Origin of the sequence: Alteromonas confluentis (assembly GCF_001757105.1) — a bacterium.
Lineage (GTDB): Bacteria > Pseudomonadota > Gammaproteobacteria > Enterobacterales > Alteromonadaceae > Alteromonas > Alteromonas confluentis.
In genome coordinates this window covers 113868-344553 of the sequence record NZ_MDHN01000029.1, presented here as the reverse complement: position 1 = coordinate 344553, position 230686 = coordinate 113868, and the positions used below count along the sequence as shown (strand labels likewise).

Annotated in this window: 177 protein-coding genes and 1 riboswitch (2 of these 178 only partly in view); of the genes, 88 read left to right on the top strand and 89 right to left on the bottom strand. The window is 49.5% G+C overall.

Annotated features, from left to right (window positions below; translation table 11 throughout):
• Positions 1 to 227: the 5' portion of a RidA family protein gene (locus BFC18_RS13115; protein WP_070125998.1), read on the bottom strand. The gene continues 136 nt to the left of window position 1, outside the view; only the first 227 of its 363 coding nucleotides appear in the window; its start codon is at positions 225 to 227; the stop codon falls past the left edge of the window.
• 77 nt (positions 228 to 304) lie between these two features.
• Positions 305 to 1402 (bottom strand): MBL fold metallo-hydrolase, encoded by a 1098-nt coding sequence (locus BFC18_RS13110; RefSeq protein ID WP_070125997.1) that lies wholly within the window; start codon positions 1400 to 1402, stop codon positions 305 to 307.
• 472 nt (positions 1403 to 1874) lie between these two features.
• Between BFC18_RS13110 and BFC18_RS13105 the strand changes: the two genes are divergently transcribed.
• From BFC18_RS13105 to map, 4 genes are all read left to right on the top strand, one after another.
• Positions 1875 to 4163: a TonB-dependent receptor gene (locus tag BFC18_RS13105; protein ID WP_070125996.1), complete on the top strand. Its 2289-nt coding sequence runs from the start codon at positions 1875 to 1877 to the stop codon at positions 4161 to 4163.
• Positions 4164 to 4241: 78 nt separating this feature from the next.
• On the top strand, positions 4242 to 6953 hold the full coding sequence (locus BFC18_RS13100) for a glycoside hydrolase family 2 TIM barrel-domain containing protein (RefSeq protein ID WP_083273071.1): 2712 nt from the start codon (positions 4242 to 4244) through the stop codon (positions 6951 to 6953).
• A gap of 111 nt (positions 6954 to 7064) precedes the next feature.
• The gene (locus tag BFC18_RS13095; RefSeq protein WP_070125995.1) at positions 7065 to 7271 is read left to right on the top strand and encodes a ParD-like family protein; all 207 of its coding nucleotides are present in this window, start codon (positions 7065 to 7067) and stop codon (positions 7269 to 7271) included.
• The gene (gene map / locus BFC18_RS13090; protein ID WP_070125994.1) at positions 7264 to 8034 is read left to right on the top strand and encodes a type I methionyl aminopeptidase; all 771 of its coding nucleotides are present in this window, start codon (positions 7264 to 7266) and stop codon (positions 8032 to 8034) included. The genes BFC18_RS13095 and map overlap by 8 nt, the downstream gene beginning before the upstream one ends.
• Positions 8035 to 8084: 50 nt before the next feature.
• Here map and BFC18_RS13085 read toward each other — a convergent pair whose 3' ends face one another.
• Positions 8085 to 10097 carry a glycoside hydrolase family 3 protein gene (locus BFC18_RS13085; RefSeq protein ID WP_211481027.1) on the bottom strand — a complete coding sequence of 671 codons (2013 nt, stop codon included), beginning with the start codon at positions 10095 to 10097 and terminating at the stop codon, positions 8085 to 8087.
• A gap of 23 nt (positions 10098 to 10120) precedes the next feature.
• Positions 10121 to 13753 (bottom strand): family 78 glycoside hydrolase catalytic domain, encoded by a 3633-nt coding sequence (locus tag BFC18_RS13080; protein WP_070125993.1) that lies wholly within the window; start codon positions 13751 to 13753, stop codon positions 10121 to 10123.
• Positions 13754 to 14241: 488 nt separating this feature from the next.
• Here BFC18_RS13080 and BFC18_RS13075 point away from each other — a divergent pair, with 488 nt between their 5' ends.
• The 10 genes from BFC18_RS13075 (at position 14242) to BFC18_RS13030 (ending at position 27831) form a co-directional block, all read left to right on the top strand.
• Entirely contained in the window at positions 14242 to 16902 is a 2661-nt protein-coding gene (locus BFC18_RS13075) for a TonB-dependent receptor plug domain-containing protein (RefSeq protein ID WP_070125992.1), read from the top strand.
• 108 nt (positions 16903 to 17010) lie between these two features.
• Positions 17011 to 18405: an FGGY-family carbohydrate kinase gene (locus tag BFC18_RS13070; RefSeq protein ID WP_070125991.1), complete on the top strand. Its 1395-nt coding sequence runs from the start codon at positions 17011 to 17013 to the stop codon at positions 18403 to 18405.
• A 99-nt stretch (positions 18406 to 18504) separates the two neighbouring features.
• Entirely contained in the window at positions 18505 to 19290 is a 786-nt protein-coding gene (locus BFC18_RS13065; protein WP_070125990.1) for a DeoR/GlpR family DNA-binding transcription regulator, read from the top strand.
• Between the two features lie 302 nt (positions 19291 to 19592).
• Positions 19593 to 21785: a bifunctional rhamnulose-1-phosphate aldolase/short-chain dehydrogenase gene (locus BFC18_RS13060; RefSeq protein ID WP_070125989.1), complete on the top strand. Its 2193-nt coding sequence runs from the start codon at positions 19593 to 19595 to the stop codon at positions 21783 to 21785.
• A 10-nt stretch (positions 21786 to 21795) separates the two neighbouring features.
• Positions 21796 to 23091 carry an L-rhamnose catabolism isomerase gene (rhaI, locus tag BFC18_RS13055; protein ID WP_070125988.1) on the top strand — a complete coding sequence of 432 codons (1296 nt, stop codon included), beginning with the start codon at positions 21796 to 21798 and terminating at the stop codon, positions 23089 to 23091.
• 96 nt (positions 23092 to 23187) lie between these two features.
• Complete coding sequence (locus BFC18_RS13050) at positions 23188 to 24333, top strand: alpha-hydroxy acid oxidase (RefSeq protein ID WP_070125987.1); 1146 nt, start codon at positions 23188 to 23190, stop codon at positions 24331 to 24333.
• Between the two features lie 273 nt (positions 24334 to 24606).
• Positions 24607 to 25665, top strand: a complete 1059-nt coding sequence (rhaT, locus tag BFC18_RS13045) for an L-rhamnose/proton symporter RhaT (RefSeq protein WP_070125986.1) — start codon at positions 24607 to 24609, stop codon at positions 25663 to 25665.
• Between the two features lie 259 nt (positions 25666 to 25924).
• Complete coding sequence (locus BFC18_RS13040) at positions 25925 to 26599, top strand: hypothetical protein (protein ID WP_070125985.1); 675 nt, start codon at positions 25925 to 25927, stop codon at positions 26597 to 26599.
• 248 nt (positions 26600 to 26847) lie between these two features.
• Positions 26848 to 27405: a ZrgA family zinc uptake protein gene (locus tag BFC18_RS13035; RefSeq protein ID WP_070125984.1), complete on the top strand. Its 558-nt coding sequence runs from the start codon at positions 26848 to 26850 to the stop codon at positions 27403 to 27405.
• Positions 27406 to 27444: 39 nt separating this feature from the next.
• The gene (locus tag BFC18_RS13030) at positions 27445 to 27831 is read left to right on the top strand and encodes a MerC domain-containing protein (RefSeq protein ID WP_070125983.1); all 387 of its coding nucleotides are present in this window, start codon (positions 27445 to 27447) and stop codon (positions 27829 to 27831) included.
• A 111-nt stretch (positions 27832 to 27942) separates the two neighbouring features.
• Here BFC18_RS13030 and BFC18_RS13025 read toward each other — a convergent pair whose 3' ends face one another.
• Complete coding sequence (locus tag BFC18_RS13025; RefSeq protein ID WP_070125982.1) at positions 27943 to 28509, bottom strand: DUF3299 domain-containing protein; 567 nt, start codon at positions 28507 to 28509, stop codon at positions 27943 to 27945.
• A 116-nt stretch (positions 28510 to 28625) separates the two neighbouring features.
• Between BFC18_RS13025 and BFC18_RS13020 the strand changes: the two genes are divergently transcribed.
• Together BFC18_RS13020 and BFC18_RS13015 are read left to right on the top strand one after the other, a co-directional pair.
• Entirely contained in the window at positions 28626 to 29294 is a 669-nt protein-coding gene (locus BFC18_RS13020; protein ID WP_342670044.1) for an ABC transporter ATP-binding protein, read from the top strand.
• Entirely contained in the window at positions 29294 to 30529 is a 1236-nt protein-coding gene (locus BFC18_RS13015; RefSeq protein ID WP_070125980.1) for an ABC transporter permease, read from the top strand. Before BFC18_RS13020 ends, BFC18_RS13015 begins: the two co-directional genes overlap by 1 nt.
• A gap of 33 nt (positions 30530 to 30562) precedes the next feature.
• On the opposite strand, the gene yjeH is transcribed toward BFC18_RS13015, so the two are convergent.
• On the bottom strand, positions 30563 to 31825 hold the full coding sequence (gene yjeH / locus BFC18_RS13010; protein WP_070126131.1) for an L-methionine/branched-chain amino acid transporter: 1263 nt from the start codon (positions 31823 to 31825) through the stop codon (positions 30563 to 30565).
• Positions 31826 to 31981: 156 nt separating this feature from the next.
• Here yjeH and BFC18_RS13005 point away from each other — a divergent pair, with 156 nt between their 5' ends.
• Positions 31982 to 32401: an Lrp/AsnC family transcriptional regulator gene (locus tag BFC18_RS13005; protein ID WP_070125979.1), complete on the top strand. Its 420-nt coding sequence runs from the start codon at positions 31982 to 31984 to the stop codon at positions 32399 to 32401.
• A 38-nt stretch (positions 32402 to 32439) separates the two neighbouring features.
• On the opposite strand, the gene BFC18_RS13000 is transcribed toward BFC18_RS13005, so the two are convergent.
• Entirely contained in the window at positions 32440 to 33555 is a 1116-nt protein-coding gene (locus BFC18_RS13000) for a PepSY-associated TM helix domain-containing protein (protein WP_070125978.1), read from the bottom strand.
• 4 nt (positions 33556 to 33559) lie between these two features.
• Complete coding sequence (locus BFC18_RS12995; protein WP_070125977.1) at positions 33560 to 35626, bottom strand: TonB-dependent receptor; 2067 nt, start codon at positions 35624 to 35626, stop codon at positions 33560 to 33562.
• A gap of 64 nt (positions 35627 to 35690) precedes the next feature.
• On the opposite strand from BFC18_RS12995, the gene BFC18_RS12990 reads away from it, so the two are divergent.
• From BFC18_RS12990 to BFC18_RS12960, 7 genes are all read left to right on the top strand, one after another.
• On the top strand, positions 35691 to 36641 hold the full coding sequence (locus BFC18_RS12990) for a LysR family transcriptional regulator (protein ID WP_245680380.1): 951 nt from the start codon (positions 35691 to 35693) through the stop codon (positions 36639 to 36641).
• A gap of 100 nt (positions 36642 to 36741) precedes the next feature.
• Positions 36742 to 37353: a LysE family translocator gene (locus tag BFC18_RS12985; RefSeq protein WP_070125976.1), complete on the top strand. Its 612-nt coding sequence runs from the start codon at positions 36742 to 36744 to the stop codon at positions 37351 to 37353.
• Between the two features lie 335 nt (positions 37354 to 37688).
• Positions 37689 to 40013 (top strand): TonB-dependent receptor, encoded by a 2325-nt coding sequence (locus BFC18_RS12980; protein ID WP_070125975.1) that lies wholly within the window; start codon positions 37689 to 37691, stop codon positions 40011 to 40013.
• A gap of 748 nt (positions 40014 to 40761) precedes the next feature.
• The gene (locus BFC18_RS12975; RefSeq protein ID WP_070125974.1) at positions 40762 to 43827 is read left to right on the top strand and encodes a TonB-dependent receptor; all 3066 of its coding nucleotides are present in this window, start codon (positions 40762 to 40764) and stop codon (positions 43825 to 43827) included.
• A 208-nt stretch (positions 43828 to 44035) separates the two neighbouring features.
• Positions 44036 to 44683, top strand: coding sequence for a Qnr family pentapeptide repeat protein (locus tag BFC18_RS12970; protein WP_070125973.1), 648 nt, complete (start codon positions 44036 to 44038; stop codon positions 44681 to 44683).
• A gap of 95 nt (positions 44684 to 44778) precedes the next feature.
• The gene (locus tag BFC18_RS12965; protein WP_070125972.1) at positions 44779 to 45639 is read left to right on the top strand and encodes an AraC family transcriptional regulator; all 861 of its coding nucleotides are present in this window, start codon (positions 44779 to 44781) and stop codon (positions 45637 to 45639) included.
• Between the two features lie 97 nt (positions 45640 to 45736).
• The gene (locus tag BFC18_RS12960) at positions 45737 to 46573 is read left to right on the top strand and encodes a phytanoyl-CoA dioxygenase family protein (RefSeq protein WP_070125971.1); all 837 of its coding nucleotides are present in this window, start codon (positions 45737 to 45739) and stop codon (positions 46571 to 46573) included.
• Positions 46574 to 46607: 34 nt separating this feature from the next.
• Here the strand turns inward: BFC18_RS12960 and BFC18_RS12955 are convergent, their stop codons facing one another.
• A complete protein-coding gene (locus BFC18_RS12955; protein ID WP_245680379.1) occupies positions 46608 to 47471 on the bottom strand; it encodes a LysR family transcriptional regulator in 864 nt (287 codons plus the stop codon).
• Positions 47472 to 47583: 112 nt separating this feature from the next.
• Here BFC18_RS12955 and BFC18_RS12950 point away from each other — a divergent pair, with 112 nt between their 5' ends.
• Positions 47584 to 47898, top strand: a complete 315-nt coding sequence (locus BFC18_RS12950; protein WP_070125969.1) for a DMT family transporter — start codon at positions 47584 to 47586, stop codon at positions 47896 to 47898.
• Positions 47899 to 47929: 31 nt separating this feature from the next.
• On the opposite strand, the gene BFC18_RS12945 is transcribed toward BFC18_RS12950, so the two are convergent.
• Complete coding sequence (locus tag BFC18_RS12945; protein WP_070125968.1) at positions 47930 to 48841, bottom strand: LysR substrate-binding domain-containing protein; 912 nt, start codon at positions 48839 to 48841, stop codon at positions 47930 to 47932.
• 158 nt (positions 48842 to 48999) lie between these two features.
• On the opposite strand from BFC18_RS12945, the gene BFC18_RS12940 reads away from it, so the two are divergent.
• From BFC18_RS12940 to BFC18_RS12915, 6 genes are read left to right on the top strand one after another with little or no spacing between them, the layout of a single operon-like run.
• Positions 49000 to 49977 carry a fumarylacetoacetate hydrolase family protein gene (locus BFC18_RS12940; RefSeq protein ID WP_070125967.1) on the top strand — a complete coding sequence of 326 codons (978 nt, stop codon included), beginning with the start codon at positions 49000 to 49002 and terminating at the stop codon, positions 49975 to 49977.
• A 1-nt stretch (position 49978) separates the two neighbouring features.
• The gene (locus BFC18_RS12935) at positions 49979 to 50779 is read left to right on the top strand and encodes a cyclase family protein (RefSeq protein WP_070125966.1); all 801 of its coding nucleotides are present in this window, start codon (positions 49979 to 49981) and stop codon (positions 50777 to 50779) included.
• Between the two features lie 11 nt (positions 50780 to 50790).
• Positions 50791 to 51957 (top strand): alpha/beta hydrolase family protein, encoded by a 1167-nt coding sequence (locus tag BFC18_RS12930; RefSeq protein WP_070125965.1) that lies wholly within the window; start codon positions 50791 to 50793, stop codon positions 51955 to 51957.
• Between the two features lie 4 nt (positions 51958 to 51961).
• Positions 51962 to 52891, top strand: a complete 930-nt coding sequence (locus tag BFC18_RS12925) for a VOC family protein (protein WP_070125964.1) — start codon at positions 51962 to 51964, stop codon at positions 52889 to 52891.
• A gap of 5 nt (positions 52892 to 52896) precedes the next feature.
• Positions 52897 to 53259 carry a Rieske (2Fe-2S) protein gene (locus tag BFC18_RS12920; protein ID WP_070125963.1) on the top strand — a complete coding sequence of 121 codons (363 nt, stop codon included), beginning with the start codon at positions 52897 to 52899 and terminating at the stop codon, positions 53257 to 53259.
• Positions 53256 to 54386 (top strand): FAD-dependent oxidoreductase, encoded by a 1131-nt coding sequence (locus BFC18_RS12915; RefSeq protein ID WP_070125962.1) that lies wholly within the window; start codon positions 53256 to 53258, stop codon positions 54384 to 54386. The genes BFC18_RS12920 and BFC18_RS12915 overlap by 4 nt, the downstream gene beginning before the upstream one ends.
• A gap of 73 nt (positions 54387 to 54459) precedes the next feature.
• On the opposite strand, the gene BFC18_RS12910 is transcribed toward BFC18_RS12915, so the two are convergent.
• The 4 genes from BFC18_RS12910 to BFC18_RS12895 form a co-directional block, all read right to left on the bottom strand.
• A complete protein-coding gene (locus BFC18_RS12910) occupies positions 54460 to 56940 on the bottom strand; it encodes a TonB-dependent receptor (protein WP_070125961.1) in 2481 nt (826 codons plus the stop codon).
• Positions 56941 to 57205: 265 nt separating this feature from the next.
• Positions 57206 to 59047, bottom strand: coding sequence for a tannase/feruloyl esterase family alpha/beta hydrolase (locus tag BFC18_RS12905; RefSeq protein WP_070125960.1), 1842 nt, complete (start codon positions 59045 to 59047; stop codon positions 57206 to 57208).
• 9 nt (positions 59048 to 59056) lie between these two features.
• Positions 59057 to 60313: a gallate dioxygenase gene (locus BFC18_RS12900; RefSeq protein ID WP_070125959.1), complete on the bottom strand. Its 1257-nt coding sequence runs from the start codon at positions 60311 to 60313 to the stop codon at positions 59057 to 59059.
• A 3-nt stretch (positions 60314 to 60316) separates the two neighbouring features.
• Positions 60317 to 61567 carry an MFS transporter gene (locus tag BFC18_RS12895; RefSeq protein WP_170826602.1) on the bottom strand — a complete coding sequence of 417 codons (1251 nt, stop codon included), beginning with the start codon at positions 61565 to 61567 and terminating at the stop codon, positions 60317 to 60319.
• Positions 61568 to 61745: 178 nt separating this feature from the next.
• Here BFC18_RS12895 and BFC18_RS12890 point away from each other — a divergent pair, with 178 nt between their 5' ends.
• The gene (locus BFC18_RS12890) at positions 61746 to 62648 is read left to right on the top strand and encodes a LysR family transcriptional regulator (RefSeq protein WP_070126129.1); all 903 of its coding nucleotides are present in this window, start codon (positions 61746 to 61748) and stop codon (positions 62646 to 62648) included.
• Positions 62649 to 62657: 9 nt separating this feature from the next.
• Here BFC18_RS12890 and BFC18_RS12885 read toward each other — a convergent pair whose 3' ends face one another.
• Positions 62658 to 63359, bottom strand: a complete 702-nt coding sequence (locus BFC18_RS12885) for a FadR/GntR family transcriptional regulator (protein ID WP_070125957.1) — start codon at positions 63357 to 63359, stop codon at positions 62658 to 62660.
• A gap of 122 nt (positions 63360 to 63481) precedes the next feature.
• Positions 63482 to 65464, bottom strand: coding sequence for a methyl-accepting chemotaxis protein (locus BFC18_RS12880; RefSeq protein ID WP_070125956.1), 1983 nt, complete (start codon positions 65462 to 65464; stop codon positions 63482 to 63484).
• A gap of 444 nt (positions 65465 to 65908) precedes the next feature.
• On the opposite strand from BFC18_RS12880, the gene azu reads away from it, so the two are divergent.
• The 4 genes from azu (at position 65909) to BFC18_RS12860 (ending at position 69822) form a co-directional block, all read left to right on the top strand.
• On the top strand, positions 65909 to 66349 hold the full coding sequence (gene azu / locus BFC18_RS12875) for an azurin (protein WP_070125955.1): 441 nt from the start codon (positions 65909 to 65911) through the stop codon (positions 66347 to 66349).
• Positions 66350 to 66576: 227 nt separating this feature from the next.
• Positions 66577 to 67860, top strand: a complete 1284-nt coding sequence (locus BFC18_RS12870) for an alginate export family protein (RefSeq protein ID WP_070125954.1) — start codon at positions 66577 to 66579, stop codon at positions 67858 to 67860.
• A 125-nt stretch (positions 67861 to 67985) separates the two neighbouring features.
• The gene (locus tag BFC18_RS12865) at positions 67986 to 68645 is read left to right on the top strand and encodes a tRNA-uridine aminocarboxypropyltransferase (RefSeq protein WP_083273066.1); all 660 of its coding nucleotides are present in this window, start codon (positions 67986 to 67988) and stop codon (positions 68643 to 68645) included.
• Between the two features lie 67 nt (positions 68646 to 68712).
• Positions 68713 to 69822, top strand: coding sequence for a hypothetical protein (locus BFC18_RS12860; RefSeq protein WP_070125953.1), 1110 nt, complete (start codon positions 68713 to 68715; stop codon positions 69820 to 69822).
• Positions 69823 to 69824: 2 nt separating this feature from the next.
• On the opposite strand, the gene BFC18_RS12855 is transcribed toward BFC18_RS12860, so the two are convergent.
• Positions 69825 to 70796: a nucleoside hydrolase gene (locus tag BFC18_RS12855; protein ID WP_070125952.1), complete on the bottom strand. Its 972-nt coding sequence runs from the start codon at positions 70794 to 70796 to the stop codon at positions 69825 to 69827.
• 124 nt (positions 70797 to 70920) lie between these two features.
• Here BFC18_RS12855 and BFC18_RS12850 point away from each other — a divergent pair, with 124 nt between their 5' ends.
• The 5 genes from BFC18_RS12850 to BFC18_RS12830 all read left to right on the top strand — a co-directional run bounded on the left by BFC18_RS12850 (position 70921) and on the right by BFC18_RS12830 (position 76444).
• Complete coding sequence (locus BFC18_RS12850; RefSeq protein WP_070125951.1) at positions 70921 to 71121, top strand: DUF1656 domain-containing protein; 201 nt, start codon at positions 70921 to 70923, stop codon at positions 71119 to 71121.
• Position 71122: 1 nt separating this feature from the next.
• Positions 71123 to 71989: an efflux RND transporter periplasmic adaptor subunit gene (locus tag BFC18_RS12845; protein ID WP_070125950.1), complete on the top strand. Its 867-nt coding sequence runs from the start codon at positions 71123 to 71125 to the stop codon at positions 71987 to 71989.
• Positions 71990 to 71992: 3 nt separating this feature from the next.
• Positions 71993 to 74044 (top strand): FUSC family protein, encoded by a 2052-nt coding sequence (locus BFC18_RS12840; protein WP_070125949.1) that lies wholly within the window; start codon positions 71993 to 71995, stop codon positions 74042 to 74044.
• A gap of 115 nt (positions 74045 to 74159) precedes the next feature.
• The gene (gene uxuA, locus BFC18_RS12835) at positions 74160 to 75326 is read left to right on the top strand and encodes a mannonate dehydratase (protein WP_070125948.1); all 1167 of its coding nucleotides are present in this window, start codon (positions 74160 to 74162) and stop codon (positions 75324 to 75326) included.
• Positions 75327 to 75751: 425 nt separating this feature from the next.
• Positions 75752 to 76444 carry a PEP-CTERM sorting domain-containing protein gene (locus BFC18_RS12830; RefSeq protein ID WP_070125947.1) on the top strand — a complete coding sequence of 231 codons (693 nt, stop codon included), beginning with the start codon at positions 75752 to 75754 and terminating at the stop codon, positions 76442 to 76444.
• 88 nt (positions 76445 to 76532) lie between these two features.
• On the opposite strand, the gene BFC18_RS12825 is transcribed toward BFC18_RS12830, so the two are convergent.
• From BFC18_RS12825 to BFC18_RS12805, 5 genes are read right to left on the bottom strand one after another with little or no spacing between them, the layout of a single operon-like run.
• A complete protein-coding gene (locus BFC18_RS12825) occupies positions 76533 to 77855 on the bottom strand; it encodes a sugar MFS transporter (protein ID WP_070125946.1) in 1323 nt (440 codons plus the stop codon).
• 44 nt (positions 77856 to 77899) lie between these two features.
• The gene (gene nagA / locus BFC18_RS12820) at positions 77900 to 79021 is read right to left on the bottom strand and encodes an N-acetylglucosamine-6-phosphate deacetylase (protein ID WP_070125945.1); all 1122 of its coding nucleotides are present in this window, start codon (positions 79019 to 79021) and stop codon (positions 77900 to 77902) included.
• Between the two features lie 5 nt (positions 79022 to 79026).
• Positions 79027 to 80028, bottom strand: a complete 1002-nt coding sequence (gene nagB-II / locus BFC18_RS12815) for a glucosamine-6-phosphate deaminase NagB-II (protein WP_070125944.1) — start codon at positions 80026 to 80028, stop codon at positions 79027 to 79029.
• A gap of 2 nt (positions 80029 to 80030) precedes the next feature.
• Complete coding sequence (locus BFC18_RS12810) at positions 80031 to 80912, bottom strand: glucosamine kinase nucleotide-binding domain-containing protein (protein ID WP_070125943.1); 882 nt, start codon at positions 80910 to 80912, stop codon at positions 80031 to 80033.
• Between the two features lie 54 nt (positions 80913 to 80966).
• Complete coding sequence (locus BFC18_RS12805) at positions 80967 to 82052, bottom strand: acyltransferase family protein (RefSeq protein WP_070125942.1); 1086 nt, start codon at positions 82050 to 82052, stop codon at positions 80967 to 80969.
• 186 nt (positions 82053 to 82238) lie between these two features.
• On the opposite strand from BFC18_RS12805, the gene BFC18_RS12800 reads away from it, so the two are divergent.
• Both BFC18_RS12800 and BFC18_RS12795 read left to right on the top strand, forming a co-directional pair.
• On the top strand, positions 82239 to 83252 hold the full coding sequence (locus BFC18_RS12800; protein ID WP_070125941.1) for a LacI family DNA-binding transcriptional regulator: 1014 nt from the start codon (positions 82239 to 82241) through the stop codon (positions 83250 to 83252).
• Positions 83253 to 83535: 283 nt separating this feature from the next.
• On the top strand, positions 83536 to 85800 hold the full coding sequence (locus BFC18_RS12795; RefSeq protein WP_170826601.1) for an alpha-N-acetylglucosaminidase: 2265 nt from the start codon (positions 83536 to 83538) through the stop codon (positions 85798 to 85800).
• Between the two features lie 49 nt (positions 85801 to 85849).
• Here BFC18_RS12795 and BFC18_RS21485 read toward each other — a convergent pair whose 3' ends face one another.
• The 5 genes from BFC18_RS21485 to BFC18_RS12775 form a co-directional block, all read right to left on the bottom strand.
• Positions 85850 to 86107, bottom strand: a complete 258-nt coding sequence (locus BFC18_RS21485) for a helix-turn-helix domain-containing protein (protein WP_083273064.1) — start codon at positions 86105 to 86107, stop codon at positions 85850 to 85852.
• Between the two features lie 129 nt (positions 86108 to 86236).
• Complete coding sequence (locus BFC18_RS12790; protein WP_070125940.1) at positions 86237 to 87688, bottom strand: M20 family peptidase; 1452 nt, start codon at positions 87686 to 87688, stop codon at positions 86237 to 86239.
• Positions 87689 to 87755: 67 nt separating this feature from the next.
• Positions 87756 to 88268, bottom strand: coding sequence for an NUDIX hydrolase (locus BFC18_RS12785; RefSeq protein WP_245680378.1), 513 nt, complete (start codon positions 88266 to 88268; stop codon positions 87756 to 87758).
• Positions 88269 to 88400: 132 nt separating this feature from the next.
• A complete protein-coding gene (gene lacZ / locus BFC18_RS12780; protein ID WP_170826600.1) occupies positions 88401 to 91571 on the bottom strand; it encodes a beta-galactosidase, LacZ type in 3171 nt (1056 codons plus the stop codon).
• 74 nt (positions 91572 to 91645) lie between these two features.
• A complete protein-coding gene (locus tag BFC18_RS12775) occupies positions 91646 to 94309 on the bottom strand; it encodes a TonB-dependent receptor (RefSeq protein ID WP_070125939.1) in 2664 nt (887 codons plus the stop codon).
• A gap of 413 nt (positions 94310 to 94722) precedes the next feature.
• Here BFC18_RS12775 and BFC18_RS12770 point away from each other — a divergent pair, with 413 nt between their 5' ends.
• From BFC18_RS12770 to BFC18_RS12725, 10 genes are all read left to right on the top strand, one after another.
• Entirely contained in the window at positions 94723 to 96258 is a 1536-nt protein-coding gene (locus BFC18_RS12770) for an alpha-N-arabinofuranosidase (protein ID WP_070125938.1), read from the top strand.
• Positions 96259 to 96271: 13 nt separating this feature from the next.
• Complete coding sequence (locus BFC18_RS12765) at positions 96272 to 98278, top strand: hypothetical protein (RefSeq protein ID WP_070125937.1); 2007 nt, start codon at positions 96272 to 96274, stop codon at positions 98276 to 98278.
• Positions 98278 to 100260: a glycoside hydrolase family 97 protein gene (locus tag BFC18_RS12760; protein ID WP_070125936.1), complete on the top strand. Its 1983-nt coding sequence runs from the start codon at positions 98278 to 98280 to the stop codon at positions 100258 to 100260. Before BFC18_RS12765 ends, BFC18_RS12760 begins: the two co-directional genes overlap by 1 nt.
• 246 nt (positions 100261 to 100506) lie before the next feature.
• Positions 100507 to 101775, top strand: coding sequence for an OprO/OprP family phosphate-selective porin (locus tag BFC18_RS12755; RefSeq protein ID WP_070125935.1), 1269 nt, complete (start codon positions 100507 to 100509; stop codon positions 101773 to 101775).
• 64 nt (positions 101776 to 101839) lie between these two features.
• A complete protein-coding gene (locus tag BFC18_RS12750) occupies positions 101840 to 102733 on the top strand; it encodes a tripartite tricarboxylate transporter substrate binding protein (RefSeq protein WP_070125934.1) in 894 nt (297 codons plus the stop codon).
• Positions 102734 to 102742: 9 nt separating this feature from the next.
• Positions 102743 to 103216: a tripartite tricarboxylate transporter TctB family protein gene (locus BFC18_RS12745; protein ID WP_070125933.1), complete on the top strand. Its 474-nt coding sequence runs from the start codon at positions 102743 to 102745 to the stop codon at positions 103214 to 103216.
• A 2-nt stretch (positions 103217 to 103218) separates the two neighbouring features.
• Positions 103219 to 104736, top strand: coding sequence for a tripartite tricarboxylate transporter permease (locus tag BFC18_RS12740; protein ID WP_070125932.1), 1518 nt, complete (start codon positions 103219 to 103221; stop codon positions 104734 to 104736).
• A 28-nt stretch (positions 104737 to 104764) separates the two neighbouring features.
• Positions 104765 to 106369 carry an ATP-binding protein gene (locus BFC18_RS12735; protein WP_245680377.1) on the top strand — a complete coding sequence of 535 codons (1605 nt, stop codon included), beginning with the start codon at positions 104765 to 104767 and terminating at the stop codon, positions 106367 to 106369.
• Positions 106370 to 106371: 2 nt separating this feature from the next.
• Positions 106372 to 107049 carry a response regulator gene (locus BFC18_RS12730; protein WP_070125931.1) on the top strand — a complete coding sequence of 226 codons (678 nt, stop codon included), beginning with the start codon at positions 106372 to 106374 and terminating at the stop codon, positions 107047 to 107049.
• A 119-nt stretch (positions 107050 to 107168) separates the two neighbouring features.
• A complete protein-coding gene (locus tag BFC18_RS12725; RefSeq protein ID WP_070125930.1) occupies positions 107169 to 108260 on the top strand; it encodes a Gfo/Idh/MocA family protein in 1092 nt (363 codons plus the stop codon).
• Here BFC18_RS12725 and BFC18_RS12720 read toward each other — a convergent pair whose 3' ends face one another.
• The gene (locus tag BFC18_RS12720) at positions 108261 to 109643 is read right to left on the bottom strand and encodes a GntP family permease (RefSeq protein ID WP_070125929.1); all 1383 of its coding nucleotides are present in this window, start codon (positions 109641 to 109643) and stop codon (positions 108261 to 108263) included.
• A gap of 127 nt (positions 109644 to 109770) precedes the next feature.
• On the opposite strand from BFC18_RS12720, the gene BFC18_RS12715 reads away from it, so the two are divergent.
• Positions 109771 to 110328 (top strand): gluconokinase, encoded by a 558-nt coding sequence (locus BFC18_RS12715; protein WP_070125928.1) that lies wholly within the window; start codon positions 109771 to 109773, stop codon positions 110326 to 110328.
• A gap of 47 nt (positions 110329 to 110375) precedes the next feature.
• On the opposite strand, the gene BFC18_RS12710 is transcribed toward BFC18_RS12715, so the two are convergent.
• A complete protein-coding gene (locus BFC18_RS12710) occupies positions 110376 to 111371 on the bottom strand; it encodes a substrate-binding domain-containing protein (protein WP_070125927.1) in 996 nt (331 codons plus the stop codon).
• Positions 111372 to 111538: 167 nt separating this feature from the next.
• Here BFC18_RS12710 and BFC18_RS12705 point away from each other — a divergent pair, with 167 nt between their 5' ends.
• Entirely contained in the window at positions 111539 to 112921 is a 1383-nt protein-coding gene (locus BFC18_RS12705; RefSeq protein WP_070125926.1) for a YcjX family protein, read from the top strand.
• Between the two features lie 6 nt (positions 112922 to 112927).
• A complete protein-coding gene (locus tag BFC18_RS12700; protein ID WP_070125925.1) occupies positions 112928 to 113830 on the top strand; it encodes a YcjF family protein in 903 nt (300 codons plus the stop codon).
• Between the two features lie 124 nt (positions 113831 to 113954).
• Here the strand turns inward: BFC18_RS12700 and BFC18_RS12695 are convergent, their stop codons facing one another.
• The 8 genes from BFC18_RS12695 to BFC18_RS12660 all read right to left on the bottom strand — a co-directional run bounded on the left by BFC18_RS12695 (position 113955) and on the right by BFC18_RS12660 (position 123517).
• Positions 113955 to 115094: a mechanosensitive ion channel family protein gene (locus BFC18_RS12695; RefSeq protein WP_070125924.1), complete on the bottom strand. Its 1140-nt coding sequence runs from the start codon at positions 115092 to 115094 to the stop codon at positions 113955 to 113957.
• A gap of 91 nt (positions 115095 to 115185) precedes the next feature.
• Positions 115186 to 116412: a threonine/serine exporter family protein gene (locus BFC18_RS12690; RefSeq protein WP_070126123.1), complete on the bottom strand. Its 1227-nt coding sequence runs from the start codon at positions 116410 to 116412 to the stop codon at positions 115186 to 115188.
• 101 nt (positions 116413 to 116513) lie between these two features.
• The gene (gene ppnP, locus BFC18_RS12685; protein ID WP_070125923.1) at positions 116514 to 116798 is read right to left on the bottom strand and encodes a pyrimidine/purine nucleoside phosphorylase; all 285 of its coding nucleotides are present in this window, start codon (positions 116796 to 116798) and stop codon (positions 116514 to 116516) included.
• Positions 116799 to 116940: 142 nt separating this feature from the next.
• Complete coding sequence (locus BFC18_RS12680) at positions 116941 to 118071, bottom strand: pectinesterase family protein (RefSeq protein ID WP_070125922.1); 1131 nt, start codon at positions 118069 to 118071, stop codon at positions 116941 to 116943.
• On the bottom strand, positions 118064 to 119512 hold the full coding sequence (locus BFC18_RS12675) for a glycoside hydrolase family 28 protein (protein WP_070125921.1): 1449 nt from the start codon (positions 119510 to 119512) through the stop codon (positions 118064 to 118066). Before BFC18_RS12675 ends, BFC18_RS12680 begins: the two co-directional genes overlap by 8 nt.
• Positions 119512 to 120507: an alpha/beta hydrolase gene (locus tag BFC18_RS12670; RefSeq protein WP_070125920.1), complete on the bottom strand. Its 996-nt coding sequence runs from the start codon at positions 120505 to 120507 to the stop codon at positions 119512 to 119514. The genes BFC18_RS12675 and BFC18_RS12670 overlap by 1 nt, the downstream gene beginning before the upstream one ends.
• A 40-nt stretch (positions 120508 to 120547) precedes the next feature.
• Positions 120548 to 122308, bottom strand: a complete 1761-nt coding sequence (locus BFC18_RS12665; RefSeq protein ID WP_083273061.1) for a glycoside hydrolase family 43 protein — start codon at positions 122306 to 122308, stop codon at positions 120548 to 120550.
• Between the two features lie 9 nt (positions 122309 to 122317).
• Positions 122318 to 123517 carry a glycoside hydrolase family 88/105 protein gene (locus BFC18_RS12660; protein WP_070125919.1) on the bottom strand — a complete coding sequence of 400 codons (1200 nt, stop codon included), beginning with the start codon at positions 123515 to 123517 and terminating at the stop codon, positions 122318 to 122320.
• Positions 123518 to 123971: 454 nt separating this feature from the next.
• Here BFC18_RS12660 and BFC18_RS12655 point away from each other — a divergent pair, with 454 nt between their 5' ends.
• Both BFC18_RS12655 and BFC18_RS12650 read left to right on the top strand, forming a co-directional pair.
• Positions 123972 to 126743, top strand: coding sequence for a TonB-dependent receptor (locus BFC18_RS12655; RefSeq protein WP_070125918.1), 2772 nt, complete (start codon positions 123972 to 123974; stop codon positions 126741 to 126743).
• A 63-nt stretch (positions 126744 to 126806) separates the two neighbouring features.
• Positions 126807 to 127562 (top strand): rhamnogalacturonan acetylesterase, encoded by a 756-nt coding sequence (locus BFC18_RS12650; protein WP_070125917.1) that lies wholly within the window; start codon positions 126807 to 126809, stop codon positions 127560 to 127562.
• 59 nt (positions 127563 to 127621) lie between these two features.
• Here BFC18_RS12650 and BFC18_RS12645 read toward each other — a convergent pair whose 3' ends face one another.
• The 12 genes from BFC18_RS12645 to kduD all read right to left on the bottom strand — a co-directional run bounded on the left by BFC18_RS12645 (position 127622) and on the right by kduD (position 139557).
• Entirely contained in the window at positions 127622 to 127831 is a 210-nt protein-coding gene (locus tag BFC18_RS12645; protein ID WP_070125916.1) for an AbrB/MazE/SpoVT family DNA-binding domain-containing protein, read from the bottom strand.
• 95 nt (positions 127832 to 127926) lie between these two features.
• Positions 127927 to 128844, bottom strand: coding sequence for a sugar kinase (locus BFC18_RS12640; RefSeq protein ID WP_070125915.1), 918 nt, complete (start codon positions 128842 to 128844; stop codon positions 127927 to 127929).
• Positions 128841 to 129479 (bottom strand): bifunctional 4-hydroxy-2-oxoglutarate aldolase/2-dehydro-3-deoxy-phosphogluconate aldolase, encoded by a 639-nt coding sequence (eda, locus tag BFC18_RS12635; protein ID WP_070125914.1) that lies wholly within the window; start codon positions 129477 to 129479, stop codon positions 128841 to 128843. Before eda ends, BFC18_RS12640 begins: the two co-directional genes overlap by 4 nt.
• Positions 129479 to 130939, bottom strand: a complete 1461-nt coding sequence (locus BFC18_RS12630; RefSeq protein WP_070125913.1) for a mannitol dehydrogenase family protein — start codon at positions 130937 to 130939, stop codon at positions 129479 to 129481. The genes eda and BFC18_RS12630 overlap by 1 nt, the downstream gene beginning before the upstream one ends.
• Positions 130940 to 130943: 4 nt before the next feature.
• Positions 130944 to 132359: a glucuronate isomerase gene (uxaC, locus tag BFC18_RS12625; protein WP_070125912.1), complete on the bottom strand. Its 1416-nt coding sequence runs from the start codon at positions 132357 to 132359 to the stop codon at positions 130944 to 130946.
• A 14-nt stretch (positions 132360 to 132373) separates the two neighbouring features.
• Positions 132374 to 133861 carry a UxaA family hydrolase gene (locus BFC18_RS12620; protein WP_070125911.1) on the bottom strand — a complete coding sequence of 496 codons (1488 nt, stop codon included), beginning with the start codon at positions 133859 to 133861 and terminating at the stop codon, positions 132374 to 132376.
• Between the two features lie 131 nt (positions 133862 to 133992).
• Positions 133993 to 135015 (bottom strand): LacI family DNA-binding transcriptional regulator, encoded by a 1023-nt coding sequence (locus tag BFC18_RS12615; protein ID WP_070125910.1) that lies wholly within the window; start codon positions 135013 to 135015, stop codon positions 133993 to 133995.
• Positions 135016 to 135141: 126 nt separating this feature from the next.
• A complete protein-coding gene (locus BFC18_RS12610; protein ID WP_070125909.1) occupies positions 135142 to 136437 on the bottom strand; it encodes a TRAP transporter large permease in 1296 nt (431 codons plus the stop codon).
• The gene (locus BFC18_RS12605; protein ID WP_070125908.1) at positions 136437 to 136925 is read right to left on the bottom strand and encodes a TRAP transporter small permease; all 489 of its coding nucleotides are present in this window, start codon (positions 136923 to 136925) and stop codon (positions 136437 to 136439) included. The genes BFC18_RS12610 and BFC18_RS12605 overlap by 1 nt, the downstream gene beginning before the upstream one ends.
• Positions 136926 to 136928: 3 nt before the next feature.
• The gene (locus BFC18_RS12600) at positions 136929 to 137915 is read right to left on the bottom strand and encodes a TRAP transporter substrate-binding protein (protein ID WP_070125907.1); all 987 of its coding nucleotides are present in this window, start codon (positions 137913 to 137915) and stop codon (positions 136929 to 136931) included.
• A gap of 15 nt (positions 137916 to 137930) precedes the next feature.
• The gene (gene kduI / locus BFC18_RS12595; RefSeq protein WP_070125906.1) at positions 137931 to 138776 is read right to left on the bottom strand and encodes a 5-dehydro-4-deoxy-D-glucuronate isomerase; all 846 of its coding nucleotides are present in this window, start codon (positions 138774 to 138776) and stop codon (positions 137931 to 137933) included.
• A gap of 19 nt (positions 138777 to 138795) precedes the next feature.
• A complete protein-coding gene (gene kduD / locus BFC18_RS12590) occupies positions 138796 to 139557 on the bottom strand; it encodes a 2-dehydro-3-deoxy-D-gluconate 5-dehydrogenase KduD (protein WP_070125905.1) in 762 nt (253 codons plus the stop codon).
• 197 nt (positions 139558 to 139754) lie between these two features.
• Here kduD and BFC18_RS12585 point away from each other — a divergent pair, with 197 nt between their 5' ends.
• Positions 139755 to 140999, top strand: a complete 1245-nt coding sequence (locus BFC18_RS12585) for a DUF4861 family protein (RefSeq protein ID WP_070125904.1) — start codon at positions 139755 to 139757, stop codon at positions 140997 to 140999.
• A 59-nt stretch (positions 141000 to 141058) separates the two neighbouring features.
• Here BFC18_RS12585 and thiH read toward each other — a convergent pair whose 3' ends face one another.
• From thiH to thiC, 6 genes are read right to left on the bottom strand one after another with little or no spacing between them, the layout of a single operon-like run.
• Entirely contained in the window at positions 141059 to 142174 is a 1116-nt protein-coding gene (gene thiH / locus BFC18_RS12580) for a 2-iminoacetate synthase ThiH (RefSeq protein ID WP_070125903.1), read from the bottom strand.
• The gene (locus BFC18_RS12575; RefSeq protein WP_070125902.1) at positions 142171 to 142941 is read right to left on the bottom strand and encodes a thiazole synthase; all 771 of its coding nucleotides are present in this window, start codon (positions 142939 to 142941) and stop codon (positions 142171 to 142173) included. Before BFC18_RS12575 ends, thiH begins: the two co-directional genes overlap by 4 nt.
• Positions 142942 to 142944: 3 nt before the next feature.
• Complete coding sequence (gene thiS, locus BFC18_RS12570; RefSeq protein ID WP_070125901.1) at positions 142945 to 143145, bottom strand: sulfur carrier protein ThiS; 201 nt, start codon at positions 143143 to 143145, stop codon at positions 142945 to 142947.
• Entirely contained in the window at positions 143129 to 143902 is a 774-nt protein-coding gene (locus BFC18_RS12565; RefSeq protein WP_070125900.1) for a HesA/MoeB/ThiF family protein, read from the bottom strand. Before BFC18_RS12565 ends, thiS begins: the two co-directional genes overlap by 17 nt.
• Positions 143895 to 145352 (bottom strand): thiamine phosphate synthase, encoded by a 1458-nt coding sequence (thiE, locus tag BFC18_RS12560; protein ID WP_070125899.1) that lies wholly within the window; start codon positions 145350 to 145352, stop codon positions 143895 to 143897. Before thiE ends, BFC18_RS12565 begins: the two co-directional genes overlap by 8 nt.
• 2 nt (positions 145353 to 145354) lie before the next feature.
• On the bottom strand, positions 145355 to 147235 hold the full coding sequence (thiC, locus tag BFC18_RS12555) for a phosphomethylpyrimidine synthase ThiC (protein WP_070125898.1): 1881 nt from the start codon (positions 147233 to 147235) through the stop codon (positions 145355 to 145357).
• Between the two features lie 123 nt (positions 147236 to 147358).
• Positions 147359 to 147471, bottom strand: a riboswitch (TPP riboswitch).
• Between the two features lie 201 nt (positions 147472 to 147672).
• On the opposite strand from thiC, the gene BFC18_RS12550 reads away from it, so the two are divergent.
• From BFC18_RS12550 to BFC18_RS12540, 3 genes are all read left to right on the top strand, one after another.
• Complete coding sequence (locus BFC18_RS12550; RefSeq protein ID WP_070125897.1) at positions 147673 to 147906, top strand: FeoA family protein; 234 nt, start codon at positions 147673 to 147675, stop codon at positions 147904 to 147906.
• A gap of 42 nt (positions 147907 to 147948) precedes the next feature.
• A complete protein-coding gene (feoB, locus tag BFC18_RS12545; RefSeq protein WP_070125896.1) occupies positions 147949 to 149763 on the top strand; it encodes a ferrous iron transporter B in 1815 nt (604 codons plus the stop codon).
• Between the two features lie 256 nt (positions 149764 to 150019).
• Positions 150020 to 150709: a hypothetical protein gene (locus BFC18_RS12540; protein ID WP_139139012.1), complete on the top strand. Its 690-nt coding sequence runs from the start codon at positions 150020 to 150022 to the stop codon at positions 150707 to 150709.
• A gap of 84 nt (positions 150710 to 150793) precedes the next feature.
• Here the strand turns inward: BFC18_RS12540 and BFC18_RS12535 are convergent, their stop codons facing one another.
• The 5 genes from BFC18_RS12535 to BFC18_RS12515 form a co-directional block, all read right to left on the bottom strand.
• Entirely contained in the window at positions 150794 to 151963 is a 1170-nt protein-coding gene (locus BFC18_RS12535; RefSeq protein WP_070125894.1) for a heme biosynthesis HemY N-terminal domain-containing protein, read from the bottom strand.
• On the bottom strand, positions 151960 to 153144 hold the full coding sequence (locus BFC18_RS12530) for a uroporphyrinogen-III C-methyltransferase (protein WP_070125893.1): 1185 nt from the start codon (positions 153142 to 153144) through the stop codon (positions 151960 to 151962). Before BFC18_RS12530 ends, BFC18_RS12535 begins: the two co-directional genes overlap by 4 nt.
• 3 nt (positions 153145 to 153147) lie before the next feature.
• Positions 153148 to 153858: a uroporphyrinogen-III synthase gene (locus tag BFC18_RS12525; RefSeq protein WP_070125892.1), complete on the bottom strand. Its 711-nt coding sequence runs from the start codon at positions 153856 to 153858 to the stop codon at positions 153148 to 153150.
• Between the two features lie 17 nt (positions 153859 to 153875).
• On the bottom strand, positions 153876 to 154817 hold the full coding sequence (gene hemC / locus BFC18_RS12520) for a hydroxymethylbilane synthase (RefSeq protein WP_425388386.1): 942 nt from the start codon (positions 154815 to 154817) through the stop codon (positions 153876 to 153878).
• Between the two features lie 136 nt (positions 154818 to 154953).
• On the bottom strand, positions 154954 to 155625 hold the full coding sequence (locus BFC18_RS12515) for an alpha/beta hydrolase (RefSeq protein ID WP_070125891.1): 672 nt from the start codon (positions 155623 to 155625) through the stop codon (positions 154954 to 154956).
• A gap of 117 nt (positions 155626 to 155742) precedes the next feature.
• On the opposite strand from BFC18_RS12515, the gene gmk reads away from it, so the two are divergent.
• The 12 genes from gmk (at position 155743) to BFC18_RS12455 (ending at position 170094) form a co-directional block, all read left to right on the top strand.
• The gene (gene gmk / locus BFC18_RS12510) at positions 155743 to 156387 is read left to right on the top strand and encodes a guanylate kinase (protein ID WP_070125890.1); all 645 of its coding nucleotides are present in this window, start codon (positions 155743 to 155745) and stop codon (positions 156385 to 156387) included.
• An 84-nt stretch (positions 156388 to 156471) separates the two neighbouring features.
• Positions 156472 to 156744 (top strand): DNA-directed RNA polymerase subunit omega, encoded by a 273-nt coding sequence (gene rpoZ / locus BFC18_RS12505; protein ID WP_070125889.1) that lies wholly within the window; start codon positions 156472 to 156474, stop codon positions 156742 to 156744.
• Between the two features lie 141 nt (positions 156745 to 156885).
• Positions 156886 to 158994, top strand: a complete 2109-nt coding sequence (gene spoT, locus BFC18_RS12500) for a bifunctional GTP diphosphokinase/guanosine-3',5'-bis pyrophosphate 3'-pyrophosphohydrolase (RefSeq protein ID WP_070125888.1) — start codon at positions 156886 to 156888, stop codon at positions 158992 to 158994.
• A gap of 20 nt (positions 158995 to 159014) precedes the next feature.
• Positions 159015 to 159401 (top strand): RidA family protein, encoded by a 387-nt coding sequence (locus BFC18_RS12495; RefSeq protein WP_070125887.1) that lies wholly within the window; start codon positions 159015 to 159017, stop codon positions 159399 to 159401.
• A gap of 215 nt (positions 159402 to 159616) precedes the next feature.
• Entirely contained in the window at positions 159617 to 160372 is a 756-nt protein-coding gene (locus tag BFC18_RS12490; RefSeq protein WP_070125886.1) for an SDR family oxidoreductase, read from the top strand.
• A gap of 87 nt (positions 160373 to 160459) precedes the next feature.
• A complete protein-coding gene (locus tag BFC18_RS12485; RefSeq protein WP_070125885.1) occupies positions 160460 to 161074 on the top strand; it encodes a peroxiredoxin-like family protein in 615 nt (204 codons plus the stop codon).
• Between the two features lie 122 nt (positions 161075 to 161196).
• Entirely contained in the window at positions 161197 to 163269 is a 2073-nt protein-coding gene (gene recG, locus BFC18_RS12480; protein WP_070126121.1) for an ATP-dependent DNA helicase RecG, read from the top strand.
• A complete protein-coding gene (locus BFC18_RS12475) occupies positions 163262 to 164020 on the top strand; it encodes a class I SAM-dependent methyltransferase (RefSeq protein ID WP_070125884.1) in 759 nt (252 codons plus the stop codon). Before recG ends, BFC18_RS12475 begins: the two co-directional genes overlap by 8 nt.
• Positions 164021 to 164029: 9 nt before the next feature.
• Positions 164030 to 164503: a peroxiredoxin gene (locus BFC18_RS12470; RefSeq protein ID WP_070125883.1), complete on the top strand. Its 474-nt coding sequence runs from the start codon at positions 164030 to 164032 to the stop codon at positions 164501 to 164503.
• 318 nt (positions 164504 to 164821) lie between these two features.
• Complete coding sequence (locus BFC18_RS12465) at positions 164822 to 165517, top strand: helix-turn-helix transcriptional regulator (protein ID WP_070125882.1); 696 nt, start codon at positions 164822 to 164824, stop codon at positions 165515 to 165517.
• A gap of 756 nt (positions 165518 to 166273) precedes the next feature.
• Entirely contained in the window at positions 166274 to 168781 is a 2508-nt protein-coding gene (locus BFC18_RS12460; protein ID WP_070125881.1) for a S8 family serine peptidase, read from the top strand.
• A 131-nt stretch (positions 168782 to 168912) separates the two neighbouring features.
• On the top strand, positions 168913 to 170094 hold the full coding sequence (locus tag BFC18_RS12455) for a BaiN/RdsA family NAD(P)/FAD-dependent oxidoreductase (protein ID WP_070125880.1): 1182 nt from the start codon (positions 168913 to 168915) through the stop codon (positions 170092 to 170094).
• A 354-nt stretch (positions 170095 to 170448) separates the two neighbouring features.
• Here the strand turns inward: BFC18_RS12455 and BFC18_RS12450 are convergent, their stop codons facing one another.
• Positions 170449 to 172806 (bottom strand): glycoside hydrolase family 127 protein, encoded by a 2358-nt coding sequence (locus BFC18_RS12450; protein ID WP_083273058.1) that lies wholly within the window; start codon positions 172804 to 172806, stop codon positions 170449 to 170451.
• Positions 172807 to 173354: 548 nt separating this feature from the next.
• Here BFC18_RS12450 and BFC18_RS12445 point away from each other — a divergent pair.
• A complete protein-coding gene (locus tag BFC18_RS12445) occupies positions 173355 to 176276 on the top strand; it encodes a TonB-dependent receptor domain-containing protein (protein ID WP_070125879.1) in 2922 nt (973 codons plus the stop codon).
• An 81-nt stretch (positions 176277 to 176357) separates the two neighbouring features.
• Here the strand turns inward: BFC18_RS12445 and BFC18_RS12440 are convergent, their stop codons facing one another.
• The 17 genes from BFC18_RS12440 to BFC18_RS12360 all read right to left on the bottom strand — a co-directional run bounded on the left by BFC18_RS12440 (position 176358) and on the right by BFC18_RS12360 (position 202256).
• On the bottom strand, positions 176358 to 177338 hold the full coding sequence (locus BFC18_RS12440; RefSeq protein WP_245680376.1) for a DUF6492 family protein: 981 nt from the start codon (positions 177336 to 177338) through the stop codon (positions 176358 to 176360).
• Positions 177339 to 177457: 119 nt separating this feature from the next.
• Positions 177458 to 180175, bottom strand: a complete 2718-nt coding sequence (locus tag BFC18_RS12435) for a DUF5695 domain-containing protein (protein WP_139139011.1) — start codon at positions 180173 to 180175, stop codon at positions 177458 to 177460.
• A 14-nt stretch (positions 180176 to 180189) separates the two neighbouring features.
• Positions 180190 to 183339 (bottom strand): beta-galactosidase, LacZ type, encoded by a 3150-nt coding sequence (lacZ, locus tag BFC18_RS12430; protein ID WP_083273057.1) that lies wholly within the window; start codon positions 183337 to 183339, stop codon positions 180190 to 180192.
• 63 nt (positions 183340 to 183402) lie between these two features.
• Positions 183403 to 184839 carry an aldehyde dehydrogenase family protein gene (locus tag BFC18_RS12425; protein WP_070125876.1) on the bottom strand — a complete coding sequence of 479 codons (1437 nt, stop codon included), beginning with the start codon at positions 184837 to 184839 and terminating at the stop codon, positions 183403 to 183405.
• Between the two features lie 43 nt (positions 184840 to 184882).
• A complete protein-coding gene (locus BFC18_RS12420) occupies positions 184883 to 185881 on the bottom strand; it encodes a 4-hydroxyproline epimerase (RefSeq protein WP_070125875.1) in 999 nt (332 codons plus the stop codon).
• Between the two features lie 7 nt (positions 185882 to 185888).
• Positions 185889 to 186797, bottom strand: a complete 909-nt coding sequence (locus BFC18_RS12415; protein ID WP_070125874.1) for a dihydrodipicolinate synthase family protein — start codon at positions 186795 to 186797, stop codon at positions 185889 to 185891.
• Between the two features lie 74 nt (positions 186798 to 186871).
• Positions 186872 to 188119, bottom strand: a complete 1248-nt coding sequence (locus BFC18_RS12410) for an NAD(P)/FAD-dependent oxidoreductase (protein WP_070125873.1) — start codon at positions 188117 to 188119, stop codon at positions 186872 to 186874.
• Positions 188120 to 188255: 136 nt separating this feature from the next.
• Positions 188256 to 188900, bottom strand: coding sequence for a GntR family transcriptional regulator (locus BFC18_RS12405; protein WP_070125872.1), 645 nt, complete (start codon positions 188898 to 188900; stop codon positions 188256 to 188258).
• A gap of 150 nt (positions 188901 to 189050) precedes the next feature.
• The gene (locus tag BFC18_RS12400) at positions 189051 to 190931 is read right to left on the bottom strand and encodes a prolyl oligopeptidase family serine peptidase (protein WP_425388385.1); all 1881 of its coding nucleotides are present in this window, start codon (positions 190929 to 190931) and stop codon (positions 189051 to 189053) included.
• Positions 190932 to 191352: 421 nt separating this feature from the next.
• Positions 191353 to 192792 (bottom strand): Na+/H+ antiporter NhaC, encoded by a 1440-nt coding sequence (nhaC, locus tag BFC18_RS12395; RefSeq protein ID WP_070125870.1) that lies wholly within the window; start codon positions 192790 to 192792, stop codon positions 191353 to 191355.
• Between the two features lie 34 nt (positions 192793 to 192826).
• Positions 192827 to 194539, bottom strand: coding sequence for a DUF885 family protein (locus BFC18_RS12390; RefSeq protein ID WP_211481026.1), 1713 nt, complete (start codon positions 194537 to 194539; stop codon positions 192827 to 192829).
• A 122-nt stretch (positions 194540 to 194661) separates the two neighbouring features.
• Entirely contained in the window at positions 194662 to 196065 is a 1404-nt protein-coding gene (locus tag BFC18_RS12385) for an ABC transporter ATP-binding protein (protein WP_070125869.1), read from the bottom strand.
• Complete coding sequence (locus BFC18_RS12380) at positions 196065 to 196859, bottom strand: ABC transporter permease (RefSeq protein ID WP_070125868.1); 795 nt, start codon at positions 196857 to 196859, stop codon at positions 196065 to 196067. Before BFC18_RS12380 ends, BFC18_RS12385 begins: the two co-directional genes overlap by 1 nt.
• Entirely contained in the window at positions 196856 to 197797 is a 942-nt protein-coding gene (locus BFC18_RS12375; RefSeq protein WP_070125867.1) for an ABC transporter permease, read from the bottom strand. Before BFC18_RS12375 ends, BFC18_RS12380 begins: the two co-directional genes overlap by 4 nt.
• Positions 197794 to 199341 carry an ABC transporter substrate-binding protein gene (locus BFC18_RS12370; RefSeq protein WP_245680375.1) on the bottom strand — a complete coding sequence of 516 codons (1548 nt, stop codon included), beginning with the start codon at positions 199339 to 199341 and terminating at the stop codon, positions 197794 to 197796. The genes BFC18_RS12375 and BFC18_RS12370 overlap by 4 nt, the downstream gene beginning before the upstream one ends.
• A gap of 163 nt (positions 199342 to 199504) precedes the next feature.
• Complete coding sequence (locus BFC18_RS12365) at positions 199505 to 200140, bottom strand: class GN sortase (RefSeq protein WP_083273056.1); 636 nt, start codon at positions 200138 to 200140, stop codon at positions 199505 to 199507.
• Positions 200133 to 202256: a marine proteobacterial sortase target protein gene (locus BFC18_RS12360; protein ID WP_070125865.1), complete on the bottom strand. Its 2124-nt coding sequence runs from the start codon at positions 202254 to 202256 to the stop codon at positions 200133 to 200135. Before BFC18_RS12360 ends, BFC18_RS12365 begins: the two co-directional genes overlap by 8 nt.
• 184 nt (positions 202257 to 202440) lie before the next feature.
• Between BFC18_RS12360 and BFC18_RS12355 the strand changes: the two genes are divergently transcribed.
• Together BFC18_RS12355 and BFC18_RS12350 are read left to right on the top strand one after the other, a co-directional pair.
• On the top strand, positions 202441 to 202827 hold the full coding sequence (locus BFC18_RS12355) for a YbaN family protein (protein WP_139139010.1): 387 nt from the start codon (positions 202441 to 202443) through the stop codon (positions 202825 to 202827).
• A gap of 2 nt (positions 202828 to 202829) precedes the next feature.
• Positions 202830 to 203453, top strand: coding sequence for a DNA-J related domain-containing protein (locus BFC18_RS12350; protein ID WP_083273055.1), 624 nt, complete (start codon positions 202830 to 202832; stop codon positions 203451 to 203453).
• Between the two features lie 27 nt (positions 203454 to 203480).
• Here BFC18_RS12350 and BFC18_RS12345 read toward each other — a convergent pair whose 3' ends face one another.
• A complete protein-coding gene (locus BFC18_RS12345) occupies positions 203481 to 204104 on the bottom strand; it encodes a TetR family transcriptional regulator (RefSeq protein ID WP_070125863.1) in 624 nt (207 codons plus the stop codon).
• Between the two features lie 111 nt (positions 204105 to 204215).
• Here BFC18_RS12345 and BFC18_RS12340 point away from each other — a divergent pair, with 111 nt between their 5' ends.
• The 4 genes from BFC18_RS12340 to BFC18_RS12325 all read left to right on the top strand — a co-directional run bounded on the left by BFC18_RS12340 (position 204216) and on the right by BFC18_RS12325 (position 211455).
• A complete protein-coding gene (locus BFC18_RS12340) occupies positions 204216 to 205358 on the top strand; it encodes an efflux RND transporter periplasmic adaptor subunit (RefSeq protein ID WP_070125862.1) in 1143 nt (380 codons plus the stop codon).
• A gap of 32 nt (positions 205359 to 205390) precedes the next feature.
• Complete coding sequence (locus BFC18_RS12335; RefSeq protein ID WP_070125861.1) at positions 205391 to 208504, top strand: efflux RND transporter permease subunit; 3114 nt, start codon at positions 205391 to 205393, stop codon at positions 208502 to 208504.
• A 171-nt stretch (positions 208505 to 208675) separates the two neighbouring features.
• Entirely contained in the window at positions 208676 to 210517 is a 1842-nt protein-coding gene (locus BFC18_RS12330) for a GNAT family N-acetyltransferase (RefSeq protein WP_070125860.1), read from the top strand.
• A complete protein-coding gene (locus BFC18_RS12325) occupies positions 210514 to 211455 on the top strand; it encodes a histone deacetylase family protein (RefSeq protein WP_070125859.1) in 942 nt (313 codons plus the stop codon). Before BFC18_RS12330 ends, BFC18_RS12325 begins: the two co-directional genes overlap by 4 nt.
• Positions 211456 to 211646: 191 nt before the next feature.
• Here the strand turns inward: BFC18_RS12325 and BFC18_RS12320 are convergent, their stop codons facing one another.
• The 3 genes from BFC18_RS12320 to BFC18_RS12310 all read right to left on the bottom strand — a co-directional run bounded on the left by BFC18_RS12320 (position 211647) and on the right by BFC18_RS12310 (position 214784).
• Complete coding sequence (locus BFC18_RS12320) at positions 211647 to 212186, bottom strand: DUF6436 domain-containing protein (RefSeq protein WP_083273054.1); 540 nt, start codon at positions 212184 to 212186, stop codon at positions 211647 to 211649.
• On the bottom strand, positions 212183 to 213661 hold the full coding sequence (locus BFC18_RS12315; RefSeq protein ID WP_070125858.1) for a methyl-accepting chemotaxis protein: 1479 nt from the start codon (positions 213659 to 213661) through the stop codon (positions 212183 to 212185). Before BFC18_RS12315 ends, BFC18_RS12320 begins: the two co-directional genes overlap by 4 nt.
• 157 nt (positions 213662 to 213818) lie before the next feature.
• Positions 213819 to 214784 carry a zinc transporter ZntB gene (locus tag BFC18_RS12310; protein ID WP_139139009.1) on the bottom strand — a complete coding sequence of 322 codons (966 nt, stop codon included), beginning with the start codon at positions 214782 to 214784 and terminating at the stop codon, positions 213819 to 213821.
• A gap of 113 nt (positions 214785 to 214897) precedes the next feature.
• On the opposite strand from BFC18_RS12310, the gene BFC18_RS12305 reads away from it, so the two are divergent.
• On the top strand, positions 214898 to 215416 hold the full coding sequence (locus BFC18_RS12305; RefSeq protein ID WP_070125856.1) for a hypothetical protein: 519 nt from the start codon (positions 214898 to 214900) through the stop codon (positions 215414 to 215416).
• A 7-nt stretch (positions 215417 to 215423) separates the two neighbouring features.
• The gene (locus BFC18_RS12300; protein WP_070125855.1) at positions 215424 to 216302 is read left to right on the top strand and encodes an ATP-grasp domain-containing protein; all 879 of its coding nucleotides are present in this window, start codon (positions 215424 to 215426) and stop codon (positions 216300 to 216302) included.
• A gap of 52 nt (positions 216303 to 216354) precedes the next feature.
• Here BFC18_RS12300 and BFC18_RS12295 read toward each other — a convergent pair whose 3' ends face one another.
• The 4 genes from BFC18_RS12295 to BFC18_RS12280 form a co-directional block, all read right to left on the bottom strand.
• Complete coding sequence (locus BFC18_RS12295) at positions 216355 to 217629, bottom strand: DUF3300 domain-containing protein (RefSeq protein ID WP_070125854.1); 1275 nt, start codon at positions 217627 to 217629, stop codon at positions 216355 to 216357.
• Positions 217630 to 217747: 118 nt separating this feature from the next.
• On the bottom strand, positions 217748 to 218362 hold the full coding sequence (gene ribA, locus BFC18_RS12290; protein ID WP_070125853.1) for a GTP cyclohydrolase II: 615 nt from the start codon (positions 218360 to 218362) through the stop codon (positions 217748 to 217750).
• Positions 218363 to 218504: 142 nt separating this feature from the next.
• The gene (locus BFC18_RS12285) at positions 218505 to 218813 is read right to left on the bottom strand and encodes a DUF3630 family protein (protein ID WP_070125852.1); all 309 of its coding nucleotides are present in this window, start codon (positions 218811 to 218813) and stop codon (positions 218505 to 218507) included.
• Positions 218801 to 220225, bottom strand: coding sequence for a protein adenylyltransferase SelO (locus tag BFC18_RS12280; protein WP_070125851.1), 1425 nt, complete (start codon positions 220223 to 220225; stop codon positions 218801 to 218803). The genes BFC18_RS12285 and BFC18_RS12280 overlap by 13 nt, the downstream gene beginning before the upstream one ends.
• Positions 220226 to 220432: 207 nt before the next feature.
• Between BFC18_RS12280 and BFC18_RS12275 the strand changes: the two genes are divergently transcribed.
• Positions 220433 to 221095 carry a glutathione S-transferase family protein gene (locus BFC18_RS12275; protein ID WP_070125850.1) on the top strand — a complete coding sequence of 221 codons (663 nt, stop codon included), beginning with the start codon at positions 220433 to 220435 and terminating at the stop codon, positions 221093 to 221095.
• Positions 221096 to 221119: 24 nt separating this feature from the next.
• On the opposite strand, the gene recQ is transcribed toward BFC18_RS12275, so the two are convergent.
• Complete coding sequence (gene recQ / locus BFC18_RS12270; protein ID WP_070125849.1) at positions 221120 to 222964, bottom strand: DNA helicase RecQ; 1845 nt, start codon at positions 222962 to 222964, stop codon at positions 221120 to 221122.
• 125 nt (positions 222965 to 223089) lie between these two features.
• Here recQ and BFC18_RS12265 point away from each other — a divergent pair, with 125 nt between their 5' ends.
• On the top strand, positions 223090 to 224427 hold the full coding sequence (locus tag BFC18_RS12265; RefSeq protein WP_070125848.1) for a magnesium transporter: 1338 nt from the start codon (positions 223090 to 223092) through the stop codon (positions 224425 to 224427).
• Positions 224428 to 224511: 84 nt separating this feature from the next.
• Positions 224512 to 225438, top strand: a complete 927-nt coding sequence (rarD, locus tag BFC18_RS12260) for an EamA family transporter RarD (RefSeq protein WP_083273053.1) — start codon at positions 224512 to 224514, stop codon at positions 225436 to 225438.
• Here the strand turns inward: rarD and BFC18_RS12255 are convergent.
• Complete coding sequence (locus BFC18_RS12255) at positions 225414 to 226658, bottom strand: diguanylate cyclase (protein WP_070125846.1); 1245 nt, start codon at positions 226656 to 226658, stop codon at positions 225414 to 225416. The genes rarD and BFC18_RS12255 overlap by 25 nt on opposite strands.
• Before the next feature lie 65 nt (positions 226659 to 226723).
• Positions 226724 to 228895, bottom strand: a complete 2172-nt coding sequence (gene uvrD, locus BFC18_RS12250) for a DNA helicase II (RefSeq protein WP_070125845.1) — start codon at positions 228893 to 228895, stop codon at positions 226724 to 226726.
• A 302-nt stretch (positions 228896 to 229197) separates the two neighbouring features.
• On the opposite strand from uvrD, the gene BFC18_RS12245 reads away from it, so the two are divergent.
• A complete protein-coding gene (locus tag BFC18_RS12245; RefSeq protein WP_139139008.1) occupies positions 229198 to 230337 on the top strand; it encodes a hypothetical protein in 1140 nt (379 codons plus the stop codon).
• An 83-nt stretch (positions 230338 to 230420) separates the two neighbouring features.
• A protein-coding gene (locus tag BFC18_RS12240) for a YihY/virulence factor BrkB family protein (protein WP_070125843.1) crosses the window boundary here: on the top strand, positions 230421 to 230686 show its beginning. The gene runs 694 nt beyond the window's last position; the window shows 266 of its 960 coding nt (coding positions 1–266); the start codon lies at positions 230421 to 230423; its stop codon lies beyond the right edge, outside the window.

Below are 230686 nucleotides of genomic sequence, written 5' to 3'. Positions count from 1 at the left end.
CGGTCTACATTAGCAAAATCAGTAATGTAAATTGTAACGGTGAGAATGCGTGACTTATCGCTACCTACCAGCGCCAGCATGGCTTCGGCTTGTTCAAATACAGCCTTTACCTGATCTTCTATGGTTTCTGCTTTTTCGTCTTCCGGTACTTCAACAAAATTCGCAATACCGTTGAATACTGTCACTTCAGACCAACGACGGGTGGGATTAATTCTGTGGATTTTCATATTTTTTTCTGTTTTATAAAAAAGCCCATTCTGCCATGAATAGTTCGCTCATTCTATTCAACACCACTTAGTGAACACTACCACCACCTCTCGCTTGGTGGGGCATCCAATTTAAAGGTTTGCCCAATGTAGGGCGTAGCGACGTTAAGATCGGTACTTGTTGCTGCTTGTCTGAAACGAATCACAGGTTCGTTCCAGTTGTGGAAGGCCAAGTCGAATTTTCCCCAGTGAATCGGCATGACATTTCTTGCTTTTACGTCGAGTGCAGCCTGTACCGATTCTTCTGGCAACATATGGATTTCAGGCCAGTATGGGCTGTAAGCGCCATCTTCCATGAAGGCGATATCGAAAGGTCCGTATTCCTCGCCAATCATTTTAAAGTCAGGGTTGTAACCACCGTCACCGCTAAAAAATGCCTTTAGTTCTGGCGTGTTAATTACCCACGAGCCCCATAAAGTGTCATTGCGCACACCCGGTTTACGGCCACTAAAATGCTTCGACGGCGTAAACACGAGCGTGTTGCCGCCGAATCCAGCTTCTTCAAACCAGTCCAGCTCAGTGATCTTCTCGTCAGAAATGCCCCAGCGCAAAAGGTGAGCGCGAACGCCCAGCGGCACATAGAAATGACCCACTTTTTCATCTAATTCAGCGATGGCTTTCGCATCGAGATGGTCGTAATGGTCGTGGGAGATTAACACTGCGTCGATATTAGGCATCGATTTAATGGTAAAAGAATGATCAAAGGCATAAGGGCTGCCCACCGGCCATACGGGAGATGCGCGATAGAAAACGGGGTCAGTGAGAAGTCGCAGTTTGCCGGTATCAATTAAAACAGTGGAATGACCATACCAGGTAAAGGTGGGCTCACTTTGATGAACGTAGTTAGGCGTTTTAGTCGGCAGTGGGCTGGCAGGATGCTTGCCCTGAGGCGGAAAAAGTACCGATTTCAACCAGTCGATCATTGGCGGCTTAGGACTGTCAGGATCATCGGAAACAGGATGACGATTAACGAAGCTGTCGTTCTTAAAGTTGTCAGAGGCCAGCATCCGCGATTTCGTTTGTTTGTCGGGTGCACCGCCAAACACAGGTGAAAACTTCACAAATACGAAGCCGCTGATAATGAGCAGAATGATTATGGTTAACGACCAGAACAGTAACTTTTTGAATACGCCCAATTCAATACTCCAACATCTCAATTATTCACTGCGCATTATAGGAAAAGCGTGAGCAGGAATCTGCGGCAACTATGGCCCTTTATGCATTCGAGCTGCAACTATGCCGCTCTGACAGCCCTCAAAGCAATAGCTTCTTTTTTCAACCAATTGAGATTGGCACCGAATCAGCAGACTACGCCCTTTACTTGCCTCTTTTTCTGGTAAGGCCAATTAAGGTTTTTAATCTAGTATGAGGCAAAATCTTAGTTTCAAGGCAGGTATCAATGTTCTTGATGATAGGTATTTAAATAATGGTGGTGAGTCTATATTGCTGAATTTGAAGTGTTTATTTGCCTTTCAGGGTGGCTGTTAGTCGTAAGATTTTCAAAGTTGTTAACAGATGGTTGTCAATGTTTAAATTTAACGTATATTGGCCTTACCAAATATTTCTATTTTACCAATTTCAAATGAAAAGAGTTATTTGAGAGATCCTATGAAATCTGCGAGCGAAAAAAATCTATCATCATTAGCCATTTGTGTTTCTGCACTCGTATCGGGCGTTTCGGTTGATGCCGTCGCCGCTGAGCTTGAAATTATTGAAGTGAAAGCGCAAAAACGAGCCCAGGCGCAGCAAACTATACCTGTAGCCGTGTCAGTACTAGGAGAAAGCGCCCTTGAAAGACTCGATGTTAAGAACTTTGATGATGTGACTCGGGTCTCCCCATCATTGACGGTAGAGCATGGTGACGATCCTCAATCAAGTAGCATTCGCATGCGGGGCGTCGGCACATCAGCCTATAGCATCGGTGTGGAATCCAGTGTGGCGGTGGTTGTCGATGAAGTGCCGCTGATGATGGCCGCACAGGCTTTTAGTAATCTTGCAGATATACAGCAAGTCGAAGTGTTAAGAGGTCCTCAGGGAACCCTGTTTGGTAAGAATGCGTCTGCGGGTGTTGTAAACGTAACCACTAAAGCGCCATCGCCGGATTTCGAAGGCAGGGTGGAAGCAGGCCTGACAAGTGATGATGAGGTTAAAGGCCTGATAACTTTATCCGGCCCTGCTTCAGATACGTTGAGTTATCGAATTAATGGCTATTACAAAGATCGTGACGGCTATCTGAATAACTTAACTACCGGCGAAAAAGAAAACCGTGAGAAGAGCCATGGCTTGCGCGGTAAATTACTCTGGTATGCAACAGACGATCTTGATGCCACATTTATCTATGACATCTCACACATCGAAGGTGGAAGTACCCCCACCTGGGTCGATGCTGAGGAAGGGGTTGTTGGTGAAGGCGAGGTGCCGGGAGAAGATAACCGCAACGTCAGACGTGATACACCCAATGAGTTCGAAACAGACCAGTCGCTGGCTGTTTTTAAGCTAAATTATAATATCAATGACGATCTGGTATTTACTTCCGTATCAAGCTTTCAGTCATTTGAACAAGCAGCTATTGCAGATGCAGATTTGACAGACGTTACGATCGAAGATGCTTTTCCTCCATTTCTGCAAGAGAGATTCAATCCACTGGGGCTGACCGGTCCTCAGGTTGAGCAAAAAGGCTACATTGACGCTGATGCTTTTACCCAGGAACTGCGTCTCACCGGCACATTGTCTGAAAAATTCGAATTCATAACCGGGCTTTTTTATAGCGATCAATCGGTATACCGGGATTTCGATCGTAAACCATTGGTGTTCGTGCTTGATAAATGGGATGCGCAAGCGGACTCAGAATCCATCGCTTTGTTCGGGCAGGGGGCTTATGAGATTTCAGAAAGTACTTTTGTTGATGTTGGGCTTCGCTTCAACCACGAAAAAATATCTGTCGACTTCAATGACTATTATGCGAACGGGTATGCGTTGAATCCAACCAGTGCTGCTACTTTCAGTGGTAATGACGACCAGGACGCGGTTACCGGTAAGGTCGCAATCCGTCATTTCCTCGAAAATGGCACTATGATATTTGGCTCTGTAAGTACAGGCTACAAAGGTCAGGCTTATGATGTTGCATCCGGGTTTACGCAAAATGACGCGGACAACCCGGTTGGGGAAGAAACGTCGGTATCTTACGAACTAGGCATAAAAGGGTTTTCTGATAGCCGGAATTTTAGCTACGAAATCATCGCGTTTATGACAGATTTCGAGGATTACCAGGCACAGGGCGGTCGTAATGACGAAAATGGCGCGCCAGTGTTCACGTTGAATAATGTGGGTGAGCTTCGCACTAAAGGCATAGAAACCGAGTTCTCTTATCAGGCTACTGATGCTTTGCGATTGGATGCTTCCATTGCTTATACCGACGCTGTTATTGAATCGTTCGTCAATGCGCCCTGTTACGGTGGACAAACTGAAGCCGAAGGCTGCACATTGTCCGCAGATATAGAAGGCCTGAATGTACAGGACTTAAGCGGACATGACCTCAATAACTCTCCCGATTTCAAATACAACCTTGCCGCCTATTGGGAACAGCCTGCTCAGGGATACGAATTCAGCTGGTTTGCGCAGGCAAGTTACCAGTGGCAAGACGATGTAAGCTACGACCTCTACGGCGACCCGTTAAACCGTCAGGATGCATACGGGATTGCTAACGCCGGCGTTGGCATCGTGGACAACCAGGATCGTTATAAAGTGACCGTATACTTCAACAACCTTTTTGATGAAAATTATTCTATGGGTTACACAAATTATGATGAGCGCTTTCAGGGCCTGACAGCACTCTCGAAACGTTGGTCGCGGGGAGCTATGCGCTATTTCGGTGTAAACGTGTCATATGGATTCTGACATTAACATGAGCAACATAAGCAGTATGGCAACAAACCATGCTGCTTTTGTCATTTAAAACATATTTAAGGAGAGACCATGAAGCGTTGTAGCGCACTCTTTTTCATCTTACCCGCGGTTTGTATTCTTATCGCTTGTACTCAGGTTGCTGATGTTAATGCTGACTTACCAAAAAATGTGGAAGTACGAGATCAGCAAATACTGAATAACGACTGGCAGTTTATCTTTACCGATGAAATTCCAGCGGGTATCCATGCCCCATCATTTAATTGGATTGGCGCAGAAAATGTTGCGGTGCCCCATTCATGGAACCGGGTAGGCTATTATCTTGAGAATCAGTCAGCTCACATTCATAACGCAGACAATATTAATAATGCACAGGGTAAAGGTCTCTACCGGAAAGTGTTTAATGTACCTGCACAGACTGAAAATAAAAGACTTTGGCTGGAATTTGATGCAGTAAGTCGTGTGGCAAATGTGTGGGTGAACGGAAAATTTGCCGGTGAACATCGCGGAAGCTTCAATCGCTTTCGCTTTGATATTACTGACCTCATAAACGTGGGTCGACCTAACGTTCTGGTGGTTCAGGCAGACAACAGCAAGCCAACAGCAGATTCAACCACTGCAGATACGTTACCTATTGCCGGAGATTTCTTTGTGCATGGGGGAATTTACCGGCCGGTAAGACTTATCACAACGAGTAATATTCATGTTGATATGAAAGATTTTGGTGGTCCCGGCGTTTACGCAACTACCGCGGTTGAGGGTGACAAGGCGGTGGTTAGTATCAAAAGCAGGATCACTAGCAATGAAGGCGAAGCAGAAAACGTAACGCTACTTACTCAATTGGCTGACGATACTGGAAAGGTAGTAGCAAAAGATGTCCGGGATATTTTGCTTCAGCCGGATGAAACAGAAATAACCGATGTGTCTCTTTCCGTATCTTCATCACAATTATGGCAAGGTATAGATAACCCTTATTTGTACACGCTCGCAGTGTCGATATTAGACAGCAATGACAATCTGCTCGATACGGTGAAGCAAAATATCGGTTTACGCACCATTGAAATCTCGGCAGATAAAGGATTGACGTTGAATGGTCAACCCCTTGAGCTTCGCGGTGTGGGCTATCATCAGGACAGAGAAGGAAAAGGTTGGGCAGTCTCTGCTGAAGAAATAGAAGAAGATGTGCAATTACTGATGAATATGGGGGTAAATACTATCCGTCTGGCACATTACCCCCATGGTCAGCCAGTGCACGATTTGGCTGACAAACTTGGCCTATTGTTGTGGGACGAAATCCCGTTGGTTTCCGCATGGCGTTACGGCGAGGAACATGAGGCTGTAAATACCGCGTTAGCTGATAACGCCAGTCTGCAACTCACAGAAATGGTGAAGCAGAACTTTAATCACCCCTCTGTAGCGGTATGGGGTATAGCCAACGAAGTCGACTTTGGTGCCGTCGCCCCCATGTTCGTGCAGAGCAGTCCCGGCTCTAATCCTGACCCACTACCTATCTTAAATCGCTTGAAAGCGGAAGTAGCGCAGTTGGATCCGACGCGTAACTCGACGTTAGCCAACTGTTGTGCGGGTGTGCCAACATGGGATCAGTCAAAAGTGCCCAACACCTCCGCTATTACCAATACCACGGGCGCAAACCGCTATTTTGGCTGGTACTACGGCGAGCCTTCAGGACTGGCGAAGAACCTCGACGCCTTGCATAAGCAATATCCTGAGCAGCCGTTGGCTGTCACTGAATACGGCGCAGGCGGAGCGCCCAGCTTCCACTCTGACAATGCTCTGGGAGGGCCGGTAGCGGCAACTGGCAGAAATCAGCCGGAAGAGTATATGAGTTACGTGCATGAGGAGAATTGGCGCGTACTCAGTGCGCGGGATTACCTGTGGGCAAACTGGATTTGGAATGGTTTTGACTTTGCGACAACCACCCGCAGAGAAGGTGACTCACAGGATATTAATACCAAAGGGCTCATCACTTACGATCGCGCCATAAAGAAGGATGCATATTATTTCTACCAGGCGAACTGGTCAGCTAACCCTATGGTTCATATTGCATCAAGGCGCTATAAAGAGCGGGCTTACCAAACCACGGATATTAAGGTGTACAGTAACGGCAAACAAGTCGAGTTATTGGTAAATGATCGGAAAGTGAATGAAGCCCCTGATTGCGATCAGAACACCTGTGTCTGGCAGGGTGTAAGACTGGTTGCAGGAAATAATGAGTTAGTAGCGCGGGCAAGTGGTTTCGCCTCCGCACCTTCAGATCGCGTTGAAGACAGTGTGATGTGGCATCTGAATGAATCGCAGATCAACGCATATTACATTGATGCGGGCGCCATTATGTCAGCTGATTCGCCAAAAGCCCATTTCGGTTCGGATGACTTCTTTACCGGAGGAAAAGCAATGTCACTTGATAAGCCGGGAGGCTGGGGTAGGCCACCAGTCAAAGCAGTTATCGGGAATACGCAAGAGCAGGCTTTGCATACAACCTACCGTGCCGGTGAGTTCTCATATCATTTACCGTTGGATAACGGGCAGTATAAGGTCACACTTTCTCTAGTCGCCCCAGACAGTAAAAGCCGCTTCAATGTATTCGCGGAGGGAAGTGCTCTGTTTGAAAATATCTCTGGAAAACAAAATGCAGATGGAAGTTTTACCGCGTTTACGGTGGCAGAAAATGTGAATGTGTCAGATGGCAGTCTTGAACTCAGTTTTAAGCCGTCGGTAGGTGAAGCTTATGTGTCAGCAATAAGTGTGATACCCGTTAAGTAAAAGTTTTGCGTGTTATTTCAGCCCGGCCGTGAACAGCGTGTCCGGGCTTTTTTTTGACTCCTTTCATATAGTGTAGCAATATGTAGCAAATCATATTCTATTGGTGTATTCATGGGCATTGTCAAAATCTCCGAACAATTGCACGAAGAGGTGCGCAAGAACAGCGTGGTGATGGAACGTTCTATCAATTCGCAAGCTGAGTTCTGGATGAAAATCGGGAGACTTGCAGAGCAAAACCCCACGCTCACCTATGAGCAAATTCTGGAACAGGAAAAACGTCAGCAAAACGTATCAACAGTGAGACTGGTTCATGAGTAATGTATCGATAAAAAGTGCACAGGAAATCGCATTGATGCGCGAATCAGGCCGGTTACTGGCCAGCGTATTTCATGCGCTGGATAAAGAAATTCAGGCCGGCATGACCACCATGGAAGTGAATGATTTCGTTGATGCATATATCACTGATACTTTGCAGGCAAGACCGGCCAGCAAGGGGCAGTACGGCTATGAATATGTACTTAATTCATCGGTAAACGAAGTGGTATGTCACGGTGTGCCGTCGGTAGCAAAGAAGTTGCGGGAAGGGGATATCGTGAATGTGGACATCACGCTGGAGAAAAATGGCTTTATTGCCGACAGCAGCAAAATGTATTGCATTGGCAAAGTAACACCTATTGCGAAAAAGCTGGTGGACACGACTTACGAAGCCATGTGGAAAGGTATCGAAACCGTAAAGCCAGGCGCGACGCTGGGGGATATTGGTTATGCCATTCAGTCGCATGTAGAAAAAGAAGGCTTCAGTGTCGTGCGGGATTACTGCGGACACGGTATTGGCCGCGAAATGCATGAAGAACCGCAAGTTGTGCATTATGGCCGCAAGGGCACAGGTATGCATTTAGTGCCGGGCATGACATTTACCATAGAGCCGATGATTAACCAGGGCACCTACAAAACCAAGCTAAAGAAAGACGGCTGGACAGTGGTGACCCGCGACAAAAAACTCTCAGCACAATGGGAGCACACCATTCTGGTGACTGAATCCGGGTTCGAAGTGCTTACATTGCGGGATGAAGAACACTAAAAACAAAAAAGGCAGCGCTCGCTGCCTTTTTAATATCTACACACCAAAAATCAGAATGTCAGTCCTTCACGACGCTTGTACAGCGGGTTTTCGCTGTCGTCTGCGTAACCGGGTTTCTGTGCTTCTACAGCTTCATCAGAAGACGGCAGCTCCAGTGGCAGGGTGCCGGTGGGTGATACCTTGCCGGTAAGCACATCAATCACGGCATCGTCTGCACTACCGAAGTTAGCCAGAATGGCACCTGCGGTATTGTTCAGTTCACCCATGATCATGGGACGTTCTAAAAAGACGGATAAGATAGTTGGCACTTGCTGGCTAACGGCCAACATCTGCTGATACTTCTCATCGTCTTCGCGGAATGAGACGCGGCCTTCATTCTGGCGGCTGCCGAAGAAGTGGTTCGGATGCAGATTTTCACTTGGCGTTGAGAAGCGGAAAATCGCAAAGTCGGCTTGGGCCGGGTCGGTCACAACTTCAAAGCCGCGAGCGGTGAGTGCCTCTGGATTTAAGCCATCAACGAACACTTTCTTCATCGAGTCTGCCAGTGGTAGCAGCTTATCCGCATTTTTCAGTAGCACTTGGGATTTTGCCTGAACCTCACGAGCCAGTGCCCGCCATTCCGGTTTACCCACATTCGATGCTGCAGTCGCTTCATCCACGTAGGGGTTGTCGAATAAACCAAGCTCAAACTTCAGTGTGAGAATACGGGTGGCCGACTCATCGATACGCGCTTCTGTCAGTTTGCCTTCGTGAACTGCATTAACGATGATCTCAGGCTGGTCTTCACCGCCGAACTGGTCGATACCTGCGGTAATACCTTTCACGAAACGCTCAGGAATAGTCAGGTCTTCCACACCCCACGGCGTCGCAATTTCCCGCACGCCTTGTGGTTTAGTCGGTGCCTTACATTCTTCACTACAGTCCCGGGTTACCGCCCAGTCTGAAACCACAACGCCTTTAAAGCCGGCATCGCCGCGCAGCAGGTTTTGCAGTATTTGTTTGTTGAAGCCCGGGCTTACTGCTTCTACCGGTTCACCGTCTACAGTGATGCCGTGTAAGATAGGATAAGCAGGCATTATGCCGGTGGTTTTTGCTTCGAAAGCACCGTCAAATGCGCGGATATGATCTTCAAAACTGGTATCGTCCAGCTGTGCATTGCGGCCGTAGTAGTTATGGCCATCAAAACCTTCTACCGCTGCACCGTAACCCACCCAGTGTTTGGTAACGGTTGATACGCCTTCCGGCGTGATGCCATCAGAGCTGCCCTGGAAACCACGAATGTACGCGCCCACCTGTTTACTCACTTCACCAGCATCGCTACCAAAGGTGGCAATGATACGAGGCCAACGGGGTTCGGTGGCTAAGTCAGCCTGCGGTGATAACGCCATAGTAAAACCGGTTGCACGGTATTCCTGACGGGTAATGTCACCAAACTGTTCGGTCACTTCAGGATCGTTCAGCGCACCAAAACCAAGAGGCTCGGGCCACTGCGTGAAACCATCGGTAGACTCAGCAGCACCTAACACGTACTGGAAGTGGTTGCGCGGGTCGGTACTGATAATAGCGGGAATACCCAACCGGGTGGTTTCTGCCAGCGCCTGGACTTTGTTGTTCTCGACGGCCAGATCTGATGGTGACATGTTCAGGCGGCTGATGTAACTGCCGATATGTTTGTCTTTGAACAGGGAAGTGGCGACATCGATGTCATAGCCGTCCTGAGAAAAACCAGCAAAGCCATTTTTACCCGGCAAGGTGCCATGCACCATTTCACCGGCTTTTTCTTCCAGCGTCATGCGGGCAACCAAGTCGGCCACACGTTCTTCAACCGGCAAACGCCAGTCTTCATACGGCGTAAGTTTGCCATCGGCATTCAAATCGCGGAACGTTTGGCCGTCTTGTTCGATAACCGCTTTGCTGGTGGTTTTAACCGTCACCTGGCTTACAGGAGCGGTTTCATTCTTCGGTTGCTCAACCTGGGCGGGCGAGGGTTTCTCGCCACAACCAGTAAGCATAGCGGTAGTGATAAGGCAGGCACTACCCAATGTTGCTGTATGCTTTTTCATTAATCGTGTCCTTGACCGGATAATTATTCGTTAACGGCACCTGTGATTTGGTAAGTACCAGAGCCTAATGAAAAGGTGTTCATTTCATCAGCACGGGAAACGTTAGTTACGAACTTACTGGCTTTCACATTATCGCCATCAATCTTCAATGCTTGCTGTGCGCCGGGTAACGAAATTGTTGCTGTAGTGTTAGCAGGAATGGTTACCCGGTAGTCAAACTTACCATTTTTTACTTGCCAGTGGCTCGAAATTTTTCCGTAAGGTGAATCATATTCTGCTTTTACCCAGTCAATTTCGTTCTGCGGATCAAACTCTGGCTTCAACGCAAAGGTTTTAAAACCGGGGCTCAGTCGTTGAATACCGCCTGAGTGACTGATTAACCATTCACCAATAGCACCGAATGAATAGTGGTTGAAGGAGTTCATGCTGTTATTGCCACCGAATCCGTCTTCAACAGTGTAACCGTTCAGGCGTTCCCAAATTGTTGTCGCACCCTGATCGATAGGATACAACCACGAAGGATACTGATCGTTAAGCAATAAGCGGTATGCATCATCGGTATAGCCATTTTCAGACAGCGCTTTGCTGATCCAGGCTGTGCCGATAAAGCCGGTCATCAGGGAGTAAGCGGGGCGGGTTTTCCCGGTATCGTCAACGTTTTGTGACGATATCGAGTGGGTAAGCTTCTCTGCCATCGCCGCTGCGTTATCGTCGTTGAATGCGTTCATCGCCAGACCAACTGCAAACGAGGTTTGGGTGTCTGCTACTGCCCATTCTGCCGGTGGAGCTACCGGATTAAACATACTTGGGCCGCCCACCAGACCAACGGTTTGCATTTCATCATTCACAAACTTGTCGTTGAAGAAGGCTTTGCGCTCGTCATATTGCTCGCGGTATTCACGGGCCATGGCGTCATCATCAAGAATAACGGCAACCTGCTTCATAATATCCAGCGCATAAATGTGATACGCCGTAGCCAGGTAGTCTGCGCCGAGTTGATTGTTCTGCGGCCCTAACCAGTCGCCCAAACCTGAGTCTGTGCTCAATCCGGTTTCGCTGTCGATGGAGTCATGCAGGAATGTCATGTATTCGTTCATTGACGAATAATGTTCTGCCAGCAAGCCTTTATCACCATATTGCCAGTACGTTTCCCAAGCTACGGTAATACCGGCAACGCCCCACAGCACGCCACCAAAGCCGCCGCCAACCGGGGCGACATCAGCATAGCGACCACTCTCGGCCTGGGTATCACGCATGGCCTGTAAATGCCTGCGCATAAACTGGGAGGCATCGCTTACATAGGTAGCGGTAGGCGCAAATACGTTGATGTCGCCAGACCAGCCCATACGCTCGTTACGCTGCGGGCAATCTGTGGGTACAGATAAGAAGTTGTCTACATTCGACCAGGTAAGGTTAGACCACAGCTGGTTTACTTTCTGGTCAGAACTTTCGTAGCGCGCAGTAAGCGCCTGTACTGAACTGACTACCACACCGTTAACGGCTTCTAACGGTAATGGCTTGTCTACACCCGTTATCTCAATGTATTGGAATCCGTGCGAGGTGAAATGAGGCTCAAAGGTTTGCTCGCCGTCAGTCATGATGTAGATATCCTGGCTGAGTGCGGCACGATAATTTTCGGTCATGATCATGCCCACGTTCGGGCCTGATTCTGGTAAGTCCGGATAGAGCATTTCGGCAAACCGTACGGTAACGGCATCACCGGCTTTACCATTCGCAAAATGTAGTCGAGGTACGCCAACGATGTTTTGTCCAAGGTCGTAGACAAATACACCAGGACGTACCTCTTCCACACTTTTTGCCTGAACAGTGGTAAATTCGCGGGCAGGTTCACCAATTTGCCCGATAAGCTTCATGTTGTTGTAAGACAGCGTTTGCGCCGGGCGCATCATGTTTGGTTGTACATTCTGCGCTTTGGTTGTCTCCAGTGAAATTTCGGCAGCAGGTTCCCATTCGCGCTCGAACGATGTGGTGGCCCAGCCTGCCTGTTCTTCAGCAATGCGGGCATCGTACACTTCGCCCATCGATAAGCTGCCGTACACCACTGGCGAGCTGTCGCTGAATTGCCAGTTACCTGGTTCAGTGATCACGACACTTTCAGAGCCATCCTCGTAAGTAATGATTAACTGCGCGAGCAACGACTGGCGGTCACCAAATCCATTCCAGGTGTTACCGAAACCGAGCATGCCGCTCCACCAACCTTCGCCCAGTCGGGCGCCCATGGCGTTTTCACCGTTCTGAACGGCATCAGTAACATCGTAAGACTGGTACAAGTGAGTTAAGTTGTATTGCGTAAGGCCTGGGTTGTAGTAATCATTACTCACCTTTTCGCCGTTCACGTAGTATTCGTAAATGCCCCGGGCGGTAACGTACAAGCGCGCTTTGCTAACCACTTTGTCCGCTACATCGAATTCTGTGCGCAGCTGGGGCATACCGTTACTTTGGGTATCAACAACCACGAGCTGACTGTCTTTAGAGCCGGTGAATCTAATACCGGCCTTGGTATCGCTTACCTGGCTGGATTTGTCTGCAAATGCAGCGCCATGCTCTGCGCCATTAAATAGCACACTGTGCGGCGTATGCATGTTGCTCACCGTCAGGTTGCTGACTGTGACGGTTGAACCTGCATCCGCGGCCACACCGACATCATTGAGCATGCCATAGGTGACATAGTCGTGATTGTGGCCCAGAGGGTTAAGCTGAACCGTGGCCCCTTCAACCAGTGGCGGGAACATCAACTGAAAACCCGATTTTTCTTCCGACTCAGCACCTACCCAGAACGCCGGGTTGCCATCTAACTGGACGGTAACATTACCGAATTCATTGTTGATAAGCAGGTTGTGAGGTTTGTGGCGATTATAAGCGTTTATCAGAGACGGCTTAATGGCAAAGGATTTAACCGGCGTATCCGGGGTGTCGTCTTGCGTATAGCCTGCACGGTAAAAATTCAGCGTTGCCGGTTTGCCGTCTTCAACACCCGCTACATCCAGTTCGATTTTAAAATAGCTCTCGTCTTCACCACTTTCTACCTGATAGATATTTTTGAACTTGTCCATCATTCGCGGATCGTTGGCAGCAAATACAATGCCGCCAGCCGTGCTTCCTTCTTCAATGGTTACGTCTGCGCTAATGCGGAACAGTGGCAGGTAATCACCATAAAGGGGAAGGGCATCGTCATTGCCGCCTATCCAGGTTGCACCGTTCCAGGCGTTCAAAGAGGTATCCAGTAAGCCGGTTTCAAAGGTGGATATGGCCTGACTTTCATCGCCATCGTTGTCCCACACCGTGAGGTGCCAGGTGTATTGGGTACGCGGGCGCAAGGGCGTGCCTTGATAGGTAATGTGAAGCGCTTGTGCGGAGTTTTGCTTGCCGGAATCCCATACCTGCGCGCCGTTCTCGTCAGTCACACGGATTTGATAAGCAGACTGGTTTAAGCCTTTCTCATCTCCCTTTGCAGCTAACTGCCAGCTAAAGCGAGGTGCGGTGACATCAATGCCAATGGGCTGGTTGCGGTACTCAGTTTTAAGCGCCGCTAAATCAAATGGTGCAGATGATGTGCCGGCACTGCCTGTACCGCTACAGGCTGAAAGTATTGTTACAGGTGCTGCAACAGCAAGAGTGAGTATTAGTTTGCGCATGCAAATCTCCAGTACGTATCTGGTGGCAATCTGTTCAGTGAAACCCGCGAGTCGTGCAGGTTATCTGAAACGTTATGATTGAAAGTGATTGGCATGTTGCCCTATCTGAATAGATGTTGTCAATGTGTTAACGGCTTAGCGGCGAAGTTGGCAGAACACACTCAGGCTGAATTGATTACCGGTTGGTGAAATATACCGCGTCGAACCACGACATAGGGCATGCGAAGCGCGCTGAAAAGCTTATTTAATCTACTTTACATTCAATCCTATTCATTTCCGTTGGTTAACTGTGTTTGTGTATTTTTTATTCATTAAATTTATGGATAGCAGGTATTAATTATATTTGTTTGTGATTGTTATTGACTGTTTATGATTGTCGCTGTACTTTGTTGCTCCAATGTTAATTAAAATCGAGCAGTTTTAATAAAAATAACATGCTGCCAAAAAGTAAGTTAATCACTGACACACAACCACGCAAGGAGATGAAAATGGCCTCATTTTCAGGACTAACCGCTACACCAGCATTCCGTCGTTCCGCACTCGCGGTAATGATCACGGCCTCTTTTACCCATTGTGCATTTGCTCAGGACGTTGAGTCTGCCCAATCCGAACCCGATCCTACAGTAGAAACCATTGAAGTACGTGGATCTGCAACCGGTACACTTATTCGCGGTGCAACGCCAGTCGGTACGAATGTGGTGGGTATTTCTGAAGAAGATGTGGCTGAAATTGGTGTACCTGACAGCAACGAACTTCTTGCGCAAATTCCGCAAATGACCAGCACCTTTAATAGCCGTCCAACAATGGCGACGGATATTGGTCAGGGTATGCCAATGCCTAAACTTCGCGATATCGGTACCGGCGGCGGTAGCACAACACTCGTACTGTTAAACGGTTTACGCTTACCAGGCTCAGGCATTATTCAAACGGTACCGAATGCGGCAGCCATTCCTCCTTCTGTATTAAGTACAGTAGAAGTCGTTATGGATGGTGGCTCTTCAATTTACGGTTCCGACGCCATTGCTGGGGTAGTTAACTTTATTACCCAACGCCCAAAAGATGGCGTGACGCTGAACCTGGAAGGTGGATTTGGTGACAGCTACACCGCAGGAACGCTGAACTTAACCGCTGGCACATCTTGGGATTCTGGTGCGGCGATGCTGTCGTTTTATCATGCGGAAAACGGCGATGTGATGGGTTCAGATCGTGATTTCATTACCGCTGACAATACTGCAAACGGCGGCGGTGACTACCGCACTCGCCAGTGTAGCCCTGGAAATATCACGGCAAACGGCACCAGCTACCGCATGGATACGCTCACCGAAGGCAGTAACTTATGTGATCCTAACGACGGTATTTCGTATGTACCTGAACAAAAGCAGGACACCATCTTCCTAGCCCTTGAGCAGGAATTTTCTGACAACGTTTTCCTTAACCTGAACACTTACTACAGCGACTGGGGCGTAGACATTACCGGCGACGCGACCAACGCATTAACGGATATAGGTGCTTCGGGTACTATCACTTCCGATAACCCTTATTTTACGGCAATTGGCGACGAAACGTCGCAGACCGTAGACTTTAACTTTTCTGATGTTGTAGGGCCTGGCGCGAAGAACAGCAGCGACTTTAAAGCATTCTCTTTCATGCCGGAACTTACGGTTGAGTTACCAAACTACTGGCGTTTGAAAGCGGCATACAGCTACGGCTGGGCTGAAACCCATGGTGAAGAAACCGGGGTAAATGCTACCGCCGTTGCCGCTGCGCTGGCAGGAACCGACGAGTCCACTGCGCTGAATCCTTACAATGTAGCAGCTACAGATTCAGCGGTTCTGAGCAATATTCTTGGGTATTACGGCACGCTGGGCGACGCCAAGCAAACTCATCATCAGGTACGTTTAACATTAGATGGTGCCATTTATTCTTTACCAGCCGGTGATGTCATGCTGGCGGTGGGCACAGAATACTTCAAGCAAAACTACGACGTTTCATTTGGTGGTGGCGCAGCAAACGCACTGCAAATGACAGAAACGTCTGCGTCTCGTAACGTGAAGTCCGTATTCAGTGAAGTGGTTGTGCCGGTGATGGACGATCTTGATGCCGGAACTATCGATTTTACCGCATCTATCCGTTATGACAGTTATAACGATGTGGGCAGCACTACAAACCCGAAGATCGGCGTAGACTATTCTCCCACTGAAAATTTACGTTTACGTGCACAATGGGGTACTTCATTCCAGGCGCCCAGTCTGGCGGATTCCGGTGCGGCTGTTGATACCCGTGCTATAACATTAGGCGTGAGTCCTTTCATGGCGCCAGATGCAGCTGATTCTGACTTCTTCCGCGGCACCATTATTCTGGCCGGCGGTAGCGATGGCTTGCAGCCAGAAGAGTCTGAATCTTACAGTGTGGGTTTCGACTGGACGCCAGAGTTCTCTGACGATCTGAAAGTAAGCATGACCTACTTTGACGTGGACTACTCCAGTGCAATCAGCCTGGCGCCGTTCTACACCCCAAGTGTATTGTTTAGCACAGCGGGCTATGCCGATTATTACACATTGAATCCTACACTGGATGAAGCGCTGGCAGCAGCAGATGGTATGCGTATCGACGGGCAATCAATTGAAAGCCTGTATGCTGACGGAAACTCAGCCTACGCACTGTTTGACGCCCGTCGTAATAACATGACGGCCACCAAGTTATCGGGTATCGACTTTGACATCAGCAAAGTATGGCAAACCAATTTTGGTAGCGTGAACGCCAGTGTGGCAGGTTCTTACACCTTAGACAGAACCTTCCAGCCAGTACAGGGTGCGGCCTATCAGGACGAAAAGAGCACAGACGAGCGTGGCGACTATAACTTGTTAGCGCAGGTGGGTGCGACTTACGAAAATATGCTGGGTACCGTTCGCATTCTTCACACTGACGGTTGGGAAAATGCGGTTGCCTCTGCAGATTCGCTCACTACCGTAAACTTGTTCGGCAAGTACGATCTGGGTGAATATGAGTTTGTTGAAGAAGCTTCAGTGACAGTGAATGTCGATAACTTGTTCGATGAAGACGCTGTCTACTATGATGACGCAAACGGCTTTATCAGCGGCTCAACACTGGGTCGTGTGATTTATCTGGGACTGAATCTGAAGATGTAATCAGTGTAAGTCTAAGAGCGGAGTCGGCAGACTCCGCTTTTTGTCGTTCAAGGCCTGAATGCAAAAACAGGTATCACTATTGGTAAGTCGTCGTTAAAGGAAAATCAAATGCAGGAGAAGAGCATGCTTAAAGCCGTATTGGATATTGGAAAAACCCACATCAAATTGCTTTTGGTGAAAAATGGTAAAGAATGTGCCAGCTTCAGCTGCAAAAACGCACCTATCGAAGGCATGTATCCGCAAGCCGACGTTGATGGCATTTGGAACTGGTTAACTGAAACCTTACGTTCGTGTTCACTAACGCCGCAGATCCAGGGATTTGTTGTCACCACCCATGGCGCTACTGCCGCGCTAATCAACGACGCGCTGCCACGAGAAGACGCGCTTGTACTACCCGTACTCGACTACGAATTCGCGGGCATTGAAGCATGTTCAGACAACTATCAGAAAGTACGACCCGATTTCGAAGACACCTTGTCTCCGGCATTGCCTGCGGGGCTGAACCTGGGGCGTCAGTTGTTTTGGTTGCAATCAAAATTTGCTGATCAGTTTTCCTCTGCAACGACAATTTTGATGTATCCCCAATACTGGGCATGGCGCTTAGGCGCGGACATGGCCACCGAAGTCACGTCGCTGGGTTGCCATACCGACATGTGGAACCCGCAAAAACAAGATTATTCAACACTTATAAGCGCCTGTGGCTGGCAAGAAAAGCTACCAGAATTGCGTAATGCCTGGGACTGCTTAGAAAAAGTGTCTGAGGATGTTGCGAAGCAAACCGGACTCTCACAGGATTGCGAAATCTTTGCAGGAATTCACGACAGTAACGCCAGTTTGCTGCGTTATTTGTCGATGGCCCAGGATGGCGAAAGCTTCAACGTCATTTCTACAGGTACCTGGACCATTCTGATGCAGGTGAACGGCAGCACCGAAACGCTGGCAAAGCACCGCGATACGCTGGCTAATGTGGATATTCATCGTAACCCGGTAAGCTGTGCCCGTTTCATGGGCGGCCGGGAATATGAAAAAATCTGTACTACCCTGGGCGGCAATATTCGTATGAGCGCCGAAGCGGCAGATATCCAAAAGGCGTTAGATGAGGGCTGGATGGTTACGCCAGATTTCAGTCAGGGTAACGGCCCGTTTGGCGGCCTGACACCACAACTATTGTGTCCGCCATCACCAGAAGCGCCACAGGCCATTGCCACACTCTACTGCGCACTTTTGATTGATCAGCGATTGAACGACCTGAATTCAACTGGCACGATATATATAGAAGGGGCGTTTTTGAAAAACCCTATGCTATGTCAGCTAGTGTCGCAGTTGCGCCCACAGCAAAAAGTGATGCTGTCTCGCGACAACACCGGCACGGTAATGGGCGCAGCAAGCCTGGTGCACTACAACAGTAGCGAACAGTCAGCGTTGGATGTGATTACCTGCGAGCCTGCCGCATTTGATGGTTTAGAAGCGTACCGGGCGAAATGGTTTTCATATATTAACTAAAAGTATCACTTTCAATCAAAATGCGCGTATTTGATTGATCGCATTTGGACAGGTGACTATATTATCTCCCACACATATAACAATTATACAGGTAATACCATGCTGGAGAAGCAACGTCACCAGCTCATTCTGGACATCCTTGATGAGAGTACTTTCATCAGTGTGCGCGATCTTTGCGCTCAGCTGAATTCGTCCGAAGCGACTATTCGCCGCGACCTTAACAAACTGGCAAGTGCAAAAAAGATTCGAAAAATTCGTGGTGGTGCGCAGGTACTCGATAACAAAACCGTCTCGAATATCCGTCTTTCAGGAAATGCTTTTCTGGTGGACCGGGAGCGCAATGCCAGTACTAAACAATTGATTGCTAAAGCCGCCACCGACATGTGCGAAGATGGCGAGTCGATTATTATCAACGGCGGTACCTCTACCTTCATGATGTCTGAATATCTGGTAGAGCGGAAAATGAATATTCTGACTAACTCGTTCGTGCTTGCCCACGAACTGCTTGAAAATAGCCAGAATCAGGTAACGCTACCTGGCGGCGAGGTTTACCGTAAGCAAAGCATTATTCTGAGTTCTTTCGAGAACGACACCACACAGAATTATCGCGGCAGTAAAATGTTTATGGGTTCGCCTGGCGTGAGTGAATTTGGCGTAATGGAAACCGATCCGTTACTCATATTGGCTGAACAGAAGTTACGTAAGCGCGCTGACAAGCTCATTGTACTGGCAGACAGCAGTAAGATAGGCATTCGTGGCAATCTTATTTTCTGTGGCCTGGACGACGTCGATACGGTGATTACTGACAGCAAAGCAGACCCTGACGCGCTCGACCGTATTCGCGAACACGGTGTGAATGTGATTGTGGTTGAAAACTGCGACTAAAGCTGCCCGGCTCTGATTAATCACAAAGCGATAGTGCATCCTGTGCTATCGCTTCCTTTACGCTTGCCCTAATCCCTCTTCGAAGTTTCATATTTGGTACCAAACCGTTAACAACTGCGGTTTTTTACATCAATACTATCTGGTCTAAGGTATATTCCCTTTAAAATTAATGTAACAATTCTGTTATATTGTGATTGGAAATGATTGACAAAGATTGCAATGGATGTATATTGATTTGTATTCAATCAGCGGTTTTGTCATGAAGACCCGATTCACTTAATAACTTCACAGGATGCTCAGAAATGCCTTATCAGCCAGATGAATACAAACACGTCAAATATCTGTGGGAAGACGAGGTTGCCGACAAACTCGATCCCGTAGATAACCTGGTATACCGCTCCAACAAGTTGGGCGAAGACCAGCGCATCACCAACACGGGTGGTGGTAACACGTCAGCCAAACTGATGGAGAAAGATCCGCTTACCGGTAAAGATGTGGAAGTTCTTTGGGTAAAAGGTTCTGGCGGCGACCTGCGTACGTCAAAGAAAGAAAACTTCTCATCACTGTATCAGGACAAACTGAATGCACTGGACAGTGTGTATCAGGATTACAGCGATAAGGGTTATAAGTCTGCCGGCGAAGATCGCATGGTAGGCATGTTCAAACACTGTAACTTCTGCCTGAACCCCCGTGCATCGTCTATTGATACGCCTCTGCACTCGATGATTGACGAAAAGCACGTTGATCACCTGCACCCGAATGCGGTGATTTCAGTGGCTTCTTGTAAAGCGCAGAAAGAACTGACCGAAGTGATTTGGGGCGGCAAGCTGGCTTACGTACCGTGGATGCGTCCTGGCTGGGAAGCGGCTGAGCTGTGCGAAGATACCTATGCAGCGAACCCTGATATCTGGGGTATTTTGCTGGGTCAGCACGGCCACACCAACTGGTCTTCTGAAAGTAAAAGCTGCTACGAAACCTCTCTGTGGGTAATTGAAACCGCAGCGCGCTACATCGAAGAGCATGACAAAGGCGAAATGACCTTTGGTGGTCAGAAATACCAGTCGCTGGACGATGCAGCACGCACCGATTTGCTGAAAGACTTCTTACCTGTAGCGCGCGGCTTGCTTTCAAACAAAGTGAAGTTTATCGGTACGGTTCAAACCGACGACGCTACTCTGCGATTCGTGAACAGTGTTGATGCGCCCCGTCTTGCTGAGTTAGGTACATCTTGTCCTGACCACTTCCTGCGTACCAAAATTAAGCCACTGTTCGTCGACTTCGACCCACAGAATGACGACTTCGATACCCTGATCACCAAGTTTAAAGCGGGTCTGGAAAAATACCGCGAAGATTACACGGCGTACTACGAAGCGTGTAAACGCGAAGACTCTCCAGCAATGCGTGACCCAAGCCCAACAGTGGTATTGATTCCGGGCGTAGGCATGATTTCCTGGGGTAAGAACAAGAGTGAATCTCGCGTAACTGCAGAATTTTATAACTGTGCGATTGAAGTAATGCGTGGCGCAGAAGCGATTTCTGAATATACCGCACTGCCAGCTCAGGAAGCGTTTGATATTGAATACTGGGCGCTGGAAGAAGCAAAACTGCAGCGTATGCCGGCTGAAGCCCCTCTGGCCCGTGACGTGGTTGTGGTGATTGGTGCCGGTGACGGTATTGGTAAGGCGACAGCCCACCGCGTTGCTAAAGAAGGCGCACACGTTGTTTGTGCCGACCTGAACCTGGAAAACGCGCAGCGTACCGCTGGCGAACTCACAGATAAATATGGTCAGGGAATCGGCGTTGCCGGTACCGGTATTTCGTCATGTGGTCCTGCGGTTGCCCTACAGGTTGATATCACCAAGCGTGAAACCGTTGAAGCATTGTTTACCCAGGTACTGTTGGCCTACGGCGGTTTAGATAAAGTCATCGTGACTGCGGGTGTGTTCATTGCTGAAGGCAGCGACCTGGCGAAGAATGATTCTATCTTCGACATCAGCTTTGGCGTGAACGTGAAAGGCGGTTACGTGGTAGGTTCCACGGCCCAGAAAATCTGGGAAGCGCAAGGTCTGAAAGGCGCCATGGTACTGACTACCAGCGTTAATGCTGCGGTATCGAAGAAGGGTTCACTGGCTTACGACACCAGTAAAGCAGCGGCAAACCACTTAGTGCGTGAGCTGGCCGTTACCTTGTCTCCATTGGTAAACGTGAACGCATTGGCACCGGCTACGGTAGTGCAGGGCAGTAACATGTTCCCCCGTGACCGCGTGATTTCCTCGTTAACCAAGTACGACATTGCCCATGATGAAAGCGAAACCACTGAGTCACTGCGCAACAAGCTGGCGGAATTCTACGCCCAGCGCACCCTGACCAAACAACCTATTACACCGGATGACCAGGCCGAAGCGGCTTATCTTCTTGTATCCGGACAACTAAGCAAAACAACCGGGCAGGTGATCAGTGTAGACGGCGGTCTGCATGAAGCCTTCCTGCGATAAGAGGTGAGTTATGTTACGAAGAATTGATGCATCCGTTATTAACGACGAAAACGAAAAGTTAAAGAGCCACCTGGACGCCGATTATGCTGCGCTGGCTGACAAACTTGCCCGTGACAATATTGATATTGAAACCATTACGGCCAAAGCCGGTGAGTTTCAGGTAGCCGTGCCATCTTGGGGCACCGGCACCGGCGGTACCCGTTTTGCCCGCTTCCCGGGCACCGGTGAGCCACGTAATATCTGGGAAAAACTGGAAGACTGCGCCGTTATCAACGAAATGTCTGGCTGTACCGACAGCGTTTCACCGCACTTCCCATGGGATGTGGTGAGCGATTTCTCTGAACTGAAAGAGAAAGCTGACGCATACGGACTAAAATGGGTATCGGTTAACTCTAATACCTTCCAGGATCAAAAAGGCCAGGAATACTCATACAAGTACGGCAGCCTGAGCAACACCAAAAAAGAATCCCGTGACCTGGCCATTCAACACAACCTGGACGTAATCGAATACGGTAAGCAACTGGGTGCGAAAAGCCTGACAGTGTGGGTGGGTGACGGTTCTAACCATCCTGGTCAGTCTCATTTCCAGCGTGCTTTCGAGCGCTATCTTGCGAGCATGGAAGAGGTGTACAAAGGTCTGCCTGACGATTGGGAAATGCACATCGAACACAAAATGTTTGAGCCTGCATTCTACTCCACCATTATCCAGGACTGGGGTTCAAACCTGCTGGCTGCTATGCATTTGGGGCCTAAATGTAAGTCGCTGGTAGATCTGGGTCACCATGCACCGAACACTAACATTGAAATGATTGTGTCGCGCTTAATTCAGTTCAAGAAACTGGGTGGCTTCCACTTCAATGACAGTAAATATGGTGACGACGACCTCGACAGTGGTTCACTGCATCCGTATCAGCAGTTCCTGATTTTCAACGAACTGGTCGATGCCGAGTACCGTGGTCAGGAAGGTTTTGGTCCAGCTTACATGCTTGATCAGTCACACAACGTAACCGACCCGGCAGAAAGCTTGATCAATTCAGCCATTGAAGTGCAGCGTTCTTATGTAAAAGCACTGCTGGTGAATCGTGAAGCACTGTATGGTTATCAGGAAGACAACGACGCGTTAATGGCATCGCTGGAACTGAAAAACGTCTTTAATCTGGATATTTCACCTATTCTGGCAATGGCCCGTTACCGTAAAGGGGCGCCAATTAATCCTCTGGGTGTATACCGCGCTGCAGGTTACCGCGAAGGTATGGCGAAACAACGTCCGCAGGATCCAAACGCTACCGGTTCTGGTATTGTCTGATCACGCCGTAATCAGTGTGTAAATTTACAGCTCGCTACGGCGGGCTGTTTTGTATGTTGTGCAGTGTTACCTGTTCAGGGAAATGGAAAAAGAGCAATGCGATTAAGCCAGTGTCATAACTTTCATGACTTTCGGAAGTTGGCGAAAAAGCGTCTTCCGGGGCCGATTTTTAACTACATCGACGGTGGAGCCGACGACGAAACCACGCTAAAACGCAACACTTCAGCGTTTCGCGAATGTGATCTCATTCCCCGTGTACTTACCGGTGTGAAAGACATCGATTTAAGTGTTGAAGTGATGGGGCAGAAGCTTGCGCTTCCGGTGTATATGTCGCCAACGGCGTTACAACGGTTGTTCCATCATCAGGGCGAGCGTGCTGTTGCGGCAGTGGCTGAACAGTTCGGTACCATGTTTGGTGTATCGTCTTTAGGTACTGTGAGCATGGAAGAAATCGCCAAACAGTATGACACGCCTCAAGTGTATCAATTCTACTTCCATAAAGATCGCGGGCTTAACCGTGCCATGATGGAGCGGGCAAAAGAGTCAGGCATTGAGGTAATGATGTTGACGGTAGACTCCATCACCGGTGGTAACCGCGAGCGCGACTTGCGAACTGGCTTTTCCATTCCGTTTCGTCTGAACCTGGCAGGGTTGTGGCAGTTTGCCACCAAACCCATGTGGGGCATCAACTATGTCACTCACGAGAAGTTTTCTTTGCCGCAACTCGATGCGCACATTAACATGGGTGGCTCTAGCAGTTCTATTGGTGACTATTTTACTAATATGCTCGATCCTTCCATGAACTGGAAAGATGTGGAAGAGATGGTGAAGTTCTGGGACGGACAATTCTGTCTTAAGGGCATTATGAGTGCAGAAGATGCCCGTCGGGCGGTAGATATTGGCTGTACCGGCATTGTGATTTCCAATCACGGTGGACGTCAGCTAGACGGTTCTCGCAGCTCATTCGATCACCTTGCAGAAATTGTTGATGCAGTTGGCGATGAAATTGATGTGATCTTCGACAGTGGCATTCAGCGCGGTACCCATGTGCTCAAAGCGCTGGCGTTGGGCGCAAAAGCCGTTGGATTGGGTCGTTATTATCTGTTTGCACTGGCTGCAGCGGGCCAAAAGGGCGTAGAACGCGCGATGAAGCAAATGGTGGCTGAAATCGAGCGTGACATGCGTTTGATGGGGTGCAGCAAGATAAGCGAACTCAACCGCGACCACGTGCGTTTTCGCTAACATTTACCTTTCTTTTCAAAGGGCCGATAAGGCCCTTTTTTGTGCTTTTAATTTACCGTTAACATCACGATTTTCCTCAACTTAGCAATCATGCTGTGCATCTTAATACTCAATTACAGTCACGCTTAACTTTCGTAATTGCAAAAATATGATTGGAACTGACTAAAAGTATGTGATCGGCGTTAAAAATTTGTGTATGCTGGCCCTTCGAGTGTTTCAATGATGTAAATCCGTTACTAAAAAATTACATGCGGATGGTTGAGGGAGTTAGGTATGACGCCGAATCCAATGTTAGGTGTTTTGTTTCACTGGTTAGGAGGGCTGTTCTCCGCCAGTTTTTACGTTCCATATAAACGCATTCAGCGATGGTCCTGGGAAATTTTCTGGCTAGCGGGTGGTATATTCAGCTGGTTTCTTTGTCCGTGGTTCTTTGCCTGGATCCAAACAGAAGATCTGCTCGGCGTATTAGGCGCAACAGACATGTCTACCTTGCAGCAGTGCTTCTTATGGGGCTTGGGCTGGGGCTTCGGTGGTCTTACCTTTGGCTTGGCTGTGCGCTACATGGGCATTTCTTCAGGTATGGCTATCGTACTCGGCCTTACCACGGTGTTAGGTACCCTCGGCCCGCCAATCTTCGACGGCACAATTGGCGCAGTTTTAGCCACTACAGCAGGACAGTTTGCCGTTGGCGGAACCTTAATGACCCTTGCGGGCGTGATTGTGGTGGCACGAGCGACCGCAGAGAAAAATCGAAGTTTGGGCACAGCGTCTGATGGTGAGACTATCGATATGAAAAAGGGGCTGGCCATTGCCGCATTCTCTGGTGTGATGTCGGCTTGTTTTGCCTTCGGCATCGCAGCCGGTAAGCCGATTCGCGAACTCACCATTGAAGCCGGTACAGACCATCTGTGGCAGGGATTACCTGTACTTTGCGTGGTTTTGCTTGGTGGTTTAACTACTAATGCCGTGTGGTGTATTTATTTGATCATAAAAAATGGAACTGCCCGTGAATTCCTCGGTCATACCAATACGAGCATTGAGAAGTTGCCTGGCAGCACGATGTTGAAAAACTATCTGCTGGCCGCCCTGGGTGGAGCATTCTGGTATTTCCAGTTTTTCTTCTACACCATGGGTGAGAGCAACATGGGCAAATACGAGTTTTCCAGCTGGACCATTCACATGGCCAGTATCATCATCTTCTCAACCCTTTGGGGTTTAGCGTTGATGGAATGGAAAGGCAGTAACAAGAAAAGCAGAATGTTATTGCTAGCAGGTATTTCGCTACTGGTTCTCGCCACGCTGGTTATCGGTGTGGGCAATTCGCTCCAATAATTTTACGGTCCCTAGCGCCTTCCTCGGTTTGGTTTCCAGTGGGTTGGCGCGCTCCCCCTCCTTCTTTTTTGCATTTCTTTACGCTTATCTGTTAGTGTGCACAAAATCTACAAACGCCTGAGTCATAAAGAAAAACATATAAGATCTCATACCTAAAGGTTCTTAATTTTATAAAAAGGTATTTTTTTTAGAACCTGCAAACCCAAGCGAATGTGCTACGTTTTTAATCAGTCAACGTAGCGAACATTCAGGACGGATTATGAAAAAGTTAGTTAGTGCAGCAATGTTGGTGGCAGCCGCCGCATCTTCTCCGGTACAAGCAATCACAGAAGGTGATTATTATTATTTGCCCAGTAATTTGTGTGAAGCCGCCGAGCCAGTAGCAAGCGAAAATAAGCTTCTTACTGTTATTGGTAACGACTTCCAGTCGCAGGTACAAATTAATCTGGCTTTGTTAACTGATTATCCGGCGACAGGTGTTGCCTACCTTGAGCGTGCACAGAATGTCGACCAAATCGCTATCGTTGAAAAAGCATCGAAAAATTGGACGCCTTTTAGTCAGGACAACATGTATATCCTGGGCAAAGAGAAGATCCCGTTTTCTGAAGCAGCAAAGTTGCCAACCATCCTTGCCAGTTCGCCAGAACGCGCCCAGGCTTATCTTGCAAAAGTTGAAGCGTTTAAGAATAAATATCATATCTCCGACGATGAGATTGTGACTGTTCAAACCGGCGCACGGGTGCTTGTTCAAGACGAAAGCGAAGAAGTTTTTCTGAAAAATTTCTTCACCACCTTTGATGTTGGACGTATTGAAAAACATATCTTATCTATCGACCATCACACACCTATGATGGAGTCGCTGGAAGTGGCTTACCTTGAAAAACGTAGCCACGGCGCTTGCGGTATCAAAGCTCAAGGAATCGCTAAACTTTAATACACTCTTTTAATTGTTGCTCCCAGGTAGGTGATACCTGGGAGCAGCGATAGCTCACCTGTCTTTCTCACTGTTATTCAGCCCTTTGTTACCTGCGCTTCCGTACCGACATGCTATTTGTCTTAATCATCGTTACCTTTACTTCCGGTAGACATTTTTCAGTCTGGTTGATTCTATAGTTGTGTTTGTATTTGGTACATTATAACATCTCATAAATTGTTATATTATAATGTTTCGTTGAGGTGGTAATGTTCAAACGGGTTCATTTGACGATCATGGCAATCGCTATATTGCCCATTACTTCTGTTGCTCAGGGGGTAAGAGACAAACATGTGCACGGCCACGGCCAGCTTTTAGTTGCTCAGGACGACAGTCAGTGGCAGCTGCAATTTTCCATACCGGCAGCTAATTTATTGGGTTTCGAGCACGAACCAGAGGATCAGAAGCAAAGAGATAAAGTGCACGCTATGGAAACGGCGTTGAGTGAGTTCAGGAATGTCGCCAGCATTAGCGGAAGTTGCAAAGTCGCTCAGCAGGACATCCATATACCTCATGCTGAACATCACGAAGATCATGAGAGTCACGCCGGGCATGCTGGCGATGATGCCCACGAAGCACATCGCCAGCACCAGCATGAAGATGTCAGTCTGACCTATCAGCTTTCCTGTAATGATGATATCTCGGCGCTCACCATAAATATGTTTGGGCTAGCCCCCTCTTTAAGTTCACTCGAAGTGCAGTGGGTGACGGATAAAGGTCAGGGCATGACGGATGTAACGCCACAGGCAGCAACCATTAACTGGTAAATCACTATGCAACCATCATCTGTTTCTCCCGGAGATCTCATGCCACGAATTCAGGCTATCGGTGACAAAATTGCCATAGCGCTTTCTTCTCTTTGTGTGGTGCACTGCATTATCACGCCAATTCTTCTTATCGCGTTACCTGCGCTTGGCGGCGTCGCATTTCTCGATCACGAGGTCTTTCATCAAATTCTGCTTTTCTTTGTGCTTCCTGTTGGCGTCATTGCGATTACCGCGGGCTATCGACATCACAAAAGCGCGGCCATTCTGGGCAGTGGTCTGCTCGGGCTACTGCTGCTTACCCTGGCGGGTACCATCGCTCACGATCTAGTTGGCGAGATAGGAGAAACCGTACTCACTATCGTCGCTTCTTTATTTATTGTTTATGCGCATATCCAGAATTATCGGCAACGTCACCACCGTCGCTAAACCGTAAAACCCTGACTTAACAAAAAACAGGCATCACGACCATGCCTCACCGACAAGTATTGCTTTGCTTGTATCTTCATGGTGAACGCGCTGTCACTACCGGCGCGCGTGTTATTCTTCATAGAGTTCATAATTGTCCACATTCAGTGTGTAAGCGGCGGTACCCAGTTCGTGATGGCGAGTCTGAATATCGACTTCACCTTCAAACCAGAAAGGTTGCTGCAAATCTTCAAGTTCCAGACCTTCCTTCAAACTGATATAAATAATCTGATTCGGTGGTGGCGGCGGCATATGCAGACAAGCGCCGAAGTAGGGAACCAGAAAAAATTCGGTGACTTGCTTCTCGTCATTCTGTTGTAATGGCACGATAAAGCCTGGAATACGAATAGCGCGACCGTCATATTCAGGAATGACCTGTGTAGAATTCAGTGCTTGTTGAAAGCGCTGCGCTTTCTCATCACTGAATTGCTGTTGCGAAAACGCATCCACCGAGTCTTGCTGCGAGCCATCAGCCACGTTGTTCAGATAGTCTGGTGGGTCCATCAGTGCAGCCAGATCCGATTCTGGCATCAGATCAATCCATTCGGTTTGCTGATATTCGGTGGCAGAAAGCGACGCGCTATAAAGCAGCGTTGCCACGCCGATGACAGATGCAAATTGTCTCAGGATTTGTTTCATTAAAAGTGTCGCTATTGGTTAGTGAAATTCGTAAATGTTATAACATCACGTAATTATGATAGTAACGATAAGAGTCCTCTTTGAATAGTCAGCAAAACAGAAATTCATCCGTTCCAGTGGCGATACGTCTCAAAGATGTGCAGCACCGGTATCCGAAGAGTCAGGTAACCCTGTCTATCCCGAACTGGGAGGTACAGACCGGCGATAAAGTATTCTTGCATGGTCCCTCGGGCACAGGAAAAACCACGCTCCTTAACCTGCTTGCCGGTGTGTTGCAGCCAGAGAGCGGTGAGATTGCTTTGCTCGACCAGCCCTTTTCATCACTGCCCACCCGCAAGCGCGATAAATTTCGTGCTAAACATATTGGTGTGGTGTTTCAGCAGTTTAATTTGGTGCCGCATCTCAGCGTGCTGAAAAACATTCGTCTGGCCGCTTACTTTGCTGACAATAAAGCCAGTGTTGATAGTAAAGCTGCTGCGATGATTGACGCGTTACGCCTGCCGTCGGAAGTACTACACCAGTCAGCTGGTAGTCTGAGTGTGGGTCAGCAACAACGGGTGGCAATAGCCAGGGCACTGATTAATGAGCCTGAAATTCTGCTGGTGGATGAACCGACATCGGCGTTGGACACAGACGCCCGCGATGCTTTCATGAATATGCTAACCGCACTGTGCGAAACGCAAAACACCACGTTAATTTTTGTGAGTCATGATAAAAGTCTGGAGAAATACCTGTCTTCATCGGTATCGCTAAGTGCACTTTGTACACTGAAGGAGGCAGAATAATGTTGCTATCTTTTGCTGTAAGCAGCCTGAAAAGCCGCGCAAAATCGGTGGTACTCACGTTCTTATCGTTACTGATCAGTATCAGTGTGCTGCTTAGTGTTGAGCATGTGCGAATGCAAGCTGAAAGCAGCTTCAGCCGTACGGTGTCTGATGTTGACCTTATTGTTGGCGCGCCCAGTGGCCAGTTGAATTTAATGCTTTATAGCATTTTCCGGATGGGGAGCCCCACCAATAACATCAGTTATGAAAGCGTGGAGATGCTCAAAGGGCATAGTCAGGTAGAGTGGGTTATTCCGATTTCGCTGGGCGATTCTCATCATGGATTTCGGGTGCTAGGTACAAGCCAGGACTATTTTGAACACTATAAATATGGCGACAAACAACGGCTGACATTTGCTTCCGGGCAGCCATTTGCTGGTGTTTTTGGCGCGGTTATTGGAGCAGATGTGGCGAAAAAGCTCGGTTATCACGTGGGCGACAAAATTGTTATCGCCCACGGTACCGGCATGGTGAGCTTTACTAATCATGATCAGTCGCCTTTCACCATCACCGGCATTCTGGCTGCCACTGGAACACCGGTAGACAAAACTGTGCATGTCAGTCTTGAAGGCATTGAGGCCATGCATTTATCGCCGTCTAAGCTCAAACCGATTGTTGCAAATCCTGATGACACCAGTAACCCGCTTATTCAACCCGATGATGTAACGGCGGTGATGTTAGGTCTGAAATCAAAATTCGCGACCTTTACTTTGCAACGAGAACTGAACAATTATCAGGACGACAGGCTGATGGCTATTTTGCCGGGTGTGGCCATGGCTGAGTTGTGGAAGATGATGGGCACCGTGGAGAATTTGCTGCGGATAATCAGTGTGCTTGTGTTGGTATCATCGCTATTTGGCTTGTCCACCATGCTGTTGGCTTCCATGCAGCAGCGAGAAAAAGAAATTGCTGTGCTGCGTATTCTCGGCGCAGGTGGTGGCACCATTTTCATGTTGTTGCTCACCGAAGCGCTGCTCATTGCCATTGCCGCAAGCGTGGTGTCTACCAGTCTGCTCACAGTGCTCTTTTCGGTATCAAAAGGCTGGTTGGCCAGTGAGTACGGCTTGTTTATGTCTGCCAATTTTTTCAGCGTACACAATGCTATAGTGATTGGTGCGGTACTGGCAGCAACCATTGTGACAACCCTGCTACCCGCTATCGACGCTTATCGTAAAGCCATACATTCCCGCCTTTAATTGCAGGCGGAATAAATGCAGGCGGGGCAAAGCTTAGCGCTGCAACTGGCGCTCAGCTTTGCTTTCTGCAAGCCGCTGCTGATACCAGAGCAGTGGCGCGCACACGCAAAATAATCCCAGCGCATAAAGCATCTTTGTGCCCAGTCCCACAGCGATGGTGGCGCAGAACAGACAGCTTAGCATTACCAGTGGACGGTGCTTTGCTGATAAAAGGCGGACGGCAGCCAGCATGCTCGCCAGATAAATCAGTACAAATACCCCGTTAACCCAACCAATCAGGTCTTCCAGGTTGTATGCACCGTAATGGGTGATAACCAGGGTGAGTGTCATGACGACAAGTACGCATTGCAGTGCCCGTTGAGGCACGTTGTGCTGATTTAGGTTTTGGAAGTAACCCGGTAAGACTTTATCGTTGCTTAAACTCCAGGTTAATCGGGCCAGACTGGCTGTGTACACATTCACAGTTGCTAGGCCGCCAGCTACACCGAGTGCACCGATAACCGCCGCGCCACCACCGGAGAATATCTGGTCAAATACGATGACCATGCTCAAAGAATCCGACACTGGCGTGTCGATGAGCAACCAGGTACAGCCCAGATAAATTAAACCCACCAGTAATGTGCCGGTCATAATGGCAGGGACTAAGTCCCGCCCCGGATCTTTAAAATCATCGGCCAGATGGGAAATGGCTTCTATGCCCAGAAAACTCCAGAATGCGATGCCCATGGCGGCCAACATGGGATTCATGTCAAAAGACGTCGTCGTTGCCTCAGGGATCAGTTCGCCCGACGCCACAGGCTGACCTGCCAACATAGCGATGACCACTAAGGTTATCACCAGGGTAAGGATAAGCTGCAAGGTGGAAGAAAACTGAATACCCCGATAATTCAGCGCAAATAGCAGCGCGATAATGCCAAGTTGAACAGGCAGCGCCCAGTCTGGTGAGAGACCAAACAGCGTTTCGATAAACCAGTACGTCATAATGATGGCAGCAGGCGCGCCAATAGGTACCACAAACAAGAACAGCAATCCGATGGTTCTGCCTGCAGATTTGCCAAACGCCTTTTCAACAAAATAGGCCGGGCCGCCCGCATGAGGGTAGCGGGAGGAGAGTTTAGCAAACACCATGGCAACGGGCAGAATCGCTACCGTTAACACAAGCCAGCTAATCATCGCCCAGTGGCCAGCGGTGTTGATGGTCATCTGCGGTAGAATAAATACGCTGGTACCCAGCAAAGTGGTGGTTAGCAGCCCAGCGCCCTGCCAGCGTCCAATTTTGTTATTTGCATCGTGCATGGTGATAAACAAACCCAATCGTACTGCGTTAATTTCAATTGCGTAATATACTGCGATTTTGCGCTTCATAACGTGTTACTTTGCGTGCATTCAGCGCGTTGTTGCCGTCATTTTGACGGCAGAAAGACTTTTTACCTGCAAAATGACGGAATCATGATGGACAAATTCGATCAGGCTATTCTTGCTCAACTCCGACAAAATGCCCGGGCCAGTATTTCAGCGATTGCCGATGAAGTGGGCCTGTCTCGTTCGGCGGTAACAGAACGGATAAAAAAGCTGGAATCCACCAATGTGATCCGCGGCTATCAGGTAATGTTGTCAGAATCGCAAAAAGAGGGCGTTGCCGCCTATCTGGAAATTCAGCATAAGCGGGCACGGTGTGCAGATGTGGTGCCATACTTTCGCGCTATTCCCGAGGTGGTGTCGTGCTACGGTGTTACCGGCGAGTGCGACCTTATCGTGCTGATAAAAGCAGACACCATGCGCCGGCTTCATGAAATCCGTGAGCATATCGATACCATCGACGACATCATCAAAATAAAAACCCACGTGGTGCTGAATCAGTGGTTGGGGTAGCTTTGGTTTGAAAAGCTTTGGTTAGAGTCTCGTTGGTTTTAGATATAGCGGGCGCGCAGCATCCAGCGCCAGATACCCAGTACAAAAAGCGCCAGTGTCAGCACGCCGGTGAGTAACCACAAAATCCGGCCAGCCAGGGTGAAGTAGGTGCCGTCATGTAACGGATGCAGCCAGTTCATGATGGTATTCGTCGCGCCTTGTTGCTGATAGTCAAACACCTCCAGTAACTTTCCGGACACACCGTCGATATAAACATAACTGTGAGGAAAGCGTCGGGAAGGGTCGCCTGATACTTGCAAACGAATGCGATAGTGGGCACGAGAGCCTTCGTCGTCCGGTGTTTCAATCCAGGCGCCTTTACTGTCAGGCAATGCCTGCTTTGCGATAGCCAGTGCCTGTGCCGGAGAAATAACGTGTGGTGCAGACGTGGCATTTTCAGGGGCAAATTTTGCGAACTGCGATTGACCAAAAACAGGTTCTAGTACAAAGCGGGATTCTTCAGGTAGTGCCAGCATTACGCCAGTCACACAGAGTAGTAGAAGCGGAACAGCACTGATTAAACCAAGGGTTTTGTGCCAGTCGTATAGCAGCCCGATTTTATTCGCCTTGCGCTTAAAACGCAGTTGCCTCGCCCATTGTCCCCGTTTGGGCCACCAGGCAATCAAGCCACTTATCAGCAAGTACGTGCACGCAAGCCCCAGGTATCCCACTATGATGCCGCCGGTTTTACCCAGCAATAAACGAAAGTGCAGATTGTAAATCCAGGTAACAAAATACTGCCCCCAGAAGTCACGCCGTAAAACGGTGGTGCCATCGGCGGTTAGCCACACCATCATAGGTGCAAAGTCTTCTCCTGCCGTCTCTTTGGGATTGTAATAGCGGGCCGGAATAACACCAGCGTCGTTCGTGACTTCAAAGCGCCACGAACGGGTTTTATCAGGGTAGGCCGTACGCAGTGTTTTAAGTGCGGTGTCATAGTCTGGCGAGACTGCAGCTTGTTGTGGCTGCGTAGCGGGTAAATTTAGGGCGCTATCGAGTTCGTTATAAAAAACAAGAATCGCGCCGGAAAGCGCGATGACGGTAAATAGTATTCCTACAGACAAACCCAACCACAGGTGGATTCGTCTGTGAACCTTTCGCCAGTTGATGCCCATATCGTCAGAACTTCAGCATGACTGACGCTGCGACGGCGCGCCCTTCACCCGGACTATGCAGACTTTGGCTACCATCCCACCAAACATACTCATAATATTCATCAGTTACGTTCTTCAACTCCAGCATCACATCGGTGTTCTCTGACACGCGGTATCGGGCAAGCAGATTCAGCAGAGTGAAATCACCAAACGTTCCGGCGTTATTAGCAGAGTTTAGTTCGTAACCTGTCTGACCACGCAGTACCGCTGACAGCATGATTTTTTCATTCAGATAACAATCGGCACCGGCAGAGTAAACCCACCCGGGAACATGATCAATATCGTTGCCCGCCAGTTCGGGTTGATCCGCAGAGGGCGTCTCAATTTCGGCTTGCTGCCAGGCGAGTGTTGCCCACAGAGAAAAATCTTTCGATGGCGACCATGCACCCTGCAAATCAATACCTTGCCGTTCAGTGGCCCCCAGGTTTTCAAAATCACCATTTGGGTCGTTCAATCGACGTTTCAGTTCGCCGCTGGCCGTTTGATTCCAAAGCGTCAGGCGGGCATTCATATTGGCATCGGGTTTGTAGGCGATACCCGCTTCCCAGCCGCGGTTTACCGACGGTTCCAGATTGGTCTGGCGGGGCGGGATAAGATAAGCGCCTGAGCCCACACCAATTTGAAACGTTTCACCCCAGTTAGCAAACAGGGTAATGGCATCTGTGGGTAACACCGCCACAGACAGTTTGGGCTGACTAATCGTACCGTAGTCATTTACTGGTGCCGTCACATTATTTAACCGGTCCTCAAAATCACCGGTTACTTTATCTACCCGCCACGCAGGGGTTATACGCAACCAGTCTGCCGGCGCTATTTCACTTTGAATGTACGCGCCTTTAACACGAAGTCTGAAATGCTGATCTCTGGTTTGGGTGTTGGCGATACGGTTGGTACTCAGGTAACGGGCGGAAATATTATCTTGTCCCTCTATGCTGGCACCGGCTTCAAAAAATAGGCCATTCAGACCTGAATTGTGAACAGTATAAGTTGCCGAAGCCTGCACACCGTAATGCTCTTCTTCGGTGTAACGGTTCTGTTGGCTGACTCCTGCTGAATAAGTCACGTAGCGGTCGTCTTCAAGCTTGTTCAACCAACTGGTCACTTTGTAGGTAATATTTTTCGATGGTTCGCTGTGCAGACCCAGGCTGTATTGCTGCATTTCCCGGGTACCCATATCTGACGCGTTATAGTCATTAGTGGCACGGGGATTTGAATAGGCTATTTCGCGGGTGAGGTAGCCGGCTTCCTGCGCATCGCTGTCGTAATAACGCGCGCTGGCATTTGCAGACAACGTAGAGGAAATGGCATAACCCCATTTGCCCGCAAGACTGGTGCGGTCAAACTCGCCATGATCCCGGTATCCGTCACCTTCCCGGTAGCCAATGGCATAATTCTGGCTGAAATCACCCGATTCGTTTCCAAGTGCTGCCTGTACATCATACTTGCCAAAGCTACCTGCAGACAGTCTTGCGTCGGTGTAATCGCCCCCGGTACGGGTAATGAAGTTCACATTGCCTGCAATGTTGTGCAGACCGTAGCGTGGGTCAGTCGTGCCCCGCACCAGCTCCAGGGTGGAAATCTCGATGGGCAGGATCATATCGAGATAGGGCATGTTGCCACTGTTTGCGTTTGACGGAATATCATCGATTAACAGTTTGGCCGCATTCACTTCGCCCTCGCCGTTAAATCCACGAAATGAAAGCTTTCCGCTGGTGGTGCCCTGGTTAAATTCGGTCAGTACCACGCCGGGCATTCTGCCCGCCAACTGCCAGGCATAATCAATATCTGGCTGACGAACCGCATCACCGGATAAACGGTCTACAGAGGTAAGCATCCGGCTGGCGTCTGCGGATGCTTTCGCTGTCACCTCAATTCGTTCACCAACAGAAAAGCTTATGTCGCCTTTGCGGCTATTGTCTGCATTTGTCGCATCCGTTTCCTGTGCGTTCAGCGATAACGCGATAAACAAAGTGGAAAGCGGAAAAAGCAGAACGGGAGAAACAGGAAGAAACCGGGCGTTTTTGAAAGGCATAAAATCTCTGACTGAAACGTTAAAAATTCAGCGCAGATTATTCCTTCTCACAGGGTCTGCTACAATGCGACATAATGTCGCACCCGAGCCCGTTATCATGCTCAGAAATACTAACCTCAACTTGCTTCGCACGTTACACGTATTGTTGCAGGAAGCCCATGTGAGCAAAGCAGCGCAACGTCTTCATATCACCCAGTCAGCGGTGAGCAGGCAACTGGCTCAGCTTCGGGATATCTGGCAGGACGAGTTGCTGGTACGCAATGGCAATGTGCTTATCATGACGCCAAAAGCTGAAATGCTGAAAGCGAAGCTCGACACGCTAATGGACGATTTCGATTTGCTGTTGGCTGAAACCGTATTCGACCCTGAAAACTGGTTTGGCGAGCTGGTGCTGTCGTCGAGTGATTATGTTGCCCAGTATGTCATGCCGGACGTATGCAAGCGGCTCAGTAAGCAGGCGCCAAATCTGGCGGTGAGCTTGCGATTGTGGGAGCCCGAATATATTCACCGGCTCCACGAACTCAATATCGATATCGCTTCCACCATGTTGCCGCATAAACCGGACGGCATTTCTGGTATCCGCATTGGCGCGGACCATTCGGTGCTGGTGATGCACCAGTCACATCCACTGGCTTCAAAAAAGCATGTCACCGTGAATGAACTGATTGCTTATCCGCATATTAAAATTACCGGTGGGGCTGACAAAGATACCTTTGTTGATGACATTCTGCGGCAGCAAGACTTACAGCGCCGGGTTCATTTACGGGTGCCCTTCTTCAATGCGGCACTGAGCCATTTGCAAGTATTCGACGGGCTAATGGTGATGCCAGAGCACATTGCTGAGAGTTTGGGGGACAGCTGGAATATTGTGTATAAACCACTGCCTTTCAACGTTGAAGAAAATCAGTACTGGCTTATCTGGCATCCAAAATATGATAATGACATCAGACATAAATGGGCGCGGGAGCAGGTAAAAGACGCTATTGCCCATTGCGAAAGCTCAATCCAACTTTAATTGATTTTCGGTATTACTCTAAATCATAGCTGTAATGATATCTTATGATTTCCAGTTATGCTTGTGATGCTTCTACAATGCAGGAAATTGGAGGGGCATCATGACGATCGTTGTATTTTTCACCTTATTTTCTGTTTGTTTGTTGGGAGCCATGTCTCCTGGTCCGAGTCTGGCGGTTGTGACCAAACATGCGCTGTCTGGCGGGCGCTTTAACGGGCTTTGTACTGCATGGGCCCATGCGTCGGGTGTTTTCTTCTATGCATTATTAACCAGTTCTGGATTGGCCGTGTTACTGCAACATTCACCGGTGTTGTTTAAAGCACTCACCTGGCTGGGAGCCGGGTATCTGGCCTATCTTGGCGTAAAATCGCTGATGTCGAAGGGCGGTATTCAGGCGCAATTGCAGTCTGGCAAAAAAGTCTCTGCGCTGGCAGCAGCAGGGGATGGCCTGGCAATATCATTGTTCAATCCTAAGATCGCACTCTTTTTTATAGCCCTGTTCAGTCAGTTTATCGGTGTGGCCGACAACATGGCGGAAACGGCGGTTATCGTTGCAACCCCGGCATTAATTGATGGGCTGTGGTACACGCTGATTGCCGTGGTGATGTCGAGTCAGGCGGTAGTACAACGAATTCAGGCCAAAGCGGGGATCATTGATAAGGTAACAGGCGGCGTGTTGATTTTACTGGCGGTGAAAGCCGTTTCACTATAAAAAATGTGCGAAGACGGCTGTCTAGGAAAACTCTTCTTATTAACGGCAGTCTATTCATCTTCGGCAGTAAGACCTGCAAGTCGGCAAAGAGCACGAACATTCAAAAATAAGTCCTTTCAGTTAGGTATCAATTTCTTTGATGCCTCTCATCATTAAGTTCGCGTTTTAGATAACGGGAATTCCTGTATTTTATTTTTTGTTAACTAAATGTGTCATCCGGCACATGGGGTTAACAAAGGCGATGTGAGTGATGTCCGGTGGCATGGTGAAACGCAGCAAAGATTGCGGTAACCCGGCCACTGGCATTCGCAGAAGAAGACATACAGGAAGCCAAAATGAAAAACACGCAAATTTTCAAAGTCACGGCGCTGGCGGCAGCCATTGCCAGTCCGGTACTCTACGCACAAGAAACAGAGGAAAACGGAGAGTCTCAAGGGTTTGAAGTTATCCTTGTGGAAGCGCAGAGAACCACCCAAAACCTCCAGGAAGTACCGGTGAGTGTACAGGTGCTCTATGGTTCTGATCTGGCAGAACAGAATATCAACGAACTGACACAACTCTCTGTCATGGCGCCCACACTGCAGGTGGGACAGGACAATACCTACGCCATTCGTGGTATCGGTTCTCAGATTTTTGCCGAGACTATCGACCCCAGCGTTGCGCTGGCCATTGACGGCGTAAGTCTGGGCAGGAATGCACTGGCCGGTCAGCCCTTCAACGACATCGCTTCAGTGGAAGTGCTGAACGGTCCGCAAGGCTTGTTGTTCGGTAAAAATGCGTCTGCAGGTCTGATCAACATCGCGACGAAACGCCCGGTCATTGATGAAACCTCAGGCAATATCTCATTTGAATACAATTTAAGAGATACCACGCCAACAGATGCTACCGGCAAGATTGCAAAAGGCACTATTAATTTGCCGGTATCGGAAAATTCTGCTTTGCGAATCAATGCGTTGTATTCCATGCAGGATAGTATTATCGAAAACGTCTATCCCAATACTGAACGTACGGACTTAGATCAGGAAAAGTCCGGAATTAAAGTGAAGTATCTGTATGAAGATGGTCCGCTGAGCCTTTATTTTATTGGTGATTACAATAAGAACGAAGGCACCGGGGAGCGCTATGCCAGAACGTTCCGTGAGGTCGACCCTGACAGTGAGATCGTTGCGTTACTGGCAGCAGACAACATTACGCCCGGGCCAGAAAACATGACCAATAATTCCGATGGTGAGATGTTTCAGGACGTAGAAACCGGTGGTCTGCAGGGAGAGGTGGTTTACGCATTCAACAACGGTATGGAGCTTATCAATATTGCTGCCTGGCGCTACTTCGACAGCGACGCGAACCTGCATAATGACTTTTCATCGCTGCCCGATATTGTTAATAACCCGAGCACCAATGAGTATGAACAGTTCTCCAATGAATTACGTCTGGTGTTACCAGCCACAGAAAACTATTCCGGCCAGGTCGGGTTATTCTATTTCGATTCAGAATCAAATATGACAAACAGTCTGGAAGTGCAGGGGCCGCCGCCGTTTGTGGCCGTTGGGTTTCCGTTCTGTGTAGAGGCTGAAATTTCCGGTCCGCCACCGGGTTGCCCTTACAGCAACGACGTGTTTTTAGGTAACGACTCGGTGACTACGCTAACGCAAACCAGCTACGCCGCGTTCGGGCAGTTCGATTTTTATCTTACAGATAAACTCACTGCCACCGCCGGCGCCCGGGTTACGCAGGATGAAGTTACTTCCGATGTACTGCAAATGCAGAAAGATTATTTCATCGGTATCGGTGGCCCCCGTGGACAATTTAACGAATCGGTGGATAACACCAATCTGAGCTGGAAGCTGGGGGCGCAGTATCAGTACGACGCCGATCTGATGATGTATGTGTCGGTGGGGCAGGGCTATAAAGGGCCGGGCTTTAATACCGACAATCAGGATAACGAAGCGATTCCGTTTGCCGTTGAAGATGAGATTTCCACCACCATTGAAGCAGGCCTTAAGAGCAAAGTGCTGGATGATAAAGTTATTTTCAACCTGTCAGTGTTTAATACCGATTTTGATAATTACCAGGCGCAGTCGTTTAATCTCGATGCCCAGGCGTTCATCATCCAGAATGCTGCCACTGTAACCTCGCGGGGCGCTGAAATTTCAGTAAGAGCCCTGGCCAGTGATAACCTGACCTTTTACTGGGACGCAGCCCTGCTGGATTCAACTTTCGATGAATTTACACAGGCATCCTGTACGCCAGACTCAACAGAGTGTGGCCCCGATGATGCTTTCTTTGATGCATCCGGGTACTCCACACCACTGGCAGCAAATTTCACGTCCACGTTGAAGGCACAGTACGAGCAGGAAATTACGGCAACGGTGTACGGATTCCTTAACGCCAGCGTCTATTACCGGTCTGATATTAATTACGGTATTGCATCGCCTTCAACAGAGCTCGATGCCATCACTACCTTTAACATCAGTGCCGGTTTTGAAACCGATGAAGGCTTACGGGTGTGGGTATTTTGTAATAACTGTACCGACGAGAAATACCCCGTCTCTATGGGCTTTGATCCCGGTGAAAATAACCGCGGCTTCGCCTCAATTCACCAAACCTGGGGGCTCAACTCTGTGCGCTCTCTTGGTCTGGCAGCCTCCTGGGCATTTTAATCTCATCCAAAGCCAACTCGCCGGGAGTTGGCTTTTTCTTTATCGAGATTATCTGTTGCGCGGGTTGTGCCTGGTGGGTGTGGTTTACTTCATCTTCAGAAGCAAATTCAGTTAAACAAAAAACAGCTTTGATGTTGTTAACATACAAAGCTGCTTTAGGAACAATGGGTCGTTAGGAGGAGGATGACTCAGAAACTTCAGGCGCTTCCTCTTGTTCATCTTTTTCAATAACTTCTGGATTGCACATCGTTAAAAAATCACAAAGAAAATACATCATTTGGATCGTCTCCCGTCTGTAAGTTCTATCGAATATAACGCCTCCTCAATTAATTTACAATAAATTAACTTTGCGCTCACGCACCTTTCTTTTCCAGTCCTGGATTGCCGGGATAACAACCAGAAATTGCTTCAGTATCCTAAAGTTCAAATGCATTGAATGAAAAACAGCCGTTTATGGTAACAGCGTGTCGCGTTACTGGAATGACCACCGATGTCATTTGTTAAGATTCTTAACAAAATGCTTGCTTAGCAACCAGTGTTTAATATATAACCTAGTTGTTACAATTGATTAACTCAATGGGGGTTAAATGTAACAATCGCTGCGATTAAGGGAAATTTCAGCGTGAAGCGAAATGTGTGATGGGTATAGCGGCCAATAATCAAATATTGATGACATCGGTGTCAAAGGGCGCTTAATAAGGGACACACATTTCAACTGTGTTAGTTAATTCTTTTTGGAAACCAAGATATGTTTAAAAAAACAAAACTTGCATATGCAGTAGCGGGCACACTGGGCGTTGCCGTTGCTTCTCAAGCGTATGCACAGCAAGCACCAGAAGAAATGGAACAAATCGAAGTAAGGGGCGTGCGCGGTTCCTTATCACAGTCAATGAATGTTAAGCGTCAGTCATCAGGTGTTGTCGATGCCATCTCGGCAGAAGACATGGGTAAGTTCCCAGATACAAACCTGGCAGAATCACTGCAACGTATTACTGGTGTATCTATTAACCGTGTTAACGGTGAGGGTTCTGAAGTCACCGTACGTGGTTTTGGTGGTAACTTTAACCTGATCACGTTGAATGGCCGTCAGATGCCTGCGGCAAACGTTGCATCTATCACCGGTAACTCCGACGACCAGGGTGCTTCCGGTTCTACCCGTTCATTCGACTTCTCTAACCTTGCCTCTGAAGGCGTAAGTGGTATTGAAGTATACAAAACTGGTCGTGCAGCCGTACCGTCAGGTGGTATCGGTGCAACTATCAACATTAACACCATCAAACCATTGTCTCAGGGCGAAAACCGCATGTCCTTTGGCGCGAAAGCGATGAAAGACGAAAGTGGTGAAGGCGTAACGCCGGAACTGAGCGGTATGGGTAACTGGTCTAACGACGACAATACTTTTGGTGTTGCAGTATTCGGTTCTTACCAAGAGCGTAACTCTGGTAGCCGCGTAATGAACCAATCACAGTTCCAGCTGTTTAACTGGGATTCCACTTCGCCAGGTACATTTGGTCTGGTAGACGGTGCAACTGTAACCAACGCTCCTGAAGAAGGCCAACTGGTTGCGATGCCGCCTAACGTGGGTTATGGCATAAACGAAGACAGCCGTGAGCGTTTGAACGGTATGATTACGTTACAATACGCGCCTTCTGAAACGTTAACACTCACCGCAGATGCAACTTACGCCAGCAACACCATGGAATCCACGTCGATTACCGACGGTGTTTGGTTTGCTCGTCAGTTCACTGACATGGAATTTGACGGTAACCCCATTGTTGCCACACCTATTCGTTTCAGCGAAGACATCGACGGCGGTAAAGACTTCTTCTTCCAAAACCTGGCGCTGGCAGCGAAAGATGAGATGCACTCTTTTGGCTTCAATGCTAATTGGTGGGTATCTGATGAACTGAACCTGCGTTTCGACGTTGCTTCATCAGAAGCGAAAAGTGGTGGCGATGGTCCATCTGGCAAAAACGTTATTCGTATGAACGTGGCCGGTGCGACAGCAGGTTGGCAGACGGTTGACCTGTCCTCTGGCTTCCCGCAAGTAAGCATTGTGGTTGACGATTCTATCAAAGGTAACAACAACGGTATCTTTGATATGCCGGACGTAGGTCCTCAGGTTGCTCGTGCTATTGAATCTAACCAGAAGCAAACTGTTGATCAGTTCCGCTTTGATGGTACTTGGGACCAGGGCGCAGACGTGAAAATTGATTTCGGTATGGGATACATCTCTACTGAAATGAACCAAAACCGTTACGAATCTGAAGCGCAACTGGGTGGCTGGGGTGTAGCTGATGTTGGCAACATTCCTGAAGGTCTGTTGGAAGTGACTTGTACCGCTTGTGCGTTTGAAGACACTGCCATTACCGGTGTACCGGGCGCAGATGCGATTGCTGTTCCTGCGGGTTCAACAACCATTCCGTTAGGTAGTGTCTCGTTCAAAGGTAATGCCATTGAATTGGTTGATGTTATTGCACCAATGTACGGTTACACACTGGATACCTTCAACGCGATTTCTTCTGCTGATAACACCGTAAAAGAAGATATTTTGTCTCTTTACGCGATGGCGTCAATGGACGGTGAACTGGGTGGTTTTGAAACCAACTTAGTTGTAGGTGCGCGTTATGAAAAAACAGATGTAGAGTCTATTTCTTTACAAACTGTACCGCTGCAAATCAACTGGGTATCAGATAACGATTTCCGTATGGTACTGGGTGACGACACAGAAGCGCTGTCACAGAAACACTCTTATGAAGCGTTCCTGCCGAATATCGATTTCTCAATTAACCTGACTGACGATCTGAAAGCCCGTGCTTCTTACAGCATGACACTGGCGCGTCCAGCCTATAATCAGATGTACACCGCTACTACAGTGGGTGCACCGGGTCGTCCTACCTACCTGGGCGGACAAGGTTCTGGTAGCCGCGGTAACGCTGGTCTTGACCCGTTGGAGTCAAACAACTTCGACCTGTCGTTAGAGTATTACTACGGTGATGCGTCTATGGTATCTATCGGTTACTACCGTAAAGACGTAGACAACTTCGTGGGTACGCAACAGGTTTCTCAAGGTCTGTTCGGGTTACTTGATGCAACTTCAGGTGCACCAGGTACCGTATCTGCTGAAGCGATTGCTGAACTCGAAGCCCGTGGTGTGGAAGTAACAGAGCGTAACTTCTTCACAATGACAGCACTGCTGACTAACCCAGAAAACTTCCCTGGCGGTGCGAGTGAGTTTGAAGAAGGTCAGGCGTTTGCTGATGCGGTATTTGCGTCAAACAACGTTGAGCCACAAGCCGGCGACCCAGAAATGCAGTTTGAGGTTACTCAACCTGTGAACAACCAGAGTGCCCGTATTTCTGGTTACGAGTTCGCATGGCAGCACTTCTTTGGTGACAGTGGTTTCGGTTACCAGGCTAACTTCACAATCGTAGACGGTGATATCGGTTACGATGTGGGCGCTAGCCCGGCTATCGAGCAGTTCGCTCTGGAAGGCTTGAGTGACAGTGCTAACCTCGTTTTAATTTACGAGAAGAATGGTCTGTCTACGCGTGTTGCTTACAACTGGCGTGATGCGTTCCTGGCTGAAGTTAACCGCTCGGTATCATCTCAGCGTAACCCGCTGTTCATTGATGAATACAAGCAGTTAGACTTAAACGTAAGCTATGACTTCACTGAAGATTTCACCATGAGCCTTGATGTCATCAACTTACTGGAAGAAGGTCAGCGTCAGTATGGCCGTACACAAAACAACACGTTCTTTGTTCAGGAACTGGATAGACGTTTTGTACTGAGTGCCCGTTATAGCTTCTAATTGAAGCAGTAACAAAAGTGAAGCCGCACCTGATAGTTGAGCAGGTGCGGTTTTTTTATGCGCTTTTTAATTCGCTAACTAACAACCTATTATTGACATTCTTTTAGTTCATCTATGTTATTAGCCCAATGTTATCTGAATCTTTGCAGCTTCCGCGTCCCAGATGGGCATTCGTTAAATAGCAAAGCATTATCCATGGAATTCCACTATGCATTACCAGGGCGAGCAGTTTGAGGGAAAACATTTTGATGAAGACCTCGAAGCCGTAAAATTTGAGAATTGCCGGTTTATCGATTGTGACTTTACCCGGGCAAAACTATCAGGCGCAGAATTCTCCGGTTGTGCCTTTACTACCTCCGACGGCGACAAAGGTTGCAGCTTTTCATTTGCTGATATTCGCGATACCAGCTTTCGTAATTGTCGTCTGGCACTGGCCAGCTTCCGTGGCGCCGACGGATTCGGCGCTGAATTCAGAGACTGTGATTTAAAAGGCGCTGATTTCAGGCAAGCGTCTTTCGCTAACTTCATCACCACAAAATCTTACTTTTGTTCAGTATTTATCACCGGCTGTAACTTAAGTTATGTTGACTTCGAAGGGCAGCTTTTCGAGAAGTGCGAATTATCAGAAAACATCTGGCGCGGCGCGAATCTCAGCGGCGTGAGTATGGATGGTGCAGACCTCAGTCGTGGAGATTTTTCTTCAGACAGCTGGGGCACATTCAGTCTGAAAAACTGTGATCTCCGCCATGTGGATTTACATGGTCTCGACATCCGCAGAATGGATTTAACCGGCGTAAAAATTTGCGACTGGCAACAGGAATCATTGCTCAGTCCTCTTGGGTTGGTGGTGAGCTAGAGATATAAACAACGTGAGCGTATAACAAGAGCAGTCGCTGAACGTTACGTATTTTGTTAACGTAAAGTTACACATTGATCTCTGAGATATCAGATATGCCTCAATTCGAGTTAGTTGATTTTGAAGCGCATTCTTCTTTCCGTTGTATGCGGCGTCGTGCCAACGACTTTAAGGAGGATCATTCGCTTCATTTCCATCCGCAATTTGAACTGACATGGATAGTGCGTAGTTCGGGGCTGCGATTTGTTGGTGACAGTATTGAGGATTACCAGGCGAATGATTTAGTGCTTTGCGGCCCCGACTTGCCGCATTGCTGGCAAAATAACCTGTTACATTCTGAAGATGTAGCAGAGTGGTTCACCATTCAGTTCGACGGGCAATTGTTGCCGGCTATTATGGAGAAAATGGCCGAATTCAAAGCCATTGCAAAAATGCTCAGAAACGCTACCTGTGGGCTACAGTTTGCACCGGTTCCGGAACATATTTACACGCATCTGCTTGCGATAGAGCAAGCAACCGGGTTTGAAAAATACAGCTTATTAATAAACCTGTTAAATACCCTTAGCCGCCTTAGCGCTCGCACGTTAGCTACTCCCGACTTTTTCCACGACAACGATGTAAGCCAAACATCCATCAATACACTGAATAAAGTGCACCTTTATCTTCACAAGCATTACGGGCAGGAAATACAGCAGAGCGACGTTGCCGAATTGGTGGGAATGACACCCTCCGCATTCAGTCGTTTTTACAAATCAGCGACGGGGCGCACGTTTTCTTCCATGGTAAAGCTTATTCGAATTAATGAAGCCGGTAAGATGCTGTCGGGCACAAGCTTTCCGGTAACATTGATTGCCAATGAATGCGGGTACCAGCACTCCTCTCACTTTGTGAATCACTTCAAGGAAATGAAGGGCATGAAACCAACAGAATATCGTTCGCTGGACCTTGGCCAATAGTGCTGCAAAAAACTGTTAACAAATAGATAATATTCTTATATTTCCTTTGTTCAGTGGCTTGTATATTCGCTCCCATCAAACAAAGAGGATGGGTAACATGAACGACGAACAGCTTGGCCGTTGCGGCGACGACTATATTGTTTCTTCCGAAGAGAAACTCGCCTATGAAAAAAATGGCTATATCACGCTTAGAAACGTGCTCACTGATGCGGAAATAGAGGGAATCGAACGGGATTTTGAGTATTTCATAACTGGAAAGGTGCCCGGAATGGGGCGCGATTTTTGTGACATGAGCGGCCCTTACGATCGTAAATTTGAAGATTTTGCGCTGGTTAACGCCATGCTTCCACGTAAATACAAACCGGATGTAGCAAACAACATCTACGAGAAACTCAGCGCTTCTATTTCTCGCCAGCTAATTGGTGACGATGCCACACTCGATTATGATCAATTTCTTGCTAAAAGACCAAACCGACCCGATGCAAAGTTCACACTGCATCAGGATCTCGGCTATTGGCCCACTGGCACGCCAGACACCATCACAGCGACCTGTTCGTTGGCCGTAGATGATGCTAACTCTGAAAATGGCTGCTTGTATGTGATCCCCGGTTCGCACAAAAAAGGACTAAGGGTACACAAACCCGTGCATGGTAAGTCATCCGCAGACCGAGACAGCTCACATATTCTCGGTGTGGAACTCTTAGATGGCGAAGCACTTATTGAGTTGCCGTTAAACAGAGGCGATATCACGGTACACAATGAACTTATCTTACATGGCTCTGGTGGAAATCGCTCGGAATCGAGCTGGCGCAGAACGTATATCACCGCCTTCAGAAGTAAGGCATGCGTGGAGTACGAACGCCAAATTGGCTTTACACATTCACACAACGATAAGGTGAATTGGGGAACGCATCTGGGGGCGTTAGGAAAATAAGGAACCCGCGGTTTTTCTTCCGCCACCAGGCACATTAAAACTCCGTTGCCAGCGTCTTCTTCAACTCATTGCTAAACCATTGCACTACGGGGCCGTGCTGGCGGCCTCGTGGCGTGATGATGTCTACCGGTACGCTCCAGGTTTTATGATCAAAAACCATGTCCATTTGCGTAAGTTTGCCGGTTTTTAGCGCATCCTCTGCCATAAATGCTGGCAGGTATGCCCAGCCAATTCCTTGCAGAAGTAATGACAGTGCGTGCTGGTAGCCTGAACACCACCACACGTTAGATGCCATGCTGATTAAGAATTGAGATTCACGTTTTGCGCTGCCGCGAACGGCTATCTGTTTGTGCTGTAGCAGCGCCGTTGAAGATATCTTGCTGGCATCTGCGAGGGGGTGTGACGGATGGCACACCGCGACAAAAGGTACGTTGGCAACGAAGAAGAAGTCTGTGGTTTTCATGGATTCAATTTCCGAAAACATGAGACCCAAGTCAATGTTACCGCTTTCAACCGCGAGAGCGATATCGTGAGAAGGAAGAGTGGCGAAGTCCAATTCCAGTGTAGAGAACCGGCTTTCGAGTCTGGCAATGAGCGCATAAATGGCAGGTGTCAGCATGCCGTCGTCTATAGCGATACTCAGCCGCGTTTCCTGAGACTGACTAATTGCCGCGGCTGTTTTCGACAACTCATCGGCTTGCACTAACAGACCCTGGGCCATTTTCAGTAAGCGTGTTCCTGCTTCTGTGAGGACAGGTTGTCTGGATGTGCGGTCGAACAATGTTACGCCTAAGTCAATTTCAAGATTGTTGATTGCCTGACTCACTGCCGACTGCACTTTCCCTGTCTTGCGGGCGCAGGCAGAAAACGAACCTTGTTCTGCGGCGATAACGAACATGCGAATATACTCAAGATTTAACATATCAGTAAAAGTGATAGTTGCTAACTGGTCTGCATTATAAATAAAGATAGTATGCCGCCCAATAGTTCATCATGTAATGAGGAAAACGATGAGTTGGGTTTATCTGGTACTGGCAGGGTTAACCGAAATTGGCTGGCCTCTGGGCCTGAAGTTATCTCAAAGCGGCCAGTACAAATGGGGTGGCATCGCCATGGCGATTGCATTTATGGGTGTCAGCGGCTTTTTACTGTATCTGGCACAAAGGGATATTCCTCTGGGCACCGCGTATGCCGTATGGACCGGCATAGGCGCTGCCGGTACATTTCTGGTGGGCGTTTTTGCTTTTGGCGACCCTACATCACTGCTGCGCTACATCGGCGTATTTTTGATTATATCCGGTGTGGTGCTGCTGAAAGTAGGATGAGAAATGTGAGGTGATATATCACCTCACAACATCAACTACTCACCATGGCCGCTTCTTCTAAAATCAGTGTGCGCAGCCAGCGGTGAATAGGGTCGCTGTCTACGGTAGGGTGCCACATCATGGCTTCCCGCAGGTCGGGAAAATCAAAGGGCATGGATAAAATGTCGATGGGCATGAAGGTGGCCATGAGTTCAGCAAAACGGCGGGGAATAATGGCCAGTCTGCCGGTGCTGACCACAGTAGTGCACAGTGAGGTAAAGTCGTTGGTGATCACTTCGACTTTGCGTTCGATGTTGCGCTCGTTAATCAGCCATTGCTCAATGCTTAATAAACTTACGCGGCCAAAACCCACTGAGGCGTGCCCCAGCGATGAGAAAATTTCAGGCGTCAGGCCACCCTGTGTGTCCGGGTTGTCTTTACAGGCAATGCAGGCCAGTTCATCGGTGGAGAAAAAAGCGTGAGGATATCCGTCTACGGTTTCACTTTCCGGCGCAATCACAATATCAATGCCGCTTTTCACCATGGTTTCTACTTCAACGGTAAAGGGGGAAAGAAATTCGAAAGTCATGCCTGGCGCCTGTTTCTGAACTTTCGCTAGTACACCGGCAAGGAACACCTGAATAATATAATCTGACGCAACAATGCGGAAATGCCGCTGGCTGGTGGCGGGCTCCAGTTTACGTTTATTAGTAATCGAGCCGCGCACAATATTCAGCATTTCTCTTACCGGTTCCTGCAGTTCCAGGGCGTAAGGCGTGGGCTGCATTTTACGGCCTATCTGCACCAGCAAATCATCATCAAAATAATGCCGCAACCGCGATAAAATACTGCTGGTGGCCGACTGTGACAGGTGCAGCTTGTCGGCTGTTCTGGTGATATTTTGTTCTTCCAGCAGTATGTCTAATGCTACCAATAAATTCAGATCCAGCTGTTCAAACCGCATAACGCCCTCGTTACCTGTTTAGGTATCTATGAAATTGATGCAAACCATCTATACATTCAATTTTTTGTTTGGTCAGCGCCCATTTAACATTGTTTCTCCATTAATTTAAATATTTTTAACAATAAAAATCGAATTTCTGTTCGGTTTGTGGAGCGGCGATGAAACTAGCCTCAATCGATAACGGTAGTCCGGACGGCCAACTGGTTGTTATCTCAAAAGATACTTCGCAAATGTGTCGTGTACACGGTTCTGCTGGCACCATGGCCGCGTGTCTGGCTGACTGGCAAAGTGTGCTTCCGGTACTTCAGGATATCAGCAGCGCACTGAACAATGGCACCTGTGAACAGGCCGAGCCGGTTGCCGGTGCCCGTTTCTTGGCGCCTTTACCCCGCACGTATCAGTGGCTGGATGGTTCATTGTTTATGAATCACGGCCATCTGATGCAAAAGGCGTTTAATCTCGACCCCATCGAAGACGCCGACAAATATCCGCTGATTTATCAGGGGGCCGGCGATGCCTTCACCGGATGCAACGACACCATCGCACTATATAACCCGGCTCATGGCGTAGATTTCGAAGGCGAGTTCGGTGTTCTGACCACGGATGTGCCTGTGGGTGCTACGCCCGACGAGGCCATGCAGGCCATCAAACTGGTGGTGCAACTGAATGACATCAGCTATCGCGGCCTCGCGCCTCGTGAAATGAAAACAGGATTCGGTTTTGTGCAGGCAAAAGGTGAAACCGCTTTTGCGCCGTTCGCGGTAACGCCGGATGAGTTTGGTGACAGCTGGGCAGACGGCAGAATCCATTTAACCCTCAATATCACCCGCAACGGCGAATGGTTTGGCAGTCCGTCGGGCAGTGAAATGCATTTTGGCTTTCACGAGCTCATTGCCCACGCCGCCACAACCCGTCCTATTAAAGCCGGCACGGTGTTTGGCTCCGGTACGGTTTCAAACGCAAAGCCGGAAGCCGGTCAGGCTTGTATCGCCGAGCTGCGCGCAAAAGAACTGATCATTCAGGGCAAGCCGCAAACCCCGTTTTTAAGCGACGGCGAAACGGTACACATGGTGTGCCGCGACAAGCAGGACCAGCCACTGTTCGGCGAAATCAATCAAACAGTAAAAGGAGGCTAATATGTTCAGCCCCAATGATTTTGACATCGTAGATTTGTCCGTCACGCTGGACAACAACCCTCACACCGATCCGCCGCCGCTGTTGCCGAAGATTGATTATATGGATCATCAGGAAGGCTGGCCGGAAATGGAGGCTATGTTTCCTGGCCTTACTCTCGACCAGTTACCTGGCAACGAATCCTGGGCAGCAGAACGCCTTCAAATCACCACCCACAGTGGTACGCACATGGACGCGCCATGGCATTACGCATCGACCACCGACGGCGGCAAGCCCGCTTTTGGTATTGATGAATTGCCTCTCGACTGGTGTATGCGCCCGGGTGTGAAGCTGGATTTCCGCAACATGGAAGACGGCTATGTGGTGACCGCAGAAGACATCGAAGCTGAGCTGAAGCGCATTAACTATGAACTTCAACCGCTGGATATCGTGGTGGTGAATACCCGCGCCGGTGCCATTTTCGGCGAGCCGGGTTATCTGGAAGCCGGTGTGGGCCTAGGCCGCGAAGCCACCATGTACCTCCTTGAAAAAGGCGTGCGGGTAGTGGGCACCGATGCCTGGAGCTGGGATGCACCCTTCAAATATACCCGCGAACGCTTCGCTGAATCCGGCGATGCGTCAATTATCTGGGAAGGCCATAAAGCCGGCCGTGATATCGGTTACGGACAAATGGAAAAGCTTTCCAACCTTGAGTCACTTCCCGCGTCCGGATTCTGGATTTCCTGTTTCCCTTACAAAATTAAAAAGGCATCGGCGGGCTTTGTTCGTGCCGTCGCGTTCGTGCCTAAAAAGACGAATTCTTAAGAGGAGTTATCATGTTTAAGTATTTCCCCACCAACTATGTGTGGAACCTGTCAGTCGACCTCGCCATTGAAATGGGTGCCCGTATCGGTGAAATCGAAGAGATGTGTGCACCGCTGCAGGAAGCCGCAAAGAAAAAAGACAAAGAGGGTACCGAAGCGTTCCGCAATACCTGGGCAAACATGGCAGACAAGCTGTGTGTGCTGGCTGAAGAAGACGAGCAGGCTGGCCGTATGATTTCTGCCGGTGAAAAGTACATGCGCGCTTCCTCGTACCTCATCACCTGTGAGCGTTTGCAGGCTCACAATGCCCCTGGTCGTCTTGAGCTGTACAAGCGCGAACTGGAATTGTTCGAACGTGGCATGGCACTGAAAGGTGCGAACTGTAAGCGCGTTGAAATTCCTTATGAAGGCAAACATCTGTCCGGTCTTTACGTGAAAGCGAAAAACGTAGACGGCCCGGCACCGCTGTTAATTCAGGTAAACGGTCTGGATTCCACCAAAGAAATGAAATATCTCGTTGGCTTACCACAATGGCTGGCCGACCGCGGCGTATCGTCTCTGGTACTGGATCAGCCGGGTACCGGCGAAGCCTTACGCCTGCAGGGTATTCATGCCCGTTTCGATAGCGAACACTGGGCATCACCGGTGGTTGACTGGCTGGAGCAGCATCCTGAAGTGGATAGCAGCCGCATCGGTATGGAAGGGGTGTCGTTAGGGGGCTATTACTGCCCGCGCGCGGTGGCGAACGAGCCGCGCCTGGCACTGGGTGTGTGCTGGGGGGCAAATCACGACTGGCGTGATGTGCAGAAGCGCCGCCTGGAAAAAGAAGGTGACTTCCCTGTGCCGCACTACTGGAATCACGTGTGCTGGGTATGGGGCGCAAAAGACATCGACGAGTTCATGACCATTGCTGAAAACGTGTGTCTGGACGGGGAAGTAGAAAAAATCAACGTGCCTTTCCTGGTCACCCACGGTTCGAAAGACTCACAAATCCCGCTTAAGTGGGCAGAGCGCACCTACGAGCAACTGGTCAACAGTCCTAAGCGTGAATTGAAAGTGTTCACTGAACGTGAAGGCGGTGTACAGCACTCCAGCTTCGACAACAGCATCAACGCCGGTCACTACATTGCTGACTGGGTAGCGGAAACGTTCAACGCCCGCACATCGATTGAAGGATAAAATCATGAATATTATCGGACCGGATTTATTGATTTTTGGTGTTGATGATGTGGAAGCCTGTAAACAGTTTGCGCTGGATTACGGTTTAACGCAGGCATCTGAACACCGCTTTGTTGCCCTTGATGGCACGGGTATTGATATTTACAGCAAAGACGACAGCTGTTTGCCGGCACCGCTGGAAACCGGCTCAAGTATCCGCAAAACCATTTACGGCGTGGCAGATACCGCAACCGTGGATGCCATTTACGACGAACTGTCGAAAGACCGTGAAGTAAAACGTCTGGATGACGGCAGTATTGAAGCTGTGGATGACATGGGTTTTGTGCTGGGCTTTCAGGTCACTATGCGCAAACCGCTGGATATGCCGGCAGAGAAAATTAATGCACCGGGCGCACCTGCACAGCGTCCGGCCAATGAAACTGGTGTATCGAAAGACTTTACGCCGGAACCGCGCACTTTGTCTCACGTGGTGTACTTCGTGCCGGATTACAAAAAAGCCGAAGCATTCTACGCAGAACGTCTGGGCTTTATCACCACCGACCGCTTCAGTCATGTGGGTCCTTTCATGCGTCCTGCAGGCACTACCGATCACCACACGCTGTTCTTCCTGAACACGCCGCCGCACATGAAAGGTATTGAGCACTTTACCTTCCACATGTCTGGCCCGACTACGGTGGTGCAGGCCGGTAACCGCATGGTGGAAAAAGGTTACCAGAGCTTCTGGGGGCCGGGTCGTCACATCTTCGGTTCTAACTGGTTCTGGTACTTCAAGAGCCCGTTTGGCTGCAACATGGAATTCGATGCCGACATGGATCTTCATGATGACAACTGGGATGCCCGCGAAGCCTTGCCGGGTGCGGATAACTCGCAGGTGTTCCTGCTGCAGTACCGCGAAAAGTGGGCACCAATGGGCCCGCCGCCACCGAAAGGCTGATTGTCATGAACCAAGGTGTCCTGCTCTGTAAGTTGGATGATTTACCCGACAATAGTTCCCGGGGTTTTTTGCCTGATGCCCAGGGTCAGGACACCGTTTTTATTGTGCGCCGTGGCAGCAAGCTGTATGGCTACAGCGATGTTTGTCCGCACTATGGCGATACCGCCTTACCCTGGAAGAAAGATGTTTATCTGGATGCCGGTGGTGACTACATCGTTTGTGCGGCGCATGGCGCGTTATTTACACCCGACACCGGAGAGTGTGTGAAAGGGCCGTGCAGGGGCGATTTCTTAACGCCACTGAAAATCACGGTAACCGCTGAACAGGATGTCGTTTTACTCTGTGAATCACGAGGAAAAGAACAATGAGCGCATGCGTAAATAAAGTATTGATTATTGGAGGTGGCTTCTCAGGTATGTCTGCCGCTATCGAAATGAGTAAGCGCGGTATAAAGGTTGATCTCATTGAGATTGATAAGAACTGGCGTACCGACGGTGCCGGGATCAGCATTGGCGGCGCCACCATAAGAGCACTGCGTCAAATCGGTGTACTGGATGAATTTAAGGCGCAGGGCGCTACCCACGCTGGTTTGGATGTGCATGCGCCCGACGGTACGCATCTGGCGCATATTCCAGCTCCGCCAGTGGTGGGCAACGAAGCACCCTGTGAAGGTGCCATTATGCGCCCGGTACTGGCCAAAATTCTGGCAGCCAAAACCCGCGAATACGACGTGAATGTGCGCTTAGGTATTACCTTTGAGAACATCAACGATAAAGGCGACAGCGTAGAAGTGACCTTTACCGACGGAACCCGTGGCGAATACGACCTGGTGGTCGGTTCAGACGGCCTGATGTCATCGGCAAGAACTACATTGTTCCCTGATGCACCCAAGCCATCTTACATCGGCCAGGGCGTATGGCGTGCAATTTTGCCCCGTATTCCTGAAATTGAAAACATCCACATGTGGATGGGTAAGAACGTGAAAGTGGGTGTAAACCCTATGTCGAAAGATGAGATGTACATGTTCATTACCGAAAACCGGGCGGACAACGAGTTTATTGAACCGGCAACGTTCAAAGAGCGCTTTATTGCGCTGCTGGAGTCTTTCCCGGCCCCGGTTGTACAGCAAATGAAAGGCATGCTGCATGAAAAGTCGATGATTCACTATCGTCCGCTGGAAAGCATGTTGATGCGTGCGCCCTGGTATTCAAACCGCGTAGTGCTTATCGGTGATACCGTGCATGCGACTACGCCACATCTGGCATCCGGTGCCTGCATCGGACTTGAAGATGCCATTGTGCTGGCAGAAGAACTGGATGACAAAGCCACGTTGTCTCAGGCTTTAAGCGCATTCCAGGCCCGCCGGTGGGAGCGTTGTCGCCTGGTGGTTGAAAACTCCGGTCGCCTTGCTGAAATCGAAATTGAAGGCGGAGACAAAATGGAACACGCCGGCATCATGCGCGATTCTGCCATTGCGATGGCACAGCCGCTTTAAGCACTATTCAGCGATAAAAAAAGGTGCGCTTTGTATCAGCGCACCTTCATCATTGCGGATAAGTCATCGCTTATCAGAACTCGTAACTTAAATTCGCGAATACCATTCTTGGTCTGGCATAGGCGGCTTCTGCATAGCCACTGCCTGAACCTAAAGACGAGTTACCAGATACGCGGTAAATCTCATCGGTGGCGTTGTTAATGCCCAATGCTACTTTCCAGTCCATATCCGGCGATTCGATGACGACCGAAATATCAACCAGCGTATAGGCATCGTTTTGCGCAATGGCTTCGGTGTTTGCCGCATCAAAATATACCGGGTCGCTGTAGGAAATATCAATGCGGGGCTGAATACCGTAGCCGTCAATTTCGCCGTAGTAACCAATACCGATATTCCCTTGTAATTCAGGCGCGAAAGGTAACTGATTGCCTTCTGCGGGCCCTGCACTTACCGGACGGCCGGGCACTTCTATTTGAACCGCTTCATCAATAGACGTATCGAGGTAACCCAAACCGCCTTCGATGATCCAGTTATCGTGAGGGATCCAGGTGAATTCCAGTTCGGCACCATCAATGGAAGCCTTACCTGCATTGAACAGCCATGGCGCAATGAATACCCGGTAACTGAATTGCAGGTTGGAATAGTCAGAGCTGAAAACCGCACCGTTTAAGCGGAATTCGCTGGTAATGTCAGATTTAAAGCCCAGTTCATAGGTTTTCACTTCTTCCTGATCGAACAGGTGACCGGCGTCCAGGTCAGACTGCTCAAGAGCGAAGTTAAAGGTTGAATTCCAACCGCCGCCTTTAAAGCCTTCGGAATAGCTGGTGTACACCATGGTGTCTTTGGATACCGTATAGCTTAAGTTCGCCGCCACTGTGGTGGCCGAGAAGTCATGTTCATACAACTTCTTTTCCAGGTATTTGGTGTCCGGGTCGGCGTAATTGAACTGATCAGGAATTGAGCCTTTGGTTTCTGAGGTATAACGAATACCGAACGTACCGGCCAGCTTGTCGGTGAAGTCGTAAGTGGCCTGAGCGAAATAAGCCATGGCTTCGTTATCGGTGATATTGTTGTCGCTGTCGAGGTGGCAACGGTTTGTGCCCTCTCCGCAGGTAAAGCCGTCACCCCGGTCGCCTACCTGCACTGTCAGAATGTCCGTCACTTTTTCAGTGTAGTAAAATGCCCCGGCAATGGCCGACAGATCATCACCGGTGTAAGTCAGTTGCAGTTCCTGGCTGAACTGGTCGCCTGAGGAATCAAAATCGGTGTGCAAGATAGTAAATGGCGTGTTGTCAGCATCCCGTTTACCGGTCCAGGCTAGGTCGCGGTATGCCGTAACAGATTTAAGCTGCAAATCACTGTTTATGGCATATTCAAGGTGCAGAGATGTGCCCCAGTTTTTCAGCTCACTGCCAACTTCTGCAGTGCCATTGCTGGTAAACGGGCCGCTGTTCCACTGATTGTTCGCACAGGCCGAATCGGTATTCTCACCCACGTAACCACGGGGGCCGCCGCCAACCGTCACAAGACCTGAAACGTCCAGCGCCGAGCCTTCAGCGGTCGTGACCGGGCGGCCAGGAGGACCAGGCAGTGCAACCCAGGCGTCACTGCAACCTGCCGCTACACTTTGGTTTGCTGCAAACCAGCCGGGATTGGCCGCCGCGCCGGTTTCATTCACGTCGTTATTGTTATTGTAACCGGCAAATACCAGCGGAGAGCCGTTTTCATCTGCTTCGGTGTAGTCAAAATTTAGCTTGGCGGTAAAGTTACCGGCGGGTTCGTATAAGAATTTAGCCGTTGCAGTCGTGTTATTGGTGTCACCTAAATCCAGACCATCGTAGGCGCGGGTAACATAACCATCCTGCTTTTTTGTACCAAGGGTGAAGCGGCTGAACAAGTCATCCGCTAAGGGTATATCCACTGCACCAGAGAGTTCCAACAGGCTGTCACTGCCAATGCCGGCTTTGACTTTGCCCCCAAATTCATCGCCGGGTTGCTGCGTATTGATAATAACCGCACCACCAATGGTGTTGCGACCAAACAGTGTACCTTGCGGGCCGCGTAGTACCTGAACACTTTCGATATCCCGCATTTCCATGGTGCCGCCGACAGATTGCCCCATGTACACATCGTCAATGTACAACCCGACGCCCGGGTCAGTGTTGGCCCTTGAGCTGATTTGTCCTACGCCCCGAATAAACACAACCGAAGAATTGTTGTTACCTGCTAAAGGCGCATTATTAGTAAATTGCAGGTTAGGGGTAATTTTGCCGATGTCGTCAGTACCGGAGATTTGGCGGCGTTCCAGGGCATCGCCGTTGAATGATGTCACTGAAATAGGCACTTCCTGCAAGTTCTCAGTCACTTTACGGGCAGTTACCTCTATGGTTTCCAGTTTATATTTGCCCTGACTTTGTGTGTCATCAGTTTGTGCCGACGCACCGGGACTTGTCAGTCCGCCTTGCAAAGCAATGGTCACGGCCACAGCCAGACCTTTGCGGGAAAATAATACCGCACTGGGAGAGCGCGCTTTCTTCGTTTGGGTAGGATTCATGGTTACACCTGCTCATGGTTTTATGTATTTTTTGTTTTTGTCTGGTTATGCAGCACAAACTGCGATCTCCAGACTTGTCCGAAATGTTAAAACCGTTAACTTGGTGTAACAATTGGCCGTATTGAAACAGTTTGTTCGCCGATGGGAAACAATGGAGGGAATAAAATGCGGTGATAAAAAAGCCTCGAATCTCTGGGAGATGACGAGGCTTAATTCATTTTCAAATTGTTGCTGGTGTAAACAACAGCACAGCAGAGAAGCAAATCTAGTGTGCGGCTTTTTCGCAGCGAAATGAACCTTCAATCACGCTGCAGTTTAGTTGGCTATCGGGTTTGAAAAAGCGGTTGCCTGCCCAGTCATAAGAGGGCATAGACGGCCCCGAAACCGGTTTGTAATTCGCCGCTACACGCCAGTCGCCTTCGCCAGTGTACGCTGCAACTGTAGGGTAAGGGTAAACCGGCCAGCTTCGCTTCACATAGTCAACGTCTACCACCGTCGCGGCTTTTCCGTCAGGTGAACCCATTATCGCCGGCGCTTTTTGCTCGTCGTCTTTTCGGGGCGGACCGGCATGTTGATTACCTGCGGTGCCGTCATGACTGGCAATTATCGCTTCAGGCTTTATGCCCTGTTCTACCCACGCCATCATCGGGGTGAGTAAGTCGAAATCGTGTGGGCCGGTGCCGCCATCGCAGTGATACATGCCCGGGAACAGGTAGAGCTGCATGAAATCGCTGACGTCCTTGCCTCCGGACGATGCCTTTTTTGCCGCTTCGTAATAAGTAACCGTATTTACCGGTGAGATGTGCGGATCCTGTAGTCCGTGCCAGATGATCAGCTTGCCGCCGCGCTCACGGAAGGCATTGATATCAGGGTTTGTGCCGCTGTACAAACCGTTCAGTGGCCTTATGTTATTGAAGTTGTTTTCGGTGAACTGAAAGTCGTCAAGGGTATAATTTGCGGGAGGATTCTGCTGATAAATCAGGTTCTTAGTCGCACCGTCAGCAATCATGGTACTGAATATCTGCTCGCTGCCTGCCCGTGGCACATACACGCCAACCCAGGACAGTTCAGAACCGGGTTGCGGGCCACCCAGCGTCAGCGCTTTACCGGTGGAGGGATCTTTAGGGCCGTCGTACAGCTTTTTCGCTGCATCTATTTTTCCCTGTGTCAGGCAGTTTTCGCTGTCACCTTCCTTGCACAGGGTAACCTGCGGATCAAAGTCACACTGGAAAGGCTGTGAAATAATGCCGTCTTTAAGTCCGTCCTGTTCGTCACAGGCAGCGACTGCTGCGTTGTAAAGTATCGGCATATCTGCTGCGTGCAAGATGGCGTTACCGTCGGCTCCGGTGTTCGAGCGCGCCTGCCATCCGTGGAAAAAACTGTTCTGCACAGAAAAGTTCATTGCTGGCGCACCGGCAATGATGCCGTCGAAATCGTCGGGATACCGCTGCGCTTCAACCAGGGCTTCGCGACCCCCATCTGAACAACCGTTGAAGTAAGCGTATTTTGCGGGCTGACCGTAGTATTCTTTTATCAGCGCTTTCGACGCTAACGCGGTAATATGCACACCGCGATAGGCAAAATCGATGCGCTTTTGCGGGTTCTGGCCGAAACTACCGCCCATGCCCTTGTGCCCCATGTCTGTACTGGCTAAAGCAAACCCATCAGACTCCACTGCCTTGCAGCCGTCGGCAGCACCAATATTCATGTTTATCATACCGCAAAGGCCACCACAGCCCAGTTGCATGAAGCGCTGTGTCCACGACGCTTTTGGCAGCGTCACTTTGAAACCCACAGTGGGAGCCATGGTGCCTTCAACCACGCAGGTTGTTTTGCCGTTGACGGTTTGCTCTGACGCTGATGTGATCTTGCTACCTTCACCCCCGACTTTGGTTAAATCGAATGTCAGCAGATTTTCACAGCTCGCTACTGGTGTAACGATGTTCAATGATAGTGGAGAGTTCAGTGATGATGTGGAATCCGCAGCGGGTAGTTCGCTTTTAGCTTCTGGTTTCTTATCAGTTGCCTGCTGACCACAGGCGCTGAGAAAGACACTGAAAATAGCAATACAAGCAGCGACCAGTGGGGTTTTATAACGATGAAACATAAGCGCTCCTTATTTGTTTTTACCCGATACCGAATAGGTCATTGCCACTTTGCGGGTCTCCAAAAACGCTTCCAGTGTTTTGCCGCTCATCTGCGCGTACACATCCAGATTGGTCATACCCAGTACCGCAGCCATCTTTTCCAGGCTAAAGAAGATAACGCCATAATGAATAAGGCCAATCCAGTCCCGTTGACTAAGCAGGTCACATTCCTGCTCTGATAAGCTGAATTCTTCAAATAATGCCTGTGGCTCAGTAACAAAGCGCTGGCGATGTGCAGGTTCGATGAGACGATGCAGGAAGTCATTCAGACGATACGCACGATGAGATACTTCCAGTGTAAACGGGTGCGTGCCCTCAATCTGCTCAACGTTTTTTAGCTGGTGGCCAACGTGAATACGATGTGCTTCTCTGGTGGCTTCACTGGTGTGGCTTTGATTTTCAAAAATGATGGTGGCCATATTGGTCATCGACGGGCAGTGGGTGGTTTTATGCACGCACGTAACATTAGAAGATAACGCGCCGCGCATAATTAACCACATAATGACTTCTGCGCCTTCCATCCCACCAAGTTCTGCATATTGGGCATGAGTGAGGTGGGTTAATGTTTCCGGGTCGTGCTCAAGCAAAGTGAGGAATGTGTCGTCCCACTTCTCGTTGTTAAATCCGCAACGCTCGCCGTGCACCTGATGAGACAGGCCGCCGGTAGCAACAATGGCCACATCGAGATCTTCAGGGTAGCTTTCAATGGCTTTACGCAAAGCTTTACCCAGCTTAAAACAGCGCTTTGCAGTGGGTACCGGAAATTGCAAAACACCCACCTGAAGCGGCACAACTGCACCAGACCAGGCGTTACCGCGATCAGTCATCATGGAAAGTGGCGAGAACATGCCGTGATCAACGGGTTTGTTTTGAAAAAAAGACAAGTCAAATTCATCGGCAAACAATGAGTGGCCTATATGCCTGGCCAATTCAGCGTGTCCGGCTACAGGCGGATACTCGCGGGGACCGCCTCCCTCATCAGCCGTTTCGTATTTTGAATCGACACCCAGAACGAAAGGCGAGTAGTGATCGAAAAAGAAAGAGGTGATGTGGTCGTTATAAATGACAAACAGCACATCCGGTTTCCTTTTTTCCAGCCAGGCGGTGACGGGCTCAAAAATGTCAAATGTGCCGGTCCATTGTGCGTCTGCTTTGGTATGTCTGTCTTTAGCAAAGCCAATGGTTGGCGTGTGAGAGGCACCGATGCCGCCAATAATTCTGGCCATGATTCAGTCCTTTTTAACGGGTTGATGATTAATTTTGAGAATGGTTGCTGTGGCGACCAGCAGGGGAATACTGAAGATAATGAACATCCATCCCACGGGAATGCCTGCACCAATCAGAACACCGGCCAATGCAGGGCCACTGACGGCACCAACGCGTCCAGCCCCGATTGCCCAACCAACACCGGTGGTTCTGATCGACGTGGGATAGAGGCGGGCCGCCACAGCATATAAACCGGTGAAACCGCCTTGCACAAAGAACATCAGAATAAAAATGGCAACCATGGCGCCGGCCACATTCATGTCGACAGTGCCATACACTATAGACGCGATGGCACCTAAAATGAAAAACACTGAGATAACCCGAATAAGCCCCATTTTTGAAGACAGCCATCCCAGCAGTACAGAGCCAAAGAATGCGCCCAGATTTAATGAGATCCCTGCCAGCATGGCATCTTCTACGGGGAGTCCGGCATCAACGGCAAGTTTCACAACCCAGCTCAGCAGAAAGTAAAGACTGGCGAATGCCATCATGAAGGCCAGCCAAAGCAGCAGCGTAGCACTACGCAAATTGCTGGTGAGCAGACCGGGTAGTCCGGCAGAGGTTGTGGCGTCGGCTTCGACACGGGGCAGGCTGGACACCACAGTATGCCTTAAGCTGAGTAAAATACGGTTTACTTTTTCCAGTGCCTTGGCTGGTTGCCGTGAAATTAAGAAATCCAGCGATTCAGGTAATAAAAATAAGGCCAGAGGTAACGCACACAGCGATATCAAAGCGGTCACTTCAAACAGCGGCTGCCAGCCCCATTGCGGCAGAATATGTGCTGCCATAAAGCCAGCGATAATTGCGCCTATGGGATAGCCGGCGTGCAGGATAAGAATCGCCTGATTCCGGTATTTATCCGGTGCATATTCCGACACCATCGAGGTGAGGCTGGCCAACATTGAGCCAATGCCGAGACCCGCCACAAAGCGGAAGAAGGCCAGTTCGGTTACTGAACCTGAAAGGGCAGTAAGCCACATGCCTGCAGTGATGGTGCAAATGCTACCAACGATAATTTTCTTGCGGCCCAGCTTGTCCGAGTAGGGGGAAACGAACACGGCGCCCAGTGCCATGCCCACCAGAGCGGCACTGAACACAATGCCCAGCGCACCCGGTGACACGTCCCAGGCATCAGAAATAAACGGCGCGGCGAATGAAATAACCAGCACATCCATGCCGTCTAACATGTTTAACAGGAAGCAAATTCCCAGCACTCGCAGATGGAGTCCTGTAAGCCGTGGTGTATTTATAATTTTATTCAGATTCATGGCTACAACTAATCACTTGCTTTCGAAGTAGAGTGGATGTTATTAGTGTTAAGATGTTGTAACAATCGGTTCAAAAGAAACGCATTGTTCGTATTTGGGAAACAATGATAAGCAGGTGCTGGCAGTGGAAAGAAAGTGGAATATTGAACATTTACCCGTGTTTGTTCAGGTGGCTGAAACACTGGGGATCTCTGCCGCTGCCAATCAATTAGATTTGCCTAAATCTTCAGTCAGCAAAATCATCAGTCAGCTGGAAAAGGCCCTTGGTGTCAGGCTGCTGGAGCGCAATTCGCGAAATGTACGTCTGACCACCGAAGGCGAGGTATTTTATCGCGAAAGCATCCGTATTCTGGAGCAGGTTGATGAAACCTCACACACCATGCAGGGGCTTGTGAGCCACCCGTCCGGACGCCTCACAGTGGCAATGCCCATCGCCTTTTCCAGAGAAATTATGGCACCGCGATTGAGTGAGTTTGCCGCGCTGTATCCTGATATCGCTCTTGAAATTGTGGTCACGAATCAAGCGCTGGATATCATCAAAGAGCAAATAGATCTGGCGGTGGTGGTCGGTGCGCTGAACGATTCGGATTTGATTGTGAAAACGCTGTACCACAGCCGACTGTGTTGTGTTGCTTCTCCGGCATACATACAGGCAGAGAGACTGCATGACGAGATGGTTAACCTGCAGTCTCACGTCCGAATTGCAGAGTCCCGATACGCTATGCGTCGTTTCCCGATAAGAATCGATCAAACCAAAAGCCAAATCGATTTATATTCAAAGGTGTTCCGGGTGAATGATCCACTTTCAGTAAGAGATGCAGTGAAAAGCGGCTTTGGCGCCGGGCTGGTACCTTATCAGTATTGTAAAAAGCAACTTGCCGATGGCACGCTGAAAGAAGTGTTCCCCAAAGTGAGCTTTGATGTGACCGCCGCGACACTCTCGGTGATTTACCCTACACGCAGACTGTTATCTAACAAATCCCGGGCATTCATCGATTTTCTTACCGATACCTGTGACGCCATTTAGCCATCTTCTTTATTTATTATCGGTTTCCAAAGCATTCATGTCTTGCTCAATTGCATTGGAGATATGTACATGCATCGCCATTCTTGCGCGGGAAGGATCTCGGGCTTTAAGTGCGTGATAAATTTTGCGATGTTCGTCAACGTATGGGTGAACGCCTAAATCACGAAGCCGTTGGTGAAAGGTGGAGCTGAGCGCTGATTGATTGCGTAATCCCCACAACCACTTTACGTAAGATTCCAGTGCACTGTTGCCCGTCGCGCTAGCGATGGTGCTGTGAAAGCGCTCGTCAGCCTGCTCTTTTTGTTTTTCGCTGGCTGCACTGTTGTCCATTGTGCGAATCGCCTCTTCTAAATCAGCAAGCTGTTCATCGCTAATCCGGGCTGCGGCCAAACTCACCACTTCCGGTTCAACCAATAATCGTGCTTCGAGTACTTCGAAGGGGCCTGGAGCATCGTCTAGTTGCGCGCCACTGAGTTCGTGTTGTTCAAGGGCATAAATACCTGAACCTGTACGTATTTCTACCAAACCAGCAATTTCAAGGGCGATCATGGCTTCGCGAATGGTAGGCCGGCTTACTTCGAAGCGTACCGCAAGATCGCGCTCAGATGGCAGGCGGTCACCGGGCTTTATACTTCCCGTGCGAAGCTGCGCTTCGATTTGCGTGGCGACTTCCATGTATAAACGACGGACTTTTACGGCTTCTACTTTCATTATTAAATTTTTTAGCTGGCTAGATTAACTAACCACATTCAACGAGATAGGCCAGAGTGTCAAGCCAATTTCCCTATTGGTGACACATGTTGGTAGCAAGCAGTCCATCACCATTGTCGGAATCAACGTAGGCGGAAATGCCCCATGGTTTTGTCGAGTTCCTGATTATTTTGTCTAAGCTCTTCAGCTAACCGGTTCAATGCTTCTGCCATTTTTGCTTCGTGGGTGGCGGCTTCCTGCACACTTGCTACGTTTTTAGCGATGTCGCGGGCAGTGGTGGATTGTTCCTCTGTTGCTGCAGACATTGAGTTTGCCTGTTGCTCCAGTTCTTCTGCGCGGCGTTGAACCTGTTCAGCAGCCTTTTCACCTTCTTCTGTGGTTGCCAGTGAAGCGGTCGCACGCTCGTTATTACTGTTAATGCCGCTAATTACCGCGTTACTTACATTGGTCAGGTTATCAAGCAGATCGGATATTTTGTCGGTGGACTCACGACTGGCCGTGGCGAGTTGGCGCACTTCGTCGGCAACCACAGCAAAGCCACGCCCGTGTTCACCGGCTCTCGCCGCTTCAATGGCCGCATTCAGCGCGAGTAAGTTGGTCTGCTCTGAGAGTTTGTTAATGGTATTGATAATACTGCCAATTTCGGACATTTGTTGTCCCATCGTTTGCGCTTGCGCAGATACGTCGCCCATCTCTTTGGTCAGCCCTTGCATTGCAGATTTGATGTTGCGGTTGGCTTGCAATGAACTTTGCGCAATGTCCTTCAATTGTTGGCTGGCATCTAAGGTGTTAGAGGTCGCGCGGGCGATTTCTTCGCTGGTGGCCGCCATTTCTTCTATGGCTGACGAGATTGTCATTGCACGGCTCGAAGTATCGTCGGCATCATGCAAAATCACTTCCGTCGACTTATATAGATCATCGCCAATCCGGTTCGAGACAATCAACGATTCTTTCAGATGCACAATGAGATCTTTAATATTGGCAATGGTCTTCTCAATGTAAACAGAAATAGCACCCAGCTCGTTATCACTGTTCAGTCGCGGGCGGACGGTGAGATCGCCGTCACTGGCTCTATTCAGATTGTCAGATAAGGTCTGAAGTTGTTTCGACAGCATTGAAATCATATAGAAATAAATACTGCCGATTAAAACCGTAACAATAATAGAAAGCACGATGATAGTGATAAGCTGGAAATCCGCATCGCTGGCATTCTTTTCTGCAGTGTTTCCAATGGCGCGCCACTGTTCGTCAAGGAGGCCTTTTACTGCGCCGATTTGTTGTGTGGATGCTTTAAACCAATCGGCTGATGATGGCAGCACGGCGTAATCCACATTGCCTTTCTGAAGTGCCGTTACAACACTTTCTATAAGCCCGCTGTTAGACGAGTCGGAGACATTTGAAAACGCGGTAAGCTCCTGGCCGGATAAAATGTTCTTAAGCTGTCGGTGAATATAGCCAATGTCATTGCTATAACTGCTGATGTCAGATAGCGCAGCCTGACTTAGCGATTGCTTTGCTAATACTCCGTTTACTTTGCCACGTACTTGGCCAAGTCGCTCTTTCAGCCAGGCAAACTGCACCGCGTTGGCCAGTTCAGACGCAGCTTGTGCGCTGGAAATATTGAAGGTAAGGGATGTTACCGCATCCAAAGCGGATTTATTCAGCAGGCTGTAATAGGCAAATGCATTACTGCCATTGCGATTATTAACTTCGCCACGAATCTTTCCTTTCGATTGCAGAATTTTCGACAGCACCGCGGTTTTACTGGACACCGCAAATTCAGCCGGCCAGTCTTCTTTTAATAGACCTTGAAGTTGTGATTCCGCAGCATCGGCCTTGTCTCTTTGTGCAAGCATCTTTGCCCGCGCCTCATCGCTGCCAGAGCCAAGAAAGCCCGCCGTCAAGCCACGTTCAACCGCATGGTGATGTGCTGTTTTTTCAAGCGCATCTAAAAGACGAATTAGCTGAATATCGTCATGGGCACCGTTAAGTTTAATAGTTGTGGTAAGAATGTTTTTTCCTACCAAAAACAAAGCGAATAAAAACAGTAATGCAGCACTAAGCAGTGTTAACTGCACAAGCGAAAATCGTTTTAGCAAATTCACGAAACTTTCCTTATCTGGCCTCCGGCCTGTATCGATATGCAATATCACTTAATTTGCTGAAAGGTGTTTTTAACTGAGTATAGTAAGTGTCAGGAAATCAGCGAGTTTTGCTGAAAATAAAAATTCTCAGGTGCTTTCGATGCGTTTTGAGGATATATGCCCGATAGGATGATGAAATTCATCACATAGTTTAGTTGTCATCCTAGTGAGAAACTCGGTAGCATGTTTATTCTTGCTGGTGTAAACCAGCGAAAAGTCGACCGGGCATCGGCTTTTTCACCACAAGTAAACCGTTCTAACCCGCGCCGACGTATCTACTGCAATCAGCACCCGTGTCTCTGACGCAGGCAATCATTACTTCGGCTTAAGTAAAGCGGGTAAAACCTATACACGAAAGTTAATGTTTGGTAAAACAACCACAATCTTATAAATGGGAAGTAAACGATGAAAAAACTAATTGTTGCCGCAACAGTACTGTTTAGTGGTTTTGCATTCGGTGAAGAGTGCGCCGCGACTATCGAAAGTAACGACATGATGCAATTCAACATGGCTGAAATGTCAGTGCCTGCTAGCTGCTCAGAGTACACAGTTACCCTGAAGCACACCGGTACTCTGCCAAAAGAAGTGATGGGTCACAACTGGGTTCTGTCTAAGACAGCTGATGCCCAAGCCATTGCTGGTGACGGCGTAGGTGCTGGCCTGGCAGCAGATTACCTGAAAGCGGGTGACGAGCGCGTTTTAGCTAAAACTAAAGTCATCGGCGGCGGTGAAGAAACGTCAGTAACGTTTGACGTAAGCAAACTGTCTGCAAGTGAAGCGTACACGTTCTTCTGCTCTTTCCCTGGCCACATCGGCGTAATGAAAGGCACACTGTCTGTTAAGTAATACTTACTGTCTGTTAAGTAATACGTAACGACGAAAGAAAGGTCAGGTCACTCATGGTGTCTGACCTTTTTTTGATCCTGAACCCATTTATTATTTCTTCACTAAGGCGCATAATTTAGCCAGCTATCAGCTCTGTGCCGTCCTACTGGCAGCAACTGCCTGAAATCTGTACTAAGATAAAAGTCTGTTAGCAATCCCGGTTAGTATTACTTCTTAAAGGTTTTTCCATGTTGTCCCGTTTAGTTCTTATTAAAGGCGCACTCCTTTGCGCGTCTGCGTGGTTGGCTGCACCGTCTTATGCTTCTGATATTAACTTCGATTTCAGTGGTTCCTACCGGTTACGCTATGAAACGCTACAGAATCCGATTTTTCCCACTGATGCCAGCACGCGTAGCCGGTCAAATGATCGAATATCGTCCCGGGTGTTACTGAAAGGGCAGGCGAAGTGGGAGCACTGGAATGCAACGGTGGAGATCCAGGATTCCCGTGCATTTCTCGATGACAATGACCCCAGTTTAACGTCGTCGCAGGTAAATACCCTTGAACCACTGCAATTTTTCTTGCGCTACAGCGACGTAAATGAATACGTGAAGTCGGTAACCGTAGGGCGTATGACGCTGGATCACGGCAGCCGCCGTTTACTGGCCCGCGGCGTTTATCGCAATACACAAAATGCCTTCGACGGCATCACGGTTGATACTGAATACCAAAAGTGGGCAATTCGCGGTTTCTACTTGCTGCCGGTAAGTCGTTTGCCATCAGCGTCTGCACTCATCGAGGACAACGAACGGGCATTCGATAAGAGCTACAGTGAGCGCAAAATTTTCGGCTTCTACGCCACTTCACCAGAGAAAGCCTGGAACCTGCATAGTTACTGGTTCAAAGAGAGCGACGGCGCGGATTTAGCCACTCGCAATCGCGATTTGTATACCTTAGCGGCGGAGTATTCTACGACCATCGGTAATGGTTGGAAGGCCAATGCTGAACTGATTGGTCAGACGGGCACGACCCGGCAAACTACGGCTGCAGACGATATGACAGATCTGGATGTGAGAGCTTGGATGGCCCATGGTCATATTGGTAGAAAAGTGAACGACTCGACCTTTTTACGGGCAGAAATAGACTATGCCAGCGGTGACAACAACAGTGATGACGATACAGTTCATTCGCCTGATAGTTTGTACGGTGTTCGCCGGTTCGATTTTGGTCCCACCGACGTTTATCAAGGGTTCCGTCGTAGCAATATTATTGCTCCTGGTTTGCGAAGCGTCACTAAAGTCGATAAACACGAAGTTATGGTGGGCTACAAAGCCGTTTGGTATGACAAGGTGGAAGCCGGGGCTGATGACTTTATGGGTCAGCAACTTGAAGTTCGCTGGCGTTATAAAGCGTTACCAGATTTGAGGTTGGAATTTGGTGGCGCTTACTTGCACAAAGGCGATGCCCTGGAAGCAGGTGATTATGCCGACGACAGTCAATTTGCCTACACCGCTTTTCTCTACTCGTTCTAAATTTTGTTACGCGCGCAGCGTTTGCTGGTTGTCATGCAACTGGTAAACTGCGCGCTTCTTTCATTGATTCAGTTTTCACTTCGAGCACGTACCCTTTGGCTAATCCGACTTTGCATAATTCTGTAATGGCCTTGCGTTTGGATGAACTGTCACGTTCTACCCGACCGTTTGTTACACGTGGGAGTCGGGTTGTTCGTTGTGATGGGTGTTTATTGCCACAGAAACAGTGTATTTGTTCGGTGCGCCCCGCGCCGGTTGCTGAAAGCGCCTTTCTTTTTCTGATGGCCAAAGGCGAGTCGTACAAACCTTCCAATACAGGCCGATTAATTGCGGACGTGGCAAAAAACAACTTTGCCTTCAATTGGTCGCGAACCGAACCGCAACCTGAGTTATTGGCACTGCTAAACGACAACCGATACATGCCCGTAATTATTTTTCCTCATGAAAACGCTGCACCTGAACGGTGTATTCATAGTGCCCCTGTTGCGACAGGAAAAACGCCGCTTTTTATTATGCTCGATGGTACCTGGCGTGAGGCCGGACGCATGTTCCGTAAGAGCGCGTACCTTCAGCATTTGCCTGTTTTGGGTATACAGCCTCAGGCATTGTCAGATTACGCATTGCGGGAAGCTACAAGGGATTTTCAACTGTGTACTGCTGAAGTCGGCATTGAGGTGCTAAAGCTGGCTGGCGAGCCTGGCGCAGCGGCCATTCTGCAAGACTACTTTAGCCACTTCAGAGAAAAATATCTGGCGGGTAAACCGCATAGCAAGGCGCGAACGTAAAAATAGGCGTAGCCACAGTGAATTTTTGTGGCAAACTGAAATTGTTGTCGCAGCATGGAAGAAGTATATGACGTTATATCGCCCGTTGTTCAAGCATATTCGTAATCACACTGCACTTTTCAGTGAATTGCACCGGTACCGTGATCTGGCGGTAGAGGCGCAGGGTCTGAAAAACTATGTATTCAATAAAACCCCGAAGTTTATTGCTACCGATGGGAGTCGTCTGACTATCGAGCCCGAGCGCAGTATTGTGATGCCCAATGTGCATCACTTCAAAGGTGTCAGAAGCAAGCTCGCCAATGCCATTCCGGGCCTCTCTATGGTAGAGCACAGTGAAATTGGTTATCGCTATCCCACCGCTGCTTTGGCTGGTCTTGATGCGCCATTTATTAAACGCATGCGCTCTGAGTATTTCCATAAAGTAGATGAAGACCGCAGTATTTGTCGTCCGGTAAACCTGTCTTACGGCATTAAAAGTCGGGGCAAGGGCGACAACCGTCAGGAGTATGAAGTGTGGATGCCCGAAGAGGCACCTGATCAGTCTCCACTGCCATTGCTCATCGACCGTTACGGTGAAGATTTACCCCATGACGTGAGGGAGTTCGTTGAGCAGCCTTCGCGAGTGCACGGCTGGATGGGCGTAAAACGGGCGGCATTTGAAGCCCTTTACCAGAACCCTGACGTTTGCGGCGACCTAGTTATTTGTGTAGCGCTGAGTGTTGATACGTACAACATTGGTGCGCGCCCGGATTTATCGTTTTCTCCCGAGGCGGAGAGCTCTATTGCGGTAAGCAACGCCGAACTGGAATGGGAAGTGGAAGGGTACTACGCACCGCGTAATGCCGCCTTCGACCATGATGCCGTGTGGGCCGCCATTAATCATACGCTGGAAGCTGTGAATGCGCCGCTTCGCGATATGTATGGCAACGACATTATTCCACTTACAGAAAGTAAAACAGAGCGCATATTGTCTACCATCAAGGCATTGGGCGTGACGCGTGAGGAAATCGATGAGCTGGATTTACAGCCCTGGGAATTCCTCGCGACCGAAAGTGACCGTCTGAAAGGCCATGATCCCAGTCGTACGGTAAATCTTCTTGGTCGTCTGAACCGCCTCTTCTATCAGCCAGACCGGCAGTTGCCATCACTGAACTGGATGCATGATTTAATTTCCTGAGACTAGTGCTTTAGCATGCGTTGGGTGAACCAGGTTTTAAAAGCCGGCAGGTTTCCCCAGCGTAGTGCGGCGTTTACCTCTACACCGTTTTCAGCAGGCTGAGTGAAGCCGTCGTTAGTAACCATGAGGCTTACGCTTTCTGTGGGCAGCCATGCATGGTCGGGTAGGGCGAGATACACAGCCACGGTGTCGAAAAGCACAGACGAGCGCGCATTAAGGTAATCGGCTTTATCCCAGGTAACCCGCTCGGCCCAAATGGGGTAAATGTCGAATAATGCAGAAAGCTGTGGGTCGTGACTGTTCTTAAGCGCTTGATACTGAGCGCCATCGATAAGCATGTCCCGGCATGCGTCTAGCGGCGCGATACTAATATCAGCAACATTGGCGTGAAGTACGTACTGAAAAGCGGCTACATCGCTCTGTACATTGTATTCTGCCACCGGGTTGTCGTCGTAACCTTTGTAAATGCTGCCGTGCATGCCAACAAGTCGCATTTTTGCTGCCAGTTCTGGGACGCGCTGTAAGACCTCGGCAATATTCGTCATTGGCCCGGCCACAATAATGGTAACGGGGTTTTCAGCGGCTTTTAGCAAACTGATGATTTCTGCGATGCCGTCTTTTTTTATATCGCCTGGGTAGGTAGTCGTTGAAAAATCGTTTATCCACGGGTGAAGAAACTCCGCCGTAGCCTGCGCGGGGCGGCCGGGAGCAACAGGAATGTCTGTTCTTTTGGAAACTTGCAGAAATTTTGCCGCCACCTTCGCACGGTAGTGTGTATCGCCAGACACCGTTGTAATGAGTTTAAGATCCAGTTCCGGGCTTTTGAGTATAAGAGAGAGTGCAAATACGTCGTCGATGTCGCTGCCAATGTCAGTGTCGAAAATAACAGGCACGGGTTTGGCACTAATCAATGCGGAAAATAAACATAGCGATAAAATCAGATAGGCCCGTATCATAAATTTTGGCGAAATCATGGCGTTAGCCTTATAGGTTATTGATCCTTTCTGCCCTAGAATAACAATATTATTTAAGTTGATTCAGCTTTGTTTACCCGAAAAGGCACCGGGTTAGCAGCAAAGCCATTTATCCGGAGTTCCCGTGCTTAGCGAACTATCTTTCGGTGGTATGCTTTTCAGCCCAATGGTCGTAATGATCCCGCTGGCGTTTGTCCTGTCTTTGCTCACCCGCTACGCCTTGTATGCTACCGGACTTTATCAGAAATTGTGGAAACCACCCTGGTTCGAAGTGGCACTGTTTGTGTGCTATCTGGCCCTCACGGTGAAATTGCTGGCAGGTTAAAATGCAAAAAATCATCAGAATTATTATTACGTTAGCGGTTATCGTTGCGGCAGTTATGTCGGGTCGCTGGGTGTGGGATCATTACCTGTATTCGCCCTGGACCCGAGATGGCAAAGTGCAGGCTGATATTATTACCATTGCGCCGGATGTGTCTGGCTGGGTGACAAAGCTCGCCGTTCAGGACAATCAGCAGGTGAAGAAAGGCGATGTGATTTTTCAGGTCGATGTTAAACGCTATCAGGCTGTGGTGGACGAATTACAGGCCCAGGTGCGAAACGAAACCCTCGCGCTGGAGCTGGCTCGGCACGAATTTAGTCGGCGGGAGAAATTGCGTCAAAGCAATAGTATCAGCGCAGAAGAATTAGAAAGTAGCCGCATTAGTGCTGACATGGCAGAAGCTTCGCTGGATTTAGCCAAAGCCAATCTGGCCAGCGCGCAAATCGACCTGGAACGGGCATCCATTACTTCACCGGTAGATGGCACGATAGTGAATCTGACCCTACGGGAAGGGAACTACGTGTCCCAGGGCTCGCCGGTACTCTCCGTGGTCGCAGCCAACTCTATCTATGTCACCGGCTATTTTGAAGAAACCAAGCTGCCTCTTATTCATGAAGGCCAGAAAGCGACCATTACGCTGATGAGTGGCGGTAAACCCATTACCGGTACGGTGAAAAGCATTGGTAATGCCATTGCTGATACAAACACTTCTGCCAACGGGCAGTTATTGCCTCAGGTGCAGCAAACCTTTAACTGGGTTCGTCTTGCCCAGCGTGTTCCCGTGGATATCGAACTTAAGGAAATTCCAAAGGATACCCGGCTGGTGGCGGGGATGACGGCGTCCATCCGGTTAGCATCAGACGGAGAGTAAAACTTGTCTCCCATTCTGGCGACTTATCTCAAGCCAAGCCGTGCGTCGTTGATTTTTGCGCTGAAAGGCGTGATCTCCATGAGTATTTCACTCTACGTAGCCATGTGGATGGATCTCGATCGCCCGTACTGGGCACTGGTCTCCGCAGTGTTTCTGCAGGTGCGCCCAGAAGCAGGCATGGTGCTGGAGAAAACGGTTTGCCAAATCCTCGGAACCCTCATCGGCGGCGCGTATGCCCTATTGGTGCTGCATTACTTCAGCGGATTCCCTGAAGTAGCGCTCACCTGCTTAGCCTTCTGGTTGTTACTGAACTCCAGTCTTTCAGCATTCATGCGACGGATAAACTTTATCTACTTCTTTGCCATGATGTGCGTGACGCCCTGCATCATCATTCTGCTCACCATGTCACAGCCGGCCACAGTAAGTAGTCAGAGTATTTTTGATATCGCCCAGTCACGAGTTGCCGAGCTGATCATCGGTTCACTGTGCGCCATGGTGGTGGCAGTATTCCTGTGGCCTCAGCGGGTAGAAAACGTACTGGTAGTGCATGCGAAAAATGCGATTAATCAAACGATGGATTACCTTACGCTGGAGTTAGATCCAAATGGTTCCCACGAAGAGCGCCACAAGAACATCGATAGTGTGTTGCAATCACTGACAGCGCTTAACGACGACTCAAGCGCGGTAAAATTTGAAGGGCCGACAGGGCCGGGTAAGTCCCGGGCGGCCACGGTAATTTGTAATAAGGTTTTGTCGTTGATTGCGGTCGTGCAGATTTTCGGACGACTTCAGCGTAATAACCCTGAGCTGCTTTCTGACAGCATGCAGTCGTTGCTAGGACAATTGCGTGGTGACCTTGCCCTTATCGGCAGCCTGAAGAGCTTTGATGAATGCTATGAAATTGCGCAGAAGCAGCGTCGGAATTGGAGCAAACTGTTTCAGTCTCAGCCGCTGACAACGCTGGAATTCAGACTATGCAAAACCGCCCAGGAACTGGTTTCAGATTTGGTGCTTATTCTCCGTGCCTACCGGGCGCTAGAGCAAGGTAAGCCCACTAGCCTGCGAGCGGAAAGTTTAAAACCTCACCGCGATTGGCTGGTGGCGTTGACCACAGGTTTTCGGTCCTTTTTGGTATTTAGTCTGGGCGCGGTACTGTGGGTAGGAACCGGCTCGCCCGCTTCTGTCATGCTAATGATTCTACCGGTTATCTTCTCCATTATGTTTGCCCGCCTTGCGCCGGTAATTGTCACCAAAGCAATAAGAGGTATTTTAATTGGTGCCTGCGTGGCCGTGCCGGTGGCTATTTTCTATGCCCTCAACCTGATAGCGCAGAGCAGTGGCGACTTTCCCATGCTCATTCTCATTCTTGCGCCGCCTTTTTTCCTGGGTTTAATGCTGCTTGCAAACCGGACTACTCTCACGCTAGGCATTGGTTTTTGCATTCCCTTTGTCATTCTTGTCCAGCCCGCCAATGACATGAGTAACTCACTGTCCATCGATTTCACTGCCAGCAGCGCGCTGGCCATTTTATCTGGCATTATGCTGCTGTACTGGGTTTTCAAACTGTTTGCTGGCCCTGGTGCAGAGTGGATGCAGCGGCGTTTACTGTCTGTCACCTACCAGGATTTGCTCAAATTAGGTAGCCCTGGACATGATGAGGAGTGGTTTAACTCGCGAATGTCAGATCGCTTATTACGGTTAACCAGCTATGAGCAGAATATGACTTCCGGATATCGAACCTTAACCGATCTTGGCCTTACCGGTCTGAATCTGGGGCATGTTTCCATGCGTATGCAGCGACAGTTAACTGGCGTAAGTGAGCATTCGCTTACGCAGATGAAGCAACTGTGGCAGCAAGCGTTAGCGGAATCATTTCTGGCTGCATCGAAAGGGGATAAGCGCGACCACCTTGCTGGTATTAATCAGCGCATATTGGAAAAACTACGCTCTGAAGGCGCGCCTCAAGACAATCTGGCTTTATTACACGGTATATTTACCCGCCTGCATTACACGTTCCAGCGCACTGCTGACATGATCAACGACGCCAAAACGTAAATTCATTCAGATCCTAAAATGCAATTTGGTAAGGCCAAAATGAGTTTTAGGTTTGTTGATACGGGATTTTTATTGTATCTTAACTGAAATTGGCATGACCAAAATGGGTTGAGATATGATTGAAACATGGCGCTGGTTTGGACCATCCGACAGCATTACTCTGGAAAAAATTCGTCAGGCGGGTGCCACCGGCATTGTTACTGCGTTGCATGAAATTCCCACCGGCGACGTGTGGCCGCTGGAACTGGTTAAGCGTCGTAAGGCTGAAATCGCAGCGTCAGGCATGAACTGGGATGTTATTGAAAGCATTCCTGTTCACAACGATATCAAGAGCCGTACTGGCGATTACAAACAGCTAATCGAAAACTACAAGCAGTCTATTCGCAATGTAGGCGCGGCCGGTGTGACTACTGTATGTTACAACTTCATGCCGGTAGTAGACTGGACCCGCACAAACCTGACTTACCAGTTACCCGATAAAAGCTACGCGCTGCGTTTCGAGTATTCTGATTTCGCCGCTTATGATGTATTTGTGATGCAGCGTCAGGGCGCAGAAAAAGACTACACACCCGCCATGCTGGAAAAAGCCAAAGCCCGCTTCGACGCCATGAGCGAAGAAGAGCGTGTTGGCCTTGAGAAGAACATCATTGCCGGTTTACCAGGTGGTGAGGGTTCTTACGACCGCGAAGGTATTCGCGATACCATTCAACAGTTCATCGACATGGGGGAAGATGGCCTGCGCACCAGCCTGTACGAATTCCTCGAAGCCATCATCCCAGTCGCGGAAGAAGCCGGCGTGAAGATGTGTATTCACCCTGATGATCCGCCGTTCTCGCTGTTTGGCCTGCCCCGCGTAGTGTCCACTCAAAGCGATGCAGAACGTTTACTTAAAGCCGTAGACAGCCCGGCAAATGGCCTGACCATGTGCGCCGGCTCTTACGGTGCCCGTGGCGACAACGACCTGATTGCCATGGTAAACGCATTCAAAGACCGCATTTACTTTGTCCATCTGCGCAACGTGACCCGCGAGGAAGACGGTTCTTTCTACGAAGCCGCCCACCTCGACGGCGACAACGACATGGTAGGGCTGGTGCAGGCACTACTTAATTGTGAATCTTCCATTGGTTGCCAAATCCCAATGCGCCCTGACCACGGTCACACGTTATCTGATGAACAGGGTAAAGAAGGCTTGAAGCCGGGATATTCATATCTTGGCCGTCTTAAAGGTTTAGCAGAGTTGCGGGGGTTGATTAGGGCGGTTTCTTATATGTCGGCCCGCTAAGGGCTGATGGCTGATGAGCTGCTGCACTCAAGATTACGGCGTTAAAAGTTCTCTCAAAATCCTCATTTAACAGCCAGTAAACTGCGGTTTTTCGAGAACTTTTGCCTTGTTCTCTCTTCGCTCGCGACGCTCATCACGAATTAATGCGCTCGGGATTGCGGCGCTAAACTAAAAGATCGTGCGGCCACAGGGTTGCGCCATCAGCTTAACCATCGCCTTCTCTTCCGGCTGGTCGCCTCACATATCCACAATATGTCAGGAAATTTTCCAAGGTCACAAATCTGAAAATTTGCAAGTTATCTTAACTTCCTGTTTTTAATAGCTAATACAATATTGGTACGTCAATTGTATAATACTAATAAAGTATCACTTTAGCTCTGCTGAATAATTCTGTTTGGTAGGTTGTGCTTAAGAAGGAAACGCAAATGAACAACAAATTTTTTAAAAGCTTAGTGGCTTGTTTTGCTTTAGCTACCAGTGGCATGGCGAATGCTGGTCTTTTAACTTATGAAGGCGCTACTCAGAACGTAGGTAACTGCATACCTTTCGGCTGCCCTGATTCTTACGGTCCTCATATGGGGTTTGTTTATCAGGATATTGACGCGTTCACGCTGAATGTTGGTGACACTATTGCTTTCGATATTGGCGCGGTAAACGATAGCGAGCTTTCATTTGACCTGTCGTTATCTGCTACCACCGTTAACGGCGGCACCACTGCTGCTGGATTTTCCTTCGTATCGAGTCTGGGAGCGGGCTTTTATGGTGATACCGTCGTGGGAAATTACGATCTGATTTTTACGGCAACAAATACTTTTACCTTTAATGGTGGCGGTCTTATTGTCGACTTTCTGAATACCAATGGTCCTGTAAATGACTTTACGTATGACCAGAACCTTGTTTACGGGAATAATAACCCGAATGCTGTAGGTCGATATTATAGAGGAGCGACCGCTGGTGATGTATCCGAGTTCGATAGCTACTCTGTCGGTAATTTTCAAGTAAATACGTTTGATGCGATTCAGCCACCAACGACTGTGCCTGAGCCATCCACACTAGCAGTATTAGCTTTGAGCCTGATGGGATTTGCTTCTCGCAAATTCAGCATAAAAGCGAAGTAAGACAGCTCTGGCAGAATCAAAAAAGCACTGGCCGCAATGCCAGTGCTTTTTTATTTGGTCTGACCCGTCCTGAATAACTAACCCGGCACTACCACTTCGTCAGTCGGCATCCTTTAACAGCATAGAATAGAATGAAGCCGTAACACGGAATGGTCATCCAGTAGGCGTTAAGCACGCCAGCGCTGTCGGCGATGGCACCGAATATCATTGGCAGAACGGCACCACCGGCAATACCCATGATCAGCAGGGCTGAACCGCGCGCGGTAAAATGTCCCAGACCTTCCAGAGCCAGCGGCCATACCGCAGGCCATACAATAGCATTCGCCAAACCCATCAGGGCAATCAGCGTAATTGGGTCAGGTAATGTGCTTATGCCCGTCCAGCCCCATAAAATCGCTGCGAGGGTGTCGCTTTCAGGGCTGGTGAACGGGATCAACGCGGCCAGAATAATGCCCAGCGCCGCAGACAGTGTCAGTAATTGGTGTTGCGTGAGCACGCGGGGGATAAGCAGCAGACCCAAGGTATAACCAATCACCATGAAAAACATCGTGTAGGACGTCAGGCCGATATGACCATCTACATTCAGCGCTGCACCAGCAAGACCAATAGTATCTCCGGCAATTACCTCAACGCCCACGTAACAGAACAGCGCAACTACACCCAGAACCAGCTGCGGGAACTGCAGGATAGAACCCTGCGCCGCGCCAGCTGCATCAAGCTTGTCGTCTTCCTGATGTAAATCCAGTTCCGGCAGGCCAGAGAAACGCAGTGTTACAGCCAGGAGCAGCAGCGCAACGCCCATACCGATATAAGGCGACACCAGGCTGTCAGCCAACTGCTGGATCTGCACCTGTTGCTCAGCAGCCGGTAACGCCGCAATGCTCTGCGCAGACACATCGGCGAAGTTACCCAGTACCAGCGCGGTAAACACGATAGGCGCCAGCCAGCCTGCGCCTTTGTTCAGCAGACCCATGATAGAAATACGGGCCGCTGCGGTTTCCGCCGGTCCGATTTTTACCAGATAAGGGTTTGACGCTGTTTGAAGAATGGTCAGTCCCGAACCTACAATGAACTGGGCGGTAATGAACAGTAAGAAAGTCTGCGCTTCGGCGGCAGGTACAAACAGGAAGCAGCCAACGGCGATCATTACCAAACCCAGTGACATGGCATTCTTATAGCCAGTTTTATTGAGTACGAAGGACATTGGCAACGCCATCACCACGTAGGCAATGTAAAAACTGAACGAAATCAACAGGGCTTCTGTACCGCTTAACTGACAGACGATCTGCAGAAATGGAATAAGTGCACCGTTCAGCCAGGTGATAAAGCCGAATACAAAAAACAATGTACCGATGATGAACATGGGTAATAGTGTGGAACTCTTTGGAGTCGCTTGCTCAGTTATTGTCATTATTTTTCCTTTGAACGTATTACCAGGGCGACGCCCGGGAAGTGTTACGACATGCGATGTCCGTCCCGCCAGTATGCGGTGACGCCAAGCTTGTCGTTAAGAGTAATAAAGTTTGCGGCAGCGCCAGGCTTCAGTGCTCCCAGAGTGTCGCTTAAACCGAGGAATGCAGCAGGTGTGGCGGTAGCCATTTTCAGCACGCTTTCCAGCGGGAAGCCTAAATCAAAATGAGTATGCTGAATGGCTTCTTCCATGGTCAGAACCGAACCGGCCAGCGTGCCGTCAGCAAGCTTCAGGGTAGGGCCCTGACGCAGTACTTTAATGCCTTGATACATGAAATGGTCTGCATCGCTGGCAGCCGGTGCCATAGCATCAGTGATCAGCATCAGCCTGTCATCGCCCTTCAGGCGAATTGCAAGCGAAGCGCTGATAGGATGAACATGCTGATGATCTACAATCAGACCACAGTATATATCGTCGCGGTAAAGAGCACTGCCGACAACGCCCGGTTCACGGCTGTTCAGCGCTGACATGGCGTTGTACAGGTGAGTGGCCGAGGTCGCGCCAGCGTCAAATGCCTGCAAACAGGTTTCTGAATCCGCATTGGTATGACCCACAGATACGATCACTCCGGCTGCAACCAGGCGTGATATGTCTTTCGGGGAAACCATTTCAGGCGCTACCGTTACCAGCACTACGCCTAAATCCTTACGGGTAAAAACAGCAAACTCTTCGTCGCTTAGCGGACGAATAAAGCTGCTGCTGTGCATGCCTTTTTTAACCTGCGACAGGTGCGGGCCTTCAAAGTGCACGCCGGGAATCGCTGCAGGATTGTCGGCATGGGCAATGGCGATGGCATCAGCGCCGCGTTTCATCACTTCCAGATCATCGGTGATGAGCGTAGGCATAATGCTGCCGGTACCAACAGTAAGGTAAGCCGCGGCCATTTGCTCCAGGGTTTCTGGTGTTGGTGCTTCGTTAAACTGAACGCCACCCCCACCGTTCACCTGAATATCCACCATTGCTGGCATTACTAACCCGTCGAGAACGGTGGCATCACCGGCTTCAGAACCCGGGGTCAGAGAAGCTACCTTACCACCTTCAATGTCAAAGCTGACATCGGAAAGCAGTGTGGTGCCGTCGAACAACTGTGGAGCAAAATAACGCATGATAATTAAACCGTTTCAGTCACTTTTTTCAGGCCAACTGGATTATCGGGGTCCATATCCAGTTTTCTGGCCGCGATTTCTATATCGAGATAAAAGCGCTGCATGATAAGCAGTGGCGATACCAGCGGGTGAATATCATCCGGGGGAGTAAACAGCGGAAACACAGTTGCACCGCGCTTTTTCACTTCGGCTATCTGGGCCTCGTGGAACGGGCTACTGGCGTCAGGAATATTCACATCCAGAATGGCCACACCACGGTTAAGCAGTGAAATAGGGCCGTGCAGGAATTCAGCACTACTGAATGCTTCTGCCTGGATGCCGCATACTTCTTTCATTTTTAACGCGATTTCTCGTGAAACAGCATAACCGAAAGCACGACCCAGCACTACGCATCTCTCCATCGGGCCGAGTGCTTCTGCGTTAAGTACCGGTTCTGCCGCAATAGTCTGTTCCATTTGAGCAGGTAAAGCCTCCAGCGCTTCAGCAAGCACTTTGTTGTCAGCATAGTTGGAAACAATGTGCAGCAGCGCAAAAAGGCTGGCCAGATAACTCTTGGTGGCGGCTATTGCCAGTTCAGGGCCGGCTTTGAGCGGAATGAAAAAATCAACTACATCAGCCAGCGGTGAACTCTCATCATTCACCAGCGCCACACACAGCGCCCCCTGGGCTTTGGCCATTTTCGCCTGGGCGATAATGTCAGGACTGCGGCCAGACTGTGAAATCACAAACACCAGTGCATCTTTCAAACGCAGTGATTTACCATAAACGCTGTTTACCGAAGGCGCAGCGGCAGCAACAGATAATCCCAGTTCGGTTTCAATCAGGTATTTACCAAATACACCGGCGTGATCAGAGGTGCCACGACCAATCATGTACACAAATGCGGGATCACGCTGTTTAATTGCTTCAGCAAGCTCAGTGACACGCGTGCTGTTTTCTTTCAGTTGGTTACGGAATACCTGAGGGGTTTCTGTGGCCTCGGTCGCCATTTTTGTTACAAGAGCCATTGTCAGGCCTCCTTAAATGCTTGTCTGGCTAACGCGACTGCACCGTACTCCGGTGAACAGAGCGCTGGACTCAGAAGGCGCTGGATATTGTCGGGCAGATGGTCACTCCAGTATGAAGCCAGGCCGCCGATCATAGTCAGTCGCTGTGGATTTAATTCAGAAAGACGCAGTAAAACTGCAGTCAGATAGGTAGCGCCGTCTTCAATAATCGATGTTGCCAGTGATTCGTTTTGTTTTGCCTGAGCTACCACTAAAGGGGCTAGAACGGCGTAATCAGATGAACGAAAATGAAGGGCCTTTGCAACAATGTCTACAGATTTACAGGCTTGTAGTTGTTCGCAAACTGCGTCTGTCAGTGGTGTTGATGGCATGAGGTTATCCATGGATTCCAGCGTGGCTGAGAGCGCGCGCCATCCCAGCCAGGCACCGCTGGCTTTGTCTCCCAGCGGAAAACCGTGACCGCCCATTATAGTATGCACGTTATCAACGCTGGCAAAGGCTGAACTCCCTGTGCCGGTGATCATAATTGCGCCTTCCTGGCCACCGTGAGCGCCTGTACAGGCGATATGTAAGTCGGTGGTCAGAAGTGTATTGGCGAAAGGCAGTTTCCAGGCTTCAGCTAAACCCCGGTAAGCGGGAATATTTACCCCGGCCAGACCAAGACACACATGTAGTGTCTTAATCGTTTCGGTTGGCAGATTTGCTGAGGCTACAGCCTGTGCAGCGGCATCAATAATGCTGTTGAAAGCGATGTCGGCAGACTGCGCCGGATTCGCCGGGCCAGACAAGCCCTCGCCCAACAGCTCACCATTTTGTGACTCAAGTCGTGCCTTACACTTTGTTCCGCCACCGTCGATGCCGAGAAAATACTGTTGATGAATCAAAAACTATTCCTTACTGAATCTCTTAGAAACACGTGAAAAAGTTAAATTACAGCGTTAAATTTTGATGAAAATCTGCTTACGCCAGAGCCAGTAAACCGGAATGAAACACACGCCCACAAACATAAGTACCCAAATGGTCGCGCTGATAAATTCACTCATACCTGCTTGCAACGACCAATCAACCCAGATCTGATGAACAGATGTTCCGTTTATTTCCCAGTCGAGGCATTTTTCGATAATGACATGCAGCACATAGGCGGTAATTGCGTTGGCGCCAAAAATAACCGGTAGCGTGGTGCCCGCCCGGTAGCCGCGTATATCGGTGTACCACACCATACAGGCCAGAATCATTGCGCCAACACCGCCGGTGGCGAGGACAAATGAACTTGACCAGATTTGTTTGATGAAAGGAAAACCCAGGCTCCAGATACAGCCAATAGCGAAGCACAAGAAGCCAAACACAGAAAGGTGCATCACCGCTTCTTTTAAATCTTCTTTCGCACTAATAATAATCTGACCCATCAGCAGACCAATAATGCCGGTGACAACTGACGGGAAGGTGCTGAGCAGGCCTTCTGGATCCCACTCGCCACGCCACAACATGCCGGGCATGAATCGGTCGAACCAGTTAATGATGTTTTCGCCGCGCTCAAGGTGACCCGCTGGTAAACCCGGTGCCGGGATAAACAGAATAAATAGCCAGTAAAGTAAGAGAATTGCGATTCCCGTCTTAACAATGGTGCGAGGCGTGCAGTAAATAGCAAAGTAGCAACAGGCTAGATAAACAAGCGCAATACGTTGCAGAACACCAAGAACACGCACTTGCTCGAAGTGGGTATAAAACAGGTTTACTGCCATACCCAACGCGAACATGATGAATGTTCGCTTCCACACTTTTTTCAAAACCGCCGAGAGATTTGGTGAGTCTGGAATGACGTTCTTAAAACCTAGTGCAATGGCCACACCAACGATAATGATGAAAAACGGAAAAATGAGATCGGCAAAGTAAATGCCTTCCCAGTGTGCATGGGAAAGTTCGCCGTATGTGTTAGGACTGTTCACCACGATCATTGCCATCATGGTCAGGCCACGGAAAACGTCGAGGGACAGTAATCGCTTTTTGTTGTTTTCAGCTGTCATCTGTGAACTGCTTCTTTTGTAATCATAGTTTTTACGTTAACCTTCCGTTGTCAACGTTGTCAAATCTATTTTCATCGTTGAAAAAGACTAACGGCTTTTCTAAAGGACACACAGGAAAGTTGCGGGGCAGTGTTAATGTTATTATGCTGCTGAATGTCATACATTTTTTCATCGCCATAGGAAAATATGAAGAAACCAACCATAAAGGACGTCGCCAAGCTGGCAGGGGTGTCATTCAAGACTGTTTCACGTGTTGTGAACAAAGAAGCCAGCGTAAGCGATGAAGTACGTACAAAAGTGCTCGAATGTATCGAAAAGCTCAATTATCAGCCCAATCATACTGCCCGGGTTATGCGTAAGGCCCCGTTTTCTCTCGCGTTTGTTTATGATAATCCAAACAGTCACTATGTAATTGAAATGCAGAACGGCATTATTTCTGAGTGCCGAGAGCGGGGATTTGAATTGGTTATCCATCCTACAGACTCACGTTCTGAGGACGTGGGAAAGGAGTTGGCGGCCATGATTGGTTCAAATCAGATTGGAGGTGTTATTCTCACTCCGCCATTATCTGAAAACCGCGAACTGGTTACCTTTCTTCTGAACCGCGACGCCAAGGTAGTTCGTATTCTTTCTGGCGCAGAAGCACCGGACACACTCGCGCCCGTAATACACGTGGATGATGTGGGGGCAGCCCGCAAAATGACAGATTACCTTCTTGATCTCGGCCACAAAAAAATTGCGTTCCTTGGTTATCATGCGTCTCACGAATCGAGTCTCGGCCGGTTAGAAGGTTTTCGAACTGCGTTGGAAAGCCGGGGATTACCGGTAGATAAAAATCTCATCATCGATGGTGAGTTTACGTTCGATTCAGGTATGGCTATGACGCGCGAAGCCTTGAAAGGCAAGCCCACCGCTATTTTTGCCTGTAACGATGAAATTGCCGCTGGTGCGGTATTCCAATCTCGATTAAGTGGATTCAATGTACCAGAGGATGTTTCCATCGTAGGTTTCGAGAACAGCCCTTTCTCAGTTCAGACCTGGCCGCACCTGACAACGGTGAATCAACCTAATTTTGATATTGCTGCCTGCGCCGCCGCTATGGTGATAAAAATGATGCAGGAAAAGGATGTGCATTCCGTAGAATCTAAGGGGTTTTCACTGAATTTAGTAGTGCGCGACTCGGCAATCAAACCAGCCTGACCCTCTGTTCCCAAATAGATTTATTGTCATATTTTTTTAATCTTCAAGTTTGACAACGTTGACAAGTGGTGTTAGCGTCGAAAACAGAGTGATGAAAAATTCACCGTGAAAACGATTGGATATTCTCTTTAATGTTTTCACTAAGAGCTGAAGGACATGAAAAAGTTGAACTGATAGGTGCGAAATAACAAGTAAACGCGTCTGTTTAAAACTTCTATTGCCAATTATACGCGCTGCAAAACCAATGCGGCGTTTTACTTCTCAGGTAGGAAATATTAATCGTATGAGCAAAGCGAAGATCGGATCTGTCAGTGCATTGTATTTTGCTGTAATGATGGCGCTGAGCGGCTGTGATAAAACAGCAGAAGCGCCCAAAGCCAGCTCAGAAAACCAGAACGCAGCGACTGCCACTGCGATAGCTGAACACTCTGCCGTAGAGGCCGTCCTGGCCCGCGTGACCAACAGTAAACTGACTAACCTAAGTACTCGTAAGGTGTCTGACGAAAAGCCAGAGTGGTACGAAGTGGACGTTCGCGACGGTAAAGCTGAAATCAGCGGTAACAGCGATGCTGCCATGGCGTACGGTGCTTACCAGTTCCTTCGTGAACAGGGTGCGCTGTCGGTTAGCTGGGAAGGCAACCGTGTGGATTTGCCTGCTTCATTTGCGGATTTTGATGGTGAGCCAGTGGCTACACCGTTTAATCAGCGTGCTTACTTAAACGTCTGTGCCTATGGTTACACTACCCCATGGTGGAACTGGGATCGTTGGGAACAGGAAATTGACTGGATGGCACTGCACGGGGTAAATAACCCGGTTGCCATGGAAGGTCAGGAGTACGTATGGCAGGCGTTGTGGCGCGAGTTTAACGTCAGTGATGACGAGCTTTCCTCGTATTTCTCCGGCCCGGCATTCACGCCATGGCAGCGCATGGGTAATATTGAAGGTCATGCTGGTCCGCTGCCGCAAAGCTGGATTGATAAAAAGCACGACCTGCAGAAGAAAATTCTTGCCCGTATGGATGAGCTCGGTATGAAGCCGGTGGTTCCTGCATTCAGCGGCTACGTACCCAAAGCATTTGTGGAATTGTTCCCGGATGCAAAAATCTATGAAATGCCGCCCTGGTCTGGCTTCGAGCGCGAAACATACTGGCTGGACCCGGCTGATCCGCTGTTTAATAAAGTGGCCAAACGCTTTATTGAAATCTACAGCGAGACCTACGGCGAACAGGAATACTATCTGTCTGATGCCTTCAACGAAATGCTGCCGCCGGTATCAGAAGAAACCCGTTATGAAGACTTAGCGTCTTACGGAAAACGTATTTACCAGTCAATTGAACAGGCATCCCCCGAAGCGACCTGGGTAATGCAGGGCTGGATGTTCGGTGCTGATGAAGAATTCTGGGATCTACCGTCTATTGAAGCCTTCCTGCGGGACGTACCTGACGCCAAATCCATGATCCACGATATTGGTAACGACCGCTATCACGTTTGGCAACGCACCGAAGGCTTCAAAGGTAAGCCGTGGATTTTCGGTTTTATTCATAACTACGGTGGCTCTGACCCTGTATATGCTGACTTTGGCGATTACGTAGAACAGCTCGACGTGGTAACCCACTCAGAAAACAAAGGTGCACTGTCTGGCTTCGGTGTATTCCCGGAAGGGATTAACAATAACTCGGTAGCTTACGAGTTCCTGTTTGATCTGCCATGGGAAGCCCAGCCGGATATGCAAAGCTGGGTGGCTGAATACACTAATGCCCGTTACGGTAAGACATCACCGGAATTACTGGCTGCCTGGGATAAACTGATCGACGGCGTGTATTCGGTACGTTACTGGACTACCCGCTGGTGGGAAGGTTCTGCAGGTGCCTACGTGCTGTTCAAGCGTCCTGATTATAAACTCACTGCGTTCTCTGGCAATCCTGGCGATCTGGCAAGTCTGGATGCTGGTATCGAACAGCTGCTGGCAGTGGCTGACGAATACAAAGATGCGCCACTGTTTGTTTATGACTTAGTGGATATGACCAAGCAATCGGTATCACTGCACGCAGATCTGAAACTGCAGGCCGCGATTCAGGCCTATCAGAACAAAGAGTTTGAAAAAGGCGATGCGCTGGTAACTGAAATTACCGATTTAGTTACCCGACTGGATGCGCTTATGGGCTGGCATCAGGAAACCCTGCATTCGTGGCTGAGTGATGCGTCTGCTTACGGTGAAAGTGCTGAAGAATCGGCGTTCTTTATCACCAATGCCCGTCAGCAAATCACTCAGTGGGGCGGTTCCTCGCTGAAGGACTATGCTTCCAAGGCCTGGCAGGGCATGTATGCCGATTTTTATCTCCCGCGCTGGACACAGTATTTGACTGCGTACCGCGATGCCATGCAGCAGGGTAAAACGTTTGACGACGAAGCCCAGCAGCAGGCGCTGATCAAGTGGGAGCGTGAATGGATTGAACAGAGTGATATCCCGGCACTGGATAAACCCGAAAACCCTGTGTCTCTCGTTAGCGAGCTAATGGCAACCATCAAGGCAGATGGAAACCGTTAACCGTTAACAGACCCGTGTTCGCCTGTGGTTGGGCAGGCGAACACTCCAATTACCATTCCTCCTGCCAGGTTTGGGAAGAGTCGTCAGATAAAGGTCTTTTGCGCGGATGAACTTCAAGTTCAAGATCTAACGCAGCTAGTATCCTGAATAAGGTTTCCAGTTTGGTCGATTCAGGATTGTTCTCGAAACTGGACACTGTGTCCTGTCGAAGGCCTGTTTTATTTGCAATTACAGTTTGAGAGCACTGAGTAGATTTCCTCTCATTCCGTAACGCTACACTCAGTTGTTTAGCAGATGTAATTTTCACGCCATGCCTTCATTTTCATACACGCTTTAGCAGGTATTTTAAAAATATACCCTGTAGCGTATAGAAGCAAGGTTACCTGTTAAAGCCGGTATCTACGGTTAACTTAGTCGGTCGCAGGCGACTTAAAGCCTACTGCTGCTGCATCAACGCGGTGTAAAACTGCGTGGCGCGAACCAGATTCTCAATGCTGATGCGCTCGTTGGTGCCGTGGAAGCCTTCCAAATCATCGTTATTGATCACCATCGGGTTGAATCGGTAGGCATTGGTGATATCGCCGTAAAACCGGCTGTCGGTGGCGGCAATGGTCAGTCCCGGCGTAATGATTGTGTTGGGATAAACCGCACGGGTGGTTTGTACCAGCTGGGTGAATCCATCGTTGTCGGTGGCGGCCACCGGTGAGGCTTCAGTAAATTCGCCCATTTTAACGTCAATGCGTTCATCATCGATGGCGGCAGTGACCCAGTTCACCACATCCTCAACCGTGTCACGGGGATGCAGACGGAAGTTAATGGTAGCCGTGGCCGTGGCTGGCAGCACGTTAGATTTTACGCTGCCAGACAACATAGTCGGTGCGGTGGTGGTACGCATCATCGCGTTGCCGCTTTTGGTGTCGTCGAGCACGCTGCTCAGCAAAGGCTTAAACAGCCAAAGGTTGGCGAACAGTAAGCGCTTACTGAAATCCATATTGCGGGCGATATCGCCGTACATTTTCTCACTTATTCCTTCAAGACCGCCGGGTAACGGTGCGTCTTTCAGCTTCACCAGTGCTTCAGCCAATACCGTTACTGCGGTGTTTTCCGGTGGCATGGAACTGTGTCCGCCTTCACCGTGGGCGATAAGCTTCAGCGTCAGATAGCCTTTTTCGGAAACATTAATGCTCGCAATGCCCTTATCCACACCGGGCACAATGCCATCGAGTACAAATGAGCCTTCATCCAGCGACCAGGCAGGGGTGATACTCTGATCACGGAACCACTGTGTCAGCGCCACCGCGCCGTCTTCACTACCCAGTTCTTCGTCGTGGGTGAGGGCAACATAAATATCCTGTTTCGGCGTAAAGCCGGTTTTCAGTAAGCCCGACACCGACGCCATCAGGCCCACCACCGCGCTTTTGTCATCCAGTGCGCCACGGCCCCACACGTAATTATCGGCAATATCACCGGCGAAAGGCGAATGAGTCCATTCATTCTCAGTGCCCGGATTGACCGGTACCACGTCATAGTGGGCGGAGAACAGCACCGGCTGTCCGGTTGCTTCACTACCTTGCCAGCGAAGCAGCAGGGTGTGGGTATTTATTCGTGTGAGTTCCAGCTGGGCAAATACATTCGGGTAAGTAGTCTCAAGCCACTGCTGCAAGGCGATGAAACTGGCGTAGTCATCGGGATTACCGCTTTCCCAGGAAATGGTCTGAAAGGTGATCGCTTCTGAAAGCTGAGCCGCCAGCGCGTTTGCATCGGGCTGAATCAGCGTCATCGGTTTTAACGGCGCGTTCTCAACCGGCGTGTAGCGAACGGCATTGAAAATGAGAATGCCGAGCAGGCCAACCAGCAAAATTCCGACAATTTTGAAAAAACGCAGCATAAATCAATCCTTTAAATGGCGTCCTGTAAATTACGTCATTCGATAATAGTTGTTAGAGCACTACCCGCTAGAGTGAATCAATAACCATTTTCACCGCCTTACGCAGTGAAGGAAAGGCAATATCCTGCAGCTTAACCTTGTCAGGTTGCAACCACTTTACAGCCTCAATTTCTGATGCCTGCAGAGTGAACGCGGGCTTTTCGTTAAGGTACGCCACAAACAAGCCATCACAGGTGTGATAACGCACGTCCGCATAATCGTAAATATTCGGTGCCGACATCAGATATTTCCAGTCAGTCACGTGAATACCCAGCTCTTCACGGGTTTCACGGATGAGCGCTTCTTCCAGCGATTCGTGAAAATCCACAAACCCGCCGGGCAGACCCAGTTTACCTTTTCCCGGCGCTTTGCCGCGCACAGTAAACAGCAGCTTGCCATCATGAACCAGAATACCGGCAACGGCGGTGGCTGCATTGATGAAGAAGGTGAAATCACACTGGTCGCAGCTATAGCGGTTTTCGGTTAACCGGAAGCTGTCGCTGGAACAGGAGGGGCAGAACTTAAAAGGCTTTGGATTCATCAAACAGGGAAATCGGAAAATATTGGCCGATAGCATGCCATAAAAGGGTACCCGAGCGCCAAAAAACGTAAAAACCCTCGGGTACCAACGGAGACTGGTTGGAAAAGAGCGGTATTGCACCGCGCCATCCGGTTAGTTCGAAATAGCAGTAAACGCTGGTTTAAGCAGTGATGAGCGGGTGGTTACCGGGCCAATCACAAAGCTGAACGAGTAAGCGGTGTCATTCAGCAGGTAGGCGTCATAAGGTTTCTGACCCCAACTGGTATCGCCGCCCACACCCATTTGTTTGTAGTCGATGTTCAGATCCACAAAGTCCTGCTTTTTCACATCAACGGTGTGTCGCTGTTGTTTGGTTTCTCCGGGATCGAGCTGGTCGATACCGTAGTGGTGAGCGGAGAACTCGAACACCGGCGCGCCGTGAACAAGCAAGCCCTGCGCATCATTGGTCAGCGTGAGCCAGCGGGTGTCGGTGCGGTTACCGTTTTCCTGCGGACGGGTGTAGTCGTAACCTAAGTCGTCCACGTCACCGGCAAACAACCCGAGGAACGCTGACGCTTTGCGGTCTGCATAGTTCTCGTGAGGACCACGGCCATAGTAATGCACGCCGGAATACGCCAGCGGTAAACGGGTGTTAAAGCCGATACGCGGAATTTCCAGTGCTTCGTCAGCAGGCGCAACGTTAAGCTGTGTATCTACTGTCAGTGTACAGTCTGGTGCCACCGAATAGCTGATATCAGCTTGGGCACTGGTTTCAGCCAGCGTCACGTGCTGCTTAATTACTACCGATTTCGCGCTGTCAGATACACCGGTCAGTTCACCTTTCTGATTGTGTGTGGCCTGCCTCCAGCTTTCGCTGCGAACTGGCATCTTGTTACCAAAATCGTTATCGGTAGGTGCACGCCAGAAGTTCAGTTTCAGTGGTGACGACAGAATGGCTTTGCCATCGCGGCTGAGTGCTGAAACATAACCCTGTTCGTCAAAGCTGACTTCGCACTGTTTACCGGAAACCGTGGTGGTGCCAGCCGATTTGCTTACTTTCAGCGAACCGGAGATTGCCGGAGTATAGCTGGCAAAACTGCCTTTTAGCGCTATCTGATCGGCAGCCATCACGTTACTGGTATCGGTGAAAGCAAAATCCTTAGCCGGTGTTACTGTGAAATTCACCAGATACTCGCCGTCACCTTTCAGTGAAGACGCAAGCTGCGGCAGGGTAAACGCTTTGGTTTGCTGGGCATCAACGTCGATGTCCAGTTCGCCGGTTTTTATTACGGCGCCGTCTTTCAGCAGCGACCAGCTGAAATCGTATCCGTCACTGTCGGTGAAGAAGTTCTCGTTATACACCGAGAAGCTGTCTTCCACGTTGCCGCTGAAATGGAAGTTCTGATAAATATGCTTCACTTCATGCAGACCGGGATGAGGTGTGCGATCGGCATTGACCAGACCGTTCAGCAGGAAGTTGCCGTCGTTGCGAACGCCTTCCGGCTCGAAGTCACCGCCGTAGCCCCAGTAGCTTTCGCCGTCCTCGTTTTCGATCAGTAAGCCCTGATCCACCCAGTCCCAGATGAAACCACCCTGAACCCGTGGCTCGCTGCGCACCATGTCCCACAGTTCAGTCAGGTTACCGGTACTGTTTCCCATGGCGTGGGCGTATTCCACCCAGATAAACGGGCGGGTTTTGTCTTTGGATAAATGACGACGATGAATTTCATCAATCGACGCGTACATCCAGGTCACTACATCAGTGTGACGCTCGGTGAATACATCGTCACGACGTTCCGCTTTGTCGTAAAGGGTGACGCGGGAGTCATCAAACTCTTTCACCCACTTGTAAGCATCGATAAACGTGGGGCCGTCACCAGCTTCATTACCTAATGACCAGAACACCACAGAAGCGTGGTTTTTGTCCCGCTCGACCACGCGCTTAATGCGGTCATGGTGCATGGCGGCAAATTCAGGATTGTTTGCTGGCGTGGCATCCGGTTCAAATCCGAAGCCGTGAGATTCAATGTTGGCCTCATCCACCACATACAGACCGTATTCATCGGTAAGCTTGTAGAAGTACGGGTCGTTGGGATAGTGAGAGGTACGCACCGCATTGATGTTGTTCTGCTTCATCAGCAGCACATCCTGCAGCATGCTTTCCCGTGATACTACGTGACCGGTGCGCTCGTCGTGCTCAATGCGGTTCACGCCTTTGATCAGAATTGGCTTGCCGTTAACCTGCAGCTGGCCGTTTTCAATGCGTATATCGCGGAAGCCAACGCGGGTTGAATAGAATACCGGTGCGTCGCCGTCTTTCGCAGCAAACACCAGGGTATACAGATTCGGGGTTTCCGCTGTCCATGGCTGAACGTCTGGTACGGTCAGCGAAATAGCCTTCTGCGACGAATAATCGCCGGAGACGGAATAGGAGGTTTTACCCTGCTTTATCAGTGTATTGTCCGGTGAATACAGTGAGTAACTGAATTCAGTTTCGGCCGCTTTATTGCTTACATTGCGGAAAATAGTGGTCAGCGACAGGGTGCCAGTGGTGAAGTTATCTATAAGGCCGGTTTTGGCAAATACGTCGTACAGGGACGTTTTTGGTGACGCGACCAGGTATACATCACGCTCGATGCCGGCAAGACGCCAGAAATCCTGGTCTTCCAGGTAGCTGCCGTCGGAGAAACGAATGACTTCGGCAACCAGCGTATTCTCACCGTCTTTCAGGTAGGGGGTCAGGTCAAACTCGGCCGGGGTTTTACTGTCTTCGCTGTAACCTACTTTCTTACCGTTAACATACAGATAAAAAGCCGATTTAACTGCACCAAAATGAACGGTGATTTGCTTATCTTTCCAGTCATCAGGCACGCTGAAGGTTTTCAGGTACAAGCCTGTAGGGTTGTAGTCTGGCGTAAACGGTGGCTTGCGCGGATACGGATAATCAATGTTCGTGTAAATAGGGTAATCATACCCTTCCATCTGCCAGTTCGAAGGTACCGGCATGTCGTTCCAGCCTTTTTCGCTGCCGGTTTCAGAAAAATCGGTGGCGACTACATTCAACGGGTTCTCATAGTATTTGAAGCGCCAGGTGCCGTTCAGACTCTGATAAAAAGGTGAAGCCGTCTGCTCATCAGTTTTTGCTTCAGTCATCGTGCTGTAAGGATAAAGTGTGCTGTGCGGCGGCAGGGTATTTACTTTGAAAACGCTGAGATCCTGCCATTCGGGTCTGTCTGCTGCGACAGCCGGAACAGCCAGGGAAAGACCAACGCAGTATGACAACATGGTCAGGGAACGTTTAAACGGAAAGCGGGTATGAGTCATAAAAAGCCCGGAATAAAGAAGAAATAAAAAGGCAGAAATCATAACACTACGATTTCTGCCTTAGGATGGCTACATCAAAACGTGTACAGCGCGCTCAGGTAGTAGCTACTGCCAATAGCCGTAGAGGTCTGCCAGATTGGTGTACTTTCAGAGTAGTACGCATCTTCATCGTTGCCGTTGATGTTCAGTGCACCGAAACGCAGGTTCAGGTTATCGGTTACGTTGTAGCCCAGCAGAATGTCGATCTGGTTTCTGCCGTCTACCACGCGTCCCTGACGGGCAAAGAAGGAGTCTGACTGCGTTTGAACATAAGGGCTGCGGTGGTTAAGCATTACACGCGCAGTGAAGGTTTCATTTTCCCAGTAACCGATAAGGTTCCAGGTTTTCTCTGACGAGTTAGACAGGACGTAACCATCTGAATCATCCGCATCAATGAAGGTATAGTTAGCGCTGAAGCCGAAGCCTTCAACTGGTAACCATGCATCCAGGCCCTGGTTCCAGCCCAGCTCATAGCCGCGCAGGCCCAGTTTACTGTCATCGTTGTAGGTGCTCATGATTTCATAGAAATTACCTGCTGCATCCATACAATCCGTTCCGCTCATAGTCAGTGCAGCACCGTCGTATTCATCAGGACAGATATACTCAGACACTGTGCCGTTCTTGATATCTTTCCAGAACAGGGCCAGCGTTACACTGTCGCCTTCACCGTAGTAGTACTCGAGACCTAAATCCAGCTGATCAGCGGTCATCGCTTTCATCTCAGGCTGACCTAAGTTGATGCTGTATGAACGGGTGCCGAAGGAGTTTTCCGATGAAGCCTGCGACGGCGCGATTTGTGAGTTTGAGGTCAGGATCGGACGAACCAGCACTTTTGCCGCAGCAAAACGGGCCTGCAGGCTGTCATTAATTTCCAGTACCATGTTCAGGTTCGGCAGGAAGTTGTTGTAGTCGTAGCTGGTGGTGTATTCGCCAATCGCCAGACGTACATCGCCATTATCAGGGTGCTCTTCACCTGTCAGATACGTGCTTACATCGCGGTCAGTGGTTTCATAACGACCACCGATATTGCCGCGCAGCACCATATCGCCAATGTCAGTTTCAAAATCCGCTTGCGCATATACCGACAGAATCTCCCGATCTAAACTGTAGCTTGACTGCGGACTGAACAGGGCTGGGATGGTAATACCTTCCGCTGCCAGATCGTCAATATAAGCCTGGATGTCCGGTGCAATCCATTCGTGTGGTACCGACATATCATTGTCCATGAAGTCGGTGACCAGGTATGAGTAATCAGCCAGTTGCGGCTGGGTATCTGGATCCGCTTCACCCACTGTACGACGGTCTACACGATAGACTTCGCGCTCGAAGGTTTCTTCACGGTATTTCGCACCCATGGAGAACTTGGTGATAATGCTGTTTTCAATAAAACGAACGGCATCAAACTGAATGGAGTTCTCTTCCGATGCCATGTTACGAATTGCACCATTCGGATAGGTGTTTCGCAGTGTACGCTCCGGTGTATAGACAGACGGGTCGGTAAGATTCTCGACCGTGGTGAATACCACATTGTCAGAGTCAGACAAGTCCAGCGTCGCACCGCCAATCATGGCTTCTACGATGGCTGCTTCCTCGCTGCTATCCAGCGTACCTTTGGTATGGTGAAGCACACCGGAAAGTTTCCAGTTGTCTGTATCGTAAGTGGTTTCAAATGTCAGAGCTTCTGTTTTCGCGGTCTGATCTTCCAGTTGCCGGTTGTTACCAATAACGAAATCGCTAACCGTGGTGTTGTAGTAAGCACCGTTTACGGGTTCACCCACTGGCGTTAAGTCTTCACTCATCCAGCTCATTGAAAACACTTGTTGCAGAAGGTCGTTATATGTCTGATCTTCTACATAAATACCGGTCAGTACCATTTCCAGTTCGTCAGAAGGGCGATACTGGAATGTTCCATTAGCCATATAACGCTTGGTTTCACGGTCGATACGGCGATAACGTGGCTGTTCAGCGTAGATGTTATCGTTATCATCACGCAACCAGCGATCCATAAACATTACGTCAACGCGGTCGTCCAGTTCCTGATAACCGGCGTTCAGGAACACACCAAAGGTTTCGTCAGCAAACTGATCAACATAAGTCACGTTGGCTTTAGGTGTGACATCACCAGATGGCGACAGCTCCGAATACTGACCTTTCGCCGATACCAGCACCTTACGCTCATCGTAAGACAGAGGGCGGGTAGTATTAATATTTATAGTACCGGACAAGCCGCCGGAATCCATATCCGCCGTAGGCGATTTCACCACTTCAATGGCAGAAGCAAGTTCCGACTGAATAATGTCGAAGCGGAAACCGCTGGTGAAGTCGGCGCTGGCCATTGACTGGTTGTTCACAGTAGTGCGGGCATACTGCGCACCCAGACCACGAACACTGATCGTGGAACCACGGCCATTAATGTTAGAAATCTGTACACCCGGGATACGCTGAATTGCTTCAGCGATGTTTTCCGTCGGGAATTTACCAATATCTTCTGAAGTGATGATATCGGTAACCTTGGTTTCTTCTTTTTTCAGTGCTGCGGCTTCCGCAAGACTGGAGCGGTAAGTTACCCCTATCCGTTCAATATCTTCTGGTGCGGCACTTGCCTGCTCTTGAGCGAATGCAGCTGTGTTAAGTGCGCAAAGCACAGAGGTTGCCAGAACAGATCTGGCCAACAACTTAATGTGGCTTTTTTTAGTCATGATGAATTCCCTGGTTTTAAGTGTACATCTCAGTGTTTTAACTTTTCCGGCTAATGGCTTTACTGGCATTGGCGAACATCGTATGAATTTTACGCTAACAACAGTTGTCAACGTTGTCAAACTAAAATGTTGAAATTTTTTGATAGTGACAAAATTGCTCTTTCACTGTGCAGGAAAGCGCTTTTTTGGTGCTCGCAGGGTTTTATTGTGATGAATATCCTAATTAACCTTATATGTTGTCGTCTTGCGTTAAAAGCTTGAGTCAGACTTTCACCCCGTAACTTCCAATAAAATCATTGTGAAAATAATGTTCAAATTATCCTGTTGACAACGTTGACTCGTGCTGGTTTTTAGTTTATTGGTATAAAATATAATCAATTTGCCGCAGTCACCCTGTATGGAGAATTTATAAAATGAAAGGTATCAGAGAATTTCGCTTAGCAATGTTGCTGGCAGGACTGACGGCGAGTTCCGCTCAGGCTACTCATGAAATAACTGTCGACGCAGATCCTTCAGTGACTGGCCCTGTAATCAGCAAAAACATATATGGCCAGTTTGCTGAGCATCTCGGCTACGGGATTTATGAGGGTCTCTGGGTTGGTAAAGATTCCACAATCCCAAACACAGAAGGTTTCCGGAGTGACGTTGTCGGTGCGCTAAAAGAGTTGCATGTCCCGGTTATTCGATGGCCTGGTGGATGTTTTGCCGATGAATATCACTGGCGCGACGGCATCGGACCTCAAAAAGACAGGCCGGTTAAGGTGAACACTAATTGGGGCGGCGTGGAAGAAGATAACCAGGTTGGCACTCACGAAATATTCACACTAACTGAAATGCTGGGCGCAGATATGTATCTCAACATTAATCTTGGTAGCGGCACAGTGAAAGAAATGGCCGACTGGGTGGAGTACATTACTGCCGATAACAATTCAACACTGGCTCAGGAAAGACGTAAAAATGGCAGGGACAAACCCTGGAGTCTGCCGTTCATCGGTATCGGGAATGAAGCGTGGGGTTGCGGTGGGCACATGAGCCCGGAGTACTATGTTGACCTCTATCGACAGTTTGGAACTTTCGTAAAAACGTCACAAAAACCTTATCCCACCCTAGTGGCCAGCGGCGGCACCGATGGTAAATCTGAGTGGACCGACATCCTGAGCAAAAAGTTGGGTGAGCGCACTGATGCCATCAGCTTCCACTACTACACACTCCCAACCGGCGACTGGAACGATAAAGGTGAGGCAACTGGTTTCGACAGCGATATGTGGTTTAAAACCATGGACCGCACATACAAGATGAAAGGATATCTGGAAGAGAATCTGGCCTTCCTGGAAAAGAATGATCCAGACAATAAGATCGCATTCTACGTTGATGAGTGGGGTACCTGGTACAACGCACTTGAAGGCACAAATCCGGGCTTTCTCATTCAGCAAAACTCACTTCGTGATGCAGTAATTACTGCCGTTAATCTGAATCTGTTTCACGACCACGCCGATCGCGTGAAAATGACGAATATAGCGCAAATGGTGAACGTGCTTCAGGCCATGATCCTCACCGACGAAGACAAAATGTTACTTACGCCAACCTATCATGTATTCAGGATGTACCGGGTGTTTCAGGATGCTGTCTCCGTGCCGGCCGAAGTATCAGAAGGAGAATATCGACAGGGTGACGTATCACTGCCTGCCACCACGGTGTCTGTGGCGAAAGGAGAAGATGGCGGGGTGTACGTGGCCATGGTGAATATGGATCCTGAAGAAGCGTCCAGTGTTACGCTTAATATCGATGGCGTAAAAGGTGGCGATCTTGAATTGCTTACCGCAAACACTATGGATGCGCACAATACCTTCAGCAAACCTGAGCTTGTAAAGCCGGTACGTGTTTCATTTTCCGGTACCACGGTAAAACTGCCGCCCAAAGCCGTAGCGGTTGCGAAGCTAAAATTCTGACAAGGAACGTTTCATGAAAGTTATCTGTGCAGGGCTGCTTTTTGTAGCCGCAAACCTCGCCGCCGCTGAGGTGCCTTTTTCAGCAAATTTAGCGGTGAAAACAGCTGGTAATCCGGCGCAGAACATCCGGCACCAGTGGCAGGCTGAAAGTGGAACCGACTGGCGTTTGGAGTCTCAGGAGTTCGATGGCGCAAGTATTCTTGTACATAAAGAGGGTGAAACGTTAGCGGTGACTATTGAAGCCTTCGCCGATGTGAACATCAATCTGCAACTGTACATTCCAACCGCTTACGACTTCAGCGACAGCGATTTGTTTCTGCCGGGGTTCTGGTACAAGAAGAACCTCAGGGTATCAGATGGTGCACCGTCGGCCGATGTCAGTCACCACTGGTCGTTTCGCGAAGACCGGTTAAGTATTCCGCTTACAAGTGTGTTCAGCCTGGCTAGCGAGCAGGGCTTGATGGTGATGCGTACCGACAAACATCAGCAGGACGCGGTTTCTCTGCCGGGCAAGGGCGAAATGATTCTGTCCGGTCAGAGCGATATTGGCAGTGCTGGCTTTGCCGATATCGGGGGTAAGGTCGCCCTGCAGGTGGGCTTTCCGTTTTTAGAAGCGCCTTACACCTATACCAAAAAGCTGCATCTTGCGCCGTTGTCCCAGGCTTTTCTGCCGATGAAAAAAGGCCAGACGGTCACGCTGAATTATAAAATCAGTACCGTTGACGCAGGGGATTTCTCATCCTTTGTGGCCGCCGTGTGGGAACAGGCTTACGATGAATTCCAGCCGCAGCCGGTAAAAAACACCCTGCCAACCGAACAGGTGAAAAGCATTCTGTCGCAGTTTTATCAGCAGAGCTTTACCGACGACTATGAGCTGGCGGGCTTCTCGGGTCAGAACATCACTGTCGAGAAGGCGGAAATCCGCCCTAACTTTGAGGTAGGTTTTATTGGCCGGGTATTGCTGAACGCCTTCAACGCCATTGAATACGGCCGCGCGCACAACGAGCCAGCGCTGGTGGCAAAAGGCGAAGCGGTAATCCGTACCTACACCGACAAGGGTTTCAACAGCGGCGGCTTTCTCCGTGAAGTGGTGAACTTTGAAAAGGGCAGGGAAACACCGGACTATTCGATTCGTCGTCAGTCTGAGGGGCTGTACGCATTGTTTCTGTATCTGCAATACGAAAATCAGCGGGGAAAATCACATCCTCAGCTGGAAACCAAAATCCGTCGTCTACTCAGCAATATGCTGACATTGCAGAAAGGCAACGGCAGTTTTCCCCGCAAGTTCGACATCAATATGAAAGTGGTGGATGAGGCCGAAGGCAGCAGTGCCTCTGCGGTTCTGGCGCTGACCTTTGCTCATCGTTATTTCGGTGATGATATTTACCTGAAAGCAGCACGCCTTACCGGCAACTATCTGGTAAATGTGACGGTAAAAAACGCTGAATACTACTCTTCCACGCTGGACGCCAACTGCATCGACAAGGAAGCCGCACTGTTCACCGGTATGGCGCTGTACTACCTGTCTATGCTCACCGACGACGAGCAGCAATATCAGCGCTACGTGGATGCCGCAACGAAAGCCAATTACTTTGTGATGTCCTGGTTCTATCTATGGGATGTGCCGTTCGCGCCGGGCCAGATGCTGGGCGATATCGGCCTGAAAACCCGTGGCTGGGGCAATGTGTCTGCTGAAAACAATCACATTGATGCGTATATCTTCGGTTATCTCAACGTAATGCGCTGGGTGGCAGCAGAGAAGCAGGACAAGCGAGCGGCCAATATGGCTGATGTGATCCAGACCTCCCTCACCAGCCAGCTGCTTCCGCGCCCTGGTCACATGGCCGGCATGGCGAAAGTGGGCTATCACCCGGAAGTGGTGCAGCACACTAACTGGCAGTATCACCATAACGGCAAAGGGTTCTACAATGATGATTTTGCACCAGGCTGGGTAGTCGCTTCAATCTGGGAAATGCTGTCTGAGGATCGGGCTAAGCAGTTTCTGAGGGCGAAGCAATAATGCGAACGGCTGTCCGAACATTTCCGATCACGGCGATTATCGCCACACTGAGTGCATCTTTAGTCGCTCATGCAGAAGTTCCGGCACAAATCGTCGCCACTGTCAGCAGCCCTGACAAACATCTTGTGGTAGAACTGCAACTCAATAACAACAAGCCAGAATACCGGGTGAAGTATCACAATAAGTCGTTTCTCGAATGGTCGTCTCTGGGGCTCAATACTTCTGCTGGCGATTTCTCCGGCAATATTAGCTTTTCTGGTAGTTCGCAAGGGAAGGTGAATACTACTTATCAGATGGATCGGGCGAAAGTGAGTCAGGTGCATTACCAGGCAAACACGCTCGTGGCATCGTTCGGTGATGCGAAGGAACTGCAGATCGAGTTTCAGGTGTCTGATAACAATATCGCCTTCCGCTACCAGCTTAATCCCGGCGAGAAAGTCACCCGGGTAAAGGTGTTCAGCGAAGCCACCACCTTTAATCTGCCAGACGATGCTACTACTTTCCTGTCGCCCCAGGCGCTGCCGGAAACCGGGTGGATGCAGACAAAACCCAGCTACGAAGAGCCTTACACCTTTGAAGAGCCGGTAAGTACTGCGTCGGCCAATGGTGCAGGCTATACGTTTCCTGGCTTATTCCGTATAAAAGACGGCGGTTACCTGCTTGTCAGTGAAACCGGCGTGGACAGTCAGTACGTGGGTTCCCGCCTCGGCGAAAGTCAAACCGGTGGCGTGTATCCACTGGCGTTCCCGCAACAAGGCGAAAACGGCGGCATTGGTGAAACCTTTCCAACTATGGCTACACCGGCCATCACGCCCTGGCGCACTATCACGGTGGGCAGCGATTTAGCGCCAATTGTGGAAAGCACCATCAGTTACGATGTGGTGCAGCCAAAATATCAGCCCTCTCAGCATTACCAGCCCGGGCGGGCGACATGGAGCTGGATTGTCTGGCAGGACGACAGCATTAATTACGATGATCAGATGACGTTTATTGATCTGGCAGCCAGTCTGAATTTCGAATACGTGCTGATTGATAACTGGTGGGATGCCAACATCGGCCGGGAGCGCATGGCGGAACTGGTGAAATACGCCGCGACTAAGAACGTGGGCGTGGTGCTGTGGTACAACTCCAACGGCTGGTGGAACGATGCGCCGCAAACTCCGCAGGACAGAATGAATACCGCCCCGGCACGACGTAACGAAATGGCGTGGATGCAGTCCATTGGTGTAGAAGGCATTAAGGTGGACTTCTTCGGTGGCGACAAGCAGGACACCATGCGCCTGTACGAAGACATTTTCACCGACGCCAACGACTACGGTATTATGGTTACCGTGCATGGCAGCACGCTGCCCCGTGGCTGGGAGCGCATGTATCCGAACTTTGTGACCTCCGAAGCGGTGCTGGCATCAGAAAACCTGGTGTTCTTTCAGCCCTCGCTGGATGCACATGCCCGTAACGCCACAATATTACCTTTCACCCGAAATCCTCTGGCCTCTATGGACTTTGCCCCCGTTTTCTTTAACCAGCGCCTGTCCCGCGAACAAAACAAGGGTACTACCCGCAGCACCACCGATGCGTTTGAGCTGGCTACCGGCGTACTTTACTTCTCACCTGTTCAGCATTACGGGGTAACGCCGAACAATCTTAGCGAACAGCCGGATTTCGTTATTGATGCGCTAAAAGCCATGCCCGCCACCTGGGATGAAACCCGTCTCATCAGCGGCGATATTGGTAAACATGTCGCTATAGCACGCAGAAAAGGTGATACCTGGTACATTGCGGTGGTAAACGGGGAAGATCAGGCCAAAACCTTGCCTCTCACTATTCCCGCTGCTATGCAGGGAAGTTTTCGCCTGATTGGCGATGCAACAGGTTCTGAGGGTAATTTTACCGGCAAGGCTGAGCTACAACAGGTGAAGCTAAATCACTCGTTCCCATTAAACCTTGCGCCGCAGGGCGGGGCGCTGCTGATTTCACAGTAAATTCTGACCTGCTTTCTGTGTTTACTTCAGCCTTAAAGCAGGTACTAATATCATCATTTTGTAAGAATTTTCCCTTTCATGCGCACATTGCTGCAATTCGCACAAGGCATTTTAGTTCATAAAATCCATGAACAATATGCCCAAAATCACCCTTTCGATTTAATCGTTAATTACATCCATTACATGGTGTTAACTGTCGGTTAACAATATTCTTGCCGCGTTAATATCTGAGTGTGAAGCGAACAAATGAAAAAATTATCACTTGGGCTGTTATGCCTGGCAGCAGTATCACAAGCTAACGCGCAATCTGATGAAGCGTCGTCGGCAAACCAGAACTCCATTTCACTGGAAGAGAGAATTACTTCGCTGGAAAGCGAACTGGCATCTTTAAAAGCCGACACCGAAGCAGACAACAAATGGCTGAATGTGGGTGGTCGTCTTCAGATCGACTTTAACGCCTTTGATGGTGCCTACAATGCCGAAAACGATGGCGCGACGGCGACCAAATTATTCCCCCGTCGTGCGCGTATTTCTGTCGACGGCGAACGTGGCGACTTCGAATATAAAATGATTCTGGAGTTTGCTGATGAAACCGCAGAAATCCTGTTGTTGCGTTTTGAGTACCACGGATTCGAGAACGGCCCGACCATCAAGTTCGGTAAAATTCGTGAAGATATCTCTTTAGCGGCGTTATCGAGTTCAAAGCACCTGGCGCTGATTGAGCGTTCAAGTGTGGCGAATACTATGTCACCGTACTTCCGCTGGGGTGTGGCGGCAAGTCAGTACTTTGAAAGTACCGGTTTGCGCTACGCCTTCGGTGTGCATAAGAACGATGCGTTCAGTGCCAGTGGCAGCGATGAAGATGGTGCTATGACACTGGCTTACACCGGCCGTTTAACCTGGAACACGCCTCTGGCGGATGGTCAGCTTGTCCACCTGGGCGGCTGGGGTTCATACCGTGAATTCGGTGGTGACGAACTGGGTGCGCGCTTTGCCCGCGCTGGCATTCGCGAACCTAATACCCGTTTGGTGGACTATGCCGCTGGCGGAGAACAGGTTGCGCTGGATCACTTAAGTCAGTACGGCCTTGAGGCCGCATACCAGCACGACAGTCTGCTTGTGCAAAGTGAATACGCGGTGCGTGACATTGCAACGCAGAACCCAGCTTCAATTCTCGACGGCGAAAGCTACCAGGGCTACTACGTAGAAGCCAGTTACATGCTCACCGGCGAAACCAAAGAATATAAAGCTGGCGCAGGTCGCTTTAACCAGCCGAAAGGGGTCGCTGATGCATGGGAAATCGCCGCCCGTGCATCGTCGATGGACGCCACCAGCGAGTTTCAGGGAACTAAAGCTGAAAGTTATACGCTGGGGGTGTCCTACTACATCGATACAGACACCAAGATCATGCTGAATGGTGTTCATAGCAAGGTATCCGGTCCGGGTACAGCCGCACTGGTTGGCAATGAAACCAGCGGCAACGCGTTAACAGCGCGCTTCCATTACGATTTCTAAGGAGGATTGTGTGCGATTATTTCTGATTAGCTTATTTACACTGCTTTGCCTCAGCAACACTGCGATGGCCAAAGATCACTTTCTGATCCCGGGTGGGCCTGGCGGCGGCTGGGACACCACAGCCCGTGGTATTGGTGAAGCGTTAATGAAATCAGGCTTATCAGATAACGCCTCATTCCAGAATATGTCTGGGGGCGGTGGCGGTCGTGCCATCGCTTACCTGATTGAAATCGGTGACCGTCAGGGCGATATGTTAATGGTGAATTCAACGCCCATCGTTATTCGTGCGCTTACCGGTCAGGTGCCGTACAGCTACCGCGATGTAAAGCCCATCGCCAGCATCATTGCAGACTACGGCGCGTTTATTGTGCGTGCTGATTCACCACTGAAAACCTGGGACGATGCAGTAACAGAACTGCGTAAAAACGTGCGTTCACTCACCATCGCTGGTGGTTCTGCCCGAGGCAGTATGGACCATCTGGTTGCTGCATTGGCGGTAAACGCGGCGGGTCTTGAAGGTTCACGCATTCGCTACATTCCTTACGATGCGGGTGGTCAGGCGAAAGCCGGGCTGCTTTCCGGTGAAGTGCAAATGCTGTCTACCGGCTTAAGTGAAGCGCTGGAAATTGCTGAAAGCGGCCAGGCCCGGATTCTGGCCATCACCGCGCCGGAGACCATTCCTGCTTATCCTGAACTGCCTACGCTGAAGTCTCTTGGCTATGACACCAGTTTCGTAAACTGGCGTGGATTATTTGCCTACCCGGATGTGCCTGACGAAAAAGTGCAGGAATACATTGAGTTATACAGCAAGCTGCTGAAAACCCCGGAATGGGCGGCAGTGCGCGATCGTAACGGCTGGATGGACTTATTCCGTACCACCGACGATTTCGAAGCCGATCTTCAAGCCCAGGAAGAACAGCTCAGGGAGCTGATGACCGAGCTCGGCTTCATTCAATAGGAGAACACCATGTTATTAAGATTCGTATTAGGGCCTTTGCTGTTCCTGATGTTCTTCACTGTTTACGGCATTTATGCGTGGCAAATTCCATTGCTGCCGTTTGAGCAGTACGAAGCGGTGGATTCGTCCACGCTGCCAAAAATTTACGCCGGACTCGGCGTTATTTTCAGTTTTCTGGGGGTTATCGCGCAGTACATTAAGTACCGCGATGAAGGCGACGACCATGCGCCGCTGGGCCTGAAAAAAGAAAATATTAAAACCATTGCGTTGGTCATCTTGTTGATGGTGATTTACAGCGCACTGCTGGAGCCGCTGGGCTTCATCGTTTCCACTTTGCTGTTCCTGATTGCAGGTTTCTGGGTCATGGGCGAACGCCGGGGTCGCATTCTATTGCTCTCCTCAGTGCCTATGGTTGTCATATTCTGGCTCGTCATGACCCAACTTCTTGATATCTATCTCGCCGCCGGCACTTTCTGGAGTTAATGATGTTTGATGCACTCATGGTCGGCGTAGACGCGGCCTTTCAATGGAATAACCTGATGTACGTGGTGGTGGGCTGTCTGGTGGGTACCTTCATTGGTATGCTACCGGGTTTAGGGCCTATCACTGCAATTGCCCTGATGATTCCCATCACTTACAGCATCGGCCCCAGCTCGGGTATGATCCTGATGGCCGGGGTTTACTATGGCGCCATTTTCGGTGGCTCCACCAGTTCTATTCTGATTAACGCGCCGGGTGTTGCCGGTACCGTGGCCTCGTCATTCGATGGTTATCCCATGGCCCGCAAAGGCATGGCCGGTAAGGCACTTGCCATTGCCGCCTGGTCGTCGTTCACCGGTGGTACTATCGGTGCAGTAATGCTGATGGTGGCTGCACCGACGCTGGCTGAAGTTTCACTCAGCTTTTATTCTGGCGACTACGTAATGCTGATGTTTGTGGGCTTAACCGCTATCGCCGCGTTCTCCAGTAACGGTGAATTCCTCAAAGCCATGATGATGACTATTTTTGGTCTGGCGCTGTCGACCATTGGTATCGACCCGTCTTCCGGCACCGAGCGGTTCACCTTCGGTCAGCCTGACTTACTCGATGGTTTAAGCTTCTTGCTGATTGCGATGGCCACGTTTGCACTGTCTGAAGCGCTGATGAATGTGATCAAGCCCGACAAGCAGAAAGACGAAGACATGGGCAAAGGCAACCTTGGTAGCTTTAAGCTCACCAAAGGCGACGTAAAAGAAATCGCACCGTCGGTGGGCCGTTCCTCCGTGCTCGGCTTCCTGATTGGCGTACTGCCGGGTGCCGGTGCCACGATTGCCAGCTTCATGGCTTACGCGGCAGAGCGTAACCTGGCCCCCGCAAAGTACAAGAAAGACTTCGGTGAAGGTGCCAAGCGTGGTCTGGCCGCGCCGGAAGCGGCGAACAACGCTGCCTGTACGGGCTCATTCGTACCGTTGCTGACCTTAGGTATTCCCGGTTCTGGTACTACGGCAATCATGCTGGGTGCGCTTATCGCTTACGGCCTGCAACCTGGTCCGCTGTTGATGCAGGACAACCCGGATGTATTCTGGTCGGTTATCGTTTCCATGTACTTCGGTAACATTGTACTGCTTATTCTGAACTTGCCGCTTATTCCATACCTGGCAAAGGTGTTGGTGCTGCCTAAGCCGCTGCTCACCATTTTCATTCTGTTCTTCAGTCTGATTGGTGTATATCTGGTTTCGTTCAACACCTTCGATCTGTTCATGATGATTGGTTTCGCCTGTATTGCCTTATTGCTGCGTCTGTTGACTTTCCCCATGGCACCGCTGTTGTTAGGTTTCATCTTAGGCGATATGATTGAGCGCAATTTCCGCCGTGCAATGCTGATTTCAGACGGTTCCATGAACTGGCTGTGGGAACGTCCGCTCACGCTGACCATTTTCATCATTGCTATTGTGGTGCTGTTTGTTCCACTGTTTGGCTTTATGAAAGGCCGTCTGAACAAGACTACAGCCACGCCGGACTAAGTAAGCACATCACAATCGAGGCCACCTGTTGAAACTGAAACTCTCCCTTAACGGGAAACTGGAAACCTGGCTGGTGGCCTGTATCGCATTACTGAGTATGTCAGCGTTACTGGTGCTCACACTGGTCAGCAAATATCAGGTGGCTTCGGTTATTCGTGAAAAAACGGGTCAGCAGGCATTGGCCATTGCCCGCTCTCTGGCCAGTCGACCCGACCTTACCGCCGCAGTAGAAAACGAATACTTTCCCCCGGCGCTTCGCAAGGAACTCGCGTTACTACAACACGGTTACGGTGCCAGCTTTGTGGTGGTAGGAAACGAAGATAAAATTCGTTTGTTCCATCCTATCGAGCAAAAAATTGGCGACCCAATGATTGGTGGCGACAGTGACGAAGCATTGCTCGGCAATTACTATATTTCACAGGCTACAGGTTCGTTAGGGCCATCTATTCGCGGTAAAGCACCCGTACGCAATGCCAGTGGTGAGATCATCGGGCTGGTGTCTGTGGGTTATCTCGATGCCTCAGTCGATATGGCAGTGGGCAAGCGCACCATACTCATCTTTGTGATTGCCGTTGCTATACTCATTCTTTCTATCGTGGCAGCCATGTGGATTGGCAGACAGGTGCGCAGCAAGTTGTTTGGTCTGCAACCAGAAGAAATCGGCAGGTTGTACGCCGAACAGAACGCCATTTTCAACACGGTGCGAACCGGAATTATTGCGGTGAGTAACGACGGAAAAATCCAGCGCATTAACCAACGGGCGAAAGACTTGCTTTATCCGGCCGACAGCGCTGAACCCGAGATGCTGCAGGAAATCTTTTCTCAGCACGCCGAGTTTTTACTTCGGGATCCCGAGCCGAATATTACGGGCTTTGAACTGTTCGCCAATCAGCAATCGCTGGTGTTATCGCGATTGCCCATGAGAGTGGATAATCAGACCACCGGCATACTCATCACACTGCGTCCGGCCGATGAAGTAGAGCACCTTTCTCGACAATTGGCCCGTGTTGAAGCTTTCGCTGAACTGCTGCGGGTACAAACCCATGATTATTCAAACAAGCTGAATACTCTGGCGGCATTACTGCAGATGGGGAATACCGACAAAGCTATGGAGTTGATTAATGCGGAAAGTCAGGGCGTGCAGGCTCAGGTTCAGCAATTGCTGCAACAGGTGCACACACCGCTGATTGCTGCGTTGTTGTTTGGCAAGTACCACAAGGCAAGGGAATGCAACGTACCGTTTGAAATCAATGAAGACGTTCACCTCGACAATTACGAGAACGAACAGCTGCTGGAGTGTCTGGTTTCTATTTTCGGTAACTTGATCGATAATGCCATCGAAGCTGCTCAGCGCTCTGACAAACCCGAAAAGCAAGTCACGGTTACTTTAGAGGAAATGGGGAGCAACATTGTATTTGATGTGGAAGACAGCGGCGACGGTATTGATCCCGCCAATGCAGAGCGCATTTTTGCGCCGTCTTACAGCAGTAAAAGTGATGCCCGGCATGGCGTGGGCATGTATCTGGTGAAAACCTATCTTGAAGCCTGTAACGGTACCATTGAAATAGGTGAATCCGAACTGGGAGGTGCACGCTTTTCGGTGTACATACCCAAACCCGAAGGTCAGAGTTAGTTATGCCGTATTCCTGCGTTATCGTTGAAGATCAGCCCGAAGTTGCCCAGTTTCTGGCACAGCAGTTAATTGCCAGTGGTCGCTATACCATTATGGGAATGGCCAACGATACACGCACAGCCAAAGCGTTGCTTAGCGCCATGCAGCCAGATTTGTTGCTCATGGATGTGTATCTGCCCGACGGTAACGGTTTGGATATTCTCCGTGATTTCCGCGATCAAATGCAAAAATGCGAAGTCTTCTTACTTACTGCAGCCAAAGAAGTGCAGGTACTGGAACAGGCCATGAAGCTTGGCGTCACCGACTTTCTGGTAAAACCTATTTTGCTGCCTCGCCTTGAACAGGCACTGAAAAACTTCGAAAACCGTCAGCAGCAGCTTTCCCACGCACCAGAACTCACCCAATCGGTGGTTGATCAGTTCTTCAGTCGACAGCACAGCCACAGCGTACAGCGTTTACCCAAAGGGGTAGACGGCCTCACGCTGCAAAAAATTCAGGAGGTGTTTAAGTCAGATCCCAAAGCGGCTCTCAGTGCTCAGCAGGTGGGGGATAAAATTGGTGTAAGCCGTTCCACCGCCCGTCGTTATTTAGAGTACTTGTTGGAAACGGAAGATCTTATTGCTGAACAAATTTACGGTTCAGTTGGCCGACCAGAGCGCTGCTACCGGTTGAAGCCGTAGCGTTCGCTCATCACTGGCGTATCCTGAAATTATCTCTGCTGCGTCATGAACTCCAATTGTTAACAAAACGTACAACCTTCATGTGATGTACACTTTGTGAACAATAAAGGGAGTTTGCTATGTCCGCGTTTACCCGTCGTCGCTTTATCCAGTTGACCGGTTCCGGTTTACTTCTCGCCACCTCATCCACTGTGTTTGCCCGCTCGCCCGGCAAGAAAATTGGCGTTGCGTTACTTGGGCTAGGCAATTACAGCGGTACTCAGCTTGCCCCTTCGCTGCAGATGACCGAACACTGCGAACTGCGCGGTATCATCACCGGTACCGAAAGCAAAATCCCGCAGTGGCAGCAGAAATACGGCATCAAAGACAGCAACGTATATACCTACGACACCATGGATGCCATTGCCAACAACGATGACATCGACGTGATTTACGTGGTCACGCCCCCCGGCACACACAAAGATTTTGCTGTAAAAGCGGCGAATACCGGTAAACACGTGTGGTGCGAAAAGCCCATGGCTATGGACGAAGCCGAGTGTCAGGCCATTATTGATGCCTGTCGTAAAAACAAGGTGAAGTTATCGGTGGGTTATCGCATGCAGCACGAGCCGAATACCCGGGGATTCCGCAGCTATCTTGATGCCATGCCTTATGGCCCGTTTACCGGCATCGAAAGCTTTTCCGGTTACGCCGGGCAGGGGCGAGAGGCAGATAACTGGCGAATGAAAAAAGCCATGGGCGGCGGTGCGCTTTACGACATGGGCGTATATGCCATTAACGGCGCGCGCTTTCTTACCGGTAAAGAACCGCTATCGGTGACCGCTTATCATCCTGAAAAAATGTACCCGGACCGATTCACTGAAGTGGATGAAACTACCATGTTCACCATGGATTTCGGCAACGGCCTGAAAGCCGATTGCGGCACCAGCGTGGTGAAAGGTTTTAATCACTTTAAAGCCAACTGCAAGAAAGGCTGGTATCAGCTTAAACCCATGCAGAGCTATAGCGGCGTAACCGGAACCACCAGTGATGGCAAAACCTTCCCGCCACTCGATGGCAAGCAACAAGCACTGCAAATGGATAACGATGCGCTGGCTATTCTTGGCGAAGGGCCCGCGCTGGTATCCGGCGAAGAAGGCTTAAAAGATATCCGCATTGTGAATGCGATTTTTGAAGCGGCCCGCACCGGGAAAGAAGTCTCGCTAAGCTAATCAGAACACAATACTCAGCAACCCGGCGATAATAAACGCGATGGAGCCGAGCAGGGTTTCCATTACCGTCCAGGTTTTGAGAGTAGTTTTCTCGTCCATATCCAGCAGGCGGGACACCAGCCAGAAGCCGGAATCGTTAAAGTGTGAGAGCACCGTTGCACCACCAGCGATGGCGATGACGATAAAGCAGTAATCGGCGTCTGAAAGGCCAGGCGTTGCTGCTACTATGGGTGCCATTAGCGCGGCAGTGGTGGTGAGAGCCACCGTGGCAGAACCTTGAGCTACTCGTAAGCAGGTGGAAATCACAAACGCCGCGACGATTACCGGTAAGCCGGTATCCTGAAGCAGGCCCGCCAGCGCCTCACCAATGCCGCTGCTGCGTAGCACACCACCGAACATACCGCCTGCGCCAGTAACCAGGATCACGCCGCAAATGGGTGCCAGCGAATCACCGCACAGCTTCTCCACGTTTTCCTTACCCAAACTTTTTGTGAATAGCGCCAAACACAATAAAAGGGTAATAAGCAGGGCGATAGGCGTTTTACCCAGCGTGCGCAGAATATGAACCCAGGTCTGATCACCATTAATCACACCGGATACCTGCAGAGTGTTTAAACCGGTATCCATGAATATCAGCAGAACCGGGGTCAGCAGCACCAGCAGTACCGTGGCGAAAGAGGGTGGAGCACTATGAAAAGAACCATCTGCTTGAGAATTTATATTCTTAAACATCTCTGGCAGCGGCAGCACGGTTTTTTCACCCGCATACAACGCAAATAGATACGCGCCGAGATACCAAGTAGGAATGGCAATCACCAAGCCAGTAAACAGCAGTAAACCAATGTTCGCGCCCAGTAAATCAGCCGCAGCTACCGGGCCAGGATGGGGTGGCACAAAGGCGTGCATCACGGCGAACGCACCGGCTGCCGGAAAGGCATATTTAATGGTAGACCCGCCGAATCGTGCGGCAACACTCAACAGAATGGGAAACATCACAATGAGGCCGGCGTCAAAGAAAATAGGAAAGCCAAACAATAAGGATGCAACACCAATGGCAAAAGGCGCGCGATTCTCACCAAAACGGTTTATCAAGCCGTCGGCTAACACCTGGGCACCACCTGTGACTTCCAGCAACTTGCCAATCATGCAGCCCAAGCCAACCAGCAATGCTACTGACGCCAGTGTGCCGCCAAAGCCACCTATCATTACCGGCACAATGTCCTCACTCGCAATACCCGCTATAGCTGCAGTTAGTACACTTACCAGGATAAGTGCCACGAACGCATGTACCCGCAGGCGGATAATTAAAATAACGAGCAATATCACCGCACCTAAACCAGTGAGCAGCAGGTGAGTGGGATTTGAAACCATTGTTGCATCCATCGTGAACTCTCTTTTATGTAATTCGTTATTCACAACTCTTTAAGTTACCGGTAACATGTTACCTGTTCACCGCCAAAGGTAAACAAATTTTTAACACCGAAATATCAATTGCGGAGCAAAAGTCGGCATGAGCGAATCGAGTAAATCACTGAAATCGTCCGGGTTTTCCATCGTTGTGATGGGCGTGAGCGGCTCAGGTAAAAGTACAGTGGGCGAAATGTTGGCATCAGCGTTATCTGCGACTTTCATTGATGGTGACGATTTGCACCCCAGAGCCAATGTGCAGAAAATGGCGAAAGGCGATCCTCTCGACGATGACGACCGTGCTCCTTGGTTAACGCGTATCAACGATGCGGTGTACAACTTAGAGCAACGTAGCCGCAAAGGTGTCATTGTATGTTCGGCGCTGAAAAAGCGCTATCGAGACAAGATTCGCGAAGATAATCAAAACTTACTGTTTGTATTTTTAGACGGTCCTAAACACGTGATCCTCGACCGCATGGCTACCAGAGCGGGGCATTTCATGAAACCTGACATGCTTGACAGCCAATTTGCTGCGCTTGAAAGACCTGGTATCAACGAGCACGACGTTCTCACTGTAACCATCGATACCGCGCCCGATGCAATTGTAGAGCGGGTGATCGGTTTGCTGAGTGAACGAGGCGTGAGTGTAGCTAACTCCTAAGTTAGCATTTGAATTTGTGAAAGTGTCGAAGTGAGTACTTACTTTCACTAAAGTGTTCTTCCAGAAGTAAGGCTGTGAGGTAGCGTAATCACCGTTTCCTTTGGCGTTTCCCCTTGTAAAACCGTCATGATGAGCGATGCTGCCTGCTCGCCCATCTTGTCACGGGGCGTGACCACACTGGTCAGTGGCGGTGTCATTGCGGCACCAATATTCAGTGCGTTGTATCCGACTACCGCCAAGTCGTCTGGAATACGGAGTTTGTTCTGCTGGCAATACAGCATCACGCCTATAGCTACGTCGTCGTTGGTACAGAATACGGCATCCGTTTTCGGATAGTTAGCCAGCGCACGGGCGAGTAATTCTGAGCCCAAGGTAAAGCTCGAATGTTCAGAGGTAGATACAGTCACCGGCGTTTTTCCCGCTTCCGCCATGGCCTTTTCATATCCCTGCTGACGCAGCACGGTGCGGGTATCCATCCGTGCAGCCAGGTATACCGGGTGCTGTTTACCGCTGGCGAGTATTCTGTTCACCACATCATAACCGGCCTGTTCGTGGTCGAGGCCTACCGCCATATCCACCGGAGATGATGGTACCTCCATGGTTTCTACCACAGGAATCGCAGCCTGCTTCAGCATTTGTAGCGTACGGGCAGTGTGACCGCTTTCGGTAAGAATTAGCCCGTCTACCTGATACGACAGCATCATGTCTATCTTATCTTGCTCTACTTCAGCGCTGTAACCAGTGTGAGCAATCAGCGTGTCGTAGCCGTGCTGGGCAGTGATGGTTTCTACACCTTGCACTAAATCGGCAAATACCTGGTTCGACAGCGAGGGAATAATAATCCCTAAAGTTTTACTGGAGGATTTTGACAGAATGGCCGGAACACGGTTACGAATGTAGCCTGACGATTCCAGCGCTGCCGCGATTTTCTCGCCCGTTGCCGCCGCCACCGAATCAGGCGCGCGCAGATATCGGCTTACCGTCATTTTGGTAACGCCAACAATGTCGGCAATATCCTGCAATGTGGGGCGTTTGGCAGGCATAAAATTCTCAATCAGGCTTATGTTATGAGGGTAATGTTACATGTAACATCGGGCCAGGGAAATGGTACTAAGGTATTTGTATCCAAATGTGACAATCGCTTTTAAATTCACCTGCTATCCCCATATCATGGTAAGACACCGTGAGTACACAACCGATACAGGTATGAATGAAGAGCTTTCTTAAGAATGTGTTGTCACCCTTAGAGCCGTTGCTCGAGAGCATGAACTCGGCAGGGGATTGGTTTACCCGCGAGCATCATCGCTTCACCATCACCGGCCTGAGCCGCAGTGGTAAATCCATGCTGTTTACCAGCCTTATGACTATTCTTAAGTACCGTAGTGAACAGCAGTACCAGTGTCTGCCGCTACTCAAGTACCTGCCCATGGAATTGGTCGACAGCATGTGGCTGGAACCTATCGACGATTTCCCTTTGTTTCCCATCGACGAGCATACCGCCTCCCTTGAAGCAGGTAATTGGCCGAGACCCACAGAAAATGTGTACGGGTTCAAAATGGTGGTGCGTTTAAAGCAAACACATCAACTTAAGCGCTATTTGTTCCCACACACCCATGTGGTGTTCGAGTTTATTGATTATCCTGGCGAGTGGATCACCGATTTGCCCATGCTAGGGCGCGAATATGCCCAGTGGTCTGATTCGGCGCTGGCTCAGCAGATGACCGACCCACAGCGCTTCTACGCCCAAGCGTGGCATGCATTGCTGGAGCGTGTGGATTTTGATGCAGAGCCCACGCCCGAAGCCATGCAGACCCTTACTGAGGGTTACAGAGAATATCTACTTAACGCGAAAAAAGCGGGTATTGCGATGTTGCAGCCCGGTAGCTTTTTGCTCGACGGTAGTGGGTTTAATTGGCGGGAAAGTGGCTTTACGCCATTACCAGCCAAAATTACAAGCGATATTACCCATCCCTGGACGAAAGCCTTTACCCGAAACTTCACTCTATTCCAGAAAGAATGGTTACAGCCCTTGCGTAAAAGCACCTTTCGCGAGGCCGACCGGCAAATCATTCTTATCGATTTGTTCGAAGGCTTAAATCATAGCAAGCAACATTTGGCGCAACTGAAAGAAACCTTGAGCCATTTAGCAGATGTGTTTGTGTATGGCGAGCCTGACTGGTTCAGTAAACACGTACTGCGCAAGAATGAAATTGGTCGGGTGGCCTTTGTGGCGACCAAAACCGATTTAGTGCCGGAATCTGAAAAACAGCATTTACTGAGTTTGTTGAAAGATGTCTCTGGCGGCGCTACGGCAAAACTCGCTCGGGATGGTGTGGATTTTGAACACTTTTTAGTGTCAGCCATGCAGGTTACCGACGAAGGGAGTAAGCCTGCGTCGCTGCGTTATACCAACAAACATAAGCAGTATGTAGAAGTGCAGTTTGAGCCGGTACCTGATGCCATTAAAGCCATGTCGGCAGATGAACATTATCCTGCACTCAAGCCCCCCGTCCCAGCTGACTATTTGCCGCGCATGCTGAATGGCCGTGGACTGGATAAGTTACTGCAATTTCTTTTACATCGAAATGGGTAAAGCACCATGAGTGATACCGATTATGAAGCGCCGCAATACCGCTCGCGAATTATAGAAACGCCGCTGGAGCACTCTGCTCCTAGTCAGAATATGCCAGCAAAGCTGGATACCGCAGAGTGGGATGTGGACGGGCAGCGCGGCCTTTCGTTAAAAGTGATCACTGCCATTTTAGGTGGTCTCACGTTCGTGGGTTTTATGGTGTTCGATGCCATTCAATCCATTGCGACAAATTTTGCTGATCATCCTATTAGCTCTGTTGCTTTAGGATCGCTACTCGGTGCGTTTGTGCTGGCTCTGCTTGCGCTTATCGCTGGTGAATGGCGGGGTTTCCGCGCCGTGGAAGCCTACATTGACGTGCCACTGGATTTGCCTACGCTAAAACAGGTCGATGACAAACCTGCGGTATTAAAGACTATCCATTCTCATGCGGGCCGATTCGGTAAAGACAGCTTCGCCGCCCGCAACTACAAGCAGTTCCAGCAAGCACTGCATGCCGACATGAATGCCGCCGATGTGGTGGGGTTGTATGAAAGCATGGTGGCGGAGCCGGTAACCAAAAAGGCAGAAGAGATCTTACGAAAAGAGTCCGTTACCAGTGGCAGTCTGGTATTTATCAGCCCAAACCATCTTATTCAGACGCTGGCCATTTCGTGGATAAGCTTTCGTACCATCCGCCGCATTGCCCGAGTGTTCGGGTTACGCCCCGGCACGGCAGGCAGTTGGCGCTTATTCAAAGTACTTGCACAAAACCTGGCAGCACAAAGTCTGTTTGATATTGCCACCGACGAACTGGCTAACCAAATTGGTGGCTCTCTGGCGGCAAGAGTCGCGGAGAATTCTGCAGAAGCCGTGGCCGCTGGTGCGCTGAATGTGCGTTTGGGTCGCACGCTCATCAAGTTACTACGCTAACCTCATACAGTGAAACGTTAGTTCACTGCCAGTCCCTCAGGTCTGATTGGCTCATCTTTCAGACCTTTACCCGTGTCAGCTCAATTGAGTTTGTACACGGGTTTTTTATGCCTGCTCGGCACATCTACAGAATATTGCTACCCGCCTCAGGATCACGGGCCTGTTCCGCCTGGCGACGAATATTATCATTCTCACTGCTCAAATCTTCGCTGTGATCGATAATCGCTGGCTTCACATCAGCGGGTTTAGCACTCTCCGATACAGACGAACGCTGTTCGGTAGTTTTAGCCGGGGAGGGGGACACGTCTTTGCCTTGTTTAACAACTCCCTTAGAGGCATCGCCGCTATCAGCGCCGCTGCTATTCAGAGAACGCCCAGCCATGAGCGGACTGCTTCCCGAATCTTCTCGGGGTAACTGACGTACCGGCACGCCTTCAGGGAATACCACTTCACGGGCATCGTCAGGCATAGAAATGCCTGCCTGAGTAAACGATTCAACCAGAATACGCATTAGCGAAGACGACATCTTCACCACGCTGGTGGCTTCCACATTTATCCAGAAATACACTTTAAGATTTACAGTCGACGAACCCAGGTTATCTATAAGCACCATGGGTTCAGGTTCATCCAGCACATACGGATGCTTGTGCAGAACAGATAGCGCCAGATCACGGGCCGACGTAATGTTGTTGTCATAACCGATACCCAGAACAAACGTTCCACGCATATTCGGATTAGCGGTGAGGTTCTTGATAATGCCCTTGTATACAATCGCATTCGGCAGCTGAATGTGATTGCCGTCGAAATCAACAAGAGTAGTCGCGCGGGACGTCACCTTCTGTACCACGCCGGTGTACGATTCAAGATGTATCACATCGCCAATACGAAAAGGACGCTGCACCGTAAGCAGCAAACTGGAAATGAAGTTTTCGGCTATATCCTTAAACGCAAAGCCCAGAATAAGACCAATCAAACCCGTACCGCTGACAATGGCCACCGCAAATTCTGTTAGCCCTGCCATCTTAAGGAATATGTACAAACCAAACAGCATTATTAGCACGCTGATGGCACGACGGAAAACAGAGCGGATAAGCGGACTTTGCGACACATAGCCAAACGGCTTGATCAGCAAATTAGACAGGCGACCCGCAATAAGCACAAGGACAATGAATATTCCAAACCCGATGAGCACATCAGGCAGATGGGTGCTTAAATCGCTAAGCAGACCGTTCCAGGTATCGACAGCGTTGGTGGTTTCGGGCATGGGCGTATCCGTAAATTAATCTAATCTGGATACGCCTTAGTTCAGCAAAGGGTTTGGTAATGTAATTTGCGCTGAATCATCTAAAACATAATCAAAGCGCCTTTTTCGTCGGCGCGACAACATTCGCAAATATCAACCCTGCAATCAGCGACATAAAAATCAAAAACACTTCCTGACCCACATGCTCTGCGGCAACGAAATCCTGCCCCGAGATAAACGAATTTAAGCCGATATAGGTTTTAGAGCCCGGTACTAGCACGATTAAGCCGTGCATACCAACGATCGTATGAGGCTGACGCGCGATGCGGGTAAAAAGGTTAGCAAACACACCCAGCGCGAATGCACCCACGAAGGTATTCATGCCTGCACCCATAAAATCTGCACTCCATACCGACGCGCCGTAAGCAATGAAAGCGGCGGCGACACCCCAAGGAATATGTTTTGGTCGGGTACGGAAAATAGCAACAAGCGAAAGGCTTAGCAGGAATACGGCAAGCCAGGTTCCCCATTCTGGTAATGACTCTGCTGGTACATAGATGTTTTCGCCAAACAGAGAAAAGCCAACGGTAACCCCAAGAAAGGCGCCAAAATACAGTTTAAACAATTGCATTAATGCATCCATCACCCGTGCGGTGCCTGACACCATATTCCTGGAGGCCAGTTCGGACAAGCCCATAGTCAGTGCAAGACCGGGCACCAGTACGATTACCGATGAGAGCACAATGAGTGGAATATTAATGCCAGGGTCGATATAGCGCCCAATCGCACTGGCCGCGATACCCGCCATAAAGCTGGTCATGGGCTCCAGCATCATGTTCACCCGTTTTGAACGCAATGCCCACAAATACCAGACATAAGACAGCAATCCTAAAAGACCGGACCAGCCAATTTCCGGCCAGCTTGCACCCATTAGCATGGCAAAAGCGCCGGTAGACAGTGCAAAAGAACAGCCTGTTATCCACTTCCCGTAGGGCGAGGGCATGGCATCTATTTCAGATAACAGACGATCAGCTTCTGTTAAAGAAACATCACCTGCCAACAGTTCACTGGCAAGCCCATCCACATGAGAGAGTGAATTGAGATCAAGCTCGCCAGGCTGTAGGCGTGCCGCGTGAGTATATTCATCTTCGTGGCCATCAGACCAGATAACAAATGTGAGTGACGTAGGGGTGGCGATAATGGATGCGCGTACACCGAGGTAGGAAGCGACTTCCAGAAGATAAGCTTCAAGACGAAATGAAGGAGTTCCGTACTTGTGCAACATTTTTCCAAGACGGACGATGAAACGACGTTTCTGGATGAACTCGGCAGTGTGCAAAAGAATATTCCATGCGTTAAAGATAAAGCCTACTAAATTGTAGGCTACAGCATAGAAATCATAACTGCGTATCAACGAGATTGATACGCCCTGATAAAAAATCAGCTATAAAAACAGAGATAAGCAGTAGTCACACTCACCTTCACATCAAAAGACTGGTTCGCTGCCACATTGAATTCGGTACCGGTTTTGAAAGACTGAAATTCGTCTGAACCAGGAAGTTTAACTACCAGCTCACCTTCAACCACTTTCATCAGCTCGTCTTTTGACGTACTAAATACGTACTCACCTGGCAGCATTACGCCAGAGGTACACGGGCCGTTTGCTGATTCGAAGGCGATGGATTTAACGTTATCGTCGAAGTAGCTGTTTACACTTAATGACATGTGAGTTCCTTGTAGTTCTATAAATCGTTAAGGGTCACAGTGTGCCTGAGTGCATCCTCTACATCTACCCGATAGCGACTTAAGTCGCTATCGAATTCTGCTTAATCAGATTTAAACGATATAAGGCGATTGATAATGCCGATTAATCATTCGCACCGGTAAGTTGTGGCGTCCATCCATTCAGTATGTTGAACAGGGAGTGCAGTTCTGCCTTGTCTGACGTGAGTTGCGGACGTTTGTCATTGGTGAATGCACCTTCGCCGCTGCTGTTGAACTCGGCAAAGCGCGCTTCAGTGTACGGGCTGAATTCTTTTCTACCGCCCTCTTTAGTCGAGCCGCCCATGGTGGCCCAGCCGTCCTGAGTGATGTGTGCGTCCATCCAGGTGTCGATAAACACGGCTTTACCTTTAGCAAACGGGTTTGCATAGCGGCCATCGGCAAACGTGGTGGTTGGATGCCAGGGACGACCTAAAGGCACAGAATTGTCTGGTACGCCTTCTTCACGCAGCAGTTTGCAGTTTACAAAGGTTAGCCCGAAGGTGTCTGAAATTAACGTGCTGGGGGCGGTAACGAAGCCTGTGATGTCCATGTCTTTGCCGCGAGGACGGGAATAAATATCAACACTATCGAAATACGCATTACCGTTCCCAAAGATGAAGTCTACATTGCCGCGAATCTCGCCACCTTTGAAATAGCTGCGTCCACCCTGTACGTAAAGCGTATCCTGATAACCGAGCAACGCGACATCTTCTACCACGGTTTGGTCAGTATATTCGCCAATTCGCAGTGCCACGGCCTGCATGCCGCTTACTCTGGCCGGATCGTCTTTGGCTTTCGCGTCTTGATCGAGAAAATCAAAACTGTTTTCAATGGTAAGATGGGCGATGTGTACCCGTGGGCGGTTTATTTCCACCGTTGCGCTACGGAAGGTGCCCCAGGTCTCTTCGCTGTCGCGAGATACGGCTTTACCGGCGTAGCGGTCAAATACAATTTTCGTGTTGGCTTTACCCGCACCAATGAGGGTGATGTCAGGTTTGTCAATTACCACCCGTTCGTAATATTCACCCGGTGTAATGGCAATGGTCCAGCCACCTGTTTCCGGGGCGGCGTCTACCGCCGCCTGAATAGAAGAAAAATGTGTGTCGTCAATGGCAGTGTTAGCGACGATGGCGTTAGCCTCCACATTTTCTGGGAGAAAATGGGTGGACTTCTGCTCACTGCATCCGGCTACAGCCAGCAACAGCACCATTAACAAACTACACATTTTAGACATCGGGTAACTCCACGGTTTTGCCGTTAACTCTAATATTCTGTTGAGAGATATTGTCTATATTCTCAATTACAGATTTTTTATCAACCTTCTGGAAGATAAGATTTTTAAGAGATACGCCCGTGATAGGCGTATGATCATAACCGCGCAGCACAAAAGCCCGTTGAGCATGTTGTACATACAAGTTCTCGATGGTGATATCTTCCAGTTTCGGCGTGAAGTTGCCCACGTCGCCTTCTTCATAGTAGAAGTTAATCACCACGGCATCTTTAACCTGCCCAACCCGGAACTGACGATAGTTCAGGTTCTTCAGGTGCCCGCCACGTATGGAGTTGGTTTTGATGCGGATAGCACGGTCGAGATCCGGGCTGCTCATTTCACAATTTTGCGCATAAAGGTTGCGCACGCCACCGGAAATCTCACTGCCAATCACCACGCCGCCGTGACCGGCCTCCATGGTGCAGTTGTTGATTAGAATGTTCTCACAGGCTTTGCCCACGCGGCGACCATCGGCGTTACGGCCGGATTTAATCGCAATGCAGTCATCACCAGTGTCGAAGGTACAGTTCTCGATCAATACATCGGTACAAGCTTCAGGGTCGCAACCGTCTGAGTTGGGGCCGTAGCTGTGGCAGTAGATGTCACGCACGGTCACATTGGTACATAGCACCGGGTTCACCAACCAGAACGGAGAGTTGCGAATGGTCACACCAGAAATTAATACGTTTTCACAGCGATAAGGCTGAATAAACGGCGGACGAAGGTAGTTTTCTTCGAAGGTGCGCTCGCTAACAGGCACTTCATCTTCTGCCATTTGACGCAGCACATCCCGGGTGTATTTCTGGTTTGCCACCGGATGGTCGCCCCAGGTCGCATCTTTCCATTTGCCTTTCCACGGCCACCAGTTGTCTACACTGCCGCCGCCTTCCAGGGTGCCTTCACCGGTAATTGCCACGTTGGTTTCTTCAAAGGCGTAAATAAGTGGAGAGTAGCCCATTAGCTCCGTGCCTTCCCAACGGGTAAACACGTAAGGCTTGTAGCGCTGCGGCTCAGGAATGAAATGCAGCACAGCGTCTTTGGCAATATGAAAATTGATGTTGGATTTAAGGTGTACCGGGCCGGTATAAAATTCACCTGCGGGTACTTCTACCGTACCGCCGCCTTTAGACGCCACGTCTTTGATTGCGCTGGCAATGGCTTGAGTTGAATCGTTGTCGCTACCTGCTTGCGCGCCATAATCGGTAATGCGCACATGAAGGGATGGGAACGTAGGTGCAACAATACGTTTGCGGATAGCGCGCGCGTCTTCATTCCAGTCGAAATCTCCGCCCACTATGGGCTGGCTGACGCTAGTGGCACAACCGCCGAGTCCGAGTATGCCTGCGCCTGCTGCGCTGCTGCCTGCAAGTTTAAGTAAAGCGCGTCGTGATGGTTGAAATCCCATTAGTTTACTCCCGGGGAATGTGTTGCATTGCTGTTCGCTGTGTTACGCAAAAAATGGTCCATACGGGTTACCGTTTCGCTAAGGTAGGGCTCGAACAGCCAAAATGTATGAATGTTATTGTCGTACTGAAAATATTCGCTGGCGATACCTGCCGCTTTGAGCTTTTGCAGTACCTCGTCTTTACCGGCCGTAAAGCGCATCTGGCCGCTACTGATGATCAGCATAGGCGGCGACTCTGCATCGATATGTTTTGCCGTAGAAGCCTCTTCCCATTTTGCTTGAGTATCTTCATACGCGCCGCCAAACCACATACCGGCCGCGGATTTGTCCTTGCGCTTATTTTCGTTGGCAAGGGCTAAGGGGTGGGTGAAATCCAGTACGCCGTCAAGGTCGACGACAGCGTGTACGCGGGTATCCGCGTCTGGAGTTTCACCCTTAAATAGTAACGTATTGGCGGTGTTGCCAATCAGTCCGGCCATTTGGCCACCAGAAGAGCCGCCACCAATAGCCAGTTTGGTTGGGTCGAAGCCAAAGGCAGCAGCATGCGCTTTTACATAAGTAATCGCATCGTTAATATCGTTGAGGCCCGCGGGATATTGGGCTTCCATTGATAGCCGATACTCCGGGGTAAATACCACATAACCACGCTGAGCCAGCAAATTGGCCATGGCGTAAAAGTGACTCTTATTACCTGAACGCCAACCACCGCCATGAATCAACATAATGGCCTGTTGATTGGCTTTGTCTGCAGCGGGCTGGAATACATCGAGATGCAGCTCCCGATCATCGGCCACTTTATAGCGGCGGTCGAACAGCACTTTCTGGCCTTCAGTGAAGGTAAGTACAGGCTCAACGAGCTCTGGGTGCTTATCGCGGTAGGCATAGAAACGCTGGGATACGCTGTAGCTGTCGTCTACCGGGTAGTCTTTTGCCTGCACGGCTGTTGTAAACAGCCCAATGGTGCTGAGTAAGGCCACAAGCTTAGCTTTTCGCATTATTGATTTACGGTTAAATCTAACGGGGAGCATGAACCTGTTATCTCCGTCTTGGTATAAACTGAAAGTCATCTACCACTAGCGATGCCTGCTTGCTTTGGGCCTTCATTTGCGCACCAGCAGACGCGTTATTGTCGGCATCTGCAGACACACTGAACAAACCGGTTTTTGCACCGACCCACCGGCCTCGACGCGCTTTAAACTGCTCGCCAACCACGGTAAATCGTTGTTTTTCATTGGTTCGGTAGCTAAAAATGGCAGTGGCATCGTCGGTCATTATGTAACGTAATTCCAGTGACGATGCATTAACAGGGCCATAGTCGTGAACCGATTCATCACAGCCGGTGCGGGCGTTTTTACACTGCACGTATACCAGATGCGTTTCCGTTTTCTGTTTATCATTCGTCATCGGCTTCACGCCAATCCAGGCGTAATCTTCACCGAACAGTAATAGGCCACCTTCGGCCTGCAGTTCTGGTTCCTGTAGAATAACGCTGCTTCGCACCTCATAGGTTTGCGCTGGCAGTTTCTGAAGCAGCAGGGAGGGCGTCATCCACAGATTATCGCCGGTGTCTCTGATTTTTGGCTGTGCGGGCAGGGTAAGGCGGCTGGTGTAGGTATCGATGTGATACCAGTCACTTTCAGGATTCGCATTCCACTGCCACTGAATGCCCAGTTCACCAGAGAAGTCATCACTGGTGGGTTGGGGCTTTACGTCGCCGGGCTTATCCGTGGCGGGTTTTGTGTAGCGATACGCCGGTTCCCCAACGCCATCGCCGTCTGAATCGGTACCGATAACTGGCCAACCATTCTGCCACTGCATAGGTTGTAGATGCACAATGCGTCCATACGCTTTGCGAGACTGAAAATGAATAAACCAGTCTTCATTTTTATTGGTGTGCACCCAGCTTCCCTGGTGAGGGCCGTTGATCAGCGTGTTGCCCTGATCCATCACTGTGCGCACAGAATAAGGGCCGGCGATGTTGTCAGAACGGAAAACCGACTGCCAGCCGGTTTCCACACCGCCAGCCGGGGCGAAAATGTAATAGTAGCCGTTACGCTTATAGAATTTAGGGCCTTCCAGGGTGCGGTAGCCTTCAATGGCGTTACCGTCTACCACGTGGGTATAGTCTTCGCTTACCCAAGAAGTGTCTGGCGCCATTTCACGCAGACTGAGTACGTTATTAAACCCGGCACGACTCTTAGCCCAACCGTGGAGCAAATACGCTTTGCCGTCGTCATCCCAAAGTGGAGTAGGGTCGATAAGGCCTTTACCTGCCAGAATGCGTTTGGGTTCGCTCCATTCACCGGCCGGATCGTCGGCGGTAACCACGTAAATACCAAAATCGGGGTCAGGGTAAAAGATCCAGAATTTGTCGTCGTGAAAGCGAATATTGGGTGCCCACACGCCGTTACCGTGTTGTGGTTTGGCGAATACATCCAGCGGCACCTGTTTAGGCAGGGCGTAGTTGATGAGTGTCCAGTTGACTAAATCGGTAGAGTGCAGCACCGGTAAGCCCGGTGCGGCATTAAAGCTGGATGCGGTCATGTAGTAGTTGCCGTCTACCGCGACCACATCCGGATCGGAGTAATCGATGTGCAGAATGGGATTCTGATATTGCCCGTTTTGCAAATCGCTGATCCAGAGGCGATGATCTTCTGCCTGTCCTGTTGTTGTAGCGTCAGCGGTTTTATTGGCTGACGCGGTTGACTGCGCCTGAGCAGCCAGCACGTGTTGAGCTGCTGCTACACCAAATAAGCTGGTAAGCAGCAGGGCGCGGGAAACGAATGACTGGCGCATGGTCAGCCCTTACTTGTTCAGTTCAAGGGCGGCAAGAATAAACGGACCCACGCCTTTTGCATCGTTAGCGCGGATTGGCTCGCTCAGGTAGTACTCGTATGAGCCATCACGATAAGGTTTGCCGCCAAGACCGGCCACCGCACAGATTTGTTCCAGGCTGATCACGTTGTTCGCCGGGTCTACAGAAATCATCTGATCTTCCATGCCCGCAAAACCCTTATTCGCGTAGGTGATATAGTCCTTCGGCAACACATTCATGTTAACACCTTTGGCGATAGCGTAGGTGAGCATGGCGGTACCGGAACCTTCCAGGTAGTTACCTTCTTTGTCGCCCAAATCAGTAACCTGATACCAGGCACCGGTTTCATCCTGATATTTCACCGCGTGATCAACGAAGTTCTTAAAGCGTGATACCAGCCACTCGCGTTTTTCGCTTTGCGTAGGCACTACTTCCAGCACGTCTACAATGGCCATGGCGTACCAGCCCAGCGCACGTGACCAGTGGTTTGGTGACAGGCCGGTGTCATTGTCTGCCCATTTCTGATCCCGGGATTCGTCCCAGCCGTGACGGGGCAGGCCGGTTTTCTCTGCGTACAGGTGCTTTTCAATCAGTTCGAACTGCTTGTACACATCGTCGAGCTCTTTCGGGTCGCCATAGCGCATGATGTATTCAGCATAGAACGGCGCGCCCATGTACAGGCCGTCCAGCCACATTTGTGACGGGTAGCGTTCTTTATGCCAGAAACCGCCTTCGCTGGTGCGCGGGTGGTCATTGAGCTGGTCGCGCAGGGTGTCGGCAGCCAGCTTGTATTTTTCATCACCGGTCTGGTCGTACAGGAAAAACAGCACTTTACCCGGGTTCACCATATCAATGTTGAACTTGCTGCGTACGTAGGTGTTGATGGTGCCGTCTTCGTTTACAAAGCGGTCGTAGTAAGCCTTGATGTAGTCGAGGTATTTTTGCTCGCCAGATTGTTCGTAGAGTTTGGAAAATGCCAGCAGGTTTAGACCGTGCACGTAGTCCCATTGAGGTTTTTCATCCCAATCAATCATCCATGCTTCGGGGAATCGTACCATTTCCGATTCGGCCATGCGCACAGACCAGGGTTGAGTATTGTCCAGGTAGGCTGCGCTATCGGCAGCGAGGGCTGAAACTGGCGCGCTTAGGGTGGCCGCCGCGAGCAATACGGAACTAAAGAACTTACGCATTGGAACTCTCCAAAATTAACAAATTAAATACTTCATGTGCTACCGGTAGCATAATGCGTCAGGGGTTAGATGTTGTCAAGTTGTTATATTTACGCAGAATAAAATAACAAAAAAGCCTTAAAGCCTTTAGGAACGCACGCTGCAGCGGATTAGTTAATAATGGGAAATACTACCGCGGTTGAATAAAATTGATTAAAATCAACTCATTTATCAAACTTTAGTATAAATTGTGACGGTGTTTACATTTTTTCAATAAAAACTATTGCCACCGGTAGCAATTGGATCTAGCATGTAAAACAATTGTAAAGCAGACCTCTGTATCTAACACGGCTTTGCAGGAACAATAAAAGCCACCGGTGGCGATATAAATGCCAACCAAAGTGGCTGAGAGGATTAGGGCTACACACTAAGGTGTAGTGAGATAGTAACGAAGAATTATCCGTGAGGAACACTCATGAACTTTGCCAAAGGTTTCAAAAAAGCGCCACTCAGCTTAGCAGTTACAGCAGCTTGTATTACATCTATGGCCGTACAAGCACAGGAAACTACATCTAACACTGCTACCGACGATATCGAAGTCATTTCAGTTCGTGCCAGCAGCTATGCAGATAGCTTATCGAAAGCCCTGTCGTTGAAACAGTCTTCTGCCGGCTCGGTTGATACTATTCTTGCTGAAGACATCGCCGACTTTCCTGACCAAAACCTTGCAGAAGCCCTGCAGCGCATACCCGGTGTTGCGGTTACCCGTGAAGCCGGTGAAGGTCGTGAAATTACCGTGCGTGGTCTGAACTCTACTTTTACCCGTGTTCAGCTGAACGGTATGCAGGCCCAGTCACTCTCTGCCGGAACCGGCGGTGTACGTACCAGCCGTGGTTTCGACTTTAACGTATTTGCCTCTGAGTTGTTTAACCAGTTAAGCGTTTATAAAACGACATCAGCTGAACTCGATGAGGGTTCTTTAGGCGCTACTGTATCTCTGCGCACCGGACGCCCTTTTGATTTCCAAGATAATGTCTTTGCCGTGAACGGTCAGGCGTCATATAACGATCAATCCGAAGAAACCACGCCGCGTATGTCTGCACTCGGTTCCTGGACCAATGAAGATGATAACTTCGGCGTATTGTTCTCCGCATCTTTTTCTAACCGCAACGTGAATAACGTAGGTTCAGATACAGGCCGCTGGGAAGACGATACCTTCGGTGCATGTTCAGCTTGTACCAGTGATGCGGATGTGGCTGCGGTGAGCAGCGCATGGCACCCTCGTTTTCCACGTTATGCAGACAAAACCCACGATCAGGATCGTTTGGGTCTAACTGCGGCTATTCAGTTTGCCCCGTCTGACAACACCGTGATTTCTTTCGACGCGTTGTATGCCAATATCGAGGCGCATCGTGATGAACCATTTATGGAAGCTATTTCACTGGCTCGTACTGGTTCTACCGGTGTACAACAGTCTGACGTTACGGCTTACCAGATTGACGGCAACAACACGATGTATGCTGCCACCATTGCCGATGTGGATGTGCGTTCAGAATTTTACCAGGCAGACTGGGAATCTGAATTTACCCAGTTTAGTGTCAACGTAGATCATCATTTCAATGATGATTTGAAAGTATCTTTCCTTGCAGGTTCTTCGAAATCGGTTCTGGACAACCGTGAAACGACGATCATCTATGAACACTTTAGCGACAACGATAATCGAAAGATGCTTGATTACGCAGAGTCGAGTTCTGCCGTTTCTTACGATTTTTCCGACATGCTGAACCCGACAATTGGTTACAGCTTCGACACCGCAAATCCGGCGAACTGGGAAGTATCTGAATTTCGTGATCGTATTTATGATGCGGAATCTACCACGGATACAGCACGTGGCGATGTGGATTATATTCTGACAGACGAAATTACTGTGAGCGGTGGTGTTACCTGGCGCGAATATGGTTATGAAATTGAAGGTCTTAGAGCTGACGCACCATTCGAAAGCCGTGATGAAGCCGATGGTATTGTAGATGGCAATGCCTGTGGTGTTTCTAATGTCGTTACTGAGAATGGTGGTGACGTTGTGTCATTCGGCGGACAAAGCTTCTTCATGGCCAATGCCGACCGGGTTAGCGAGTTTCTTGATAGTGGTTGCTGGCCTTACAATGTCCGTCCGGGCGATACCCGTTCTGTAACTGAAGAAAGTCTGGGCTATTACGTTCAGGCAGATTTCAACACCGAAGTTGGAGAGAAAATTCTGCGCGGTAACGCCGGTGTGCGCCATGTGAAGACCGATCTTTCCAGTACAGGTATTGTAGGTGGAACCGAAGAGCGAACCATTGAACATGATTACTCCGACACCCTTCCTTCTGTAAACCTTGCGTTGGAAATGACTGACGAGTTAATACTTCGTGCTAGCTGGGCGAAAGTTATGTCTCGTCCTAATCTTGGTACGCTCAACCCGGGCGGCGATGTCTCTATTTTCGGCGACTACCGCGTATCCTACGGTAATCCTTACATTAAACCGTTCCGCGCTGACGCTTCGGATTTAGCTATCGAATATTATTTCGACGAAGGTGCTCTGTTGTCTCTGGCATACTTTAAGAAAGACATTGAGTCATTCCCAACAAGCAGCACTGAACAAATGGTTTGGACTGATATCGGTCTGCCAAATTCTTTACTCGGTGCTCAGGTAGATGATCTTATCGATCAGGAATTTGAGATTCGTAGTACTACAAACGGATTAGGCGGCGACCTGGATGGCTTCGAAATTCAATACCAGCAGCCATTAACTTTCCTGCCTGGTCCTGACTGGGTAAGAAAATTCGGTATTTTGGCTAACCTTACCCTCGTCGATTCAGAAGTGGTATACCAGACTGAAGAAGACGAAAATGGCAATGTTTATCCTACCCGTGTAGGTCCGTTGACTGGTCAGTCTGATGAGTCTGCGAACTTCACGCTGTATTGGGAAGACGATGTATTCAGTGCACGTATTTCTGCCGCGTACCGTGGTGAGTTCTATACCAACCTGAGCAGCAGTGATGAACGCAAATGGCGCATCATGGATGCCAGCACGTTTGTCGATTTCTCTACCAGCTATAAATACTCAGAGAACCTGAAATTTACGCTGGAAGGAATTAACTTAACGGATGAAACCATTGATGAGTACATCGATGCTAATGCAATGCGCATCATCAACAGTCAGGCCACAGGTCGCCAGTTCTTCCTGGGTGTGAGCTACAGAATGTAACAGAGTGTAGTGTGTCTTAGGCCATCAGCGATGATGGCCTTTTTTTATAACAAAGGATTCGCAATGAAAAAACTAATGCTTTCCCTGCTAATCGCCGCTACGTCGTTTGCGGCCAGTGCACAAGATCCTACCCGTACCACCTTGCACCTAATCGGCGATTCCACCATGTCGATCAAGCCAAACCTGTATTACCCTGAACGTGGCTGGGGAATGGCCTTACCAGGCTATATGTCACAGGAGCTGGAAATTCTGAACCATGCAGCCAACGGCCGTAGCACCAAACGTTTTATCGATGAAGGCCGCTGGGGCAAGGCATTGTCCGAGATGAAAGAGGGCGACTATGTGCTTATTCAGTTTGGTCACAACGATCAGAAAAAAGAAGATCCGGCTCGCTATGCATCTGCAGAAAAAGACTACCCTGCGTATTTGCATCGCTACATCAAGGATGTGCGTGACAAAGGCGCTACACCCATGATTGCCAGCTCTATCTGCCGTCGCTATTTTGAAGAAAATGGCGATGTGCGCTACACCATGACCGATTATGTGAATGCAGCGCGGGAAGTGGCCAAAGAAGAAAATGTTACCTTCTTTGATATGAACAAATTTACCTGTAATTATTTGCAGGAAGCGGGCGATGAAGAGACGGTGAAATTTTTCTTACGTATTCCGCCGGGCATTTACACCCGCTATCCGGATGGTAAAAGTGACGACACCCATTTGAATACCCTGGGGGCTGCATGGGTGGCGCAATTTTTCATTAAGGATTTAAAAGCGAAAGCGCATCCGCTGGCTAAATATGTATACCGGGAAACGCTGTAATCCGGCAGACCCGAACGCGTTCCCCGACTGCAGTGCTTTGAATAGCAACGAGGGCGACTTTATTGTGCAATCATATCCTGGTTCACGATGAAGTCGGCTTCACCTTTCTCTACATCACTCAGGCTCATCCACGACTGTGTCACCGGATTAATGGTGACCTCGCTACCCTCAACCTTGATATCTAAATCAAGAACAGCCTCGAATCTGAATCCTTTTGGTAAGCGCACAAATTGATTGTCGCCCACTTTATATAACGCTGATTTATCCATGTCCCGCTCGGGTGGTGATGTGTATATAGGAAAAAGTAGTAGACAGTGTGGGGAAGTCAAGGAAGGCGGGTAGAAATAAAATCAACGCCCCCCAATCAGGAGAGCGCTGCAATATGCTTAAAGAAAGCTTCTTTTTCGACGATGGCGCCGGGATAGCTGATTACTGTTGCGGCCACTTTGGCACCGAAGCTGGCAGAGTCAGTCACATCTTTACCAGATAAGCGCGCTGACAAATACCCGCCATTAAAGGCATCACCGGCTGCGGTGGTATCTACAACCTGTTCAACCCTTTCTACGGGAACGATACAATGGGTTTTACCCTGATAAATGTGCACGCCTACTGCACCGTTTTTCACGATGATCTCTGCCACACCTAATGCGGCTACGTGGGCATGAATGGCGTCTACATCGGTGTGACCATAAAGCGCGAGATGATCATCGCCGCCAGGAAAGGCAATGTCTGCATGACCGTAGGCTTTGTCGATCCAGGTCTGTGCTTCTTGTTGGTCTTTCCATAAGCGAGGGCGGTAATTGGGGTCAAAGACCACTTTGCCGCCGGCCGCGCGTACGCTATCAACCAGGTCGAACAGTTTTAAGCGCTGGGCGTCATCCAGAATCGCCAGTGAAATACCGCTGAAGTAGAATACGTCGGCATTATTCAGGCTGCCATTGAACAGATTCATGGTTTGGGTTGCGGCAGAGTTTGCGCGCCAATAGGCAAAAGTACGTTCGCCATGCTTGTCGGTGCGCACCATATACAGACCCAGGTTGCGGTCGTTACTTCGGTAAACCTGGTCTGTATTGATTTCTTCTTCACCCATCTTGAACAGCAACTCGTCACTGAGAAAGTCTGCGCCGATGGCAGTGAGATAGCTCACGGAAATATCGTGAGCGCAGCGTTTCAGATAAACGGCGGTGTTGTAAGTGTCACCGGCATAACCTTTAGATAGCGTATCCGCGTCCCGGTTAACCAGTTCTACCATGCACTCGCCAAAAATGACGATTTTGCTCATGGGCGATACTCTTTAAATGCGGCAATAGCCTGTTCACATTTCTGCGTAATACTGTGCCAGTTTCCGCTTTTCACATCGCTGGAAGGGATCATCCACGAACCGCCAACAGCAAACACATTGTTCAGTTTCAGGTAATCACCTACGTTGTCGCCAGACACCCCACCGGTAGGACAGAATTTTATATCCTTAAAAATACTGCTGAGTGCTTTCAGCATGGGAGCGCCGCCGCTCAGGTGAGCCGGAAAGAACTTGAGCTCTTTCAAACCGTATTCGCTGGCCATAAGGATATCGGCCGGATTGCTGGTGCCGGGAATAAACGGAACGCCAGAACTCATTAGTCCGTCGAGTAAGCGGGGGCTTAATGTTGGCGTAACTAAAAACTGACTGCCCGCATCGACTGCTTCTTTCGCGTGCTCCGGCGTAAGTACTGTACCCATACCTACTACCATATCGGGTAAAGACTCACGAATAGCCGCAACGCAGTCGGCAGCGGCATCAGTGCGACGTACAACTTCCAGGTTTTTCAAGCCACTGGCTTGAACGGCACGGGCGATATCCAATGCTTCATCTACGGTGTCGGCTTGTAAGATAGGAAGAATGGGTGTGCCTTTAACAACTGACTGAATTCCTTTCATTACAATTCTCCTAATTGTTGCGCCATGTTTTCAACGCTGATGGTTTCTAATTTGCTCACTTGAACATGCACTGCCTGGCGGAAATCCTGATTGTCTGTCAGTTCGGCGAATACGTCGTGAAGGTCAAGCACAGCATTGGTGAGGGCCGTAACATCACCGGCATGGGCTTTCGCCAATGAGAACAGTTGCTCCGCTTTGGGATCGGTAATGGTTTCACCGGCCTGCTGACGCTTGGCAATAAACAAAATCCAGGCTGCAATTGGCACGCTTAGCTGTTTGATGCTGCCGCCGGTCTTTATCTGGTCGCGTACGGTGTTCAGAATACGGAAAGGCAGTTTCTGTGAACCATCCCACGCAATCTGCGACAGCATGTGGCGAATATGGCGGTTGTGGTAGCGATTCAGAATATCATCGGCGTAGGCCGGTAAATCCATTTTGTCGCCCACCTCAATGGTCGGCAGAATTTCTTCTGTCAGTAAACGGCGGATAAACGCTTCGATTTCCGGTTTGCTGATGGCTTCGAATACGGTGTCGATGTTGAGCAGTGAACCCACGTAAGCTAACGTAGAGTGAGTACCGTTTAGCACACGTAACTTGGCTTTTTCGAACATGTGAACGTCGTCAGTGAACGTTACGCCCACCTTTTCCCATGCTGGACGAGGGCCGCTGAATTTGTCTTCCACAACCCATTGAGTAAACGCTTCGCGTTGGATTGGCCATTCATCGGTAACGCCTAAAGCCGCAGACGTCTGGCTAACCAACGCTTCGTCAGTCGCCGGGGTGATACTGTCTACCATGGTATTCGGGAAACAGATATTCGCTTTAATCCACGCAGCCAATTCGCTGTCTTGTAGTTCGGCAAACGCGACTACCGCGGCGCCAAGCTTGCTGCCATTGTCCGACAAATTGTCGCAGCTGATCACGGTAACTTCATCGGTACCGGTCGCTTTGCGTTTCGCCAGTGCTGCTACAATCAGCCCGATGGCGGAAACAGGCTCTTCAGGGAAATCTTTGTCGTGAACGATGTCGGGGTGAGACGCATCCAGATTGCCCTGATTATCCAGGCAGTAGCCTTTCTCGGTAATCGTAGTGGAAATAATATGCGTGGTCGGGGCAGTCAGCGATGCCATAATCGCATCGCGGTCGTCGGCAAGCACAAACACATGATTCACGGAGCCGATGATTTGGGTGTAAGGCTCGTTGTCCAGTACGACCAGCGCGTACAGGTTATCCTGTTCAGCCAGCTTTTCTTTCAGCGTTTTGCTGCGCATAGACACACCGTCGATGCGCCAGTTGCCGCCGTGGGCCATGGCTAAATCGGTGTACACCGCTTGGTGGGCGCGGTGAAACGCGCCCGGGCCAATATGTACAATGCCGCTGGTGGTGGCGTTCACATCGTACTGTGGTTGCTTAACGTCAGCCGGTAAATCGGCCAGCGTGGCAAAATTAAGACGAGCCATTCCGTTACCCCAGGTTGTAGGCGTTTTTCGCCAAATTGTAAGACAGTTGCTGTGCCAGCTCAGCCGCTTCCCAGTCGGCTACACGGTGTTCAACCACCAGTTGCGCGAGGAAACGACAGTCAATACGGCGTGCCACATCGTGACGGGCCGGAATAGACAGGAATGCACGGGTATCGTCGTTAAAACCAACGGTATTGTAGAAACCAGCGGTTTCTGTCACGTTATGGCGGAAACGCAGCATGCCTTCCGGGCTGTCGTGGAACCACCATGCCGGACCCAGCTTCAGACACGGATAGTGACCTGCAAGAGGCGCCAGTTCGCGGGCGTACACGGTTTCATCCAACGTAAACAGAATGATATTGAGGTTTTTCTCGTTACCGTATTTGTTCAGTAGTGGCTTCAGCGCATTCACGTAGTCGGTCTGCATGGGAATATCGTGACCTTTATCGCGGCCGAATTTCTTGAACAAGCTTTCGTTGTGGTTGCGGAAAGATCCCGGATGAATTTGCATTACCATACCGTCTTCCACACTCATGCCCGCCAGTTCGGTGAGCATTTGTGCGCGGAACAGTTCCTGTTCGGCGGCAGAGGAGTCGCCTGACAGCACTTTGCTGAACAGGCTTTCACATTCCGCGACAGATAAATCTGCGGTGGCGGCAGTCGGGTGACCGTGATCAGTAGCCGTTGCACCATGTTCGCGGAAGAACTGACGACGCTGACGTAACGCTGCCAGATAGCCATTCCAGCTGGTGGTGTCTTCACCGGTGATTTCACCCAGTTTCGCCACGTTAGTTACGAAGTCCTCACGGGATGCATCCACCACGTCGTCAGGACGGAAAGTGGTAATAACGCGTTTATCCCAACCGGTATCTTTAATGTGGCCGTGGTGAGTCAGAGAATCCAGTGCGCCTTCGGTGGTGGCGATGAGTTCGATGTTGAAACGGTCCATCAACGCGCGAGGTTTGTACTCCGGCTTCGCCAGTTCGGCAGTGATGAACTCGTAGTAATCCATGGCGTTATCGGAACACAGCATGTCGCTTAGGCCAAACACATTCTTAAATACGGTGTCGAGCCACATACGAGACGGTGTGCCAGGGAACAGATAGTAGTGATCAGCAAACAACTGCCAGATCTTGCGCGGGTCAGCTTCTGATTCACCGCCGTCCCAGCGACGAATGCCTAACTGCTCAAGGGTAATACCCTGAGAATACAGCATACGAAATACGTAGTGGTCGGGAAGAATAAACAATTCGGTAGCATTCCCGAAGTTTTCATCGTAGGCAAACCACCGCGGGTCAGTGTGTCCATGTGGGCTGATAATAGGCAAATCGCGGACCGACTGATAAAGCTCGCGGGCAATTCCCCGAGTCTTTTCATCTACGGGGAACAGCCTGTCTTCATGTAGTAAAATCGGTTTCATAACATTCTCTTTTATTAAAGGGTTACGCCTCGTTTCCAAATGGCAATCTCGTGACTGCCATTTTTCTCATTACAAGTCAGATGACCTGACGCTGTACTGAGACAAAGTTGGTACAGCTGTGCTGCGCAGTCGTCGATACTGACGCCTTGCAGCACTTGTCCCGCGTTGAAGTCAATCCAGTGTGGTTTTTGTTCTGCTATTCTGGAATTTGACGATATTTTTAGTGTGGGTACAGGGAACCCGAGCGGTGTACCGCGCCCGGTGGTGAATAAAACAATGTGTGCGCCGCTGGCGGCCAGGGCGGTGCTACTAACGGCGTCGTTACCCGGCGCCTGTAACAATGACAAACCTTTTTGATTTACCGGCTCGCCGTACTTGAGTACGCCACAAACCGTTGCCTGACCACCTTTTTGCACCGCACCTAAGGATTTTTCTTCCAGGGTGGTTAAGCCGCCCGCTTTGTTGCCCGGAGACGGATTCTCATAAACCGGCTGGTTGTGGTCGAGGAAGTATTGCTTGAATTCGTTTACCAGTGACACGATGTCTTCGAACACCGGTTCGCTGATGGCGCGATCCATGAGCAGTTGTTCGGCACCGAACATCTCCGGTGTTTCCGTTTGCAGTACGGTACCGCCTACATTGGTGAGGATATCGGTCATGCGGCCAACCAGCGGGTTTGCGGTGATTCCGCTGAACGCATCGCTGCCACCACATTTCACGCCTAGCACTAATTCTGACACTGGCACAGGTTCGCGTTTATCTCTGCCCACGGTATTAAGCATTTCGTAAACCAATTTAATCCCTTCCTCAATTTCATCTCCCACTTGTTGGGAGTTAAAGTAGCGAAGACGGTCTTGTGGTTTATCAACCAATTCGAGCATGGCAGAGAGCTGGTTGTTTTCGCAGCCTAAGCCCACAATCAATACTGCGCCTGCATTAGGATGGGAAGCCAGCGCCGCAAGAATCGCACGGGTATCGGTAAGATCATCGCCTAACTGCGAGCAGCCGAAGGGATGCGTGAATGCGCGGAAACCATCGCATTCATTGGTAAATCGGCGCTCACATTCAGAGGCAATACGTTCAGCGGTGCGATTGACACAGCCGACAGTATTGATGATCCAAATCTCATTACGAATACCTACTTTGCCATTCTCGCGGCGGTAGCCCATAAAGGTGGCATTTGATGGCTTGCTCCCGGTGGCATTTTTCGCCGGTGTTTTCCAGGTGTAAGCTTCCTGTCCACTGAGGTTTGTTTTTAGATTGTGGCTATGAATGTGGGCGCCGGCAGCGACATCTTGCAGAAGGTGGCCAATGGGGAAGCCATACTTCATGATATTGTCACCGGCATGCATAGCCTTTAGCGCAACCTTATGACCCGCCGGAACCGCATCCGCCAGAGTCAGTCCCAGATTTTCGTTATGGGTGCCCGCGTCTAAATCCATTGTCGCAACAGCAACGTTGTCTTGCGGGTGAACCTGAATCAGCTGGGTTTGGTCTTGCATACTATAAACTCCTCAATGTGAACGGCATCGGCAATGAGAAACGGGTTGGGAACGTTTTCTTAACATTGCTGCCACCGGTGGCATTGTAGGTCAGAAAAGTAGCGGAATCAATCTTCATCAGATAAATTCCGCTACTTTTCTGCTTTTCGGGTTGATTCGCGAATGATGAGGTGTGGTTTCACCAAATAGTCTTCCATCTCATTGGTGGGCACATGCTCAATCATGGCGATAATTTTCTTCGCTGCCAGCGATGCCATGGCAGTCACCGGGCGCTTTACCGTTGTAAGCGAAGGAATGACTCTTGAGGCCAGTAAGTTGTCATCGAATCCGGCGATAGACAGCTCTTCGGGAATGCGAATGCCCATCTCATGGGCGACTTTCAGTACGCCCGCTGCCATTTCATCGTTATTCGCAAATATGACTGCAGGGCGAGACGACTGGATCAACAAGTTGCGGGCACATTCGATGCCACTCTCGTACGTATTTTTACCTTCGATAATCCGGTTGGGCGGCAGTTCGATGCCTAACTCTTTTAGCGTATCGCGGAAACCTTCTAAACGTTCTAATGAAGAGTAATAGGCCTGCGGACCACTAATGATGGCAATATCGCGATGGCCGAGAGACACCAGATAACGGGCGAGATCGCTGATAGCAGCACGGTCATCAGAAACCACGATGTTGGCGTGGTCGTCTAAATCAACCGAAGCCATACGCACATAATTGATATTGTTTTCACGTAATGCGGCTGCCAATTCTTTCGATTCTGAAACAGGAGGTAAAATGGCGACGCCGTCGATATTAGAGCGCTTTACAAACTTTACGCAGTTCTCGACAAACGTAGAAGAGTTGTAATTGCAGGGGTGAACAACCAGTTCATAACCCTTTTCAGAACAGACACTCAGCACACCGCGCTGAACCTGGTCGATGAACAGGGCATCGGGGTTGTCGTAAATCAAACCCAGAAGATAAGAGCGACTTGCGGCGAGCCCGCGAGCCTGTTTGTCTGGAGAAAAGCCTAACTCATCAATGACTTTCTGAATTTTTTCACGCGTATTTGCACCCACATTCGTGGCGCCATTTATTACCCGCGAAACGGTTCGTTTTGATACCCCTGAAAGGCGGGCGACATCATTGATAGTCGGACGTTTATCCATGCTTTTCACTTATTATTTTTAGTTCAGGCTAACTCGTTTTTTGTTCGACTGCATTCTAGCCTTTATTAGTTGTTGTTTATAGTCTTAAAACAGCAAGCCCTACCAGTGGCAGGGCTTCGATTTTCCTTAAAAACCAAGGGCTGCAGGCAGAGCCTCGGAGAACCAGGCAACGTAGGTTACCAGCATTAACACCACAAACATGGCAGCGTAAAGTGGTAACAGTGGCTTGATAATATTTTCCAACTTGGTTTTTGCGATTGCACAGGTAATGAACAGTACCGCCCCTACCGGTGGTGAACATAAACCGATAGATAAGTTAAGTACTATCATAATGCCAAACTGCAGCGGCGACATACCCAATTGCATGGCCACTGGCAGGAATATCGGCGTAAAAATAAGTACTGCTGGTGTCATGTCGAGGAACGCGCCCACAACAATCAACAATAAGTTAATCAGTAGCAGAATAACAATTGGATTGTCGCTAAGTTCCAATAACGCCTGACTTAGCGTTTGCGGAATATTCTCGAAAGACAGTAACCACGACATAGCGGTAGAAGCGGCAATTAGCAGCATGACAATGGCGGTGGTTTCTGCAGATTTAAGCAGAATATTTGGCAGTTCTTTTACTTTTACTTCTTTGTAGATCCCTACGGAAAGCAACAATGAATAGACCACTGCAATAGCACCGGCTTCTGTTGCAGTGAAAACTCCACCTACAATACCACCGATAACCAATACAATCAGGAACAAGCTTGGCACGGCGGCGAAGAGTTTCTCGACGACAATTTTGAGCGGCAGTCGATCTGACAGTGGGTAGCCTTTTATTTTGGCCCAGATGTAGCACACCAACATCAATGCGAGTCCTACCATAATACCGGGCACGTAACCCGCCATGAACAGGGCGGCGATAGAAACGCCACCGCTGGCAATGGCATAGACAATCAGAATGTTACTGGGCGGAATGAGCATGCCTGTGGTAGCAGCCGCGGCAGTAACAGCGGCAGAGAAATTAGGGTCATAACCCTTCTTTTTCATTTCTGGCAGCATAAAACTACCAATAGCAGAGCATGCCGCCACGGCTGAACCGGAAATAGCGCCGAACAGCATACATGACACCACGTTAACCAATGCCAGACCACCGGGCAGGGCACCGATAAGCGCCATGGCGCATTCGATGAGTCGCTTAGCAATACCACCCTGACCCATGATCAGACCGGATAATACAAAGAAGGGAATGGCGAGCAGGGCGAAGCTGTCGAGACCACCGGCCATACGTTGAGCCATGGTGGTAACCGCCGGTTCAAATTCAATGCTGAACAGCATAGCAACCAATGTTGCCAGGCCAATACTCATCGACACGGGCACATTGATGAGCAGGAAAAAGAAGAAACCGACGATAAGAATGATTGCAGTTAATTCCATTACAGCGGCTCCTGCGATGCGTCTATCCAGAGGTTATAAATATTGATGAGGGCGTAGAACACCATAATGGCGCCTGAAATAGGCAGCACGGTGTATATCCAGCCCATACGTACGCCAAGAGCCGCAGATATTTGGTCCAGCTCCAGGGTCAGGCTCACTAGTGCATTGCCGCCAATGATCAAAACCATTACGCAGAATGCGACCACGAGCAGTTCAACAAATGTCATGATTAAGCGGCGCACGGTCTCAGATTGTTTGTTGACGATGAGGTTGAAGCCTAAATGTACTTTTTGGCGATAGGCATAAGCGGAACCCAGAATACCGATCCAGATAAGCAGAAACCGGGATAATTCTTCGGTAACAGAGGCCGGATCTTGCAGCAGGTAGCGGGAAATTACCTGCCATACCACAACCAGCAGAATGGCGGCCATGGCCAGAATAAGCGCTGCGGCCAGCGTTTTGTCGATTAACTTCACTAACTGTCGCATGACTTACATCGCCTTAATTTGTTCGAGCAAGTTACCCACATCGGTACCTTTAAAGCTGTCATGGAACGGCTTTACGGCGTCGACGAAAGGTTGTTTGTCTGGATAAATCACTTCAACGCCATCGGCCTTCACTTTCTCCAGTGATTCCAACGTAGATTCCTGCCACAGCTTGCGTTGGTATACCACCGAATCGGCCATGGCTTGTTGCACCCATTGCTGTTGCTGGGCGGTAAAATTGTTAAATGTACGAAGCGACATCAGCATAACGTCAGGTACCGAAGTATGTTCGTCCAGCGAGTAGTAGCGCGCAATTTCGTAATGACGTGACAGGTAATAGCTTGGGGGATTATTTTCAGCGCCATCTACCACACCTTGTTGCAGTGCGGTGTATAGCTCGCCCCAGGAAACTGGCGTGGCAGCTCCGCCTAGCGCGCGCACTGTTTTTACGGCGGTAGGGCTGTTAAGCACGCGAATTTTCATGCCTTGAAGATCGGCAGGTGAGTGAATAGGGCGATCGGTAGTGTAGAAGCTGCGGCTACCGGCATCGTAATAACCCAGGCCTTTCAGCTTGAACGCTTCAATACCTGACAGCAGGCCTTTTCCTACGTCGCTGTTCAGTACTTTCCAGAAGTGGTCGCTGTCGCGGAACACGTAGGGCAAACTGAAAATCTGCATTTCAGGCGCAAAACCTTCCAGTGGGCTGGCAGACACTTTCGTCATGTCTAATGAACCGATTTGCAGCAGCTCGATCATTTCACGTTCGGTACCAAGTTGGCTGCCAGGATAAATCGCAACCTGCATAGTGCCGCCAGAATATTCACTCAGGCGTTCACCAAAATACACCATGGCTTTGTGTACCGAGTGCTGGGTGTCCAGCGTATGACCTAAACGTAAAATGGTCACATCGCTGGTTTGTTTACTACCGCATCCAAAAAGCAGGGTTACCAGAGTGGCAACAAGGAACAGCGGTGTAACCTTAAGGCGCAACATACTCACCTCGACTTCTTATCTGAGCTCATTAGGCGGAAATTTGTCCATATCGTCATAGTCCAGGTTTTCACCGGCCATGCCCCAAATGAACGCGTAGTTTGCTGTGCCACAGCCACAATGAATCGACCAGGGGGGAGACAGCACCGCTTGTTCGTTGGCAACGAAGATATGACGGGTTTCTTTAGGCTCGCCCATGAAGTGACTCACCGCCTGACCTTCAGCAATGTCGAAGTAGAAATAGACTTCGTTACGACGGTCGTGCTGGTGGGCGGGCATGGTGTTCCACACGCTACCTGGCGCCAAACGGGTGAGGCCCATTTGCAATTGACAGGTATCAACCACGGTATTGATCAAAAGCTGATTGATTTTGCGTTCGTTGCAGGTTTCCGGGCTGCCCAGTTCAAGCACGTTAGCGTCGTCTTTACCTACTTTCTTACATGGGTAAGCGTGGTGTGCAGGTGCGGAATTCAGATAAAACTTGGCAGGTTGGCTGGCATCGTTTGATGCAAATTCAACGTGCTCATTACCCATACCGATGTACAGGGCTTCTTCGCGCGCTAATTCGTAGACGGTATCACCCACAGTGATAGTGCCGGTGCCGCCTACGTTAATGACACCCACTTCGCGGCGGGCGGTGAAGAAGTCCATTTTCAACTGGTCGTCGAGGGTTTCCAGCTTCAGTGGTGTATTGGTGGGTACGGCGCTACCCACCATGAAACGCTCATAGTGGCTGTATATCCAATAGATCTTGCCTTCCTGCATCAGTTTGTCTGCCAGGAATGCATCACGCAATTCTTGCGTGTCGTAGCCTTTAACTTCTCGCTGTCCTACAGCGTAACGAATTTCGTGTTCGGTGCTCATGGTGCCTGTCTCTTTTCAGTTATCGGGCTAAAAAGCCGCCATCAACAGCCAGTACATGGCCGTTCACATAGTTGCTGGCTTCGCTGGCAAGAAATACCAGTGCGCCTTTGAGGTCTTCGGTTTCTCCCCAGCGACCTGCCGGGATACGGGCAATAATTTCTTTGCTGCGACCTTCGTCGTCTTGCAGGGCTTGGGTGTTGTCGGTACGAATGTAGCCAGGTGCAATGGCATTCACCTGAATGTTGGATTTACCCCATTCGTTCGCCAGTGCTTTGGTGAGTCCGGCGATAGCGTGTTTGCTGGCGGTGTAGGCGGGAACGGTGATGCCGCCGCTATAGCTGAGCATCGATGCGGTGTTGATAATTTTACCGCTACCTTGCTCAATCATTTGCTTACCGATTTTCTGACTGAGCAGGAATGCTGAATCGGTGTTTACCCGCAAAACGTGCTGCCATTGCTCCAATGGAAAGTCTACCGCTGGGCTGCGGAAAATCGTGCCACCGTTGTTCACCAGAATGTCGATACCCCGCCACACGCTCAGTGCATCGTCTGCCAGTTTCTCTACCGCACCGAGATCGGATAAATCCGCGTGAAGTTCGGCTACCATAACGTCAGTTTTCGTTTTGATGATGTTGATGGTTTCTTCACAACCACCTTCACGGGAACTGGCGCAGATTACATCTGCACCGGCTTCTGCCAGAGCGACCGCCATCGCTTGACCAATTCCTCGGCTTGCGCCGGTAACCAGTGCGCGTTTTCCCTTCAGACTGAAGTTGGGCATGACTTTTCCTTTCTAATTAAGCGTCGAATTTGGCCGGTGTTGTAAACAGCTGACGAGCACTTATGTCCGCTCAAACCATTATTAGCACACCGGGTTTACAATGTTAACAATATTTAAAATAATTGCCACCGGTGGCAATTGTCAATATATTAGTGCAAAGTATTTGCTGACTTACTGACCCCTACACGGAGCGCAAGATGAACAAAAAGACACTATCGCTGAGTATTTTACTGGCCCTTTCTGCTGCCGCCTGCAGCCCGGATAAAAGTGCGGAAACTGCTTCACAGAGCCCGCAAGTAAAGACTTCTGAGCAATCTGAGGTTGCATCTTTATCGGTCTCGAATCCACAAGGTGGTGCTGCATTGCCACAGTTGCTTTCTTTTCCTGCTAGCGATTTTTCTGATGCCGACGCGGTGACAAAAAAAGTCGCTGACTTTCCTTCTGAGTGGGTAAAAAACGCGCAGGGTGAGGATGTTCTTAACGTTTTAGTCACACTGGAACCCGGTGAGATAGCCCCTATTGCACTGGTGGACAATGCACCTGAGGCACCGGATGTTGCTTATGCAGAACTATCTGTACGAAACGGCGGTGAATGGAACGGCAGTAAATATGAAGCGGAAGGATTTAGTTTCGAGAATGTGGAGTCTTTTACCGCGCCGCAGCAACTCACTGATCATTCGTACTACTTACGTTACGAAGGTCCAGGTTGGGAGAATGACTTAGTTGGCTATCGCTTGTATCTGGATTGGCGCAACGGTACAGATATCTTTGTGAAAACCGGTAATGAGCCCGTATTGCATCAGGTGGGTCAGGACGGTTACGACAACTACCATGAGCTGAGCGAGTGGGGCGTTGACGTTTTGAAAGTGGGTAAAGCGCTGGGGTTAGGTTCGTTCGGTCGTATGGACGGCGACAATGTCATGCATATGCAAAACGTGGCTGAAATGTCGTGGAAACTGGATAACGATAACAAGCTGTCTGCCGGTTTCACCGTAAATTACGATGGTTGGGAAGTCGCGGGTAAAACTGTTGATGCCACGGCACATTACGCGATTAACGCGGGCGATCCCTCAACGTTATTGACGGTGAACTTATCTGAGCCAGTAGATAACCTGGTGACGGGAGTCGTGAAGCATGCTGGCGTGAACTACGTTGAACTTGAAATGAACGGCTACGGCGTGATTGCTACATACGGTAAACAAAGCCTGCTAGGCGAGGACGACGAATTGGGCATGGCGCTGTTTTATAAAGTTGATGACATTAGCCGCAAGTTTGAAGCTGAGCACGATTATCTTATCGAGTTTAAACCTGCTACCGAAATGTCTTACCAATTCATGGCGGTATGGCCTTCGCACCCTGACAGCCCGAAAGATGAAGCTGGGTTCGTTGCGTTACTGAAAACGAAGCTGAAAGCGTTGGCAAGTCCAGTGACAGCCGGCTAATTTCGTTATCGTACATGCTTTAAAATAAAACGGGTGCGATACTTTGCACCCGCTTTATTTTATCTTCCGAATTGTTGCAGCCAGTCGGTCCAGACTGGCTCAATGCCCTGAGCTAAAAGGCTGGCGGCTACATCGTTAGCCGAGCGTGTATCCTCGGTAGAAAATTGCTCCAGCGCATCACTTTTCTCACTGTAGCCTCCAGGTTGGGTTTGCGATGCGGCAGATAGCTGGTTAATTGCCAGCGGCACCACACTATTGCGAAACGTCGCACTCTCTCTTGTTGATAAACTTAATTCCACTTCAGGAAAGCAAATCCGGTAAGCGCAGATAAGTTGAACAAGTTGCTTATCGGTGATGTCGCTTACGGGCGAAAACTGATCACCGGCGCAGGGTTTAATGCGAGGGAAAGCGATTGAAAACCGGGTTTTCCAGTACGCTTTTTGCAGCAGATAAAGGTGCATTGCCGTCAATGCACTGTCCGTTCGCCAGTCGGATAAGCCGAGCAATGCGCCCAGTCCTATTTTATTCATTCCTGCTTCGCCGAGGCGGTCGGGCGTTTCTAGCCGCCAATCAAAATCCTGCTTCTGACCACGTAAATGGTACTGCCCGTAATGGGCTCGATGATAGGTTTCCTGATATACCAGCACGCTGTCTACGCCGAGCTTCACCAGCTTGCGATAATCATCGGTACTGAGGGGTTGTACTTCCATCGCAAGGTGAGAAAAATGTGGCCTGATTAGCGGTAGCACTTCATTGAAATAGGCCATACCGGCTTTGGTTTCATGTTCGCCGGTAACTAGTAGCAACGAGTCGAAACCCATGGTTTTTATGGCCCGGATCTCGTCTTTAATCTGCTGTGGACTTAGCTTCACCCGGCGAATTTTATTACTCATGGTGAAACCACAGTAAGTACACTCATTCGCGCACAAATTAGAAAGGTAAAGGGGCACAAACATCGACACGGTATGACCAAACCGTTGGCGAGTGAGTGCATTGGCTTTTTCTGCCATGCTTGGCAAGCTGGCTTCGGCTGCAGGTGAAATGAGTGCTAGAAACTCTTGCCATCCAGGAGCCGGGTGGCGCAGAGCAGACTGCACATCGCGTTGCGTCTTAGCATAGAGTGTTAGCGAAACATCATCCCAGTCGTATTGCCTTAGTGCATCTGCCGACTTCACGACAAGGTCTCCAGAAACTGGGTGAACGGGCTCGTTGCCGACGCGTTTCGTTGCGCTAAAGGGGCGCCGGCCAGAAAACTCTCTCTGCCTGCCTCTACGGCTTTAGCAAAAGCCGATGCAGTAGCGACAGGATCGTTGGATGTTGCGATTGCCGTGTTCACCAACACCGCATCTGCGCCCATTTCCATCGCCTCGCAAGCCTGACTGGGGCGGCCAATACCGGCATCCACGATAACCGGCACGTTCGATTGTTCAATGATGATTTGCAGGAAATCCCGGGTTTGCAAACCCTGATTGGTGCCAATAGGTGCTCCCAGCGGCATTATCGCGGCGCAGCCCACTTCTTCAAGGCGTTTGCATAAAACCGGATCGGCATGACAATACGGCAGTACGTGAAAGCCGGCTTCACACAGCTGTTCTGCGGCACGTAGCGTTTCTACCGGGTCGGGAAGCAAAAAGCGCTGGTCGGGATGAATTTCCAGTTTTACCCAAGGTGTGCCAAGCAGCTCTCTGGCGAGTTTCGCGGCATAAACGGCTTCGTCTGCTGTAGCGGCGCCTGAAGTATTTGGCAGCAGGGTAACGGGAAGCGTTCTTAACACCTGCAATGTGCTGTCTTGCTGGTGCTGACGGTTTAATCGCTTCAAGGCCAGAGTAACCATACTGGTACGGCTTGCAACCAGCGCCGCTTTGAGAATGTCCGGGTGACCAAATTTACCGGTACCAGTAAGTAATCGTGATGAGAATGACTGTTCTGCAATGCTGAGCATGCTCTAACCCCCCGCAACTAAAGTAAATATATCGACCACATCACCTTCCTCTAATGTTTGAAGCTGCCAGCGGGATGTGGGAATAATTGTTTGATTCACGGCCACAGCCAACGCGCCTTCCTGCTCGTTGAATCGTTGGATGATACTGACCAGTGAGCAATCCTCTGGTACCTCAAGCTGTTCATCGTTACAGTGAATGCGCATGGTCTTCACTCCTGTGGATTTTGGAACACGTTGGGCAATCCGGATTCTTCTGAATGTTGAACTGCCGCATTAGCAAGTTCTGACCATTAAAGTGATGAAGCGAACCCCATTCGGGATTGCGAATGCCGCTTAGGTACGACAATGCCATCATGGCCTGAAGTTGACCGGCAATGGCAACTACCGGACTGAATATGCCTTGCTCGAAGCATGTAAGTGACTGCTCACTGTTGTATTCTGGGCATGCATAGCAGGGGCCGGAAATCTCTGGATTAAAAGCGGTTGCAGTGGCGATAAAGCCACTCGCTGCTGCGCTGATCAACGGTACGCTGTGGGTGACGGCGAGCGCATTGATTGCCAATCGGCTGGTGAACGAGTCGGTGCAGTCGATGATCAGTGGTGATGTTGTCAGGTGCGCATCGCGGGCGGCGATATCGTTAAAGTTGGTGATGCAATGAAAAGTGCAGGCTGATTGCATTGCCAACAGGCGGGTGCGGGCAACTTCTGCCTTTTTCTGCCCGATATCTTTTTCCGTAAATAACCACTGTCGGGGCAGGTTGCTTATCTCGATGGTATCGTCATCTATCAGTACCATCTCCCCCACACCGGCAGCCGCCAGTGCCGATGCTACCTGGCATCCCAGTCCGCCCACACCAAACAGGGTAACTTTGGCGTTGTTCAAACGACGCTGAGCGTGTTCGTCAAAGTCATCAAGCAACAAATGACGACTGTATCGGGAATATTCTGATGCATTAAGCATGTGCAATTCTCCCTTTCAGTGCTTCTACCGCCTGGGGTACGTCAGCACTCTCGGTGATGGCGGTAACCACGGCAACGGAAGAAACGCCGGTAGCAACAACACTGTCGATGTTGTGAAGAGCAATGCCACCAATGGCCACGGTTGGAATTTCTCCACAGAGTCTCTGATAGTCAGCCAGGCGTTGTGTACCTTGGGGTTGTGAAGGCATAGCCTTGGTTCGGGTTGGAAAAATGTGGCCGAGTGCAATGTAAGAGGGCTTTAACGGCAACACCCGGCATAACTCGGCATAGCCATGCGTAGAGATACCAAGTCGCAACCCTGCCTTGGCGATGGCGGCTAAGTCTGCCGTTTCGAGATCGTCCTGCCCTAAATGTACGCCATAGGCATTGTACTCGATGGCAAGTTGCCAATGATCGTTAATGAAAAGCTGAGTACTAAAGGTTTCCGCCAGTTGAATAGCGTCGCGAATTTGTTCACTCAGGCCATCAGACACGCTTTTAATGCGTAGTTGAATAATGTCAAAGCCCAGAGGCAATAGTTGCCTCAGCCATTCCACGCTGTCTACCACAGGATAGAGCCCGGGGTTTGTCATGCGCAGAGGCGGAAATTTCAGTGCAGAGGGTTTACGCCCCAGGCCTTTAATCACTTGAGGAAAATGCACTGACCGCGGCGTCGGGGGACTTTGAATTAAGTGACAAATGTCATCGTTCACCGGCGTCGCGACGCTGAAACCGCTGGCTACCACCGCTTCGGCGTAGCAAATTGCATCTTCTGCATCATAGTGTAACGCCAGCGCACTGGCGATAGCGGACGCAAGTAAGCAGCCTGAGCCGCGTAAAGTGCGAGCGGCTTTGCTGTGAGGAAGAAATTGCCAGGTGTTTTCCTGATTGTAGAGTTTATCGCATAAGGGCGAAGCCTGGTTGCGATGGCCTCCGGTTACCAGAACATGCTTGCAGTCCAGCGTCAGTAATTGGTGAGCGGCTTCAAGTTCATCACTGTCGCTTCGCAGTGCAAATCCGGTGAGGTATTCCAGTTCAGGCAGATTAGGTGTTAGTACTGTCACGCGACTTATCAAAGTGGCAATCCCGTCGAATGAGAGTTGGCTCAGACTCCCGCCTGCAGAGGTTGATAGCACAGGGTCCCACACCACAGGAATATCGGGGTGTTGGTTTAGTAAAGCGACTAGCTGATAAACCTGCGTATCGTTCGCCAGTGCCCCCAATTTAATGGCATCGGGTGGTTCGGGGCAGAATGCCGCATCAAGTTGCGCGATAAACATGTCATCAGACACTGCTTCGCAATGCAGTAGTTTGGTTTGGGTTTGCGCAGAAATTAGAGAAACCACACTGCGCTGAACCACGTTGAAACATTGCATGCTTCGCATATCCTGATGCAGTCCGGCGCCACCACTGCTATCGGTGCCGCCAATAGTAAGCACTACAGGGTTCATAGTTAGCGCTCCAGAATACTTGCATCTACATAAAGTTCGCCGCCGGTGGAAGAAAACTGTTTTGCCATGGCGGCCATGCCATGCGTTTTCTCTTGCTGGGACTGGGCGTGATCGCGCACTTCCTGTGAAATTTTCATCGAGCAGAATTTGGGGCCGCACATAGAGCAAAAATGGGCGACCTTGCCCGATGCCTGTGGCAGCGTTTCATCGTGATAGCTTCTTGCGGTGAACGGGTCTAACGCCAGATTAAACTGATCTTCCCAGCGGAACTCGAAGCGGGCTTTCGACATTGCATTGTCGCGGATTTGCGCGCCGGGATGACCTTTTGCCAAATCGGCTGCATGGGCCGCAATCTTGTAGGTGATTAAGCCCTGCTTTACATCTTCTTTGTCAGGTAACCCAAGATGTTCTTTCGGGGTGACATAGCACAGCATGGCACAACCAAACCAGCCGATTAGCGCAGCACCAATGCCTGAGGTAAAGTGGTCGTAACCCGGTGCAATATCGGTAGTGAGTGGCCCAAGTGTGTAGAATGGCGCGCCGTGGCAGTGATTGAGTTGCTCATCCATATTTTCTTTGATCATGTGCATGGGCACGTGGCCAGGGCCTTCAATCATCACCTGTACATCATATTCCCACGCAATCTTAGTTAGTTCTCCTAAGGTACGTAGCTCAGCAAACTGGGCTTCGTCATTGGCATCGGCAACCGAACCGGGGCGCAGGCCATCACCTAGCGACAAGCTCACGTCATAGGCCGCGCAGATCTCACAAATCTCGCGGAAATGTTCATACAGGAAACTTTCCTGGTGATGATAAAGACACCATTTGGCCATGATGGCACCGCCACGGGAGACAATGCCGGTCACCCGTTCTGCGGTCATGGGCACAAACGCCAACAAAACGCCGGCATGGATGGTGAAGTAATCGACACCTTGCTCAGCCTGTTCAATCAACGTATCGCGAAAGACGTCCCAGTTAAGCTGCTCCGCCACGCCATTGACCTTCTCCAGTGCCTGATAAATGGGCACTGTGCCTATGGGTACTGGGCTGTTGCGCAATAGCCATTCACGGGTTTCATGAATATTTCGTCCCGTTGATAAGTCCATTACCGTATCGGCGCCCCAACGGGTGGCCCACACCAGCTTTTCGACTTCTTCTTCAATAGACGATGTCACCGCAGAATTACCGATATTGGCGTTCACCTTCACCAGAAAATTTCGCCCAATGATCATCGGCTCCGCTTCAGGGTGATTAATATTGGCCGGAATGATGGCGCGACCTGCCGCCACTTCCTGGCGCACAAATTCGCCGGTGATTTGAGCCGGAATTGTAGCGCCAAACGGCTCGCCTTTATGCTGACGCAAGAGCTGTTCATCATGAATGGTAGACCGAGCCATGTTTTCCCGGATGGCAATAAATTCCATCTCCGGCGTAACAATGCCGCGGCGGGCATAGTGTAATTGCGTCACGATTTTCTCAGGCAATGCTTTGCGAATAACCGGGCGCGCTTTAAAGCGAATAGACTCTGTCGTGATGTCTTTGTCTCTGGCCTGGGTATAATCTGATTCAGACTTGTCGACAACGTCAGTGTCATTGCGCCCGATAATCCAGGGGCCGCGAATATCCGCAATACCTGCTGTTACATCCACGTCGCATTCCGGGTCGCCGAAGGGGCCTGACGCGTCATAAACGGGTATGGGGGGATTAAGCTCTTCTGACTCGGCGTCGATGCGTGTTGGCGATTGCGCAATCATTCGTACCGGAACACGCATGGTGTGCGCTTCATCGGTGAGATAGTGACGATAAGAGTTAGGAAAATTCTCACCCTGAAGTGAGTGGATAAACGAATGTGCCTGTTGGCGGTTTAAGCGTCGTGTTGACATAGCATTTGTTCCTTGGTCGGTATTAAATGCTTGTCAGGAGTGAAGTCACAAAGCACAAAATCACTAGACCAGACGAACGCCGGGCTTGGTTTTGCCAACAGACGAATCTGTAGACAAACTACGTGATTTTGCATGCTTGTTCCCTTCGCAGGTATTAGCCTGATCAGGTTCAACGGATCCCGCAATGCGGTCTCAGCTTGTTTTCGTTAGAAAACGAAGCACTCCGACAAGTTCTATTTTTACTATAATCACGGATTGAAATAGAACACAAGCTTTGTCTCAACGTTAGAGATGTGAACTTCAACGATGCGATGTGTAATGTCTCTGGTTCATTTATCCACTTTCTTGTACCCTTCCTGAAATTTTTTAAATCCGGTTTGCTGGATTTGTGAACTTGTTTTGAAACAGGTAATCACTACTAACTACAGAGACATCCTATGACATTGTGGGAACTTAATACCAAACAGCAGGCGCTCATTATCTCAGTGAAATCTGAGCTGGCTGAGAACGTAAAAGAGCGACTTTCTGAGATGGGCATTCAAGTTGGCAGAGACATACAGTGCGTCAGAAAAGGCCCATTAGGCGGCCCTATCGTTATGCAATTGGGTGGCAGCGTGTTTGCTATCGAGGAAAATCTCGCCGCTCAAATTGAAGTCGAAGCACGAAACTAACGCTCGCTTTTCCGCTGTCACAAGTAACAGGGTACGTATTCCATGCAACGCATTCTTATGGTCGGAAAGCCAAATTCCGGCAAGAGTCTTTTATTCAATCAATTAACCGGCCTGCGACAGAAAGTTGCTAATTATCCTGGTGTTACTGTAGAAGTAAAACGGGGTCAGTGTGCAGGCTTTGAAGTGGTTGACCTTCCCGGTACCTACACCATGCGCGGCCTCAGCCGCGATGAAGAAATCGCTATCAGGGAAATCACTCAGTCCATTGAGCGGGATGACACCTCGCTGGTGGTGTGCGTGCTTGATGCTACTCGTCTTGAGCGCAGTTTGGTGCTTGGTCTGCAGGTTCAGCAGTTGGCGCGTGAAAACAACAAGTCTGTGATATTTGCCCTCAATTTTATCGACGAAGTACGACGTATCGGCGAAGATGTCGACACAGAAGCGTTAAGCAAAGAGCTCGGTAGTCCGGTGATGGCGCTGTCTGCCCGTACCCTTGATGGGCTGCACGAATTTAAAACCAGCATGCTGGAAATTGCTGCCGCGCCGGAAGAGTACAAGCCGTCGAATTCTATTGGCAAAGGTGAATCTGCGGTTCACAGAAGTCAGGAGCTAGCCGGTAAATACGGCCTAAAACTAGACGTTGTACTACGCAACCAAAACAGTGTCGACCGCTTTTTGCTGAATAGCTGGACAGGTTCCGTGGTGTTCCTGGCTGTGATGTTTGTATTGTTCCAAAGTATCTTCACGCTGGCTGCGCCTTTAATGGACGGGATGGAATCGCTCATTGGTAGTGTCGCTGAGGGCGTAAGCGCAGTCACCCCCGAGGGCATTGTCGCTGATTTCTTTAACGATGCGATTTTTGGCGGGTTAGGTTCGTTTTTGGTATTCGTGCCACAAATTATGGTACTTACTTTGATTATCGGCCTGCTGGAAGACAGTGGTTATCTGGCCCGTGCGGCGTTAATGTGTCACCGTCCACTCAGCGCGGTTGGCTTGTCTGGCCGTAGCTTTATTCCTTATCTTTCCGGACACGCCTGTGCCATTCCCGCCATTATGGCAGCCCGTACCATTGAATCGCCTCATAAACGCATGATTACCATGCTTACCATCCCGCTGATGTCATGTTCGGCCCGTTTGCCGGTATATGCGCTACTAGTGGCGGTACTGGTGCCTGAAGACGGCACTTTCCTGGGTATTTTCGGAATGCAGGGCGCAGCGTTTTTTGGTCTTTATTTCTTCGGTATCGTGGTCGCGTTGATCGTGAGCCAGTTTCTTAATCGCTTCTTGCCCCGGGATCTTGAAGAATCGGATATGCCGTTTATTCTCGAACTGCCAACCTATCGCTTACCACACTGGAAGCCGCTGACATTTCGTGTCATCGACAGTGGTTTGCAATTTGTCCGCCGTGCTGCACCGATTATTTTCATGGTATCCGTGGGGATCTGGATCCTTGGTTATTTTCCAATGGAGTCAAAACTACAAGACAGTTGGCTGGGGCAGATTGGCCACTTTATCGAGCCGGTGTTCGCGCCCATGGGGCTCGACTGGCGCTACGGTGTGGCCATTCTGATGTCGTTTCTTGCCCGTGAGGTCTTCGTAGGTGCACTCGGTACGCTATTCGGCATGGATGGCGCCGAAGACGACGTTGGTGGTTTGGCTGAGCGTATCCAGGCTGACGGCCTGACAACCGGCGCTGGACTGGGCCTGGTATTGTTTTATGTAGTCGCACTTCAATGTGTAGCAACCGTCGCTATGCTGAAAGGTGAAACTGGCAGCAATAAACTTGCGTGGGGGTTATATGTGGCTTACGGCGTACTGGCTTATTTAATTGCCGTAGGTGTTAACTTTTTCTTCTGATTTATTTATTAGGCTAGTACTTTTTTATGAATTATCCGATTTCAGTGATGGGGTCGGATTTTTTTATATTCGTAAATAAATATTGGGAAGTGTCAGATTTATTTACATATTTTTATTGTAGAGGGTTTAAATAAATAGTTAATTGTTGAAATTAAATGCCTTTTTTCTAATGGATCAATTTTTGCTAAAAAATTGCGGATTTATTCGGACTATAAATCTGAATTCATTATTCAACATGGAAAAAAAGGAATTAGTTGTGAAATTTAATAAATTATTATTAGCAGGCGCGACCGCTGCTGCTTTACTGGCGAGTAACGCACACGCCGTTCTGTTGTTTCAAGGTTCTACCACGCCAACTGCCGACGTACCAATGACACCGTCTGAAGCACGTGCAGCATGGGAAGCTGAACTGGCAAGCTTCGATATTGATACTCTTGCCGGAGCAAGTGGCTCGGGAACCTTTACCTCTGCATTGGGTAACACTTACTCAGAAACGGGTAATGGGAGTATGATCTCGTCGACAGGTTACAATGTGAGTGGTAATCGTAACAATGCAACTTTGATCGAATTTAATGTTGAGTTCCCTACCTGGGTAAATGCGGTCGGTTTCGATGTATATGACAACGACGGCGGCGGTATGACATTAACACTCACCGACGCAAACACCGGTATTGAAACAGTATTTGATTTCGACTCCACGCCAGGTAGTGGTCGTACCGAATTCTTTGGTGTTGTATTCGACCCTAATACCTATATTTCTGCTCTACGTGTAGGCGGAACTGATCCAGGTGGTATTACTTCGTGGGATGATTTCACCACAGGTGTAGGTATTAACGCGGTAACGCCACCACCACCAATCTCTAATGTAAATGCGCCTGCTACGTTCGGTTTGCTGGCGCTTAGCATGGCTGCTTTCGGCGCGCGTTCACGTCGTAACAAAAAGTAATCGCATTTTCGGCAATATACTGAATTTGCAAAAAGAAGCCCGCATTTGCGGGCTTCTTTGTATTTGAAAGCGTGAGTAGTTTAGTTACTCAACTTCCATACTGCGCTTGTACATGGCGAGTGCGCCAGAATCGTCATGGCGGTGTTCACTGATGGTAGCGAGTGCTTCAAAATCTCGCGGATTCTCACGCAATTTCACGGCTTTCAGTAACACCTTCTCGGCCAGGATATCGTCACCGGCATTCATCGCTAGATGGCCCAGCACAGAGAATAATTGAGGATTGGTGCCGTCTCTCTTAATCCAGTCTTCCAGGAGGCGGATCGCTGCAGCCGGATTAGGAATACTCAACTCTGCCATATAAGGCAACAGAATAGGGTTTGGTCCTTTCTTCTGCCATTCCACAAGACAGGCTTCGGCATCGTGGTGCATGCCTTGCTCAAGCAATTGCTGCACATAAGCAGCCCGGTACGCATCGTCGTGGCGGAGTTTACGTGGCATGTTGTCCCAGTGCTGACGCAGCGCGTTCGCGCCTTGCTTACTGGCAATTTCGGCAAACTTGCCTTTGGCGACCTTTTGCGCCCATACGACATAATCGTCTTTTAATTGCTTACGCCATTCTGGTAGTGCATTCTCGAGTTCTTGCCAGTGGCCTAACTCTGCCATGGCCCGGGCGCGAAGACGAATAACTTGCGGATGCTGGCGCTTCTTCTCGTCTAATTCAGTGAGTTTATCCAGCGCTGCTTGCGGCTTGCCCTGTTCTATTTCCAAACGGGCAGAGGCAAGGTGGGCTGCGGTTTTCGCATTATCGTATTCGGCAGCTTGCTCTAGCAGATAGCGAACCCGCTCAGGCTCGTTCAGCGCCTGAGCAACCTGCGCCGCAGCCAGATAGTTCACGCCATCGAAGTCGCCATCGGTGGTGTCTTGCAGATACTTTTTCGCAGCCGCGAAGTCACCTTCCACCATGGCTTGAATACCTTGATACAAACGACGTTGGCGTTTACGACGTGATAAACCACCAAACCATTGCTTTGACCCTTTAAATAATCCCAATGTCGCGCCAATGAAGCGCCACAGTACCCATAAGATAATTAAAGCAACAAACACGGTAATGCACAGGCTAACTACCGACATTTCGATATGCCATTGACCCATGGAGATTAAAACATACCCTTTGTCGCCGATAACCTGCGGCGCAATCAGCATGGCGGCGAGTACGGCCACCACGAGTAAAATGCCGTAAATTAATCGTTTCATAGCGACGCCTCGCTGTTGCCATAGGCACTGTTTACACGAGACTCAAGCAAGCGTTGCAGTGGTGCCATTGACGCCAGGTCTTCCGGCATGTTTTCTCTCACATCCATTGATGCGAGTTCTGAAAGTGTTTGTTGTGCACCGACGACTTCTGCAGTGGCGGTATCGAATTTTTCGTTGAGTAATGTCTGTGCATTTACCAGTGATTGAGTATAAAGATCACTGTCACCCGACATAGCGGCAGACTGCGCTTGCATCACCTGCAGTTTCAGTTGCTCTTTATACAACCAGATTTCTTCAGTGGTCATCAGAGGCGTGACGGGGGCCTCGGTGCGGCGTACCGAAATAAAGTCATCGACAATGGCGTGCCAGACTTTGGCTAAATTATCTTTCCAGTCGCTTACTGATTCTGACAGCGCTTCATCGTTGGCGTTATCTTGCGGTCGGGTAAAGGTTTTCACTGGCAGGTTGTCGGCTTGGGCCAGGAAGCCTGAAAGTGACAATGCCAGTTTAACCCGATCTACACCATTCACCTGGCGCAGGGTTTGAATATCCTGGGAAATGAGCCCACGAACCGGAATCACAGAAGGGTCCGATAACTCTTTCAAGCGTTGATCGGCATTCTCCAATAACATAATGGCCGTATCGGTATCTTTCTCAAGCCACACTTTACGGCCCGCCATACGTACCAGATAATCTGCTTCGGCGAGTAGCCAGTCAGCCGGGCGACGACCTTCCATATCGTTTAACTGAGAGAGTAACTGTTCGGTTTGCAACTGCATTGCATCGGTTTGCTCAGACAGTTTACTTACCGTGCCAGCCAGTGCCTGCTTGCTCTTCTCCAGTTCAATAAGTTGGCGCTGAAGCTGTTCGTTTTCATTGTTCAGGGCGCCTAGAGCCTGTTTCTGCGAATTTTGCTCGCTGATAAGTTCGGCATTACCGGTATCTTTCTGCCAGATAAACCAATAACCCGCTGCGCCCACACCTATCGCTACGCAAAGGGTAAACAAAATGGCAATCCACAAACCAGCATGGGAGGGATGCTTAGGTGGCTTGTTGTCTGCTGTCGTCTCAGCCTTTTTATCTGATGCATGAGCAGACGCTTTGCGCGGCGACTTTTCCTCAGATTTCTCCGGCGGCACTACAAGTACTGAGTCAGTTTTCTGTTTATCGTTATCAGCCATGGTTTACTCCCAATTATCCTTTATCCAAGCAATCAGCGCGTTGTCACTGGCATCATTGCACACTCCAACGTTACTCACGCCCAGGCTTTTTAAGTGTGCTGCAATCCGCTCGCTGACGGTGAGCCAGCGTTGTGCTTGTAAAGTCTTTCCATCATAAAAGCGAAACAACTGTTCCGCCATTTCTGCACTGGTAGCCACTATGCCTGTGATTTGCTGCCACTGCCAATTATCTGTTAGTACGGGGTTATCTAACTTTTCCCGATGATACACGTCGAATACTTCTACGTGATTGCCCTGTGCAAGGAGCGTATTACTTAAAGTGGTTCGACCACCTTGTCCTTTAATAATAACGATTTGCCGCGACTTTGCATCCCGAAGTTGCGAAAGTGCCAGTAATCCTTCTGAATTTTGCTGTTCCGGCACCCCGGCATTAAAGCCCGCTTCCCGCAAAGCTTCCGCCGTGGCATTGCCTACGGCAAACCATAAAATGTTGGAACGGATTTGTGACGCAGGGGGAAGGGCGGCTACCGCAAATGCACTGGTAACGATGACATAGTCTGGCGGGGTGTTTATCAAGGTGTGCTGGCAGGCCGTTACTGCTTGATCGCATGGCCCAATGGTAACCGGTGCACAGCCGGTTGTGGCAATACCCGCCCGACGAAAACACGCGACACTTTTCGTCAGTTTCTGCGCGGGGCGGGTGATCAGTATCATTGCGTAACGATTCAGCCTTAGTCGTGAAGCGCTTTTAAAATTTCACCGGCACCTTGAGCCAGCAAAGATTCGGCAACTTCTACACCGAGTACTGCGGCTTTTTCACGTGAGCCGGTGGCTGATGCATAAAGTAATGTTTTACCGTCTACGCTGCCCACCATACCTGTTAGCGTGAGGGTGTCGCTGGCAAGCGTGGCAAAACTGCCGATAGGCACCTGACAACCCCCTTCCAAACGCGCATTCATGGCACGCTCGGCAGTTACGCGGTCTTCAGTATCCGCATGATTCAGCGCGCCAAGCAGGGCGATGAGTTCGATGTCGTCATTACGACATTCAATGCCTACTGCGCCCTGACCCACAGCAGGGAGTGATAATTCAGGCGACAGTTCATGGGCGATTCGGTCTTGCATGCCAAGGCGAATTAACCCGGCGGCAGCCAGAATAATCGCATCGTATTCGCCGTTATCTAGCTTGGCCAAACGCGTGTTCACATTACCCCGTAGATCTTTGATAACTAAGTCTGGGCGATGTTTGCGGATCTGACACTGACGACGCAGGCTTGATGTACCCACTACTGCACCGTGCGGTAAATCATCAATGGTCGCGACAGTGTTCGATACAAATGCATCAAATGGATTTTCGCGAGGGCAAATCGTATGTAGTCCGAAGCCTTCCGGGAATTCAACGGGCACATCTTTCATACTGTGAACGGCAATGTCTGCACGCCCTTCCAGCATGGCGACTTCAAGTTCTTTAATGAACAGGCCTTTGCCCCCGATTTTTGCCAGTGGCGTATCCAGAATTCGGTCACCCTGCGTGCTCATTGGCACCAGCTCTACGTGCAGATGCGGATGGGCCATCAGCAATTGTTCTTTCACATAGTCTGCCTGCCACAACGCCAGTGCGCTTTTGCGGGTGGCGATACGGATGGTGTTACGGGCAATAGGTTGTTGACTCATACGACGTCCTGAAACTGTTCACTAATTACTTTAAAAGCACAGGGAGATTGTAACTGAAAGCGAAAATCCTGCACCGGTTGTCTCCCATAACCGTTATCAGGACTATTTATTCTGTGTAGTCTGCTTGGCAAGAAAATCAGGCAAGTACCTTTTGTAACCAGGTACTAATATCTTCGACTTCCTGCAAACACACACTGTGCTGCATGGTGTAGGTTTGCCACGTAGCCGAGAAACCATTCTGCTCCAGTGCATCAAACGCCATTTTTCCTAATGCCACAGGGACTACAGGGTCCTGCACGCCGTGCGCCATCATAACTGGCGTGACTTTATTTTCCTGCGCGGCTTCCTCGGCCAGTAACTCCGGCTTACACATATAGGTCGACAGCGCCATGATACCGGCAATTTTATGTTTAATCCGGGAACCCAGATGCAACGCAATTACGCCGCCTTGTGAGAAACCGGCCAGCACGATTTTGTCGTAGGCAAATCCTGCCTCGTGTTGTGCTTCCACCAGTGCATTAACCTGCTCCATAGATTCCAGCACGCCGGTTAAATCTGCGCGGTTATCCAAATCGAAGCTTTTAATGTCGTACCAGGCACGCATTACCATGCCATTGTTAATGGTAACCGCCCGCTCTGGCGCATGGGGAAACAGAAACCGCACCGCCATCGACTCTGGGAGATGTAGTTCTGGCACAATAGGCGCAAAGCCATTGCCCGAGTCGCCCAGACCGTGTAACCAGATCACGCAGGCCTGTGGATTTTCGCCAGTATTTACTTCAACGTACGGTAATAATTCTGCAGTCATAGATGTGCTTCAGTGTCGCTCTTGATAGCGTGAATGATTTCACGATTACTCAAATGATAGGGCTATGCTACCATTGCCGTCTGAAATCACCACATCATGATGACAAAAAGCAGGACTATGGCTTCTTTACTCGGTAATTTATTTATTCTGGCTGCTCCCTCTGGTGCAGGAAAATCCAGTTTAATAAAAGCATTGCTTGAAAAGCATGACGGAAATCAACGTTTTCCCATGCAGGTTTCGGTTTCTCACACCACACGGGCACCGCGTCCGGGTGAGGTTGATGGCGTGCATTACCACTTTGTGTCTCATGAACAGTTCGAACAACTCATCGAGCAGGGTGTATTTTTCGAATACGCCGAAGTGTTCGGTAATTACTATGGCACGTCTCGGGTAACCATTGAGCAAACCTTGCATCGCGGCATCGACGTCTTTCTCGATATCGACTGGCAGGGTGCCCGACAGGTAAAAGCGCTGATGCCAGATACCTGCGGCATCTTCATTCTGCCGCCGTCCACTGAAGTGTTGCGCCAGCGATTGAATAATCGGGGTCAGGATTCAGAAAGCGTGATTGATGGCCGTATGGAAGAAGCGGTGTCTGAAATGTCGCACTATAATGAATTTGACTATGTACTGGTGAACGACGATTTCTCCACCGCGCTGTCTGAACTAGAAGCCATTGTGTGCTCACAGCGCATGCGTACCGTAAAGCAGCAGATCCGCCACGTGGATCTGATCGCTGATCTGATTGGTGAGAAATCTTAAAAGTACTATTACATCGTGGTTGTGTGTTGTATACTACGCGGCCATTTTTAAGTTTTACGCCTAATTTCATTTTCGGAGAATTACATGGCCCGCGTAACAGTAGAAGACGCCGTAGATAAAGTTGGTAACCGCTTTGACCTCGTACTGGTTGCAGCACGTCGTGCGCGCCAGTTGGCTACCGAAGGTAAAGATGCACTGGTAGATGTGCATAACGATAAACCTACGGTTACCGCATTGCGTGAAATCGAAGAAGGTTTGGTAAATGTTGATACGCTGGATCAAGATGATCTGCGCGATCAGGAAAGACAAGAAAGTGCGGATTTCGCTTCTGTAGCGAATATCCTGTCTGAACAGTAATCGGCAATACCGGCTGCATTACAGACTACTAACGCCAGTGGACTAAAATAAAAGTTCGCTGGCGTTTTTGTTAGTGGCATTCCCCACCATACTCCATTATTCTGTTTCTATTAGCTTTATTCGCAGGAAAGTTATCTACACGTGTATTTATTCGAGGGTTTAAAACAAAAAATTTCTGAGTATCTGCCTGCTGATCGCGTTCAGCTGGTGCAGGATAGCTTTGTTTTAGCTCATGAAGCCCATGACGGGCAGATGCGATCTAGCGGTGATCCCTACATCACCCATCCTGTTGCAGTGGCAGGCATTCTTGCCGATATGCACCTGGATCACGAAACATTAATGGCAGCGTTGCTGCACGATGTTATCGAAGATACGCATTACAGTCAGGAAGACCTCGCTGAAGCATTTGGCGACACTGTCGCCGAGCTGGTGGAAGGCGTAAGTAAGCTTGACAAAATCGCCTTTAGCAGTAAGCAGGAAGCACAGGCAGAGAACTTCCGTAAAATGATGATGGCCATGGTGCAGGACATCCGGGTTATTCTCATCAAACTGGCTGACCGTACTCACAATATGCGTACGCTGGGCTCGTTACGTCCAGATAAGCGCCGTCGTATTGCCCGGGAAACCCTGGAAATCTATGCGCCCATTGCCCACCGTTTGGGTATTCACGATGTGAAGAACGAGCTTGAGGATCTGGGCTTTCAGGCCATGTATCCCATGCGTCATCGTGCATTGAAATCCGCAGTAAAGCAGGCCCGTGGTAATCGAAAGGAAATCATTGATAATATTCGTCAGGAACTGACAACCCGTCTTAGTGAACACAAGATTGACGGTAAGGTTGTCGGCCGCGAAAAGCATCTTTATTCCATCTACCGCAAAATGAAAAATAAAGAGCTGATGTTCAATGAAGTGATGGACATCTATGCTTTCCGTATTGTGGTAGAAAGCGTGGACAACTGTTATCGCTCACTTGGCGCGATGCACAGTTTGTACAAGCCCATTGAAACCCGCTTTAAAGATTACATCGCCATTCCGCGCACTAACGGTTATCAGTCATTGCACACCTCCCTAATCGGCCCCCATGGTATTCCAGTGGAAGTGCAGATTCGTACTCAGGCAATGGACCAAATGGCAGATAAAGGGGTGGCTGCGCACTGGCTCTATAAAGAGCCCGGCGACAGCGACACCACAGCCCAGTTACGCGCTCGCAAGTGGATGCAATCGCTGCTGGAACTGCAACAGAGCGCAAGCTCGAGCTTCGAGTTCATCGAATCCGTTAAAACGGATCTTTTCCCCGAAGAAATCTACGTATTTGCACCGGATGGTCGCATCATTGAGCTACCTATGGGCGCGACGGCTGTGGATTTCGCTTATGCGGTGCACTCGGATATCGGTAACACCTGTGTGGGTGTGCGCGTAGAACGCAGAAATTACAGCTTGAGCAAGCCACTGGAAAATGGTCAGACTGTAGAAATCATTACCTCGCCAAAAGCGAAGCCAAATGCTAATTGGCTGAACTTTGTAGTAAGCGCTCGCGCACGTACCAGAATTCGTCAATATCTGCGTAAGCAACATTCCCAGGAAGCGGTGAACATGGGTAACCGTTTGTTGCGTCATGCATTGGGTATGGTGAAGTTAGATGACATCGCCCAGGAAGACATTGATCGCGTGGTGGCAGAAACTAAGCATCAAACCTTCGACGACCTGCTTACCGATATTGGGTTAGGCAACGAGCTTAGTGCCATCGTTGCTCGCCGCCTACTTGGTGAATCGGCAGAAATTCCGGATAAAAAAGGGAATGTCGCTATTCGTGGTACCGAAGGCTTGTTAGTGCATTATGCTCGTTGTTGTCATCCTATTCCTGATGATGAGATTGTGGCTGTACTTAGCCCGGGTCGCGGTATGACCATTCACCAAACAGGGTGTAAGAACATTCGCAAGCTAGCAAAAGAAGAACCGCAGCGCGTACTACCTATGCAGTGGGACGATACGCCGCAAGGTGAATTTAAAGCTTCTTTGCGTATTGAACTGTACAACCACCAAGGTACACTGGCTAATCTGACGAATATGATATCGGGTTGCGACTCCAATATTATTGGGCTCCAGACAGAAGAAAAAGAAAGTAATATCTACTTTATTGATATTGAATTGACGACATACAACCGCGTACATCTTGCGCGTGTGATGAAGAAGATCAGAACGATGTCAGAAGTACAAAAGGTCTCGCGTCACAGTCAGTCCCGACACTAATTTTTTGAACAGGATTCATCATGGCTAAATCAATTATTCATACCGACAATGCGCCTCAGGCAATCGGTACTTACAGTCAGGCAGTTAAAGCGGGTACCACTGTGTACCTTTCTGGTCAGATCCCTCTGGTACCTGAAACCATGGAAATCATTTCTGATGATTTCGCTGAGCAGGCCACACAGGTTTTTGAAAACGTAAAAGCGGTTTGTGAAGCGGCTGGCGGAACAATTAACGATATGGTTAAGGTAAACATCTTCCTGCCTGACCTGTCTCATTTTGCTACTGTTAATGAGATCATGGCGAAGTACTTCAACAAGCCTTATCCTGCTCGCGCAGCCATTGGCGTTAAAGAACTGCCTAAAGGTTCTCAAATCGAAATCGACGGCATCATGGAATTGCCGGAGTGATTTAAATTGCGTTGAGCCTGCGCATCACGCATTTTTAAGCCGCGTTTAACGCGGCTTTTTAGTACGTTAAACAAAATCGACCAGCAATTCGCATGAATCCGTTACTGGTTAGTTAAACCCTGTCATCCATCGCGTTTTTACTTCTGTAAGTGAAAGGCGACCGCATTCTTATCGTATTAAACAGTTGAATGAAACAACAATTAACGGAGTGCATTATGAGTAAATTATCCGGAAAAATTGCCCTGGTAACAGGTGCGGCTGATGGGATCGGTGCAGCAAGCGCAAAGGCATTGGCAGCAGAAGGCGCCTTTGTTTACGTTACCGACATCAATATAGAAAAAGCGCAGGAAGTGGCAGAAGAAATTGGAGACAGTGCAATAGCGTTAACGCTGAACGTCTGTGAAGAGGCCGATTGGAACAACGTTTATCAACAGATCGAGAAACAAAACGGTTCACTGCATATTCTGGTGAATAACGCAGGTGGTGGCGGTGCCGGTGATATCGAAGGTACCAGCATTGAAAGCTATCGTAAGGGCATGACACTCAATGTCGATAGCGTTTACATGGGCATAAAACTGGGCCTACCGCTTATGCAAGGTAACGATGCGTCGATCATTAACATGTCTTCGATTCACGGCTTACGGGCTGCATCTTACGCGGTCACATACACCACCGCTAAAGGCGCAGTAACCATGCTAACTAAAGCCATTGCCCGTCACTGCGCTGATAACAGGCTGAAAGTACGGTGTAACTCCCTTCACCCTGGTTATGTAAAAACACCACAAATGCTGGCCTGGATAGATTCTCAGGAAGACTCGGAAGCAGCATTGGAAGGGCTCGTCTCACAACATCCTATCGGCTTCCTTGGCGAACCGGAAGACATTGCTAGTGGCGTAGTCTTTCTTGCCAGTAACGACTCGCGCTTTATGACAGGCGCTGAATTGGTCATTGACGGTGGCTTTTGCCTGTAATGTCCGGGCAGGAAAATTCTTCAAAATAATTGAAAGTAAAAAAGGCCCGAGAGGGTCTTTTTAGTTTCAACTACTTAGGAGATTATTATGCGCTCGGTTTCTTTTATTGTACTACTGCTATGTAGCAGTGTTTTTCACGTTTTTGCGGCGCCCGCGCCAAGCGCGTCGGAGGTACGACCGTTGCTTGAAGGGATGTCTGTACCCGATGTAAAGGTGACCGATACCGACGGTTCGCCGTTCAGTTTAAAAGCACTATTGATGCAAAAGCCTTCTGTGGTGGTGTTTTATCGTGGCGGTTGGTGTCCTTACTGCAGCGCGCAATTGGCAGGTCTGAAAGACATTGAAAAGCCTTTAACCAAAGCAGGTTATCAAATCCTGGCGGTATCGCCTCAGTCGCTAGCGCAACTGAACGAGCAAAAGCTCGAGGAAAAGTTTGCAGCGCGGTTACTGTCTGACGCTTCGCTGTCGGCACTGAATGGATTTGGGATAAGCTATTACGTCGATGCCGACACTGCCAAGAAGTACGATAGCTATAACATCGCGCTTACCAACGACAATTCAGGTAAACCCGTACTACCTGCGCCCGCAGTCTTTATCGTCGATAAGCAGGGAGTCGTGCAGTTCAGTTATGTAAATCCTGACTACAAGGTGCGCCCTTCACCAAAGCTTATTCTAGCTGCCGCTGAAGCGCTGGTAGAGTAACTCATCTCGTAGAATTTACTGGCCCTGAATACAGGTTTGACCCTGTTGCAGGGCCAGCCTCTCGCAAACCGACTGTGAATGCCTTACACTGGGCCTATATACAGTTAATTTCTTTAAACATCATGCAGTCACTCGCTCATACACCGGTCACTGATCTGAAAAAGGTTGGCGCCAAGGTGGCTGAGAAATTGTCAAAAATTGGTCTCAATACGGTACAGGACGTGCTGTTTCATTTGCCGTCCCGCTACGAAGATCGCACCCAGGTTTACGAAATCGAAGATTGTAAACCGTTCACGCATGTCAGTATTCAGGGCGAAGTGAAATCGGCCGACATCCAGTACGGCAAGAAACGTATGTTTGTGGTGAAAGTGTCAGACGGAACGGGCACGATCACTTTACGTTTTTTCCATTTTGGCGCTGTTCAGCGCACCATGATGACTCCGGGGAATGAAGTTCGTTGCTTCGGTGAAATCCGCACGGGTAAGTGGGGGCTGGAAATGATGCACCCCGAATTCTCGTTAATTGGCGAAGATGACGATGACGTAGAAGAAACCCTGACGCCGGTGTATCCCACCACCGAAGGCGTTAAACAGCTCACCTTGAGAAATCTTACCGAACAATCGCTGGCATTGCTGGAAAAAGGCGGCTTAACGGATTTGTTGCCAGACGGCATGTATGAAGGGCAGGTGACGCTGGCCGATGCCCTTCGTCTTGTGCATCGTCCGCCACCGGATGTGTCGTTGGAGATGATGGAAGAGGGTCTGCACCCGGCACAAAAGCGATTGATTCTAGAGGAGTTGTTGGCACATCACCTCAGCGTGCTGAAGGTTCGCCAGCAAGCCCAGGCGCAACCCGGTATACCTATCAATATGAATCATGACTTAATTGGGAAGCTGCTGGATAGTTTGCCATTTTCGCCCACAGGCGCGCAGCAACGGGTAGTGGCCGACATTCAAAAAGACATGAGCCAACCCTACCCAATGATGCGTTTGGTGCAGGGCGATGTGGGTTCAGGCAAAACACTGGTGGCGGCGTTGGCTGCGTTGTCAGCCATCGGTGCGGGATACCAGGTTGCGCTAATGGCCCCTACTGAGCTCCTTGCAGAGCAGCACGCCAGTAATTTTCGTGGCTGGCTTGAACCATTAGGTATCAAAGTTGGTTGGCTCGCAGGTAAACTTAAGGGCAAACCGCGTCAGGAAGTACTCACTCGCCTCGAAAGTGGTGATATTCAAATGCTGGTGGGCACCCATGCTATTTTTCAGGAGCAAGTGGAATATCAGCAGCTCGCACTCGTCATTGTGGATGAACAACATCGGTTTGGTGTGCATCAGCGATTAGCGCTGCGTGAGAAAGGCGAGAAGCAGGGCCGTTTTCCTCATCAGTTGATTATGACTGCAACGCCGATCCCGCGAACGCTGGCGATGACGGCTTACGCTGATTTAGATACCTCGGTAATCGATGAGCTGCCTCCCGGCCGTTCACCGGTTACCACCGTGGTATTGCCCGATACCCGTCGTGGCGATGTGATTGCCCGGGTATACGACGCGTGTCATAACCAGGGGCGCCAGGCTTATTGGGTATGTACATTAATTGATGAATCGGAAGTGTTGCAGTGTCAGGCCGCAGAAGATGCAGCCGTAACGCTTCGCACCGCGTTGCCGGACTTACGGGTTGGACTGGTGCATGGTCGTTTAAAACCGGCTGAAAAGCAGTCTGTGATGGACGAATTTAAGCGCGGTGAACTCGATTTGCTGGTGGCCACTACGGTTATTGAAGTGGGCGTAGACGTGCCAAATGCCAGTATTATGATTATTGAAAACCCAGAAAGACTTGGGCTCGCACAGCTTCACCAGTTACGTGGACGGGTGGGGCGAGGCGCAGTGGAAAGTCAGTGTGTGTTAATGTATTCGGCCCCCTTGTCGAAAACCGCCACTCAGCGACTTGGCGTACTGCGTGAGTCTAGTGATGGATTTTATATTGCCCAGAAAGATCTGGAAATCCGTGGCCCCGGAGAGCTCATGGGTACAAAGCAAACCGGGATTGCTGAAATGCGGATTGCTGATTTGGTGCGTGACGGGCAATTAGTCCCGCAAGTACAGAGTATCGCCGAACGGTTATGGCAGGACTACCCAAGTCATGCGCAAGCTATCATTAATCGATGGATTGGATTTAAGGAACAATACGGGAATGCATAACATTTCTGTCTTTATTGCCCCAGCGCAAAGTGAAGATGAAAAAAACAAGCTACAACAGGTAGCAGAGAAATGGTCTTTTCCGGTGATAAGCGAGCTGCCTGAAGGTCTTGCAGTAACCGTCGAAAATGGAAAGCTGTCGGTGAAAGATTTTGCTGAACCTAAACAACTTGGGGTTTTTGTAGATTTTCTTTCTGGCAGTAGTTTGTATCGCCAACAGCATGGCGGTGGTAAGAAAGAACCCATTGCCAAAGCGATTGGCGTAAAAGGCTCTGAGACACCGACGGTCTTGGACGCCACACCAGGACTAGGCCGCGATGCGTTTGTTCTGGCGTCGTTGGGTTGCCGGGTGGTGATGATGGAGCGTTCACCAGTGGTCGCCGCACTGCTCGACGATGGTTTGCTGCGCTTGGCAGAGCAAGATCCTGAATTTGCTCAGCGATTCCGGTTAATTCACGGTAACAGTATTGAACAAATGGAAGCGTTAAATGACGAGATTGACGCAGTTTATCTGGATCCAATGTTTCCACATCGGAAAAAATCTGCTTTAGTAAAGAAAGAAATGCGTGTTTTTCAGCAGTTACTCGGCAGCGATGACGATGCGGACGGATTACTGTTACCAGCCAGAACACTGGCAAAACAACGGGTTGTGGTGAAACGTCCTGACTATGCCGAGCCGCTGGCAGGCGTGACGCCCACCATGGCGATCAAAAGTAAAAAACACCGATTTGATGTTTATCTATCACCCAAGTAGGAGAGAAGTATGATTAGCGTTGGTAGTACCTTGCCGGAAGTCACCTTTGGCTTGTTAAAGGACGGAAAAACCACCAATCCTCACACCAATGACATCTTTGGTGGTAAGAAAGTAGTCGTGTTTGCGGTACCGGGTGCGTTTACGCCAACCTGTTCTGCGGCCCATCTGCCAGGCTATGTGGCATTGGCGGACAAAATTAAGGCAAAGGGCGTTGACGATATTGTCTGTATTTCGGTTAACGACGCGTTTGTTATGGACGCGTGGAAGCAGGCCAGCAATGCCGATGAAATTACGATGTTGGCAGACGGTAACGCGTACTTCACCAAAACCATCGGTATGGACATGAACACCGGGGATTTCGGCGGCGCACGCAGCGTTCGTTATTCTATGTTGGTTGAAGACGGTGAAGTGACACAGCTATTTGTAGAAGATCCGGGCCGTTTTGAAGTATCTGATGCGGAATCTATGCTTAAAGTCCTGTAATTAATTAATGCCTTTCTTATATAAATCGGTTGTCGACTAATACTTTAGTCGGCAGCTGTTCGCTTTCTTCTTCGTAATATACTGAAAATCAAACATTAATAATGCTTTTTGAACAATGTTTGTAAGCACTATCATCGTCATTATTTTTTCTTACTTATTGTGCACTAATCCATTCGTTCTGCTATGCTCGTATTAAGCGTAGTTTGCCTATATATGGTGGGGGTAAGGAAGTACTCCACGGTTTTTCAACCGTTATTCTGCAGCGTATGATCTCGCAGGATGATCAGAAACGCTCGAACGGTCCCAAGGAGGGAATACATGATGAATAAAGGCCAAAAATACGGCGTTTACCTGATATCAAAATCGTTATCTTCTGATGAAGCCAGCGACGAACAGGTAATGCTGTTTAAACAATTACTACAAACCTGCGGCTACGAAGTTACCGAACTCACAGCAATCGAACAGCTCGAACAGACATCTAATCAAGATCTGATTTTTTATGACGCTGCCTTAGCGGATGAAAAATTAGGGGCGTTTTATCGCTATCAAGGTTATGCCCGTTGGATTCTTTTTAATCTTCAACCTGGTGACATCGACGAATGCGAAGCAATTATCGCGGGTGTCGAAGGCACGTTCTACACCTCTGATACCCCCGAATTATTGCTTAAAGGGGTTCGTCGCCTGGCGAAAATGGATGTGTGGTTTAAGCGTAATTCAATTAACGAAGCCTTACGTCGTTTGCGGCAGCAAACCCGTAAAGCAAGCGCTGCGATAAACCGCCCTCAGGAATTGTCTAAATCGATGGTGCATCCGAAGCTGACTAAGCGCGAGGTGACCATTATTGAACTGGTCGCGCAGGGTTCGCAAAATCAGGAAATCGCCGACCAACTGCATATCAGCGTCAATACGGTAAAAACGCACATTTACAGTATCTTCCGGAAAACGCATTCAAGAAACCGAATCGAACTCTTGTCGTGGTCGCAACAATTCGTGAGTGATTACAGCAGAGCGTAACTTGAACAAACGCAAAATCCGGTAGAGAAATCACCGGATTTTGTTTGTCAGTGTATAAGTTGTGGTACTCGTATCGCAACATTAGCCCGCATTTTTTCTAAACAGGCACAACTTCAATTCAAATCCCTGCATTAGCAAATAGATTACGAAGTAACCCCCGGAATAAATCCAGAAGTCACAATGTTGTACTTATTCGAGGGTATTTTTGCGATATGCGCACTAATATATGCAACTCATGTGATTACCATACGAATAAGTGTAGTCAGACCGAGCAAACATAATCCGCTCTTATAGATTGAAACAATAATTTTCGGAAAAGCTTTAAAGAGAAGAATCCAGTGGAGTCGTTACCCCTGCTAAAAGGTTGACTGTGGAGACTTATTAGCTATTGAAGTGGACAACTGCGGAAATAATGAAAGATAAAGGAAAATAAGAGTCCATGTAGGCGTTTTCCTAATCCCAACTATTCCCTGTCAGGTCAAAACTAACCCATTAAATGTATCGCTCATCGTATTATGCTTCCATAATCATTTTGTTGTAATTTTAACCGCGTTTAAAAAACGAGCGAATGCGGCTTGCGCGTATATGCGAAAAATATGTTTCATAAAAAAGTCGTAATTTGGAAATGTTGCTATGGATCTGTAAAAAACTTTGTGGCAACAATAACATGCTGTTACCCCTGCTAATACTTGATATGTGGCGATCCTAAAGTGTGCTTACACACACCTAACTATAAAATACATATGGATCAACACTATGAAAAAGAAACTTTCTGCATTGACGTTAGCGATGCTGCCAGCGCTTGGAATGGCGGCTCCTACTGAAACAGTAAGCTATGAAGACGATTCTATTATTGTTGTGTATAAAGCTTCAGCGACAGAAGCCGACCGCAATTCAGCAATGGCCCTGATCAATCCAGGTAAAGGAAAGATTCAGGCCGGTGCTGCGCAGATCAAATCGCTTATGAAAGGCCGTGCCGCCAGCTTAAATATTGGCAACATGGGCGTTAAGAAAGCTATTGAAACCCTTAAGAAACACCCTGCAGTTTTAGTTGCTGAACCTAACTATCGTGTAAAGGCGGACTTTACACCTAATGACGAATTCTTCTCAGAGTTGTGGGGCTTAAGCAACAGCGGCAGTGATGGCGGCGTAGCGGGTGCAGATATCAGTGCTGAAGAGGCATGGGATATCACTACAGGTTCTTCAGATGTTGTTATCGGTGTTATTGATACCGGTGTTGACTACATGCACGAAGATCTTGCGGCCAATGCATGGACTAACCCTGGCGAAATTCCTGGGAACGGTATCGATGATGACATGAACGGTTACGTAGATGATGTCTACGGTATCGATGCGGTTAACGATGATTCCGATCCTATGGACGACCACTATCATGGTACACACGTTGCCGGTACGATTGGTGCGGTGGGTGACAATGGTATTGGTGTAGTGGGCGTGAACCACGACGTCTCAATTGCTGCTTGTAAATTCCTCGATGCAGAAGGTTACGGTTCTACCGATGATGCCATTGAATGTATCGATTACTTCACTGCGCTGAAAGAAGCGGGCGTTAACATCAAAGCGACCAACAACAGTTGGGGTGGTGGCGCGTATAGTGAAGCACTAGAAATGTCTATTGAGGCCGGTGTTGCAGCAGACATTCTGTTCGTTGCTGCAGCAGGTAACTCGGGTGCAAACAACGACGTAAGTCCACACTATCCTTCAAGCTACGCGTCTGACGGTGTATTTGCCATTGCAGCAACCACGCGTACCGATGGCGACTCGTTCTATTCATATGGTCCTACTACGGTAGATTTGGCGGCCCCAGGTGTGGCTATCTATTCAACTATTCCACCGGCAGCGGGTTATGGAGAGTACGAATTCTTATCCGGTACTTCTATGGCTACGCCTCACGTATCAGGTGCCTTGGCACTGGTATTAGCGGCTAATCCTGCACTTTCTGTTCTGGAAGTGAAAGAAATCCTGATGGAGTCTGGCGACGACAATGAAGCGATGGCTGAGAAGATACTCAGCGGTAAGCGCTTGAACGTTGCTCAGGCTCTGGCTGACGCCGATCCTACTCCTCGCTTCGGCTTCGAACCTGTTGTTTCAGACATCGAACTGACAGCAGGTGAAATGGCGGAGTTTACTTTCATGGTAACGGCTATTTCAGACTGGGAAGGCACTGTTGATCTGTCAGTTGCAGACTCTTTAGGTACAGCTTACCTGTCTACCACGACGGCAATGCCTGGTGACATGGTAACCTTGTATGTACCAACTACAGAAGAAACGCCTTGGGGCACATATGCCTTTAGCGTAACAGGTACTTCGGGTGAACTGACTGACTCTGAGAGTTTCAGCCTGTCTGTACTGCCTGTTGGCCTTTACGAAGAAACCTTCAGTAATACAACGCCAGTAGATATCCCAGACTCAGACCCAGCCGGTATCACATCAGTGATCACTGTAGATGACGCAGCAGTTGTCTTCGGTGCTGAAGTGTTTGTCGATATCACCCATACCTGGATTGGCGATCTTATCGTTACACTAACATCGCCTGCTGGTACGGAGTACGTTCTGCATAACCGCGAAGGCGGCAGTGCCGACGACATCTACGAAACTTATGAAGTAGAAGGTTTTAACGGCGAAATGGCCATGGGTGACTGGACTCTGTTCGTAAGCGATAATGTGGGTTACGACACAGGTACACTAAACCAGTGGGCAGTTACGCTGACTATGCTTGGTGAAGGTGACACTGAAACACCACCTTCTGCAGGCTTTGAATACGCTGTTAGTGATCTGACAGTATCCTTTACCGATACCTCTACTGACCCTGATGATGACATTACCACTTGGGAATGGAGCTTCGGCGACGGTAGCACTTCTTCTGAGACAAGCCCTGTTTACACTTATGCAGAGCCAGGTTCATATGAAGTCACACTGATGGTTACTGACTCTGAAGGTCAGTCTGACTCAATGATGCAGGTAGTAACTGTTGAAGCTGCACCAGGTGAAAGCGATATCGAAACGATGCTGCGTCGTACTGTTATTCGCGGAAACCGCTATGTTGTAGCTTTCGGCTACAAAGGTGCGGTAGACAGCGAAGTGTCTATCTATAAAGACGGCGTAATGATTGGTACTAAACCAGCGTACCGTGGTCGTGGTAGTTATGAAGACCGTGGTCGTGTAGACGGTGCTGAAGGCGCAACCTATAAGGTTTGTGACTCTTCTGGCTGTTCTGCAGAGTTCTATGTTCCATACGAGTAAGCACAAACGTTGATCCCATTGACGTAAATTAAGGCCTCCCTTGCGGAGGCCTTCATCGTTTTAGTCGTTTAACTTCAATATCTGTCACCAGCCCTCTATAATTCGCCCTTTCAATAGAGCGGAATTTCTCAGTGATCCAAAAAGACGTAATTATCATCGGCGCAGGAGCGGCGGGCTTATTCTGTGCCGCTGAAGCGGGCAAGCGCGGCCGTTCCGTAGAAGTATTGGATCACGGGAAGAAAGTGGGACGTAAAATTCTTATGTCAGGTGGTGGCCGCTGTAATTTCACCAACATGTACGCTGAACCGGCTAACTTTTTGTCTGAGAACCCGCATTTTTGTAAATCTGCACTTAGCCGTTATACCCAATGGGATTTTATCGCACTAGTTGCAGAACATGGCATTCCTTATCACGAGAAAACACTGGGGCAACTGTTCTGCGACAATAGCGCCTCCGACATCGTAGATATGCTGATAAGTGAATGTGAGAAAGCCGGTGCAAAGATTACCACCCGCTGCGAAATCCTGGGTGTTGAAAAAAGCGATTCCGGATTTGCAGTAAAAACATCGCAGGGCGATTATGCATGCGAGTCGCTGGTCATTGCCACTGGCGGCCTGAGTATGCCTAAAATTGGCGCGACGCCCTTCGGTTACAAAATTGCTGAACAGTTCGGCCTTAAAGTGCTACCAACCCGTGCCGGACTTGTGCCGTTCACGCTTCACGATAGTGATAAGGAGGCACTGGAGGCATTGAGCGGTATTGCTGTTGATACTTCAGCAACCTGTAATGATAAATCCTTCCGTGAGGCGATGCTGTTTACTCACCGTGGTCTCAGCGGCCCATCCATGCTGCAGGTGTCGTCTTACTGGCATCCGGGAGATACACTACACATCGATTTACAACCTACCGAAAGTGCGGCGGAATATCTTACGCAGGCACAAAAAGATAATCCCGATGCCCAGCTTTCAACGGTGCTTGGCCGTTACTATCCTAAGCGCATGGTGCAGACCTTCATCGAGATGAATGACTGGCCAAATGAACCGGTAAAACGCCTTACTCATAGCCAGATTGAGCAAATTGATTCCACACTTTCTGACTGGCAGGTGGCCCCTAATGGAACAGAAGGGTACCGCACTGCAGAGGTTACCTTGGGCGGCGTAGATACCGACGAGCTATCATCAAAAACCATGATGAGTAAGAAAGTCGACGGCTTGTTCTTTATTGGTGAAGTGGTAGACGTAACCGGTTGGTTAGGGGGATTCAATTTCCAGTGGGCCTGGAGCAGCGCCTGGGCGGCAGGGCAGTATGTATAATGTAAATAGCTGACATATCAGACAGGAAATAATAAACAATTGACGATTTTGTTATACTATAACATATCTTTTCTTTGCTGAGTCTTTAAGTGTATTCCTTTTTTACCCCCCGAATAGTCATTAATTTTACTCTAATCTCTCTCTTATTTAGCTCGTTTTCTGTCTTCGCTAAAGAGGCTTTTACCCTTGTTGACGTTAAAGCGACTTCGATGGCTTCTTTACGCCTAAGGTTGAAATTGGCGCGCAAGTCACACCCGGAACAATCGTTGCCGTAGTGCAATGAACAACGTCGCCCTGCAAATGCAGGGCGATTTTTTATGAGTAGGCTTAGCGCAATCGCTCATTGCGCCACGCCTATGCGCTTTGTAGTTTAGGTTTGAACAGCAGTACGCCAAACACTGGGCCGGCAGTATTACCTTTTTTGGGTTCAAAACGCACATTCACCTTTTTCTTGCCCTTGGTAACAGACTCTGGAATGTCGTACACCACGTCAAAGAATTTACCGGGTTTATCAAAATCGAGTGTTTGTGTAGCGACCTTTTCCCCGTCGATCAGAATATAAAACTCCCGGGCGCGTTCTTCACCCCAGTACGACGCCTGAAGTTTCAGTGGCCCCGGTGCGACCTCAAAGTCGAAGCTAAAGAAGCCGCCGGTTCGGGCATCACGGCCATTGCGGCCACGGTACACCACAGGGTAACTGATTTCTGATTCCAGGTTATGATCGCGCTCAGCCTGCATTTCGCCTAAGTGCATGACATCCACAGAGCGCTCGGCAAGATCTTTAAGGCGCGCTTGCTCGGCAGCGTAAGCAATTTCAGCATCCGCCCATTCGGCGTCGGTAAATTTCTCGAAATACACCGCGCTACGACGATGATGGTTGGCATAAAACGGCGAGAACTTCATGTCTGCCGGGCGACCAATGCCCTCAGACTGATACACTGCCTCATCAGCATTCTTACTGACCAGGCCGGCAATTAAATCGCTGCCTACTAAGGCCGGCGCGGTGCCATTCCAGGGCTCGTCGCTGCTTCCTAAATCCGCAGCCATCACCATTGGTCCTTGCAGAATAGCAACAACGTTATCGTTGCCCGGTGTGGCCTCAAGACGCAATAGCAGCGGTAGTTCCAGTGCCACTTTGTCACCGGTTTTCCAGCGGCGCTGAATATAGGCGTAGCCTTTTTCTTTTTCGCTTTGAGTGGGTTCGCCATTCACGGTTACTGTCCAGTCTTCACCTGCCCATGCGGGAATACGCATGGCTAAGCGGAATGCTTTTTCCGCTTTATCAATAGTCAGATTCACTGCACCTGCGTAGGGGTAAGCGGTATCCATGGTGATGGCAGCCTGACCGGCCTTCCAGTCAACCTTTGAAGGAATGTACAGATTCACAAATAAGGTATCGTCTCCTTGCCACCAAATAGAATCTCCATGCTTGGCGTGGGTTTCCATGCCCGAACCCGTGCAGCACCAGAAGCTATCGAATTTACTGGAATGGTGGCGGGCAGCACCTGACATAAGCGGTGTCATATAGGTCACCATACCGGTAGCGGGATCGATTTGTGCCAACATGTGGTTTAAGTGGGCGCGCTCATAATAGTCGAAATAGGCTGCATCCGGCTGCCAACTGTAAAGATGGCGGGTGAGTTTAAGCATATTGTAGGTGTTGCACGCCTCACAAGTTTGCTCGGTTATGTGATTGGCAATACTGTCTGCATCAAAGAAATATTCACGATCGGCGTTACCACCAATCACATAAGAATGATGGTTAGTCACTGTCTCCCAGAAAAAGTGGGCTGCTTTCTGATCGCTGGACTTGCCGGTTAATTCATATAAGCGGGCAAGACCAATAAGCTTGGGTACCTGGGTATTGGCGTGAATGTTAGCCAGTTCATCTTTACCGTTCGCCAGCGGGGAGAGGACTTTTTTGTGATAGAGCTTTTCAGCCAATACCAGCCAGCGGTTATCTTGAGTGCGCGCATACAGTTCTGCAAAGCTCTCATTAATGCCGCCATGTTCGCAGTCCAGAACGGTTTGTACCTGCTCATCGGTGAGGTTCGCAAAAACGTCTTCGATGTATTTACCTAATCCCACCGCTACCGGGATGCCACTTTCAAGGCCGCAGTAAGTCTGCGCATCAAAGAAACCTGCATACAATTTATGCCAGTTATAAAAGGGTACCCAGCAACCATTCAAATCAAAGCCTGCAGAGCGAATATCGCCTGCTTTAATTTCTGCGAATATCTCTTTGCCATCCACAATGGTTTTATCTTTACGTTTACGGGTGAAGCCCGCCACATAACCATCGCCCTGTGCCTGCTGGCATCGGGCTAGTTCATCAATAATGTAAGCCAGTCTGGTTTTCGCTTCGACGTTGCCGGTTTGCGCATGAAGTAATGCTAAAGCTGACATGTAATGGCCAAGGCTGTGCCCGGCAATGGTGTCGCCTTCCCAACCGCCGTAGATCTCCCCTTTAGGTTCCAGCCCTGCAAACTTATGGAAGTTATGTAAGAAGCGGTCAGGTTCCAGCTCCATCAAATAATTGCTGTTTGCGGTAACTGCATTCAGAAAGTCTGAATCGAGCAGGCGTACATCATTCAGGGGTAGGGCGCTGGCTGTTTTGGGCAGTGGGTTGACCGCTACCGCCGCTGTTTCCTGACGAGAGCAGGCGGTGAGAGTCACTGAAGAAAGCGCAGCAAGCGCAGCAAGCGCAGTCATTCCTTTGAGGACCTGTCGGCGATCCGTTTTAAGACACAGGTGACACATAACGTTTCCTTTAGGGTAGTTGCACTCTACCTGCACTGCATCCATGAGCATACAGACAAGCTGGCGTGTTGGGTGCTACGTTGATTATTATATTGTTATACAGTATACGATATGTGAATTTGTTAGGTAACTCAAGAAGGTTTTTAGGAGAAAGGCGCGTTACCGGTAAAGGAGCGAGCGCTGAACCGCATCTGAGTATATTACTGTTTCTCTTCACCCACCTCTTAGTCTTTCTACACGCAAAATTTTGTCGAGCAATAGTCAATAAAGATAACGTACAAATAGTTCCTTCGTTGGCTAATTTTTACAAAGCAGAATAACTTATTGAATTTAAATCATAAAAGTGTAGTCCGTTTGGTCATGAAAAAGATATGTTATATAGAATATCGTATAATATATTTGACTTTGCTTCGTAATTGAGTGTTTAGTGTACACGAAGGAAGACACACCGACGGTCTTCCCACAATAAAAATATAAAGCTCAACACGTGTGAGGAAGCAATGACTAAACATTCTGCAATCAAAAAAGGAGTGATAGCAGCCATCGCTATGATGAATGCTACGCCCTTGATGGTGCAGGCTCAGGAAGCCGCATCAGAGGGTGCAGAAGTAGAGGCAATAACGGTTACCGGTTCGCGCATACAACGCGCTGAATACACAACCAACAGCCCTATTTCTGTTGTGGATGACTCGGAAATTAAATTCCAGGGTGCAACAAGCATTGAATCTGTACTGAATAAAATGCCCCAGTTTACTGCTGACGCGAACGAAAACGTGTCTAACGGCTCTGACGGTACATCACAGATCAACCTGCGAAACCTTGGCTCAAACCGCGTACTGACTTTGGTTAATGGCCAGCGCATGCTGCCTACCATGGGGATGGACGTTAACTTCATCCCGTCAGCGCTGGTAGAGCGGGTTGATGTGGTTACCGGTGGTGCGTCTGCGGTATATGGTTCTGATGCCATTTCCGGGGTAGTTAACTTTATTCTGAAAGACGACCTTAACGGTATCATCTTTGATATTCAGGGGAGTGGCTATCAGCATAACAACGACGACAGTGCCACGCGCGACCTGGTTACCAGCTATGGTTACGAAGTGCCGGACAGCAGTGTGTGGGACGGCGAGAAGTACGATTTTAACTTTGCTGCTGGCACCGACTTCGTCGATGGCAAAGGGAATATCACATTCTATGCTGGTTATCGTCGTACAGAGCCTGTATTGCAAAGTGAGCGAGACTATTCTGCGTGCGCTATTTCCGCAAACAGTACCTTAGATGGTTATGCCTGTGGTGGTTCAGGAAACAATCCCTGGGGCCGGTTTTCTGTGTTGAGCGGGCCAATGACTGGCGGGTCGTATAACAACGTCAAAGATGGCTCTAAAGAGTGGGATACCTACGGCGATGAATACCTCTACAACTACAATCCGCTGAATTATATTCAACGGGTCGATCGACGTTACACCGCCGGCATGATGACCCACTATGCGGTAACAGATACTGACGAAGTGTATGGTAGCTTCATGTTTATGGACGATCAGAGCTTCTCACAAATCGCACCGTCTGCATTGTGGTTTGGGGACGACTATGCCATTAACTGTGATAACCCATTGATGAGTAGCCAGCAGGCTGCGGCGTTGTGTGGCACGTCGGCAGGTACCAGTGAGATTATCGATGCCTATGTGGGTTATCGTCTTGATGGTGAAAATGCCCGCCCACGTCGCGACAATCTCCGTCACACCGACTACCGCTTTAGTCTGGGTATGCGTGGTGACATCAACGACGGCATTACCTACGATGTCAGCTACCTGCGCACAACGGCACTGTATCAGGAAACGTTTATGAACGACGTGAACCCTGAACGTGCAGCACGTGCATTACTGGCTACTGATGTGAATGGCGTTGCAACCTGTAATTCAGTCATTGATGGCAGCGATTCAGCTTGCGTGCCTATTGATGTGTTCGCCTACAGCGGTATTTCAGATGAAGCATTTGATTACATCCTGACATCGAACTCTACGGAAAGCACGCAGACCCTTGATGTGCTGAGTGCCTTCTCGCAAATCGACCTGGATTACTATGACATTTCTCTGCCGTGGGCGATGACTGGCCCTGCGATGGTGGTGGGTTATGAGCACCGTAAAGAAGTGCTGGATTTCGAAGCAGATGCAATTGCGGAGTCTTACGGTACTGAAGACGCATATGGCGTGATTGAAGTCGACGAGGTTTATACCGAAATTGATATTCCGCTGGTGGAAGATGCGTCGTGGGCGAAGTATCTCGGTATCAACGCTGGCCTGCGTTATTCTGAATACACCAATAGCGATGACGAAGGCAATGAATCTGAATACGACGCGACAACTTACAAGTTCGAGCTGAGCTATTCACCCAATGATGATCTGCGTTTCCGCGCCAGTTTCAACCATGCGATTCGTGCGCCTAATGTGTCAGAACTGTTCTCCTCACAAGGTCTGGGTAACTACTCGGGTACCGATCCTTGTTCTGGTGCCAACCCGACAGCCACATTTGAGCAGTGTGCTCGTACCGGCGTAACTGAAGCCCAGTATGGCAACATCATTGAATGTCCGGCTGAAACTTGTGTGCAGCAATATGGTGGTAATCCGAATCTGCGACCTGAAGAAGCTGACACCTACACCGTCGGTATTGTTATTACGCCGGAAGCGGTTGAAAACCTGTCTGTTTCACTGGACTACTACAATATCAAAGTTGAAGATTACATCGGTTCTATCGATCCTAACCTCATCATCAACCAATGTATTGCAACCGGTAACAGCTATTACTGTGACCTGTTCAACCGTAGCCGCGCCGGTACGCTGTTTGGTACAGATGGCTATGTGACGTCAACCACACTGAATACCGGTTATCTGCAAACATCTGGTGTCGATATCAATGCAAACTATACCTACGAAATGGGCGAGTATGGTTCATTGGGTATGCAATTAGTAGGTACCTATCTGAACGAAATGGTCACCGAGCCTCAACCTGGACTGGGTACTTACGACTGTAAAGGTCTGTATGGTCCTTCATGTGGTCAGCCGGTGCCTGAGTGGCGTCACAATGCCCGTGCAACCTGGATGATGCCTTGGATGGACGCACAGGTATCGTTGTTATGGCGTTACATGGATAGCGTGAAGCTGAGCTTGAATGAAAGTAATGAGTTCCTTACAGGCACGAATTATGAAATCAATGCTGAAATCGGCTCGTATAGCTATTTCGATCTGGCAGGTAGCATTCCGGTTGGCGACCACCTGGTTTTCCGTGGTGGTATCAACAACCTGTTAGACCGTGATCCTCCTATTATCGTATCCAACGTGCTGAGCTCGTTCGGTAACGGCAATACGTTCCCGGGTATGTACGATCCGCTAGGCCGCTCTATTTACATTGGCCTGACTGCATCGTTCTGATGTAAAACCTGAAATAAAAACGCCCTGCTTTTAATAGGCAGGGCGTTTTTGTGTGTGTAATGCTTGATGAGAATAAGATGCTTAGGGCATTTTCAAATCTGACGCGCCGGGTACAAACGGCGCTATTTTTTGCCACGTATTTTCTATATCAAAACGCATGCTGCTGTTCACAACACAGAACAGTCCTTGCCCGTTAGGCGCAAAACTCTGCTCTGGCACCCATTGTTCAAACGGGTGTGAGTCATGGATAAGCAACAGTTGAGGGTGGGTTTCCGTACCGGCAGTCACATGATATTTATCAAGCATGTTACGTTTAAGTGCGCAAAAGTAGTAAAGCGAGTATTCAGTCCAGCGACCGCGTAAGTGCCGGTAGAAAGTCCAGTTAGACGGTGACCTAGGATTATGAAGGCGGCAGAGTTTATCTACCCAGGAGCCCTTGCCGCGCAAGTTTGCGGCTATTTCCTCACCCGTTGCTTCGCTAATATCGCTGGCCATTATGGCAGGTGTAACTGTCATACCGACTTCAGGGTCGCCAACGTGGTCTGACATTTTCAGAATTCGCGAAGACGACTTCCACCAGCGAGGATGAAGCGCACGTTTCTCATATTGTAGAAGCGCCTTACCGTCGGGGATCAGTAGCGATTCGGTAAGCGGGCGTAAGCATATGGCGTCAGCATCTAATGTCAGATAATAGGGAGTAGACAATTCCCTGGGTGCCGCGAGTTTGATCATCTGTTGCTTGCGCCAGCCTCTCACCTGACGATGGTTAGCGAGCTCAGGCACCATGTCTTCTTCAGAAACAACCCGAATAATAAATTCAGGCCATTTCTTCACTTGCTCCCGGATAACGCTGACTTCGTCAGGTGGACAAACAATCAGGATCTCTTTCAGAACCTGGTCTGCGCCAAAAGCGCGAAGCGTGGTGAAAAGTATATTGGTGCGACCGAGGTCATCAACATCGTAACTGCCTCTGATTGAGAGGGGTAAAATCGCAGATAACAACATAAGCGCGGTAACATCTTCCCTGAGCGTGTTGCTCGCTGGAACGATGATGTTACCCAACGAGCAAAACTGGATTTTTATAGTCCGCTAATAATATACAAATAAGTGAAAGCTTTGTACCCTTCATTGGTCGAATTTCGACAACAAATGCATGAATAATGCGTTCACTTTTCTACCAATTAATTGGCAGCAGCACTTGTTAAAGACAACACCGTTTTGGTGTTTTTATTCAAAGGTAGTGAAATTCTGCCCGCGGTTTTCGATTGCTTTTCTTGCGGCTGATAGGGTTGCCCAAATGAAGCAATGTTTAGCATGGCAACCGGTGTGTACGGTGTGGCTTCGTCGAGGGTAACGGTGATCTCACCGGTATCACTATGCCAGGTTACCGCACTGAATTTTCCTGCATCTAATGTGAGCCAAACCTTTGCCGGCGCAATGTAGACTCTGTTGCGGAAAGCATCTTTTGGCGTAATGGTTACCGTATTGTTGTTGGTAACCTTGGTTAATCCACCGAAGCCTTGCCAGCCGAACGTAGCATCGTTAATGAGGTAGCTGCCAATGGCGAAAGTATGACCAAAGAAACTTGAGCCATAGTCTCCGGTGTATGGGTCGAACTCCATGTAATCCGGGAAGCTGTGGAAGGCCGCAGAAGCAAAACCATCCTCATGGATATTGGTGAGTCCACCCATCATGCCGCCGTAGCCAACCCGCAGCAGGTAGGTATCGTCAGGGTTTCTGCGAAAGCTATCCAGCAGAGGAATGGCATTGATGGTGGAGCCATAGTGATGTAACTGACGCTCAATGCGGCTGTCTTTACCCGCGTATAGGAAATCCCAGAAACGACGGGCGCTGCCGTTGTATCCCCAGTGTGGTTGCGTAAAGTCGTATCCCAGAATCACTTCCCGGGTGAGTTCGGCGGCAGGCGTATTATTAAAGTAGCGCATCCACGCATACACCTCTTCCTGACCGGTGGAATCCCAGGGCATTTCACTGCCAAACGGATAAGCCAGTTCTGACCAGTGATCGGCCCGGGCTTTCATAGTCGCTTTCAGTTTGTCAGCCAACGCATTCATGCCTTCTGCATACAGGTCGTCAAGTATGGCTACGAACACATCACCTTCCATCTGACCAAACTGGGCGTAGTGCGGAGCCAATTCAGTCATGGCAATGCTGGTTTCTGCAGCACGTTGCAGGTAAGTTTGCCACGGATGTGTTTTTACCAGCCCTTCATTAAAGCGGGCGAGGCGATAAAGTACCCACTGCGCCGCGGCAACGTGAGGATAGTTGAACGAACGGCCCAAGTTATCAGACTGTTCTTTGCTCCACGATGCCCAAGTGGTCCAGTCAAAATCGGGATTATACTCGTAGTCAGGCAATGCTTCGGGGTCGTAGAAGAACAGGCTCTTTTTCACGCCATGCTTGCCTTCGCCTTCGTTTACCTGGAGTCGGCCGTCAATAACCTCGTTGTAGAAGCGTTCAAACTGCGCGATCTCTTCCGCGTCGGGTTGCCCAAGCTGCTTCATAATGCCCGCCAGCCAGGAGCCCGCACCGCCTTCGTCGCTGAGCCCGGCAATCCACACCCGTTGGTCTTGTAGCACGATGTCTTTAGTGTCGTTGTCGTAGCTCATGATTGACGGGCCACGTTTGAAGGGGTCATCGTCACCTTCAAACCATTGCTCATCAAACAGGAATTCGCCTAAATCGGAGACAGCCTGCGCCATTCCCTTCGATACAAAATAGTGCACGGTCTGTACGGTGTTGTCTTCATAGGTAATGGTTACGCGGGATTGTCCCCATTGATTACCGGTTACGTTATAAGCTGCCCAGCCATTTTGCGGTGATGTCGCCTTTACGGTAAGCGCATTTGCAGGCTCTACAACCAGTGATTTAACCGGGCTGGGTGAATTGAGATACAGCTTTGCAGGCAGATCTTTGGGCACCACATACCCTGGCAGGCCAACGGCGACCGGACGTTGCTGCGCTGATAAAGTGTCTTCAATTTGCCGTACTTCAGGTGCTAGTGCGAATCGTACTGCGGTGTCATAACTTTCACCAGGCTTCAGCGTGAGGCTGCGCGGTTTGTTCCACTGCTTCTTGCCTTTCCATTCGTTGTCGGCAAAACCCTTATTGAACACCATCCAGTCGTAAAAACCTTCGAAGGTGTGGGTACGCACGGTGGGATCGTTGTAAATAACCGGAGAGCCGTCTTCGTTGGTGTCGCCAAGAATGGGCATCCATCCGGTAAGGGGCGCATTTTCTTCCGGCAGTACCAGCAGCGCTGGTCCTTTACCGTTTAGGCGTACCACCTGCACATAGCCTGCATCCATGCCCATGTAGGGTTCGGCGTAATTGGCTTTTTCATGGGCTTCATCCAGTTCTCGACCGGAAAGAATGTTATCGAACACCATGGCGATACCAAGACCGCCTATTTCTACCGCGTGGCTGGTGGTATTTTTCAGCGTAAAGCGCAGTACTAGTTGATTGTTGTCTACCGACCAGGAGCGGCTAACACTCAGCGGAATACCGGGTAAGTCGCTGGTAATGTCTGCGTGCATCAATGCGGTTGATGACGTCAGTGTTTTTACCGGCTGTAATTGCAGTGCGCTAGAGAAATCTTGCCATGCACCGCCCGCCTTTCGGACGCGCAAATCAATGTCGCCCAGTTGATAGTAGCCAGGTCCTTCGCGCGTACTGTTATGTTCATAAGAAAGGAAATCTACGCCTTTTGCTGCATCAGGTTGCAATGACAGCAAGGTTTGAGCGCTTTCATCAAAAATCAGTTTCAGACCGGCAGCATTCACGTTTTTTTCAGCAGCGATAGCAGATGCGCTTGCTGTCGCTACGGCGAGTGCCAGTGAAATAGCGAGGGGCAGTTTTCGTTTGATTACGTGTCGCATAGGTTCCCTTTTCATTATTGTTGTGGCGTTAATCGGAAAGACAGTTGGTAAGCGTCACTTTGACTAGCAGGGAGCAATCGGTATTTATCGTAGGGTAATGCTCCCCAACTGGTATCACCGCCTAAACCCCGTTGACGCCAGTCAATGTTAACCTCGGTCATATTTCTAGGTTTGATATCGCTGGTATGCCTATTTGGTCCTTCTTTCGGATGATCGAAGTCGGCGATGGTGTTGTGTAAGGCAGAAAAGTCAAAGGATGGCATACCGGTGACCTGTAGCGATGGGCCCTTGTTGTGTTGCAGTGAAAGCCAACGGGTATCAGCACGGTTGCCGTTTTCTTGTGGACGAATATACGGGGTATAGAGTTCGCTTACCGATTGCTGGTAAATACCTAAATCGGCGCTGAATTTACGGTCCTGATAGTTCTCAAACGGGCCTCGTCCATACCATTGCGCCTCATCAAACCCCTCTTTGAGTTGCATTGTCATACCAAAACGAGGCATCTCAGGCAGATCGCTGGCAAGGTCAGCGATAAAGGTCACATCGGCTTGGCCGTCAGGATAAATGCGATAATGTAGGGAGCCCGAACTATGCAGGGCATCCAGTGAAATCGCGAAATTCAGTTGTACCGCATCATCATCTCGCACCGTTTCGATACCGGTAACCGACACCTTGTCGCCTGCAAATTTGTATGTGTCTGCCGCAATTTCACCGAACTTGTTGCCGTAGTCGTTATCAGTAAGAGCACGCCAGAAATTTGGTCGCAGTGGAGCCTTAAGGAGCGGTTTGCCTTCTAGTTCAAGTTGCTGAAGCTGCGCGTTTTGTTTGGTGAAGGTATAGCGCGTTTCCCCTGCATGTATCGTGATTGTGTGTTCAGCGTCTTTAATCGTAGGCTTGTTGTTGGTGACAATGGGAGGCAACGTTGGCGCAGAAGACGTTAGAATAAACTGGTCACTGGCCACTTCATGACCGGCTGGCAACAGCGCATCGGCGTTATTGCGGGTAAAGCGCACGTTCAAGACGTATTCGTGTTGCTGGCTGAAGTTTTTACCAAATACGCCATCGAGGCTGATGGTCTGAGAAGACTGCGGCGCAATACCAGGAGTCTGGAAAGTCCCATGTTCTGTTTTTCGGCCATCTTCGAGTAATTCCCAGTGCGCAGTAAAACCGAAGAGGGAAGTAAAGAAAAAGCGATTGAAAATACTGAGCTGATTGTCTTTGGTGAGTTCGGTGTGTATGTTCTGATAAACCTTCTTCACCTCATGCAATGCTGGGTGTGGTGTGCCATCGGAAGCTAGCAAGCCATTGGCACAGAAGTTCCCGGCATGCTCGATGCCTGCTGGTTCAAAGTCGCCGCCGTAGCCGTAATAGCTTGTGCCATCGGCTTCATGTTTTAATAAACCCTGATCCATCCAATCCCAAATAGCGCCGCCCTGAACCTGCGGATGTGCGTATACAAATTCCCAGAGTTCTTTGAGGTTACCGTTTGAGTTACCCATGGCGTGGGAATATTCCACCCAAATAAACGGCTGTTCGCTGAAATTACCCACATATTTTTCGTTGATTTCTTTTTCGGTGGCATACATCCAGCCAATCACGTCGGTCATTTTACCGGGGTGCCAGGTGCGACGGTTTTCATATTGGGCGATTCGAGTCGGGTCCATGGATTTTGCGAGTTCATATGACGCTTGAATATTCGGGCCGGGACCAATCTCATTGCCCACCGACCAGGAAATGATAGAAGGATGGTTTTTATCCCGTTCAATCATGCCATGCATCCTGTCGACAATGGCTGCTTTGAAGGCAGGATCATTGCCCATGGACATATCTTCGTCGTAGCCATAACCGTGGGCTTCCACATTGGCTTCGTCAATCACGTACAGCCCGTATTTATCTGCAAGCGTGTACCAATAAGGATCGTTAGGATAATGCGAGGTGCGCACGGTATTGATATTGTTCGCCTTCATCATGCGAATATCGTTCAGCATGGCTTCGCGGCTGACTACCTGGCCCGATACTGGGTCGTGCTCATGACGGTTCACACCTTTAATGATAATAGGCTGGCCGTTAACTTTAAGCTGGCCGTTGCTTATTTCTACATTACGAAAACCTACTGGCTGATGCACATACTCGGTGTGGCCGTTTGTGGTTACCGCTATTGTCAGGTCGTAAAGGGTGGGGGATTCCGCCGACCAGGGTTTAATGTCGTCAAATTCAGCAGAAAAGGTGGTTATGGTTTCTTCACTCTTAACCACCACTGATTTTTCCTGCTGCCAGATTGTGTCACCGGCTGGGTTGTTCAGTGTCAGTCTTATATCAGCAGAATCGGCCCCTTTAGGAATCTGAGCCAACGTGGTGGTAACGTTGAATTGTCCGCGACGATAGTTGTCACTTAAGCTTGCGGTAATAGCCAAATCCCATAGATGCGTTTGTGGTACCGCTTGAATAAATACATCCCGCTGAATGCCACTTAACCGCCAGAAATCCTGATCTTCCAGATAACTGCCGTCGCTCCAGCGGTAAACTTCCACAGCCAGTGTGTTATCGCCGTCGTGTACCAGCGCTGTGATATCAAACTCAGCGGGCAGTTTGCTGTCTTGGCTGTATCCAACTTTGACACCATTAACCCACACATAATAGGCCGATTTCACGGCACCGAAATGCAGGATCAAACGCTGACCGCTCATACTCTCAGGTAAAGTGAATTCACGAAGATAAGAGCCTACGGGGCGATATTCCTGCGAAATAAAGGGCTTATTACGGGGAAAAGGGTAACCAGAAGTGGTGTAAACGGGATAATCGTAACCATGCATCTGCCAGTTAGACGGCACGGGTATGGTTGGCCAAACACTGGCGTCGAAATTTGGCTGATAGAAATTAACCGGGCGGCTTTCTGGATCTTCGGAAAAGTGAAACTGCCAGAGGCCGTTAAGGGAAAGCAGGCGTTTATTTTCTGCTGAGGCGTCACGCATTGCCGCATCAGCCGAATCGTAAGACAGAAAATAGCTTCTATCCGGCAAGCTGTTGATACTGAATATGGCGGGATTTTCCCAGTCATTTTGCGAACTGGCTTCCTTTTCCTGAGTGAGTGAGTCTGCACAACCTGCAATAAGCAGTGGCAGTACGAACAATAGGGAAGATGCAAAACGTCTGGGAAAATCCATTTAATTTCTCCTTAAAAAAAAGCCGCACCACGGAACACGAGCGGTGCGGCTTTCCAACGGAACTTAGCCTTTGAGGTAGGTGGTTTTCATCACCGTATAAAACTGTTTCGCAGCCCGACCTTGTTCTCGGGCACCGTAGCTTGAGGCGCCGACACCGCCAAACGGCACGTGGTAATCAATACCAGCGGTTGGCAGATTAATCATCATCATGCCGGCTTTCGCATAGCGCTTGAAATGCTCGGCATATTTGAGTGACGTGGTGCAAAGTCCTGATGATAATCCGTATTTGGAGTCGTTCAGCATTGCCAGACCGGTTTCGTAGTCGGGCACACGGAACATGGCGGCGACCGGACCAAAGATTTCTTCCTGCGCGATAGGATCGTCTGCTTTCGCATGGTCGAACAGGGTTGGCGGGAAGAAACAGGCTGGCAGCGGATCTTTAGTACCACCGAAAACCAGTTTGGCCCCTGGAGTGTTTTCCATTACCGCGGTTTGTTCGGTGATCAGCGCTTTTTGTTTAGGCGAAGCCAATGGACCAATATGGGTTGACGGGTCTGTCGCGTCGCCAACCTTCAGCGCAGCGACTTTTTCGGCCAGTCTGGCGGCAAATTTATCCGCGATGCTGTCTTGTACGATGATGCGTGAGCACGCAGTACAACGCTGGCCGGCTGCCAGAAACGCGCCGTTCAGCGCCAAATCTACCGCCCCTTCAAGGTCTGCATCTTCCAATACGATCATGGCGTTAACGCCACCCATCTCGGTTTGTACTGGAATGCCACGCTCAGCGGCTGCCATGCGCACTTTTTTACCGGTTGCCACAGAACCTGTGAAGCTCAATGCATCAATGCCGCTATGTTCACACATAGCCGCGCCGGTCTCACCACCGCCTAGCACCATGTTTACTGCACCAGGTATAATGCCACCTTCGTGGATGAGTTCCATTAGACGTGCTGCTGTTGCAGACGAGATTTCAGATGGCTTCCAAACAACCGTGTTGCCAAAGGCCAGAGCCGGTGCAATTTTCCAGGCCGGAATAGCAATAGGAAAGTTCCACGGCGTGATCTGGCCGACAACACCCACCGGCGCGTATTCGATTTCTACCATGGCGCCGTTTCGAGTGGATTCCAGACGCTCACCAACAATGCGTAAACACTCACCGGAGAAGAAACCAAAGATGCGGGCTGCACGGCCCACTTCGCCTCGGGCGTCGCCAAGGGTTTTACCGGTTTCACGGGCAATCAATACCGACAGTTCTTCACTGTTGGCCATGATGAGTTGCTGAATTTTGGCCAGTGCGTCAGAACGGGACTCAATACCCTGGTCGCGGAATTTGCCGAAAGCGGCTGTTGCGCTTGCTACTGCGCTGTCTACTACTGCGGCATAAGCAGAAGGCAGGGTGACTTTTAGGTCGTTATCTTTCGACGGGTTGTGTTGCTCCAGTGCCGCTGCACCTTCTACTACTTGTCCGCCAATATGATGACTCAGATTGATGACTTGCATTAAATCTTCTCTCTTCGTTATGAATAAATGAGTGTGTTATCGCTTAGATAACCTGAAAGCCTTGTGGAAACGGCTCGTCATCGTCTATCCAAATCTGGTTAAATCCAGTGGTGTAAGCTGTGCCCTGGATAGACGGGGTAATTGCGGGAAGGTCGCCTAACGTGGTGACTTCCTCGACCTTGCCGATGAAACGGCTTTTGATATAACTTTCATGTACAAAGGTGTCGCCAGCGTTCAGCCGACCTTTTGCGGCAAGATGTGCCATCCGAGCCGAAGTGCCGGTGCCGCAGGGGCTGCGATCGATGGCTTTGTCGCCATAGAACACGGCATTACGGCCGTGGGCGTCTGTGGAAGATGGTTTGTCTGCCCACAACACATGACTGACGCCATTTATCGACGGGTTCAGCGGATGCACCGGCTGATATTGTTCCCGTACCGCCGCCCGGATTTTAGGGCTGAGGTCGAGGATCTGCGCGGCACTGAGCTGGTCCAGCCCTTCGTAATTACCCTGCGGCTCTACAATGGCGTAATAGTTACCACCGTATGCCACATCGACTTTTAAGGTGCCGAGACCCGCAACATCAACAATGATATTTTCTTTGGCCAGATAGCTAGTAACGTTACGAAGCTTTACCCAAAGTACTTTCTGGCCTTTCATCTCGTATTCAACATGAATCAAACCGGCTGGCGCTTCCATCACTAGTTTGCCCGGTGTTTTTGGCGTGATAAGTCCGTGTTCTAAGCCGAAGGTAATAATGCCAATAGACCCGTGGCCGCACATAGGCAGGCAGCCACTGGTTTCTATGAAAATCACACCAAAATCTGCATCAGGATGGGCCGGCGGATAGATGAATCCTCCTGACATCATGTCGTGACCACGGGGCTCGAACATCATGCCCAGACGGATCCAATCGAAATCCTGCATAAAATGCTGTCGCATTTCGCTCAGGCTTTCGCCCCTAAGCTGCGGGTGACCGCCGGTGATCAACCTTACCGGATTACCGGCAGTATGACCGTCGATACAAAAGAAGGTGTGACGCATTTAACACTTATCCTTGTTGCGTAGGACGAGTAGCAGCTGCTTTCTCGACCATATCAATCACAGCCTGGCGGCGTGCACCGGCCAGTGGCATCCGAGGCATACGTACACGCTCACTACCACGGCCCATGATCTCTTCTGCCAGTTTGATGGCCTGAACCAAATCATGGCCGGCATCCAGGTGAAGCAGCGGCATAAACCAGCGGTAAATTTCCAGCGCGCGTTTCATGTCGCCGTTTTCAAACGCTTTTACCAGTTCAACCGATTCCTGGGGGAATGCTGACGTTAAACCTGAAATCCAGGCGCATGCACCCAGCATAAGTCCTTCCAGTGCCACATCGTCCAGACCAGCCAGCACTTTAAAGCGATCGCCGTAGGCGTTGATCAAATCAGTAAAGCGACGGGTATCCGAGGCACTTTCTTTGATGGCTACGATGTTGTCTACATCGCGTAACTTTTCTAATGAGTCCAGACTCATGTTTACGCGATAAGACGTAGGATTGTTATACAACATGATAGGCAGAGAGGTCTCTGCAGCTACCGCACGGAAGTGGGCAACCAACTCATCTTCGGTCGGTACGTAAACCATGCCTGGCAGCAGCATCAGTGCATCAACACCGGCTTTCTCTGCATCCTGCGCGAATTTTATGGCATTGGCGGTGGTGAATTCAGACACACCCGCAATGATTGGTGCCGAACCTTTTACTTCTGCCGCTGACGCAATCACCTTTCGTTTTTCTTCTGCACTCAGTGAGTTGTTCTCACCGCAAGTACCGATAATAACCAAGCCATTTACGCCGTCATTAAGCAGGTTTTCAAAGCCTTTTTGGGTGGCATCGAAATCGATATTTAACTCTTTATCAAATTGGGTTGTGGCTGCCGGGAATACGCCGGTCCATTGTGAATCTTGCATTGCCATTAGTTTATATCCTGTCTACTGATTTATCGTAGATATTATATAGTATACGATATAAAAACAACCCATTGATCTGATTAATTCATTCGGCGGATCTTAAATCGCTCAATATCAAAGGGTTTCAGCTCGCTTTGGCTAGGGTTGCCAGTGATCATTGCTGCCAGTTTTTCGCCGGTAATGGCGCCTAAGGTGAGTCCGAGGTGCTGGTGGCCAAACGCATAATAGAGGTTACTGGCACGTTGGCTTTTACCTATTGCAGGAAGATAATCGGGTAACGTGGGGCGAGCACCCATCCACTTTTTAGCGTCGTCACCAATGGGCAGACCAAGTGCTTTGCAATGTTCGAGCAGTCGTTGCCATTTGCGTTCGTCTGCTGGTGCATCCAAGTCGCTGAACTCAACAAAACTGCAGGCTCGCAAGGTATTGGCGAAGCGCGTAACAATCATTGAGCGGTCTTCAAAGACCAGTGGCGGGGTGTTTGATGGCCACATTTCTTCGGTGCAAGATACTTCCAGGTGATAACCACGTTCGGCAATTAACGGCACGTTAGGGTAAATATGTCGAAGCAAACGTCCTGAAGCTGCGCCAGCACATATCACTACCGCATCAAAGTCGCGCTCGAAAGCGGGTATCACTGCTTTCCCGTTGGCTTGCGTTAACGGAGAAATAGCACGATTTTCCCAGTTGCCGCCATTATCGATAATCGCCTTTTTTAAGGTATCTGCTAGCAGCGGCAAGTTTGTAATTCGGCCGGTTCCGCTGAAAGCAATTCCGTTTTCAACGTGCGCATGGGTTCGCTGCCGGACTAATTCCATCTGGCTGGGGGCGAGGGCGGTAAACTGCGCATTACCGATGTTAGAGCCGGACCAGTGACGGCTAGCCGCGGTTGCAGAGCCTGCAGATTCCCACACAACCCAGTGTCCGGTGCCTTGATATAAATCGGGCACATGCGCACGGGTTGTCAGCGCTTGCCAGCTAGTCTCAGCCTGATTAACCAGTGAAGCCAGTGCTTCGGTACCGGCCTTGAAGCGTGAAGGCGATGATGCACGAAGATAGCGCCAAACCCAGCTTGCTACGCCCGGCGAAAACAAGTTGAAATCCAGTGCACCACCTACTCTGAAAAGACGTTTGGGAGCGGTACGAATAGAGGCGTATGAAGAAAGCGGGGTGACCTGTTCAACGGCTATATGCCCGGCATTATTCCACGAGGGGGCGGTCAGTTCCTGACTACTGTCAAAAACCGTTACCTGATAACCCTGCTCTGACAGCACAAAGGCGCTGATTCGACCAATAATACCACCGCCAATAATTGCGACAGACTTCATAAGACCTCTGATTGAATATTGTAGATTGTATACTATATAAAATCAGTGCGAAGCGGGCAATAGCGTGTAACAAGTTGAATGACATTCGAGGTAATTGAATCAGAAGACACAAAAAAACCGGCAGATGCCGGTTTCTTCAGGAGGGAATTTGCTCGCGTAAGTCTTCGAGCGTGCCTTTGGTGTGTGCTTTAAGCAGCTTTTTAACTGCTTTGCCATCTCTTGCCATCCAGGCATCAAAAATTTCCTGGTGCTCACGAAACGCATTTGCCTCGCGGTTGGGCGGCTCTAAATGCATGCGAACATAACGCTCGCTGAGCAAGTGTAGCCGTTCTAACAGCACCTGTGTGACCGGTTTGTCCGGCATTTCAGTGAGTGCAAGGTGAAAGGCGCTGTTAACAGTAACCGCCTCTGGAGAGCATTCATCGGCATGGTTTTGCAAGTCGATAAAGATCTCTTTTACCTTTTCGCGTTGCTCATCAGAGGCCTTTTTGCATGCTTCAGCAGCGGCGTCTGGCTCGAGACTCAGTCGCAAATCAAACACATCTTCGGCTTCGTTTACCGTTAATGGGCGAACCAGAAAACCACGATTGGGATGAGAAATTAATAATCCATCATGTTCCAGACGGGTAAGTGCTTCCCGAAGTGGGATTTTACTTACGCCTAATGTCTGAGAAAGTGCGTCCTGCCTGATTGGTTTATCCGGCTGCATATCATTTGAGAGAATACGTTCTCGTATGATCTCATAGGCTTGCTCGGAAAGCGTTTTAACAACGATAGCCATTTATTTTTATCACTCCTTTTCTGACCGGATTAGGCAGGTCAGTTGGCCAGGGAATTTAGCATTAACGCATACAGTATAACATTTACCTGTCTAAGGGCGCATCCTGCAGCGAAATAAAAATCCCCCAGCCATAGCTCAGACTGAAGCGGATTATTGTTTATTCCAGTTAGGTGTACGCTGCTGCTTCATCTTTTCGACAAAAAACGCAAATTGACGACGCTGCGCATAATCCACCGGCCCGGTTGAACGCCCAGCCGAGTGCTCACCGTTAGGAATGACCAGCAAGTCGAAGTCTTTACCTGCTTTTATCAGCGCATTGACCACCTGCATGGAAGAAGCCGGATCAACGTTACTGTCTTGCTCACCGACGATGATAAAGAGATCGCCAGTCATATTGGCCGCATGCTCGGTGCCAGATGAGGCCACATAGCTTTCATCAACCGGGTAGCCAAGCCATTGTTCATTCCAGACAATTTTGTCCATGCGGTTATCAAAGCATCCGGCGAAAGCGACGCCTGTGCTATAAAATTCAGGATGGAACACTAGTGCTCCCAGGGTGCTTTGGCCTCCCGCTGAACCGCCGTAAATACCCACACCGCCTGAAATGTCATACCAGGGGTATTTTTCCGCGGCCGCTTTGTGCCAAAGAATGCGATCAGGGAAACCCGAATCACCCAGATTTTTCCAGGCTACATCGTGAAAGGCTTTTGAGCGGTTCGCAGTGCCCATGCCGTCCATCTGCACCACTATGAACCCAAGGTTGGCCAGCGCCTGCATGCCAATCACCTTATCGCCGCCGGAGTGATAACCGAATGGCCAGAACGACTTGGGTACAAAGCTGTCGTGAGGGCCGGCGTAGATATTCTCGATAACCGGATACGTTTTATTTGGGTCGAAGTTCTGAGGTTTGATAATTAAGCCCCAGATATCGGATTTTCCATCACGGGCTTTGGCCACAAAAGTTTGTGGAAACTGAAAACCTGCATCCAGCAGCTCGCTGATATCTGCTTCAGCTACCGTACGGATTGGTGTGGCCTCGCCCGTTTCATATAGCTTGGTGATATTGGGCAAATCGACTCGTGAGTAAATGTCGATGTAATATTGCATGTCGTCGGAAAAATAAACCTCGTGATTCGCCTTTTCTGGCGTAAGCGCAACCAGATCGGTGCCATCAAAGTTAATCCGGTAGTCGTGTATGAAGTACGGATCTTCATCTTTATTCATACCGTTGGCAGAGAAATAAATCTGACGATTTTCTTCATCTACTTTCTGCACATCACGTACGACAAATTCCCCTTCAGTGATTTGCTGTTTCACTTCGCCGGTTTCACCATTAATCAGGTACAAATGGGCCCAGCCATCACGTTCCGAGCGCCAGATGATTTCCTTACCGGCGTTGTCTACATCGTGGAAAAAGCCGGTCCAGCCGTATATGAAAGTCTCGGCTGTTTCGCTGACCATGGCATGCACGGCGCCGTTGCTACGATCCATTTGCAACATTTCTTCCCGCTGGTGGCCGCGCTGAAGGTAACGAACAATGATGCTGTCACTGTTTTTATGCCAACCATAGATCCTCATTTCGTATGCACCAGGAATACGATCGGGGGCGATGACAAATTGCTTTTTCGTCTTTAAGTCAATAATGACGGGTTGATCGAAATCTACCTTATCGCCAGGTTTTGGGTAGAGCTGGGTAACAACTTTGGGTTGCACCTGATCTTCGGGAGAAGACACCACCCGGGTGACATAGCGAGGCTCTCCAGGAACCACTTTCATGGTGCTCAGTGCCTGGCCATCGGGGGAAAAGCTAATAGAGTCGATGTCGTAAAAATTATCTTTTACGCCATCGGTGGTGCGGTATAACTGATTACCGTTGGCGTCTGAAATCAGCAGGTTGTATCCGTCCTCGGTGACGTTCAGTTCTCCATTCCCAGAGGTGATCACGGCGTCGGCCCGACTGACCCGTAAATCGCGAACTACCCCAAAACCCCGGGGGCGGGCATCGCCAAAGGAGCGCTCCGCGCAATGCATTGTGGCCAGTTCGCATTCCCAGGGCTCGTAGTGTAAGGAAAACTGAATGGCGGTTTCGTCGTGGTTAAATCGGAAGGTTTCAAACGGCAACATTAAGGCTGACATCTCTTCACCGGCGGCCTTACTGAGTGCTTGCGCCAATGCTTCCTGATCGAATGCGGGGCGGATTTTTCCCGTTTCAGCATGTTGAACAAAGTAACCAAAGCCGCCCTCAACGGACTGACGGTAGGCAAATTCATGTTTTTCGTTCAGCCACGAAACAGGAAACATCAGATCCCGGGTTTTGGTGATCCAGTTTTCCCGTAGTTTTACCGATGCATCAAAATCACTTTTTGTTAGCGGGGCCGCAGTAACACTGAGTGTTAGAGAAATGGCAATCGTTGCCCCGAATAGCTTTTTCATGGGTTCGTCCTTGTCTTAATTATTTTGACGAGCTTTGTAGTTCATTCACTGTTGCTGGTGCTTCAGGTTGTTGTTTTTGTTGTTGGTCTTTAGCAAAACTAAACCAGTTAGCATAACCGTAAAACACGGAAATAATCAAAACAGCAAAGTGATACCACAAGAAAGGTAAATAGGTGGTGGTAGCGACGCCCAGTGTGGTTGCCATAAACACGCCGCCATCTGTCCACGGCACCATAGGCGTAGTGAGTGTGCCGCCCGCTTCGGTATTGCGCGACAATACGCGGCGATCAACGCCCATTTTGTCGTAGTTCTTACCTGTCAGTGCGGTTGCGGTGATCAGTGACACATAGGCTGCGCCACCCAATACGTTGCCCAGAAAACCTGCAAACAACGTAGAAACGCCGAGTCGTCCGGTGTTAGTAGCCCAACGTTCAAGGCCCGCTGAAATGCTCGACAGCACACCGGTTACCTCCATTAAGCCACCTAATCCCAGCGCCAGCATAACCAGTAAAATCACTTCCAGCATAGACGTAATGCCGCCGCGGTTAAGCAAAATATTAATGAAGTCCACATCAGAGTTAATGTGGTTGCCACCGTAGAGAGTAGAAATGGCGCTGATTGCATCCATGCCTTCGAACATAATGGCCCAAACCACGCCGAGAACGGCACCGAAAAAAATGACGGGAACCGATGGAAGCTTCATGATTAATAAAGCAACGACTGCAGCGGCGGGTAGCAACATATACCATGCAATGGTGTACTCGGCGGCGATGGCGTTCATGACTTGCTGCGCCTGTGCCGTGCTGCCATTATGGGCAAGAACGTATCCTGCTATGAGGAACAGCACACCGGCAATGATAAACGCAGGCACACTGACATACAGCATCGAGCGAATGTGAGAAGTGAGCGGCACTCTGCATAAGGATGCTGTCATTACGGTAGTATCTGACAGTGGGGAAAGCTTATCGCCCACATAAGCACCACAAATTGCGGCGCCAGCGACTAAAGGTAATGGCAAACCAAATCCTGCGCCAATGCCAATCATGGCAATCCCTGCGGTACCAATGGTACCGAACGACGTGCCTGTCGCCAGAGACGTCACCGCACAAATAATGAAAGCGGCTAAAAGGAAAATGTGCGGGTTCATTATCGATAAACCCGAATAAATGATGTTCGGCACAATGCCGCCTGCCATCCAGCTACCAATGAGCGCGCCTACCGCCACCAGTACCAGAATGGCCTCCATGCCGTGGCCGATCCCTTTGCAGAGCCCGGCCTGCATTTGTTCGTAGCTGAGTCCCAGCCGTTTTCCCATGGCAATAATTATGAACCACGCGGTAATCAACGCTAATTGAATGGGCAGGGCGAGAACCTGAACAAACAGAAAAATCGCGCCAATTATACCTGCTGCAATGACCACAATTTCCATAATGGTCGGGAGTCGGTGAGACTGCTGCATAGACACCTCTTATTGTTATTATTAATAGGGGATTTTACTTGTCGTCACTGGTGAAACTGGTCGAAAAGCGCCACTGCGTTTCGTAATCACGATCAAAATCCTTTTCTTGAATCAGCAAACGCAATACCTCAATGGGCATTGTGTTTTCTTGCATCACCCGGTCGTGGAACTGCTTTTCTGTCCAGCCTTTGGCAAGCATTTCGTTACGCAAAGCATTGAACTGCAAGCCACCAATCATATATGCCAATTGATAAAGAGGGACATAGTTAGTGGCAAATGAACGGCGAACTTCTGCCTCTGCATTAGCGTACTCATGACCCACTTCATTTACCAGCATATCAATGGCTTGCTGAGGTGTTATCTCACCAAGATGATATTGCAGTGAGAACATGATTCTGGCACAGCGGTGAATTCGCCAGAATAGCATGCCCATTTTTTGTTCTGGTGTGGTAGCAAAATCTTTATCCCACAAGATAATTTCCCAGTACAGTGCCCATCCTTCGGTCCAGAAAGGGTTGCGGAATGCCTCGCGATACGGCTTGTGGCGTTGATTCATAAAGAATTGCAGGTTGTGGCCCGGCAGTAACTCATGCTGAACGGTAGGGTACGAAAAGTTTGGATTATTTCCGCGCATGCTCATGAGTTTGTCGGCATGGGTCATTCCTTCGGTTGGGTACGAGATACTGATATTGCGTCCACCGGTGAAGAACGGATTAACCTTCTGGCGTTCCGGCGTCATCATAATCATTCGCCACGTTTCTTTTGCCAGTGGTGGTAGGGTGATCAGGTCGCGGTCTTCAACGAATTTTACTGAATGCTCAAGCAAGTCATTAATGGTTTGCGGTTGTTCACCAGGCGGCACATAGGTGTCTTTCACTGCTTCGAGTGCGGCCTTCCAGTCATCACCGTAGCCCATTTCCCGGGATGCCAGAATCATTTGCTCTTTGCACCAGTCAAATTGCTCTTTAGCAATGTCTATCAGGTCTTCAGGGTCGTAAGCGATAAAAGAGGCGCGAAGCTGATCGATTAGGGCTTGCTTGCCAATGGGGTTGCCAATAATGCCGCTGCCATCATCCTTTGTGGTATCGCTGGTGTAGTTTTCGGCAAGGAAGGTGGCGTATCTGTCGAGGTTGTTGATGAGATCGTTGATGGGGGTTTCCATCCACCAGGTAAATTGCGGGTCGTAATCGTTATAAAAGTGAATCGCTTCTTCGAGCCCGCTCTTAAGGTCGAGAATAACCTTTGCGGCTTTATCAGCTTTCTGCCAATCGTTGTAAGGTGACTTTTCCTGCTTTGCCTTTTGAGTATTTATCGCCTTTACTGCATGGGCAAAGTCGGCGGCCAGTTGCTTGGCATCCGGTCTTGCGCCTCGTCGTCGGGCATCGATAAATGCATACAATGGTGAGGCAAAGTTTGCGACGGCGGCAACGTCCTGATATCCCTTGTACGCATTTTTCGTGCTTATAAGTAGATCTTTGACTTTTGCGTTAAGCAACAAGTAGTCGACTTTAGCTTCCTGGTCCATTTCATCAAATGAAAGGCCTTCCAGTTTTGCCTGCCAGTCCTGAAGCAAAGCCAACTCCCGCTGATAATAACTGGCTTTTTCATGTACGCGGTAAAAATTGCTTATAGCGCGTTGGTCTGCCTGAAAGGCACTTACGGTATCTCCCATTTCGCTGGCTTGAGCCAGGCTAGAGAAAAGGGCAGCAGTACAGGCTGCTATAAGAGTTCGCTTCAACTTTACCACGGTATATCCTTGGTTAATTATTATGGGATAAATAATACCGTATACTATATATTGTTTTGGCGCAACACAGGCCTGGTTCAGAAAAGTGTCGTTAACCGTAGAGAACCGCTACTTAACCGGATTCAGGCTTTGTGCGATAAATCCGAGATCGCAATCACCCTATCGCAGACGTTATTCAACTGATGAACATCATGACTGATAAACAGCAAGGCGCAATGCATTTCTCTGGCTTTAGCGATGAGCAACCGGGTGACCTTTTCTGCAGTGATAGGGTCGAGTCGGGAAGTCGGCTCGTCTGCTACCAGAAACTTCGGTTTTAATAACATCGCCCTCAGTAGCGCAATGCGCTGTAGCTCGCCGCCGCTCACTTCTGTGGCTGTGCGATCGAGCAAATTTGGCGTGAGTCCGAGTTCAAGCGCCAGTTTATCCAGCGGCGGCGGGTTTAGTTTATGTAGCTTAATAATATCGTGAAGTAGTGTTCGTAAGGTCGCTTCCTCGCTAAATGCTGCAGGAGGATCTTGATAGAGTTTCAGTTTTTCATGACGCGCCAGCGGTTGATGAAAACGAATCTCGCCGCTCACGGGGAGTAAACCTAGCAGGGCATCGGCAAGGGAGGACTTTCCGCTTCCGCTGTCGCCATACAGACCAACAACCTCGCCAGCCCCGATTTCAAAATTCACCTGCTCTAGAAGCGTTTGGTTACCTCGCGCTAACGAGAGGTTTTTCACTGATATCAGCGGTGAAAACGTGTTTGTTTGTTTTTCCTGGTGCGGCCAGTTTTCCGGCGCCGCGTTGATAAGTGCTCTGGCATAGGCGGAATCTGGCTGCGAGCAAATTTTCTCTGCATCTCCGCTTTCAACTACCACACCTCTTTGCATAACCAGGGTTTTACCGCCCAAAGCTTTGGCAACCTGTACATCGTGAGTGATGGTAAGCAAACACCCCTTTGCTTTACGGGCTTTCAGTAACGCAATAATGTCATCTTTTCGGGCGGTATCGAGCCCTTTAGTGGGCTCATCGGCAAGAACAATGTCGGCCCCTGTGGCTGCGGAACAGGCTATTGCCGTGCGCTGCGCCATGCCACCTGAAAGTTGAGCGGGGACTTTTGGCGCATGTTGCTCCAGCCCGACTTTTGCCAATAATTGATGGGTATCTTCGCTAGCTGTAGCGGGTGTGGCGCGCTTCACATAGCGAAATACTTCGGCAATCTGATGCTTTATTTTCATCAGTGGACTGAGTGCCCGCCAAGGTTCCTGGGGCAGCATAACCAGGGTTGTTCCCCATAAAGAAGCCGCCTCTGACGCTGGCATTTCCAGCATTTCTTTACCATCGACTTTAACCGAACCTGATACGGTTAGCATCGGCGGTAAATTCCCCAGAATAGCCAATGCCAGAAGACTTTTCCCTGAGCCGGTTTCACCCAGAATGGTTAGCGATTCATTCTCCGATACGGAAAGTGACAAGTTGTTTATGATCACGCCTTCTGAAGAGTGAATAGCGAGGTTCGTAACTTCAATGCGCTTCATTAGCGTGCTTTCCCCGCCAGCAAATGAAAGCCAAGCACAATCAGAAACAACAGGCTTATTGGTTCTAACAGCAACCAGGGCGCTTCGTGGTAATACGGGAATAATTCAACAATCATCAGGCCAAGTTCCGGTGTGGGTGGTTTTAAACCTACGTAAACAAAACCCACAGACGACATGGCTACCACCGAGGTTGCTGCACCAAACGCTGCCAGGGAGAACACATCGGCTTTCAATGCAGGCCAGATATGGCGGCGGAACAAGTAGAATTTGCCAAACCCCATCAGCATCGAAGACTGCAATGCCGGACTGGCTACCTGATTCAACGCAATTGCCCGCACCAAACGGAAGTATTCCACCCAGAGCACCAATGAAATCGCCAGGTAAATCATCACAAAGGAGCCAGGGACGACGGCGGCAAACACTAAAATCAGCACCAGTCCTGGTAACGCCAAAATGGTATTAGCGAAAAAATTCAGCACGTTGTCGAACCAGCCACCACGCCAGGCGGCTGCGACACCGGCAAGTACGCCAAGCACCGCAGAGGTGACAACGCAAACAAGGGACAGTGTGAAGGAAATACGTAATCCGCCTGCCAGTCGGGCAAACATGTTGCGGCCGAACTGGTCTCGCCCCAGCGGTGCCTGCCAGTCTGGTGATGCAAATGCCTGCGCAAGAAATTGTTGGTTACCATCTATTGAGAACAGAAACATTTCAGCCACTGCAAACAGGGCAAGACAACCTAAAATGACTGCACCTGTGCGTTGCTGCGTAGACAGTTTGCCGATGAAGGTCATGACTGGACCTCCTGTTGTCTTGGGTCGAGCAAGTAATAGCTCACGTCTACCAGCGCATTAATCAGTACAAACAAGAACCCCATTACCAGTGCTGTGCCTTGCAACATGGGAATGTCTCTGGCGAAAACCGCGTGGGAAAGGCCATGGCCAATACCCGGCCAGGCAAACAGGCTTTCTATCATGATCACGCCTTCAATAAGGCCAATTAATTGAATGCCCATGAAGGCCAGGGCTGGCAGTAAGATGTTCGGCAGTGCATGGCGAACGAATGCGCGACGGGATGAAAGACCTTTGATTCGGGAGAACTCAAACCACGCTGAATTCACGGCGGTTCGGGTACTGTTGCGGACAACTCTGCTGGACACCGCCGCTAAACTGATCGCCAGCGTAAGAACGGGTAAAATTGCGTAAGGCGCACCACCGTACCCGGCCACGGGAAACCAGTTCAACTCCATAGCAAACAGAAAAATCAGCAAGAGTCCCAGGCAAAATACAGGTTGCGAACGCACAAAGGTCGACATGGTCAGCGAGGCTCTGTCCCATCCGCTGTCGGCCTTAACGCCACAAAACATGCCCAGTGGAAACGCAATCAACGCAGCCACCACAATAGCGCATCCGGCCAGTACCAGGGTGAAGCTAAGCTGATTTTGTAACTCTACAATAATGGGGGCGCCGGATACCAGGCTGTTGCCTAAATCCAACGAAAGTAAATCCCAGAGCCAGTGCAGATATTGCTGAAACGCGGGCTTATCTAGCCCTAATTCTGCCGACACGGCATTCGCCGCGGCCGTGCTTACGGCGTCATCGCCATAGCGCCCAGCGGCAATTTTGTAAGCCATATCTCCTGGTAACAAACGCACCAGAATAAAAGTAAGGGTACCCACACTCCACATCATTAAAATGGCCTGGAGCAGGCGATTCAACAGAATGCGCTTCACGGCTCGCTCCTGATTTGCAGGTCAGCAATGCGAAATGAACGCTCGTAGGGGTCAAAGCTAAAGTGTTGCAAGCGGTCGGATACCGCTGAATGTTGCATGTAATACACCACTGGAATGAGCGGGAGATCGTCATTAATAGTGCGAATAACGTCACGGGCCTGCGCGGGAAGTGAAGCCTCGCTGGTTTCCCGGCCAATTTGCTCAATGCGTGAAAAGAGTGATGGGTTTTGCCAATTCATCGGCCCCCATTCACCACCCTGTTCGCTGGTAAAGTCGGCCAGCAGGATGCCGAGAGGGTCGGGGATATTGGCGAAATTACGGGCCATTAATGCAGTTTGTAAGGTGCCGTCGGTGTGACCTGAAGGAATAGCGCTGGAATTTTCCATATGCACATTAAGTTTCACACCAGCCTGCGACCACTGGTCCTGAATCGCGGTGGCGATGATGATGAGCTCAGGCCGGTTAGCGTAAGTGATCATGTTCATCTCAAGCGACTTGCCGTTACGATAACGTACGCCGTCGTTGGCGAGTTGCCAACCAGCCTGTTCGAGCAGCGCTTTCGCCTGCTTTAAAGATTGCGAAGGGGGTGGCAAATCATCCATATGCCAAACGCCCATGCCTGGACCAAATAGCTGATTGGCCTCAATGCCGGGAACGCGCAGGATACCGCTGGCGATACCGGTACGGTCGAGGGCCAAACTCAACGCCTGACGTACTGACCTATCCGCCAGTATTGGATCATCCAGATTCAATTTAATCAGTGTGGTGCGGGGAATGAGTTCGCTGAACACAGATACAGAATCGTCTGATTTCAGCATTTCCACCGCGGCAGGATCGAGATTATAAACAATATCCGCCTGACCCGTTTTTACCATCAGAGCCCGCGTTTCAGAGCGGTGGCCAGTAATGTATTCCACTTCTTTAATTGTGCCGGGGCGTCCCCAGTAGTCGTCGAACCTAATCGTTGAAATGTTGTGGGGAGGTTGGAAGTCAGTAATTTTATAGGGCCCTGTGCCAATGAGCGCCGTCATGCGGTTAAATTTCCCGAAGGAGGCCGGTGACAAAATAGCCATGGTGTAATTAGACATCAAAGACGGAAACGGGCGATAGTGCTGACTGAGTGTAAATACAACGGTATGGGCGTCTGGAATGGTGATGTCTTTTACTAAACTGGCGTCGAAAGGCACCGGTTTCCCAAATGCGACCGCGAGACTTTTGCGTACGACCTCTGCATTCATTGTACTGCCGTCGTGGAACTTTACGCCTTCGCGCAAATGAAACGTCCATTCGCTAAAGTCATCATTGCTCTGCCAGCCCGTCGCCAAACCTGGTCGTAGCGTACCGTCATCATTTACATCAACGAGTGTTTCAATAACCTGCATGCGAGAGAAGATGTAACCCGAACTGGCCGGGTCATAACTAACCGGCTCGAAAGGGCCGCTAATCACTATTTTGTCCGGTGAGCGCGGTGGCGTACAGGCAGTAAGCGAAAGTAAAGTGGTAAACACGATAACGATAAGGCGAAAAGAAAATACGGCTGGCAAACTGGGCATTCCAAAAAGTGAAGCGAGGAAAAATCACCGCGGAGTATGACAAATCCGCGGAGTTAAACCCAGTATGCAGCCGTTCAATGTGTTGTGCTATGGGGTGGAATACGTAGGATTAATGCATCGCAAAGAGTGCAATCACATTTCTTCACCGTCAGAACTACATGCGTAATCTGGCTAATTGTCTGCCCCGTTCCGACGCCGGAGGTATCGGTAGACCGACGACGATGTAACGTTTTGTGGGATTCGGTGCCACGCTGTTGAAGGGGTAACAGGTGATAAGCTGCACTTCATTTGATGCGGGGTCAATCACCCAGGGAGCGCTGTCGATGTCCACAATGCGGGTGTCAGCAACACGATAGTGCTGCCAGCGCCCGTCTTTCTGTTGAATGTTAAACACTTCGCCAATGGCAACGTGCTCCAGAAAGCGAAAATGGGTGTCACGGTGCGCGCTGAAAACTTTGGTTCCCTGCTCGCCGGGTAAGGCGGTACCATCGAGGTGTCCCGGGCCAAACGCCAGGCTGCTGCCGTGGCTGCCCGCTAGCGCATACAATTTTTCATTCTGCGATGGAAAGTGAATCGCCGCAACGGGCCAGGTATCTGCCCATGCCCAGGGCTTCTGTTCGGCGCCGGTTTCAAGCGTATCTTCCCAGGCTCCTTTAATTAGCACCTGAGCAACAACAGCTTTGCCTGATATCCATAAACTGTCGCCAAAACACAGCAGTGCCGCTGCTAGGAAGATGGCTGACAGCAGGCCCGCAGGCGTGGCCTTGCCAGCAAAAGGCAACTTAATCATGGCGATGTCTCCACTGAACCAGCAGAATTCCCAGACCCGCCAGCAAACAAAGCGCGCCTATCCACAGCATCAGTTGTGCCCGGGTTGCCGTGCGCGGGTAGGCCAACTGCTGCCCTTGGGCGAGCATGTTGGGAACAACAGCGCGCAAAGGAGGGCGTAATGCGCTGTCGTTTCTGGCTATTTGCGTATCTACTGCAACAAAAGCGGTGAAGCGGGAAAGCAGTCGATGGGTCAACGCAACATCAATGATCTGCGATTTGACGGTATCTTCGCTGAGTTCTCCGTTGCGTCCAAGATCTTCAATATGCGCGATTTTCTTTCTTCCCCAGCGGGCACCAATCCCGTTAGTGTTGGTGACCTGCTCGCTGCTTACTGAACGCCGCCACTTCTTGGAAGCGGTCTCGCCGGATACGCTTACCGTGTATGGCATATCGCTTAGTCGTGCAAAAGATAACACCGGCTCATCACGATATAAATCCGGTACATTGGCCGGGAACAATTCAGCGTCCTGTGGCCAGCCAATGCTGATGTTCTTGGCCACACTGCCGTTCAATCGGTCGAACAAACGGTTCATACGTTGGTTCACTTCAGACACGTCGCCAATATATTCAAATGTGCCCCGTCCATATTCTGCAGCTTTTGTCATGAAGTAGCTGTTCGGTGCTGAACCGATACCCACGGTAAACAAGCGCTTTTGTTTAGCTTGCGCTTTTATTTGTGAGAACAGGGCGCTTTCATTACCCACAGCACCGTCGGTGATAAATACCACCTGCTGCAAACGCTCCGGCTCGTCCGATTGCATAAAGGCGGCAGAGAGTGCCGGTGCCATTTGCGTACCGCCTTCGGCTTGCAGTGCGGCAATCCAGCCTTTGGCCATGCGAGTGGTGGCTTCGTCGGCTATCTGCGGCGAAGCAAACATCGACAGAGGACGGTCGTTAAATGCGATCACGTTAAAGCGGTCGTTTAGCGTTAACTTGCTAACCGCTAATTGAAGACTGGCCTTGGCCTGAACGATGGATTGTCCCTGCATTGAGCCAGACGTGTCGATAATGAAAATGATGTCTCTGGGTAATGCTTGCGGCTGGGGATGTTGCGGAGGCATTACCATTAACATGGCGTATTTTTCGTTACCCAATTGCTGTTGGAATAAGGCGGCAGTGGGGGAAGCAGAAGCAACCGGTGACCATTGCAACACGAAGTCCCGGTCCATTTCACTTTGCCCCTCTTTTAAATAAATATGATGTCCTTGGGCTTCTTTGCGGATATCTAGTTGATGATACAGGGCGTCAATACGAGCAAGTTCGAGTCCTGCCTGAAGAGATACGGTTAGCGACAGAGGGTTGCTGTGGCCTGATGATGCGGTGGCGATGGGTGGTGTAATAAGTGGCGCGTCATCCACTTCATCGGTAGCCAGTGCCCAACCTGCAAATCCGGATAGCTGTGAATTCACTACCTCAACGGGGGTGTCTGCCAGTTGCAGTGGCGTGCCAGGAACAAAACGGGGCGTTAGTGTGGTGGGCAGACGCCAGCTGAAATGATCTCGCTGAAAACGGGCTATATCCAAAAAGCGGAGTGTGACTTCAATTTCTTCACCAGGAGGAATATTGCCAATACGTTGGGTAAACAAATTTGGCCGTTGTTGTTCGGTCAGTGCCGCCCGGCGACCTTCTTTCACGGCTTTTTCGAAAATTTTTCGGGCATCGGCACGTTCTTTTATTTCGCCTTTGATTATGCGCTCGCCAATTCGAATCGTCATGTCGTTCACCGCTGCATTTTCTGGCAAGGGAAAGGTGTACACGCCATTCACCCATTCATCGGAGCGATTTTTAAACCGCTGGTGATAAATAACATCTACCAATAGCCCATTTATTTTTATGTCGGCATGGGTATTCAGGTGCAGTACATCTGCTCTCAGGCCGTTATTGGCATACGCTGTGAGCGCACCTGCATCAACAACAGGGGCGTTCTCTGGATCGCCCTCTGCCTTCACGTATAAGGCGGCGATTGCTGTGCTCAGCCCCACTATTAGCAGAACCAGGAAGCGCCTAAATACGGCAGGTTTGCGTTTAGGGTAGGGGTCGAAGATAAGGTCTCTGGGGATCCGTTTTTTAATCATGTGTGTGATTCCTTGGCTGATGTCATGCCATTTCAGCAAAGGATTCTGGCGATGCCAGCGAACAGTTATGGCGAACAGGAAATGAATTAAGGCGAATTATGGAGTAAAGTGAGTAGCAGACTCATTGTTATCGTATTATCGGCTACCGGCTTCTATGACCCCATCCCAAAAACCTAAAAGCAGTATGATTACAGCACCTTATCGCTGGTTGTTAATGCTGGGAGCAGGGATCAGCCTTACTCTGGGCTTTATTGGCGTGGTGGTGCCGGGCATGCCAACCACGGTTTTTGTGCTCATTGCAGCCTGGTTGGCTGCCAGAAGTTCGCCATCTTTGGCACATTGGCTGGATAACCATAAAGTCACCGGGCCGATTATTCATCACTGGCGTAATGGGCGTTGTATGCCGCGACGGGCGAAATACGCCGCAGCTATCGGCATGTCGATATCCGCAGTCATTATGGCGTTCAGCAGTACGCCAACCTGGGTGATGGTTGGAACTGATATTGTAATGCTGACAGTCCTTATCTGGTTGTGGCGATTACCGGAGCCACCACCGGCAACCGGCAGCTAACAATGAGTACCAACCGCTCTCATAACGACCCGGCTTTGCGGGCGCTTTACCAGGCGCTTGAGTCTTTGGAGGCGGATTTCCGCAATGGCATCAGTGAGTTCACATTGATATCAAGGTTACAGAAGCCCCCGTTTGAACTGTTAGACGAGCAAGCACTGCGAGACAACCTGTTGTTGTTTCAATGTCATTTCGTGCTGTTCAATTTACTGTATACCCTGCAGGTGCAATGGGCCAAGGAAGGGAAAGGCTGGCTGGACATTCTGGCTACCAATATTGTGTTGCTGCCCGCACAAGATCTTTCAAACCGACTCACGCTCCCTGATCCACTCAGAGTGTACTATCTAGACTGGAATAATCTGGACGCCACCCAGCGTGAGGATGTCGACGAATTGATTGCGGGTTTCTGGGTGAAAATGGGGAGGGCAGCTACACCGGTTGTCACTTCGGGCGAAATGGCACAAGCCAGAGCATTACTGGAAATCAGCGAGGAGACTGTTCTCGACAGAACATTAGTGAAAAAGCACTATCGTCGACTGCAGCACCTTCATCACCCTGACAAAGGCGGAGATAACACCCATTCCCGCCAATTGGTATGGGCCTATGAAGTGCTCATCAGCCATTGCTGAGCGTCGTATTGAGTAGGTTGCTCTGACCTATGAATGCGAAGGCGTACGCAACCCGCCAAAGTAAATCTTCATAATTATGGGGGCGCGCTTTTGCATGTCGAATTCTTCAGGCGCTTCCAAGTATTCGTGTAATACGCCGCGCATGAAACAGCTCATAGCAATCGTGTAATCTTCTGCGCTAATATCATCGGCAATGTGACCCAATTTGATAGCGCGTTTGTAATAACCTGCGAAGGCTTGCATTTTTATTGCTTTCGCTTTGACTTGTTCTTCCTGGCGGCATTCCAGCTCGCCACTGTAATCACATTTTAACAAGAAAAGCGTAAGTGCTTTACGTTGCTGAATATCTCTGTCGAGGTCTAAAAAAATATTGGTACAAAGCTCCTGTAATTGGCCGACAGGATTCGGGTGTTCAGCTTCCAAACCTTCCATGATTCGCTCAATAAATGGAGTATGTAGACTGTCGTGAAGCGCGTCGAAGATCTCCATTTTGTTTTTGAAGTGCCAATAAACGGCACCCCTTGTCACTTCTGCTCTGCGCGCAATTTCTTCAAGGGATGCTTTGGCAACGCCACGCTCTGAAAAGACGTCCACGGCCGCTTTTAAAATGGCCTGTTTAGTGAGTTCGGCATCTTCTTTTGTTCTGCGCATAGGATTCTCCACGAGATTGACAACATACATACAAGAACGTATCTTTAAGAAAGTAAACTTTTATTGCACAATTGTCCAGCCTTTCAGGCTGAATCAGGAAGACTCACTGTTATGAAAAAACTTTTGTTAACTACCGTCACGGCTATCGCTCTGGCTATTGTCGGTGGCTGTTCGGATCAGAGTGAACAACAGGCTGCACAGGCAGGTGCAGGTCAGCAACCGGCACCCACGGTTTCAGTAGTCACTGTGCAAAATCAGCCTGTTGAACATCTGGTCACACTTCCTGGTCGTGTTAGCCCAATGCAACAATCGCAAGTACGTCCGCAGGTTGAGGGTGTACTGACCGAGCGTCTGTTTGAAGAAGGGGCGCAGGTAGAAAAAGGTCAGCAGCTTTATCAAATTGATGACGCCCGCTATGCCGCCCAATTGGCCAGCGCCAAAGCTGATCTCAAAAGTGCAGAAGCCAACCTGAAAACCTTAGAAGCACGCTCTAATCGTTATAAAGATCTACTTACCCGAAACGCGGTAAGTCAGCAGGAATATGATGATGCGCTGGCACAAGCACAACAAGCCGAAGCGCAGATTAGCGTAGCCCAGGCAGCGGTAGATCTGGCTCAGGTTGATCTTGATTTTACGAAGGTTTATGCGCCAATTAGTGGTCAGATAAGCCGCAGTTATATCACCGTTGGTTCACTGGTTACCGCTAGTCAAACCCAACAACTGGCAACGATTACCCAGTTAGATCCGGTGTTTGTCGATATGCAACAAAGCGGTAAGAGCGTACTTACGTTACGCAGAGCCATGCAGCAAAACGGCTCGCTTCCGGTAAAACTTATCCTTGATGAAATCACTGGCGAATCTTACGAACACGACGGCAAACTCAAGTTCTCGGAGGTGACGGTTGATGAAACTACCGGTGCGGTAGCTCTTCGTGCTGAATTCCCTAACCCCGATTCTCTGTTAATGCCTGGCTTGTTTGTTAAGGCAACGGTAATGCTGGGTAATTCCAATGAATTGCTGGTTCCTCAGCGCGCTACTACCCGTCAGCCAGATGGTTCGATTGGTATTATGACGGTAAATGGCGAAAGCAAAGTTGTGCCCAAAACGATTGTTGTGGGTGATACCTACAAAGATCAATACATCGTGAAGTCTGGTATCAATAGCGGTGAGAAAGTCATCGTCACCGGATACCAGAAAGTGCAGCCCGACATGCAGGTAAATGCAAAACCTTGGCAGTCACAGAACAATCAGTAATCGCGATTAATTAAGGCAGGAACACATTTTTTATGGCACGTTTTTTTATTGATCGTCCTGTATTTGCCTGGGTATTAGCCATCATCACAATGATGGCTGGTCTCCTGTCTATACAAGGGCTCCCCATTGAACAGTATCCCAAGGTAGCGCCGCCTACGGTAAGCATTACGGCGCAATATCCGGGGGCATCCGCTGAAACCATTGAGAACACGGTAACCCAGATCATTGAACAAAATCTGACGGGTATCGATAACCTCCGTTACTTCACTGCCAGCAGTGAAAACACGCGGATGACTATTACGCTAACCTTTGAGCCTGGTACAGACCCAGACACGGCGCAGGTTCAAACGCAAAACAAAGTGCAAAGCGCCATGTCGCTGTTACCGAATCCGGTGCAGCAGCAAGGTGTTGTCGTGAATAAATCTAACGACGCGTTTGCTGTGGTAGTTGGCTTCTATTCTAAAGACGGGAATCTCTCCCAGTTTGATCTCAGCGACTTGTTAGTGTCTGACTTCCAGGACCCGATTTCGCGGGTCAATGGTGTGGGTAATGTTCGTGTATTCGGTGCGCAGCGCTCTATGCGGATCTGGCTGGACCCTGAAAAACTGTACAGCTACAACATGACCCCTGTAGACGTACAAAGCGCGGTTCAGACCCAGAATACCGATATCTCTGCGGGCCAGTTAGGCGGTATGCCAGCAGTAGAAGGTCAGCAAATTAACGCCACCATTACTGCGCAGTCTATCTTGCGCACCGTTGAAGATTTCGAAAACATCGTATTGCGTGTGAACACCGACGGTTCCCAAGTGCGTGTTAAAGACGTTGCCCGGGTTGAACTGGGTTCTGAGAACTACAGCTATATTGCCCGATATAACCGTCAGCCTGCCTCGGGTATGGCGGTATCGTTGGCGACCGGCGCAAACGCACTGGATACCATTGAAGCCGTGAAAGCGAAAGTAGCTGAGATGGCGCCAGACCTGCCTGAAGGTGTGGAAGTGGTTTACCCGGTAGACAGCTCGCCATTCATTAAACTGTCCATTGAGTCAGTGGTAAAAACACTGATTGAAGCCATCGTGCTGGTATTCTTCGTGATGCTGCTGTTCCTGCAAAACTGGCGCGCGACCCTGGTTCCTACCATTGCCGTACCTGTCGTACTGATGGGTACCTTCGCGGTGCTGTACGCGTTTGGTTTTACCATCAACGTGCTCACTATGTTTGCCATGGTTCTGGCCATTGGTCTGTTGGTTGATGATGCTATCGTGGTGGTAGAGAACGTCGAGCGGATCATGGAAGAAGAAGGCTTGGACGCCAAAGAAGCAACCAAGAAATCCATGGGCCAAATCACCAGTGCGCTGGTGGGTATTGCTGTTGTGCTTTCCACGGTATTTATACCAATGGCATTTATGAGCGGCTCTGCAGGTTCTATTTACCGCCAGTTCTCTATCACTATCGTTGCGGCAATGGGCTTCTCTGTATTGGTTGCGATTATCTTATCGCCAGTACTGTGTATGTCGCTGCTGCGCAAAAAGGATGTACTGAACAAGAAAGAGACCGGTTTCTTCGGTTGGTTTAACCGCAATTTCAACAAAGGCCGCGACGGCTACGAACGTGCTGCTACTGGCATGGCTGGAAAAATCAAACGCTTCCTGCTGATTTACGTTGTGCTAGTGGGTGGTATGGGATTCATTTTCACCCAACTACCAGGTTCATTCCTGCCAGATGAAGATCAGGGCCGGGTAATGGTGTTGGTGAATGCGCCTCCGGGTTCAACCGCTGGCCGTACACTGGAATCGATGAAAACCGTTGAAGATTTCTTCCTCGACCAGAAAGGTGACATGGTTAAAGACATGTTTACCATCGTAGGCTTTAGTTTCACGGGTGCCGCTCAGAACTCCGGTATGGCGTTTGCGCACTTAGTCGATTGGGAGAAGCGCGATGAATCACAAAGTGCTTTCGCTATTATCAATCAGGCATTTGGCGCTCTATCGCAAATTCAGGATGCCAGTGCATTCCCAATTCTGCCACCGCCCATTCGTGAACTGGGTAACGCGACCGGTTTCGACTTCCAGTTAGTCGACCGTGGTGCGAATGGTCACGAAGCATTAATGAATGCTCGTAACCAGTTCCTGGGCATGGCCGCACAGAATCCCAAACTGACTGGTGTTCGCCCGAACGGTTTGAGCGATGTACCTGAGTTTAAGATTAATATCGATAGTGAAAAAGCGTCGGCGTTAGGTGTCTCGTTAAGTGATATCAACAATACACTCAGCATTGCCTGGGGTTCAGCTTACGTAAATGACTTTATCGATAACGGCCGAATCAAGCGTGTTTATATGCAAGCGGATGCGCCATACCGAATGGACCCAGAAGATCTGGAAAAATGGTTCGTGCGCAACGGCGACGGTGACATGGTAGCGTTCAATGCGTTCTCGTCAGTCGAGTGGAACTATGGTTCGCCTAAACTGGAACGTTTCAACGGTGTTTCATCGGTAAATATTCAGGGTAGCCCGTCTCCCGGTATCTCTTCTGGTGAAGCTATGGCTGAAGCGCAGAAACTGGTGAAGCAGTTGCCGCCAGGCTTCGCGCTGGAATGGTCTGGTTTGTCATATGAAGAGCAGGAAGCTGGTTCACAGGCACCTATGCTATACGCCATGTCAATCCTGGTCGTATTCCTGTGTCTTGCAGCATTGTATGAGAGCTGGTCGGTACCGTTTGCGGTACTGATGGTGGTACCTCTGGGTATTCTCGGTTCTGTGGTCGCCGCTTTCATCTTCGGCTTACCCAACGACGTATACCTGCAGGTTGCTTTCCTGACCACGGTGGGTCTGGCTGCAAAGAACGCCATTCTTATTGTTGAGTTCGCGAAAGAGCAGTACGACGAAGGCATGGACTTGATTAAAGCTGTTTCGTTAGCCGCATCACAGCGTTTCCGCCCGATTTTGATGACCTCAATGGCCTTCATTCTGGGTGTGACGCCACTGGCAATTTCCAGCGGTGCGGGTGCAGAAAGTCAGAACGCCATTGGTATTGCAGTAATGGGGGGGATGTTTGCCGCTACCTTCCTGGCAATCTTCTTTGTGCCTATGTTCTATGTGATGGTGGTGAAGTACTTCGGTGCCAAGCGTCAACCTCACGAGGAAAGCTAGCTCTGGCTAGAAACGCAAAATCATAATTCATCGTATCACCCCGCATTTCGCGGGGTGATTTTTTCTGTTTGGCTATTTCTGTTAAATGTTAATCGCGATCAACACCTTTAGGGCAGAATGTGGCAAGATGCCGCTATTGGCTGTACAACGTTATGATGCGAGGAACGCAAAATGGCTGTGGCTTTACCTCCTAAACCAGTCTGGAATCAGTTAATCAAATCAGGTTGCCGTGTATTCGTCGGTGGCAACGCGTCGGTGCCTTATGCACTCATCCAGGACCTGATCGATCACAGTACAGGTTTTAGCGATATCGAAATGGTCCATATGCTGGCGCTGGGCGATACCCGCTGGGCCAGTGAAAAACACCGCCAGCTGTTTAAAGTGAACACCTTTTTCATCGGCGGCGAAGAAGTTCGCCGGGCGGTAGATGAAGGCCGGGCAGACTATACCCCTTGTTTCCTGTCTGAAATGTCGGGCCTGTTCAGTGACGGCACCTTGCCGTTGGATGCAGCGCTGGTGAATGTCAGTCCGCCAGATGAATATGGTTACTGTTCGCTGGGCGCGTCGGTAGATATCTGTATGTCGGCAGTGCGTAACGCCGATGTGGTCATCGCGCAGATTAATGACATGGTGCCCCGTACCTCTGGGCATTCCTATATTCATATCAGTGAAATTACCGCTTGTATCCAAAGTGATCAGGAATTGGTAGAAGTGGCGCCGCCGCCCATCGACAGCATTACAGAGCGGATTGGCCAGTATGTGGCCATGCTAGTAGAAGATGGCTCAACCTTGCAGTTCGGTATTGGTAAAATCCCCAGTGCGACGCTCAAGTATTTGCTGCATCATAAAGATTTGGGTATTCACAGTGAAATGCTAACCGACAGCATTATTGAAGTTATCGAGTCTGGCGCGATTACCAACCGTAAGAAAACCTTCCACCCGGGTAAGCTTGTCACCAGTTTTGCGATTGGTACCCGTCGTCTGTATGACTACATTGATAAAAACCCCCACATTGAGTTTTATCCCAGCAGTTACGTGAACAAGCCAACGAACATTGCCAAGAACGATACCATGGTAGCGATTAATAGTGCGTTGGAAGTCGATTTAACCGGCCAGGTGGTGGCGGATTCATTGGGGCATGACTTTTACAGTGGTATTGGCGGTCAGGTGGATTTTGTCAGTGGCGCGTCGATGAGCAAAGGTGGGAAAGCGATTATTGCTTTACCCTCTACTGCCAAGGGCGAAACGGTATCTCGTATCAAGCCTTGTATCTCCGAAGGGGCGGGCGTAGTGACCAGCCGCGGAAACGTGCAATACGTGGTAACCGAATACGGTGTAGCGGCGCTACGAGGTAAGAGTATTCGCGAGCGAGCACTGGAACTTATTCGTGTTGCCCATCCAAAATTTCGCGGCCAGTTGCTCGAAGAAGTTCGCAAGAACTATTGGGTGCCTCATTATCAGGAAAAGTACCCCACAGATATCGCAGAGCTTGGCGCGATTCAGCTGCAAAAGCTGGTGATTCAGGGGGATACCTATTATTTGCGACCGCTCAACCCGGCCGATGAACGTCGGTTACAAGAATTTTTCTATTCTCATACGAAAGAAACCCTGCGCTTGCGTTACAACTACGATCCGAAGCAAATGTCCCGGGAGAAGTCGTGTAATTTGGTGAGTGTTGATCAGCGTACCGATGCGGCGCTGTGCATCGTTCGTCAGGAAGGTTCGCGGATCATGATTCATGCGGTAGGGCGTTTTTATTTTAATCCAGCAGATAACTCCTGTGAGGCGGCTTTTGTCACACGGGAAAATCAGCAGGGTAAAGGCATGGCGAAGCTACTGCTGTCACGTCTTATTGATATAGCCCGCGCCCGCAAAATGCGCAGGATGCTGGCCTATGTGCGAGCCGAAAACAAAGCCATGATTGCGATATTTGAAAACGCCGGATTCAAGCGCTTGTTTTCCAGCGACCCAAGTGATGTGGAGCTTGAATTGAAGCTAGAGGAGGAAGCGTGACAGTAAGGATATTTCGCGGCAAAGACTGCATTCATCATGATGTAGGGCATGACCATCCGGAATCGCCAGACCGCCTGTACGCCATCGATGATCAGCTATTGTCATCGGGATTAGAAATGACTTGTGAACATGCCGATGTGAAACCCTGCAAACGGGAATACCTGGCCTTGGCTCACGATCCGTACTATGTAGACAGTGTATTTGAACGCGCCCCGAAAACCGGCCTGGTGTGGGTAGAAGACGACACCGGTATGACCCCAATTACCTTAAGTGCGGCGTTGTACTCGGCAGGGGCAGGAGTCGATGCGGTGGACTGGGTAATGGCAGGGGAAGACCGACAGGCATTTTGTGCAGTGCGTCCGCCGGGTCACCATGCCGAATATGCGTCAGCACAAGGGTTTTGTTTCTTTAACAACGTTGTTGTAGCAGCACGCTATGCCTTGCACCATCACGGGTTAAACCGGGTGGCGATTGTGGATTTTGATGTGCACCACGGCAATGGTACGGAAAACATCATTGCAGGTGATGAACGCATTATGATGTTCTCGTCGTTTCAACATCCGTTTTATCCCCACAGCGGTTCGCCCGTGTCAGCCAGTAATATTCAGGGTGTGCCACTGGACGCGGGTTGTACCGGTGAGGTATTTCGCGAAAAAGTGAATTACTGGTTTGATGCACTACGAAATTACAAGCCAGAACTGATCCTGATTTCTGCAGGCTTCGATGCCCACGCTGAAGATCCCATGGCCCACCTGCGATTACGGGAAGATGACTACAAGTGGATTTCCGCAGAACTACGCAAAGTGGCAGATGAGGTGTGTCATGGTCGCATAGTCAGTACGTTGGAAGGCGGCTACAACCAAAGCGCACTAGCCCGTTCTGTCGTTGCTCACATTAAAGGCCTGCAAGGCGACACCCTGGAACGCGGCGGGGCATGAGCCGTATATCTCTGGCTGATTCGGGAGACGCATAGCTATTCGCAAACGCGGCGGGGCGTGATTTTCCGGCTTTGTGAGGGGCGCGGGTTTGCTACCGAACCCGCTTACCCTCTTGCACCGGAAAAAACTGAGTGGGTTGATGCCGTGTTTACGATCGAATATGGGTCTCCCCGCTCAGCCAGAACGCCGCCTCACGCACCCGACGTGGGGCAGTAACAGCCTTCACCATCGGCGTTAATCATTGCGCCCTGATAGTTATCTTGTTTTACCCAATTGGCAATGGTGGCCACCAAGTCATCACCGGTATAACACCCCAGTCCTGTGGCGTATGCGCCAAGATAGCGAAGCTGATTTTCTGCATCGAGTACCGCAAGGGCTGGGAAGGATGGCACGATGTCGGCGAGCGATGGATGTTCGGACAAATTCACTACGCTCAGTGAGTAGCCTTGTTCCTTTAGCAATTCCGATAAATCATACTGATGTTGGCGACTCAACGAATTGCAGAAACAAGGGCTATCGGTTTGTAAATGGACTAAGGAGCCCGGACGAATACCGGCTTCGTTTAAGTAGGCTACAAAACGGGTGTCAAAGTCGCGCTCAGAAGATGCCGCAGTCAATGATAGCTGCGGATCGAACTCGGATGTTTGATTGCCGCCGTAAATCCAGAGCCCTGTCATTACAGAGCAAAGCCAGACGGCAACCACTAGCCATCCGGCTTTCTTTTTCATCATACGGTGAATTTCATCACGGCTTGCTGCATGTCTTTGCAAAGATTGGTTAACTGCACCACTTGCTGCTCAAGACGGGCGGCGGTTGATGCTTCTTCTTGGGAGAGTTCGTGCATTTTTGCCGTGCTCGCCGCAATAGACTGTGATGCAGCTTCCTGCTCGACTGCGGAGCTAGCAATTTCAGCCATATTGTCAGACGCTGCGGTTATCTGAGATTCAATCTCGGTCATCGCTGCGCTGGCGGAAGATGAGTTCTCTACGGCATTATCCACCAGCGTAATACAGCTTTGCATTTGCTCAACAGAACTTGCGGTACTTACTACCAGTTTCTCGGTAATCGCGGTAATCTCGTCAGCGCTTTCTTTTGAGCGAATTGCCAACGTACGTACCTCATCTGCCACCACGGCAAAACCTCTACCGTGCTCACCTGCACGGGCAGATTCAATAGCCGCATTTAGTGCCAGTAGATTAGTTTGTTCTGCCACGGCAGTGATGGAACGCATTGCGTCAGAAATATTCGCACAACGTTCATTAAGTTCAGCGTTGGTTTGCGCCGCTTTGGTTAACATGCTTTTCAAAGAGGCAATTGAACCCGCCGTTGCATCGATAGCCGCTTTGGACTCGCTGGTGAGTGAGGATGCTTGGCTCGTTTTATCGTTGGCAAGCTGGGTTCTTTCCGAAGTAAGCTGCATCGACGCGGCGATTTCTTCTGATGCAGAAGATACGCTGCTTACTTCGTTCGCTGCCTGTGCGCTGGTATTACTCAACTCAGAAGTGGCCCCCTGAATTTGCTGGCTGGCGGAAGCAACTTCGTTAGTCAGTCTATTAGCATCCACGGCAAGGGTTTTCATTTGCGATAATAAGTTTGCAAATTGTTTGGTGCCTTCGCTGTGGGCTACGTCAACGGTGAGGTCGATGCGCCCCTTTTGTGCCAACACTCTATCAACGGTATTGCTTAAAGCAAATGCGTTCATACCCTCATCACAAGAGCGCTTGGCCACAAACATTAACGCTGCGCACTCTGACACAGCGAACAAGGCATGCATGATAAGAATAGGAAAGCTCAGATGACCGTCTTCGAAGATAGTCACTCCAAACCCCTGGGATTGAAGAATAAAGAACCCAACGTGATGGATGGCCACCACGGCAGTAGAAACGCCAATAACAATCCAATCGCGAAATACCACCAACATGGCCAGTAATGCGAATATTTCGAAGTGCCATTCAATCAGCCCGTAGGCCTGATTAATATGCAGCGCAGTCATTAGCTGCACCGCAATACCGATACAAATACGACTCAACGCGGAATCGGGTTGAGTAAAACTAAGAAACATCGGCAATGCAACGGTGGGAACGCCAATAATAAAAGCCGGAAGTAGCTCACCAGTATAAAAACCAATTGCGATTGCCAGTACAAGCTGTACAGGTAGAACAAGACGGAATAATTTTTGACCATCCTGAATCCAAGGAAATTGCATACTGAACCCTCTAGGTGACAAGGCTACATTGAGTATAGGTCAACTTTCGTATTTCTAAACTCAGCCCTTAATTTAGAGAAGTATAGATATGAAATTAATTTAACGGTATGACACTTTTGTCTAAAAAGTGCTCTATGTCGCAAATGTCACGAAATCATCATAGCCACTTTTTCCACAGCATAGCGATAAGCATGATAATAGTCAGAAAAAGCATGCCAGCTATTAGAATGGTAAAGGCTTGGGGAGAGTTGGTACCTGGTAATCCTCCCACATTCATGCCAAATAAACCGGTTAGAAACGATAGCGGCAGGAAAATCGCCGTTACCATAGAGAGCACATACATGCGCATACCTTGCTGATCGGCAATGCGGTTACGGAGCTCGTCTTGCAACAGAACCGCCCGCTCCCGCGCGAGATCTAAATCTTCGACATAGCGGGTAATGCGGTCAGACTGTTCCCCTAAAAAGAACACCTGGTCTTCATTCAAAAAACTGCTAAAACGTAGCAAGGCGTCTAGGGCATCCCGTTGGGGGGCAAGAAATCGACGAATTGCGGCAGACTGCCTGCGAAGATTAGAGAGCACCTTTCGGTCGGCCTTATCTAATTGATAATCCTCCTCGAAATCGAGTAGCGCATCGTTAATTTCTTCCAGTGTTTCGTGAATGACATCGGCAAGACGCAATACCAAATCGAGTAAAAGTGCTTTAGGTGATTCTGGCGGGGCGCCAGAGGTAACGTCGTCCTGTAACGCCAATACCGACATTAATTGACGGCCTTTTCGTCTGGCTGTGATGATCAGCTTATCGGTGCACCAAATCCTCAGAGAAACCATGTCTTCCGGATCGGCTTCCGGGTTTTTGTTTATTCCGCGAAGAAACACCAATACGCCATCGTCCATCTGCATCGCTCGTGGGCGCGTGACCTGCGCGCACAATGCGTCAGACACGCTGCCTGCAATTGAGAGTGATTGCAGCAGTTGCTCTGAGTCTTCGGCGTCACTTTGCATATGAATCCAGATATATTCCCCCGCTTTGCATGGGTAATTCAGTTCCTGTTGCGTGAGCGAACGGGCCTCACCGGACTGATTAATGACATAGGCAGAGAGAAAGGCGTTATCGGACATCGTGTGCAGGCTCCTTGGCATGACTGGACAAGTTGATTGGCTTCGGGAATTCCGTGCCTGTTACTGAGACTATGATACAGTACGCCCATTCAGGCCACACCTATAGGGCTACTATGCGAAAATTCACTCGATTTTTTATTCTGTTACCGCTGTTTATGTTGTTGCTGACTACGCAAGCACACGCTTTTACGTTCAGGTTATCTCAGAAAGATCTAAACCAGGTTGTGGGCATGACGTTCCCGCAGACCCAGTATTATGAAGGGATGAAGGTTGTTTTCAGTAATCCATATTTGACACTTTCGGCAAACAACAAGGTGGCCGTAGACGTGAATATTCTCGGTTCACGGGACGGTCAGCAAATGGAGGCCAAGGCGACGCTGAGTGGCCTGCTTCGTTATGATGGTTCTAACGGCGAATTGCAGATAGAACGGCCAATGCTGAATGATTTTAAGGTGCTGAACAGTACGCTGCAAAATGACAAGGACATTGTACGTTGGGCTGAACAGCTGAAAGGGCAGTCGGCACCCATTATTCTGTTAGTGAACTTTAAAGATCTGAATCTTTCGATTTTAGGAAATCAATTACCCAGTGATATGCGCGTAGAAGCGGGTCAACTGGTTATCGTATTTTAGGTGTAGCATGTCGAGAATTTGTTTTTTGTCTATGGATGTTGAAGACGCGGAAGGATTCTTTGTGTATGACGACATGCTGATCCCGGATTTCAATGCCTCAGGCTATGAAGTAGAAACGGTCTCCTGGCGCAGTACCACGGTGAACTGGAATGATTTTGACCATGTGATTGTGCGCAGTCCATGGGACTATCAGCAGGCGCCCGAGGCTTTCATTGCTTGCCTCGAAGCCATCGATGCATCGTCAGCAACGCTGCATAATCCGCTTTCATTGATGAAATGGAATATTGAGAAAACGTACCTGAGAGAGCTTGCGGAGAATGATGTACCCATTGTGCCAACAGTGTGGGCTGATACGTATTCAGCAACTTGGTTTGAAGCACAATTCGCGGCTTTAAGGTGTGATGAAGTAGTGATTAAGCCAGCGCTCAGTGCCAATTCCGATGACACATTCAGAATTCATCAATCGCAGGCCGGCGAGTTTCACGCGAAGCTGAGTGAGTTGTTTAAAGATCGGTTATTGATGGTACAGCCCTTTTTGAGCAGCGTGATCACTGAAGGTGAGTATTCACTTTTCTATTTTGGCGGCGAGTATAGCCACACGTTACTCAAACAACCTAAAGCCGGTGATTTCCGAGTACAGGAAGAGCATGGTGGGCGACTTTCTGCGTACACACCCACTGCAGATATGCTTACCGCTTGTGAGGCGGCGTTAGGTGCAATGCCCACGGATTATCTTTATGCCAGGGTCGATTTGATTCGGGTTAATGGGTATTGGGCAATCATGGAGTTAGAGCTGATAGAGCCTTCGCTTTACTTCAATATTGACCCGACATCACCCAAACGTTTTGTCGATGTATTTGTGTCTCGCTTTGGCAAAGGGCACTAGTAGAAGTATGAAAATATAAAGCAACGCGTCCTGCGTTGCTTTAAATTCAGTATTAGTCACGGATACGGCTTTCTTTTTCCCGCTTCACCGTATCACGCTGTTGCACTTGTGAACGTTGCGGATAGCTGCGTACATTTTGATTCTGCGCTGCCGGCCGCTCTCGCTGTACGGCTGGTTTAGCCTGATAGTTATTTTTCACCACATCCTGCCGGGGCTTATAGGCTTCTCGCTTTTGTTCGGCGCTCCGGGCATATTCACGCTGGCTTTGTGTTGGCGTGGTTACGCGGCGTTCCTGATGAATATTACGGTTGTCACTCTTATCAATCGACGGACGAACGTAAGATTTTTTCTCAATATGGGTTTCACGTTGCGGCTTAGACGACAGGCCTCCCCGGGATGCTGCGGCATGGTGATTCGACACCGGAGAATAATCCACCCGGCGTTTCACATTGTGAGTTTGGTTCACATAACGTTTGCCTGGCGTGCGTACCACATTGTCTGAATAGCGAACCCGACGGTGGTTGGTATTGTGTTGCCACGGCTGATAATCTCGGCTGTAACTGCGCTTGATGTCGTTGCCGTAATAGAATCGTTTCACCGGGCGATGGGTTACAACGACGTGTCGGTCATGCCAACTGATACCACCGAAATAAAAATGGGTGGAAAGACGAATACTTGGGCTCCAGTAAAAACCGGCAGTGAAGCGGTAATGGCTAGGTTGATGCCAGTAAACAGGCGCAACCGGATGCCACCATTTGCCATAGACCACTCGCGTATCATAGTAAGGCACATACACAACTTCTTTGCGCACAGGTGCGATAACAATAGTCTCTCTATCTCGCTCGATACGCTGATATTCGTTGTCATCCAGGGTGCCTGCATTCAGCGCATGCTGGCGTAAAACCTGAACCCGCGCCAGCACCCGGCCCTGGCTAACCAGTACGTTGTCGCCCAATGCCTGTAACCAATCTAAATCTCCGCTGAGGGTCTGCAGAATATCGGTAAATGGCACAATGGCTTTTACGCTTGGGTCCCAGTCGACGTCTTCGATTTCCCGCTCCACGTCTTCCGCATCCAGGTGGCTATGCTGCTGACGCCAACGATCAGCGGCAATCACTTCAAGGGGGTAGGTCGATGCAATCAGAATATGCGTCAGTATGGTGTCGGGATACAAGGCGATAGGCGCCAACAGACTGTCTAATTCAGCGTCAGTGTAGCTGTCAGCCTGGGATTGCGAGGCATAACTGTCTTGTTTGGCCATGGCTGGCAAAGACACCATCGCCCCCGTGGAGAGCGATAAAATCACTGCAAGGGTTAACCGTTTCATAAAAACTCCTGAATTCTGCGTAGGGTGCAGAATAGTGTGAAGATAGGAAACGTTATAACCGGCGGGAAATTAACCTAAGCTGAACCAACATCAAATGCTGCGTTCAGCTTCTGTGATACTAGTCGAACAGGTGAGGGTCGAAAACGTGACCAAGTTTTTCGGTTTTGGTTTTCAAATAGTTTTTATTGTCTTTGGTCATGCCGTGGTCGATGGGCGTTCTGGATACAATTTCGATTCCAAGGTCATCCAGCGCTTTCAGCTTACGGGGGTTGTTGGTCATTAACTCAACCTTGGTTACTTTCAGCGTTTCCAGCATCAGCTTACAAATATCATAGCTGCGTAGATCTGCATCAAAACCAAGGTGTTCGTTAGCTTCTACGGTGTCCATGCCACTGTCTTGCAAATTATAAGCGCGGATTTTGTTGAGTAACCCAATGCCTCGGCCTTCCTGACGCAAATACAAAATAACGCCAAATCCATGGTCGACCACGTTCTGCATGGCTTTCTCAAGCTGATAACCGCAATCGCAACGGGTGCTGAAAAGCGCGTCGCCGGTAAGGCACTCAGAATGAATACGGATCGGCACCACATCGCCCTCGTTCCAGGTACCATAGGAAAGCGCCACGTGTTCCTGGCCACTGAGTTCCACAAAGCCATGGATGCGGAAATCGCCCATTCTGGTAGGAAGTTTGGCGGAGCTGATATATTCGTATTTTGGTTGCTTACTGGTCATTGCACTTCTATGCCTGCTTGATAATCCACGCTAATGTGGGGTCGGGCGGGCATTTTACAAGATTTTGAGTGTGATATTATAGCAATTCATCATGAATTATGTCGTCTTGTTCGTTCGATAAAGACGATTAATACCAAATTAGCTATTTAGCTTGCAGCCACTGCCAGAGAAAATCTGCTGTATTGTTAATGCCCCCAGCCGATTCCAGCCAAATAGAATCGCACAACCATTCTATGCACAGCAGCATTCTTACTTCCTCTGCGATGATAACAACCTGTACGCGGTCGGCGCCCCATTCGGGCTCCTGAGCTTCAGCACCTAACGCACTAACCAGCAGTGTAATGAACTGGCTGGTTCGTCCGGGCGTTTGGGGTAGAGGAAAGTCCAGCACAATGGTTTCATCTACTCGACGTGCGGACTGCCTGATTTGGTTTACGTCTAACTGCTGCACGACAACATGCCTCCTTGATTGGCTTCTCCGGGTTTAGCGTATTTATGGTTATCCCAGCATGTGTCAAAGGGCGACGTTACTGCCTGAAGTAATGCTTCGCACTCGCTAAAATCACCAGCCTGCGCTTGCTCAATGGCGTGTTGTAACAAATGGGTGCGTGGAACAACCACAGGATTCAAATTGAGCAGCGTGTCCTGGGATACTGAATTATCTCGATGTTGTTGGTACTGTTGCCACCAACTATCAAACTGCTGCCGGTCAATAAAATTGTCACGCAAGGAAGATTTGTTCTCTGCATAGTTTGTAAGTGCTAACTTTCGAAATGAAGACGTGTAATCAGCATGCTCTTTTTCAATTAGTTCAAGCCACTGGTTCACGACATCTTGCGTTCCCGGTGCATCTGCAGGAAGGCCCATACGTGCCGCCATTACATGTTGGAATTGACCAATAAACGTAGTCTCGTATTTCATTAGTGCAGCGCGAATGTCATCAACGGAACAATAATCACTGAAACAGTGCGCCAATACATTCAGGTTCCATAAGCCAATGCTTGGCTGTTGGTTGAAGGCATAGCGGCCCTGATGGTCAGAATGATTAAACACCGCATTGCTCTTGAATGATTCCATAAACGCATAAGGACCATAATCGAAGGTAATGCCGTGAATTGACATGTTGTCGGTGTTCATGACGCCATGGACAAAGCCGTGATTTTGCCAAAGGGCGATGAGACGAGCGGTGCGAAGCACAATAGTATTAAGCAGCGCCAGGTGCGGATTTTCTGCGTCTAAGCATTCAGGGAAATGGTTGGCCAATGTGTACTGAAACAGCGCGTCCAGCTTATCTTTTTCACCGTTATGATAATAAAACTCGAAGTGTCCAAAGCGAATATGACTGGGGCTGGTTCGAATCATCATTGCGCCGGGTTCGGGCTGTTCACGAAAGACAGTTTCATCGCTACTGAACAGACACAAACTTCGGGATGAGGCAATGCCAAGCGCATGCAAGGCTTCACTGCCAAGGTATTCACGAATTGTGGAACGTAATACGGCGCGTCCATCAGCACCCCGTGAATAAGGCGTTTGGCCTGCGCCCTTGAGGTGAAGGTCAAAAGAATGCCCGTTCTTGTCAGTGGCTTCACCTAACAGTAACCCTCGTCCATCACCGAGATACGGGTTCCATTGTCCAAACTGATGACCACCGTATTTCTGTGCTACGGCGCCAGCGCTCAATACTGAAGCCGGGCAGGACAATTGCTCGGTTATGTGATTTTGCTGCCACCAGGATTCTGGCAGTCTAAGGGAAGTCGCAAGTGCATGGTTTACTAACTGAAGACGCTGACCAGACAACACCTGCGGTGCAACGGGGGATGCCAGGGCCGACAGATTTTCTGCATAGCGATGAGTAAGCGGCATAATGACCACCAGATTGACAAACAGGTGGGCAGTGTAAGAAATCCGGCGTCAGTGTGCCAGTGTTCTCAGGTGATTGATGACATTCACATGGCCCTTCCGTATTCACATCCGTGTTGTTAATGAAATTTAATATTCACAACGCTAAACTGTCGGAGTAGACATTGCGTAACGATAATTACTGATTCTTATTTTGCAGGAAGTTTGCACGTGTTAACGATTCATCATTTAAATAACTCACGTTCGCAGCGCATTTTGTGGCTGTTGGAAGAACTGGGTGTGGAGTATCACCTGGAAAAATATCAGCGTGATGCGAAAACTGGCCTTGCCCCTGCTGAAATGAAAGCCGTACATCCGCTTGGTCGTTCACCTGTGTTAACCACAGATATCACGACGCTGGCTGAATCTGGCGCAATTATCGAATACATTGTCCGACATCACGGTAAAGACAGCTTTGCAAAGCCGTCGAATGAGCAAAGTCTGCAACAGTATGATTTTTGGATGCACTTCTCAGAAGGCTCATTAATGCCAGCGAAGGTAGCATTAATGGTGTTTTCAAAAGCAGAAGAGAAAGTGCCGGGGCTTATTCGCCCTATGGTTCGCAAACTTTTAGGTGAAATTGCCAATGCCTATTATCGGCCTAATCTGAAGCAGAGTTTGAAGTACACCGAAAGCCATTTGCAGAACCATGCCTGGTTTGCCGGAAGCGAGCCCACCGGGGCCGATGTGCAAATGATTTTCCCTCTGGAAGCGATGGTGGCTACTGGGAAGGCGACTGATTACCCGGCTATCAAAGCTTATGTGGAGAAGGTACATCAACGCCCGGCTTACCAACGCGCATTAGAAAATGGCGGTAAGTACGACTACGCCTGATCTTTGTTGCCGCTTGGCGGCGCATTAATCATTTAGCGTGCTGTCGAGGTAATCTTTAATTAACTGCAGGAAAGCCTCGCCATAGCGCTCAAGCTTCGTTTTACCCACTCCGCTAACATCCAGGAAATTGTTAACCGTAGTGGGCGTTTTTGCAGCCATATCGGCCAGTGTCGCATCACTAAAGATAACGTAAGGCGGCACGCTGTGTTCTTCTGCCAGCGCTTTTCGAAGGTGTTTTAAACGTTTGAAGAGGGCCTTATCGTAAATTGCAGGTGTTTTGCTAACCCGTGTATCAGGTTTAAAGCTCAAACGCGGCACAGCAAGCTCCAGTGCCACTTCGCCTTTCAATACCTGACGGGCATTTTCATTCAGTCTTAACATGGCTCCGGCGGTAAGGTCGACTCTCACCAGCCCTTTGTGGATGAGCTGATTAATCATGCTATGCCAGTATCCGTCGGGCTTTTCCTTTCCAATGCCATAGGTACTTAAATTTTGATGACCGGCTTCCATGATGCGCTTCAATGCTTTGCCACGAAGCACATCAATAAGGTATTGCGAGCCGGCTTGTTGTTCGAGACGTAAAATACACGACAGAATTTTCTGCCCAATCACCAGGCCATCTATAAGTTTGGGCGGGTCGATGCAGATATCGCAGTTACCGCAGGCGGTATCACTGTATTGAGAGAAATAGTTAAGTAATACCTGACGGCGGCAGGTTTGCGCTTCAGCAAACGCTTCCATAGAGGCAAATTTCTGCAACTCTACGTTTAACCTGTCGGTGGCTTCGCCTTGTTCAATCCACTGCCGTACTCGCGCGGCATCTTTCTCATCGTAAAGCAGCATCGCTTCAGATTCGAGACCATCACGACCGGCGCGCCCCGTTTCCTGGTAGTAGTTTTCAATACTGCGGGGTACATCGTGATGCACAACAAAGCGTACGTTTGATTTATTGATACCCATGCCGAAAGCGACCGTGGCAATAACCACATCGACCTGATCGTTGAGAAAGCGACGCTGTACGTATTCTCGCTCATCGGCGTCCATTCCAGCGTGATAGGCAGCACAGCTGATACCTTCTCTGTGTAAGCGGGCGTGTAAATCGTCTACCTTGGCACGGCTGTTACAATAAATAATGCCGCTGCCATCTTGCTGTTTAACGTAGTCACGTACTTGGTCAAAGGCTTTGTACTTCGCCATTACCCGGTAGCGAATATTTGGTCGATCGAAACTACCCTTATAAACAAAGGGGTCGTTGAGATTCAATTGCACCAGAATATCTGCCTGGGTGGCGGCATCTGCGGTGGCGGTGAGGCCGATAACAGGAATATTCGGAAAACGCTGTTTTAGTAAGCCCAGTGCGCGATAATCCTGGCGGAAATCATGACCCCAGTGCGAAACACAGTGGGCTTCATCCACGGCAAACAACGCGACAGTTTGGGCTTGCAGAAAAGACATGAGCCAAGGAGTGAGCAATTTTTCAGGCGATACGTATAAGAGCTGCAAGTTGCCACTGGTGATACGCGCAAGAACGGACTGCTGTTGTTCCTGATCCTGGGTGGAGTTGATGTAAGCGGCGCTCACACCCACTTCCCGTAGCTGTTCAACCTGGTCTTGCATGAGTGAAATTAGCGGTGATACCACCACTGCCACCCCTTGCCTGACAAGCGCCGGAATTTGATAACACAGAGATTTACCGCCACCCGTGGGCAACAGCACCAACGCATCCTGCCCATTTACCACGGCATCGATAACAGCTTGTTGGCCATCTCTGAATTTATCGTAGCCGAAAACTTTCGACAGTACCTCTAAAGGCGTCGACGGCAGTTCAGGCGTTATATTTTCGGCGGTTGGGGAGTCGGAAATTGTCATCGGCGGGGATTTTACGTGTTTTCTCGCAAGTGTTCACGGCATTTGCGGTACAGTTTACTTTATGTTGTTGTGTTGCCGCGAAAAAAAGCTAACATCAGCAGCACAGAATGTTGGAGGAATGAAATATGGCCGAACCGTTACCGGATCTCATTGAGGAGTTGGTTTCTGACGCTCAGAACGAAGATCCCGCTGCCGTATTAACAACGCTTGCCAGCGAAGATGATGTATCTATTGCTACGGTGCTGGAATCATTACCGGTAGAGCTGCGTATTTCAACCTGGGAAGGGTTACCGCGCGATCGCAAAATCGACGTGCTGGTGGAGATGCGTAGTGATCCCCGGGAAATTTTGATAGATGCGACGCCGGATACAGAATGGGCGCTGATGTTTGCGGACATCGAGGCGGAGTCGCTTCTGGAGCTAATGGATTCGCTACCGTCGCGACTCATGGACCTGGCTTTCAAAGCCCTGGATGAACAGCAACAAGCGTTCTTTCGCGAAGCGACGCAGTTTACTGATAGCGAGATTGGTCACTGGATTTCTCACGAGCAACTGGCACTGCCCATTAACGCAAAAGTACGTGATGCCCTGCGCCTGATTCGCCGTAATGTGCCTAGTCACTCTGACACGATTTTTCTGACAAACCGCTCTGGTCAGTTCTCTGCTGCGGTGAAGCTGACTAAAGTGTTCGGTGCGCCTGAGCACGTTCCGCTGGTGGAACTCACCATCGAGAACATGCCGGTACTGAAGGTGACCGATGACACTACCGTTGCTTCATTGCAGTTACAACGCTCGGGCTTCGCGTCGCTGCCTGTGGTAGACGACAACAATAAGCTCATGGGGCGCTTAGATGTGACCTCTGCCAGTGAGTTGGTTAATGAGAACTACGAACGGCAAGTCATGGCGTCTGCGGGTATGGATGAAGACGAGGATTTATTCTCGCCCGTTGCTAAAAGTGCCCGAAACCGTGCCCTGTGGCTAGGCATTAACTTGCTAACCGCATTTTTGGCTTCCTGGTTTATTGGCATGTTTGAGGGAACGTTGCAGCAGGTCGTTGCGCTGGCGGTACTGATGCCGGTGGTGGCTAGCATGGGCGGTATCGCCGGTAGCCAAACGCTCACACTGATTGTGCGGGGGCTGGCACTGGGCCAGGTAACCAAAGCTAACTTCCGGGCGCTCATGATGAAAGAGCTTAAGGTGGGCGGCCTCAACGGTGTTATTTGGGCGATTATTATTGGTATTGTTGCGTCAGTATGGTTCTCCAGCGCTGCCCTGGGTATCGTGATTTGCCTGGCTATTCTGGTGAACATTGTATCAGCGGCCCTTGCCGGGGTGTTTCTGCCGGTGTTGCTGGACAAACTTAAAATCGACCCCGCACTGAGCGGCTCTGTAATCCTCACAACCGTGACAGACATCGTTGGCTTTGTCGCATTTCTCGGTTTGGGAACGCTTTTTCTGCTGTAATCTGCCTGCTATCTCAAAGGACTTGCGTTAGATTAAACATATCATCAACAATGCAGGTCCTTTTTTCGTTTCCTTGGAATTCCATTGAGTCAGTCTTCCGTCTCCCAGGCCACCAAAGTCGGCGTTATATGCGCCATTGCCGCTTACACGATGTGGGGCGTTGCACCTGTGTATTTTAAGCAGCTGCAGGTCTTACCGGCTATGGATATACTGATGCACCGGATAGTCTGGTCTGCAGTACTGTTGTTTGGGCTCATTTTTGCGCTGAAACAATGGCCGAAAGTCTCTGCTGCACTACGCAGCCCCACCGTCATGAAAGTCCTGTTCTGCGCTGGTCTGCTATTAGGTGCGAACTGGCTGCTTTTCATCTGGGCAATTAATAATGATCACTTGTTGGAAGCCAGTTTAGGCTATTACATCAACCCCTTGATTAACGTGTTCTTTGGCCGCTTGTTCCTGGGAGAAGTATTGCGGCCAATGCAAAAAGTAGCGGTAGGATTGGCACTCACTGGGGTAGGGATCCTGATTTTCACTTTTGGTCATTTACCCTGGATAGCGTTGGTGCTGGCTATTACTTTCAGTATTTACGGTTTACTGCGTAAGAAAGTGGCGGTGGATTCTTTGCCGGGGTTGTTTATTGAAACCACGCTACTGTTGCCATTTGCACTGATTTACTGGGTGGGTTTCGCCAGTGAACAAAGTGATTTATTTGCCAATGAATGGTCTTTGAATGCCTTAATTGTGGCTGCAGGTTTAGTGACTACGGCCCCCTTACTGTGTTTTACAGCGGCGGCCCGTCGCATCATGTATTCCACACTCGGCTTTTTTCAGTACATTGGACCGTCGATCATGTTTGTGCTGGCCTTGTTCGTGTACAACGAGCCGTTTGAGATGTCCAGATTGATTACCTTCGGCTTTGTCTGGTTAGCGCTGGTGGTGTTCAGTACTGATTCATTGCGCGCGTATCGTCAGCAACAGCGCAAACTTCAGATAGAGCGTGCGCAAACCTGATTTCGCCCGCTCGACTTCGCCTTATAAAGGAGTTTGTCGGCTTCGGTAAGCAAGGTTTCAATATTCTCCCCATGAGTAAATACCAATCCGATACTGCTGGTAATGCTAAGCAACTTATCTTTGTAAAGAACAGGGGTTTCTGACACCAGAAGACGAAAATCTTCAACACGCTTTTGCGCTTCTTGTGCCGACTGGAAAGGCAGATATACACAAAATTCTTCGCCGCCGAAACGTGCCACTGGCACATCACTAAAGAGTGATGCGATAAGTTCGGCAACGGTTTTCAAGACCGCATCGCCGGCATCGTGGCCGTAGGTATCGTTCACCGATTTAAAGTGGTCAAGGTCGATAAGTGCTAATGCCTGATTGTCAGCTTGCTGTCGATACTGGGTGGCAATAGTGAAAAAGAAATGACGCCGGTTTGGTAAGCCAGTGAGATAATCAGAATTGGCTACCCTACGCAGGGTTTCTACATTCTCCAGCAATTCCAGGTTCTGCATGACCCGGCACAAGAATTCTTCATGGCAAAAGGGACTACGTAAAAAGTCATTGGCGCCGCTTTTCAAAAACGTAGCTGGCAGAAGGCCTGTTCGGTCTTCCGCGATACCAATAATCGCCATTTCTTCCTTGGAATACGCCCGGCGAAGTTCTGCGATAAAATGAATGCCTTCGTTTCCATCTATGGAGTAATCGACAAGCATCAGCTGAATATGCGGATTGTCCGATAAATACGCCATAGCCTCGTCTTGCCCATTGGCTGAATAAACGAGAAAGTTGTGACGTCGCAGCAGCGATACCATGGCGGTGCGACTTTTACGCTTATCATCGACAACCAACACACCAATCGATTTGTTTTTATCCAACCGGGCAAGCAGGCGGCTTAAATAGTCATAAATTTGATGATTATCTTTTACCAGATAATCAACAATTTCACGGCCGAGAATGGCTTTGCGGGTTTCAGCATCGGCTCGATCTGTCACCACAATGGTGGGCATGAACGCAGAAATCGTAAAGTCGATTGCCTCGCCATGTGGTGCATCGGGCAGGCTGTAAGCGACTACAGCACAGAGGTATTCTTCTGGGGTAGACAGAGAAAAGCGTACCTGGGCTTCAGTGAGGGAACTCACTCCAACAGGGATTAAGCCAGCCTTTCGCACTAGCTTTGACACCAATTGAAGGCCCTTCTGGCTACTTTCAATCACCAGCACTTTTGTTTGCATTTCCGACCCCAACGAGGCTAAACCTGTAACTCTGTAAACTATAGACGTATCTGAAGATTATCGGCTTAAGTTGGCTGAAGTTTAGCGTAGGCCAGCACTAGCCATTTACTGCCGAATTCATCAAAGTTTACCTGTACCCGGGCGTGGTCGCCAGAACCCTCGTAATTTAGCACAATGCCTTCACCGAACTTGCGGTGAGTCACCCGCTGTCCTAACTGGAAGCCGGTTTGTTCGAAGCTTTCGTGTGATGTGGCACGAGAAAAGCGATTATGCACCGGACGTGATACCGTCGATTTAAGCCGCACTTCTTCTACGCATTCAGCGGGAATTTCACGAATAAAACGGGAAGCCGTATGGTATTTATCCTGACCATAAAGGCGACGACTTTCTGCATAAGTGATAAACAGCTTCTTCATGGCTCGTGTCATACCTACGTACGCAAGTCGACGCTCTTCTTCCATACGGCCGGGTTCGTCGTTGGTCATTTGGCTTGGGAACATGCCTTCTTCCACCCCGGCCATAAATACCAGGGGGAACTCCAACCCTTTCGCTGTATGGATGGTCATCATTTGCACCGCGTCTTGATCGGAATCGGCCTGGGTTTCTCCTGCTTCAAGAGAAGCGTGGGCAAGAAAGGCACTGAGCGGCGTCATTTCATCGGCCTCTTCTGGCACGACAAACTGCTTACAGGCAGTAACCAGTTCCTCAAGGTTTTCTAATCTTGCCTGGGCTTTTTCCCCTTTTTCAGCCTGGTACATGGCATAAAGCCCAGACTGACGGATGGCTTTATCTGCCTGTTCTTCCAGTGGCTGGCCTTCGGTAGCCTGTTCAAGCTCTGTGATCAGTAAAATAAAACTCTGCAGTGCATTGGCTGCGCGGCCTTTTAATGCGCCCTCAGCGATTAATAAATTACTCGCCTGCCACAGTGAACAGTTGTGCGCCCGCGCTGTTTCCCGAATGTTGGACAGGGTTTTTTCTCCCATACCTCGACTTGGTGTATTCACCACGCGCTCGTAAGCGGCATCGTCGTGTGGATGGTTAATCATGCGCAGGTAACCAAGAGCGTCTTTAATTTCCTGACGTTCGAAGAATCGTAAGCCACCATAAATACGGTACGCCAAACCCTCATGAAGTAGGGCTTCTTCCAGAACCCGCGACTGGGCATTGTTACGATACAAAATGGCCGATTCAGTCAGCGGATGACCTTGCTGCAACCAGGATTTAATTTGCGAGACGATGAAACGGGCTTCATCAAGCTCATTAAAACCGGCATACACCGACACCAGCTCTCCTTCAGCGCCGTCAGTCCAGAGCTCTTTACCCAGGCGGCCGGTATTATTGTCGATAACGGCGTTAGCGGCTTTGAGTATGGTACTGGTAGACCGATAGTTCTGCTCTAACCGGATAGTTTCTGGCTTGGGGAAGTCTTTTAGAAATTTATGAATGTTATCGACGTTAGCACCACGCCAACCGTAAATTGACTGGTCGTCATCACCCACGATCATGATAGTGTTATCGCCAGTGCTACACAGCATGCGCAGCCAGGCGTACTGGATATTGTTGGTGTCTTGGAATTCGTCGACCAGTACAGCGCGGAACCGCTTCTGATAGTGAGCGAGGATCTCTGGATTGCGAGCCCATAATTCGTGGGCACGCAGTAGTAACTCTGCAAAGTCCACTAATCCTGAACGATCACACGACTCCTGATAGGCTGCGTAGATGTCGCGCATTTTTTGTTGGGTATGGTCGTTGTGCGTATCGATATGCTGCGGGCGTAAGCCTTCATCTTTATTGCCGTTGATATACCACTGCACTTGTCTTGGCGGCCAATGCTTTTCGTCCAGGTTCATGGCTTTGAGGATACGTCGGATTAGGCGGTACTGATCGTCTGAGTCGAGGATCTGAAAGTTCTCCGGTAATCCGGCTTCGGCGTGATGCGCGCGCAGCAATCGGTGAGCTAAACCGTGAAACGTGCCCATCCACATGGTATGCATGCTACGTTTCATCAAACTTTCAATGCGGCCACGCATTTCTTTGGCCGCTTTGTTAGTGAACGTTACCGCCAATATTGAGAAGGGCGCAATGTTTTCTACTTCCATCAGCCAGGCGATTCGATGAACCAATACTCTGGTTTTACCACTTCCCGCGCCGGCTAACACTAACATGTTGGTTTGAGGGGCAGCTACGGCTTCACGTTGTTTATCGTTGAGGTCGTCGAGAAGTAAAGATACATCCATCAGGCAAATCACCGCTGAGTTGATTAGTAAAACTGCCTGATTATGCCAGACCCCGCTGTGAATTTATACAGTAACTAAAAGGAATAGTTATTCTCGAAACACCTCGACAGCAAGATTAAATATCAGTAACTTTGACTAAAGTATAAGTGAACGGAAAATAACCAGTCTGGTACAGTCTTACAAATACTGTTTGTTAATTCATCAATGCGGTGTGCAATTATGGTTAGCAGTATTTTTAGGGCTTTAGCGATAAACGTTGAATTTGCTGAATTGAAATGCTGACCTCGGATGGCCGAACTGTTATGGATTACAACGTTAGGAATGAAACCGTAGATTTCGATAACCTCATCATTGAGATCTACGATGCAGCACTTACCCGGAAGTGGGGAAGAGTGCTTGCCACATGCAACCAGGTTTTTCAGGCAGATAAAACCTTCCTGTTGCTCAGAGACCTCGTCAACGAACGGGAAGTCGCCCTTCGCATTAAAGTGCAGGAAGAAGCAGCCCATGACCCTGAAGCACTTGCTTCGCTCTCCTCTCTTTCTGTTTTTAAGCCTTTGTTTCTAAAACTTCACGAAGGCGATATTTTCGATACCAGCGAGAAGGTGTTTCGTGATCAGAAAGATGCGCCTACTTTCATCGAGCAAATCTTGTCTCCGTTGAACGCTGAAAAAATGCTTGGGGCGCTATTAATGCGGGATGCCCGCTATGAAGCTTATCTGGGCGTGTGCAGAGCAGAGCAAAACGACGACTTTTCTACTTTCGAGCACGTAGCGTTTAAGCGATTAGTGCCTCATTTTATTCGTGCTGCCCGTTTCTTCCGTGACGAAGAAGTCTTTAGGCAACAGCGCCACTTAGCGCAAGGTTTGTACGATCATATCAAAACGGCGTTTGTAGTCTGTAATAGCAAGCTAGAAGTACAGGCTTACAATGTTCAGGCCGAATCCTATTTCACGGAAAGCGGCGTGCTTGCAGTGAAAAATCGTAAACTCGCATTCAGCGCGTCGTCGCAGCAGAGTCGTTTTAGCGATAAAGTCAGCGAGTGCCTTCGTGAAGCTGGGCTGGGAGTGGGGTCGGAAAAAGTATTTGTGATCGATGACCATGTGGACAAAATCGAAATTTTCCACATTCACAAGCTGGGCTCTCAGGCTGAAGGCGAGCGTAGAGAGGCGATGGTGGTGGTGAATATTCAATCTCGAATTAAACCCGACTGGAAAAACGTGCAATCTTGCTATGCACTAAATAAGAAAGAAGTATTGATAGCACGCATGCTCTATAAAGACACCCCATACAGCGATATCTCGGTGGCCGTCAATCTGCCTGAAAGTGAAGTGAAAGAGCATGTACACCGTATTCTAAAAGCAGTAAACGTTCGCAATGAGGAAGCGCTTATTGGCAAGTTGTCGATGTTCGCAACTTCTTCTCTTTCTGGCGTAGAATAAGTGGCTGAAAAACTGCACTAACCGGTGAATATTTGCGTAACAAGCCTAATGGTTTCGCATTGTTTTAATTTCCGGAGTGTACTTTGACTCACCGTAAGCACTATTCGCCAGAAGCGGAAAAGCTCTCAGATTTTTCTTTAGGTGCCTGGTGGCAAATTGCAAAGCGTACTTATGTTCGCCAGAACTCCCATGATCTTTCGCTGGTTTCCGCAGGCGTAGCATTTTATTTTCTACTCGCCGTATTTCCTCTACTTACGGCGGTCATTTCACTGTACGGACTTTTGGTTACGCCTGAACAATTGCACAGTCACATGGCCCATCTTATTGACGTTGTGCCAACGGATAGTCG

Bases quoted from the DNA above. Each gene is read 5' to 3' on its own strand.
- BFC18_RS12770 (WP_070125938.1), top strand. From the start codon at position 94,723: ATGAAAGGTATCAGAGAATTTCGCTTAGCAATGTTGCTGGCAGGACTG.
- BFC18_RS13105 (WP_070125996.1), top strand. From the start codon at position 1,875: ATGAAATCTGCGAGCGAAAAAAATCTATCATCATTAGCCATTTGTGTT.
- BFC18_RS12410 (WP_070125873.1), bottom strand. From the start codon at position 188,119: ATGAAGTCTGTCGCAATTATTGGCGGTGGTATTATTGGTCGAATCAGC.
- BFC18_RS12825 (WP_070125946.1), bottom strand. From the start codon at position 77,855: ATGACAATAACTGAGCAAGCGACTCCAAAGAGTTCCACACTATTACCC.
- feoB (WP_070125896.1), top strand. From the start codon at position 147,949: ATGCAACGCATTCTTATGGTCGGAAAGCCAAATTCCGGCAAGAGTCTT.
- BFC18_RS12515 (WP_070125891.1), bottom strand. From the start codon at position 155,625: ATGACTGCAGAATTATTACCGTACGTTGAAGTAAATACTGGCGAAAAT.
- BFC18_RS12380 (WP_070125868.1), bottom strand. From the start codon at position 196,859: ATGACCTTCATCGGCAAACTGTCTACGCAGCAACGCACAGGTGCAGTC.
- BFC18_RS12670 (WP_070125920.1), bottom strand. From the start codon at position 120,507: ATGCGAAAAGCTAAGCTTGTGGCCTTACTCAGCACCATTGGGCTGTTT.
- BFC18_RS12700 (WP_070125925.1), top strand. From the start codon at position 112,928: ATGAGTGATACCGATTATGAAGCGCCGCAATACCGCTCGCGAATTATA.
- BFC18_RS12460 (WP_070125881.1), top strand. From the start codon at position 166,274: ATGAAAAAGAAACTTTCTGCATTGACGTTAGCGATGCTGCCAGCGCTT.
- BFC18_RS12530 (WP_070125893.1), bottom strand. From the start codon at position 153,144: ATGGCTGATAACGATAAACAGAAAACTGACTCAGTACTTGTAGTGCCG.
- BFC18_RS12320 (WP_083273054.1), bottom strand. From the start codon at position 212,186: ATGATGAAAAAGAAAGCCGGATGGCTAGTGGTTGCCGTCTGGCTTTGC.
- BFC18_RS12305 (WP_070125856.1), top strand. From the start codon at position 214,898: ATGCGAAAATTCACTCGATTTTTTATTCTGTTACCGCTGTTTATGTTG.
- BFC18_RS12940 (WP_070125967.1), top strand. From the start codon at position 49,000: ATGAAACTAGCCTCAATCGATAACGGTAGTCCGGACGGCCAACTGGTT.
- BFC18_RS12385 (WP_070125869.1), bottom strand. From the start codon at position 196,065: ATGAAGCGCATTGAAGTTACGAACCTCGCTATTCACTCTTCAGAAGGC.
- BFC18_RS12490 (WP_070125886.1), top strand. From the start codon at position 159,617: ATGAGTAAATTATCCGGAAAAATTGCCCTGGTAACAGGTGCGGCTGAT.
- BFC18_RS12965 (WP_070125972.1), top strand. From the start codon at position 44,779: ATGCCTCAATTCGAGTTAGTTGATTTTGAAGCGCATTCTTCTTTCCGT.
- BFC18_RS12340 (WP_070125862.1), top strand. From the start codon at position 204,216: ATGAAAAAACTTTTGTTAACTACCGTCACGGCTATCGCTCTGGCTATT.
- BFC18_RS12465 (WP_070125882.1), top strand. From the start codon at position 164,822: ATGATGAATAAAGGCCAAAAATACGGCGTTTACCTGATATCAAAATCG.
- ribA (WP_070125853.1), bottom strand. From the start codon at position 218,362: ATGACCAGTAAGCAACCAAAATACGAATATATCAGCTCCGCCAAACTT.
- nagB-II (WP_070125944.1), bottom strand. From the start codon at position 80,028: ATGGCTCTTGTAACAAAAATGGCGACCGAGGCCACAGAAACCCCTCAG.
- BFC18_RS12350 (WP_083273055.1), top strand. From the start codon at position 202,830: ATGAGTACCAACCGCTCTCATAACGACCCGGCTTTGCGGGCGCTTTAC.
- BFC18_RS13070 (WP_070125991.1), top strand. From the start codon at position 17,011: ATGCAGGAGAAGAGCATGCTTAAAGCCGTATTGGATATTGGAAAAACC.
- lacZ (WP_170826600.1), bottom strand. From the start codon at position 91,571: ATGACTCATACCCGCTTTCCGTTTAAACGTTCCCTGACCATGTTGTCA.
- BFC18_RS12900 (WP_070125959.1), bottom strand. From the start codon at position 60,313: ATGGCCAGAATTATTGGCGGCATCGGTGCCTCTCACACGCCAACCATT.
- BFC18_RS12725 (WP_070125930.1), top strand. From the start codon at position 107,169: ATGTCCGCGTTTACCCGTCGTCGCTTTATCCAGTTGACCGGTTCCGGT.
- BFC18_RS12790 (WP_070125940.1), bottom strand. From the start codon at position 87,688: ATGCTGCGTTTTTTCAAAATTGTCGGAATTTTGCTGGTTGGCCTGCTC.
- BFC18_RS13050 (WP_070125987.1), top strand. From the start codon at position 23,188: ATGCGATTAAGCCAGTGTCATAACTTTCATGACTTTCGGAAGTTGGCG.
- BFC18_RS13025 (WP_070125982.1), bottom strand. From the start codon at position 28,509: ATGAAACAAATCCTGAGACAATTTGCATCTGTCATCGGCGTGGCAACG.
- BFC18_RS12975 (WP_070125974.1), top strand. From the start codon at position 40,762: ATGTTTAAAAAAACAAAACTTGCATATGCAGTAGCGGGCACACTGGGC.
- BFC18_RS12740 (WP_070125932.1), top strand. From the start codon at position 103,219: ATGTTTGATGCACTCATGGTCGGCGTAGACGCGGCCTTTCAATGGAAT.
- ppnP (WP_070125923.1), bottom strand. From the start codon at position 116,798: ATGTCATTAAGTGTAAACAGCTACTTCGACGATAACGTTAAATCCATC.
- BFC18_RS12805 (WP_070125942.1), bottom strand. From the start codon at position 82,052: ATGACAGCTGAAAACAACAAAAAGCGATTACTGTCCCTCGACGTTTTC.
- BFC18_RS13015 (WP_070125980.1), top strand. From the start codon at position 29,294: ATGTTGCTATCTTTTGCTGTAAGCAGCCTGAAAAGCCGCGCAAAATCG.
- BFC18_RS12525 (WP_070125892.1), bottom strand. From the start codon at position 153,858: ATGATACTGATCACCCGCCCCGCGCAGAAACTGACGAAAAGTGTCGCG.
- BFC18_RS13030 (WP_070125983.1), top strand. From the start codon at position 27,445: ATGCCACGAATTCAGGCTATCGGTGACAAAATTGCCATAGCGCTTTCT.
- BFC18_RS12905 (WP_070125960.1), bottom strand. From the start codon at position 59,047: ATGTTTCATCGTTATAAAACCCCACTGGTCGCTGCTTGTATTGCTATT.
- BFC18_RS12280 (WP_070125851.1), bottom strand. From the start codon at position 220,225: ATGCCGCTTACTCATCGCTATGCAGAAAATCTGTCGGCCCTGGCATCC.
- BFC18_RS12720 (WP_070125929.1), bottom strand. From the start codon at position 109,643: ATGGATGCAACAATGGTTTCAAATCCCACTCACCTGCTGCTCACTGGT.
- BFC18_RS12575 (WP_070125902.1), bottom strand. From the start codon at position 142,941: ATGCTCAGCATTGCAGAACAGTCATTCTCATCACGATTACTTACTGGT.
- BFC18_RS12865 (WP_083273066.1), top strand. From the start codon at position 67,986: ATGGCCTTGCGTTTGGATGAACTGTCACGTTCTACCCGACCGTTTGTT.
- BFC18_RS12415 (WP_070125874.1), bottom strand. From the start codon at position 186,797: ATGGCAATGCAAGATTCACAATGGACCGGCGTATTCCCGGCAGCCACA.
- thiS (WP_070125901.1), bottom strand. From the start codon at position 143,145: ATGCGCATTCACTGTAACGATGAACAGCTTGAGGTACCAGAGGATTGC.
- BFC18_RS12600 (WP_070125907.1), bottom strand. From the start codon at position 137,915: ATGTTGCGCCTTAAGGTTACACCGCTGTTCCTTGTTGCCACTCTGGTA.
- BFC18_RS12665 (WP_083273061.1), bottom strand. From the start codon at position 122,308: ATGCGCCAGTCATTCGTTTCCCGCGCCCTGCTGCTTACCAGCTTATTT.
- BFC18_RS12855 (WP_070125952.1), bottom strand. From the start codon at position 70,796: ATGATTTCGCCAAAATTTATGATACGGGCCTATCTGATTTTATCGCTA.
- BFC18_RS12745 (WP_070125933.1), top strand. From the start codon at position 102,743: ATGTTATTAAGATTCGTATTAGGGCCTTTGCTGTTCCTGATGTTCTTC.
- BFC18_RS12425 (WP_070125876.1), bottom strand. From the start codon at position 184,839: ATGCAAGTCATCAATCTGAGTCATCATATTGGCGGACAAGTAGTAGAA.
- BFC18_RS12955 (WP_245680379.1), bottom strand. From the start codon at position 47,471: ATGTTCGTTATCGCCGCAGAACAAGGTTCGTTTTCTGCCTGCGCCCGC.
- BFC18_RS12400 (WP_425388385.1), bottom strand. From the start codon at position 190,931: ATGCATTGCGCGGAGCGCTCCTTTGGCGATGCCCGCCCCCGGGGTTTT.
- rhaI (WP_070125988.1), top strand. From the start codon at position 21,796: ATGTTACGAAGAATTGATGCATCCGTTATTAACGACGAAAACGAAAAG.
- BFC18_RS12795 (WP_170826601.1), top strand. From the start codon at position 83,536: ATGAGCAAAGCGAAGATCGGATCTGTCAGTGCATTGTATTTTGCTGTA.
- BFC18_RS13035 (WP_070125984.1), top strand. From the start codon at position 26,848: ATGTTCAAACGGGTTCATTTGACGATCATGGCAATCGCTATATTGCCC.
- BFC18_RS12450 (WP_083273058.1), bottom strand. From the start codon at position 172,806: ATGACTGCGCTTGCTGCGCTTGCTGCGCTTTCTTCAGTGACTCTCACC.
- nagA (WP_070125945.1), bottom strand. From the start codon at position 79,021: ATGCGTTATTTTGCTCCACAGTTGTTCGACGGCACCACACTGCTTTCC.
- BFC18_RS12925 (WP_070125964.1), top strand. From the start codon at position 51,962: ATGAATATTATCGGACCGGATTTATTGATTTTTGGTGTTGATGATGTG.
- BFC18_RS13100 (WP_083273071.1), top strand. From the start codon at position 4,242: ATGAAGCGTTGTAGCGCACTCTTTTTCATCTTACCCGCGGTTTGTATT.
- BFC18_RS12710 (WP_070125927.1), bottom strand. From the start codon at position 111,371: ATGCCTGCCAAACGCCCCACATTGCAGGATATTGCCGACATTGTTGGC.
- BFC18_RS12985 (WP_070125976.1), top strand. From the start codon at position 36,742: ATGACGATCGTTGTATTTTTCACCTTATTTTCTGTTTGTTTGTTGGGA.
- BFC18_RS12800 (WP_070125941.1), top strand. From the start codon at position 82,239: ATGAAGAAACCAACCATAAAGGACGTCGCCAAGCTGGCAGGGGTGTCA.
- BFC18_RS12610 (WP_070125909.1), bottom strand. From the start codon at position 136,437: ATGGAATTAACTGCAATCATTCTTATCGTCGGTTTCTTCTTTTTCCTG.
- BFC18_RS12310 (WP_139139009.1), bottom strand. From the start codon at position 214,784: ATGTCCGATAACGCCTTTCTCTCTGCCTATGTCATTAATCAGTCCGGT.
- BFC18_RS12485 (WP_070125885.1), top strand. From the start codon at position 160,460: ATGCGCTCGGTTTCTTTTATTGTACTACTGCTATGTAGCAGTGTTTTT.
- BFC18_RS12335 (WP_070125861.1), top strand. From the start codon at position 205,391: ATGGCACGTTTTTTTATTGATCGTCCTGTATTTGCCTGGGTATTAGCC.
- thiC (WP_070125898.1), bottom strand. From the start codon at position 147,235: ATGTCAACACGACGCTTAAACCGCCAACAGGCACATTCGTTTATCCAC.
- BFC18_RS12675 (WP_070125921.1), bottom strand. From the start codon at position 119,512: ATGGGATTTCAACCATCACGACGCGCTTTACTTAAACTTGCAGGCAGC.
- BFC18_RS12300 (WP_070125855.1), top strand. From the start codon at position 215,424: ATGTCGAGAATTTGTTTTTTGTCTATGGATGTTGAAGACGCGGAAGGA.
- BFC18_RS12915 (WP_070125962.1), top strand. From the start codon at position 53,256: ATGAGCGCATGCGTAAATAAAGTATTGATTATTGGAGGTGGCTTCTCA.
- BFC18_RS12550 (WP_070125897.1), top strand. From the start codon at position 147,673: ATGACATTGTGGGAACTTAATACCAAACAGCAGGCGCTCATTATCTCA.
- BFC18_RS12345 (WP_070125863.1), bottom strand. From the start codon at position 204,104: ATGCGCAGAACAAAAGAAGATGCCGAACTCACTAAACAGGCCATTTTA.
- rhaT (WP_070125986.1), top strand. From the start codon at position 24,607: ATGACGCCGAATCCAATGTTAGGTGTTTTGTTTCACTGGTTAGGAGGG.
- BFC18_RS12930 (WP_070125965.1), top strand. From the start codon at position 50,791: ATGTTTAAGTATTTCCCCACCAACTATGTGTGGAACCTGTCAGTCGAC.
- BFC18_RS12920 (WP_070125963.1), top strand. From the start codon at position 52,897: ATGAACCAAGGTGTCCTGCTCTGTAAGTTGGATGATTTACCCGACAAT.
- BFC18_RS12775 (WP_070125939.1), bottom strand. From the start codon at position 94,309: ATGACTAAAAAAAGCCACATTAAGTTGTTGGCCAGATCTGTTCTGGCA.
- BFC18_RS12405 (WP_070125872.1), bottom strand. From the start codon at position 188,900: ATGGCTATCGTTGTTAAAACGCTTTCCGAGCAAGCCTATGAGATCATA.
- BFC18_RS12495 (WP_070125887.1), top strand. From the start codon at position 159,015: ATGGCTAAATCAATTATTCATACCGACAATGCGCCTCAGGCAATCGGT.
- uxuA (WP_070125948.1), top strand. From the start codon at position 74,160: ATGATTGAAACATGGCGCTGGTTTGGACCATCCGACAGCATTACTCTG.
- BFC18_RS12980 (WP_070125975.1), top strand. From the start codon at position 37,689: ATGAAAAACACGCAAATTTTCAAAGTCACGGCGCTGGCGGCAGCCATT.
- BFC18_RS12315 (WP_070125858.1), bottom strand. From the start codon at position 213,661: ATGCAATTTCCTTGGATTCAGGATGGTCAAAAATTATTCCGTCTTGTT.
- BFC18_RS13075 (WP_070125992.1), top strand. From the start codon at position 14,242: ATGGCCTCATTTTCAGGACTAACCGCTACACCAGCATTCCGTCGTTCC.
- BFC18_RS12660 (WP_070125919.1), bottom strand. From the start codon at position 123,517: ATGCGTAAGTTCTTTAGTTCCGTATTGCTCGCGGCGGCCACCCTAAGC.
- BFC18_RS12650 (WP_070125917.1), top strand. From the start codon at position 126,807: ATGAAAAAACTAATGCTTTCCCTGCTAATCGCCGCTACGTCGTTTGCG.
- recG (WP_070126121.1), top strand. From the start codon at position 161,197: ATGCAGTCACTCGCTCATACACCGGTCACTGATCTGAAAAAGGTTGGC.
- BFC18_RS12680 (WP_070125922.1), bottom strand. From the start codon at position 118,071: ATGTCTAAAATGTGTAGTTTGTTAATGGTGCTGTTGCTGGCTGTAGCC.
- uxaC (WP_070125912.1), bottom strand. From the start codon at position 132,359: ATGAAACCGATTTTACTACATGAAGACAGGCTGTTCCCCGTAGATGAA.
- BFC18_RS12705 (WP_070125926.1), top strand. From the start codon at position 111,539: ATGAAGAGCTTTCTTAAGAATGTGTTGTCACCCTTAGAGCCGTTGCTC.
- BFC18_RS12870 (WP_070125954.1), top strand. From the start codon at position 66,577: ATGTTGTCCCGTTTAGTTCTTATTAAAGGCGCACTCCTTTGCGCGTCT.
- BFC18_RS12935 (WP_070125966.1), top strand. From the start codon at position 49,979: ATGTTCAGCCCCAATGATTTTGACATCGTAGATTTGTCCGTCACGCTG.
- BFC18_RS12910 (WP_070125961.1), bottom strand. From the start codon at position 56,940: ATGAATCCTACCCAAACGAAGAAAGCGCGCTCTCCCAGTGCGGTATTA.
- BFC18_RS12330 (WP_070125860.1), top strand. From the start codon at position 208,676: ATGGCTGTGGCTTTACCTCCTAAACCAGTCTGGAATCAGTTAATCAAA.
- BFC18_RS12585 (WP_070125904.1), top strand. From the start codon at position 139,755: ATGAACAAAAAGACACTATCGCTGAGTATTTTACTGGCCCTTTCTGCT.
- BFC18_RS12995 (WP_070125977.1), bottom strand. From the start codon at position 35,626: ATGCCTTTCAAAAACGCCCGGTTTCTTCCTGTTTCTCCCGTTCTGCTT.
- BFC18_RS12255 (WP_070125846.1), bottom strand. From the start codon at position 226,658: ATGCAAACAAAAGTGCTGGTGATTGAAAGTAGCCAGAAGGGCCTTCAA.
- BFC18_RS13080 (WP_070125993.1), bottom strand. From the start codon at position 13,753: ATGCGCAAACTAATACTCACTCTTGCTGTTGCAGCACCTGTAACAATA.
- BFC18_RS12620 (WP_070125911.1), bottom strand. From the start codon at position 133,861: ATGCAAGACCAAACCCAGCTGATTCAGGTTCACCCGCAAGACAACGTT.
- azu (WP_070125955.1), top strand. From the start codon at position 65,909: ATGAAAAAACTAATTGTTGCCGCAACAGTACTGTTTAGTGGTTTTGCA.
- kduD (WP_070125905.1), bottom strand. From the start codon at position 139,557: ATGCCCAACTTCAGTCTGAAGGGAAAACGCGCACTGGTTACCGGCGCA.
- BFC18_RS12605 (WP_070125908.1), bottom strand. From the start codon at position 136,925: ATGCGACAGTTAGTGAAGTTAATCGACAAAACGCTGGCCGCAGCGCTT.
- BFC18_RS12535 (WP_070125894.1), bottom strand. From the start codon at position 151,963: ATGAAACGATTAATTTACGGCATTTTACTCGTGGTGGCCGTACTCGCC.
- BFC18_RS12715 (WP_070125928.1), top strand. From the start codon at position 109,771: ATGAGCGAATCGAGTAAATCACTGAAATCGTCCGGGTTTTCCATCGTT.
- map (WP_070125994.1), top strand. From the start codon at position 7,264: ATGAGTAATGTATCGATAAAAAGTGCACAGGAAATCGCATTGATGCGC.
- BFC18_RS12435 (WP_139139011.1), bottom strand. From the start codon at position 180,175: ATGCGACACGTAATCAAACGAAAACTGCCCCTCGCTATTTCACTGGCA.
- BFC18_RS12640 (WP_070125915.1), bottom strand. From the start codon at position 128,844: ATGAGCAAAATCGTCATTTTTGGCGAGTGCATGGTAGAACTGGTTAAC.
- BFC18_RS12445 (WP_070125879.1), top strand. From the start codon at position 173,355: ATGACTAAACATTCTGCAATCAAAAAAGGAGTGATAGCAGCCATCGCT.
- BFC18_RS12945 (WP_070125968.1), bottom strand. From the start codon at position 48,841: ATGCGGTTTGAACAGCTGGATCTGAATTTATTGGTAGCATTAGACATA.
- BFC18_RS12755 (WP_070125935.1), top strand. From the start codon at position 100,507: ATGAAAAAATTATCACTTGGGCTGTTATGCCTGGCAGCAGTATCACAA.
- BFC18_RS12470 (WP_070125883.1), top strand. From the start codon at position 164,030: ATGATTAGCGTTGGTAGTACCTTGCCGGAAGTCACCTTTGGCTTGTTA.
- BFC18_RS12950 (WP_070125969.1), top strand. From the start codon at position 47,584: ATGAGTTGGGTTTATCTGGTACTGGCAGGGTTAACCGAAATTGGCTGG.
- uvrD (WP_070125845.1), bottom strand. From the start codon at position 228,895: ATGGATGTATCTTTACTTCTCGACGACCTCAACGATAAACAACGTGAA.
- BFC18_RS13095 (WP_070125995.1), top strand. From the start codon at position 7,065: ATGGGCATTGTCAAAATCTCCGAACAATTGCACGAAGAGGTGCGCAAG.
- thiE (WP_070125899.1), bottom strand. From the start codon at position 145,352: ATGAACCCTGTAGTGCTTACTATTGGCGGCACCGATAGCAGTGGTGGC.
- BFC18_RS12295 (WP_070125854.1), bottom strand. From the start codon at position 217,629: ATGAAACGGTTAACCCTTGCAGTGATTTTATCGCTCTCCACGGGGGCG.
- BFC18_RS12615 (WP_070125910.1), bottom strand. From the start codon at position 135,015: ATGGATAAACGTCCGACTATCAATGATGTCGCCCGCCTTTCAGGGGTA.
- BFC18_RS13000 (WP_070125978.1), bottom strand. From the start codon at position 33,555: ATGGGCATCAACTGGCGAAAGGTTCACAGACGAATCCACCTGTGGTTG.
- BFC18_RS12645 (WP_070125916.1), bottom strand. From the start codon at position 127,831: ATGGATAAATCAGCGTTATATAAAGTGGGCGACAATCAATTTGTGCGC.
- BFC18_RS12785 (WP_245680378.1), bottom strand. From the start codon at position 88,268: ATGAATCCAAAGCCTTTTAAGTTCTGCCCCTCCTGTTCCAGCGACAGC.
- BFC18_RS12655 (WP_070125918.1), top strand. From the start codon at position 123,972: ATGAACTTTGCCAAAGGTTTCAAAAAAGCGCCACTCAGCTTAGCAGTT.
- BFC18_RS12830 (WP_070125947.1), top strand. From the start codon at position 75,752: ATGAACAACAAATTTTTTAAAAGCTTAGTGGCTTGTTTTGCTTTAGCT.
- eda (WP_070125914.1), bottom strand. From the start codon at position 129,479: ATGAAAGGAATTCAGTCAGTTGTTAAAGGCACACCCATTCTTCCTATC.
- BFC18_RS12970 (WP_070125973.1), top strand. From the start codon at position 44,036: ATGCATTACCAGGGCGAGCAGTTTGAGGGAAAACATTTTGATGAAGAC.
- BFC18_RS12365 (WP_083273056.1), bottom strand. From the start codon at position 200,140: ATGATTAAGTTGCCTTTTGCTGGCAAGGCCACGCCTGCGGGCCTGCTG.
- BFC18_RS13065 (WP_070125990.1), top strand. From the start codon at position 18,505: ATGCTGGAGAAGCAACGTCACCAGCTCATTCTGGACATCCTTGATGAG.
- BFC18_RS12565 (WP_070125900.1), bottom strand. From the start codon at position 143,902: ATGCTTAATGCATCAGAATATTCCCGATACAGTCGTCATTTGTTGCTT.
- BFC18_RS13005 (WP_070125979.1), top strand. From the start codon at position 31,982: ATGGACAAATTCGATCAGGCTATTCTTGCTCAACTCCGACAAAATGCC.
- BFC18_RS12845 (WP_070125950.1), top strand. From the start codon at position 71,123: ATGCAAAAAATCATCAGAATTATTATTACGTTAGCGGTTATCGTTGCG.
- gmk (WP_070125890.1), top strand. From the start codon at position 155,743: ATGGCTTCTTTACTCGGTAATTTATTTATTCTGGCTGCTCCCTCTGGT.
- rpoZ (WP_070125889.1), top strand. From the start codon at position 156,472: ATGGCCCGCGTAACAGTAGAAGACGCCGTAGATAAAGTTGGTAACCGC.
- BFC18_RS12760 (WP_070125936.1), top strand. From the start codon at position 98,278: ATGCGAACGGCTGTCCGAACATTTCCGATCACGGCGATTATCGCCACA.
- kduI (WP_070125906.1), bottom strand. From the start codon at position 138,776: ATGAGCACCGAACACGAAATTCGTTACGCTGTAGGACAGCGAGAAGTT.
- BFC18_RS12750 (WP_070125934.1), top strand. From the start codon at position 101,840: ATGGCCAAAGATCACTTTCTGATCCCGGGTGGGCCTGGCGGCGGCTGG.
- BFC18_RS12360 (WP_070125865.1), bottom strand. From the start codon at position 202,256: ATGATTAAAAAACGGATCCCCAGAGACCTTATCTTCGACCCCTACCCT.
- lacZ (WP_083273057.1), bottom strand. From the start codon at position 183,339: ATGGATTTTCCCAGACGTTTTGCATCTTCCCTATTGTTCGTACTGCCA.
- BFC18_RS12630 (WP_070125913.1), bottom strand. From the start codon at position 130,939: ATGGCTCGTCTTAATTTTGCCACGCTGGCCGATTTACCGGCTGACGTT.
- nhaC (WP_070125870.1), bottom strand. From the start codon at position 192,792: ATGCAGCAGTCTCACCGACTCCCGACCATTATGGAAATTGTGGTCATT.
- BFC18_RS12730 (WP_070125931.1), top strand. From the start codon at position 106,372: ATGCCGTATTCCTGCGTTATCGTTGAAGATCAGCCCGAAGTTGCCCAG.
- BFC18_RS12420 (WP_070125875.1), bottom strand. From the start codon at position 185,881: ATGCGTCACACCTTCTTTTGTATCGACGGTCATACTGCCGGTAATCCG.
- BFC18_RS13085 (WP_211481027.1), bottom strand. From the start codon at position 10,097: ATGAAAAAGCATACAGCAACATTGGGTAGTGCCTGCCTTATCACTACC.
- BFC18_RS12695 (WP_070125924.1), bottom strand. From the start codon at position 115,094: ATGCCCGAAACCACCAACGCTGTCGATACCTGGAACGGTCTGCTTAGC.
- yjeH (WP_070126131.1), bottom strand. From the start codon at position 31,825: ATGCACGATGCAAATAACAAAATTGGACGCTGGCAGGGCGCTGGGCTG.
- BFC18_RS12960 (WP_070125971.1), top strand. From the start codon at position 45,737: ATGAACGACGAACAGCTTGGCCGTTGCGGCGACGACTATATTGTTTCT.
- BFC18_RS13060 (WP_070125989.1), top strand. From the start codon at position 19,593: ATGCCTTATCAGCCAGATGAATACAAACACGTCAAATATCTGTGGGAA.
- BFC18_RS12885 (WP_070125957.1), bottom strand. From the start codon at position 63,359: ATGAAAGTAGAAGCCGTAAAAGTCCGTCGTTTATACATGGAAGTCGCC.
- BFC18_RS12265 (WP_070125848.1), top strand. From the start codon at position 223,090: ATGGCCGAACCGTTACCGGATCTCATTGAGGAGTTGGTTTCTGACGCT.
- BFC18_RS12475 (WP_070125884.1), top strand. From the start codon at position 163,262: ATGCATAACATTTCTGTCTTTATTGCCCCAGCGCAAAGTGAAGATGAA.
- recQ (WP_070125849.1), bottom strand. From the start codon at position 222,964: ATGACAATTTCCGACTCCCCAACCGCCGAAAATATAACGCCTGAACTG.
- BFC18_RS12990 (WP_245680380.1), top strand. From the start codon at position 35,691: ATGCGACATAATGTCGCACCCGAGCCCGTTATCATGCTCAGAAATACT.
- hemC (WP_425388386.1), bottom strand. From the start codon at position 154,817: ATGAGTCAACAACCTATTGCCCGTAACACCATCCGTATCGCCACCCGC.
- BFC18_RS12355 (WP_139139010.1), top strand. From the start codon at position 202,441: ATGATTACAGCACCTTATCGCTGGTTGTTAATGCTGGGAGCAGGGATC.
- BFC18_RS13040 (WP_070125985.1), top strand. From the start codon at position 25,925: ATGAAAAAGTTAGTTAGTGCAGCAATGTTGGTGGCAGCCGCCGCATCT.
- BFC18_RS12245 (WP_139139008.1), top strand. From the start codon at position 229,198: ATGGATTACAACGTTAGGAATGAAACCGTAGATTTCGATAACCTCATC.
- BFC18_RS12765 (WP_070125937.1), top strand. From the start codon at position 96,272: ATGAAAGTTATCTGTGCAGGGCTGCTTTTTGTAGCCGCAAACCTCGCC.
- BFC18_RS12860 (WP_070125953.1), top strand. From the start codon at position 68,713: ATGACGTTATATCGCCCGTTGTTCAAGCATATTCGTAATCACACTGCA.